Raw genomic sequence first — 189,738 nt, 5'->3', positions numbered from 1 at the left:
GACCGCTTCGTCACCTCCGCCGCCGAAGCCTGGTCCCACGGCGTCACCGTCGACTGGCCCGCGCTCCTCGCCCCGTACGAGGCCCGTGCCGTCGAGCTGCCCTCCTACCCGTTCCAGCGACAGCACTTCTGGCTCCTGAACGCACCCGTCGCCGCTCCGCGCGGCGAGTCGCGGCCGGTGACGGAACCCGCGGAGCAGGTGCGCCTGTTGGGTGCGCGGCTGCCGTCGTCTCCGCTCGCACAGGCGCAGTTCGCCCCGCGGCTCGACCCGGTGGCGCACCCCAGCCTGGGCGACTTCGTGGTCGGCGGACGTCCGGTGGTCAGCGCCGGTGTGCTCGTGGAGTCGTTGATCGAGGCGGTCACCGAGCTCGCCGGGGCGGGGCCGGTGTCCGTCGAGGACCTGGAACTCCCTGTCGACCTGGTGCTCGAACCGGTCGGCATCGACCGGTCGTCGGACGACGCCGACCGCGCCGCCCAGCTCATCGTGGACGGTGACCTGTTCCGCTACTACGCCCAGGACGCGGCCGGCGGCTGGCAGCTGCACGCACAGGGCCGGGCCAGGGCGGGTGCGTCCGCCGCCCCCACGGTGACGCTCGCGCCGGTGGGTTCGGGCCGCGAGCTGAGCGGCGACGAGCTGTACCGGCTGCTGTGGCAGCGCGCCCTGTATCTGGGCTCCGCCGCCCGCTGGGTGGAGCGGATCAGGCTCGGCCGGGGCGAGGCCACGGCCGAGATCCGGTCCGCGCTGCCCGGCGAGGCGGATCGGTACCTGATCCACCCCGGGCTCGTGGACGCGATGTTCCAGACGGCGCTCGTCTGCTTCGCCACGGACGGTCCGGCGCTCGTGCCGGCCGGTCTCGACCGCTTCGTCCACTACGACCGCGGCGGGGCCCAGGACGGGCTCCGATGTCATGCCGAACTGTTCGACGGCGGGACCCGGGCGCGTATCCGGCTCCTCACCGCGCAGGGCCGGCTGGTCGCCGAGGCCGACGGCGTGCGCTTCGTCCCGGCCCTGAACCGGCCGGCGGCGGAGCTCGCCGCGACCCGTGCACCCGAGGCCGGCCTCGTACCCCCGGTCGTGTCGGAACCGGAGCGGCGGTCCGTCGTTCCGGCGGCCCGGCCCCCGGCCCCCGCTCCGGCCGAAGCGCCGGAGGTCTCGCCCGCCGTGGCGCCCGAGGCGGTGCGCGCCCTCGTGACGCGGACCGTCGCCCAGGCGCTGGGCACCGTGGCGGCCCGGCTCGACGTCGGGCACTCGCTGCAGGCGCTCGGTCTGGACTCGCTGATCGCGATGAAGATCCGGACGGCGCTGAACCGGGAGTTCGACGTCCTGCTGCCCATGACGTCCTTCCTGAACGGCCGCAGCACCGAGGACATCGCCGGGGACGTCCTCGACGCCCTCGGCGCCGGAACCGAGGCGGAGGCCCCGCGGACGGACGAGGAGGCCGCCGTGCCCGGCGGCGACGACGCGGAGCGCTACGAGCCGTTCGCCCTGACCGATCTCCAGCAGGCGTACCTCGTCGGCCGTGGTGACGCCTTCGAGCTCGGCAACACCTCCACGTACTTCCAGATCGAGATCGACCTGGAGCAGGTGGACCTGGACCGGCTCGGCGCGTCCTTCCGGGCGATGATCGAGCGCCACGACATGCTGCGGGCCGTCTTCACCGCCGAGGGCGAGCAGCGCGTCCAGCGCGAGGTCCCGGCCTATGTGATCCGTGAGACCGATGTCTCCGGCCTGGCTGCGGCCGAGCGGGAGGCCGCGCTGGTCGCCGTCCACGAGGAGATGCGGCACCAGGTCCTCGACACGGCCCGCTGGCCGCTGTTCGACGTGCGGGTGACCCGGATCGACGACCGGGTGATCCGGCTGCACGCCGGCTTCGACGCCCTGGTCATCGACGGTTTCAGCACGTCGATCCTGTTCAAGGAGTGGGCCGCGCACTACCGCGGCGAGGAGCTGCCCGAGCTGGAGCTGCGCTACCGGGACTACGTCCGGCAGGCCCGTGAGCTGGAGTGCGGCCCCGAGTACGACCGGGCGCTCGCCTACTGGCGTGACCGGCTCGACACCCTTCCGCCCGCGCCCCAGCTGCCGCTGGCCGTGGCCCCGTCGAGTCTCGACCGGCCGGTGTTCAACCACCGTGGGGCGACGCTCCCGAAGGAGGAGTGGGACCGGTTCAAGGAGCACGCGGCGACGGCCGGGGTGAGCCCGTCCGCGGCGCTGTGCACCGCGTACTCGCAGGTGATCGCGGAGTGGAGCGCCACGCCCGACTTCTCGCTGAACCTGCTGTACTTCAACCGGCTGCCCCTGCACCGGCAGGTCGGCGACGTCATCGGCAACTTCTCCACCACTCTGATGCTGGAGATCCGCGACTCCGCCGACGACACGTTCGCCACCCGCGCGAACGAGGTGCAGGCGCGGCTGTGGAGCGACATGGAGCACAGCCAGGTCAGTGGTGTGCAGGTGCTCCGGGAGCTGAACCGGGCGCGCGGCGCCTCGATGCGGGCCGCCGCGCCGGTGGTCTTCACGAGCCTGGTGAACTTCGCGGGCCAGCAGGACAGCGAGCGCCGCGGAGTCGTGCAGTACCTCGCCGGGATCGGTGAGAACGGCCGCCAGGTGAGCAGTTCGGTCCGCACGCCGCAGGTGTGGCTGGACCACCAGGCGGTCGAGGAGGCCGGTGAGCTCGTCCTGAACTGGGACGTGATCGAGGAGCTGTTCCCGGCGGGCTGTGTGGACGCCATGTTCGCCGCGTACCAGCGGATGCTGCACGAGCTGGCCGCCGACCCGGCGGCCTGGCAGCGGCCCAGGCCGGCGCTCGTGCCGGCCGCCGACCTGGACGTGCGGGCCGAGGCCAACGACACCGACGGGCCCGTGCCCGACGGACTGCTGCACGACGCGGTGCTCGCCCAGGCCGAGGCCACGCCCGACGCGCCCGCCGTCATCTCGCAGGCGCTGACCCTGACGTACGGGGAGCTCGACCGCAGGTCGAACCAGGTGGGGCACGCGCTGCGCGCCCAGGGAGCCGGTCCCGGCGACCTGGTGGCGATCGTCATGGACAAGGGCTGGGAGCAGGTCGTCGCGGCGCTCGGCATCCTGCGGGCCGGGGCGGCGTACGTCCCGATCGACGCCCGGGTGCCGGTCGAGCGGCTGCACGTGCTGCTCGACAGTGCCGGGATCAGCCAGGTCGTCACCCAGCCGTGGGTGGAGGAGACGGCCGACTGGCCGCAGGGCGTGACCAGGACCGTGGTGCGGGCCGACGACGCGGGCGAGGAGGCCCCGCTCGGCGAGTCCGGTGCCAAGCCGGGCGACCTCGCCTACGTGATCTTCACCTCGGGCTCCACCGGGCTGCCCAAGGGGGTGATGATCGAGCACGGCGCGGCCCTGAACACGGTGGTCGACGTCAACGAGCGGTACGGCGTCACCGCGGCGGACCGGGCCCTCGGGCTGTCCGCGATGCACTTCGATCTGTCGGTCTACGACGTCTTCGGACTGCTCTCGGTGGGCGGCGCCCTCGTCCTGCCGGAGCCGGCGGCGCACCGTGAGCCCGCCCGCTGGGCGGAACTCGTCACCGAGCACAAGGTGACGATCTGGAACAGCGTGCCCGCGCTGATGGAGATGTTCACCGAGCACGCCCTCTCGAACGGGCTGACCGGGCTGCCGGTGCGGCTCGTCATGATGAGCGGTGACTGGATCCCGGTGTCGCTGCCCGGACGGATCCGGCTGCTGCTGCCGGACGCCGAGCAGTGGAGCCTCGGCGGCGCCACGGAGGCGTCGATCTGGTCGATCCTGCACCCCATCGGCGACGTCGCGGACGACTGCGTGAGCATCCCGTACGGCAAGGCGATGCGTAACCAGCGCTTCCACGTGCTGGACAGCGCGATGCGCCCCTGCCCCGTGTGGGTGCCGGGCGACCTCTACATCGCGGGGGTCGGTCTGGCCCGCGGCTACCTGAACGACGAGGCCAAGACCAACGCCGCGTTCCTGCACCACCCGGTCACCGGTGAGCGTCTCTACCGCACCGGCGACATGGGACGCTTCCTGCCCGACGGCACCATCGAGTTCCTCGGCCGGCTGGACTCCCAGGTGAAGATCCAGGGCTACCGGATCGAGCTGGGCGAGGTGGAGTGCGCGCTCACCCAGTGCGAGGGGGTGCGGAGCGCCGCGGTCGTCGCGGCGGGCGAGCAGCACGGTCCCAAGCGGCTGATCGCGTACGTCGTCCTCGACGAGGGGCGTGACGACACGGAGCAGCAGATCACCGAGGCGCTGCGCGCGCTGGTCCCGGCGCACCTGGTGCCGCAGCGCGTCCTCGTCCTGGACGAGCTGCCGCTCAGCGACAACGGGAAGGTCAACCGGGCGGCTCTGCCGGCAGCGGACGAGGTCGCCGCGGAAGGCGCCGGCTTCGTGGCGCCCCGCGACGAGGTGGAGCGCGGGCTCGCGGAGATCTGGGCGGAGTTCTTCGGCGTCGGCGAGATCGGGGTGACCGCGAGCTTCTTCGACCTCGGCGGGGACTCGCTGCTCGCGGTGCGGCTGATGGCCAGGATCGCGCGCGGTCTCGGCCGCAGCCTGCCGCTGTCCACGCTGTTCGCCCGGCCGACGATCGAGCTGCTCGCGCAGGCGGTCCGGGAGGCCGGGAGCGGCGAGGCGGGCCGGAAGGCGCTGGTGCCGGTGCGCACCGGTGGCGCGCGGACTCCTCTGGTGTTCGTCCACCCGGTCGGCGGTGACGTGCTCTGCTACGCGGAGCTCGCCGAACTCCTCGGCGAGGACCAGCCGTTCTACGCGCTGCAGCTGCCGGACACGGAACTGCTCAGCGTCGAGGCCATGGCCGGCCACTACGTCGCGGCGGTCCGCGAGGCGCTGCCGGACGGTCCGTACCGGCTCGGCGGCTGGTCGATGGGCGGCGTGATCGCCCTGGAGATGGCGGCCCAGCTCACCGCGGCGGGCGCCGAGGTCGAACTGCTCACCGTGATCGACCTGATGGTGGAGCCCGGACCGGCCGAGGGGGCGCCCGTCTCCGACGAGACGCTGCTGTCCTGGTTCGCCCGCGACCTGGCGGGTCTCGCCGGGGTCGACTGGGCGCTGGCGCCGGAGGCCTTCGACGGCCGTCCGCCGGTGGAGGTGCTGCACGCCGAGGCGCGTGCCGCGGGGGCGCTGTCCGAGGACATCGACCTCGACACGCTGAGCGGGATCGTCGGCCGGTTCCGGAACAACTACCGGGCCCTCCTGCGCCACACGCCGAGCGCCTTCGCCGGGCGCGTGGTGTCGCTGCGGGCCGCGGACGGCGGTGCGACGGTCGAGACCGCGAACCGCTGGATGCGGTACTTCCCCGGTGACGCCGCCCTCGTCGACGTCCCCGGTGACCACTACACGGTGATGCGCGGCGAGCGGCTGCGCGTCCTGGCCGGCGAGCTGCGCCGGGCCCTCGACGCGCACTGACCCGAACCGGCCGGGCCGCCCGCGAGGCGGCCCGGCCGGTCCACCCCGGACCGGGTTCGCCCCGGTCCGGCCGATGCACCCCGGACCGGTCCCGCGGTTCCGCGGGGTCCAGGTCCAAGAAGTGAGGACATTCCGTATGCGAAAAGATCAGGCCGACCCGACGAGGCGGCCGACCAGCACCTTGCCGGCCACCGTACGGGTCGCCGTCATCGGGGCGGGCCAGTCCGGCCTCGCCGCCGCGTACCACCTGCGGCAGGCCGGGATCGCGTGTGTGGTGCTCGACGCGGGGAGCGAGGTCGGCGAGACCTGGCAGCGGCGCTGGGAGTCGTTGAAGCTGTTCACGTCCGCGCAGTTCTCCGGGCTGCCGGGCCTGCCCTTCCCCGGCGACCGCGCGCACTACCCCGGCAAGGACGAGGTGGTGGCGTATCTGCGGGACTACGCCGAGCGGTTCGACCTCCCCGTGCTGACCGACCACCGGGTGCTGTCGCTGCGCAGGGACGGTGACGGCTATCTGCTGACCACCGCGCACGGCGACTGCCGGGCCGAGCAGGTCGTGATCGCGACCGGCGCGTTCGGCGCGGCGCGGGTCCCGGACTTCGCCGCCGGGCTGAGCCCGGACGTGCCCACCCTGCACACCAGCGAGTACCAGGGCGCCGCCCAGGTGCCGCCGGGCACCGTGGTGGTCGTCGGCGACGGCAACTCCGGCCGGCAGATCGCGGCGGAGCTCTCCGAGACCCACAGTGTGGTGCTCAGCTGCAGCGAGGCGGTCTCCCCGCCCCTGCCGCAGACGGTCGTCGGCCGGGACATGTTCTGGTGGATGAGCGTCCTCGGCGTGATGAGCCTGCCGGTGAACATGCAGGCGCCGGATCCGATCGTCGGCGACCGGGTGCCGGAGCTGGTGGCGGCGGGCCGGATGCGCACGGTGGGCCGGGTCACCGGGGCCGAGGGTGCCGAGCTGCTGGTCTCGGACGGTGAGCGCGTGAAGCCGTCCGCGGTGATCTGGGCGACCGGCTATCTCACCGACTGGAGCTGGCTCGACCCGGAGATGCTCGACGACGAGGGGCAGCCCCGGCACACCGAGGGCACGGGGGTGCTGCCCGGCAGCCACTACCTGGGGCTCTACCGGATGCGTACCCGCGGCTCGGCGCTGATCGGCTTCGTCGGCCGGGACGCCGAGCGCGCCGCGGCGGCGATCACCGCCGCCGCCCAGAGCACCACGACCGCTTCTCCCACGGCAGAAGGTGAGCCGGCATGACGACCGCCGCCACGACGGAACTCGACGTACTCGGCGCGCTGCTGGCGTTCGACTTCATCGGGTTCGCTCAGAAGTCCGCCGCCCTCGACCCCACCGACGCGCAGTACGGGCAGGCGGTCGGCGCCGCCTTCGGGCTCGCGGCCCGCCGCCGCTTCCCGCGGGGCGCGACGGCTGGGGAGATCAGCGCGTACGTCGCGGAGTTCCTCGGCTCGCTGGAGGCCGGCGCGGAGGACTTCGACGCCGCGGCCCTCGAACGCCTGGTCGCCGACGGCCTGGGCGACGAGCCGGTGCGGGGCGGTGCGCACCTGGACCCCGAGCGGACGATGCAGGCGCGCCTCGTCCTGACCCTCCGCTGGGTACGGGAGCTGGGCCTGGGCCCCGACGGGCAGCGGGAGCTGCTGGCGGAGGCTCTGCCGACTGTCTGAGACGTACGGGAGGCGGCGCTCCGGGTGATCCGGGGCGCCGCCTTCGCGCTCACTCCCGCGCTGCCCCGGAGCCGCCCGGCGTCCAGACGTCCAGTGCCCCGTCCCCGTACAGGGTCCGCACGGCCCTCTTGTCGTACTTACCGACGCTGGTCTTGGGGACGGCGTCCACGAAGGACCACCGCTCGGGTATCCACCAGCGCGCCACCCGGCCGGTCAGGAACGCGCGCAGCTCGTCCCCGTCGACCCCGGCGCCCGGCACCAGCGACACGCAGGCCAGCGGGCGTTCCTCCCAGCGCGGGTCGGGCACGCCGACCACGACCGCCTCCAGGACGGCGGGGTGTTCGATGATCGCGTTCTCGAGCTCGATGGTGGAGATCCACTCGCCGCCGCTCTTGATGCCGTCCTTGAGCCGGTCGCTGACCACGACCCAGCCGCCGGGTTCGATCACTCCCAGGTCGCCGGTGCGCAGCCAGCCGTCGTGGAACTTCTCCGGCGAGTCCTCGGTGTGGAGGTACGAGCCGGTGACCCAGGGTCCGCGCAGCTCCAGTTCGCCCACGGAGGTTCCGTCCCAGGGCTGTTCGCCGCCGTCCTCCGCGATCAGCCGCACCTCGACGAAGGGCATCACGCGGCCGCTCTTGGCCAGCCAGTGGACCTCGTCCTCGTCCGGGGTGCCGTACGGGGGGACGGCGAAGGTGGCGAGGGGGCTGGTCTCGGTGAGTCCCCAGCCCTGCTTCAGGCGGACTCCGTAGCGGTCCTTGAGCTGCTGGAGCAGGGCGCGCGGCGGGGTGGCGCCGCCGCAGCCGGCGAGCCGTACGGCGCTCAGGTCGAGCGGATGCTCCTCGCCGTGGTGGACGAGGGCGTTCCAGATCGTGCAGATCGCCGCGACCGCGGTGGGCCGTTCCTCGTTGATGATCCGGGCCAGGTCCGGGGTGTGCAGCTGCCGGCCGTTCATGATCAGGTCGGAGCCCGCCAGCCAGGCGGCGTACGGCCAGCCCCAGGCGTTGGCGTGGAACATGGGCACGATCGGCAGGACGCGGTCGCCGTCGTGCATCGCGAATCCGGCGCCGGTGGAGACGCCCAGCGTGTGCAGGATGATCGAGCGGTGGCTGTAGGCCACGCCTTTGGGGTCGCCGGTGGTGCCGGTGGTGTAGCAGAGCGCCGCCGCCTCCCGTTCGTCGAGGTCGGGCCAGTCGAATCCGGGCCGCTCGGCGGCGAGGAGTGCGTCCCAGCGGTGGACGGCGATGTGCGCGGGCAGGTCCGGCTCGGGCGCGTCGCCGATGACGACGACGTGGCGTACGCCGCCCAGCCGGTCCCGCAGGGGGGTGAGCATGTCGAGGAGGGTCGCGTCGACGAGGAGGACGGCGTCCTCGGCGTGTTCGACGATGTAGCCCAACTGGTCCTGGTGGAGACGCAGGTTGAGGGTGTGGAGCACCGCTCCCATGCTCGGTACGGCGAGGTACGCCACCAGGTGCTCGGGGGTGTTCCAGGCCAGTGTGGCGACCCGCTCGCCGAGCTGTACGCCGAGCCGGGTGAGCGCCGCGGCCAGCTGCTCGGCCTGGCGGGCGATGTCGGCGAAGGACTGTAAGGACCGTGCGGTCGGCCCGTCGGCACATCGCACCACCCGGCTGTCCCCGTAGACGCGTTGTCCGTGCGCGAGGATGTCGCGAACCAGCAGTTCGCGGTCCTGCATCGTGCTCTTCATGGTGCGGCCCCTCGGAAAGTGTGGTGAGCATGGCGAAGCCGGCCCCGGACGGCGGGGCCGGCTCTGACAGCGGGTGGCGGCGACGCGCCGCCGCCACCCGGGGTGGACCGATCGTCGGCCGGCGTGGACCGGCCTCGGGTCGGCCCGGGCCGACGTCGCCCGGCAGGGATCGACGCCGGTGGGGTCAGCCCGTGTACTGGATGTCGCCCAGCAGCGTGCTGCTGACGTGGCCGTGGTCCAGCAGGTTGACGCGGGCGGTCATCTTGCCGCTGCCGGACACGAAGGCGTAGCTGCCGGCGCCGTTGAGGATCTTGAACGTGCCGGACGGGTAGACCATGGTGTCCGACGTGAGCGGCGCGGTGAGCGAGTAGCTGATGACGAGCTTGTCGCCGTCGGCCTCCGTCATCGTCGCGGTCCCCTTGATGTCGTACTTGCCGGGGAGCGTCGCGGTGCACACGACCTCTTGCTGGGTCCAGGTCGCGCTGGTGACCGGCTTGCCGGTGGAGGTCCCCGTCCCGGTCACGTTGTAGCCGTTGCAGCCCACGGTGTCGGGATGCGTGGTCGCGACCACCGCGAAATTGCTGGTGATGTCGACCGTCGGGAGGTACGCCGCGGCGACGGCGGCCGTGTGGCCGGTCTCGGCGGCGAAGGTGACACCGGTCGTGCCTCCGGCGATCAGTACCGCTCCGGCTGCCACGCCTGCCATGCGCGCCGGCCATCTGCGGGCGACTCTCTTCATGTTCTCCCCCGAACTTGTCAGATGGTGCCCAACTGGCCCTATCTCAAGGGCTGTTGGGGACAAGCTTCCCTGATCGGGGGCCCTTCCGTCGAGGCATTCGACCCCGGCGTCGCGCACAAATAAGCGGAGCCGGCCTCCGCTGGGAAGCCGGCTCCGCTCGCACCTCACGGCACCGTTCCGTCAGGCGCATTCATGCGACGGTGACTCAGATCTGCCAGCGGAAGCCCATGGAGCCGTCGAGGACGGCGCTGACGTGATCCTTGTCCAGCAGGTTGACCGTGGCGTTCATCTTGCCGCCGCCGACCGCCTCGTCGAAGCTGCCGGTGCCGCCGGTGATCGTGAACGTGCCGGTCGGGTAGACCATGGTGTCCGCCGTCAGCGGCGCGCTGAGGTGGTAGGTGAAGAAGAGCTGGTCACCGTCCGCCTCCTTGATGGTCACCGTGCCGTTGATGTCCCACTTGCCGGGGACGGTCGCGGTACACGCGTCCTCCTTCTGCGTCCAGGTGCCACCGCCGGTGATCCGGTTGCCGGTGACGGTCCCCGAGCCGACCACCTTGTAGCCGTTGCAGCCCGTGGTGTCGGGGTGCTCGCTCGTGACCACCCCGTAGTTCCCCGCACCGGTGAACGCGGTCGCCCCCGGAGGAGGGGTCACCGCGGCGTTCGAGACCCCGGCCGTACCCCCGACGATCAGCGCAGCTCCGGCCATCGCGCCTGCTATGCGCGCCGAACGACGAAGTGCAAGTCGTGCCATGTTATCCCCCCGCATTTGTCAGTTCTTGTCGAACTGGGCCCACTTGTAGGGCCGTTGACGACAGTTTCCATGATCGGGGCCCCTTCCGTCGAGCCATTCAGGCCAAACGGTTTCCGGAACCCGGTGACGTGACACCTGCATGCGGACACACGCGCGTCACCCCGGAGGACCCCGGTCAGGGCCACCCAGGAGCCGACGACTGCGCGCGAGGGCGCCGGGAGGGGCCCCGCCAGAACCGGCCACCCGCGACACCCCCGCGAGAACAGCGCGAGTTGACCGGACCTCAGCTTGTCGGCAAGCTGGACAACAGGTTGTTGTCCACCTTGCCAACAAGGAAGGCCGCATGCCCGCACCACGACGCCGGCGCACCCCGGACCAGGCACGCGCCGAGATCCTGGACGCCGCCACCGAGCTGATCGCGCGACACGGCCCCGACGGAGTGGGACTGCGCCGGGTCGCGGAGGCGGCGGGGGTGACGCACGGGCTCGTCACCCACTACTTCGGCACCTACCGGGCGCTGGTGCGGGCCGTCCTGGAACGCGAGAACGAGCGCAAGCGGGAGCGCGTACGGGAACGCCTGCGGGCCGACGGGAGCGTGCCGTACGCGGACGCGATGACCGAGGTCCTCTTCGACATCCTCGCCGACGAGCGCTTCGTCCGGCTCTGGACGTGGTCCCAGCTCCACGGCTGGGACCACGAGACAACCCCGGACTCCCCCACGGACCTCTCCCGCCTCGTCGACGCCATCGAGGAGGGCGTCCACGCGGTGCTCCCCCCGCCCGAGGGCCCCGACCGGGCGCGGATCGAGAGGGTCGTCCTGCTGGCCATGTCCGGCGCCTACGGCTACGCCCTCGGCCGGCGCTACTGGCTCACCTCCCTCGGGCACGACCCGGACGATCCCGGGCACGACGCCGCCTACCGCACCGCACTGTCCTCTGTCCTCGCCGCCCATCTCGGAGGGTCGACCCCATGACGCAGCACGACCTCGACATCCTCGCCTCGGACCGCGAACGCACCGACGCCGAGGAACGGCTGCGCGCCGCCGTCGAGAACGGCCGGCTGCCGCTGGCCGATCTGACCGCCCGGCTCGACGAGGTGCACGCCTCGCGCACCCGGGGCGAGCTGGAGGCGGCCTGCCGCGGTCTGCCGAGCCCCGGCCCGCGGGACGCGCTCGTGGTGGACCGGCCGCCGACCTCGGGCGCCTTCGTCGCCGGTGTCTTCGGCGGCTTCGAGCGCACGGGCGCATGGGTCGTGCCGCCCCGCATGACCCTCTGGTCGATGTGGGGCGGCGGCAGGGTCGACCTCACCGAGGCGCGCTTCAGCAGTCAGGACACCGTGATCCGCGCCGTCGCCCTGTGGGGCGGCACCAAGATCGTGGTCCCGGCGGACGTCGACGTCGAGGTACGGGGGTTCGGGCTCTTCGGCCTCGTCGGCAGGCGCGCGGCCCGGCGCGTCGGCAGGCCGGGCACGCCACGCGTCGTGATCAAGGGCCTGGCGCTCTTCGGCGCGGTCGTCACCGACACCTCCCCGAACCGGCCGGCACCGCCTTCCCCCTGAGCGTCGCGGCCGTCGTCGTGGCCCGGTCGGAGACGCGTGGCGACCGGCGGCGCCACGAGACCTCCGTGTCGGGCTGAGCCCCCTGCCGGCGCCCCGGAAACCAGGTGCGGGCCTCCGTCGCGGTGGTGTGTGATCGGGGCATGGCGATCATCTTGGGCGAGCCGGAAGTCGAGGGACTGGGCAAGGCCGTGGCCGTGCTGCGGGAGTGGCAGGACGAGGGGGCGCAGACACAGCTGCACCCGGGGGACCTGGGCTGGTTCTGGCGGTCCGGTGCGGAGGCCACCGCCGCCGCGGTCAGGACCTGGAGCCGGGACGGGCGGCTCCTCGCCGTCGGGCTCCTGGACGGCCCCGGGCTCCTGCGCCTGACGCTCGCGCCGGACGTCCTCCGGGACGAGGAGCTGGCACGGCGCCTGGTCGAGGACGTGACGGACCCCGGGCGCGGTGTCCTGCCGGAGGGACGGGTGAACATCGAGGCACCGGTCGGCGCGCTGGTCCAGGACCTGCTGTCCGGGCACGGCTGGGACCTCGACGAGCCGTGGACACCGCTGCGCCACGACCTCACGGAGCCCGTGGGGGATCCCTGTGTACGGATCGAGGTGGTCGGGCCGGAGCGGGCGCACGCGTTCGCCGCGGTGCAGCGGGCGGCGTTCGAGGGGTCGACGTTCACGGAGCGGCGCTGGCACGCGATGGCGTCCGGCCTTCCCTACGCCGACGCCCGGAGTCTGGTGGCGTACGACGACCGCGGCGAGGCGGTGGCGGCGGTGACGGTGTGGTCGGCCGGCCCCGGCAGGCCCGGACTGCTCGAACCGATGGGCGTGCACCCGGACCATCGCCGCCGGGGTCACGGCAGGGCGATCAGCGTCGCCGCCGCGGCGGCCCTCCGGGAGCTGGGCGCGTCGAGCGCGCTCGTCTGCACGCCGAGCTCCAACGTGGGCGCCGTCGCGACCTACGCGTCGGCCGGCTTCCTGCGCCGCCCCGAGGTCCGGGACCGGTACCGGGCGGCCTGAGGACACCACCCGGGACGGCCTCGCGGGACCTGCCCGTGCCCTGGACGCACGTCACAGGGCGACCACGCCCACGGCGGTCGTCGCCACCACCACGAGCAGGACCACGGCGTTGAGGACGATGTACTGCTTCGGGTGACGGCGTTCGGCTTCGGCGTCCAGGGTGAAGACGGCCGGGTCGGCGGGCGCGTAGTGGACCGCGACGTCCCTGCCGTACGCGGCGGCGGGGTCCGACGGTGGACGGGTCGTGGAAGGTGACGACGACGGATATCCCGTCCTTCGGGGAGCTTCCGTGCCGGGGCTCGCGCACCCGGCCGATCCGCCCCACCGCCGTCACGGTCCGCTGGGCCCGGGTCGCCCCGGCCAGCGACCGCCCGTACCCGATCAGCGCCAGAGCGCCGAACGCCCCGCACCACAGCGCCAGATACCCGTGCAGGTCCATGCGTCCTCTTCCTCCAGCCGCTCCGGGGACGGCCCACCGGGCCCTGCCGTCCGAGTACCGCGCGCTCCCACGTCACCTCACCGTGCCGGTGTGCGCCGCACCACCGTGCCCCGTCCGTCCGCCTCCAGGGAGGCCGTGCCTTCGGGGCCGGTCACGCCGACCCTGATCCTGAGGGAGCCGCCGAGGCGGTCGGCGGTGAGCTGCCAGGTCAGCGGGGAGTGGACACCGAGCGTGGTGGTGGCCTCCTCGACCAGGCCGGGGATCCGTTCGTGGGGCAGGGATCGCGGGTCGAACCGCGGGCCTCGCGTACCGGTGGGAGAGAACACCACCGACAGCAGGCGTTCCTGTACGACGACGGTCAGCACCTCGCGCGTTCCCGGGCCGTCGGTGAGGGAACCGATGGCCCGGCCCAGCTCGCCCTCGTCGAGGAACGACCGGTCGGGACCGAGAGCGACGGTGCCGGAGCCGGAGGACACGACCACGGTCCAGGAGGTGGCGGAGACGGACGGCTTCGAGGAGGCGGGCGCTCGTCCGGCGGCGGTGTCCTCGTCGAACAGCTCCGCGCGGAACAGCAGGATCACGGCGGTCGCGCCGAGCAGCAGGCCGAAGAGCCTGACGAAGCCGACGGCACCGCTCTCCTGGGGTTCCCTCACCACGGCCGGCCCGGGCGCGGGGTCGAGGCGGGCCCCGGCCGCACGGTCCTCCCACTCCGGTGTCGGCCGTTTCACGATCCTCACCCGCCACGGCCGGTCCGGTGGATAGGTGACCACGACGATGCCGCCGGGCCGGTGGTCGGGCAGATCGACGATGTTGATGTCCTGCGTGACCTCCACCCGGAAGGCCGGCGCGTCGTCCGGTGCGACGGTGAGTCCGAAGCGCACCGGTACGTCGCTCGTCTCACCTCCGACGACGTGCCGGTCCTCGATCGACGCGAGAGCCGTACGGGGAACGACGGCCGCCTCCCGGGCGCGCCGCGGCGCACCGGCGAGGAAGCGGAGCAGGCCGTAGAGCGCGGGCAGGACCAGTCCCGCGACGAACAGCGGCACGCTCTCGACGATCCCGCCGACGACGAGAGCGGCGAGGGACGTCCCGATCACGCCGCCCGTCAGGAACCCCCGTGCCAGGGCTGCCGGTTGACGGGGTGCGGGCGACGCGACCGTGGTGATCGTCATGGGAGCGATTGTGCAGGGCGCGGGTGCCGGCCGACAGGGTTCCCGGCGCGCCGTCCCCGAGCCGGCGCCCGGTCCCTCAGCGCACCCCCTCCCAGAGGAGCCGCTCCCGTGCCCGCGGGTCGTCGACGGGGGCGGGCCCCGGTGCGGCGGTGAAGGTCATCGTCGTGCGGGTCGTCCTGTCGTACGCCTTCCAGCCGGGGCTGCCCGTCTTCGCGAAGGAGACCCAGGCTCCGTGCACGGCGTCCGCGAGGGCCTGGGGCGGGTCGGCGCCGAGCAGCCCCGCGTACGACGGGTCGTGGAGGCGGTCGAAGACGAAGGGCAGTTCGAGGGCGTGGCAGGCGCCGAGGGTGCCGTCGAACCGGGGTGAGCGCCAGGCGAATTCGTAGAGGTGGGAGCCCGGGACGGACTCGGCCAGGCGGACGGCGGGGATCCGGTAGAACCAGTCGGTCGCCACCGCGTCGAGGAGTTCGCCCGGCGTGGCGTCCGGCCGGGCGGCCCGGTAGACGGGGAGCGCCTCGGCCGGGTCGAGTCCGTAGCCCGCGGTCATCGCGCGGAGCGAGGTCTCGGGGAAGACGTGCAGGCGCTCCGTCGGGACCAGGAACAGCCGGTACTCCTCGCGGTTGCTGCCGATGAGGAGGTCGACGTCGCAGTCCGGGCCGGGGAGGGTGAGACCCGGGAGGACCGGCTCGAAGGGCATCATGTTGAGGACGGCCTCGCCCCACCGCGCCGGGTCCGGATCGGCGCCGATCTCGGCGCGCAACTCGGCCTGGGCCGGGAGGAGTTCCTTGAGCGGGACGGCCTCGAAGGCCTCCGGGGCCGCCGCGATGCCCAGCTTCTCCGCGAGCCGGGCCGCGATCAGCGCCGCCGAGGCCGGGCGCAGGAAGTGGTGACAGGCCCCGCTCTGCAGGATCGCCCTGCGGAACAGGCCCCGGGCCGCTTCGGTGGTCAGGAGGGCGCCGATGCTCATCGCGCCCGCCGACTCGCCGAAGACGGTCACCAGGTCCGGATCGCCGCCGAAGGAGGCGATGTTGTCCCGGACCCAGCGGAGTCCGGCGATCTGGTCGAGCAGACCCCGGTTGTCGGGGCGGCCCGGGAGGCGCAGGAATCCGTCCGTCCCCAGGCGGTAGTTGAGCGTGACGCAGACGACGCCGTCCCGGGCGAAGGCGCCTCCGTCGTAGGCGGACGCCGACCCCGAGCCGTTGGTGAACGCCCCTCCGTGCAGCCACACCATCACGGGGAGGCCGGCGCCCGGCTCCGGGACCGGGGTCCAGACGCCCAGGTTCAGACAGTCCTCCCCCGGGACGGCGTGCTCCGGGATGAGGGTGTCGAAGGGCGGCGCGTACGGGGCGTGCGGCGGCGTCGGCCCGTGGGCCGTGGCCTCCCGTACGCCCGTCCAGGGCTCCGGCGGGGCGGGCGGCCTGAACCGTCGCGCACCGAAGGGCGGAGCCGCGTACGGGATGCCGAGGAAGGAGGTCACCCCGTCGGGGGAGGTCCGGCCGCGGACCTCCCCCTGCCGCGTGCGGCACACCGTCACGCGGACAGCACCTCGATGAGCGCCTTGCCGAACTCCTCGGGGCGTTCGAGGTGGACGGCGTGCCCCACGTCGGCCACGGCGACCTCCCGCACGGCGCCGCCGGCCGCCGCGTAGCGGTCCAGGACGTGCCGTGTCTGCGCCAGCATCGGCTGCGCCGGGGTGCCGTCCCAGCCCGGTACCGCGCCGATCGAGCCGAGGTGCGCCAGGTCGAACATCGAGGTGTCCGAGACGATGATGTCGTCCTCGCCCCGGATCCACAGCACCGGCGGCTTGGGGTCGATCAGGTGCAGGTCGTCGACGCGGAAGTGGGTCGGGGCCATGCAGTTGAGGACGCCGCGCGTGCCGGGCGCGATGCCGGGCCAGGCGGGGGACGGCGTGCTGTCGCCCGGGTAGTGGTCGTCGCCGAGTCGCGTGGCGAGCATCGACTCGACGTACTCGTCCTCGCGCTCGGGGCGGAGCGGCGGCTTGACGTAGCAGGACGTCAGGACGGAGCGCGGCGAGAGCGGGGAGTCCTCGCCCCGGTCGCCCTCGGCGAGCAGCCGGACGAAGTCCGGGTTGGCCGTGCCGCCGCCCGATCCGGCCCCGTCCTCGGAGTTGAGGGTTCCGTCCGCTCCGTGGGTGCCGCCGAAGCCGTACGGGGAGACCGGGCTGACCAGGGTGAGGGAGCGCACGGCAGCCGGGTGGTCGCGCAGGTACTGCATGACGACGCCGCCGCCCATGGACCAGCCGACCAGGTGGGCGCGGTCGATGCCGAGCGCCGCGAGCAGTTCGGCGAGGTCGTCGGCGTAGTCCCGGAGGCCGCGTGTGGCGTCGACGGGCAGGGGGTCGGTGCCGCCGAAGCCGCGCAGGTCGACGGCGAGGGGGCGGTAGGTGTCCGGCAGCGTGGTCAGGGTGCTGTGCCAGAACGCGGAGGAGGAGACGTTGCCGTGGACGAAGACGACGGCTTCGCCCTCGGACCTGGCCTCGGTGATCTGCTGGGTCAGTCTGCCGGTGGTGACGCGGCGGGTGTGGAGCGTGGTCATGGTCCTCGGGTCCTTGTCGCGGGTCTTCAGGAGAGCCAGGTGGCGACCTGGGCGGCGGCGGAGCTGTGCCAGCCCAGTTCGAGGTGGTTGGCGGCCGCGATGGTGGCCTTGCCGCCGACGGTGGGGATGCCGGTGGTGTCGAGCGCGCTGGAGGTGAAGACGACCCCGTCGCTGGGGCCGCGGTTCTCGTTGAAGATGCCCACGATGTCGGCGGATCCGCCGGCGAGCAGGTAGGTGGTGACGGAGGCCGGGACGCCGGCGCTGTGCAGCGGGGCGATGAGCGAACCGGCGTCGATGGCGGCCTGGATGCCGCTGCCCGCGGTGGCGAAGCCCTGGCCGCCGTAGTACGTCGTGTACCAGTCCTGCGCGGCGCCGTCGACTCCGTAGACCCCGTCCCAGCGGGCCAGCATCTGGCGCTGGCCGGGGTAGTTGTCCTGACCGCCGGAGGGGGTCATGGAGAACTCGGGGTGTGCGGTGTACAGGCCGTAGCAGGTCATGTGGGAGTGCGGGGAGGGCGCGTTGACCTTGCCTCCGCACTCCGGCCAGATGGAGAAGTCGTGGGCCCAGCCGTGGGCGTACGGGTAGTCGTAGCCGCCGTTGGGGCCGCCGAGGGTGATCAGCCGGCGGACGTCGCCGGCGTAGGCCCGTCCCCAGCCGGGCTTCAGGGACGACACGTACGCGCGGGTCGACATCTCACCCTTGCTCCAGCCGACCAGGTCGACCTTGTCGACGCCCAGCTTCGCCTTGATGACGGCGATCGCGTCGCCGACGATCTGCGCCTGCATCAGGTTGTCGCCCTGCTTGTGCGCGAAGCCGACGGCGAAGACGCGGTGACCGCGCCCGGAGAGGTACTGCATGAGTCCGGTGGAGGGGCACGAGGCGGCGCCGCAGCCGTAGCCGCCCGATTCGCCGGGGTTGGCCCAGGCGCGGTCCGCGGTGTCGTTCGCGCCGTGCACGAGGAGGACGGGTGTGGTGCGGCTGCCGGTGTTCCAGCCGGGGGCCGAGTACAGCAGGAACCGGCCCGAGGAGGGCCGGGTGGCGCCACCGAAGTAGGTGACGCGCTTGCCGTCCTGGTCGCCGCGGCCGTCCGCCGGGAAGCCCTCGGTGCGGAATCCGGTGGTCGTGTCGAGATAGCGCTCGACTCGCTCCCAGCCGTTGGTGACGGTCCCCGCTCCGTAGCTCGCCTCCAGGGTCAGGTAGGAGGGAGCGGCCGCGCCGCTCGCCGCGGCGGGTGACGCCACCACGGCGGCCGCGACGACCCCCACCACGGCCATGATCCGGGCCGCGCGCAGTCTCCACCGGCGCCCCGGACTTCTTCTGTCGGCCATGTTCCGGCCTCCCCCACTCGTGCGCTCCTGGCGCGTCCGCCCGATGGCCGTCCCGGCACCGGGTCCGCACACGGTAGGCGCAGGTGCGCGTGCAGGGCATAGGGGCGAACCACACATTGGCCGCCTCACGCATGGGGCGTGAACGCAGCATCCAGAGTGGGCTGTTCCGCGTCGTCCGGCCGGTGCGGTGCCGGCTCTGTGCCGATTCCGCTGACGTCGCCGCCCGGCCGCCGCCAGACTGGCGGGAGGCGAGAAGGACGGGGGACGGCGGGATGACGTCGGAGACGGAGAAGGCGCGGGCCTTTCTGTGGGAGTTGCAGGCCCAGGTGGCCCGGGCGACCGGCCTGGAGCACCTCGCGGAGAATTCGGACTGGAAGGAGCGCCTCCTCGAGACCGGGAGGCAGATGCCCGACGTGCCGGAGGACGTGCTTCAGCGGGCCGTCGAGTTGGGGACGACACCCCAGGAACACTGGCCGCCGTGCGGGCCCGACGAACCCTTATGGGGATACTCGATGATCCACTCGCTGGCGGATCGCCTGGAGAAGTCCTTTCCCCCCGACTCCTTCACCCGTCCCGCGCTCGGCATGCTGGCCACCGGCGAGATCAACGCCGTGACGCTCCTCGCCCCCGACTCGCAGGCTCACCTCGTGGTCTTCGAGAACGAGCTCTTCAACTTCGCCAACCTGTTCAGCAAGGCCGTGGCCCTGGCGATGCCGTACGAGGGGAGCGCCGCCGAAGGGGTCGCGTTCTCGGTGGACACCGACCAGGTCCGTCGTCATCTGCGGGACTCACCGGAGGCCGTCCACCGCTTCCGCGACGTCGTACTCGCCTATCTCCTGCACGGCCGGCCGAGCCGGGCGCGCCCGTACATCCCGTCGCAGATCGTCCGGGTGATGGGCGCCATCCTCCGGGACGGGATGGAACTCTTCGTCCTCGGCCACGAGTACGGCCACGTCATGGAGGAGCACGTGGCCGACCGGAGGACCCCGCGGCGCATGCTGGGGACAGAAGACGCCGACGTCACCGAGGTCGCCTGGATGTGGGAGCAGGAGGGCGTGGCCGACCTCATCGGCTGGAACCTGTGCCTGATGGCGATGAGCGAGAGATTCGGCCCGTCGCTTCCCCACGCGGGCGTCGAGCTGTTCTTCTCCGCCTGCGAGGTCCTGGAGCGGGCCGTGCTCCTGCTGATGACCGGCGGGGACGATCCGCGCCCCGGGCCCTCGACCCATCCGCCGACCGGCCTCCGACGCCACATCGTGCGCGAGCACGCCAAGCAGCAGCTGGGCGAGGACGCGGCACCGCTCCTTCAGCTGGGCGCGGCGATCCAGGAGATCGTGGACGTCCTCTGGGAGCAGACCGCGCCCGTGATCACCGAACTCCACCGGCAGGGCGCCGTCCCCGACGCCCGCTGGACGGCCAACCGCTAGCCGGCTAGGGGCAGCTAGGCACCGACTTCGCGGAGCCGACCCGCCCGGACGGCACCCTCCGCTCCACCTCCTTGACGCGTATCCGCAGGCCCTTCGCGTCCATCCCGACAAGCGTGCCGCACAGCGCGCTCCCGTCGGTCAGCACGATCTGCACCCCCGGCTCCCCGGGCCGGGGGCCGTACCAGGTCAGACCGATGCCCGCGGTGACCACGGCCAGCGCCAGGAACCCGGCGGCGATGGCCCGCCGCAGGTCCCGGACGGCGCGGCGCACGGTCAGCCGCTCCCGGGTGAGCAGCTCTTCGAGCGAGGCGTCGGCGACGCGCCGCCTCGGCAGCCCGAAGGCGGCGCGCATGGCGAAGAAGGCCCCGCCCGCGGCGAGCAGGAGTCCCCCCAGCAGGAGCAGTCCCACCGCCCCGCGCGCCCCGCCCGACAGCCCCTGCAGGGTGTCGGGACCCTTGACGATCCCGACCGCGGTCAGCAGGCCGAGCAGGGCCGCCAGGCCGTTGCGCCAGTTCTCGGCCTGGGCGCGGACCCTGGCCAGCTCGCCCGCCAGGAGGCCGCGGGACGCGTCGGCCCGTGACCGACTGGCCGGCGTGCTGGGCGCGCCGGCCGTGACGCGGACCGCCATCAGACACCCCACTCGACGTGCAGGACCCAGGAGGCCCCGCATCCGCTGCGCTCGCCGGCCTCGGGGTGGGTGGCGGTACAGGCGCAGATGACCTCGACGTCGCGCGAGCCGGTCGCGGCGGCCCGGCGGAGCAGGAGACGGGCGAGCAGACCGGAACCGTCGAGGGCGTTGGCGTACGTGATCAGCGGCTCGGCGTGCACGGTCTCGTGGTGGCAGCGCGGGCAGGGACCGCTGACGACGATGACCTCGGGGGCGCTCTCGTCCGGATGCAGGGTGACACGCGCGGTGCCGGCTGCGACCGTGTTCCAGTCCGGGTCCGACTCCGCGCGGTACAGCGGCTGTTGGTCCGTCACTCGTCCCCCTCGTGTCCGGTGCCGCCAACCTAACGCCTGCCGAGGAATTCCGGCGACGGAGGCATGCCTCGGCGGTCTGACATGGTGCCCCCGCGCATGCGCGTAGCCCGAACTATGGGGTCCCACCACATACGCCCCTGACCTGCGTCTTCCTACGGTGTGGCGACACCGATACGTCCCCGTACCAGCCTGGAAGTGGTGCACATGGCCGCCGCAACAACCGCTCCCACACCCCCCGGTTCCCTCAAGCGCATCGTCGCCGCGAGTCTCATCGGCACCACCATCGAGTGGTACGACTTCTTCCTCTACGGGTCGGCCGCCGCGCTGGTGTTCAACAAGCTGTTCTTCCCCGAGTCCGATCCCCTGGTCGGGACGCTGCTGTCGTTCCTGACGTACGCGGTCGGATTCGCCGCGCGACCGCTCGGCGCGCTCGTCTTCGGGCACTACGGGGACCGGCTCGGGCGGAAGAAGCTGCTGGTCCTGAGCCTGCTGATGATGGGCGGGGCGACGTTCGCGATCGGGCTGCTGCCGACGCACGCCGCCGTCGGGTCCGCCGCTCCGGTGCTGCTCACGGTGCTGCGCCTCGTCCAGGGCTTCGCGCTCGGCGGCGAGTGGGGCGGGGCCGTCCTGCTCGTGTCCGAGCACGGGGACGCGAAGCGGCGCGGGTTCTGGGCGTCCTGGCCGCAGACCGGGGCGCCGGCCGGACAGCTGCTCGCGACCGGCGTGCTGTCCGCGCTGACCGCGCTGCTCTCCGACGCCGCCTTCCTCTCCTGGGGCTGGCGCGTGCCGTTCCTGCTCTCCGGCGTCCTGGTGATCGTCGGCCTGTGGATCCGGCTCTCGGTCGACGAGTCGCCCGTCTTCAAGGCGGCGCTCGCCGCCGCGGAGGAGCGCAAGGCGGTCGCCGGGCAGGTCGAGAAGATGCCGCTGGTCGCGGTCCTGAAGCACCACTGGCGGGACGTGCTGATCGCGATGGGCGCCCGCATGGCGGAGAACATCTCGTACTACGTGATCACCGCGTTCATCCTCGTGTACGCGACCACCCAGGTCGGGCTGACCAAACAGACCGCCCTGAACGCCGTCCTCATCGCCTCCGCCGTCCACTTCGCCGTCATCCCCGCCTGGGGCGCGCTCTCGGACCGGATCGGCCGCCGCCCGGTCTACCTGATCGGCGCCGTCGGCGTCGGTGCCTGGATGTTCCCGTTCTTCCTGCTGATCGACCGGGGCGGCTTCGGCTCCCTGCTGCTCGCCGTCACGGTCGGTCTCGTGCTGCACGGGGCGATGTACGCGCCCCAGGCGGCCTTCTTCTCCGAGATGTTCGCGACGCGGATGCGCTACTCCGGCGCCTCCATCGGCGCCCAGTTCTCCTCCGTGGCCGCCGGAGCCCCCGCGCCGCTCATCGCGACCGCGCTCCTCGCCGACCACGGCTCCTCGACCCCGATCGCCCTGTACGTGATCGCCGCCGCGGTGCTCACCGTCGTCGCCCTCGCCTGCGCCCGCGAGACCCGCGAGCGCGACCTGTCCGAGGTCGCCGAGGACGCCCCGCAGGCCGCCGCCCCGGTCCGCGCCGACGTCTGACCTGAGCCCCGACACCGACACCGAGCGGCCTCTCCGTCCACCGGGCGGAGGGGCCCCTCGGCGTCGGCGGTGTCTAGCTGCCGGGCTTGAGGTGTTGTAGGACGCCCATGCCCACGGTGAAGCTCGCGGCCAGGCTGGTGCCACCCGCTCCGAGGATGGCCAGGGGGCCGCCGTTCACCGCCATGACGACGACGACGGCGACGAGGGCCACGACGACGGCGGACAGGGCGACGATCGCCACGTCACGTCCGGGATGCCTGCAGATGTTCGACTGAGTGGCATGAGCCGACACGACGGTGCCTCCATTGACTTGTTGTTCGCTCGGGCAGGGGCACACCTCACCGCGGTGGGTGTGCTCCATGGTGTGGACCGGTCAGCGCGTCCGGCATAAGCCGGCGGGCCGGGGCCACGCTGCGAGCGAGGCAGCCAATGAGACCTCCGAACAGACGTGTCACTCTCTGCGGCCAGGCTAACTGCTCGTCAATTCGGCTGCCATGAAACGCAGTCAAGCCGCCAACTCATTGGCTGGATCCCACCGGCGCGGCACGTCCCCGCCGTTCAGCGGGCGACGGCCGCCGACATCGCGTGCAGCCGCAGGGCCAGCTGGATCTCCAGGGCCCTCGCCGGGGACTGCCAGTCGGGGCCGAGGAGCCGGCCGACGCGCTCCAGACGCTGGGCCACCGTGTTCACGTGGACGTGCAGCGCGTCCTTGGTGCGGGCCGGGCTCATGCCGCCGGCGAAGTAGGCGTCCAGGGTGCGGACCAGCTCCGTGCCGCGCCGCCGGTCGTAGTCGACGACCTGACCGATCGTCCGGCCCACGAAGCCGTCGATGTCCCGCCCGTCGGCGAGCAGAAGGCCGAGGAAGCCGAGGTCCTCGGCGGCCGCGCCCTGGCCCGAGCGGTGCAGCAGGACGAGCGCGTCCAGGCAGCGGCGGGCCTCCTCGTACGCGACAGCCACCTGGTCCGGCCGGTCGAGGAACGTCCGTACGGGCGCGGAGGCACCGACGGTGACCGGCTCGCGCAGGGTCCCGCCGAGGGTCCTGGCGGTCTGGCGGGCCAGATCGGCGGCGCTCTCCCCCGGGCCGAGCGGCAGCAGCAGGACCGTACCGCCGTCACGTGCCGAGGCGAGACCGTGACGGGTGGCGGCCAGGTGCGAGGCGGCCGACCACAGGCGCTGGCGGTCGGCGCTCTCGCGGCGGCCGGCGTCGGAGTCGGCGGCGCCCCCGGCGGCCCGGTCGATCCGGGCGGCGAGCACGACGTGCGGGGCCTCGCTGTCGGTACGGAGGCGGGCGGCGCGCTCGCGCAGCAGGCGACGGTCCCGGTCGGGAGCGTCGAGGAGGTCGTCGAGGAGCTCGCCGCGCACCCGCTGCTCGGCCTCGCCCGCGGAGCGGCGGGCGAGCAGCAGCAGGGAGGTCACCAGGGCGGCCCGCTCCAGGGTCCGCTGGTCGACCGGGTCGAGGTCGGGCTGCCCGTGCAGGACGAGCGCGCCCAGCGTCTCGCCGCCGGCGGACACGGCGGCCACCCAGTCGTCGCCCTCGCGGACCGCGTGGCCCCCGGCGCGGCGGGCGGAGCCGGCGCCCTCCTCGGTGAACGCGACGGTTCCGCCGAGGACCTCGGAGACGGCGTGGGCCACGTCGTGGACGCCACCGCCGTGCAGGACGAGCTCGGAGAGCCGGTCGTGGACCTCCGAGGCCCGCTCGATGACAGCGCTGTGCTCGCGGATGATGTCGTTGGCGCGTTCCAGCTCGGCGAGGGCCGAGCGGGTCTCGGCGAGCAGGTTGGCGGTGTCGATGGCGACGGCGGCGTGCGCGGCGAAGGAGCCGAGCAGCGCGACCTGCTCGCGCTCGAAGACCCTGGCCCTGCGGTCCGCGGCGAACAGCACGCCGATGACCTGGCTGCCGAGGCTGAGCGGCACCCCGAGGATGGCGACGAGGCCCTCGTCCCGTACGGCCGTGTCGATGGTGCGGGTGTGCTGGAAGCGCGCGTCGTGGAAGTAGTCGTCGGTGACGTACGGGCGGGCGGTCTGGGCGACCAGCCCGCCGAGCCCCTCGCCCATGCCCAGCCGCAGCTGCTGGAAGCGGGCGGAGACGGAGCCCTCGGTGACCCGCATGTACGTGTCGCCGGCCGTCGGGTCGTTGAGGCTGAGGTAGGCGACCTCGGTGCCGAGGAGCGAGCGGGCGCGCTGGACGATCGCGCGCAGGACCGCGTCGAGGTCGCGGAGTCCCGCGAGGTCGTGGGCGGTGGCGAAGAGGGCGGAGAGCTCCGCCTCGCGGCGCCGCCGCCCCTCCAGCTCGGCCCGGACCCGCAGCGCGAGCTGCTTGGCCTCTTCGAGGTCGGCCAGCGCCTCGGGGCCCGCGCCGCTCGCGCGGGCGAGCAGCACGGGCCGGTCGTAGGCCTCCGTCGCCGCTCCCCGGGCGAGGAGTTCCAGGTAGGAGACGTGTTCGTGGGACATGGACACAGGGATACCTGCCGTACGTGTGGTCGCACCACCCCTGTGGACGAGCCGCGCGGGAGGGCTGCCTCAGTGGGCGGTCCAGCCGCCGTCGAGGGTGAGGGAGGTGCCGGTCATGAACGAGGCCTGCGGGGTGCAGAGGTAGAGGACGGCCTCGGCGACCTCCTCCGGCTCGATGAGCCGCTTGAGCGCCGAGTCCTTGAGGAGGACCTCGGCGAGGACGCGCTCGGGCGGGATGCCGTGGGCGGCGGCCTGGTCGGCGATCTGCCGTTCGACGAGCGGGGTACGGACGTAGCCGGGGTTGACGCAGTTGGAGGTGACTCCGTGCGGCGCGCCTTCGAGGGCGGCGGTCTTGGAGAGCCCCTCCAGACCGTGTTTGGCGGCCACATAGGCGGACTTGAAGGCGGAGGCGCGCAGTCCGTGGACGGAGGAGAGGTTCACGATCCGCCCCCAGCCCTGGCCGTACATGTGGGGCAGGGCGCCCCGGATGAGCCGGAACGGCGCCTCCAGCATCACGGTGAGCACGGTGTGGAAGACGTCCGGCGGGAACTCCTCGATGGGGCGGACCAGCTGGAGCCCGGCGTTGTTGACGAGGATGTCGGTGCCGGCTGCCACCGCCTCGGCCGCGTCCAGGTCGGTCAGGTCGAGGAGGCGCGGTTCGAGGCTGCCGGGGAGCGCTCCGGCCTCCTCGGCCAGCGTCTCCAGGCCCTCGGCGGCCCGGTCGACGGCTCTGACCCGGGCCCCGGCGGCGGCGAGCCGCAGCGCGCAGGCCCGCCCGATGCCGCCGGCCGCGCCGGTGACGAGCGCGGTGCGGCCGGTGAGGTCGAGGGCGAGGCCCGCGGCGCGGGGCAGGGGCGAGGCGACGTCCGCACCGGGCTCGGTGCCGGGGACGGTGATGGGTGCGCTCATGCTCCGCACCCTATGAACGGGCCCCTCCCCCACCGATGTGCGCCGGGCCCATAGTTCAGCCGGTTGCTGTGGTGCGGAACCATGTGGGTTCGTCGGCCAGGGCCTTCTCGATCCGCAGGTACGAGAAGCGCTTCATCTCGGGCAGCGCGTCCACCTCGAACCAGCCGACCTCGGTCGACTCGTCGTCGTTGACCCGCGCCTCGCCCCCGACCGCCCGGCAGCGGAACGCGACGTCCATGTACTGGCAGGTGTCGCCGTTGGGGTAGACGACGGGCTTGCGCAGGGTCTCCACGAGCAGGATCCGCTCGGGCACGCAGCGCACGGCGGTCTCCTCGTGCACCTCGCGCACCACGGCGTCGGCGGGCTGCTCCCCCGGGTCGACGATGCCGCCGACGACCGCCCAGAGGCCGTTGTCCGCCCTCTTGCCGAGCAGGACCCGGCCCCGGTCGTCGAAGACGACGGCGCTGACGCCCGGCAGGAAGAGCAGCTGGTGCCCGGCCGTCTTGCGCAGTTCGCGGATGAAGTCAGGAGTACCCATGCCCCGACCCTAGATCATCTACGGGACGGGGCCGGGTCCCCGCTCAGGCCCCCGGGGTCCGGCGGGCGCGCAGCGCGCGGGCGCCGGCCCAGCCGAGGCCGGCCGCCGCGAGCGCCGCGAGCAGGGCCTCGGGCAGGGTGCCCAGGCGGGTCGCGGGGGTCTGCGAGGAGCGCAGCGGCACCTTCTCGACGAGGACGTCCGGGGTGAACATCTTCGTCTGCGCGACGATCTCGCCGTCGGGGCGGATGATCGCGCTCACCCCGCTGGTGACGGGCACGACGACCGACCGGCTGTGCTCGACCGCGCGCACCCGGCTCATCGCGAGCTGCTGGTAGGTCATCTCGCTGCGGCCGAAGGTGGCGTTGTTGCTGGGCACGGAGATCAGCTGGGCGCCGTGGGTGACGGTGTCGCGCACGGCCCAGTCGAAGGCCGCCTCGTAGCAGGTCGCGAGGCCGACCTTGGTGCCGGCGAGGTCGAAGACGCCGACCTTCGTGCCGGCGCCGAAGTCGCGGCTGACCCGGTCGACGTTGCTGTTGAAGATCCGTACGAAGGAGCGCATCGGGATGTACTCGCCGAAGGGCTGGACGTGCCGCTTGTCGTAGGTGGCGACGGGGCCGCGCTCGGGGTCCCACTCGATGAGGGTGTTGCGGAGCTTGCCGGTCTCGGGGGTGACGACGGCGCCGATCACGGTGGGCACGCCGATCGCCCTGACGGCGGCGTCGATGACGTCGGCGGCGTCGGCGTTCGCGTACGGGTCGATGTCGGAGGAGTTCTCCGGCCACAGCACGAAGTCGGGCTGCGGCTCGCGGCCCTCCTCGACGGCCCGGGCGAGCTCTCGGGTGCGGGCCGCGTGGTTGTCGAGGACGGCCCGGCGCTGGGCGTTGAAGTCGAGGCCCAGGCGGGGCACGTTGCCCTGCACGGCGGCCACGGTGGCGGTGCCGTCCTCGGCGGAGTCGTCGACGAGGGGCAGGGCGGCGAGGGCGCCGGTGACCGGGACGAGGATGGAGAGCGCCGCGGCGGCGAGCGGGCCGCGCGGGACGGTGCCGGTGGCGCGGTACGCGCGGAACCGCCGGTACGCCTCGTACAGGCCGAAGCCGCAGAGGGCGACGGCGAAGCCGAGCACGGGGGTGCCGCCGACGGCGGCGAGCGGCAGGAAGAAGCCGTCCGCCTGCCCGAAGGCGACCTTGCCCCACGGGAAGCCGCCGAAGGGCACGCGCGCGCGTGCCCCCTCCGCGAGGATCCACACCCCGGCGGCGAAGAACGGCCACCAGGGAAGCCGGGAGACGGCCGCGATACCGAGGCCCGCGGCGCCCACGAAGAGCGCCTCGACCGCGGCGAGGGCGAGCCAGGGGCCGGCGCCGACCTCCTCGCCGGTCCACACGAGGAGCGGCAGCAGGAAGCCGAGGCCGGCGAGGTAGCCGAGGCCGAAGCCGGCCCGGAGACGGCGGCCCCGCAGGGTCCAGCCGAGCAGGGCGAAGGCGGGCAGCGCGAGCCACCACAGGGGGCGCGGCGGGAAGCTCAGGTAGAGCAGGAAGCCGGACAGCAGTGCCGCCCCGGGCCGTACGAACCGGCGCAGCCGGGAGGCCGGCGTGGGTGCGGTGTCGGGTCCGGACGCGTCGACGGGGGTGATGGTGGCGCTCACCTTGGGGAGTCTACGTGCCGCCCCTGTGGGCGGCGGCGGAGGTGCGGCCCGGCGCGGAGCGGCTCCCGGGAGGTCGTACGGGCTGTCGCGTCCGGCCGGTCAGACGCCGGTCGCGGCGGGGGGCACCGGCGGGGCGGTGTCGCGGAGGCGGGCGCGGATGACGCGGACCGCGGACTCGGCGTCGTCGACGGTGACCGTGAAGGTGAGGCCGTCGCCGAGCCGCAGGACCAGGCCCTCGCCGCGCCGGACGATCACGGCCGTGCCCTTCTCGGGCCGCCAGCGGTAGCCCCAGCCGCCCCACTGGCGCGGGGTGACGCTGGGTGCGAAGTCGGCGCCGACGACCTGGGTGAGGAGGATGCGGCGGCGCGGCACGCCCATGTGGCCGCAGCGGACCTCCATGGCGCGGTCGTCGACCTTCACGGCGACGTGGACGAAGGCGAGGGTGCCGAAGAGGACGAGGAGTCCGGCCGCGACGCAGCCGATCACGGCCATGAGGAGGGCGGCGATGCCGGAGGTCCACGGGGACTCGACGGCGAGCGTGATGCCCAGGGCCATGAAGGCTGCTCCTGCGACGGCCGCGACCCATTGGAACCGGTTGGTGGCACGGCCGGTCCAGACGGCGGGTGCGGGCTCGTCGGCGCGTGGGGTCGAGTTCCGGGAATGCTCCCTCATAAGGGGAGCGTACCCAGGTTCGTCCGGGTCGGCGCCCCGGAGAGCGGTCGCGGGGTGACGCTCGGTGATCCGCCCCTGTTCGGGGGCTCGGCGCGCGGTCGCAGGGTGACGCTCGAAATTCGGCCCCGGTTCGGGGATCAGCGCGCGGCGGCCGTGGTCGCCAGGGCCCGCCCCTCGGCGTAGCCGAGGGCGGTGGCGGGGAGCTGTCCGGGCCGTCCGCTGAGCAGGACGGAGAGGGTGCCGGTGGGGTCCGCGTCGGGCGCGGGTTCGGCGCCGATCCGGCGCAGGGCCTGTGCGACGACGGCGTCGGCGGAGCCGTGGAAGACGATCGGCGGCAGTCCGGCGCGGCGGCGTGCCTCCAGGGCGGCGAGGATCCGCTCCTCGACCAGTTCGTAGTGGGTGCAGCCGAGGACGACGGCGCGGACGTCGGGCGGGGTGAGGGCGGCGGCGGCGTCCACGGCCGCGTCCACGGCGTCCCGGTCGACGTGCTCCACGGCGTCGGCGAGGCCCGGGCAGGGCACCTCGGTGACCTCGGCGCCGTCGGCGAAGTCGCGGATGAGTCCGCGCTGGTAGGCGCTGCCGGTCGTGGCGGGGGTGGCCCAGATGGCGACCTTGCCGCCGGCCGCGGCGGCGGGCTTGATCGCGGGCACGGTGCCGATGACGGGGATGGCGGGTTCGAGGGCGGCGCGCAGGGCGGGCAGGGCGTGCACGGTCGCGGTGTTGCAGGCCACGATGAGCGCCTGCGGGCGGTGCTCGGCGGCGGCGAGGGCGACGTCGAGGGCGCGCCCGGTCAGGTCCTCGGGGGTGCGCGGGCCCCACGGCATTCCGTCGGGGTCGTTGGAGAGGAGGATGTCCGCGTCCGGCCGGAGCCGCCGCACCGCGGCCGCCGCCGGGAGGAGGCCGATTCCGGAGTCCATGAGCGCGATCTTCACCCGGTCACCCTAGCCGATGAGCCGTTCGTCCCCCGCGATCTGGGGCAGACTGCCGCGAATGAGCACCCTCGCCTGGCTCTCGATCGCCTCCTTGGCCGCGTGGATCTGGCTGCTCCTCGGCCAGGGCTTCTTCTGGCGCACCGATCAGCGGCTGCCGCCGCCGCGACGGACACCGCCCGACGCGTGGCCGAGGGTCGCCGTCGTGGTCCCGGCGCGGGACGAGGCCGAGGTGCTGCCGCTGAGCCTGCCGTCGCTGCTCGCGCAGGACTATCCGGGGGATGCGGAGGTGTTCCTCGTCGACGACGGGAGTACGGACGGTACGGGGAGGCTGGCCGTCGAGCTGTCGGGCCGGTACGGCGGGCTGCGGCTGACCGTCGTGTCGCCGGGCGAGCCGGAGCCTGGCTGGACGGGGAAGCTGTGGGCGCTGCGGCACGGCATGGCGCTGGCACGCGCGCGTGGACCGGAGTTCCTGCTCCTGACGGACGCGGACATCGCACACGAGCCGGACAGTCTGCGGCGGCTGGTGGCTGCGGCGGTGGACCACGACCTGGACCTGGTGTCGCAGATGGCCCGGCTCCGGGTCGCGAGCCTGTGGGAGCGTCTGGTCGTTCCGGCGTTCGTCTACTTCTTCGCCCAGCTCTACCCCTTCCGCTGGATCAACCGGGCGCGGCCCCTGGCGACGGCCGCCGCGGGCGGGTGTGTGCTGCTACGGACGGAGACGGCGGTGGCCGCGGACGTGCCGGAGGTGATCCGGCAGGCGGTGATCGACGACGTGTCGCTCGCGCGGGCGGTGCGGCGGGCCGGGGGGCGGATCTGGCTGGGGCTCGCGGAGCGGGTCGACAGCGTCCGCCCGTATCCGGGGCTCGGCGAGCTGTGGCGGATGGTCGCGCGGAGCGCGTACGCGCAGCTGCGGCACAGTCCGCTGCTGCTCGTGGGGACGGTTGCGGGTCTGGTCCTCGTCTATCTGGTGCCGCCGGTGGCCCTGGTGGCGGGCGTCTGGGGCGGGGACGCGGTGGCGGCCTGGGCGGGCGGTGTCGCGTGGGCGGTGATGACGGGGACGTACGTGCCGATGCTCCGCCACTACCGGCAGCCGCTGTGGCTCGCCCCGCTGCTGCCGTTCACCGCGTTCCTCTATCTCCTGATGACGGTGGACTCGGCGGTCCGTCATCACCGGGGACGGGGGGCGGCGTGGAAGGGCCGGACGTACGCGCGCCCGGAGGCGGCGCCCGACCGTTGAACGCCCCGGCTTCCGTGCCCCCTTCACCGAATTGGCTTTTCCGACACGGGGAGTAGCGCCGTCAATTCGGCGTGTACACATCGCCTCGGGCATCGCGGGATTGACGCTTAATCATGCCCATGATCACTTCCTCCACGCCTTCCCGGCACCTTTTCTTTATGCGTTCTTCATGCCGGGGGTACGCATCGGCCGCGAGGGGCCCCGACCCGCCGGTAACCCCCTCCGAACTCGGCGTTTACACGATCTTGGCTCGGAGCGCCGCCCGTTTTTGTCACGTTCGCTCGCATTGGGGATCCATCACTTCACGAAGCCCGTCAAACAACCCGCTAATCGGGCTCCCCAACCAGCACATCGTGGGCTTAACTTATGTGCCATGACCTCCCCCCGCTCCACCTATGGAGGCGGTTACCACACCGCGCCGTCCTTCCCGGACACCCCGATCTACGACTCCCTGGTCGCGGAGCGGGGCACGCCTCAGATCGCCCCGATCCGAGTGCCCGCCGCCTACGACACCGGCAGCAGCTTCCCCGTGAGCGGCTCCTACCTGCCGGCGCTCCCCGCGGCACTGCCCGCCCTCCCGGCGGCGCCCAGCCCGCAGCCCGCCCCCGCCTACAACGGCGGCTACGGCTACCCCCAGCCCTCGCCGCAGATGGCCCCCGTCCCGCTGCAGCACGCCCCGACCCCGTACATCCCGCAGCAGCAGGTGGCCCCGCGCGGCTACCCGGGCAACCCGTACCCGCAGCAGCCCCGCCCGGCCGCCGCCGGTTACGAGGCGATGCGCCCGGCGGCCCCCCGGCCCGCACCGGTCCCGGCCCCCGCGCCGTACGACGACCCGTACAACCGCCCCTACCAGGGCGGAGGTTACTGACCGGCTTCGCACACCGGCCGACGGAGGGGCCGGGGCGGCTGGCAGGATGAGGGCATGCCGACTCCTCTGCTCCGCTCCGTCCACGTCCACCCGGTGAAAGCCATGCGCGCGCTGGCCCGCACGGAGGCCGAGGTGCAGCCCTGGGGGCTGGCCGGGGACCGCCGCTGGACCGTCGTCGACGCCGCGAACAAGGTCGTGACCCAACGCCGTCACCCCCGGATGGCGTTGGCCACGGCCGAGCCGCTGCCGGGCGGCGGTGTCTCCCTGTCCGCACCCGGACACCCCACGCTGGTGGTCGAGGTACCGCACCCCTCGACCACCATCACGGTGGAGATCTTCGACAAGCCCGTGGAGGCGGTCCCGGCCGGCCCCGCCGCGGCCGCCTGGCTCTCGGCGTACCTGGAGAGCGACGTACGGCTCGTGCACATGGACGCCCCCGAGCGCAGGCGACCGGTCGACCCCGACTACGCGCTGCCCGGCGAGACCGTCAGCTTCGCGGACGGGTACCCCCTGCTCGTCACCACCACCGCCTCGCTCGACGCCCTCAACTCCCTGATCGCCCAGGGCGACCAAGCCGACGAGGGCCCGCTGCCGATGAACCGGTTCCGGCCGAACCTGGTCGTCGAGGGCACCGGCCCCTGGGCGGAGGACGGCTGGACGCGGCTCGCCGTCGGAGAGGTCACCTTCCGGGTCGCCAGGCCCTGCGGGCGCTGCGTCGTCACCACGACGAACCAGCTCACCGCGGAGCGGGGCAAGGAACCCCTGCGGACCCTCGCCCGGCACCGCAAGAGCGACGGCCGGGTCATCTTCGGCCAGAACCTCGTCCCCGAGCACACCGGCACGGTCCGGGTCGGCGACGAAGTCAAGATCCTGGACTGAGGACGCGCGTCACACTCACGGCCCGACAGGCGGGGAACCCACCCCCGGGGCACACTCGTTGGAGGAGCGGCTACAACGAGGGGGTCCACACGTGCGCGCAGCCACCGGACTCTGGCGCTGGCGGCACAATCCCCTGCGCCGGACCACTGATCTCGTCGAGGCGTGGGTCGCCTTCGCGGCGGCCGTGCTCCTCTGCCTCGCGGTGCCCCTGACCGGCTGGGCGGCCGGTACCTCGGCCTACGGCTCGCTGTCCCGCGCGGTCCGTGCGCAGCAGGAGCAGCGGCTGCCGACGACGGCCCGGGTGGTGCGGCTCGCCGAAGGCCCCGTGAGCGGCCCCCGGTCCGTCGAGACCGCGGGCGAGGAGCGGCTGCGGCGCTCCGTCGTGGCCCGCTGGACCGCCCCGGACGGCTCGGCCCGTACGGGGACGGTGGCGACGGCCCGGCAGCACTCCGCGCCGGGCTCCTCCTTCCGGCTCTGGACGGACCGGGACGGGCGCCCGGTGGGACCGCCGATGCAGACGGGGACGGCGCGAGCGCACGCGATCATCGCCGGGGCGACGGCCGCGCTCCTCGCCGGCCTCATGGTGGAGCTCGTCCGGCGCCTCGCCGTCCGCAGACTGGTGCTCCGGCGGTACGCGCGCCTCGACCGGGCGTGGGCGGCGGCGGGTCCCGACTGGGGCCGTACGGGCACGGGAAGCTGAACCCCGCACTCCTCCGGACCGCGTTCGGGTTCGACCGGTCGGCGACCGAGCGCGACCGGTCCGGACCGCCCCGGACCGGCCGTGACGCGTGCCGGGCGGTGGTCCGCTTCCCGTACGGGCGCGGGTCGGCGACCCGTCAACCCGGTGGCGCCGCGCGCGCTACGGTGGGGCATCGGATCAGCGGCGAGGCATGAGGCGGGGGCAGGACACACCCATGGCACAGGGCACGGTCCAGGTGACGCACACCGGCACATCGCGGTGGCGGCGCCGCACGGGTGAGTACCCCTCTCTCGCCGCCGCCCTGGAGGCCGCGAGCGACGGAGACGTCCTCACCGTCGCGCCCGGCACCTACCGGGAGAACCTCGTGATCCGGCGGGCCGTCACCCTGCGCGGCCCCGAGGGCGGGGTCGGCTCGGTGCGGATCGCGCCCCCGGACGGGGTGCCGCTGACCCTCCGCGCCTCCGTCACCGTGCAGGACCTGCACATCGAGGGGCAGGACGTCGCCGCACCCGCGCTGCTCGTCGAGGACGGCACGCCCGAACTCCTCGACCTGCGGATCATGACGCGTTCGGCCGCCGGCATCGAGGTGCGGGGCGCCGCCCGGCCGACGGTCCGCCGCTGCACGGTCGACAATCCGGCCGGCATCGGCATCGCCGTGCTCGACGGTGCCGGCGGGGTCTTCGAGGAGTGCGAGGTGGTCTCCGCCGGGCAGGCGGGCGTCTCGGTGCGCGGCGGGGCGCATCCGCGCCTCGAACGCTGCCGGGTGCACCACGCCTCCGGCGCGGGGATCGCCGTGACCGGCGAGGGCAGCGCCCTGGAGGGCGTCGGCTGCGAGGTGTACGAGATCAAGGGCGCCGGTCTGCAGATCGCGGCCCGTGCCACCGCCCACCTCACCGACTCCTCGGTGCACCGCACCTCGGCGGACGGCATCACCCTCGACACCGACGCGGTGCTCACGCTCTCGGACTGCGACATCCACGACGTCCCGGAGAACGCGGTCGACCTGCGCTCGCGCTCGGTCCTGACGCTGACCCGGTCGACGGTCCGCCGCTTCGGGCGCAACGGCCTGTCGGTGTGGGACCCGGGGACGCGGGTGGACGCCAACCAGTGCGAGATCCACGACAGTACGGGCGACTACCCCGCGGTGTGGGTGAGCGACGGCGCGACCGCCGTCCTCGACGCCTGCCGGGTGCACGACGTGCCCGACGCGCTGTTCGTCCTCGACCGGGGCTCACGGGTCGACGTCGTCGACAGCGACCTGACGCAGGTGCGGAACACGGCGGTGTCGGTGAGCGACGGGGCCACCGCCCAGCTCGACGACTGCCGGATCCGGGAGGCCTCCACGGGCGCCTGGTTCCGGGACCACGGCAGCGGCGGCACCCTCGGCGGCTGCACCATCGACTCCGTGCAGACCGGGGTCATCGTCACCAAGGGCGCCGACCCCACGATCGACCGGTGCGTGGTCACCTCCCCCGCCGAGGCCGGCTTCTACGTGTCGGCGGAGGGCCGGGGCTCCTTCCACGGCTGCCGGGTGACGGGCAGCGGCGGGTACGGCTTCCACGTCACGGACGGCTGCCGGACGATCCTCCGCAAGTGCCGTACCGAGCGGTGCGCGCGCGGCGGTTACGAGTTCCCGGAGGAGGGCGCGAGCGCGGAGGACTGCACCAGCGACGAGAGCGCGGTCCGCTCCTCCGTGCCCGACGGCGGGACGGTCCTGACGGCCACGCAGTCGGCGGGGCTGCTCGGCACGGTGCCCGCGCCGCGCCCCCCGGTGGCCGTCCCGGCCGCGCCGGAGCCCGCGCCGGACACCCGTTCCTCGCAGGACGTACTGGGCGAGCTGGACGCGCTGGTGGGCCTGGAGAGCGTCAAGCTGGAGGTGCGGACCCTCACCAACATGATCGAGGTGGGCCGCCGGCGCCAGGAGGCGGGCCTCAAGGCGGCCTCGGTCCGCCGCCATCTGGTCTTCACGGGCAACCCGGGCACGGGCAAGACGACGGTGGCCCGGCTGTACGGCGAGATCCTCGCCTCGCTCGGGGTCCTGGAGCGCGGGCACCTGGTGGAGGTCTCCCGGGTGGACCTGGTCGGCGAGCACATCGGCTCGACGGCGATCCGCACGCAGGAGGCCTTCGACCGGGCGCGCGGCGGGGTCCTCTTCGTCGACGAGGCGTACGCGCTGTCGCCGGAGGACTCGGGGCGGGACTTCGGCCGTGAGGCGATCGACACGCTCGTGAAGCTGATGGAGGACCACCGGGACGCCGTGGTGGTCATCGTCGCCGGGTACACGGCGGAGATGGAGCGCTTCCTCACGGTCAATCCGGGCGTGGCCTCGCGCTTCTCACGGACCATCACCTTCGGGGACTACGAGCCGGAGGAACTGCTGCGGATCGTCGGCCAGCAGGCGGACGAGCACGAGTACCGGCTCTCCCCGGGCACGGACGAGGCGCTGCTCACGTACTTCGAGAAGCTCCCCAAGGGCCCGGCGTTCGGCAACGGCCGCACGGCGCGGCAGACCTTCGAGTCGATGGTGGAACGGCACGCGGGCCGGGTCGCCGAGCTCGCCGAGGCGAGCACGGACGACCTGACCCTGCTCTACCCGGAGGATCTGCCCGAACTCCCCTGATCCGCGGCCTCGTCCGGAACGCGCTGGTGCGGAAGGGCGGGCGGGAGCCGGTCGAGGAGTGCCGCGCGGTGCCGGGCGAACGCCGGGTCGGCCTGGTAGTCGGAGTGACCCAGGATCGGTTCGGGCAGCGGGTGTTCGCGGGTGCGGCCGTACGCGACCGGGTCGAGCAGCACGGCGCCGTCGACGGCCGGGCGGCCGTCCTCGGCGGGCACCCGGACGGGGCCTCCGATGGGGTCGGTGGCGCGGTACAGGTTGCTCCAGCAGTGCACCGTGCGGTTCAGGCCGCTCAGCGCCTCGGGGCCGAAGTAGGCGGGGAACCAGCGGCCGTAGAGCCGCTCCAGGGGGGAGCCGTAGGTGAGCAGGGCGACCCGGCTCCGCGTGGCGGGCCGCAGCTGCCAGACGGCGGCCGCGGCGAGGACGCTGCCCTGGGAGTGGCCGGAGATCACGAGCCGGCCGCCGGTGCCGCGGGTCCAGGAGCTCATCCGCCAGGTGAGGTCGGGGACGGCGCGCTCGGCGTAGCACGGCGGGGCGAAGGGGTGGGCGGCGCGGGGCCAGAAGGTGCCGACGTCCCAGAGGATGCCGATGGTGCGGCGGGCGGAGGCGTCCTTGTAGGCCCGGCGGCCCCAGGTGACGAAGAGCAGGAAGCCCAGGCCGATCATCCAGGAGCCGAGGGCCTGGGTGGCGGAGGCGAGGGAGGCGATCGCCGGGTGGGCCCCGTCGAAGGCCCGGCCGGGGACGTTGCCGCTGGCCCAGGCGCCGGCGACGGACGCGGCCCCGAGGAGGAGGGTCGCGCCGGAGACGACACCGACGAGGACGGGGGCGGAGTCGGTGAGCGAGGCGCGGGCCCGGCCGGTCGCGATCTGCCCGGTGCGGACCGGGTCGCGCTCGTCCGCGGCGTCGTAGTCGGCCTCGACGGAGGAGCGCAGGCGCCGGGCGTCGAGGACCGTCCGTACGGCGAGGAGGGCGGCCGGGGCGAGGAGCAGCAGGAGCAGGACGGGGATGACCGAGGCCTGCCAGCTGAGCAGGACGGGCGGTCCGATCCTGGGGCCGCCGTGGTCGCCCATGCCGGGGGTGGCGGGGCCGTCGAGCCAGTCCGCGACGCGCTGCGCGACTCCCCCGGACATGACCCCGGCGAGTGCGCAGGCGAGCATGGCGACGGCCGGCCCGCCGAGTCCGCGCAGTGCGGTACGGGGGTCCCTGCGGGGCCGCTGGAGGAGCAGGGCGACGACGCCGAGGGCGACGACGAGCCCGCCCTGGGCCAGGGTGAGGGCGCCGAAGGCCGCGTCGCCGGGGAGGGTTCCGGAGGAGGTCCAGCCGGGGCGGGACCAGCCGGCGTACAGGGCGGTCAGCGCGAGCAGGACGAGGGAGGCGGCGGGGAGCCAGGTGACGAGGGCCCGTTCGACGCGCAGGTCGAGGCGGCGCTCGCTGCGGCCGCGCCGGCAGACCACCCACAGCACGACGACGGCGAGGACGGCGACGGCTGCCTGGAGGACCCAGCCGAGGACGACGCGGAGGCCGGGGGCACCGGCGTCGTGGCGGGCGGCCGCCGTGACGAGCGCGGCGGCGACCGTGAGGAAGCCGGCGGCGGTGTGGGCGGCCCTGAGGCGGGCGACCAGCCGGCGGCCGTACCAGAAGCCCGGGCGGCCGAGCGCGGGGCGGAGCTCGACGGGGCCGGCGGGGTCGGCGGCGTCCGCGGCCTCCGTGTCGGACGGGGGGTCGGGGACGGGGGCGTCGTACCCGGTGGGCGGGCGCTGCGCCTCGTAGGCGCTCCAGGTCCGGTTGGAGAGGTACCAGAGCAGCCCGACGAGCGCGGCCGGCACGACGGCGGCGAGGGCGAGCCGGCGGCCCGGCGGGGACCACCAGCCGCCGCGCCCGGCGGAGAGGAAGCCGAGCCAGGAGTACGCGTCGGTGCAGGCGGTGGTGGCGGCGCACTGCCAGGCCGTCAGGTCGAGCGCGACCTCGCAGGCGGCGGCGGTGAGGAGCACGGTGAGGGTGAGGGCGACGAGCCGGACGAGGACCCCGTAGAGCCGCACGAGCCCCGGCCGGCCCTGGGCGGGCGGCCGCATCCAGTGCGCCAGATTGGCCACCATGAAGGGCAGGAGCAGCAGCCACAGGGCCCGGGCGCCGTTGCCGGAGGTCAGATTGGACCAGCAGTACGCCTCCGGGACGGGGCGGGCCTCGTACCGCTCGGGGTGCGCCTCGGCGTCGAGGTCCTCGGCCCGCCGGTACACGGCGGCGGTCCGGTCACCGGTGACCCGCACGGTCCTGGGATCGTCGAGCATGTCCTGGGGGGTGGCTCCGCCGACTCCGTGGACGAGGAGTTCGAGCGCCGCGCCCCCGCTCTCCGGGGCGGGTGTGGCAGGGGACACTGAGGGGACTTCCTCTCAGAGTGGGAAGATGCGACGTCGGCAACAGGATCGCGGAAGGCCGTGCGACCGCGCACGGACTCTCACGGAATCCGACACTCATCCCCTTGTCTCCTGCGGAAGGACCGGCCCCGGCGGTGACTGACAACCAGAACCTCCTCGCGGAGCAGCGGCGCGCCCTGATCCTCGACGAGGTACGGCGGCGTGGCGGCGTACGGGTCAACGAACTGACCCGTCGTCTGAACGTCTCGGACATGACGATCCGCCGCGACCTGGACGCGCTGGCCCGGCAGGGCATGGTCGCCAAGGTGCACGGCGGGGCCGTTCCGGTGGTCGAGGCGAGCACCCACGAACCGGGCTTCGAGGCCAAGTCGGTGCTCGAACCGAGCGCCAAGGACGAGATCGCCCGTACGGCGGCGGCACTGGTCGCGCCGGGCACGGCGATCGCCCTCTCCGGCGGGACGACGACCTACGCCCTCGCCCGGCACCTGCTCGACGTGCCGGACCTGACGGTGGTCACCAACTCGGTGCGGGTCGCCGACGTGTTCCACGAGGCCCAGCAGTCGGGCGGCGGAGGCGAGTCGCGGCGCGGGGCGGCGACCGTCGTCCTGACCGGCGGCGTGCGCACCCCGTCCGACGCCCTGGTGGGGCCCGTGGCGGACCGCGCGATCCGCTCGCTCCACTTCGACCTGCTCTTCCTCGGCGTGCACGGTGTGTCGGTGGAGGCCGGGCTCTCCACGCCGAACCTGGCGGAGGCCGAGACCAACCGGTGCCTGATGCGCTCGGCGCGCCGGGTCGTGGTCGTCGCCGACCACACCAAGTGGGGGACGGTGGGGCTGAGTTCCTTCGCCGCCCTGGACGAGGTCGACACCTGGGTGACGGACCGCGGCCTGCCCGAAGGGGTGAGGGTTGAAGTGACCGAGCACCTGCCCGGCCTCGTGGTGCCGGGCGAGGAGCAGGCGTGAGCCGTTTCCGGCTCGAGCGGTCGTCGCCGCTGGCGCCGGAGGAGGTGTGGCGGCGCCTCACCGACTGGCCGGCGCACGGCCGCCAGGTGCCGCTGACCCGGACGAGGGTGCTGACGCCGGGGCCGAACGCGGCGGGGACCCGGTTCACCGCCCGGACGGGCATCGGCCGGCTGTCCTTCGACGACCCCATGGAGGTCGTGCGCTGGGAACCCCCGGCGGCGGACCGGCCGGGCGTCTGCCGTCTGGCGAAATCCGGCCGGGTCGTGCGGGGCTGGGCGCTCGTCGAGGTGACGGGGGTGCCGGGTGGCGGCTCGCGGGTGGTGTGGACGGAGGAGCTCTCGGTACGGGGGGTGCCCCGGGCCTTCGACCCGGTGCTGGCGGCGGCGGGCCGCCACCTCTTCGCCCGGGCCCTGACGAACCTCCTGAACGCGGCGTGACGCCGCCCCGTTGCGGGCAATCGATCCGCCGGGGCGGTGCCCACCCGCTACGGACGGCGCCCCCCGTTGTGGGCAGGCGTTCCGCAAGGGGCGGAACGGGTGGGCACAACGGAACGGCGCCCTTGCCGGCGCCAGAGGCTCCCGAGCCTGAACCCGCACCCCTGGTGCGCTGCGCTGGTGGTGCGGGTCAAGGCGCGGAACGCGGAGGCGCCGCTGAAGGGCGCCGTCCCGTGTGCCCACCCGTCCCGCCCTGCGGGACAATTGCCCACACGGGCGCGGCCGCGGGCCCACACGGGCCGGGCGCGGGCCCACACGGGCGCGGCGCGGGCCCACACGGGCGCGGCGCGGGCCCACACGGGGCGGGGCGCCGGCCCACAGAGGCGCGGGGCTGTGATGTTGACAAGGCGTCAGCTATGGTGCTGCATCCGCTCGCGTCCCCCCGGGAGGGTCCATGCCGCGCCGACTGAGGCCGGTGGAGCTCGACTTCACCGCGTCCGCCCCCGTCCGCCTGGTCTTCAGCGCCACCCTCGCCGCACCGCCCTCGGCCGTCTACCGGTCGGTGGCCGTGGAGGTGGGGAGCCTGCCGTCCTGGTTCACCGCGGTCGCCTCCGCCGTGCCGACGGGCGACGGTGCGGGCCGGACCGTCCGGCTGCGGGGCGGGATCGCCTTCGAGGAGACGATCCTGGCCTCCGAGCCCGACCTCCGCTACGCCTACCGCGTGGACGCGACGAACGCCCCCGGCGTGGCGGCCATGGCGGAGGAGTGGACCCTCTCCCCCACCGGGACGGGGACCCGTCTGCGGTGGACGATGGCCGCCGACGGCGCGGCGGCCTTCCGGCTCGCGCTGCGCCTGGCGGCGCCCGGCGTGGGGTTCTCCTTCCGGGACGCGGCCCGCCGGCTCGACCGGCGGCTCACTCCGGCCAGGCCCCCGTCGCCAGGAAGCGCTCGATGACGGCGGTGTACGGGGCGATGTCCAGGCCCTGGGCGGCCAGCCATTCGTCGGAGTAGTACTTGTCGAGGTACCGCTCGCCGCCGTCGCAGATCAGGGTGACCACGCTGCCGGTGCGCTCGTGGGCGACCATCTCGGCCACGATCTTGAAGGCGCTCCACAGGCCGGTGCCGGTGGAGCCGCCCGCCTTGCGGCCGATCGCGGTCTCCAGGGCGCGGACGGCGGCGACGCTGGCCGCGTCGGGGACCTTCATCATCCGGTCGACGGCCCCGGGCACGAAGCTGGGCTCCATGCGCGGGCGGCCGATGCCCTCGATGCGCGAACCGCAGTCGGCGGTGGCGTGCGGGTCGTGGTGCGTCCAGCCGTCGAAGAAACAGGAGTTCTCGGGGTCGGCGACACAGATCCGGGTGTCGTGCTGCATGTAGTGGACGTAGCGGGCGATGGTCGCGGAGGTGCCCCCGGTCCCGGCGGTCGCGACGATCCATGCGGGCTCCGGGTACCGCTCCAGCTTCAGCTGCTGGTACATCGACTCGGCGATGTTGTTGTTGCCGCGCCAGTCGGTGGCCCGCTCCGCGTACGTGAACTGGTCCATGTAGTGACCGCCGGTGCGCTCGGCGAGCGCCGCGGCCTCCTCGTACATCGTGCGCGAGTCGTCGACGAAGTGGCACTGACCGCCGTGGAACTCGATGAGCCGGCACTTCTCGGGGCTGGTCGTGCGGGGCATGACGGCGATGAAGGGGACGCCGATGAGCTTCGCGAAGTACGCCTCGGAGACGGCGGTCGAGCCGCTGGAGGCCTCGATGACGGGCTTTCCGGGACGGATCCAGCCGTTGCAGAGGCCGTACAGGAAGAGGGAGCGGGCGAGGCGGTGCTTGAGGCTGCCCGTGGGGTGGGTCGACTCGTCCTTGAGGTAGAGGTCGATGCCCCACTTCTCGGGGAGGGGGAAGCGCAGCAGGTGGGTGTCGGCGGAGCGGTTGGCGTCGGCCTGGACCTTGCGCACGGCCTCCTTCAGCCAGGACCGGTACGCCGGGTCGCTGCGGTCGACGTCGACGGTGACCGCGCCGGCGGCGGCCTCGTGGGTGGTGCTCATCCGTCCCTCTCCTCATGGGTCGCCCCGTGGTTCCCCCACTGCCGACAATACCGCTCTCACCTGGGCAAACGTTCCCTTTGACGATCCATAGGCCTGCCTTGTGGAAGGGTTCGCGGAGGGCTACTGGTGCGGGCGGCGACGGCCCGGCACACTGGGTACGACAACCGGGTGAAAGGGGCGGATCGGCATGGCGGAGCCCGAGTTCAGCGCAAGGGGCGTGCGGATCGCGCGCTGGCCGCGCTCGCTGACGCGCGCGGGAGAGGTGCGGATCGAGGACGGCCGCCTCGCGCTCCTCACGAGTTACGGCAGCGAGATCGACAGCGCGCCGGTCTCGGCGGTACGGGCGGGGCGGCCGTGGTTCGCGAAGTCGGACGAGACGGTGGCGACCGTGAACGGCACGAAGTACCGGCTGACGCTCCAGGATCACGACCGCGGTCGTGACGACGGGTCACAGGCGTCGGGGCGATTCCTCGCGGCACTGAAGAGGGCCTCGGGGCGGTCCTGAGCTGCGACGGCTCGCGGCGAGTTGCGGGGCGGTCACGGCTGGTCCAGGCTGGAACCCACCTCACTGAGGGTTCTGCGGTGGTGACGCTGCGATCGGGTCACCGCCCCTTCTGTACCGCATTGACAGATCCGAATCTTCGTCTTCTTCCGGACCACTTCGGGGAGTCGCAGCCGTGATCAGCGAGCCGAGCAGGTACTACGCGGTGGAGCTTCAGGCCCTGCCGTCGCGGATCGGACAGGTCCGCCGCATCATCTCCGCCCATCTCCGACATTGGCAGCTGGACGCCCTGATCGACCAGGCCGTCCTCGGCGTGACCGAGCTGCTGACGAACGTGCACCGCCACGCCCAGCCGGACAAGGAGTGCACGGTCGAGCTCGAGCTGCTGCTCGACCGTCTCACCGTCTCCGTCCGGGACCACGATCCCCGGCTTCCCGAGGTCCGCCACGCGGACCCCTTCGATCCGGTGGACGACGTCGAAGCGCTCGCCACCTCCGGCCGGGGCCTCGGCATCGTCGGGGCGGTCAGCGAGAGCTGGGGAATCCGGCCGTGCGGCGCCGCCGGCAAGGTCGTGTGGTTCACCCTCACGGCGCCGCCGGTCGGCGGCCCCGTCGAGGAGTGCGCGCACGCCGGGTGCGGTGCCACGGCCGAGGGCCTGTTCGCGGACGTCGGCTACAGCCGGTTCCCCGGCGTGCCGCTCAGCTCGCCGGCCGAGTCGGTGCCGGCCCCGTCGCTGGCCCGCCCGGTCCTGGCGGGCCGGGCGGGCTGACACGGCCCGCGGGGCCCGTCACTCCGTGGCGATCGCCCGGAGGATCTCCAGACGGGCCGCCCGGCGGGCCGGGCGCCAGGCCGCCACGGCCCCGGCCATCAGTCCGACCAGGGCCACGGCCGCGAGCCGCACGGCGGGTACGGCGAACGCGAGGGCGCTGTCGCCCGAGCCGTCCGTGGCGCGGACGAGGACCCAGCCGAGGAAGCCGCCGAGGACGAGACCGCCGACCGTCCCGAAGGCGGCCACCAGGACGGACTCCCAGCGGACCATGGCCCGCAGCTGCGCCCGGGTCTGTCCGACGGCCCGCAACAGGCCGAGCTCGCGGGTCCGTTCGTGGACGGAGAGCGTCAGCGTGTTCGCGATGCCGAGCAGCGCGATGAGGACCGCGAGCGCGAGGAGCGCGTAGACGAGGGTGAGCATCATGTCGATGCCGCCCGCCGACGCCGCCGCGTACTCGTCCCGGGTCTGCACCTCCGGATGGCCGTACCGGTCGGCGACCTCGGTCACGGCGGCCTTGCCGTCCTCGGCGCCGACCCCCTCCGCGAAGGAGACGGCGACCAGCCGGTCGGCGTCCTGGGTGCGGTGCGGGGCCCAGGCCTCCCGGGTGACGAGGTAGTCGCCGGCGAGGTCGGAGCGTTCGTAGACCGCGCGGACCGTGAAGGTGCGGCGGCTGCCGTCGGTGAAGGTCAACTCGGCTGTCCGGCCGGGTGCGAGACCGTTGTCGGCCGCCTCGTCGGCGGCGACGGCGAGCCCGTCCGTACCGAGTCCGGTGAGCGAGCCGCGTACCTCTCCCAGGTCCAGCGTGCGGGCGAGCGCGACCGGGTCGGTGACCGTGAGCGCGCGGCCCCGGCCGTCCACCTCCGCGACCCCGCGGCCCAGACCCACGGCGGTGTCGACCTCGGGCAGTGCCGCGACGGCCGGGGCGAGGCGGGGGCTGAGCCCGCTGCCGCCCGCGCCGAACGAGGGCGCGCCGATGGCGACGTCACCGGCGAAGGAGCGGTCGACGGTGCGGTCCATGGTCGCTTTGAGGGAGGCGCCGAAGACCGTGAAGAGGGTGACGACGGCGACGCCGACCATCAGAGCGGTGGCCGTCGCCGCCGTACGGCCCGGGCTGCGCAGGGCGTTGCGGCGGGCGAGGCCCCGGTTGGCGCCGCGCAGCGGTCGGCCCAGCATCCGTACGGCGAGGGAGGCCGCGACCGGTCCGAGGACCACGAACGCGGCGACGGCGAGCGCCGCCCCGGTGGCGGCGAGCCACAGGGACGGGGTGCCGAGGACGCCGGCGAGGACGGTGCCGACGGCGGTGGCGAGCAGGGCGCTCCCGGTCAGCGCGCGGCGGCGGGAGGTGCCCGAGCCGTCCACGTCCGTCTCGCGGAGCGCGGCGAGCGGGGCCGTGCGCCCGGCGCGTACGGCCGGCAGGAGTGCCGAACCGGCGCAGACCGCGAGCCCGACGCCGAGCGGCAGGGCGAGGGAGGTGCCGGCCACGACGAGGTCGCCCTCGGGGAAGGGGAAGCCGACCGCGGGGAAGAGCGCCTGGAGCCCGGCGGCCACTCCGATCCCGGCGAGGAGCCCGGAGAGGGAGGCGAGCAGGCCGACGGCGAGGGCCTCGGCGAGGGTGCCGGTGACGACCTGGCGGCGGGCGGCGCCGAGGGCGCGCAGGAGGGCGTTCTCGCGGGTCCGCTGGGCGACGAGGACGGCGAAGGTGTTGTGGATGGTGAAGACGGAGACGAGCACGGCGACCCCGCTGAACACCAGCAGGAAGGTGGTGAAGAGGTCGAGGAAGCGGCCGGAGACCATCTCGGTGTTCTCCTCGGCGGCCCGCTGTCCGGTGATCGCCTCGACGCCGTCGGGCAGCGCGGGCGTCAGTGCGGCGACCAGCTCGTCCTGGGAGACGCCGGGCCCGGCGCGTACGGCGATGCTCGTCGCCTCCCCCGGGCGCGCCGTCAGGTACCTCTCGGCGTCGGCGCGGGTGAGGCCGGTCCAGGTGACCTGTCCCATGCCGTCCGCGCCGCCGAAGGTGGCCAGGCCGACGACGGTGACCTTCACCGGGTCGGGGGTGCGCAGGACCGTCGTGTCGCCGACGGTGAGACCGGCCGCCTTCGCCGCGCCCCGGTTGACGACGGCCTCGCCGGGGGCGGTCGGCTCGCGGCCCTCCGCGAGGCGGTACGGGTTGAGGGCGTCGTCCTCGATCCAGTTGCCCGCGAGGGTGGGCGGGCCCTTGCCGCCGACGGGGGTGCCGTCGGCGGCGAGGAGCTGGCCCGCGCCCTCGATCCGGGGAGCGGCGGCCGCGACCCCGGGGACCCGGGCGAGGCGCTCGGCGAGGGCGGCGTCGACGGGTCCGCGGGTGCCCTGGGCCTCGCCGGCGGCGGTCACGGTGGTGGCGCTGCGGACGACGGCGTCGGTGCCGCGGGTGGCACCGGTGAACATCGAGTCGAAGCTCGCGCGGAGGGTGTCGCCCATGACGAGCGTGCCGGTGAGGAAGGCGACGCCGAGGAGGACGGCGGCGAAGGTGCCGAGGAAGCGGCGCCGGTGCGCGCGCAGTGAGGACCGGGCGAGCCGGAGGGTGGCGGGGGCGTTCATGTCGCACCTCCACGGGACAGGGCGGGTGCCGCCGGGTGTCCGGCCCCCGGACCGGTTCCCGTGTCGAAGGCCTTCATGCGGTCGAGGACCCGGTCGGCCGTGGGGCCGGTCATGCGGTCGACGAGCCGCCCGTCCGCGAGGAAGATCACCTCGTCGGCGTGGGCGGCGGCGACCGGGTCGTGGGTGACCATGACGACCGTGCGGCCGGTGTCGCGGACCGTGCGGCCGAGCAGCCGGAGGACCTCCTCGCCGGAGCGCGAGTCGAGGTTGCCGGTGGGTTCGTCGGCGAAGACGACATCGGGGTCGCCGGCGAAGGCCCGGGCGACGGCGACGCGTTGCTGCTGTCCGCCGGAGAGTTCGCTCGGCCGGTGGTGGAGGCGGTCGCGCAGGCCGACGGTGTCGACGAGCCGGTCGAACCGCCGCCGGTCGACGGCGTGCCCCGCGAGATCGAGCGGGAGGGTGATGTTCTCGGCGACGGTGAGCGTCGGCAGCAGGTTGAAGGCCTGGAAGACGAAGCCGATCCGGTCGCGGCGCAGCAGGGTCAGACGCCGGTCGTCGAGGGTGGAGAGGTCGGTGTCGCCGACGAGGGCGGCGCCGGAGGTGAGGGTGTCGAGTCCGGCGGCGCAGTGCATCAGGGTGGACTTGCCGGATCCGGACGGGCCCATGACGGCGGTGAAGCGGCCGGCGGGGAAGTCGACGCTCACCCCGTCGAGGGCCCTGACCTCGGTGTCGCCGCGCCCGTAGACCTTGACGGCGTCGACGACGCGGGCGGCGGGGAGCGGGGCGTGGGTGGTCATGTCCGGCGCCCCTTGGAGTCCCTGTCCCGGCCGAACTGCTCCTCCAGGACGCTCAGGCGGCGCCAGTACTCGTCCTCGTCGATCTCCCCGGCCGCGAAGCGGTGGCCGAGCAGGGTGAGGGGCGAGTTCTCGTCCGGTCCGTTCCCGGGGCGGAAGGGGCCGCCGGGGCCGAAGCCGCGTCCGCGCCGCCATCCGGCGCGGCGGGCGACGGTGACGATCCCGATCACGACGGCGGCCCAGACGAGGGGGAAGAAGAGGACCCACGGGCCGGGGCCCGCGTGGGCGAGTGTGTTCATGAGGTTCAGCTCCTCGGTGCGGTGTGGGCTGTGGTGTTCTCCGTGGTTCGAGAGTCGCCCCGGGAGGGGGTCCGGGTCGTCGTACGGGCAGCGGCTTCCGGCGTACGACACGGGGAGTACGCGGCCCGCCCGGGCACTGCTTCCGTTCTGTACCTACTGGTATGTACAGTGCGGCCATGACCATGAACACCTCGGAGCGGCTCATCGAGGCGGCCCGCGAGCTGCTGTGGGAGCGGGGCTACGTCGGCACCAGCCCCAAGGCCGTCCAGCAGGCGGCGGGGGCGGGCCAGGGCAGCATGTACCACCACTTCGCCGGCAAGCAGGACCTCGCCCTCGCGGCGATCCGCCGCTCGGCCGAGGAGCTGGGGGCGGCGACCGAGGCGGTTCTGGGCGGCGGGGGCTCGGCGTACGCCCGCATCGAGGCGTATCTGCTGCGCGAGCGCGACGTCCTGCGCGGCTGCCCGATGGGGCGGCTGACCATGGACCCGGAGGTGATCGCGCACCCTGAACTGCGCGCACCGGTCGAGGAGGTGCTCGGCCGGGTGCGCGGCAGGCTCGCCGAGGTGGTCCGGGAGGGCGTGGACAGCGGCGAGTTGAGCGGCGCCCTCGATCCGGACGAGATCGCGGCGGCCGTCCTGGCGACCTTGCAGGGCGGCTACGTGCTGGCCCGCGCGACGGGGGGACGGGCGCCCTTCGACAGTGCCGTACGCGGGCTGCTGGCCCTGCTCGCCCCGCGCGCCGCCGCGCCGTGACCCCCTCGACCGCGTCCCGAAGGAACGGAGTTCTTCCCGTGCACGCCATGCAGTACGAGATCACCCTGCCCGCCGACTACGACATGGAGATCATCCGCGAGCGGGTGGCGACCCGGGGACATCTCCTCGACGCCTTCCCCGGGCTCGGCCTGAAGGCGTACCTGGTCCGGGAGCGGGAGGCCGGGTCGCCCGTCAACCAGTACGCGCCGTTCTATCTGTGGGCCGCTCCCGAGGGCATGAACGCCTTCCTCTGGGGCCCCGGCTTCCAGGGCATCGTGAACGACTTCGGCCGGCCGGTGGTGCAGCACTGGACGGGCCTGGCGTACGAGGAGGGGCCGGCGGCCGCGTCGGCGCCGGGCACGGCGACGCGCCGCAGGACTCCGCTCGGGGAGGCGGTCGCGCCGGGCGAGGCCGTGGCGGAGGCGGTGGCCCGGCACGCGCGCGAGGCGCGGCGGGACGGGGTGGTGGCCTCCGCCCTGGCGGTGGACCCTCGCCACTGGGAGCTGCTCACCTTCACCCTGTGGGCGGGCGCGGAAGCGCCCGCCGACGAGGGCGAGCGCTTCCGGGTACTGCATCTGTCGGCTCCGGGCCGGGCGGCGCTGGGCACCGGCCGGCAGTGGTGAGCCGGGTGGTGGCGGCCCGGCGCGGCTGAGCCGGTGGTGGCTGCCCGGCGCGGGCGAGCCCGTGGCGGCGGCCCGGGGCCGCTGAGCCCGTGGTGGCGGCCCGGCACCGATGAGCCCGTGGTGGCCTTCCGTGGCACCGGCGGGCCGGTCGTGACGTACCGGCGCCAGGGAGCCCTCGGGGCGGACCGGCGGCTCAGGCCACGGCGACGAGGGTGAGGTAGGCGATGCCGAGGGCCCGCCGGTAGCCGTTCAGCCAGCTGGAGCGCTGGCGGTCGACGCGCTCGCGCGTCTCGTCGGCGAGCGGGTGGTCGGGGTGGGCGGCGAGCCAGACCTCGGTGTCGTAGCGGTAGCCGGACTCGAACTCCTCCCACTCGTCCGTGCTCGCCGTCTCGATCCACGCGGGCCGGAATCCCGCCTCTATGGCGAGGTCGACGAGGGCGCCGAGGGAGTGGTGCTCGCCGGTGTGCGCGCCGGGCCACATCCCGGCGAGCTCCGTCTCGGTGGGCGTGCGCTCCCAGAAGCCCTCGCCGAGCACGACCCGCCCGCCGGGCCGGACGAGCCGGCGCAGTTCGCGCAGGGCGACGGCGGGGTCGTGCGGCAGGTCGGGGTCGCAGAGCGCCTGGCTGGAGCCGAGACAGAGGATCGCGTCGACGGGGCCCCGGTCGGTGCCGAGCGCCGACTCCTCGACGAAGGTCACGCGGTCCGCGAGTCCGCGTTCCTCGGCGAGCGCCCGCCCGCGGGCCAGGTCCTCGGCGTTGATGTCGATCCCGGCGCCCTTGGCGTCGGGGGCCGCTTCCAGGACGCGGAGGAGCAATTCGCCCCAGCCGCAGCCGATGTCGAGCACGTCGGCGGGCGCGGTGGCCGCGAGCCGCTCGATCATGCGGGTGGCCCGGGCCTCGGAGAGGGGGCCGTGGAAGACGAGGCTGCCGAGGCGCGGAGGGAGGTCGGACGAGGAATCGGAAGTGATCATGAAAGGGAACACTACGTCCTGCGGCCCGTCCCGCACACCGGCTTTCCGACGGCGTCCGCGCGGGTGCGCGGTTAGCCTGGAAGACGTGTACACGACGCGCGTGTCCCGCCACATCGACGCCCCCGCCTCGGTCGTCTACCGGTCGCTCCTCGATCCGGACGCCGTCGCCCGCTGGCGGGTTCCGTACGGCATGACCTGCGAGGTGCACGCCTTCGAGGCGCGCGAAGGGGGCGCGTTCCGGGTGTCCTTGCGGTACGAGTCGCCCGAGGGGGCCGGGAAGTCGGGGGCCCGCACGGACACGTACCACGGCACCTTCCTGGAGCTCGTGCCGTACGAGCGGGTGGTGGAGAGCATCGAGTTCGAGACGCCGGACCCCCTGCTGCACGGCACCATGATCCTCACGACGACGCTGACGGCCATCGAGGGCGGCACCGAGGTGCGGGTCGTGCACGAGGGGGTTCCGGACGCCGTGCCGCCGGCCGACAACGAGACCGGCACCCGGATGGCCCTGGACCGGCTGGCCGCCCTGACGGAGGGGCGCCCCGACTCCCGGGGGTGACCCGCCGTCGCGGCGGCGGCCCTGGTGCGCATCACGAACCGCAACCGCGCCAAGAAGGGATCTACGGTCCGAGGAGGCTCAGACCGGCTCGCGCCCCAGGGCGGCGAGCGGGTCGTCGAGCACCGGCTGCCAGGCCAGTTCGGCGGCGCCGACGAGGCTGTTGTGGTCCAGGGTGCAGGGGAGGATCGGGACGCCGCCGCTGCGGCCCCAGAGGCTGCGGTCGGCGACGACCGCGCGGAGCCGCTCGGGGTCGGCGTCGAGGAGCTCGCGGTGGAGCCCGCCGAGGATGATGCGGTCCGGGTTGAGGATGTTCACGAGCCCGGCGAGACCCAGACCCAGACGGTCGATCAGCTCCCCCACCGCGACCCGGACACCCGGGTCGTCGGGGCTCGTGCGCAGCAGGTCGCGGGACTGCTGGAGCAGGGAGACCTCGGGGCCGGGGACCCGGCCGGCGGCCGTGAGGAAGGCGAGCGGGTCGGTCTCGACGTCGAGGCAGCCGCGGCTGCCGCAGTGGCAGGGGCGGCCCTCGGGGTTGACCGTCAGATGGCCGACCTCCAGGGCCAGGCCCGAACTCCCCGTGTGCAGACGTCCGTCGAGGACGAGCGCGCCGCCGACGCCCCGGTGACCGGTGGCCACGCAGAGCAGGTCGCGGGCGCCGCGCCCCGCTCCGTGGCGGTGCTCGGCGAGCGCGGCGAGGTTCACGTCGTTGCCGGTGAAGGCGGGGCCCTCGATGCCCGCGGCCCGTACCCGCTCGGCGAAGATCTCCCGGACGGGCGCCCCGGCGGGCCAGGCGAGGTGCAGCGGATTGAGCGCGGTCCCCTCGGGCTCGGCCACGGCGGAGGGGGCGGCGAGACCGGCCCCGACGCAGCGGCGGCCGCTCTCCTCGAGCAGTGCGGCCCCCGCGTCGACGACGGCGCCGAGGACCTGCGCGGGGTCGGCGGAGACGGTGACGCAGCCGGGGGCGGTGGCCACGATGGTGCCGCCGAGGCCGACGAGGGCGGCGCGGAAGCCGTCCGCGTGGACCTGGGCGGCGAGGGCGACGGGGCCCTTCTCGTCGACGGCGAGGCGGTGCGAGGGGCGCCCCTGGGAGCCCGCGGCGGCGCCGGGGTTGGAGTCGACGCGGATGAGGCCGAGGGCCTCCAGCTCGGCGGCGACGGCGCCGGCGGTGGCCCGGGTGACGCCGAGTTCGGCGGTGAGGACGGCCCGGGTCGGAGCCCTGCCGGTGTGCACCAGTTCCAGCGCGGGGCCGAGCGCGTTACGCCCCCTGTCCAGCCGTGTCCGGGTCGTCGTCGCCTTGCCGTTCATGGGGGTGAGTCTCCCATGATCGGGCCGGGGCGCCGTCCCCGCCCGGTTGATTCCTCCGCCCCTCGGCCCCTATCCTGAGTTTGTGCCGCTACTAAACAAAGTACGGACGGCCGTATCGGGGGGCTCCGGCGGAGACACCGCCACCCGTTCCCTGTCCCGCCTCCGCTCCGCCCTGACCCTGTTCTTCGCCCTCGACGGCTTCCTCTTCGCCGGCTGGGTGGTCCGGATCCCCGCCGTCAAGCAGCAGACCGGCGCCTCGGCCGGCGACCTCGGCCTCGCCCTCCTGGGCGTCTCCGCGGGCGCCGTGATCACGATGGCGCTGACCGGCCGGCTCTGCCGCCGCCACGGCTCCCACGCGGTCACCGTCGCCACCGCCGTCCTGCTCTCCCTCTCCGTCGCCCTCCCCGCCCTCACCCGGTCCCCGCTCGCGCTCGGCCTCGTGCTGCTCGTCTTCGGCGCCGCGTACGGCGGGATCAACGTGGCCATGAACAGCGCCGCCGTGGACCTCGTGACCGCGCTCCGGCGGCCGGTGATGCCGAGCTTCCACGCCGCGTTCAGCCTCGGCGGCATGCTCGGCGCGGGCCTCGGCGGGCTGCTCGCCGGGAGCCTGTCCCCCACCGCCCACCTCCTCGGCCTCACGGTCGTCGGCCTGGCCCTGACGGCCGCCGCCGGTCCCGTACTGCTGCGACACCCCTCGCCCGTGCGGCCCGAGTCCCTCCCGGCGCCGGCCGCCTCCGGAACCCCCGGCGCGCGGGCGGCCGGGTCGCGCCGCACGGTCCTCGTCTTCGGGGTGATCGCGCTCTGCACGGCGTACGGCGAAGGGGCACTGGCCGACTGGGGCGCGCTCCACCTCGCGCAGGACCTGCACGCGCACCCCGGGGTGGCCGCCGCCGGATACTCCGTCTTCGCGCTGACCATGACCGCAGGCCGGCTCTCCGGCACCGCGCTGCTCGAACGCCTCGGTCAGACCCGCACCCTGGTCGCGGGCGGTGCGACCGCCGCCGCCGGCATGCTCCTCGGCGCGCTCGCGCCGAGCGTCTGGGCCACGCTCCTCGGCTTCGCGGTCACCGGCCTCGGCCTCGCCAACATCTTCCCCGTCGCCGTGGCCCGCGCGGGCGCGGTCGCCGGCCCCGGCGGAGTGGCGACGGCCTCCACCCTCGGCTACGGGGGCATGCTGCTCGGCCCGCCCTCCATCGGCTTCCTCGCCGACTGGTTCTCCCTGCCGGTGGCCCTCACGACGGTCGCGGTGCTCGCGGCCGGTGCGGCCGCCATGGGCTACTGGGCGCGCAACGCGGGAGCGGCGCGGGAGAGTTGAGCCGCGCCTCCGCTCCTCCCCTCCTGCGAGAATCCGCCCCATGGACGAGAACACCGGGGAGACCCTGAAGATCACGGAGTACATCGAGGCGCTGGATGCGGCGGGCCGCGGTCTCGCGGACGCCGCGGCCGAGGCCGGGCCCGACGCGGAGGTGCCGACCTGCCCCGGGTGGCGGGTCCGCGACCTCCTCCGGCACACGGCCATGGTCCACCGCTGGGCCACGACCCTCGTGGCCGAGGCCCGCACCGCGTACCACCCGGGCGACGGCGAGACGACGCTCGACGGCGAGGAGCTCCTCGCCCACTTCCGCGAGGGGCACGCGCGGCTGGTCGCCGCCCTGCGCGCCGCGCCGGAGAACCTGGAGTGCTGGACCTTCCTGCCCGCGCGCTCGCCCCTGGCCTTCTGGGCACGGCGGCAGACGCACGAGACGACCGTGCACCGCGCGGACGCCGAGTCTGCGCTCGCGAGCGGACCGGGTCCGGTGGATCCGGCGGTCGCCGCCGACGGCATCGACGAGCTGTTCGGCGCCTTCCACGCCGGCGACCGCAGCCGGGTGCGCACACCCGGGCCCCGGACCCTGCGGGTGCGGGCGACGGACACCGGTGACGTCTGGACCGTGCGCCTGTCGCCGACGGAGGCGCCCCGGACGGAGCGGGGCGACCGGGGCGCGGACGCTCCGGCCGACACCGAACTGAGCGGCCCCGCCGACCGGCTGTATCTGACCCTGTGGAACCGGCTGCCGATCGAGGCCGTGCCCCTGACCGGCGACGAGGAGCTCGCCCGGCTCTGGCGGGAGACCTCGGCGATCGGCTGATCCCGGGCTCCCGCCCCTGAGCCCTAGGAGGTGCCGTCCAGCATCCTGGTCAGCACCTCGCGCTGGTGGGGCTGCGCCTCGGCGTGGCGGGCGATGCCCTTCTCCGTGAGTTTCACCTGGACACCGCGCCGGTCCTCGGGGCACATCCCCCGCAGGACCAGGCCGTCCTTCTCCAGCCGCGCGACGAGCCGGGACAGCGCGCTCTGGCTGAGGTGAACGCGCCCCGCGAGCTCCTGGACGCGCCAGGCGGCGGGGCCCTCCCCGGTCGTGCCCTCGGCGAGGACGTCGAGGACCTCGAAGTCGCTGGCGCCGATCCCGTACGGCTGGAGAGCACGGTCGAGCTCACAGGTCGTACGGGCGTGCAGGGCGAGGACGTCACGCCACTCGTCCACGAGCGCGCGTTCGGACTTGTTCGCTGCCATGACCGCACGGTAGCAGAGGCGGCTTCTTTTGTTGCAGGGGAATTAAATGCATTTGCATTCAATGCACGTGCATGTAACGGTGCTGCGCATGACCTCACCGCTCACCGCCTCACCCACGGCCGACGGGGAACGCTGGAGCCCGCGCCTCTGGGGCACCCTGCTCGTGCTCTGCGCCGCGATGTTCCTCGACGCCCTCGACGTCTCCATGGTCGGCGTCGCCCTGCCCTCGATCGCCACCGACCTCGGCCTCTCCACCTCCACCCTCCAGTGGATCGTGAGCGGCTACATCCTCGGCTACGGAGGCCTGCTGCTCCTCGGCGGCCGCGCCGCCGACCTCCTCGGCCGGCGCCGGGTCTTCCTCGTCGCCCTCGCGGTCTTCGCGCTCGCCTCCCTCCTCGGCGGACTCGTCGACTCCGGGCCCCTCCTCATCGCCAGCCGCTTCATCAAGGGACTCAGCGCCGCCTTCACCGCCCCCGCCGGCCTGTCGATCATCACCACGACGTTCAAGGAGGGCCCGCAGCGCAACCGGGCCCTGTCCATCTACACCACCTGCGCCGCCACCGGCTTCTCCATGGGCCTCGTCCTCTCCGGACTGCTCACCGAGCTCAGCTGGCGCTGGACCATGCTCCTCCCGGCCCCCGTCGCCCTGATCGCCCTCGTCTTCGCACTGCGTCTCATCCCGCACAGCGCCCGCGAGAACTCCTCCGGCGGCTACGACCTGCCGGGCGCCGTCACCGGCACGGCCGCGATGCTGCTCCTCGTCTTCACCGTCGTCGAGGCCCCCGAGAAGGGCTGGGCCACCGCCCGCACGCTGCTGTCCTTCCTGGTCGCCGCCGCCCTGCTCGTCGCCTTCGTCCTCATCGAACGGCGCAGCCCGAGTCCCCTCGTACGGCTCGGGGTACTGCGCTCCGGCTCGCAGATCCGGGCCCAGCTCGGCGCGGCGGCGTTCTTCGGCTCGTACGTGGCCTTCCAGTTCATCGTGACCCAGTACATGCAGTCCCTGCTCGGCTGGTCGGCACTGCAGACCGCGCTCGCCTTCCTGCCGGCCGGCGTGCTCGTGGCGCTCTCCTCCACGAAGATCGGCGGGATCGTGGACCGCTTCGGTACTCCCCGGGTGATCGCGACCGGTTTCGCCCTGCTCGTCGTCGCCTACGCGCTCTTCCTGCGGATCTCCCTCACCCCGCAGTACGCGGCCGTGATCCTGCCGTCGATGCTGCTGCTCGGCGCGGCCTGCGCCCTGGTGTTCCCCTCCCTCAACATCCAGGCCACCAACGGCGTGGACGACGAGGAACAGGGCATGGTGTCGGGCCTGCTCAACACCTCGATCCAGGTCGGCGGAGCGCTCTTCCTCGCCGTGACCACCGCCGTCATCACCGCGGACGGCGGCGACGCGGCCGCCTCCCCGCAGGCCGTCCTGGACGACTTCCGTCCCGGCCTGGCCGTGGTCACGGCCATCGCCCTCGCCGGACTGCTCATCACTCTGCCCGGCCTGCGCCGGAAGCGGCCGCCGGCCGAGTCGGTCGTGGTGGCGCGGTCCGCGGCCGCCGTCGCCGAGGTCTCCCCGGCGAAGGCAGCGGCCCGCGACTGAGCCGCTCAGCCCAGCCAGCCGGGCCTGACGAGGCCCGATTCGTAGGCGAGGACGACGAGTTGGGCGCGGTCCCGGGCGCCCAGCTTCACCATGGCGCGGCTCACATGGGTCTTGGCGGTGAGCGGGCTCACCACCAGCCGGCGGGCGATCTCCTCGTTCGACAGACCGATCCCCACCAGGGCCATGACCTCCCGCTCCCGCTCGGTCAGGGCGCCGAGCGCGGCCGTCGCCGCCGGCGCCTTGGAGCGAGCCGCGAACTCCTCGATGAGCCGGCGGGTGACGCCCGGGGAGAGCAGCGCGTCCCCGTGGACGACCGCGCGGACGGCCCGCAGGAGCTCCTCCGGCTCGGTGTCCTTGACCAGGAAGCCGGAGGCGCCGGCCCGGATCGCCTCGAAGACGTACTCGTCGAGTTCGAAGGTGGTCAGCATGACGACCCGGACCTCACCGAGGTCCGGGTCGTCGGTGATGCGCCGGGTCGCCTCCAGGCCGTCGAGCCGGGGCATCCGGATGTCCATGAGGACGACGTCCGGGCGCAGGGCGCGGACCCGGTCCACGGCCTCGTCGCCGTCGGCGGCCTCGCCGGCCACCTCGATGTCGGGCTGGGCGTCGAGCAGCGCCCGGAAGCCCGCCCGTACCAGCGACTGGTCGTCGGCGAGCAGGACACGGATCACGGACGAGTCTCCTGGGGTCATGTCGGCGGACACTGGGGCTCCTCCGGTCACGGCATCTCCCGGCATGGCATCTCCGGACAGGGCATCTCCGGACACGGCATCTCCGGTCATGGCGTCTCCGGTCATGGCGTCTCCCGCGGGCGGAGCGGGAGCACGGCGTGGACGCGGAAGCCGCCGTCCGGGCGGGCGCCCGCCTCGATGGTGCCACCGAGGGCGGCGGCCCGTTCCCGCATTCCGGCCAGTCCGTTGCCGCTGCCGCCGGCCTCCGTGCCGGTGGCGGGGCCGTCGTCGTCGACGGTCAGCTCCAGCCGTCCCGAGCCGTGCCCGATCCGCACCCGTGCGGTACGCGAACCGGAGTGGCGCACCACGTTCGTGAGCGCCTCCTGCACGATCCGGAAGGCGGCGAGGTCGGCGCCGGGCGGGAGAGCGGCCGGGGGGCCGCTCGACGCGACGGCGACGGTGAGGCCCGCGGCGGCGGCCTGCTCGACGAGGTCGGGGAGCCGGTCGAGGCCGGGGGCCGGGGAGCGGGGGGCGTCACCGGGGGTACGGAGGGTGTCGAGGACCTGCCGGACCTCGCCGAGCGCCTCCTTGCTGGCCGCCTTGATGGTGGTCAGCGCGGTCCTGGCCTGCTCCGGGTCGGAGTCCAGGAGGGCGAGACCGACGCCCGCCTGCACGTTGATCACGGAGATCGAGTGGGCGAGCACGTCGTGGAGTTCACGGGCGATGCGGAGCCGTTCCTCGTCGGCGCGGCGCCGCTCGGCGGCGGCCCGCTCGGCCCGTTGCTGAGCGCCCTGCTCGCGCCGCACCCGGACGGCCTCGGAGGCGGCGAGCACGGCCACGGCGAACGCCGCGGCCGGCAGCTCCTGCCCCCAGGGAGCGGGCCCGTCACCGGCGGGCGGCAGCCACCGGTACAGCCAGTGCGAGAGCAGCAGATGACCCGCCCAGAGCAGGCCGATGGCCCACCAGGCGGCGGTCCGGTGACCGTGGACGACGGCCGCGAAGCAGGCGACGGCGACCATGACGAAGACCGGGCCGTACGGGTATCCGGCCACGAGGTAGCCGAGGGTGACGGCCGTGACGGCGAACACCACCGGCACGGGCCTGCGGTGACGGAACAGCAGCGGGACCGCCCCGAGCAGGAGCAGGAGCCGCCCGACGGCGTCGAGCGCCTCCCGGTCCGGCTGGTTCCGCGCGGCGAACCCGGTTCCCGCCATGACGAGGACGGCGATCAGCAGCGTCGACCGCCAGGGCAGGCCGCCGCCGCGCTCCCACCGCTCCCAGGGCCCGCGCGGCCGCTCCTCGTGCATCCCGGCGTCCATATCGGTCACGCTAGCCGCGCCCGCCCCGCGCGCACGTCAGCCCGGCGGGGTGGTCGCCCCTACTCCCCCGGGAGTACGAGGCCGGCGGCGGGCCGTCGGGTCAGCCGCGCGGGAGCAGGCCCACGTCCTGGCCCAGGCGGCGGGCCGCGGTCGCGAAGAAGGTGTCGCGGTCCTCGACGACGCGGTGGAACTGGCCGAAGACCTCGAAGGAGACGAGGCCGAAGAGCTGCGACCAGGCGGCGACGAGCGCGACGGCGAGGGCGGGCGGCAGGTCCGGGGCGATGTCGGCGCTGATGCGGACGGCTTCGGGGCGCAGGTCGTCCGGCAGCGGCGGGAGCGCGACGCCCTCGCCCGTGTGGGCCCGGCGGGCGATGTCGATGAGGACGAGGCCGACGCGGGAGGCGGGCACGATCGTGTCCTGGGGCGCGGTGTAGCCGGGGACCGGGGAGCCGTAGATCAGGGCGTACTCGTGGGGGTGGGCGACGGCCCAGGCGCGCACCGCCCGGCAGACGGCGGTCCAGCGGTCGAGGGGGCGTTCCTGCTCGGCCGCGGCCGCGGCCTGTTCGGCGGCGGCGCCGACGGAGTCGTAGGCGTCGACGATGAGAGCGGTGAGCAGGTCGTCGCGGCTGGGGAAGTAGCGGTAGAGCGCGGAGGACACCATGCCCAGTTCGCGGGCGACGGCCCGCAGGGACAGCTTGGCGGCGCCTTCGGCGGCGAGCTGGGTGCGGGCCTCGTCCTTGATGGCGGCGGTGATCTCGATACGGGCGCGGGCGCGGGCTCCTCGAACGGTCGTCATGGAGAGCAGTGTGCCACTTTCAGAGCACTGGAATGAAACGAGAGCACCGCTCTTGCTTGTGAGCGCCGAACCGTGCACACTGATCTCAAGCGAGAGCAGTGCTCACACTTTGAAGCCCCAGGAGGCTCCCATGTCCGCCCAGCCCGCCGGCTCCACCCCCTCCCCCGCCGCCGCCCACGTCATGAAGCCCGGCTGGTTCACGGTGAACGTCTTCAACCGCGCCGTCGCCTGGATGACCCGCCGCGGCATCAGCGTCTGGGGCTCCCGCGTGCTCGCCGTCCGCGGCCGCAAGAGCGGCGAATGGCGCCGCACCCCCGTCAACCTCCTGACGGTGGACGGCGCCCAGTACCTCGTCGCCCCCCGCGGCCACGTCCAGTGGACCCACAACATGCGGGCGGCCGGCGGCGGGCAGCTGCACCTCGGCAAGCACGTCCAGGAGTTCACCGCCGTCGAGGTGGGCGACGACGACAAGCCCGCCCTGCTCCGCGCCTACCTCAAGCGCTGGAAGGCCGAGGTCGGTGTCTTCTTCGGCGGCGTCGGCCCCGACTCCTCCGACGAGGAGCTGCGGGCGATCGCGCCCAGGCACCCCGTCTTCCGCATCACGACGACGGGCCCCGCCACCCCGGCGGCGTGAGCCGGCCGGGGCAGCGGAGCCCGTACCCGTCGATCCTCGGTGTGCGCCGCGGTCAGACCTCTTCCGGGGCCTGCTCCCCCTCCGGCTCGGAGGCCGCGCGGTCGCGCGCGCTGACGCCCCGCCCCGCCGGGCCGACGCCGGACGAGGTGTCCATGCGTTTGTCGAGGAGCTCCAGGGCCCGCCGGGCCATGCCGTTCGAGCGGACCATGCCACCGAGCGTGGCCGAGCCGCGGGTGATGTCGGCGAAGGCGTTCCACGCGGGCCGCAGTCCCGTGATCGTCGCGTGCAGCAGCCCCGGGCGCCGCTCGAAGATCGCGAGCATCCGCCGCCCGACCGCCATCTCGACGCCCAGCCCCGCCTTGATGGCGAAGGCGTAGTTCAGGGCCTGGCGCCGCGCGTCGACCGCGTCGTTCGACTCGGCGACCCGGACCGCCCACTCGCCCGCGAGACGGCCCGAGCGCAGCGCGTACGAGATGCCCTCGCGGGTCCACGGCTCCAGGAGACCGGCCGCGTCGCCGCAGACCAGGACCCGGCCGCGGGAGAGCGGCGAGTCGTCGGTGCGGCAGCGCGTCAGATGCCCGGAGGAGATCGTGGGCTCGAAGCCGGCCAGGCCGAGCCGGGCCACGAAGTCCTCCATGTACCGCTTGGTGGCGGCGCCCTCGCCGCGCGCCGAGATGACGCCGACGGTCAGCGTGTCGCCCTTGGGGAACACCCAGCCGTAACTGCCGGGCATCGGACCCCAGTCGATGAGGACCCGCCCCTTCCAGTCCTCCGCCACCGACGGCGGCACGGGAATCTCCGCCTCCAGGCCGAGGTCGACCTGGCCGAGCTTCACCCCCACATGAGCGCCTATCCGGCTGGCGCTGCCGTCGGCGCCGACGACCGCGCGCGCGAGGACGGTCTCACCGTCGGCGAGGACGACGGCGACGGTCCGCCGGTCCGGCACGGCCGGGCCGTGCTGCTCCACCCGGGTCACCGTGGCGCCGGTCCGCAGTTCGGCGCCGGCCTTCTGCGCGTGCTCGACGAGCTGCGCGTCGAACTCCGGACGGTTGATGAGCCCGAAGAGCATCCGGCGCGAGCGGCGGGTGCGGGCGAAGCGTCCGTCCAGGGAGAAGGTGACGGCGTGGACCCGGTCCTGGAGGGGCAGTTCGAAGCCCGGCGGGAGCGTGTCGCGCGAGGGGCCGATGATGCCGCCGCCGCAGGTCTTGTACCGGGGGAGCTCGGACTTCTCCAGAAGCAGCACCCGGCGGCCGGCGACCGCCGCCGCGTAGGCCGCGGACGCGCCGGCGGGACCCGCGCCGACGACCACGACGTCCCAGACCTCCGCCGGCCCGTCGGCCGGCTCGTCGCCCGCCGGGGCCGGTGCCTCGTCCGACGCCGCGTCAGCCGCGTCGGCCGGGAGGGCCGCCGGCTCGGCGCCCGTGCTCCCGGCGGCGCTCCCGGGGGCCTCGGCAGCCGCGCCTTCGGGCTCGATGTGCTCCGGACCGGCGTTCTCTGCGTGCTCGCTGCTCACGTGTGCTTCTGCTCCTGATCCGACCGGTGGTCTGCTCCTGACGCATCCTACGGCGCGGTAGCCAGGGCCCCGCCCGTAGGATCGACGGTGCGTTCGCCGTACCACGACATACGACGAACGTCCTCCTTACGTCGTAACGTCGCACCCATCAGGAGCGTGCCCATGACCTCGAATCCGATCGCCGAGACCGTCCGGTCACTGATGCCCCGGGCCAAGGCCGAGCTCACGGAGCTCGTGGCCTTCGAGTCGGTGGCGGACGAGGCCGTGGCGCCCCGCAGCGAGTGCGAGGGCGCCGCGAACTGGGTCGCGGACGCCCTGCGCGCCGAGGACTTCCAGGACGTGGCGCTGCTCGACACGCCGGACGGCTCGCAGTCCGTGTACGGCGTCCTGCCCGGCCCGGCGGGCGCGCCGACCGTCCTCCTGTACGCGCACTACGACGTCCAGCCGAAGCTGGACGAGTCGGTGTGGCTCTCCCCGCCGTTCACGCTGACCGAGCGGGACGGCCGCTGGTACGGGCGCGGCACCGCCGACTGCAAGGGCGGCTTCATCATGCACCTGCTCGCGCTGCGCGCCCTCAAGGCGAACGGCGGCGTGCCGGTGACGGTCAAGGTCATCGTCGAGGGCTCCGAGGAGCAGGGCACCGGCGGTCTGGAGCGGTACGCGGAGCAGCACCCCGAGCTCCTCACGGCCGACGCCATCGTGATCGGCGACGCGGGCAACTTCCGCGTGGGCCTGCCGACCGTGACCGCGACCCTGCGCGGCATGACGATGATCCGGGTCACGATCGACACCCTGGAGGGCAATCTGCACTCCGGTCAGTTCGGTGGCGCGGCGCCCGACGCGCTGGCCGCGCTGATCCGCGTCCTGGACTCGCTGCGGGGCCCCGACGGCTCCACCGTCATCGACGGCCTCGCGGGCGACCAGGTATGGGAGGGCCTCCAGTACCCGGAGGAGGACTTCCGCCAGGACGCCAAGGTGCTCGCGGGCGTGTCCCTGCCGGGTGCCGGCACGGTCGCCGACCGGATCTGGGCGCGCCCCGCGGTCACGGTCATCGGCATCGACTGCCACCCGGTGGCCGGCGCGACCCCGTCGGTCCCGAAGTCGGCCCGCGCGCAGATCAGCCTGCGGGTGCCGCCGGGCGAGGACGCGGCCGAGGTGACGAAGCTCCTCTTCGCCCACATCGAGAAGCACACCCCGTGGGACGCCCGGGTGTCCCTGGAGCAGGTCGGCCAGGGCCAGCCGTTCCAGGCGGACACCACCAGCCCGGCGTACGCGTCGATGGCGGAGGCGATGCGGATCGCGTACCCCGGCGAGGAGATGCAGACGGCGGGCATGGGCGGCTCGATCCCGCTGTGCAACACGCTGGCCTCGCTCTACCCGGAGTCGGAGATCCTGCTGATCGGCCTGAGCGAGCCGGAGGCGCAGATCCACGCGCCGAACGAGTCCGTCTCGCCGGAGGAGCTGGAGCGGCTCTCGGTGGCCGAGGCGCACTTCCTCGTCAACTACGCCCGCTCGAAGCAGGTCTGACACTCGATCGGTTCAGCGCTCGGCGAAGCTCGCCGAGAGCGTAGAAACATACGGCGGACCTGCCCGGATGCGTAGGTTCGCCGTATGGCATCCATCGAACTCAGCAGGATCACACCGCGGTTGCACCTCCTCGACTTCTCCATCGGCCAGGCCTACCTGTGGCAGGACGAGGAGGAGCTGACCCTGATCGACGCCGGCTGGGCCGGCACGGCGGACGGCACGGCCGCGGCGATCCGCTCGGCCGGCCTGGACCCGGACCTGTTGCGCCGGATCGTGCTGACCCACTGCCACCGGGACCACGTGGGCTCGGCCCAGGAGCTGGCGGACCGGCACGGGGCCGAGATCCTCGCGCACCGGCTCGACGCGCCGGTGATCCGGGGTGAGGCCCCGGTCCCGGAGCCCGACCTCCTGGACTGGGAACGCCCCCTCTTCGCGCACGGTCTCACCACCCCCGAGGCGCCGCCGACCCGGGTCGACCGGGAGGTCGAGGACGGCGAGGAGCTCGGCTTCGGCGACGGCGCCGTGGTGGTGCACGCCCCGGGCCACACGCCCGGCTCGATCGCCGTCCATCTGCCGCGCCACGGCGTGCTGTTCGGCGGGGACACGGTGGCCTCGGTGCCGGATGTGATGTTCGGCGTCTTCCACGTCGACCGCGCCCTCGCCCTGGACTCGATGCGGGCGCTCGCGAAGCTCGCCCCCTCGGTGCTGTGCTGCGGGCACGGGGCGCCGGTGACCACGGACACGGCGGACCGGCTGACGGCGGCCGCGGCGGAGGCCCGGGCGTAGCCGCGGCGCAGGGCGCGGGCGCAGGGGGCGGGTGAAGAGGCCGGGTGGAGAAGCCGGCTGGAGAAGCCGGCCGGGAGATCAGCCCACCGGTACGCCCGCCTCCAGGTTGAGGACCGTGCCGCGTTCGCGGGCGCGGAGGGCCCAGCGGAGGCGGCGGTAGCGGACGGGGGGCAGCAGCTCCGCGGCCTCCTCCTCGGTGACGAACCGCCAGCCGCGGAGTTCGGCGCCGGGGAGGCGGAGGCGCTCGGTGTCGGCGGTGCGGAGGGTGCCGCCGTCGAAGAGGAGACGCAGCCCGCCGTAGCCCGGGGGCTGGGGGCGCTCCCAGTCGACGAGCAGCAGACGGGGGACGGCCTCGAGTTCGAGGCCGATCTCCTCGGCCACCTCGCGCATACCGGCCCGGGCCGGGGCCTCGCCGGGTTCGACGACGCCGCCGGGGAACTCCCAGCCGGGCTTGTAGGTGGGGTCGACGAGCAGGAAGCGGTCCTGTTCGTCGAAGAGCAGGACGCCGGCGGCGAGGGTCTCGCCGGTCGGCTCGGGCGTCTGGACGATGCCGCAGGGTGCGATGTCCCCGCCCCGGACCGCGTCGGCGACGGCCCGGGCGGCCTCGGCCACGGTGAGTGCCGAGGTGTCGAGCGTGTAGGCGTCGGCGGCGAGCCAGTCGAGGGCGGCGCGGTACGGCGGCAGGTGCTCGTGGCACCACTCCCGGACGCGCGCGTCGACCTCGGGGTCTCCGTACTCCGCCCGGCCGTCTATCCGCTCCCGCAGGATCGTTTCCTCCGGGGCGAGCAGCACATGGCGCACGTCGATGCGGCGGGCGGCGAGCCCACCGAAGATCTCGTCCCGGTACTCCTGGCGGAGCAGGGTCATCGGCACGACGAGGACGCCGCCGACCTCGGCGAGCAGGGCGGCGGCGGTGTCGACGACCAGGCGGCGCCAGATCGGCAGGTCCTGATAGTCCTCGACCTCGGCGAGCCGCTTGGCCGGCAGGAGCCCGCGCAGCCCTCCGCCGGTGACCTCGGGGTCGTACAGGGTGCTGTTCGGGATCAGATCGACCAGCTCGCGCGCGGTGCTCGATTTTCCCGCGCCGAACGTACCGTTGATCCAGACGATCACGTTTCCCCCTCATCGATAGCCCCCAGTGGCTTGCCCGCAACACCCTGCCACGGAAACCACGAACACATGTCTCGGCATGTGCGTGACACTTCCGTGCGGCCGTCGTTGAGAACGGCGAGCACGAGGGGGTGCGGAGATGAGTCGTACGGTTCTCGAACGGTTTCCGGCCGGCGGCCCGCGGGGCAGCTGGCCGGCGGAGGAGTTCGCCGGGGCGCGGCGCGAGGAGGGGGTGCCGGCCCGGGTCGTGATGGACCTGGAGTCCGACACGTTCCTGGTGGTCGTCGAGCAACGGACGCCGGAACGGGTACGGGAGTGAGCGGCGGCCCGGGTGCGGGGGTGCGTACCGGCCCGGGTACGGGGGTGCGTACCGGCCCGGGTGCGGTGATGAACGCGGGTACGGGTACGGGTACGGGGACGGGCGTGGGTGCGGGGCCGTGGCCCCTCAGCCCGTGGCTCCCGACCCGGCGTGCATCGCCGCCGCCGCGGCCCCGAGGAGGCCCGCGTCCGTGCCGGTGACGGCGGGGACGACCGTCAGGTTCCGGACGAAGGAGAGCGTGGCGTAGGCGCCGAGGCTGCGCCGGAGCGGGGCGAAGAGGACCTCGCCCGCGCCCGCCACCCCGCCGCCGACGACCGCGATGTCGATCTCGACGAGGGCGGCGGTGGCGGCGATGCCCGCCGCGAGCGCCTGGGCCGCGCGCTCGAACGAGGCGAGGGCGACCGGGTCCCCGGCGTGCGCGGAGGCGGCCACGGCGGCGGCGGAGACGTCGCCGTCGGGCCCCGGCCGCCAGCCGTTGTCCAGGGCGCGGCGGGCGAGGTGCGGGCCGCTGGCGATGCGTTCGACGCAGCCGCGCCCGCCGCAGGCGCAGGGCTCGCCGTCGAGGTCCACCGGGACGTGGCCGATGTGACCGGCGTTGCCGGTGGGTCCGGGGCGGACCCGGCCGTCGAGGACGAGGCCGCCTCCGACGCCCGTGGAGACCACGAGACAGAGCGCGTTGGCGTGGCCCCGGGCCGCCCCGAGCCAGTGTTCGGCGGCCGTCATGGCGACGCCGTCGCCGACGAGGGTGACCGGCCGGCCCGCCGTGGCCCGGCGGACCCGCTCGACGAGCGGGTAGGCGCGCCAGCCGGGCACGTTCACGGGGCTGACGGTCCCTCGGGAGGCGTCGACCGGCCCCGCGCTGCCGATGCCGACGGTCCCTGCGGACGCCCAGAGCGGGGAGGCCGCGAGGTCGGCGAGCACCGCCTCGACCGCCGCCATCACCGTCTCGCCGTCCTCACGCGCGGGCGTGGGCCGCTGGGCACGCACGCGGATGCGGCCCTCGCCGTCGACCAGGGCGCCTGCGATCTTGGTGCCCCCGATGTCGAGGGCGGCGACGAGGCCCGTGGCGGGGTCGGTGTGCATGGGCGCGAGGTCTCCAGTCGGCGGCCGGGAAGAACGTCAGGTCGTTCCGTGCGGTCTTCACAGTCTTCCGTGCGGTGACAACGTTGTCCAGGGCCTATGCTCGAACCGAGATCGACTCGACACCCTACGGAGGAACCGCACACCGTGGCCGACATCGCCCGCCGCACCGAGCACCGCTACGGCAACCGGCCCACGATGAAGGACGTCGCCGCCCGGGCGGGCGTCGGTCTCAAGACGGTCTCCCGGGTCGTCAACGGCGAACCGGGCGTCACCCCGGACACCGAGCGCCGGGTGCGGGAGGCCATCGAGATCCTCGGCTTCCGCCGCAACGACAGCGCGCGGGTCCTGCGCAAGGGCAGGACGGCGACCGTCGGTCTGGTCCTGGAGGATCTCGCGGACCCCTTCTACGGGCCGCTCAGCCGGGCGGTCGAGGAGGTCGCGCGGGCGCACGGGGCGCTGCTGTTCAACGGCTCCAGCGCCGAGGACCCGGAACGGGAGCAGGAGTTGGCGCTCGCGCTGTGCGCGCGCCGGGTCGACGGTCTCATCGTCATCCCCGCCGGTGACGACCACCGGTATCTGGAGCCCGAGATGAGGGCGGGCGTCGCCACGGTCTTCGTCGACCGGCCCGCCGGTCGGATCGACGCCGACGCCGTCCTCTCGGACAGCTTCGGCGGGGCGCGCGGCGGGGTGGCCCATCTGATCGCACACGGCCACCGCCGGATCGGCTTCATCGGCGACCGTCCCCGCATCCACACCGCGGCCGAGCGGCTGCGTGGCTACCGGGCGGCGATGGAGGACGCGGGCCTCCCGGTCCGGGACGCCTGGGTCTCCCTCGGGTCCACCGACCCGGAGCGCGTGAGCACGGCGGTACGGGAGATGTTGGCGGCATCCGAGCCCGTGACGGCCCTGTTCTCGGGGAACAACCGGGTCACCGTGACGGTGGTCCGGGCCCTCGCCCGGCACGGGCAGCCGGTCGCCCTGGTGGGCTTCGACGACATCGAACTGGCCGATCTGCTCGGCGTCACGGTCGTCGCCCAGGACGCCGCCGCGCTCGGCAGGACCGCGGCGGAGCGGCTCTTCCGGCGCCTCGACGGAGCCGAGGAGGCGCCGGAGCGGCTGGTGCTCGGCACGACGCTGCTCGCCCGTGGATCGGGCGAGATCGCGCCGTCGGACGTCTGAGGTCGCTCGCTCAGCAGATCCGCAGGCCCGCCACGGGGCCCCCGCCCGCACCGCCCGACAGGTGGAGCACGCTGAGGTAGACGTTCGTGTTGCCGCTGTCGTCGTCGGTGCGGGCGAACCAGCGGCTGGTGCTTCCGCCGTACGTCTCGGTCCGGTCCAGATCGACCTGGCAGGAGAAGGTGTGCGGACCGGCGCCGACCGTGCCCATCTCGCCGCCGTCGTAACGGGTGGTGGTGGCGCTGCGCACCACCTGGCAGCTCGCCGAGGAGCCGGAGGCGGTGCACCCGGAGGCGGGCGGCGGGGCCTCGGTGGTGGGCTGCGTCGTGGCGCCGCCGCCGGAGGAGCTGCCGGTCGTGCTCGAACCACCGGCCGCGGCGGCGCCTCCGCCGGGCTTGCCGGGGGCAGTCGTGGCGCCGCCTCCGCCGCCCGCTCCGGACGCCGTCTCCGCATCCGTACCGCCCGCGGCCGGGCCACCCGCCGCCGGGTCCCGGTCCGATCCTTCGGAGCCGGGGTCGCCGGTGGCCGTCGCCCCGCCGGCCGCCGCGCCGGACTCCCGGCCCGAGGGGGTGGCACCGGCGGAGGGGGTCGCGGTGCCGCTCGGCCGCCCGGAGGGCGCGTTGCTGCTGCCCGGATCCAGGACGCGGCCGGGGTCGCCGCCGGCGGCGCCGCCCCGGTCGCCGTCCTGCGGGGTCTCGCCGGTGGCCCGCGTGCTGTTGTCGTGGTCCATGAGGGCGTACGTGACGCCTCCGCCGGCCAGCAGGACCGCGGCCACGGCGGCGGCGATCAGCACGTTCCCCCGGCGGGGCTTCGTCCCGGCGCGCCGGGCGGCCCGCGTCCCGGCGCGGGCGCCGGGTCCGGTCTCCGGCCCCACGGGTGGCACGGGGACGGCGGGCCCGAAGGCCCCGCCGAGCGGAGCGGCACCGTGCGGAGCGACCGCGGGCCCGGGCACCGAGCCTTCGGCCGTCCCCGCGTACGGGTTCCGCTCCGCGGAAGCGGCGTACGGATGCGGCTCGGCGGAAGCCGCGTGGGGGCTCACGTCCGCCGGAGGCGCGTAAGGGTTCTGGTCCGCGGAAGCCGCGTACGGGTTCGGGCCCACGGGACCCGCGCCGGGATTCGCGCCTGCCGGACCCGCGTACGCACTCGGCTCCGCGGAAGCCGCGTGCGGGTTCGGGTCCACGGGACCCGCGTACGGGTCCGGGGCCGGGGCCCCCGGCGTGGGCGCCTCGGCGGCGAGCCCGGCTCCGCCCGTCATCGCCTCCGGCGCGCCTTCCGGTTCCGGTGTCGGCTCCCCCACCGCGCCCAGGAGCCGTGCCGCCTCGCGGGCGGTCGGGCGGGAGGCGGGGTCCTTGTCCAGGAGGCGGAGCAGGACCGGGGCGAGGGGTCCGGCGCGTCGGGGCTCCGGGAGGGGTTCGGTGACGATGGCGGCCAGGGTCGACCAGGTCGACGTACGACGGAAGGGCGAGGCGCCCTCGACCGCCGCGTACAGGGTCGCGCCCAGCGCCCACACGTCCGAAGCGGGGCCCGGGTCCTGGCCGCGGGCGCGCTCGGGGGCGAGGAAGTCGAGGGAGCCGACGATCTCGCCGCTGCGGGTGAGGTGGGTCGCGGAGCCGTCGCCGGGGTCCTCCATCGTGGCGATGCCGAAGTCGGTGAGGACGATCCGGCCCGAGCGGTCGAGCAGGATGTTGCCGGGCTTCACGTCGCGGTGGAGGACGCCCACGTCGTGCGCGGCGGCCAGCGCCTCCAGGACGTGGGCGCCGATGCGGGCGGCCTCGACGGGGTCGACGGTGCCGCGTTCGCCGAGGACGTCGTCGAGGGAGGGCCCGTCGACGAGCTCCATGACGATGACGGGCCGGCCCTCGTGCTCGGTGACGTCGTGGACGGCCACGACTCCGGGGTGGCGGACCCGGGCGGCGGCGCGTGCCTCGCGGGTCATCCGCAGGCGCAGGTCGGCCAGTTCGGGCGCGGCCGCGTCCGTGTACGTACGGAGTTCCTTGACGGCGACCTCACGGCCGAGCACCTCGTCGACGGCCCGCCAGACGACGCCCATGCCTCCGCGCCCGAGCTGCCGCACGATTCTGTAGCGGCCCGCGAGCCGCCCGTTCTCCCCCGATGACACCGCTGCCCCGTCCCCTGTCGATCATGTGAACTCGACAAGAGTACGGGGCAGTTGGCGCGAAAGTGACCGTTTAGCGATCAGTGGTGACCGTGAGGTCGCCTCGGCGCGGGGCGGCGAAGCGGTCGAGGTCGGCGCGGGTCATGCCGGTGAGGGCGTCGACCTCGGCGGTGTCGAGCGCGCCGCAGTCGATGCCGCGCAGCAGGTAGGAGCTGAGGGCCTTGGCGGTGGCGGGCTCGTCCATCACGTCGCCGCCGGCGTGGTTGGCGTAGGCGGAGAGGCGCTTGGCGGCGGCCTCGAAGCCCTCGCGGTAGAAGGCGAAGACGGCGGCGTAGCGGGTGGGGATGTGGCCGGGGTGCATGTCCCAGCCCTGGTAGTAGGCGCGGGCGAGGGCGCGGCGGGTGAGGCCGTAGTGCAGGCGCCAGGCCTCGTGGACGTGCTCGGTGGAGCCGACGGGCAGGACGTTCGTGGAGCCGTCGGAGACGCGGACGCCGGTGCCGGCGGCGGCGACCTGCATGATCGCCTTGGCGTGGTCGGCGGCCGGGTGGTCGCTGGCCTGGTAGGCGGCGGAGACGCCGAGGCAGGCGCTGTAGTCGAAGGTGCCGTAGTGCAGTCCGGTGGCGCGGCCCTCGGCGGCGCCGATCATGCGGGCGACGGCGGCGGTGCCGTCGGTGGCCAGGATGGACTGGCTGGTCTCGATCTGGATCTCGAAGCCGAGGCGGCCCGCGTCGAGGCCGTGGGCCTTCTCGAAGGCCTCCAGGAGGCGGACGAAGGCGGAGACCTGCTCGGGGTAGGTGACCTTGGGGAGGGTGAGGACGAGGCCGTCGGGGAGGCCGCCGTTCTCCAGGAGTCCGGTGAGGAAGACGTCGGTGGTCCGGATGCCGCGGTCGCGCACGGCGGACTCCATGCACTTCATCCGGATGCCCATGTACGGGGCGGCGGTGCCGTTCTCGTACGCCTCGGAGATCAGGCGGGCGGCGCGGGCGGCGTCCTGATCCTCGTCCTGGCCCGCGTACCCGTCCTCGAAGTCGACGCGGAGGTCCTCGATGGGCTCGCGCTCCAGCTTGGCCCGTACGCGGCCGTAGACGTCCTCGGCGAGGTCGTCGGAGAGGCCGAGGACGGCGGCGAAGGAGGCGGCGTCGGGGGCGTGCTCGTCGAGGGCGGCGAGGGCCTGGTCGCCCCAGGAGCGGATGGTGCCGGCCTCGAAGGCGTTGCCGGGGACGTAGACGGTGTGGACGGGCTGGCGGGTGCCGGGGTCTCCCGGGTAGCGCCGGTCGAGCTCGGCGTCCACCGCTGCGAGGGAGGCGCTGATGCCCTCGCTGACCGCGCCGGCGAGGCTCGTCGACACCTTCTCCTGCTGACCCATCCTGCATCCTCCTGTTTTCCGCTGCACGGAATCAACAATCCGTATAGCGAAGTTAGTAGGCCGTCGGGACCTGAGTCAATGGTTGTCCGAAACGGCCGAGGGCCGCACGGCGACAGATCGCCGTGCGGCCCCCGGGACCGACAGAACCGCAGGTCATCAGCCCTTGCGGGACTTGACCTCTTCGGTCAGCTGCGGGACGACGTCGAAGAGGTCGCCCACGACGCCGTAGTCGACGAGGTCGAAGATCGGAGCCTCGGCGTCCTTGTTGATGGCGACGATGGTCTTCGAGGTCTGCATGCCCGCGCGGTGCTGGATCGCGCCGGAGATGCCGGAGGCGATGTACAGCTGCGGCGAGACCGACTTGCCGGTCTGGCCGACCTGGTTGGAGTGCGGGTACCAGCCGGCGTCGACGGCGGCGCGCGAGGCGCCGACGGCGGCACCGAGCGAGTCGGCGAGCGCCTCGATGATCGCGAAGTTCTCGGCACCGTTGACGCCGCGGCCGCCGGAGACCACGATCGCGGCCTCGGTCAGCTCCGGGCGGCCGGTCGACTCGCGCGGGGTGCGGGCCGTGACCTTGGTGCCGGTGGCCAGCGCACCGAAGGAGACCGCGAGGGCCTCGACGGCGCCGGCGGCCGGGGCGGCCTCCACGGGGGCCGAGTTCGGCTTGACCGTGATGACCGGAGTGCCCTTGGAGACACGGGACTTGGTGGTGAAGGACGCGGCGAACGCGGACTGCGTCGCGACCGGGCCCTCGTCACCGGCCTCCAGGTCCACGGCGTCCGTGATGATGCCGGAGCCGATGCGCACCGCGAGGCGGGCGGCGATCTCCTTGCCCTCGGCGGAGGACGGGACGAGCACGGCGGCCGGAGAGACGGCGGCGACGGCGGCCTGGAGCGCGTCGACCTTCGGGACGACGAGGTACTCGGCGAACTCGGGGGCGTCGGCCGTGAGGACCTTCACCGCGCCGTGCTCGGCGAGCGCGGCGGCGGTGTCGGCGGCGCCGTTGCCGAGCGCGACGGCGACCGGGTCGCCGATGCGGCGGGCGAGGGTCAGCAGCTCGAGGGTGGGCTTGCGGACGGCTCCGTCGACGTGGTCGACGTAGACGAGAATCTCAGCCATGGGACTTCAATCTCCTGCGAACGAAAGGGGCGGTCTGAGGGGCTCGCGCGAGCCTTAGATGAACTTCTGGCTCGCGAGGTACTCGGCCAGCTGCTTGCCGCCCTCGCCCTCGTCCTTGACGATCGTGCCCGCGGTGCGCGCCGGACGCTCGGCGGCGGAGTCGACCGCGGTCCAGGCGCCGGCGAGGCCGACCTCGTCCGCGTCGATGTCCAGGTCGTCCAGCTCCAGGGACTCCACCGGCTTCTTCTTGGCGGCCATGATGCCCTTGAAGGACGGGTAGCGGGCCTCGCCCGACTGGTCCGTCACGGAGACGACGGCCGGAAGCGAGGCCTCCAGCTGCTCGGAGGCGGTGTCGCCGTCGCGGCGGCCCTTCACGACGCCGTCCTCGATGGAGACCTCGGAGAGCAGCGTGACCTGCGGGACGCCCAGACGCTCGGCGAGGATCGCCGGGAGGACACCCATGGTGCCGTCGGTGGAGGCCATGCCGGCGATGACGACGTCGTAGCCGACCTTCTCGATCGCCTTGGCGAGCACCAGCGAGGTGCCCATGACGTCGGTGCCGTGCAGGTCGTCGTCCTCGACGTGGACGGCCTTGTCGGCGCCCATGGAGAGCGCCTTGCGGAGCGCGTCCTTGGCGTCCTCGGGGCCGACCGTGAGCACGGTGACCTCGGCGTCGTCGGCCTCTTCGGCGATCTGCAGGGCCTGCTCGACGGCGTACTCGTCGAGCTCCGACAGCAGGCCGTCGACGTCGTCGCGGTCGACGGTCAGGTCATCGGCGAAGTGCCGGTCGCCGGTGGCGTCGGGCACGTACTTCACACAGACAACGATCCTCAAGCTCACGCCGGCTCTCCTACTGCATCGGTCATTACTGGGCTGCCTTGTTGCTCGCAGCATAGGCGCCTGAAGGGCGGGTTTCCGGTCGGGGCGCCACACGCCCCGACCGGAATATTACTCGTCAGTACACCCAGTTCGTTACCGCTGAGCAAGCGCTCAGGCATGTGACCTTGCCAACGCGCGGAGAGCGGCGCGCACGGGAACTCTCAGTCGCGCAGCGCGTTGAAGCGGCCGTGGTGGTAGAGGAGCGGCCGGCCGGCCCCGTCCGGGTCCCCCGCGACCGCCTGCGCGATGACGATCCGGTGGTCGCCGGCGGGCACCCGGGCCACCACACGGCAGACCAGCCAGGCGAGGACGCCGTCGAGCACGGGCACGCCCTCGGGACCGACGCTCCAGCGCGTGCCCTCGCCGAAGCGGTCGGCGCCGCTGCGCGCGAAGGTGGCCGCGAGCTCCTGCTGGTGCTCGCCGAGTATGTGCACGCCGATGAACTCGGCCTCGGAGACCACGGGCCAGCTGGAGGAGCCCGTGCCCACCCCGAAGGAGATCAGCGGGGGCTCGGCGGCGACGGAGTTGAGCGAGGTGGCGGTGAAACCGACCGGCCGCTCGCCGTGCGCGGTGATGACCGCGACACCGGCCGCGTGCCGGCGGAAGACGGAGCGGAGCAGATCGGGAGAGGCCTGCCGGGGTGCGCCGATCGTGGGAACGGTACTGAGCTGGAGGTCCGGAGTGACCGTCATGGAGTTGTCCTTCTGCGCGGGCGTCATGAGAGGGGTCCTGGGGTGGTCAGACACCCGGACAGCGCGCGCTCGCGTTGCGGGCCAGGTCCACGTGGGCCCGGCCGTAGAGAAGGAGTTCTATGGGCACCCCGTCAGGGTGACGATCGATGGACGGTGCAGTCAAGTGCGTACCGGGATGTGGGAGAAGTGTCACGGCGTCAGACGGCCCGGCCCAGGGCGGCGATGACGTCCGCCCTGCGGGGCTGCCCGGCGGCCCTGCGGACGACGCGCCCGGCGGCGTCCAGGACGAGGACGGTGGGGGTACGGGCGATGCCCAGCTCGCGCACCAGGTCGAGCCGCTCCTCCGCGTCGATCTCCACGTGGCCCACGCCCGGCACCATCGCGGCGACCTCGGCGAGGGTCCGGCGGGTGGCCCGGCAGGGCTGGCAGAAGGCCGTCGAGAACTGGACGAGGGTGGCCCGCTCCCCCAGTGCGGCGCCCAGCGCCTCCGGCCCCAGGACCTCGGTCATCCCACTCCCCTTCGCTCACCCGTTCCTCCGGTGCAGCGTCGCACGCCGCCGATCGATTCCCGCCACGACCACCGCGAGTGACGAGAATCTCCCTGTACGAAGCCGTCTGGACTGGTCACGGGGCCCCACATGGGGCACGATCTGCCCAAAGCCGAAAACCTACGGCCGCGTAACTTCGCCGGGAGAACCCGCTCCGGGCACATGAAGAAGAGGTTCCTCTCCGATGGCAGAACTCGTCTATCGACCGGTCGTCGGTGCCGCGCTGACCCTGTTCAAGGCGCTCGACCTGAAGATCGACACGCAGGGTTCGGAGCACATCCCCCGGACGGGAGGGGCGGTGCTCGTGAGCAACCACATCAGCTATCTGGACTTCATCTTCACCGGACTCGCGGCCCTGCCGCAGAAGCGCCTGGTGCGCTTCATGGCGAAGGACTCCGTCTTCAGGCACAAGGTCTCGGGACCGCTCATGCGCGGCATGAAGCACATCCCGGTGGACCGCTCCCAGGGCGAGCACGCCTACAAGCACGCCCTGGAGTCCCTGCGGGCCGGCGAGATCGTCGGCGTCTTCCCCGAGGCGACCATCTCGCAGTCCTTCACCCTGAAGGGCTTCAAGACGGGTGCGGCGCGCCTGGCGCAGGAGGCGGGCGTCCCGCTGATCCCGATGGCGCTCTGGGGCACCCAGCGGCTGTGGACGAAGGGCCGCCCGCGGAACTTCAAGCGGAGCCACATCCCGGTGACCATCCGCGTCGGCGAGCCGGTCGAGGCTCCCGCGGACCAGTACGCGGGCGCGATCACCCGCCGCCTGCGCGAGCGCGTCCAGGAGCTCCTGGAGGCCGCGCAGCGCGCCTACCCGGTGCGCCCGAAGGACGCGAACGACACCTGGTGGATTCCCGCACACCTCGGCGGTACGGCTCCGACGCCGGCCCAGGTCAAGGAAGCCGGCTGACGGAACCGTTCCTGCACCGCCCGTCAGAGCCCGGCCGGCAGCGTCCGCTCCAGTGACGGGCGGTCCGGGGCGGCCTTCAGGGCGGCCAGGACGACCGGGTGCGGCTCGGCGTACAGCTCGGGGTGGTCGACCTCGCCGAGCTCCGGCCGCACGGTCCAGGCGAGGCGTTCCTCGCCCAGCGAGAACCGGGCGTCGATGCCCGGCTTGTTGCCCCGCACGTCCTGGCGGGCCCAGGCGCGCTCACCGGGCAGCAGGACGGCGACCAGGCCGTGGATCACCGGGTCCGAGCCGTCGTCCTCGGTGAGCCGCTGGTAGCAGAGGGCGGCGGGAATGCCGCGGGCCCGCAGGAGCGCGGCGTAGGCGACGGACTTGGCGTAACAGATCCCGGTGCGCCGCCCCAGGACGTCGGAGGCGCGCCAGGTGACGCGGAGATCGCCGGAGTCCATGGAGTGCGGGACGGTGTCGCGGACGAACGCGAAGGCGGCTTCGGCGTATGCGTATGCGTCGGGGTGTGCGTCGGCGAGGCGCTCGGACACCTCCCTGACGAGCGGGTGCTCATGGTCGACGGCCTCGCCCGCCGCGAGATAGGCCTCGATGTCAGGGTTCTGCTGGATCAGTTCCATGCGGGACGACCCTATGAAGACGGCCGGACGGAGTCAATGACTTTCCGTCCGGCCGTATATTCATTCATCCGCGGCTAGCGGGCCATCTCTTCCTTCAGCGCCTGGAGGAAGGCGTCCACGTCGTCCTCCTTGGTGTCGAAGGCGCACATCCAGCGCACATCGCCGGCGGCCTCGTCCCAGAAGTAGAAGCGGAACCGTTCCTGCAGTCGTCGGCTCACCTCGTGCGGAAGGCGGGCGAAGACCGCGTTGGCCTGCACCGGGTAGAGGATCTCCACCCCGTCGACCCCGCGCACGCCGGCGGCGAGGCGCTGGGCCATCGCGTTGGCGTGGCGGGCGTTGCGCAGCCACAGGTCCTTCGCGAGGAGGGCCTCCAGCTGCACCGACACGAAGCGCATCTTCGAGGCGAGCTGCATGGACAGCTTGCGCAGGTGCTTCATGTGGCTGACCGCGTCGGGGTTCAGGACGACGACGGCCTCGCCGAAGAGCATGCCGTTCTTCGTACCGCCGTACGAGATCACGTCCACGCCGACCGCGTTGGTGAACGCGCGCATGGGCACGTCGAGCGAGGCGGCGGCGTTGGCTATCCGGGCCCCGTCGAGGTGCACCTTCATGCCCTTGGCGTGGGCGTGCTCGACGATCGCGCGGATCTCCTCCACCGTGTAGACGGTGCCGAGCTCCGTGTTCTGGGTGATCGAGACCACCTGGGGCATGGCCCGGTGCTCGTCCTCCCAGCCCCAGGCCTGCCGGTCGATGAGCTCGGGGGTGAGCTTGCCGTCCGGGGTGGGGACGGTGAGCAGCTTGAGGCCGCCCATCCGCTCCGGCGCGCCGCCCTCGTCCACGTTGATGTGGGCGGACTCGGCGCAGATCACGGCGCCCCAGCGATCGGTCAGCGCCTGGAGCGCGGTCACGTTCGCCCCGGTCCCGTTGAAGACCGGGAAGGCCTCGGCGGTGGGGCCGAAGTGGCTGTGCATGATCCGCTGGAGGTGCTCGGTGTACTGGTCCTCGCCGTAGGCGACCTGGTGGCCTTCGTTGGCGAGGGCGAGGGCCGCGAGGACCTCGGGGTGGGCGCCGGCGTAGTTGTCGCTGGCGAAGCCCCGGACCGACGGGTCGTGGTGACGACGTGCGTCGGTCCTGGGGCCGAGTGCCGCGGTCACGGCTTGGGGGTCAGCCACAGACGCTGTCCATTCACTTCCTGGGCGGGCTTGTCCCAGAGCCCGGCGATCTCGTCGGCCAGGTCCTTGACGTCGGTGAAGCCCGCGAACTTCGCGTTGGGGCGTTCGGCGCGCATCGCGTCGTGCACCAATGCCTTGATCACCAGGATGGCAGCCGCCGCCTGCGGGCCGTCGTCGCCCCCCAGCTTGCGGAAGGAGTCGGCCATGGCGAGGGTCCAGGCCTCGGCGGCCGCCTTGCCGGCGTTGTACGCGGCGTTGTTGGCGACCGGCTTGTGCGCGCCGGACTGGCTGATCAGGGCGTACCGGCCGCGCCCGCCGGCGCGCAGCAGCCCGTCGTGGAAGGCGAGCGAGGTGTGCTGGACGGTGCGGATCAGGAGCTTCTCCAGGAAGTCCCAGTCCGCGAGGTCGCTCTCCGTGAAGGAGGGGGCCCCGCGCCAGCCGCCGACGAGGTGGACCAGGCCGTCGATCCGGCCGAACTCCTTCTCGGTCTTCGCGGCCCAGTCGCGCGTGGCGTCCAGGTCGAGCAGGTCGACCGTGTCGCCGACGACCTTGGCTCCGCCGTGCGCGTAGCGGGCGGCGTCGACGGCCTCCGCGAGGCGCGCCGGGTCGGCGTCGGAGGCGACGACCGTGGCGCCCGCCTCGGCGAGGCGCAGCAGCGTCGCGCGGCCCGCGGGGCCGGCCGCGCCGGCGACCGCGATGACGGCGCCGTCGAGCGGCCCGCCGTTTCCGTTGGCGTTCATGGGCGACGCCTCCTCGGTGTTCTCGGTGAGGTCGCTCACGCGGCGGCCCGCTCGGTGCTCGGGACGTCGGCGGCGGTGATCCCCTTGGTGTCGGCGATCACGCCCTTCAGCTTCTTGGCGAGGGCCTCAAAGAACATGCTGAGCGGAAACTCGTCCGGAAGCACGTCGTCGACGAGCTTGCGGGGCGGGAGGGACAGGTCGAGGGCGTCGGGACCCTTGGCCCACTTCGATCCCGGGTGGGGGGCGAGGTAGGTGGTGACGAACTCGTACGCCTTGAACCAGTGGACCAGCTTCGGGCGGTCGATGCCCTCGCGGTAGAGGGTCTCGATCTCGGAGCAGAGGCGGTTGGTGACCTCGGGGGCCCGCTCCCAGTCGATCCTGAGGATGTTGTCCGTCCAGCGCACCACGTCGTTCTTGTGGAGGTACGCGAAGAGGAGCTGGCCGCCCAGACCGTCGTAGTTGCGGTTACGGTCGCCGGTGAGCGGGAAGCGGAACATCCGGTCGAAGAGGACCGCGTACTGCACGTCACGGCCGTGCGCGTTGCCCTCGGCCTCCAGCTTCACGGCCTCCTTGAAGGCGGTGAGGTCGCAGCGGAGCTCCTCCAGGCCGTACATCCAGAAGGGCTGGCGCTGCTTGATCATGAAGGGGTCGAAGGGCAGGTCGCCGCGGCTGTGCGCGCGGTCGTGGACCAGGTCCCAGAGCGCGAAGGCCTGCTCGCAGCGCTTCTGGTCGCCGAGCATGACGGCGATGTCCTCGGGCAGCTTCACGCCGAGGGTGTCGACCGCGGCCTCGGTGACCTTGCGGAAGCGCGCGGCCTCGCGGTCGCAGAAGATGCCGCCCCAGGTGAAGCGCTCCGGGACCTCGCGGACGGCGACGGTCTCGGGGAAGAGGACGGCCGAGTTGGTGTCGTACCCGGCGGTGAAGTCCTCGAAGGTGATGCCGCAGAAGCCCGGGTTGTCGTAGCGGGTGCGCTCCAGCTCGGAGAGCCACTCCGGCCAGACCATGCGGAGCACGACGGCCTCGAAGTTGCGGTCCAGGTTGCCGTTCTGCGTGTACATCGGGAAGAGCACGAGGTGCTGGAGCCCGTCGGCACGGCCCGCGGAGGGGTGGAACTCCATGAGGGAGTCCAGGAAGTCCGGCACGGTGAAGCCGCTCTCGACCCACTTGCGCAGGTCCGCGACGAGGGCGCGGTGGTACGCGCCGTCGTGCGGGACGAGCGGGGAGAGCTGCTCGACGGCCGCGACCAGGCGGTCCACGGTCAGCTCGACGAGCGCGCGGGCGGGAGCGCCCTCGGCCTCGAAGTCGATGGAGCCGTCCGCGCTCTGCCAGGGACGGATCTCCTCCACGGCATTCTTGAGCTCGGCCCAAGCCGGGTGGTCGATCACCCGGGCGTCGGTGGCTATACCCCCACCGGTCACGTCCTGCACAAGAATTTCCGTCATGCCTCTTCCTCCACAGGAGAACCTTGCGTCAAAACACCGTAACCGTCGACGCTTCTTTCCCACAAGAGCAGCAAGAGAAATTATCCTGTGCGACCCCCCTGGCGGCAGAAGTTTTTCCTGTCCACCAGGGTCGAAGCCACGCTTCCGCCGTACGGATCAGCCGAGCGGCTTGATCAGCAGCTCGAACTCCAGGTCGTCGCGCTGGGGCAGACCGAACCGCTCGTCGCCGTACGGGAACGGCGTCATCCGGCCCGTGCGCCGGTAGCCTCGCCGCTCGTACCAGGCGATCAGCTCCTCGCGGACGGAGATCACCGTCATGTGCATCTCGCGCGCGTCCCACAGCTCGCGCACGCGGCGCTCGGCCTCCGCGATGATCTGCTTGCCCAGACCCGCGCCCTGCAGCTCGGGCCGGACCGCGAACATGCCGAAGTAGGCGGCCTCGCCCCGGTGCTCCAGCTGGCAGCAGGCGACGAGCTCACCGTCGCGCTCGACGACCAGGAGCCGGCTGCCGGGGGCGGTGATGACCGCGGCCACGCCCTCGGGGTCGGTGCGCTGCCCCTGGAGGATGTCCGCCTCCGTCGTCCAGCCGCCCCGGCTGGCGTCTCCCCGGTAGGCCGACTCGACGAGCGGGACGAGCGCCGGGACGTCGTCGAGGACCGCTTCGCGGTAGCTGATCCGGCCGGTCTCCTGGGACGTGACGGTGTCCATGTAACGGGGCTCCCCTCGGGCGCTGACGATCGGCGTGCGCGATCGTCCCGAGCCTAACGCGCGCACCTTTCGCTCCCCTCGTACACCTGTGCGCGCCCGTGCGCCCGCGTGCGGCGCACGGGCGGCGGGCATCCCTCACGTGAGGGGACGGCGTCGAGGGGGGGTGTGCCGTGCACGGACCGGGCCTGTCCGGGTGGCTGCTGGTCGCGCTGTGCGCGGCGACGGGCGTGTACTGCCTGCTGCGGATGCGCGCCTGCGCCGGTGAGGAGCGGAAGGCCGCGGGCGGTGAGGCGGTGATGGGGTTCGGGATGGCGTTCATGGCGCTGCCCGCCGCCGTCCTGACCCCGCCGGAGTGGGTCCTGCCGGTGTACGCGGCGGTGTTCGGCACGGCGGCGCTCCACGGCCTCCTCGCGGTCCGGCGCGGCGGTCATCATCTGCACCATCTGGTGGGCTCGGTCGCCATGGTCTACATGGCGGTGGCGATGGCGGCTCCGGGCACGGCGGGGGCGCACACGGGGCACACGCCGGGCGCGGCGGGCGGCATACCCGTGCTCACGGGCGGACTCCTCCTCTATTACACGGCGTACGTGCTCCGCTCGGGGACGCGGCTGGTCCCCCTGGCGGCGACCGCCGCGGGCCCCGGCCCCGCCTGGGCGACCCGGCCGGAGCTGACGCTCGCCTGCCGGCTCTCCATGGCGCTGGCGATGCTCGCGATGCTGGTGACCCTGTGAGGCCGGCGACGCGGCGGGCCGATGCCCCCGCGCGATCCGGCCCGGCACAGACACCTTCCGGCCAACCAAACCGTGGCGTACGTCACTTGCCGTCCGCGCCCATACCCCCGGCGAGTACCGCGCTCATAGGCTGACGCCATGTGGGTCTCCCTCGCGCTGTTCCTGCTCGGCGTCCTGACCGCCCTCGCGGCCCCCCGGCTGCTGTCCCGGGCCGACTGGGTGGAGCGAGAACCCGTGGTGGCCCTGTGGGTGTGGCAGTGCGTGGTCGCCGCCGTCCTGCTGAGTTTCGCGCTCTCCATGACCTTCAGCGCCTCCGCGGCCTGGCAGGCCGTCCGCGGGCAGCTGTTCGCCCCCGCGCCGCGCGCGGTGGTCGACGCCTACGAACTCGGCACGTCCGGGCCCTGGTCCGCGGTGCTCGCGGTGGCCCTCGCCGCCGGCGGGCTCTGGTCCGGGGCGATGCTGGGCCGCGAGATCGGCCGGGCCCGCGCCCGGCGCAGGCAGCGCCGCTGCGATCTGCTCGTCCGGTCACCCCTGTTGCCCGGGGAACGGCCGGGCAGCGAGCGGCTCGTCGTCCTGGAGGGAGAGCGGGCCGACGCCTGGTGGATGGGCGGCTCCACGCCGCAGCTGGTCATCACGACGGCGGCGCTCCGCCGCCTCAAGGGCCGTCAGCTGGACGCGGTCCTGGCGCACGAGCAGGGCCACGCACGGGCCCGGCACGACTGGCTCCTGAACGGGTCGGGGGCGCTGGCCGCCGGCTTCCCGGGCATCCCGGTCTTCACCGCCTTCCGCGAGGAGATGCACCGCCTGGTGGAGCTGGCCGCCGACGACGTGGCCTCGCGCCGCTTCGGCCGGCTGACGATCGCGCTCGCGCTGGTCGAACTGAACGAGGACCGCGGGGTGTTCGGCCCCGGGCCGGGCCCCGCCGCCGATCTGCCGCAGCGCGTGAACCGGCTGCTGACCGCCGCGCCCCGGCTCACCGCCGGGCGCCGGCTCCGGCTGACGGCCGCCGCGTCCCTGGTGCCCGTGGTCCCCGTGCTCGTGGCCTTCGCTCCGGCGCTCAGCGCGCTGGGATAGCGGCAGCCGGGTGGGGCGCACGGCGGACGGGACGCGGACGGCGACGCGCGACGGCCGCACGGAGGACGGCCCGGAGCTGATCGTCGGGCAGGATCGGCGCATGCGTTCCTCCGCCGTGATCTCCGGGGTCCTCGCCTCGGCCCTGCTCGTGCTCGTCGTCGCGGGGTGGTCGCCACTGCTCTCCGTCGACCGCTCGGTCGCCGAGGCGCTCCACCGCAGCGCCCTGGCCCATCCCGGGTTCACCCACGCCAACCGTGTCCTCAGCGACTGGGTCTGGGACCCGTGGACGATGCGCGCCCTGGCCGCCGGCGCCACCGTGCTGCTGTGGTGGCGGCGGGAGCGGCGGGCGGCCCTGTGGGTGGCGGGGACCAGCCTCCTGGCCGTCGGACTCCAGCAGGCCCTCAAGGCCCTGGTGGGGCGGGAGCGGCCGCAGTGGACCGACCCCGTCGACTCGGCAAGGTACGCCGCCTTCCCGTCGGGCCACGCGATGACGGCGACGGTCACCTGCGGGCTGCTGCTGTGGGTCCTCGCCCTGCACTGGCGGGAGGAGTGGCGCGGCTGGGGCACTCTGGCGGGCGCCGCCGCCGTCTCGGTGCTCGGGGTCGGCTGGACGCGGGTCTATCTGGGGGTGCACTGGCCCTCGGACGTCGTCGAGGGCTGGCTGCTCGGCTGGTGCTGCGTGGCCGCGGCGGTGCTCACGTACCGGTGGAGCGAGCGGCGCGGAGCGGCCGGGCTCTCCCCCGGGAACGGTGGCGGCGGCGCGGGGAGCAGCGGGAGCAGAATGGGAGAAAGACGATGAAGCCGCCTGTTCTGGACGATCCCCCGTGTCGCCCAGAACAGACGGCATCCCCGGCGGTATGCCACACGGGCATGCCGACGGAATGCGCCGAGTATATTGGCTCGCAGCCAGTCAACGCAGGAGTCCAGCATGTCCCCGCGTAGCCCATCGGTCAATGAAGAGCTTCGGCGGCGTTCGCGGGAGCGGATTCTCCAGGCCACCGTGGACCTTGTCGACGCTCACGGCTACGAGGCGACCACGCTCGGTGACATAGCGGAGCGGGCCGGTACGGCGCGGGGGCTGATCTCGTACTACTTCCCCGGCAAGCACGTACTGCTCCAGGCGGCGGTGCACCGGCTGATGCACCTCACCCTGGCGGAGGCGCTGGAACGGGAGCCGCGCACGGACGACGGCCGCGAGCGGCTGGCGCGGGCGATCGACGCGATCCTGGGGCTGGCGGTGACGCGGCCCACCCTGATGCGGACCCACATGGCGGGCATCCTGCAGGCCGACGGGTTCGTGCAGTGCGAGGAGCAGCAGCGCCTGGCGTTCCTGCTGCGGGACACGGTCACGCGGTACGGCTCCGCGGACGTGGACACGGACTACCCGATGCTGCGCGCGCTGCTGATGGGTTCGGTGGTGGCGGTGCTGCTGCCGGGGGCCCCGATGCCGCTGGCGCGCCTGCGGTGGGAGCTGTTCCAGCGGTACGGCCTCGACTGGGAGGCGGGCATGCCGCCGGACGGGGGTCCGCCCGACGGCACGCCTCGGTCATGACACGGTGATCAGTGCTTGAAGTCGTCGAAGTAGTCCGGCTGGGTCTGGACGTTGAGCTGGTCCATCCGGATCCGCTTCGCCGGGTCCGTACGACGGTCGGAGAGCTTCAGGACGTCGAAGCCCTTCGCGATGTCGTTCGAGTAGATGTGGCCGTTGTAGTAGTACGCGGACCACGAGCCGCCCGTCGTGATGGTGGTGGCGGACAGCGGGCCGCGCTCGAAGTAGGCGATCTCCTTCGGGGCGGACGAGTCGGTGAAGTCCCAGACGGAGACGCCGCCCTGGTACCAGGCCTGGACCATGAGGTCCTTGCCCTTGACCGGGATCAGTGAGCCGTTGTGGGCGACGCAGTTCTCGGTGTCGGCCTGGTGGCGCGGGATCTTGAAGTAGCTGCGGAAGACGAGCTTGCGCTTGTCGCCCTTGCCGACGATGTCGTAGATGCCGTCGGCACCCCGGTTCGGGCCGACCACGGCGTTGCAGGTGGCAGCGCCGCCGCCGCCGAGCTCGTCGGTGAAGACGACCTTGTTCGCCTTCTGGTTGAAGGTCGCGGAGTGCCAGAACGCGAAGTTGACGTTGTCCTGGACCCGGTCGATCACCCGCGGGTGCTCGGGGTCCTCGATGTCGAAGAGGATGCCGTCACCCATGCAGGCGCCGGCCGCGAGGTCCTTCTCCGGCAGCACGGTGATGTCGTGGCAACCGGTGGTCTTGGAGACGCCCGGGTTGGTGGGACCGCCCGGGTTGCCGCCGCCGTCCGGGCCCTCGCCCGGGAAGAGGACGGGGAAGTTGACGACGGCCGCCTTCTCGGGGGCCTTGCGCGGCACCTTGATGACGGAGATGCCGTCGTGCGGGGGCTGGCAGTCCGGGAAGGCCGCGTTGGGCGAGTAGGAGGAGACGTAGACGTACACGTTCTTGCCCTTGGGCAGGATCGTGTGGGTGTGCGAACCGCAGGCGGTCTCGACGGCGGCGACGTACTTCGGGTTGGCGATGTCGCTGATGTCGAAGATCTTCATGCCCTCCCAGGATTCCTTCACCGAGGCGGGCTGCGTCGTGCTGGCGCACGAGTTGTCGCTCCGGGAGGAGTCGGTGGAGAGGAAGAGCAGGTTCCCGGAGACGGAGATGTCGTTCTGGGAACCCGGGCAGAGGACCTGCGCGACGGTCTTCGGGGCCTTCGGGTTGCTGATGTCGTAGATCCGGAAGCCGTCGTAGTTGCCGGCGAAGGCGTACTTGCCCTGGAAGGCGAGGTCCGTGTTGAGGCTCTGGAGAGCCTCCTTGGGGACGTTCGCGAGGTGCTCGATGTTCTGGCTGTGGACTATCTCGTCCACGCCGGGTATCTCACCGCTCTGGATGGCGGAGCGCGCCTCGGCCGCCTGCTGGGAGGAGACGGCGCCCTGTGCGGGGCCGGCGTCTCCGGGGTCGGGGGTGGCGGCCGCGGGGCCTGCCGCGAGCAGTGTGGCCAGCAGCCCGGCGGCAGCGGATGCCACGCCCAGGCGTCTGAACCGGGCACGCGGGTCGCGCGTGTCGGACGTGGTACGCGGGGTACGCAACGAAGTCACTCCGTCCTCCCTGGTATCCGTTCAGCTGTGAACGGGTGTTGGACCCCGGCAGTATCTTCCGTGGCGTGCACATCTCAACAGATGGCAACACAGACGTAATGAAGGTTTTTGATCGGTCCCTGCGAGAAAGGTGCTAGGAACGGTCACTGTCCCCGCAAGAAAATCTGGAGGTCGCGTTGTTGATCCGCCGTCAGCGTGCCGTCGTCGCCGTGGCCCTGTCCGCCGTCGCCGTACTCGCCCTGAGTGCCTGCGAGTCGGGGCCCGACAAGGGCGCGCCGCAGGCCGGGGCCTCGACCGGTCCCGCGGTGGTGGCACCGGGGAAGCCCGGCGAACCGGCCCGGCGGATATCCCCGGAGGAGGCCGCGCGGCTGCTCCCGGACGAGAGCCCGAACGGCGCGGACTTCCGGTACGCGCAGATGATGATCGCGCACCACCGGCAGGCCCTGACGATGACCGCCCTGGCACCGGACCGGGCGTCCTCGCCCGCGGTGAAGAAGGTCGCCGAGCGGATCTCGGCGTCGCAGCGGCCGGAGATCGACGCGATGGAAGGTTGGCTGAAAAACAACGGTGGTCCGCGCGAACAGGGCACCCACGACCATCACTCGATGCCGGGCATGGCGTCCGAGGCCCAGCTGAAGGAGTTGCGGAGCGCGAAGGGCAAGGCCTTCGACGAGCTCTTCCTGAAGCTCATGATCACGCACCACGAAGGGGCCGTGACGATGGCCGCCGAGGTACTGAGCGAGGGGAACAACGTCCTCGTGGAGGAGATGGCGAACGACGTGATCGCCCAGCAGACCTCGGAGATCAACCGGATGCGCTCCCTCTAGCCGCGCTCCCTCCAGGGGGAACGGGGAGGGGCGCCGGCCGTCAGCCCGTCTCTCCCACGCGCCCGTCCTGGGCGTCGGCGGCGGCCAGGACGGAGTCGAGGAGACCGGGGAAGAGGGCGTCGAGGTCGCTCCTGCGCAGGCAGTTGAGCTTGGCCGTGCCCCGGTACATCTGCTGGATGACACCGCTCTCACGGAGCACCCGGAAGTGGTGCGTGGTCGTGGACTTGGTCACCGGGAGGTCGAAGTACGAGCAGCTGAGTTCGGTGCTCTCGCGCGCCATGTCCCGCACGATCCGAAGGCGCACGCTGTCCGCGAGGGCGTGCAGCACCTCTTCGAGGCGGATCTGGTCACGCGTGGGGTGCTCGAGGACGCGCGCGTTGGTGGTGGTCGTCATGGCGGCGGCTCCACTTCATCCGGGATGCGGTCCATTGTACGAGGGCTCTCGTAGTTTGACAGGCGCCGTACTACGATGGTTATCGTACGAGGACCTTCGAGGCACCCCGAAACGGAGTCCGTCATGAGCGTCGCCCTCTTCGAGCCGTTCACCCTGCGTTCCCTGACCGTGCCCAACCGCGTCTGGATGGCGCCCATGTGCCAGTACTCGGCGGAGGCGAGCGGACCGAACGCGGGGGTCGCCGGGGACTGGCACTTCGCCCACTACGCGGCCCGCGCCACCGGCGGCGCCGGGCTGATCCTCGTCGAGGCGACCGCCGTCGCCCCCGAGGGCCGGATCAGCCCGGCGGACCTCGGCCTCTGGAACGACGCGCAGATCGAGGGACTGCGCCGGATCTCCGGATTCCTCAAGGAGCACGGCACCGTGCCCGGCATCCAGATCGGCCACGCCGGACGCAAGGCCTCCACCAACCGCCCCTGGGAGGGCCGCGGCCCGGTCGACGCGTCCGAGGGCTGGCAGCCCGTCGGCCCGAGCCCCGTCGCGTTCGCGGAGGGCCACCCGGTGCCGACCGAGCTGACCGCGGAACGGATCCGGGAGATCACCGGCCGGTTCGCGGACGCGGCCCGACGCGCCCTGGAAGCCGGCTTCGAGGTCCTGGAGGTGCACGGCGCGCACGGCTACCTCATCGGCGAGTTCCTCTCCCCGCACAGCAACCACCGCACGGACGCGTACGGCGGCTCGTTCGAGAACCGGACCCGCCTCGCCCTGGAGGTCGTCGACGCCGTGCGCGCCGTCTGGCCCGAGGAACTGCCCCTCCTCTTCCGGATCTCCGCGACCGACTGGCTGGAGGAGCGGGGCTGGACGGCCGACGAGACCGTCCGGTTCGCCGCCCTCCTGCGCGAGCACGGCGTCGACCTCCTCGACGTCTCCAGCGGCGGCAACGGCGGACCGGCCGAGATCCCGGTGGGCCCCGGCTACCAGGTGCCCTTCGCCGCCCGCGTCAGGGCGGAGACCGGGCTGCCCGTCGCCGCCGTCGGCCTGATCACCGAGAGCGGGCAGGCCGAGAAGATCCTCGCCGACGGCGAGGCCGACGCGGTCCTCCTCGGCCGCGAGCTGCTGCGCGACGCCTCCTGGCCGCGCCGCGCCGCCCGCGAACTGGGCGCGGAGACCCCGGCCCCGCCGCAGTACGCCTGGGCGATCTGACCGCGCCGGCGGGGCGGGCCGAGAGGCCGGCGCGGGTCGCGGGGCGGGCGCCGTCTCCGGGTGGGGCCTCCGGTGCCGGGGCTGCCACGGCGGGGCAGGCGCCGTCTCCGATCGGCGCCCCCGGGTGCCGGGGCTGCCACGGCAGGGCGGGTGCCGGGGCCGGAGTGTCTCCGGGAGCCGTTGTCAGTGGCCGGGTGCAGACTGGCCCGTATCCGCGACAACGGCGTCCTGGAGGTGGCAGCCATGCCCGACGTACTCCTCACCGTAGGCACCCGCAAGGGCCTCTTCATCGGCCGGCGACACGACGGGCGGTGGGAGTTCGACGATCCCTCCTTCCCCGCCCAGGCGGTCTACTCCGTCGCCATCGACACCCGGCGGCCGACCCCGCGGCTGCTCGTGGGCGGGGACAGCAGCCACTGGGGCCCCTCCGTCTTCCACTCCGACGACCTCGGCAGGAGCTGGACCGAACCGGCCCGGCCGGCGGTGAAGTTCCCCGAGGACACCGGGGCCTCCCTGGAGCGCGTCTGGCAGCTCCACCCGGCGCCGCAGCACTCCCCCGACGTCGTGTACGCGGGGACCGAGCCGGCCGCGCTCTTCCGGTCGGCGGACGGCGGCGAGTCCTTCGAGCTGGTCCGCCCCCTCTGGGAGCATCCGACGCGCTCGCGGTGGGTGCCCGGCGGAGGCGGCGAGGCCGTGCACACCGTCGTCACCGACCCGCGCGACCCGGAGGCGCTGACGGTCGCGGTGTCGACCGCGGGGGTCTTCCGCTCGCGGGACGGCGGGGCGGCGTGGGCGCCCTCCAACCAGGGGGTGTCCGCCGTCTTCCTGCCCGACCCGGACCCCGAGTTCGGGCAGTGCGTCCACAAGATCGCCCAGGACGCGGGCGACAGGGACCGGCTCTACCTCCAGAACCACTGGGGGGTCTTCCGCAGCGACGACGCGGGCGCGAGCTGGTCCGACATCGGCTCGGGGCTCCCCTCCGACTTCGGGTTCGCGATCGCCGCGCACCCGCACCGCCCCGACACCGCCTACGTCTTCCCGATCACCGCCGACTCCGACCGGGTCCCGGCGGACCACCGCTGCCGCGTCTACCGCACGACGGACGCGGGCGAGACCTGGGAGCCGCTGTCCCGGGGGCTGCCCGAGGGCGACCACTACGGCACCGTGCTGCGGGACGCGCTCTGCACGGACGACGCGGATCCGGCGGGCGTCTACTTCGGCAACCGGAACGGCGAGCTGTACGCGAGCGCCGACGACGGGGACAGCTGGCGGCTGCTCGCGGAGCACCTGCCGGACGTGCTGTGCGTGCGGGCGGCGGTGATCTGACGGAATTCCGGATTCCGCCGGGGATGGTCAAGTACCGGTAAGTAGAGGGGAGTTCGTTCGCACAGCTATGCGATCATGAGGCCGCTCTCCCGGCCGTCGGCCGGGGCCTCCCTGATTGCAGAGGACCATGAAGCCCAGCCTGTTCTCCCACGCCCGCCGCGGCCTGCTCGTGCTCGCGGCCACCATCGGCATGCTCTTCGGACTCACGGCCGCTCCCGCGCAGGCCCAGGACCTCGTCCTCGACGGCATATTCGAGCTCCAGCCCCTCCACACCTCCGGCAAGTGCCTGGAGGTCGCCGACTGGAGCCAGGCGAACGGCGCCGCGGTGCGCCAGTGGGACTGCACCGGCAAGCCCAACCAGCGGTGGGCGCGGTACTACGCGCCCGGTTCCTCCACCGGCCCCTACTGGTACAAGAACCTGAACAGCAACAAGTGCCTGGAGATCAAGGACTGGGCCACGTACAACGGCGCCCTGGCCGACCAGTGGGACTGCCACTACGGCGCCAACCAGACCTGGTACGGCAACTCCGGCCAGATCTACCCCGACTTCAACTACGCGTCGAGCAAGTGCCTGGAGATCGCCGACTGGCGCACCGACAACGGCGCCCCGGCGCGGCTGTGGGACTGCACCTACCGGCCCAACTCCAACCAGAACTTCTACTTCAAGCGGGTCTGACCCACTCCCGGGGCGCCGGTCCGTCCGGCGCCCCTCCCGGCATCAGGGCAGGCGCCAGTCCACCGGCTGGGCGCCCATGCCGAGGAGCATCTCGTTCGCCCGGCTGAACGGGCGGGAGCCGAAGAAGCCCCGGTCCGCCGACATCGGGGACGGGTGCGCGGACTCGACCGCCGGCAGGTTCCCCAGGAGCGGACGGGCCCTGCGGGCGTCGCTTCCCCAGAGGATCGACACCAGGGGCTTGCCCCGGGCGGCCAGCGCGCGGATGGCCTGCTCGGTGACCTCTTCCCAGCCCTTGCCCCGGTGGGCGCCCGCCTTGCGCGGGGCCGTGGTCAGCGCCCTGTTGAGCAGCAGGACTCCCTGGCGGGTCCACGGCGTCAGGTCGCCGTTCGACGGCCGGGGCAGACCGAGGTCGGTGTGCAGCTCCCGGAAGATGTTCTCCAGGCTGGGGGGCAGCGAGCGGACCTCGGGCGCGACCGAGAAGCTGAGCCCCATCGGCATCCCCGGCGTGTGATACGGATCCTGACCCACGATCAGGACCCGCACCTCGTCGAAGGGCTGCTGGAAGGCCCGCAGCACGTTCGGCCCGGACGGGAGGTACGTCCGGCCCGCGGCGATCTCCGCCCGCAGGAAGTCGCCCATCGCGGCGACACGCCCCGCGACGGGGCTCAGGGCCTCCGCCCAGCCGGGCTCCACCAGTTCGTTCAAGGGTCGCGCTGTCACGGTCCGTCACTCTACCGGCCTACACCGACAGCCCGGTCCGACCCGGACCCCGGGCCACCCCCTAGACTCCGCGCACTCCCCCGCTCGACCTGTCGTGAGGACGGTGCACCGTGGCTTCCGTGAATGATTCCTCCGAAGACCTCGTCGTCGGCGTCGACTCCGGTGGATCGGGGCTCCGCGTCGCCCTGGCCGAGGCGGCGAGCGGCACCGTGCTGGAGACCGTCTCCTCCCGGGAACCGGTGCGGACGGGACCCGGCGGGATCTCCGCCGGTCACTTCCTGGAGCAGGTCCTGCCCGCCGTCGCCGCCCTGCGGGAGCGGGCCGGCGCGCGGCCGGTGGCCGCCGCGGCCGTGGGCGCCGCGGGGATGGCGACCCTCGGGGACGAGCTGCGGGCCGAACTGCCGGGCGCCCTCGCGGAGGCGTGGGGCGTGCGCCGGCTCGCCCTCGCGGCCGACGCGGTCACCGCGTACGCCGGGGCGCTCGGTCAGCGGCCGGGAGCCGTCGTGGCGGGCGGTACGGGTCTGATCGCGCTCGGCACGGATCTGACGTCCTGGCGGCGGGCCGACGGCTGGGGGCACCTCCTCGGCGACTGCGGCAGCGGCGCCTGGATCGGCCGGGCGGGCCTGGAGGCGGCGATGCGCGCGCACGACGGGCGGCGCGGAGGCTCGGCGGCGCTCCTGGGCCTGGCCGAGAAGCTCTTCGGACCGGCGGCGGGACTGCCGGGCGTGCTCTACCCGCGTACGGACCGGCCCGCGGTGCTGGCCTCCTTCGCCCCCGAGGTGGGGCGGTGCGCCGCGGTGGATCCCGTGGCGGCCGGCATCCTCGCGCGGGCCGGCGCGCACATCGCCGAGGCCGCCGAGGCCGCGTGCCCGGTGGAGCCGGGAGCCCTGGTGGCCCTCACCGGGGGGCTCTTCAAGATGGGCGAGCCCCTGCTCGCCCCCCTGCGGACCGCCCTCGGAGAGCTGCTGCCGCGGGCCCGGACCGTGGAACCGGCCGGAGACCCGCTCGCCGGGGCGGTCACCCTCGCCTCCGCGCTCGCCGACGGCACCCTGCGCCTGCCGGAAGACCCCTCGCTGCTCCGGGTGTTCGACACCAAGGCCGCCTAGGCAGGGCCGTCCGCCCAGGTGGGAGGCGGTGCGCCGGAGCGGGCGCGGGCCCGGAGGGGGTGGTGGGGGAAGGCCGGCGGAGCGGGCGCGGAGGGGAAGCGGAACGGAAGCCGCGATCGAGAGCGGACATAGGGGGGCAGAAGGCGCGTGACCGCACCTCAGCCAACTGCGCGGCGGGCGAAACCAGTAGCATGCGGCGCCATGAGCTCCCCCACTGGGCCTGCTTCCGGCCTGCCTGTACGAATGCCTCGACCCCGCCAGTCCGGGCGGCACCGTCGCCCCGAACCCGCGGCGGCGCCCGAGGGCGCTCCCGCGCTGGTTCTCGCCGTGCCCGGCGCGCCGTCCGCCGCCATACGCTCGCTGGCCGAAGAGGTCGTGAGCATCGCCCGCTCCGAGCTGCCCGGCCTGGAGGCCGCGATCGGCTTCCTCGAGGGCGACGACACCGAGTACCCCTCGCTCGCGACCGTCCTCACGGCGACCGCCACGCTGCGCACCGAGCGGTACGAGCTGGCCCTGGCCGCCGGCCGCGAGGCCACCGCCCCGACGGGCCCCGCCGCGGTCGTCGTCCCGCTGCTCGCGGGCCCGGACAGCGCCCAGATGCGCCAGGTGCGCCAGGCCCTGATGGACGGCGGCAACACCGCCGAGCTGACCGACGTCCTCGGCCCGCACCCGCTGCTCGCCGAGGCGCTGCACGTGCGTCTCTCCGAGGCCGGTCTGGCCCGCGCCGACCGCGCCCGCCTCTTCACGGTCGCGACGGCCGCCGACGGCATCATCCTGGCCACCGTCGGTGGCGAGGAGGCCGTGCAGGCCGCCGGCATCACCGGCATGCTGCTCGCCGCCCGCCTGGCCGTCCCGGTGATGGCCGCCGCGCTCGACCAGGAGGGTTCCATCGCCTCCGTGGCCGAGCAGCTGCGCGCCGCCGGCGCGGAGCAGCTGGCCCTCGCCCCGTACCTGATCGGCCCCGAGCTGGCCGACGGCCTCCTCGACGAGGCGTCGAAGGAGGCGGGCTGCGCCGCCGCCGAGCCGCTGGGTGCCTACCCGGCCATCGGCAAGCTGGTGCTCTCGCAGTACACGGCCGCGCTGGGCATCCCGCCGCAGCAGCCGCAGGGCGCGCCCTCGCTCTGAGGCCGCGCGACGGCCGGCGACCCCCGGTCGTACGGAAGGGCCCGCTCCGGATTCATCCGGTGCGGGCCCTTCGTCGTGTCCGGCGGAACCGGCCGGCTCAGCCGAGGACGACGCAGGAGGCGGCGGGCGCCTCGATCGCGCCCGCGCGGGACGGGATGCCCGTGTCCGGGTCGAGGGTGAACCAGGTGACGTCGCCGGAGCGCTCGTTCGCCGCGTACAGACGCCGCCCGGAGGGGTCCAGGGTCAGGTCGCGGGGCCAGGTGCCGCCGCAGGGCACGGTGGCGACGAGACGGGCCTCGGCGCCGTCCGCCCCGAGGGCGAGGACGGCGAGGGTGTCGTCGCCGCGCACGGCGGCCCAGAGGAAGCGGCCGTCGGAGGCGACGACCACCTCGGAGGGGTAGCTGGGGCCGGTCGTGCCCTCGGGGACGACCGGGGTCTCGCCGAGCGGTTCGAGCGCGCCCCGGGCGGCGTCCCAGCGGCAGACGGTGAGGGTGGGCTCCAGCTCGTTCAGGACGTAGGCGTGCGTGCCGGCCGGGTGGAAGGCGAGGTGGCGCGGTCCGGTGCCGGGGCGCAGCGCGGTCTCGCCGTGGAGGCGGAGCTCCCCCGTCGCGGGGTCGAGGGCGCAGATCCGTACGGAGTCGGTGCCGAGGTCCACGCTGACGACCCAGTCACCGCTGGGATCGGGGAGGACCTGGTGGGCGTGCGGGCCGCCCTGGCGGTCGGCGACGGGGCCGCTGCCCTCGTGCCGCAGGACCGCCGAGGCGGGGCGGGCGGTGCCGTCCCCGGCCAGGGGCAGGGCGGTGACGCTGCCGGAGGTGTAGTTGGCGGTGAGGAGGTGTCCGGCGGCGAGCGCGAGATGGGTGGGGCCCGCGCCGTCGACGGGGACGGGGGCGCCGAGCGGCCGGGGTGCGGGTCCGGTGACGTCGAAGGCGGCGACGGCGCCCGCCCGGGTCTCGGACACGGCGTGGAGCACGGCTCCTTCGAGGGCGAGGAAGGACGGGTCGGCGACGGCGTCACTGACCCCGGTGACGGTCAGCGCGCCCGTCTCCTCGTCCACGTCGGCGGCGAGGACGCCGCGGCCCCCCGCCGAGGTGAAGGAGCCGATGTACGCCCGTACCCCGTTCCGGCCCTGATCCGTCCCTGTGCCGCCCACGGCGCCTCCCCAGTCCCCGCGGCCGGTCGCGGTCGACCGGCCGTCGTCTCGTCGGGCCGACGGTAGCAGGCGGTCTAGACCAGAGCGGAGGGGTTCCGGACCTCAGGGGGACGGACCTCGGGGCAGGCCTCAGGGCTCGCCCCGGGACGGGCCTCGGGGCGGACCTCGGCACGGACCTCGGCACGGACCTCGGGACGGGCCTCGGGGCGGCCCTCAGGAAGAGACCTCAGGAACGCACCACCCACGCACCCGGCGGAGTGCGCAGCGGAGCGTCCAGCTCGGTGAGCACGCGAGCGAGCCCCCTGGCGTGGGCGAGAGCGGGCGCGCCCGCGTGGACGTCGCTCTCGCTCCGGTGATGAGCGTCCGGCTCCACCGCGGCCCCGTCGCGCGAGGTGAGGGCTTCCACGGCCGCCTCGACCCGCCAGCAGGCGGCGGCCAGGCGGGCGTCGTGACCGGCGTCCGGGTCGGCGGCCACGGAGACGAGTCCCCGCACCTCTCCGGCCGCCTCGTCGAGGAGCCCGAGGACTCGGCGGGCCCGCTGCTTCCTCCCCCGGAAGGGGTTCAGCGGATGCACGAGCGGAGCCAGCGAGAGCCGTACGCGCCCGAGCAGCGCCTCCAGCTCGGCGGCGTGCGGCGTCGGGTCGGCGGCCTGCTCGCCGGCGAGACGCCGGACGGACGCCGACGTCGCGGACCGGACGCAGAGGAGCGCGCGCTGGATCCACGCGTCGTTCGTGGTGTGCGTCCGGACGGGAAGGACCAGCGTCACGGCGAGACCGGCGCACACGGCCCCGACGCCGGTCTCGGCCACGCGCAGGAGGAGCAGCGCGCCGTCCAGCACCCCGAGCAGCCCGTAGAGCAGGCTGGCCATCACGGTGACCGCGAGGATCATCCAGCTGTACGACACGGCGGCGGTGTAGAAGATCCCGAACACGCACACGGCGACCAGCACCGCGGTGAGGGCGGGCGCGCCGCCGCCCAACGGGACGGCGACGAGGAACCCGCCGGCGATGCCGGTGACCGTGCCGAGGACCCGGCGGAAGCCCCGTACGAGCGTCTCGCCCCGTGAGGACGTGTTGACGAAGATCCACCAGACGGTGCCGACGGCCCAGTACCAGCGCTCCTCCGAGAGGAACTGTCCGATGACGAGGGCCGCCCCCGAGGCGACGGCGACCTGGACGGCCTGGCGGGTGGTGGCCCGGGCGAGTCCCGTCCCGGCGAGGGCGGCGGGCACGGCCGGCGGCGGGACCCGGCGCTCGATGGGCCACAGCACGAAGCGCACGGTGGCGGCCGCGCCCAGGGCGATGCCGGTGGCCGCGTACAGCTCGGGGAGCTGGGCGGGGAGGGCGTGCAGGAACTGGGTCACGAAGAACTGCATGAAGGCGAAGATGCCGAGCGCGTGGCCGCGCGGCCCCCAGCGGCGCGCGTACACGCCCGCGAAGATCACGAGCAGCCAGGCCGCGTCGCGCACGAGCGGCGCGCCGTGCAGGAGCGCCGCGAGGGCGAGCACGGGGAAGCCGACCGTCGGCAGCAGGGCGGTGGTGACGGCCTGACGGCGCACCGTGGGGTCGCCGACCGTGAACAGGGCGAGCAGTGCGGCGAGGCCTGCGGTGATGGACGCGACGAGGGACAGACCGAGCAGCTCGGCCAGGGCGACCGCGAGCGCGACGCCGAGGACGGCACGGAGCGAGATCCTGAGCCGGACGAGCCCCGGATCCGGGGCCATGAAATACGTGTGTACGGCGGCCAATCCCGCCCCCCTTGATCTGTTCCTCACCGCGCACGAGGCTCCCCTGGGGTGGTGGGGGCTCGGACACGACGAAGGCACCGCGGGCCGGTCCGGCCTCGTCGCCGGACGGCGCTGCGCGGCGCCGAAGGTGTGTGATGGCTACAAGGATAGACAGAGGGGGGTACAGCGGCTCAACCGACGGGCGAAACGGTGGGCCAATGGCCCACCGCCGTGGCGGCGGGAGTGACCGGACGGAGCCATTGGCCCATGCCGCCCGTACCGGATCCGGCGGCGACGCGCGGGATCCGGCCGGGCTGCCGCCCCTTACCCCCGCCCCGGGACCGTCGTCGCCGCCTGCTCGAAGCGGAGGTAGCGTTCGGCGGACCGGGCCAGGACCTCGTTGCCCCGGGAGGTGACGACCCGGTGCCACCAGGCGCCGTAGATCCGCTCGAAGCGGTGGCCGGCGAGCAGGTCCGCCGCCGCGCGGACCGCCTCCGGGCGCTCCGGGATGTGGTTGGGGTAGCTGTACATGAAGGACACCCAGCGGTTGTCCGGGCAGACGTTGACCACGTCGCCGGTGAACAGCGCCCCGTCGCCCGCGCTCCAGTGCAGCACCGCGCTGCCCGGGAAGTGCACGCCCGGGTTGATGAGGGTCACCTCGTCGGTGAGCCGGAGCGTGCGCCCGTTCCAGAACCGCACGGCCGGGTCCGGCCGGCCCACCCAGCTCCGGTCGGCCTCGTGCACATGGACCGGCGCGTCGAAGGCGTGCGCCCACTCCACCATCGAGGAGTAGAAGTGCGGGTGGCTGATCGCGATGTGGTCGACGCCGCCGAGCTCCTCGACCGCCCGCACCATCGCGTCGTCGAGGTACGGCACGCAGTCCCACAGCACGTTCCCGGCGGCGGTGCGCAGCAGGAGGGCCCGCTGGCCGATGGCGAACTGCGGGGTGACGCCGATGCCGAGCACGCCGGGCCCCTGCTCCTCGAAGCGGCCGCCGTGGCCCTCCTCGCGCAGCCCGTCGAGCGTCGTCCACCGCTGGCCGCCGGGGCCCAGGTACTGGCGCTCGTCCAGGCAGACGGGACAGTCCGGGCGCGCGTCGGCGTACTGGGTGCCGCAGGCGCGGCAGATCGGGGGTGCCGGGACGGCGGTGTCAGCCACGGGTGCCTCCGGCGATCTCGGTGAGGACGTACGGGCGGCTCGGCCGCCAGCCCAGCTCGTCGACGGCGCGCCGTCCCGACACGACCTGGTCGAGGGCGAGCGCCTCGGCGAACGGGACCCCGAGCACCTCGGCGGCTTCGGCGAGCGGCCAGGGCTCGGCCCGGCCGGTGCCGCCCGCGGCGATGTCGGCGGCCGCCGCGATCGCGGCGGCCGGGACGGACTCCCACGCCACGCCGTGCAGGAGGTCGCCCGGGGCGGCCTTGGAGAGCGCGAGGGCGTACAGCTCGGCGAGGTCGTCGACGTGCACCATCGGCCAGCGGGTCGCGACCGGGCCCACGTAGCGGCCCGTGCCGTGCTCCCGGGCCCAGCCGGTCATCAGGGCGGGGATGCCGCCGTCCCGGCCGTACACGATGCCCGGGCGTATCACCACGGCCCGCACGTCGTCCCCGGCGGTGGCCAGCACGCGCTGCTCGATCCGCGGCCGGTAGCCGACGATCGCGATGGGGTCGGTGCCGGCGTCCTCGGTCAGCGGGACGTCCCCGGTGGCGCCGAGCACCCACACGCCGCTGGTGTAGACGAACGCCCGGCCCGTGCCGCGCAGCGGCGCGAGCAGGGCCTCCAGGGCGGCGGTGTCCACCGCCTCGTCGCCGGTCGGCGTGGCCAGGTTGACCACTGCGTCCACGTCGTCCGTCACCGCCGCGCGCAACGAGGCCGGGTCGGCCAGGTCGCCGACCCGCACCGGCGCGTCCGGATGCAGCGCGGCGGCGTTCTTGACCAGGGGCACCACGTCGTGGCCCTCCCGCGTCAGTCGCGACACCACCGCGGAGCCGATGTAACCCGTGGCACCGAGCACCAGAACCTTCATGAACCCTCCCATGCGGACGTTTCTCGAACGGGAGAACAGTAGGAACGGCGCCGGGCCCCGCGGATCCGTCGAACGACCGGGGTGTGTACCGGCGTTCGTACGCGGCAGGACCGGAGGCCGACCCGGTCGACGTGGGTGCTGCCCGGCCACCGGCGGACGTCAGCCCAGGTCGAGCGTTCCCAGCGCGGCCCGCGACGTCACGCCGAGCTTCGGGTAGGCGTTGGAGAGGTGGTAGCCGACCGTGCGCGGGCTCAGGAACAGGCGCGCGCCGATGTCCCGGTTGCTCAGCCCCGTCGCCGCGAGCCGGACCACCCGCAGCTCCTGCGCGGTCAGCCGGCCGACGGGATCCGCGCCCGGCGGCGGCGCGGCCGGCGCGGCACCGAGGGCGCGCAGCTCGGTGCGGGCGCGGTTCGCCCAGGCGGCGGCCGGCATCCGTTCGAACGACTCCAGCGCCGCGGTCAGCGCCTCGCGGGCGGCGGCCCGGCGCTTCGCCCGGCGCAGCCACTCCCCGTACAGCAGCCGGGTGCGCGCCTCCTCGAACGGGCGGCCGTCCCCCTCGTGGGCCGCGAGCGCCCGCTCGTAGAGCTCCTCGGCTCCCGCGTCGTCGGCGGCGAGCAGGGCGCGGCAGCGCAGCTCCACGGCCGCCGCCCACACGGTCCCGGTGGCCTCGGCCCAGCGCGCGAAGCGCTCGGCGGCCGGCCCGGCGCCGGCGGCCCGGTCGGTCCGGACTGCGGCCTCCACCTGGTCGGGCAGGCTGTGCACGGAGACCATGAGGTGCCGGTACGGGCCGCCGGTGAGGACCGTGAAGCGGTGCAGCGCCCGGTCGTACCGGCCGAGTCCGAGGTCGAGCAGGGCCTGTGCCCTGGTCAGCCAGATCGGGACCGGCGCGGCATGGGGGCACAGGTCCCGCCCCGCCCGCCCGGCGGAACTCGGCCCGCCGGCCTGCCGATCCCCGCCGTCCGGCCCGTCGTCCCCTCCCGGTACGGCGGTCCTTCGCGGCCCTTCGCCCCCTCCCGGTCCGTGCGTGCCGTCCGGCTCCTCCCCGTCGAGCGCGGCCAGCACCGCCAGGACCCCGCTGAGCATGGCGGCGAGATGGTGCTGGCCGGTGTCGCAGGCGATCTCCAGACCTTCGACGGCCGTCGTGTACGCGTCCCGATGCCGGCCCAGGAACAGTCGCAGGCGCGCCAGCCGCAGCAGCACCCGCGGCAGCACGCCGACGGCCCCCTCCGCCCGGCACTCCCGTTCCAGGACCACGGCCTCGTCGTGCACCGCGCGGAACTCGCCGAGCAGCATGTCCCAGCCGTGGAGCCGTACCTGATCGGTCAGGCTGCGCTCGTGCCGGGTCCGCACGACGTACCCGGCGAACTCCCTGATCGCCGCCACCCCGCCCACCGGATCACCCGCCAGCATGTCGAGCACCCCGGAGGCGCCCCGGTGCACGGGATGCCCGCCGAAGTCCAGAGGTGCCGCCCGCGCCCGTGTGTCCCGGGCGGCCGCGACCGGGTCCGGCGCGGCCCAGGCCATCGCGGCGGACTCGAACAGCAGCCAGGCCCCCATGGCGGGGCGGTCCGCCGTCACCCGGGACGTCGCCTCGACGAGCAGCAGGCGTGCCGACTCCGCGCGGCCCTGCTCGTGTTCGAGCGCCGCCCGGACGCTGGCGAGCCGGGCGAACGCCGCCGGACTGCTCACCGGCCCCGCCTCGTCGGCGAGCGTCCCCGCGAGCTCCGCCTGCCCCGCCTCGGCCGCGGCGGCCGACGCCGCGGCCAGCCGCAGCGACCGGGCCGCCTGGTCCTCGGTCAGCCGTGCGGACCTCCGGTAGGCGGCGGCGACCGCCGCCCGCCCGCCCCGCGAGCGGAACAGCTCGGCGCTGCGCTCCAGTTCGGCGGCGACCTCCTCGTCGTAGCCGACGGTCGCCGCGGCCAGGTGCCAGGCGCGGCGGCCCATGTCCCCGGCGGCCGAAGCCGCTTCGGCGAGCGCCCGGTGCGCGGCGGTCCGCTCGACCAGTACCGCCCCCTGGTACGCGGCGGCCCTCGCCAGCGGATGCCGGAAGCCCAGCCGGCGCCCGGACACCCTCACGAGGTCCGCCGCCTCGGCCGGCCCGAGGTCCCGTGCGGCCACGCCCAGCCGTTCCCCCGCCGCCACCAGCAGCGCCACGTCACCGGTGTCGTCCGCCGCGGCGGCCGTCAGCAACAGGCGGGTCGGCGCGGGCAGCGCCCGGATCCGCTCGTCGAAGATCCGCCGTACCCGCCACGAGGCCGGCAGCACGGCGATCTCGCGGGCGTCCAGCGGCTCGCTCCCGTCCCGCTGGGCCGGCGTCAGGGCCGCCACCAGCTCCACCAGGGCGAGCGGGTTGCCCTGGGCGAGCCCGAGGATCCGGCTGCTCACGGCGGGATGCAGATCGGGCGCCCGGCCGGCCAGCAGCGCCGCCCCCTCCCCGTCGGTCAGCGGTCCGAGGTGCAGCACGGGCAGGCCCGGCGCGCCGTCGAAGGCCGCCGCGTCCTCGTGCGCGGCGAAGACCACGGCGACCCGCCCCATGCCGAGCCGGCGGGCCGCGAACAGCAGCGCGTCCATGGTCTCCAGGTCCAGCCAGTGCGCGTCGTCGACCAGGACCACGGCCGGACGCTCCTCGGCCAGCTCGTCGAGCAGGCCCAGCGTCGCGACCCCGACCAGGAAGCGGTCCCCCGCGGGCGCCTCGTCCGGCGCGATCGCCCCGCGCAGCGCCAGCAGCTGACGCTCCGGCAGGCTCCGGACGCCGTTCAGGGTGCCCCGGAGGAGCACCTGCAGACCGGCGTACGGCAGCTCCGCCTCCGACTGGACGCCCGTGCACCGCAGCAGCCGGGCACGGCCCGAGGCCGCCCTGGCGCAGCTGTCGAGCAGTGCGGTCTTGCCCGACCCCGCTTCGCCGAGGAGCACGACGGCCCCGCCCCGGCTCTCCCAGGCTCCCGCCAGGAGCCCGTCCAGGACTTCCCGTTCGTGGTCCCGGCCGCTGAGGCCGGCCGGCCCGCGATCGACGGCGCCTGCCCCGACCACGTCGGTCATCGGTGTTCTCCCCCTCCTCCGGACGGCTCACCCTCGGGGTGGGTGTGGCGGCGGTGACACCGCCGTACGGTCCCGCGGGGGCCGCCATGTGCGCCTTCCCGTCGGTCGCGGGCGGAGCCCCGGAACGGCACGATGCGTGCTGATCATGATGGGCCGGGCCGGGCTGCACTGTCAACGGCATGGGGCGTGCCGTTAGGATGCGCGCATGCCGAACGAATCCTCGGCGCCCCGACGCCGGGGCGCCGTACGCACCGAGGCGCTGCTCCAGGTGACGCTCGATCTGGCCACGGAGGTCGGGTACGCGGGTCTCAGCATCGAGGCCATCGCCCGACGGGCCGGGGTGGGCAAGCACACGGTCTACCGGCGCTGGCCGACCAAGGCTGCCCTCCTCCTGGACGCGCTCCAGCGGGTCTGGACCAGGGACCTCGACTACCGGCCCACCGGCGACCTGCACACCGACCTCCGCGAGCAGTTCCTGCGGTCCGTGTCCGCCCTGACCAGTCCTCCGCTCGACCCGGTCTACCGGGCCGTCATCGCCGAGGCGCAGTCCGACCCCGCGGCGCGGGCGGCGCTGCACGAGCGGTTCCTGCGCACCGTCGAGCAGAGCACCCTGGAGCAGGTCACCCGTGCTCAGCGCGCCGGGCAGCTGCGTGCGGACGTGGATCTCACCTTCGCGGCCGAGGTGTTGTGCGGGACCCTGTACTACCGCCACCTCCTGACGCCCCATCCGGTCGACGAGGCCGCGATCGACGGGCTGCTGGACATGTTCATGGCCGCGTACGGCACGTCGTGACCGCACGGCCGGAGTCGGCGCGGGGGTGACGAAGCTCTACGGGGGGCCGTCCCCGACCAGTTCGGCCCAGACCGTCTTGCCCTCGTCGGTGTACCGCACGCCCCAGTTGTCCGCGAGGGAGGCGCAGATCAGCAGGCCCCGGCCGCCCTCGTCGACGGCTTTGGCGTGCCGGAGGTGGGGTGCGGCCTGCCCGGCGTCACTGACCTCGCAGGTGAGGGACGGGCCGTCGGCGATGAGGCGGAGCGTGACGGGGGCGGCGCCGTACCGGAGGGCGTTGGTGACGAGCTCGCTGACGACGAGCGCCACCGTGAACGGCTCGGCGGGGTGGTTCCACTCCCCGAGGCGCTCCTCGACCTGGGCCCGCGCGGTGGCCACGGCGGACAGGTCGTACGGGATCTCCCACTCGGCGAGCTCTTCCGGGGGCAGGTGCCGGGTGCGGGCCAGGAGCAGGACCCGGTCGGGAGCGAGGAGCCGTTCCACGTCGTCGGCCATCGCCTCCGGGTCGCGCTCCGGGTGGGCGAGGGCCGCCATGAGGTCCTCCGTCCGGGGACCCTCGCCGCCGGACGCCAGACAGAGCGTGCTGCCCTCGGGCAGGAAGAGCGTCGCGCAGGCGAACGGCGGCCCTTCGCCGCCCAGCAGGGGCCCGTCGTCGAGCGGCCGGGCGTCCGCCGAACCGTCGGGGTGGACCACGACGAGCAGCGACGCACCGGCGCGCGCGACGTCGAGCCGCCCGTCGACGGGGTCGTGGACGGCGATCGTGCAGCCCGCGACGGGGTGGACGCCCGGGGACGGCACCCCGTCGAACCCGGCCCCGGGCGGGGCGGCGGTTCCCTCCGCGAGGCCGGGCGTGCCCACCGCCGCCTCCGCGCCCTCCGCGGCCAGCCGGAGGGTGGTCGCGTGGAGGCGGGCGAGGAGCTCGTGCGGGTCGAGGTCGAGCGTGCTCAGGCTGTGGACGGCGGTCCGCAGGCGGCTCATGGTGGCGACGGCACCGGGCTCCCGGGACTCCACGTGTCCCACGACCAGGGCCACGCGCGCGCCCGGCAGGGGGATCACATCGCACCAGGAGCCCGCGCCGCTGCCGCCGGGCCGGTGGCGGCGCGCGACGTCGACGGCGTTCTGGGTGGCCTCCTCCCTGGGCGGTGGCCAGCTCTGCAGGGCGGTCATGACGATGTGCTCGCGGGTGTACCGCAGCGCGTTCTCCAGACAGCTCGCCGTGCGGGACGCGAGGGCGTCGGCGAGGACCCGGTCGTCGGGGCCGTACGGCTCCGCGTCGTCGAGGCGCCGGAAGGAGACCGCGCCGAAGATCTGCCCGCGTACGGTCAGGGGCACCAGGAGGCGTGTCGCCGGGTCGCCGGACTCCGCCGCCGGAGGGAACGGGCGGGCCGCCGTCGGCAGCCGCTCCCCGAAGATCCCCGGCAGCAGGACGGCACCGGCCTCCGGGACCTCGGGCCCGTCCCCCGTCCTGCCGGTGGCCGCGCAGCGCAGCAGCGGGACCGTCTCGCGGGCCTGGAGGGCTGGGTCCTGCCCCCGGAAGACGGCGTCGGTGAGGGCGACCACGACGGAGTCGGCGAACGCCGGCACGGTCACGGCGACGAGCTCCCGGGCGGTGCGGTCCACGTCCAGGCTGGTGCCGATCCGCTCGTGGGCGTCGTGCAGCAGCCGCAGCCGGGCCTGTGCCTGCTCGCGGTCGGTGACGTCGGTGCTGGTCACGACCACGCCGAGCACACGGCCCTCGCCGTCCTGGACGCGGTGCGCCGAGGCCGAGTAGACGTGCTCGCGGTGCTCCGCGCCCGGTGAGCGCCCGGAGACCAGCCGGTCGGTCGTCGAGCGGCCCGTCGCGAGGACCGCACGCAGCGCCGCTTCGTCGACGCGCACGCCCGCGAAGGAGGCGTACGCCTCGACCGCCGGCATGCCGAGGACGCGTTCGGCGGGGATCCCGTGGAGTCCAGCGGCGACGGCGTTCACGCGCACGATGCGCAGGTCCGTGTCCAGGACGTGGAGTCCGATGTCGGACTGGGTGAAGACGGCGTCGAGGACCGCGTCGCCCCACGCGGTCTCCGTCCCCCAGGGCACGGCCGCCTCGTACGGGGGCGTACCCGCCTGATCCTGCTCCCGGTATGCGTCCACTCGTCGTCGCTCCCGCCGGACGTGCACGGCCGCGCCTCAGCCGGTCCCGACGAGCCTCTCCCAGATCGCTCCGTCCCGCGAACGGAGGAGTGTCTCCCGGGCTCAAGCGCCACCGGCGGGCATGGGTACAGTCGGAATCCGGACGAGCCGGGACGAAGGAGGCCGACGGAGCATGGCGGTGGACGAACTCGACACGCGGATCCTGCGGCTGCTGATCGAGCAGCCGAGGACCAGCGTGCGCGAGTACGCGCGGATCCTCGGGGTGGCACGGGGCACCGTGCAGGCGAGGATCGACCGCCTGGAGCGGGACGGGGTCATCACGGCGACCGGGCCGGTCCTCTCCCCCGCCGCCCTCGGCCACCCGGTGCTCGCCTTCGTGCACGTCGAGGTGACCCAGGGGCATCTGGACGAGGTCGGCGACGCGCTCGCGGCCGTGCCGGAGATCGTGGAGGCCTTCTCCATCACCGGCGGCGGCGACCTCCTCACCCGGGTGGTGGCCCGGGACGCCGGGCATCTGGAGGACGTCATCCAGCGGCTGATCCAGCTGCCCGGGGTGGTCCGCACCCGGACCGAGATCGCGCTGCGCGAGCGGGTGGCGCACCGCCTGCTGCCGCTGGTGGAGGCGGTCGGACGACGGTCGGGGACGGTCTGAGTCATCGCTCCGCTCGACCGGTTCACCCAAGCAGGCTGGCAGATGCCATGCAAAATGCACGCATCCCTTGCAGATGAGACCCTCTACGGCCTACGGTGACCGTCATGCAGTCCTACACCATCGGCCAGGCGGCCCGTCTGCTCGGCGTCAGCCCCGACACGGCACGCCGCTGGGCCGACGCCGGCCGGTTCACGACCCACCGCGACGAGAACGGCCGGCGTCTCATCGACGGCCGCGATCTCGCCGCCTTCTCCGTCGAGGTCGGGCAGGGCTCCCCCGGGGACGAGGAGGAGCCGTACACCTCGGCCCGCAACGCCTTCCCCGGGATCGTGACCGCCGTCAAGCTCGGCGACATCGCCGCCCAGGTCGAGATCCAGGCCGGCCCGCACCGGCTCGTCTCGCTGCTCACCCGCGAGGCGGTGGAGGAGCTGGGCCTGGAGGTCGGCATGCAGGCCACCGCCCGGGTGAAATCGACCAGCGTGCACATCGACCGCACCTGACACCTCCGTGAAGGCCCGTCAAGAACCGGGAACGGGCGGGATATTCGGGGGCGGCGGGCGGGCTTCTGTGGCAGGGTACGACCGCCCTGCACCCACGTGATCCGGAGCGTCCCGTGCCCCTGCCCGAGCGGCTCATACCCCTCCTCGACCAGTTCGACTTCGCCCGGAAGCGGCTCACCGACCGGATGGCCGGACCGGTGATGGACAGCGGCAACGGCACGGACATCGAGGTCGGCCCCATGACCGACGCCGAGTACCTGTGGGAGCCGGGGCCCGGCTGCTGGTCCGTCCGGCGGCACGCCGACGGGCCCGGAGCCCGCGCGACCCTCCTGGTGGGGGCCGGTGAGTGGGGCCGGGACACGACGCCTCCGCCGCACCCCACGCCGCCGCCGTTCACGACGATCGCCTGGCGGCTGAGCCACCTCTCCGAGATGCTCGCGCTGCGCGCCGACCACACGAACGGCAGCCGCCGCCTGACCCGCGACGACCACCCGGTCGCCGGGGACGTCGCCACCGCCGTCGCGGCCTTCGACGCCGCCGCCACCGCCTGGCGCGAGGCGCTGCTCTCCGTCGACGACAAGGCCCTCGACACGGTCGGCCACTGCACCTACCCGCACGGCAGCGACGCGGAGAACCCCTTCCTGGAGATCGTCTGGTGGGTCAACCAGGAGCTCCTGCACCACGGGGCCGAGATCGCCCTCCTCCGGGACCTCCACCGGCTTCTCCCGTAAGGGAGTTCAGCGGGTGGTGCGGGCCAGGAGCATCGCCACGTCGTCCTGGGCGGGGCCCGCGAGGAGCCGCACCAGGACCTCGTCGCACAGGGTGTCCAGCGGCCGGTCGAGGGGCCGCAGCGCCTCGGCGAGCTGCCGCATGCCCTGGTCCAGGTCCCGGTCGCGGGCCTCGATGAGCCCGTCCGTGTAGAGGACGAGGAGTCCGCCCCCGGGCAGGGCGACCTCCTCCGTGCCGAAGTCGTGGGCTCCGGTCCCCAGCGGGGTCCCGGGCGGTCCGTCGAGGAAGGTGATGGTGCCGTCCGGGGTGGCGACGGCCGGCGGCGGATGCCCCGCGCGGGCGATGACCCAGCCGCCGGTGGCCGGGTCGTGCACCGCGTAGACGCAGGTCGCCATCTCGTCCTCGCCGAGGTCGGCCACGACGGCGTCCAGGGAGCTGAGCATCCGCGCCGGCGGGATGTCGTGACGGGCCAGGGTCCTTACGGCGGTGCGCAGTTGGCCCATGACGGCCGCCGCGTGGATGCCGTGGCCCATCACGTCGCCGATGACCAGACCCGTCCTGCCGCCGGGCAGCGCGATGACGTCGAACCAGTCGCCGCCGACGTCGTGGGAGCTCGCGGGGAGGTAGCGGCCGGTGAGTTCGAGCCCGGGGACGTCGGGGAGTTCGTTGTTGGTGAGGCTGCGCTGCAGGGTGAGGGCGGCCTCCCGCTGGGTGGTGTAGAGCCGGGCGTTGTCGATGTTGAGCGCGGCACGGGCGACGACCTCGTCGATGAGCACGCAGTCCTGCTCGTCGAAGGGCTCGCGGGTCCGCAGTCGGGTCACCGTGATCGCCCCGAGGACCTGGCCCCGGGCCACCAGGGGGACGAGCCGGGCCGAGCCGATGCGGGTGGCGAAGTAGGTCCGGAGCGCCTCGGTGCGCGGATCGGTGAAGAGCGCCGGGATGTCCGACGTGTAGAGGTTCGTGGGTCGTCCGCGGACGACCACGCGCTCGTAGACGGAGTCGAGAGGGATCTGGAAGGTCTGGCCCGGCACGAGGAGGGCCGTGGGCGCGGTCGGGTCGGGGAACCTGGCCGCGAGCCGCCGCAGCACTCCGCGGGTGGAGGCCGCCGGGTCGTCGGGTTCGAGCACGGACTCCAGGATCTGCACGTCGGCCGAGTCGGCGAGTTGGGGCACGAGGAAGCGGACGGCCTCCTCGGCGGTCTGCTTCAGGTCCAGGGTCGTGCCGATCCGGGCGCCGGCCTCGGCGAGCAGGGCGAAGCGGTGACGGGCGCGCTCGACCTCGGTGTGCGCCTCCTGGCTCTCGGTGATGTCGACCAGGGAGGCGATGAGCCCGAGCGGGCGGCGCTCGGCGCGGTCGACGAGCGGGGCGTACGAGCAGGACCAGATGTGGTCCCGGTCGGGGTCGGCGGGGGTGCGGCCGACCCGGCGGGCGTCCACCACGGCCGTACCGCTCTCCAGGACCTGGCGCATGAGGGCTTCGAGCGAGGTGGCGTTGACCCCGGGCACGACCTCGGTGAGCCGGTGGCCCACGTGGCGGGCGGCCGGGACGCCGTTCATCCGGGCCAGGGCGTCGTTGACGCGCAGGAAGCGCAGATCGGGGCCGAGCAGTGCGAGCCCGATCGGGGACTGGGTGAAGAGGCTCTCCATCGCCGCCAGGTTCTCCCGCATGCGCAGGACCTCGGAGGTCTCCACGGCGATGAGCATCGCCCCCGGGCGTCCCTCCGGGTCGGCGGCCGGGACGATCCACATCTCCATGGCGACCGTGTGGCCGTCCCGGTGGCGGACGGGCAGCGTGCCGACCATGGTCTCGCCCGCCTGGACGCGGTCGGTCAGCCGTTCGGCGAGTTCACGGTTGGCGTCGGGGACGAGGAGCGGGGCCGCGAGCCTCCCGAGGACGTGCTCGGGGCGGTGGCCGAGGAGGTCCTGAGCGGCGAGCGACCACTCGACGATCCGGCCCTCGGCGTCCTCCCGCCAGAGGGCGATCGGCAGCAGCTCGCGGAGCACGCCCGCGTCCCCGACGGCCGCCCGGGGCGGCTGCGGAACCCTGCTCGACGACTGATGAGTCTCCAACGCATCGACCTACGCATCGGCCTGGCCCCAGAGGGCGCATTCCCTATCGAATCACCCTAGCCGAGGAGCAGGCGGCGGGCGCTGCGCAGTGCGGCCGATCGGTACGCCCCCGGGTCCCCGCCCGTGCGGACGAGGACGCTCCGGACCTCGCGCGGGGGTGCCGGTGAGGGTTCCGTAGTTCTACGGATGTGCGGGACGGGGCGGGGCTGCGAGAGTCGGTCCGACCTCTGTGTACGTGCCTCCCGCCGACCCGCTCCTCCCCCGCCCCGTCCTCCCCTCCCCGTCCTTCCCTCTCCCCCGGAGCAGCCCGCATGAGCAGCCGCTCGCCCGACGAGTTCCGCCTCGGCGCGCCTCTGTACGACCGGAGGCCCCGCGCGGGCAGGGAGCCGGTGGACCCGCACGAGCTGCTCCACCGGGCCCGACGGCTCACCGCCGACGGGCACCCCGCGGCCGGCGGCGCCTGGGAGCGGGCGGCGACGGCCCTGCGGCGAGCGGGCGGCTCCATCACGCCCGGCGACCACGCCGACGCCCTGGACGCCACGGCGCTCGACTGCCGGGGCCGCGCCCGGCCGGCGGCGGGCACGCTCTTCTCCCGCGCCGCCGACCTGCACGAGCGGGCCGGACAGCGCGGCAAGGCACTGGTCTCGCGGGCGCGGGCGCTGCTGAGCGGTCCGGAGCCGGGGGCGACGGTCTGTGCCGGACTGGAGGAGCTGGGCGAGCGGGCGACCAGCCTGCACGCCACCGGGCAGGCCACCGCGGCCGAGACCGCGACCGTGCTCCTGCTGCGCTGCCGGGCCCGCGCGGACCTGCTCGACACCGGCCCGGACCCGGTCACCGAGGCCGCCGCGCTGCGCGGGGAGCTCACGGGCCTGATCGCCTTCGCCGCGCCGCACCGGGCCGCCCCCGCGGTCCTCGCCGTGCTCGCGGAGACCCGGGCGCTGCTCGGCCGCGTCACCGCGCCCGACGACCCGGCCGCCGCCCTCTCGGGGCTGCGGGCCGCGGTGGCGGACCACCGCGCCGGGGGCCGGCCGTGGCAGGCGGCGGAGAGCCGGCTGCTGCTCGCCGGGGTGCTCCGCGCCACCGGCGCCCACCAGGAGGCGGCGGCGCTCCTCCGGGCCGCGCTCGGCGCGACGGCCACCGCCACGTCCCTTCACGGTGCCGACCGGGCGCGGCTCTGTCTCGCCCTCGCGCGCACCCTCGGCGGGGCCGACGGCGGGCCGGACCGGGCCGAGGAGGTCGCGCTGCTCGCGGAGGCCGTCCGGCATGCCGACGCGGTCGCCGGGGACAGCCGGCTGAGCACCCTCGCACGTCTGGCGCTCGGCATCGCGCGGGCGGAGCACGGTCGTTGGCGCGAGGCCTCCGCCGTTCTGGAGGAGGCCCTGTCCGGGCTCGCCGAGGACGGCGAAGACGACGAGACGGCACGGGTACGGGCCAGGGCCTGGCTCGCGTACTGCGCGCTGTGCCTCGGCGAACCCGGCCGGGCCGCACGGGAGTTCGCGCGCGCGGCGGCGGAGGCGCGCCGGTGGGACGACCGGCGCCACGGCGCGGCCCTGAGCCACCTGACCGCGTACGCCCTCTGCGCGGACGTGTCACCGGAGAAGGCGGCCCGCGCCTACGAACGGGCGGCGGACCTGTGGCGGTCGGTGGGCGACCACGCCTCCGCCGCCCGCTCCCTGCGCTCCCGGGCCCGGCGGGTACGGGAGGTGTGGGGCGCGGACGCCGCCGAGGTGGTCGAGGAGGAGGCCCTGCGGGAGGCCGCGCGCGGGCTGCCGGGCGACGACGGGGAACCGGACGGCGCCCGGGGGTGGTTGCGCGGGCTCCCCGAGCCGTACGGGCCGCCCGGCCGCTACCAGGTGGGCGTGTACGGCGAGGTGGGCGGGGCCGGGACCGGGCCGCGCACCTCGGGCAGGGCCGGGACCGGGGCCGGGCCGCGCGGCCGGCGACGCCCCGAGGAGCAGAGCGTGAGCCGAGTACAGGGGTGCGTGTGAGCAGAGTGATCGACGGCCGCTTCGAGCTCGTGGAGCGGCTGGGCGGCGGGGGGATGGGAACGGTGTGGCGCGCCCGCGACCTGGCCCTCCATCGTGACGTGGCCGTCAAGGAGGTGCGTCCGCCGGACCCCGCGATGGCCGAGCACGACGTCGAGGGCGCCCGGACCCTGCGGGCGCGCGTGCTGCGCGAGGCCCGTGCGCTGGCCAGGATCGACCACCCCAACGTGGTGACGATCCATCACATCGTGGACGCGGGCGAGGGGACCTACCCGTGGCTCGTGATGGAGCTGGTCACCGGCGGCTCCCTCCAGGACCGGCTGGAACGGGGCACGATGACTCCGGCCGAGGCCGCCGCGCTCGGCCGCGAGCTGCTGTCCGCCCTGCGCGCCGCCCACGAGCGGGACATCGAGCACCGTGACGTGAAGCCCGCCAACGTCCTTCTACGGCCGGACGGGCGGCCGGTGCTCACCGACTTCGGCATCGCGGCGATCCGCGAGTCCACCGTCCTGACGGCCTCGGGTTCGATCATCGGCTCGCCCGACTACATGGCGCCCGAGCGGATCCGGGGCGGCACGAGCGGCCCGGCCGCCGACCTCTGGTCGCTGGCCATGCTCCTGTACGTGGCGGTGGAGGGCCGCCATCCGCTGCGCCGGGAGAACACCCTGGCCACCCTCGCCGCCGTCCTCTCCGACGACGTGCCCGCTCCCCTGCGGGCGGGTGCGCTGACCGGCGTACTGACCCGGCTGCTGGTACGGGACCCAGCCGCCCGGCCCGACGCCGACGCGCTCGACCGCGCGCTGGCCGCCGTCGCGGCGGAGGCCCCGGAGGTCTCCGGGGACGAGGTCTGCGGGGACGAGGTCTCCGGGGAAGGAGTCTCCGGGGAAGGGGGGACGACGTCGTTCCGGCTGGCGCCGCCGGACGTCTCCGCCCCTGCCCCGACGGCCGCTCCGGCCGCCGGTCCCGTCTCCGCCCCCGATCCCCCGTCCGGCGGCGCGCCGGCCACGGCTCCGGTGGGGGCCGCTCCCGCGCCCGCCGCCGGACGGCGTCGGCGGGGGCGCGTCGCACGGTTCCTGGGGTCGGCGGCCGTGGTCGTGCTCGCCGTCGGGGTTCCCGTGGCCGCGATGAGCTGGGAGTGGCGGCCGGCCGACCCCGCGAGCGGGCCGAGCACCGCTCCTCCCTCGGGGCGGCCCCCGGCGTCGTCGGCGCCCGCGAAGGAGACGGCTCCCGAGAAGCTCGACCTGCTGACGGCCGACGGGGTCCGGACCGCCGTGGCGGCCGTCAAGGCGGCCTCGGGCGGGGCGAAGGTCACCGGCTTCGTCGTGTACCCGGACTACGCGGTGGCCGAGTCGCTGGTCAAGGGCAGTACGAAGCGGTACGACCGGTACGTGTACCGGGGCGGTGACGTGGCCGTCCGGGAGGGGCCCGGCGGCACCGCCTTCCCTGGCTCCGTCCCGGTCGACCTGGACACGTTCTCGTGGGGCGCGCTGCCGGCGCTCATGAAGCACGCCGACAAGGAGCTCGGCGTCGAGAAGCCGACGAGCCGCTATGTCGTCCTCACCCCGGCCTCGACGCTCACCGGATTCGAGGCGGGGCTGAGCGTCTACCTGTCCGACACGTACGGCGTCGCCTATCTGAAGGCCGACGCCAAGGGTCGGGTGACCGCCACCTATCCCCGCAAGGACTGACCGGCCACCGCCCCGTCCCTGACGACCAGGGAGGCCAGTGCGGCCCGGGTCTCCACCCCCGTCTTGCGGTAGACCCGGGCGACGTGGCTCTCGACCGTGCGGGGGCTCAGACAGAGCCGGTCGGCCATGGCCTGGTTGGTGAGCCCCTCGGCGACCAGGGCCGATATCTCCCGCTCGCGCGGGGTGAGGACGGCGAGCCGGCCGCCGGTGCCGTCGCCGCGGGGCGGTGCGGGCCTGGTGCGGTCGGCCACGTCCACCAGCATGCGGGCACCTCCCTCGGCGGCCAGCCGACGGCCCCGGCGCCACAGGGCGGCGGCCTGCGGCCCCTCGCCCGAGGCCTGGAGCTGCGGGGCGGCGAGGAGCAGGCTCTGGGCCTCGCGCAGGACCGCCCCGGAGCGCGCGCTGTCCCTGGCCGCCTCCGTGAACGCCCGTGCGGCGGCGGCCGGTTCGCCCCGCGCGGCCAGGACCCGGCCCCAGGCGCGGTGCGCCGCCCCGCGCTGGACGGGCAGGCCGAGCGGCTCGGCCTCCGCGAGGGCCCGGCGGGCGACCCGCTCGGCCTCCGGGAGGTCCCCCGAGGCGAGGGCCGCGCCCGTGAGGACTTCGAGGTAGCCGGGGCGCAGCGAGGGCTGGAGCCGGGAGAGGTCCCGGTCGCCCCCGGCGCGCACGAGCACGTCCCGCACCCGGTGCGGGTCCTGGTCGAGCGGGAGGGCGTGGGCGAGCATGCAGCGGGCCTGGGTGGCCCACCAGCCTTCGGCGGTCCCGACGGTCGCGGCGGCCTCCTCCGCGTCGGCGGGCGCCTCGGGGTCGCCGAGGGGCCGGGCGTGCAGGAGCACGGTGGCCCGGATCGCCCGGCTGAATCCGATGAGTTCGGCGCCGCCGAGGGTGCGGGCCACCGCGAGGGACTCCTCGGCCCGGTCGAGTGCGGTGCCCACCCTGCCCGTCAGGAGGTGGACGTACGCCGAGCAGAGCAGGAGCTGGGAGAGGGCGAAGGGGCGTCCGGCGCGGCGGGCCATCACGATGCCCCGGGTGGTGTGCCGCTCGGCCGTCCCGTACCGCTCCAGGAAGACCTCGCTCCAGCCGAGGCGCACCAACGACTCGGCGTGGCCGGCCAGTCGGCCGTCGGTGAAGGCGTCGGTGAGGGCGGCGGCCTCGGCGGCGTGGGCGCGGGCGGCCCCGGTCTCGCCCTCGTAGGCCTCGCCGAGGGCGGCGAGGGTGAGGACCTCGGCCGTCCCCGCCTCGTCGCGGCGCCGCCGGGCCTCGTCGAGGTTCTCCACGACCACGGGGCGGACCTCGGGGTAGCGGGCGGCGAACAGCGCCCGGCAGCCCCACTCGACGACGAGCCAGGTCCGCAGGTCCGGCCGGGGGCCGGGGGTGCGCTCCAGTTCGCGGCGGAGCAGGGCGTCCGCCTCGGGGTAGCGGCCGAGGTGACGCTCCATGAACGCGCAGAGCAGCACGGCCGAGGTCCGCAGCTCCGCCTCCTCGGATCCCTCTTCCGCGCCATGGCCGCCGTCGATGAGGTCGTGGAGGAGGTCCCGGCTCTCCGCGACGCGGCCCGCCGATCCGAGGGCGCGGGCCCGCCGGAGCGTCAGTTCGCGCCGGGTGGCGTGGTGTGCGGGGGCGTCGGGCAACAGGTCGAGCACGGCACCCAGCCAGTCGGCGGCGCGGGCCGGGTCGGCCGCCGCGATCCGCTCGGCCGCCTCGGCCAGCTCGGCGGCGGTGGTCGGGTCCCAGGCGGTGGCGGCCCGCACGAGGTGCGGGGCCCGCTCGGTCACGGGCGCCCCGGCCTTGGCGAGCGCCGCCGCCGCCCGCCGGTGCAGTTCGCGGCGGCGCCACGGGTCGAGCGCGCCGAGGAGCAGCTCGGCCAGGGCGGGATGCCGCAGGGCGAGAACGCGGTCGTCCCGGCCGGCCCGGACGAGATCACGGCGCACGGGCTCACGGAGGGCCTGCCCCACGGCCTCCGGCCCGGTCGGGCACGACGACGTGACGTGCCCCGGCGCGGGGCACGGCGACGTGACGTGCCCCGGCGCGCCGGCCGCCGCGCCCGGGCCGTCCCGGGTGACGGCCGCGAGCAGCTCGGGCGTCGCGCGGTCGCCCAGCACCGCGACCGCCTCCACGGCCGCCCGCTCCGCCGGGCGGAGCGGGGCGAGTTCGTCGAGGAGGGCGGCGACCGGGCCGGTGCCGGGCGCCTGCTCCCGGCGGGTGCGGGTGAGGGCGAGGGCGCGGAAGTAGAGCGGGTTTCCGCGGCTGGCGGCGTGGATCTCCCGCGCCGGCCCCGGCGGCAGCCCGGTGCCGAGTCCCCCGGCGCAGTCCTCGGGCGTCAGCGGGGCGAGCGTCAGCCGTGCGAGGACCCCCGTGTCGTCGGCGTGCGCGAGGACGGAGGCCAGGGCGGGCGGGGTCTGGCGCTCGCGGCGGGCCAGGACGAGGAGGACGGGGGCCTTCGGCGGATGCCGGAGCAGATGGTCCACGAGCGCGACGGAGGCCGGATCGGCGGCGTGGAGGTCGTCGAGCACGAGCACGAGCCCGGGTGCCGCGATCCTCTCCACCGCCCCCGCGACGCGCCGCACCGGTCCGCCGCGCTCGACGAGCTCCGCGACCCCGGCCAGGTCCGGTGCCGTGGCGCGGTCGCGGTGGTCGAGGTCGGCGAAGGCGTCCACGAACGGCTGGAAGGGGGTGGTGTCGGGCGTGGTGGCGTCCGCCCGGCCGCGCAGGACCGTCGCCCCGCGCCGCCCGGCCCGTACCGCGAACTCGGCGAGCAGGCGTGTCTTGCCGATGCCCGGCTCACCCGTGACGTCCACGGCCGCCGGGCCCGCGCCGCCGTGCCGGCCGCGCGACAGGGCGTCGAGCCGGTCGAGTTCCCGGTTGCGTCCGACGAAGGGCGCGCGGTCGACGCGCCCCCGGTCCGCGAAAGTGTCCACGTACTGTCCCCTGTCCCGCTCCTGCCCCGCTCTCAGTTGTACGGCACGGCACCGACAGCGGTCTCAGCCGGTGGCGAGGGCCTTGAAGGCGCGGGTCTGTTCGGTGATGGCCCGCTCCGTGGGCAGGCGCTCGATCGACGACGCCCCGAAGAAGCCGACGACGCCGGTGGTGTGCTCCAGGACGTGGCGGGCGTCCTCGGGTTCGGCGATGGGTCCGCCGTGGCAGAGCACGAGGATGTCGGGGTTCACCCGCTTGGCCGCGTCGTGCATCTCCTGGACGGCCGCGGCGGCCTGGTCGAGCGTCATGGCCGTGCCCGCGCCGATGGACCCCTTGGTGGTGAGCCCGACGTGCGGCACCAGGACGTCGGCTCCTGCGGCAGCCATGTCGGCGGCCTGCTGCGGATCGAACACGTACGGGGCGGTGAGCAGGTCGCGCTCGTGGGCGGCGCGGACCATGTCGACCTCCAGGCCGTACCCCATGCCGGTCTCCTCCAGGTTGACCCGGAAGGTGCCGTCGTACAGGCCGACCGTGGGGAAGTTCTGCACCCCCGCGAAGCCCATGGCCTTGAGCTCGTCGAGGAAGAGGTCCATGCGCCGGAAGGGGTCGGTGCCGCAGACGCCGGCGAGGACGGGGGTGTCGCGGACCACGGGCAGCACCTCGCGGGCCATGTCCTGGACGATCGCGTTGGCGTCGCCGTACGGGAGGAGACCGGCGAGCGAGCCGCGCCCGGCCATCCGGTAGCGGCCGGAGTTGTAGAGGATCAGCAGGTCGACCCCGCCGGCCTCGGCGCACTTGGCGGAGAGGCCGGTTCCCGCGCCCGCGCCGACGATCGGGCGGCCCGCGGCGACCTGGGCGCGCAGCCGGTCGAGCACGTCCTGACGGCTGATGGTGTTCACGGTGGTGTTCGCTCCTCGGTGTCTGCGCCGTGTCTCAGTGGGTGGCGCGGCGGGCGTCCTCGGTGATCAGCTGGTGGAGGCGGTCGGCCATGGCGACCGCGAAGGAGGGGTCGTTCACGTGCGCGTCGAGTTCGTGGACGCGGACCTCGCCGCCCCGGACGGCGGCGCGCAGCGCGTCGAGCCCGGCGCGGTTCGCCTCCGGGTGCTCGAAGGGCCCGTCGGCCACGTCCACGGCGGAGACGCCGCGCAGCGGCCAGAAGACCTCGGCGGGGCCGCGCGCGGTGCGGAGTTTGCGGCCCATGACGGTGCCGAGGTCGGCCATCTCGGGTGCGGTGGTCCGCATCAGGGTGACCGTCGCGTTGTGGACGAGCAGGTGCCGTTCGGTGAAGCGCTCGGGGACGGTCGCGACCGGCCCGAAGTTGACCATGTCGAGCGCTCCGGGGGCGACGACCTGCGGGATGCCCATGGCGCCGGCGGCGGTGAGCCGGGACGGGCCCGCGCTGAGCACGCCGCCGACGAGCTCGTCGGCGAGCTCGGTGGTGGTCAGGTCGAGGACGCCGTCGAGCATGCCGTCCCGGGCGAGCTTCTCGACGGCCCGGCCGCCGGCGCCGGTGGCGTGGAAGACGAGGACCTCGTAGCCGAGTTCGGCGAGCCGGGCGCGGGCCGTGTCGACGGCCGGGGTGGTCACGCCGAACATGGTGGCCGCGACGACCGGCCGTCCCCGGCCGGCGGACTCGTCGTGGTTGCGCTCGTGGCGGCGGGCCATGCCCGCGGCGGCCGCGGCGGCGTTGCCGAGGACCTGGCAGGACACCGAGTTGAGCCCGGAGATGTCGACGACGCTGTACATCATGGTGAGGTCGCTGCTGTCGACGTACGGGGCGACGTCACCCCCGGCCATGGTGCTGACGAGCACCTTCGGCACGCCGATGGGCAGCGCCCGCATGGCCTGGGCGGCGATCGCGGAGCCGCCGCTGCCGGCCGCGGCGAGCACGGCGTGCAGCTTTCCCTTGCGGTAGAGGTCGACGACGATCCTGCTGAGGCCCTGCGCCATGGCGGTGACGGCCGCGCCGCGGTCCCCGGCGGCCCTGAGCCGCGCCAGGTCGTGTCCCGCGGCCCGCGCGACGACGTCGGCGGGGACGTCGGCCGCCGGCGCGTGGGCCGGCGGCGGCAGGATCCCGGTGTCGACGAGGAGGACCTCGCTGCCGTACTCCCTGAGCCGCTCGCGCAGCCAGGCGTACTCCTCCCCCTTGGTGTCCAGTGTGCCGACCAGCACGACGGTCGCCATGCCCTCACCCTTCTCCCGGTCCCGTACCCGTGTCCCGGTCCCGTGCCCCGGTCCCGCCGGTGTCGATCCTCCGTCGGGTGACCTGCGACGACAACGACCAGTCGGGGCGGATTGGCCTGCGTCGTGGAGATCGCCGAGCGGGAGCCGTGCAGCAGGATGGGTGTCATGGCCAGGATTGCTTCGACCCGTCTGTCCCGACTCCTCACCGGCTGGTCGTCGGAGGGTGCGGGCCCGCTGCCACGGCGGCTCGCGGACGCGCTGCGGGAGTTGGCCGAGCGCGGGGACGTGCCCGGCGGCAGCGTGCTGCCCTCGCAGCGCGAACTGGCCCTGGTGCTGGGGGTGAGCCGGTCCACCGTGACGGCCGCGTACGGGCTCCTGGAGGGCGAGGGGTGGCTGGAGAGCGTGCGCGGCAGCGGCTCGCGGCTGCGCGGGTCGGGCGCGCTCGACCGGTACGTCGCCGAGGGCCGGCTCGTGAGCTTCAGCGCGCGGTCGGGAGGCTCCGGCACCGCGGACCTGTCGAGCGGGGCGCTGCCCGGGCTCGACGCGGTCGGCGAGGCCGTCGGGGCGCTGACCCACGGCGACCTGGGCGGACTGCTCGGGGACGACGGCTACCACCCGTACGGGATTCCCGCGTTGCGGGAGGGCATCGCCGCGTACTACCGGGCGGCGGGGGTGGCGACGGATGCGGAGCAGATCCTGGTGACCTCGGGTTCGCAGCAGGCGGTGTGGCTGGTGGCGCAGGCGCTGGTCGAGCCGGGCGACACGGTGGTCGTGGAGGACCCCACCTACCGGGGAGCCCTGGAGGCCCTGCGGGCCCGGGGCGCCCGTCTCGTCCCGGTCGGCGGGGACGGGGCGGAAGGCGGCGCGGGCGGGACGGGTCCGGCGGAGCTGCGGCGGCTCTGCGCCCACGGGCGGCCGCGGCTCGTGTACCTCCAGCCGACGGTCCACAATCCGACCGGACGCACCCTCGGCGGCGCGGCGCGCCGGGAGTGGCGGCGGGTCCTCGCGGAGCATGAGCTCTTCACGGTCGAGGACACGGCCTGCGCCGAACTCGCCCTGGGGGACGGGGGGAGCGACGGGGCCGGCGCCCCGGTTCCGCTCGTGGCCGGCCTCCCGATGGGCTCGACGGTCACCGTCGGGACCCTCTCGAAGCTGTTCTGGGGCGGGCTGCGGGTGGGCTGGGTGCGGTCCTCGCCGCAGGTCGTGGCCCGGCTCGCGAAGATCAAGACCTCGGTGGACCTGGCCTGCTCGGTGATGGACCAGCTCGTCGCCGTCCGCCTCCTCGACCGGCTGCCCGAGGCCCGCGCCCGGCGCAGGGCCGAGCTGCGGGGGCAGCGGGACGCGGCCGAGGCCCTGGTGCGCGGGGCGGCCCCGCACTGGGAGTGGACCAGGCCGGCGGGCGGCCCCGCCCTGTGGGTGCGGATCCCCGGCGCCGACACGGAGGCCCTCGCCCAGCTGGCGCGGCGGCACGGGGTGTCGGTCGTCCCCGGGGCGGCGTTCTCGCCGGTGGACGGCTTCCGGGACCGGCTGAGGCTGCCGTACGCGCACGGGACGGAGGCGCTGGCCGCCGCGCTGCCCACCCTCCTGGAGTGCGCGGAGCGCGCGGCCGGCTGACGGGGGCGCGGAGCCCGGGCGCCCGCTCAGGGGTGCATCCGGGCCCCCTTGAGCACCTTGTCGACGGCGTTGCGCGGCCCGTACACGGCGAGCCCCGCCAGATCGAGCTCTCCCGCGCCGACGGCCCGTACGGCCGCGCGGTTGTCCCGGTCGTTGCCGGTGGTGAAGAGGTCGGTGGTGAACACGGCGCGGGGCAGCCCGCGGGAGAGGGCCCGGCCGTGCGCGGCGGTCAGCGTCTCCTCGGCCCCCTCGAAGACCAGGACGGGCTGTCGGAACATCGGCAGGTAAGGGGTGCCGTCCGCGTCGGCGTACGGCTCGCCGATCACCTCGGGGAGCTCCGTGCCGAGGCCGCTGACCAGGAAGGCCGTCACGTTCAGCCGCTGCCAGGTCTCCAGGTCCTCGCGCAGCAGCACGGCGATCTTCGTGTCGAAACGTACGGGCGTGTGGTCGGTGGTCGTCATGGTCCGAGACTGCCGCCGGGCCCGCCGCGCGGTCTTGTACATTTCTTGCATGGTGGCCCGCACGGTGACCCGGCAGGAGGTCTCGGCGTGGCGCCCGGGCGTGCCGGGTGTCGTGGAGGTGTTCCACGCCCGTTTCACCGAACACGCGTACCCGATGCACGTGCACGACGTGTGGACGCTGCTCATCGTCGACGACGGCGCGGTCCGCTACGACCTCGACCGGCACGAGCGCGGCACTCCCGGCGACACGGTGTCCCTGCTCCCGCCGCAGGTCCCGCACAACGGCTCGCCCGCCACCTCCGACGGCTTCCGGAAGCGGGTCCTCTACCTGGACCTGACCCAGCTGGACGAGAGCCTCATCGGTCCGGCGGTGGACGCGCCCGACCTGGTCGACCCGCTGCTGCGGCGGCGCGTCGGGCAGCTGCACACCGCGCTCGCGGAGCCCGGTGACGAACTGGAGGCGCAGAGCCGCCTCGCCCTGATCGGCGACCGGCTGCGCGGCCATCTGCGGCCCCGGCTCGTCACGCCCGCGCGTGGCGCCGATCCCGGCCTGGCACACGGTCTGCGGGAGCTCCTGGACGCGCGCCTCGTCGAGGGCGTCACCCTGGACGAGGCCGCCCTGCTGCTCCACGCCCACCCCGCGCATCTCGTACGGGCGTTCAGCGGCGCCTTCGGCATCGCGCCGCACCAGTACCTGACGGCCCGCCGGATCGACCGGGCCCGGCGGCTGCTGCTGGACGGACGGCCGCCGGTCGAGGTGGCGGCCGCGACCGGCTTCTACGACCAGTCGCATCTGAACCGCTCGTTCAGACGGATCGTGGGCACCACCCCCGGACGCTTCGCCCGCGCGCGGCGGCCCGTCCCCGCCGCCCCGCCGCACGCCCTGCCGACGCCGACCCTCCGGCCGCACCCCGAACACCGGGGAGCCCGGGGGAGCGAGCGGGGAGCGGATGGCTGACCGAGTGGACAAGGGCTGATCGGCAAGGCGGTGCGCGTCCTCCTCGCGCACCCGGACGTCCGGGAGGAACTGCGCTCGGTCCCGGGCCTGTTGCCGCAGGCGGTGGACGAGTTCCCTCGGACCCCTCAGACGCCCAAGGCGCCCCGGGAACCCCTCCCCACCCTCCAGCGTTATACCCCCCAAGGGTATCCAGAGGAGGGGTTCCATGACCACGAGACGACTGCCCGCGCTCACCCCCGAGCAGGCACCCGGACGCGCACGCGAGCTGTTGACCGACCTCGTCGAACGGCACGGCTCCGTCGGCGAGATGGTGTCCACGATGGCGCACTCGCCCGCGCTGCTCGACGGCTATCTCGGCCTCTCGCGCGCCATGAAGCGGGTGAGGATCCCGCGCGCCCTGAGCGAGAAGCTGTCGCTCGCCGTCCAGGAGTGGATCGGCTGCGGCACCTGCCGCGAGGCGCACATCGAGGCCGGCCGCGCGGCGGGACTGACCGCGACCGACATCGGACTCGCCCGCCAGGGCACCTCGACCGACCCGCGCGAGGCCGCCCTGATCGGCCTCGCGCTCCGGGTCCTCGCCGAACCGGGCTCCCTGTCCGACGAGGACGTCCGGGAGGTCCGGGCACACGGCTGGAGCGACCGCGTGATCGCGGAGGTGGTCGGGGTGGTCACCCTCAACCTCCTCACCGGCGCCTTCAACCTCCTCGCGGGCATCCAGCCGGACCAGGAGGAGGACTGAGAGGGGCGAGGGAACGCCTCAGGAGGCCGACGGGGCCGTGAACGTGACGGCGGCGGCGGGCACGGTGGTCTCGGCGTCGCTGCCGAGGGCGTACGCCGCGACGCGGGAGACCGTCGCGGCCGGGACGGCCTCGGCGATGCCCGGTGCCGCCGGGATGTCCTGGGTGGCGTGGGCGTCGTGCGGGACGACGACCCGGTAGCCGAGCGCCAGGGCCGTACGGGCCGTCGCCTGCACGCACATCTCCGACATGACGCCGCAGACGGCCAGCGCCCGGACCCCCGCGTCCGTGAGGACCGTGCCGAGCGCGGTCTCCTCGAACCCGTCGTCATAGGGCTTGCGGATCACGACCTCGGTGGGTCCGGGGGCGACGGGGTGGTGGAGCTCCCAGCCGGGCGTGTGCGGTTCGTCGTCGGAGCCGGGCGGCCCGTCGTTCTGCAGGTGGGCGATGAACGCCCCGTCCCGCCGGGCGCGGGCGATCAGATCGGTCGTCCGGTCGACGAGCCGGCCGGCGGCCGGCACGGCCCCCTCGCCGGTGACGAAGGCCGACTGCACGTCGACGACGATGAGGGCATCCACGGGCTCAACGCGCTGGGTCATCCGGTCATCATCACTCCCACCGGCCCCGCCCGCCACGGGATTTCGCCCCGCCGGAGGGGCGGAGAACCCGCGTGCGCACGCCCCGGACCTGCGGGTACGCTCACGGGCCAGGACAAGGGAGGATCCACGTGGCCGAGTCGACGACGTCCGAGTGGTGGGAGCTGCTGCCGGACGGCATTCGCGGTCAGGTCGACGGGTACGTCCTCCAGGACGCCAGGTTCCAGGCGGTGCGGATCGTCTGGCAGACCTGCCGGGGCCGCGGTCTGGGGCTGCACGAGGCGGAGGAGGTCGTCCACGCGCGGTACCTCCACCACGGCGACCGGATCGCGCGCACCCCGCTGAGCCCCCTCGACCTGGAGTCCCTGGCCGCACGGGCCTCCGGCTGCCCCGGTTCGGTGGTCGCGATCGAGGCGGTCTGGGACGGCGACACGGTCCACGACTGGTTCGTGATCCTCCTCGCCGTCTCCGCCGAGCCCGCGGGCGAGCACCCTCTCGCCACGGTCTACCGGGAGACGGCCGTACGGTACCTGGGCGACGCGCGGGACGAGAGGGCGCTCCATCCGGAGGCCACCGCCGCCGGGGCGGCCGGCCGGGCCCTGGCCGAACACCTCTCGGTGCCCTTCCACTTCGGGAGCCCGGACACCCCGGACGACGGGGCACCGCGCTGGCGGCCGTGAGCATCCGCGGTTATCCGTTTGCCGTGGCCGGCGCCGTCGGACAGGGAGCCCGCATGCCGAGAGGTAGCACCGTCGGGCTCCGGGCCCGGCACGAGGACGACATCCCGATCCTGCGGACCGAGCTCTACGACGACGTGGTCAACGGCTCGCGGGCCGAGAGCGGGCCCTGGCGGCCGATCACGCCCGGCTCGAAGGATCCACGGCTCGTGGTGGACGACACCGACGAGCGGAACGTCCCCTTCTCCGTCGTGGAGTCGGAGGGCGGCACCCTGGTCGGCACCGCGACGCTCTGGGGCATCGACCACCACAGCCGGTCCGCGCACATCGGCCTCGGGCTGCTCCCCTCCGCCCGCGGCAAGGGCTACGGCACGGACGTGGTCGCGGTCCTCTGCCACTACGGCTTCATCGTGCGCGGTCTGCAGCGGCTGCAGATCGAGACCCTGGCGGACAACACCGCGATGCTGCGCTCGGCCGAGCGCAACGGCTTCGTCCGCGAGGGCGTCCTCCGCTCCTCGGCCTGGGTGCTGGGCGAGTTCCTCGACGAGGTGCTGCTCGGTCTCCTGGCGAGCGAATGGACGCCGGACGCGAAGGGCTAGGGCCTGCGCGGCCCCGGCCGCGATCCGCCGGACAGGCCCTGGTCAGCCGTCCTCCCCCGGCGCTCCGTCCTCGGCCCTCCGGGTGGCCCGGGCGAGCAGCCACCGGCCCGAGACGCCCGTGACGAGGAGTCCGGCGACGAGCGTGGCGAGGGCGGCGCCGGGACCCGAGGTCCAGTCGACCGCGGAGGAACGGACGGCGAGGACCACGGCGAGCGCGAGGGCCACCGCCGGAACGGCCCCCAGGGCGGGGCGGATACGGGCCAGGTCGTCCTCCACCAGGGAGCCGAGGACGCCGACCCCGAGGGCGAGCGCCCACACGCCGAGGCCCTGCGCGTCGGCGCGGTTCACCGTCCACGGGAGCAGGGCGCCCCAGAAGGCGGGGAAGAACAGCAGACCCGCGCCGATGCCGAGCCATCCCGAGCCGAGCACGGCGAGCGGCGGCTTCGACCAGGCGGGCAGCGGGACGGCCGGGCGGCGCGCTTCCGTCCCCGCGCCCGCGGGCCGTCTGCGGTACTGCGCGGCCAGGCAGCCGACCGCGGCGAGGGCGAGGACGCCCAGGGTGGCGACCCAGCCGAGGCTGAACAGGGCGAGGAACAGCGGGCCGCCCCGTACGGCCTGGAGCGTGCCGGCGTTCAGCAGGGTGACCGTGAACAGGCCGACGAGGACGATCGCGAGCGGCAGCACCAGGCACCGGACCTCCTCCCAGACCCGGGCCCGGCCGACGGTGAACAGCGCGGGCGCCACGCCCGCCATGGCCGCCCCGACGAGGCCGGGGCTCAGCGCCTCGGGCGAGACCCAGGCGCCCGCCGCGTGCCCGGTCAGGCCCGCCACGGCGAGCAGGGTGCCCACGGTGGCGCTGATGCCTCCGACGACGCCGCTCAGGACCACGACGGCGGGCGACAGCGCACGGCCGTCGGGGGTTCCGGCGCTCCTGTCCGTCTCCTGCGGAGCGATGCTCATCCCTGGGCTCCTTCCCGGGCCGGGCCCGCGACGACCGCTGTCGCCGCGGGCGGCGCCGCGCTCGTCGGACGGTCCGCGACATCCCCCTGCCGTTTCAGGAGTTCACGGGCGTGGAGGATCCTCAGGCTCACCACGGTGACGGCCGCGTAGGCGAGCATGCCGCAGCCGATGCCGACGCCCGCGACGAGGGCGGTGATCCGGTCGAGGCCCAGGGTCCGTTCGAGCACGGGCACGGTCACCGCCGAGAAGGCGGGGGCCAGGCACAGGGCGGCGAGGTGCAGCGACCACTCCTCGCGCGCCCAGTGGGCGCCCCGGGAGCCGGCGCGTGCGGCCCGTGCCGCGATGACGGCGTACGTCACGGCGTACGGGACGAGGTACGCGAGGAGCAGTCGCCGCCCGGCGGTTCCCTCGTCGAGGAACGCCGCCGTGATCCACACCAGGCCCGCCACGCCCGCGAGATGGGTGACGACCCGCACCGGGAGGGGGCACCAGGTGCCGGTCAGACCGGGGACGTCGGTACGCCGGTCGAGGGCGCGGGAGGCGAGGAGCGCGCCGAAGGAGACGAGCGCGCCGAGGTGCATGATCGCGACGCGGTTGATGTCACGGAGGTCGAGCCCGGGGTAGAGCGAGGGCAGCAGGCCCCATTCGACGCGCAGCAGCGGAGCGGTCATCAGGAAGCCGTAGCAGAGCAGCATCCAGCGCTGGTGGAGGTCCGGGAAGCCGCGGACGGCGGCGAGGACGCCGAAGGTCACGCTGCCGACGGTGCCGGCCAGGATGGTGGCGAGGACGATCCAGAACGCGGCCCCGCTGAAGGCCTCCGCCGGCGGGGTGCGCACCAGGTAGAGGGCGGCGCCCGCCATCGACACGTACACCGTCACGGCGAAGACGGTCCCGGCGATCCGGTGCAGCCGGATGCGGCGCCGGACGGCGGAGAGCAGTTGGACGGGGCCGAGGATCATGAGGAGGCCGCCCAGGACCGAGTGCACGATCAGGGGGACCAGGCTGCGCCCGTACGGTCCCATCCGGTCGCGCACGGCCTCGGCCACGAACTCGGGGGAGACGGAACGGCCGAGGAGCCACTCGCCGGGCGCGGGTGCTCCCGGCCTCGCGTACGGCCAGAGCTCGGTCATGGCGATCGGCGCGTACGCGAGGCAGACCACGGTCACCGCGACGGTGGCCGTCCTCCCCCATCCCCAACGCGTGCCGGTCGGACGCCTCATGGCGACACCTCTTCCTCGATAGTCCTGTCTGGACTATGGAGGAAGGTAGGGCCGGCGGCGACCGGGGTCAACCGGTCGGTAACAACGCGTCGTCGACCAGGGCCTCAGGGCTCGCGGCTCTCCACCCACTGCCAGAAGTCGACCATCATCCGCTCGTACCGGATGCCGAACTCCAGCGCCTCGCGCTGCCCGCGCGTCAGCAACTCGCCCACGTCGTGGGCCAGTCCCTCGTACTCGTCCAGGGTCCTGCGGTGCTCGTCGATCTGGACCGGGGCGTGGACGCGCGGGCTGGCCCCGAACCACAGCTTGAGGATGCCCCGTTCGCGCGCCTCGACCGGGACGAAGGCGGGGTCGGCCAGCCAGCCGCGCAGGGCCGCCGCCCCCTCCTCCGTGAGGCTCATCAGGCGCCGGTTGCGGCCCCCCGGCTGCCGCACCTCCGACAGCAGCCCCCCCTCCAGAAGCCGGTCGCACTGCGCGTACACCTGCGCGTGCGGCATGGACCAGAACGGGGCCACCGTCCGCGCGGCCTCCACCTTCACGTCGTACGGACTGGCCTCGCCCAGCTTGTCGATGATGCCGAGCACGAGGTAGGAGGGCGTGGTCAACCGGACTTCAGACATGCGGCGACCGTATCGCGGCGGGTCGGGGCGGGGACCGGGGCGAACCCCTCTCCCCCGCTACTCCGCCCGCAGCGCCCGCGCCGTGGCCGTCCGGGCCGCCCAGCCCGCCGGGAGCAGCGCGCCGGCCGTCGCGATCACGACACCCGCCGTCGCGAGGAGCACGAGCAGCGGCGTGCCGTACACGTCGATGTCGGCGGGCGGGATCGTGGTGCCGACCGCGCGGCCCATCGCGGGCATCACGGCGCCGTGGAGAGCCACGCCGAGCGGCACTCCGACGAGGCCCGACACGAGACCGATGGCGCCGACGGAGGTGAGGACCTGCGCGACGGTCTGCCGCGGGGTCATCCCCAGGGCCTTGAAGACGCCCAGGTCACGGACGCGGTCGCGGCTGTCGAGGACCACGGTGTTGAGCACCCCGAGGCAGGCGACGACGACCAGCATCAGGGTGAGCATGACGATCAGGGCCTGCATGGCCCGGATGACGCTCGACTTGCTCTCCCCGGTGACGGCGGCCTCGGCTCCGAGCGGTCGCACGGCGGCGTCGAGGCGCTCCGCGTAGCGTGCCGCGTCGGTGCCGGCGGTGACGGTCACGGCGAAGTCGGCGGGCTGGTGGCGGGCCCGGAGCGCGGCGACGGACGCCGCTCCGGTGCGCAGGGTCATGCCCTCGTCGCCGAGGTCGAAGACCTCGCCGACGATCCGGACGCGGACCGTGCGGCCCTGTTCGGAGAGGGTGACCGCGTCCCCGACGCGGACCCCGGTGGCGCGCAGGAAGCGGGTCGCCGCGACGGCCTCCCCGGTGGCCCCGAACCAGCGGCCGGAGACCATCGTGTGGCGGCTGCCGGCCGTGTCCCCCTCGTAGGCGACGAGGGGCGCGCCGCCCTTCAGCCCGGCCACGTCCAGTTGCGCGCGGGCCGTCCGGTACACCGAGTCCGTCCCCGGGAGCCCGGCGATCACCGCCGCCACGGCGGCCGGATCGGCCGGCTTCCCGGGCAGGGGCACTGCCCCGCCCGGCGTGTCGGGGTTCCCCCGGGGGAGGGCGACCGTGCGGACGGTGACGTCGCCGCCCCGGTCGGGATCGCCGTCGGCCTTGACGGCGACGAGCGTGCTGCCGAGTCCCACGGCGAAGGTCACCGCGAGGGCTCCGAAGGTCACCGCCGCTGCCGTGCTCGCCGCCCGCGCGGGGCGGGCGAAGGGCGCGGCGAGGCCGAGGGTCACCGGCCGGGGCAGCGGCAGACGCCCGAGCAGGCCGCGGATCCGGTGGCCCCGGCCGCCGCCGTCGGCGGGGCCGACACGGAGGACCGTCGCGGTCGGCAGCCGGGCCGCGCGCAGGGCGGGGGCGAGGGCGGTGGCGGCCACGAGGGCCAGGGCGGCGGCCGGTACGACGAGGTCCACCCACACGGGGACGAGGACCTCCGTCGTCCCGTACACCTCGGCCACCTCCGCCATGAGGGGCACGGCGAGCGCGTTGCCGAGGCCCACGCCGAGCACGGCACCCACCGTGCCGGGGATCAGGGCCTGGGCCACGTACGCGCGTCCCACCTGGAACGGGGTGAAGCCGAGGGACTTGAGGATCCCGATCCGGCGCGTCGCGGCGCCGACCGCTCCGCTCACCACGATGCCGATCACCAGCACCGACATCGCCAGGCCCAGGAGCGCGAAGGCGGTGACGAAGGGCACGAAGGCGGCCGTGGACTCGCGCGCCGTCTCCCGCACGTCGAGGTACGAACGGGTGCCGGTGACCGATCCGGCCGGCGCGGCGGCGGTGACGGCCTTCTGTCCCGCCGTCACCTCGTCGGCGGTGCCGGCGGCGGTGAGTCGGTAGAGCATCTGGAGCGCGGCGGGTCGCCCACCCGCGAGCGCCGTGAGCTGCTCGGGTACGACCCAGGCGTCGGCGCTCTCGCCGACCGACTCGGCGATGCCCACGACCGTGAGGGTGACGCCGCCGGAGGTGAGCCGGGCCCCCGGGCCCGAGCTCGGCGGTTCGGATCCGCGCTCCAGGACGATCTCGCCGGGTGCCGTGGCCCACCGGCCCTCCGTGAGGGTCACCGCGTCCACGGGGCCTGCGGGGGAGGCGCGGCCGACGACCGTGAGCGGTGGCGGCGCGAACCCGGGCGGGGCCGCCCGGTCCGCGCTCAGGCGCAGGGAGGCGACGGCGAAGGGGCCCGAGGCCGCGGCCACTGCGGACGCGCGGGCGGTGGCGGCGAGCCGCTCCGGGGTGACGGCCGCACCGTCGAACCGCACGGTCAGGTGGGCGCCCTGCTGCCGGGCGAAGGCCCGGTCGAAGGGCGCGCCGGAGGCGACGAGGAGGCCGAGGGCCAGGACGGCGGAGGCGACGGAGAGCAGCGTGGTGAGGACCATCACGGCGGTCTGTGTCCGGCGCCGTCCGACCCCGGCCCGCACGACCCGGCCGAGGGCCCCTCCCCCGCCGCTCCTTCCGCTGTCGCTCGCGGGATGCGCGCCGGTCCGGCCGAGGGCCCCGTCGGCGCTCCTTCCGCTTCCCCGCACGGGAACCGCGTTCATCGGGCCACCGCCCGGACGTCGCGGGTGACGCGGCCGTCGACGAGTTCGATCGTGCGCGTCGCGCAGGCCTCGGCGAGCGCGAGGTCGTGGGTGACGAGGACGATCGTCTGGCCTTCGGCGTTGAGGTCGCGCAGGAGGTCGCGGACGTCCGCGCCGGACGCGGAGTCCAGGGCTCCGGTGGGCTCGTCGGCGAGGAGCAGCGGAGGCCGGTTCATCAGGGCGCGGGCGACGGCGACGCGCTGCCGCTCGCCGCCGGAGAGACGGCCGGGACGCACGCGCGCGTGGCGGGCGACGCCGAGCCGTTCGAGGAGTTCGGCGGCGCGCGCGGCCGCCCGGCCGCGCGCCGCGCCGGCCAGCTGGGCGGGGAGCAGCACGTTGTCGAGGACGGTGAGGTCGTCGAGGAGGTTGAAGAACTGGAAGACCATGCCGACGCGCCCGCGCCGGTAGCGGGCGGAGGCCGTCTCGCTCAGCGTGTCGACGCGCAGCCCGTCCACGGTCACGTGGCCGGTGCTCGGCCGGTCGAGTCCGGCGAGGAGGTTGAGCAGGGTCGACTTGCCGCTGCCGGAGGGGCCGAGGACGGCGAGCGCCTCTCCTCGCGCCACCCGCAGGTTCAGTCCCGCGAGCGCCGCGGGCCCGTCGTCGTACGTCCTGCCGACCTCGCTCAGGTCGATCAGGGGCTCCGCTTCGGATGGGGTCATGGGGCCCTCCAGGGCTGGGGTCGGGATGTGCGGTCGGGGCCGGCCGGGCCACGGCCGACGCTAGGAGCGGCCAGCCCGGCGGCGCGTCGGCCGCGGTGGCGAAGATCCGTACCGTGTGCGGCGGAGGCGCGGGCGGGTCATCCGCGCGATGTACACCGCGCGGACGGTGCCCTGGTCCTGCGGGCCGATTCGCCCCGGCGGGCACGCTTGGCACACTGCCCCGGTGAGCAGGTACGAGGAATTCATGGGCCGGGTGCGCGGGTCGCGGGCCATCGGCGCGCCGCCCCCGCTGTCCCGTTGGGCGTGGGTGGCCGACGGGCTGCTCGCGCTGTCGCTGGCGGTCGCCACGATCGTCGGGAACCTGAACCGCGCGTACGTGGAGCTGCGGCCCGATCTGGCCGGGGCGAAGACGCCGGTGCCGGGGCAGCTCCCGACGCCGCCCGCGCCCCCGGACCTGCCGGGCGTTCCGGCGGGCCCGCGCCCGGTGCCGGCCGTGGAGCACGTGCTGCCGCCGGTGGAGGCCTGGGAGGCGGTCGCGGTGGTGCTGACCGCGCTGCCGCTGGTGCTGCGGCGCCGCTTCCCGCTGTCCGTGTACTGGGTGGTGACGGTCGCCGCGGTGGTCCTCCACCTCGGGGACGCCGCCGACGACGCCACGCGGGTCACGTTCGCCTCGGGGCTCGTCGCGGCGTACAGCGCGGCGATGTACAGCCCGCACCGCAGGTCCGTGGCGGCCTCGCTGCTGGCCGGGGTCCTGCTCTACGCGGTCTTCCCGCTGGTCCCGGACGTCGACAGCGACCTGGTGCCCGTCCTCGTCCTGCTCCCGCTCGCCCTCGCCTCGCACGGCGTCCATCTGTGGCGGCAGCGGGAGCGGGCGCTGCGCGCGGAACAGGAGGCGGCGCTGCGCCGGGCCGTGGAGGCCGAGCGCGCCCGGATCGCCCGGGAGCTGCACGACGTCGTCACCCACAACGTGAGCATGATGACGATTCAGGCCGGTGCGGCGCGCACGGTCCTCGCCACCTCCCCCGATCAGGCCCGGGAGGCGATGCTCGCGGTGGAGGCGGCCGGGCGGACGGCTCTGTCGGAGCTGCGGCACGTGATGGGGCTGCTCACGATGGCGGTGGACGGTCCCGATCCTGCCGTCGACGTGGAGCTCGCCCCGCAGCCCGGCCTGGACCGGCTGACGGAGCTGACGGACCGGGTGCGCGCCTCGGGGGTGCCGGTGGAGGTGGAGGTGCGGGGCGCACGGGTGGAGCTGCCCGCGGGTGTCGACCTCGCCGCGTACCGGGTGGTGCAGGAGGCGCTGACGAACGCGGTGAGGCACGCGGAGGGCGCGTGCGTGTCGGTGACGGTGGAGTACGGGGAGGACCGGCTGCGGGTGGAGGTGTCCGACACGGGCGGGCGCCGGCCGCGGACGGCGGAGCCGGGCGGCGGCCGCGGGCTGCCGGGACTGCGGGCACGGCTCGCGGTGTACGGCGGTACGCTCGACGCGGGCAGCCGCCCGCACGGCGGGTACCGGGTCCGTGCGGTGATTCCGTGGGAGGTTCCGTGACCGTGGCCGGCGCTCCGCGCGTGGTGATCGTCGACGACCAGGCGTTGGTGCGGACCGGTTTCCGGATGATCCTCGCCGCCGACGGCATCGACGTGGTCGCGGAGGCCGCCGACGGCGACGCGGCGGTGGCGGCGGTCCGCAGGACCCGGCCGGACGTGGTCCTGATGGACATCCGGATGCCGGGCACGGACGGCCTGGAGGCCACGCGGCGCATCCTCGCGGACGAGACGGCGCCGCCGAGGATCGTCGTCCTCACCACGTACGACCTCGACCAGTACGTGTACGCGGCGCTCGCGGCGGGCGCGAGCGGCTTCCTGCTCAAGGACGTCACCCCCGAGCACCTGACGGCGGCGGTCCGGCTCGTCCGCTCCGGGGACGCCCTGCTCGCCCCGGCGATTACCCGCCGCCTGGTGGAGCGCTTCGCCGCGACCGGTACGGGAGCGGGCCGGCCGGCGACCGCCCCGCACCGCGAACTGGCCACGCTCACGCCGCGCGAGCTGGAGGTCCTGGAGGCCCTGGCGCGCGGCCACACCAACGCCGAACTGGCGGCGCGCTTCCGGCTGAGCGAGGCGACGGTGAAGACGCACGTGGCCCGCATTCTCCAGAAGCTCCGGCTGCGCGACCGGGCCCAGGCGGTGATCGCGGCCTACGAGACGGGTCTCGTCACCCCGGGCTCGGCCGGAAGCGGAACCACCGGGCCGAGCGCGTCCGGCTGAGCGGGGTACGGCGTCCCGTCCTCGGGGCGGAGCAGGTCGCTCAGCTCGGTCAGTCTGATCAGGCGCAGGATCCACGGCTGGTCGCAGACGAGCCGCCAGCGCGCCCCGCGCCGGTGCATGCGCCCGGCGCAGTGGGCGAGGAGTCCGAGGCCGGTGGCGTCGCAGAAGGTGAGGCGCCGGATGTCGACGGTCAGGTCGTCGGACTCCCGGACGAGGGCGTCGAGCTCGGGCCGCAGGTGCCGCACCAGGACGAGGTCGAGCTCGCCCCGGAGGGCCGCGACCGTGCGACCGCCGGTCGAGCGGACGTCGAGGTACGGGTCATGACGGGGGATCAGCTGCATCGAACGCTCCACAGGGTGGCTCCATGTGTCACGTCGAGCGTGGCCGCCCCGCCGTCGGGAGGGACGTTTCGCCTCGACCGCTGTCACCTGAATCGGTGAACATCCGGCCCTCTTTCTCTCGTTCGGACGCGCGTGGACCGGACCTGTGTACGGAGCGGCGCCCCCTCCGCACGCGCGCGTGCGGCCGGTGCCGCTATCGCGCGCCGCCCATGAGCGCCGCCGTCGGAATGCGGCGGAACTCCACGGTCTCGTACGGGCTCCTCGTCCCGGTCTCGTGGAGGAGGCCGGTCGTCGCGGCGTCCAGCGCCACCAGGTCCGAGTAGGCGGCCCTCCTCCCGGACACGGTCAGCGCCTTCGCGAAGGTCCGCCCGCCGTCCGTACTCCTCCAGAGGGCCGGCTCCGCGCGGGCGTCCGGCACCGAGGGGGCCGAGAACAGCAGGACCCCGTCACGGCCGCCCACGTACAGGAGGCTGCCCTGCACCACGGGTACGCGGTCCAGGGCGCGCTGGGGCGCGAAGGGGCGGTCGAGGCTCGCTCCGCCGTCGTCCGAGGAGGCGTCCGCGCGGTTGCCGGGACTCGTCCCCAGCTGGTCACGGGAGCTGAGGTACAGGCTTCCGTCGGGGAGTTCGGCCGCCGTGGACTCGTTGGCGTTGACGAACCCGTCGTACGTGTCGTCCACGTAGCCGAGAGACCAGGTCCGGCCGCCGTCGTCGCTGGTGAGGGCGTGCGCCCCGTAGTACCGGGGCTCCTCGCCGGTGTCCGTGGATCCCGGGGGCGGCGCCGCCGAGTGGTTCGCGGGCACGACGAGCCGCCCGGCGTGCGGGCCCCGGGTGAGGGCGAGGGCGTGGCCCGGTCCGGTGGCGTACCAGCGCCATCCGGGCTTCTTCACGCGCGCGGTGATCTCCCTCGGAGCGGAGAAGGTCCGTCCGTCGTCCGCGCTGCGCTGGACGAACACCCGGCGGCCGCGCGCCTCGGGGACCCCTCCGCGCAGGATCCGCCCCTCCGTCGCCTCCGCGCCGTTGTACGAGCTGAGCAGCACCACGTCGCCCGAGCGGGGATCCACGACCGGTGCGGGGTTCCCGCGCGTGTCACCGTGCCCGTCGGCCACGACGAGCAACGGCCCCCAGGCGCAGCCTCCGTCGTCGGACCGCCGCACCACGATGTCGATGTCGCCGCTGTCCCCTGCCCCGCCGGTCCGCCCCTCGGCGAAGGCGAGCACGGTCCCGGCAGGGGTCCGCACGACCGCGGGAATGCGGTAGTTCGCGTAGCCGCCCACGCCGGCGGTGTACGGGACCGACGCCTCGCACCCGGCCCTCGCCCCCGGCGGTCCGGGGTCATCCGAGCCGGATCCCGCGACGCCCAGCCCCGCGAGGACGAGCCCCACGACCGGCAGGACGAGCAGCCGGAGACCGCCCGCGGTCACCCGTCCCGCAGGTCCCCCTGCCGTCACCCTTCGACCCATTCGCCCCACGATCCCCGCCCGACGGGACGACCGGGCGAACTCAGGGGCAACACGAGGGGCCGTCCGCGTGACATCACGCGGACGACCCTCGTGCGGAACGGTGGGGTCTCAGCCGGCGAACCGGGCCATCCACGCCTCGACCTCGGCCGAGGAGCGCGGCAGACCGGCCGACAGGTTCTCGTGGCCCTCCTCGGTGACGACCAGGTCGTCCTCGATCCGGACGCCGATGCCGCGCCACTCCTCGGGCACGGTCAGGTCGTCCGGCTGGAAGTACAGGCCGGGCTCGACCGTGAGCACCATGCCCGGTTCGAGGACGCCGTCGACGTACTCCTCCGTGCGGGCCTGCGCGCAGTCGTGGACGTCCAGGCCGAGCATGTGGCCGGTGCCGGCCATGGTGAAGCGGCGCTGGAGGCCGAGGGCGTACGCACGGTCGACGGGCCCCTCGATGAAGCCCCACTCGACGAGGCGCGCCGTCAGGTGGCGCTGCGAGGCCTCGTGGAAGTCGCGGTACGGGGCGCCCGGCTTCACCGCGGCCATGCCCGCCTCCTGGGCCTCGTACACCGCGTCGTACACCTGGCGCTGGACCGGGGTGAAGGTGCCGCTGATGGGGAGGGTGCGGGTGACGTCGGCGGTGTAGAGGGAGTGCGTCTCCACGCCGGCGTCGAGGAGGAGCAGCTCGCCGGGGCGCACCGGGCCGTCGTTGTCCGTCCAGTGCATGATCGTGGCGTGGTCGCCGGCGGCGCAGATCGAGCCGTAGCCGACGTGGTTGCCCTCCAGGCGGGCGCGGCGGAAGAAGGTGCCCTCGATCCACCGCTCGGAGGAGGCGACGGCACGGGAGAGTTCGGCGACGCAGTCGGTGAAGCCGCGCACGGTGGAGTCCACCGCCTTGCGCATCTCGCCGAGCTCCCACGTGTCCTTGACGAGGCGGAGGTCGCTGAGCGCTCCCTCCAGCTCGACGTCGCGCTCCTCGTCGGTGGTGACGGCGGCTTCGAGGGCCGGGTCGACGCCGCGGACGATCCGGGTCGGGACGCCGGATCCGGCGGCCAGGTCCTCGGTGATGGTGCGGACGTCGCGGCAGGGCAGTCCCAGGACGGTCTCGGCCTCGGCGAGGGAGCGGCGGCGGCCCATCCACAGCTCGGCCGTGTAGCCGATCCAGAACTCGTCGTTGTCGCGGCTGTCGCGGGGCAGCTGGTAGCAGTAGGCGTCGTGGCCGCCGTCGGCGCGGGGTTCGAGGACGAGCGCCCCGTCGCGGGCCTGGTCGCCGGTCATGTGCACATAACCGGAGTACGGGCGGAACGGGTAGGTGTCGTCGTTGGAGCGGGTCTTGAGGTTCCCCGAGGGGACGATCAGGCGCTCGCCGGGGAAGAGCGCGGAGAGCGCGACGCGGCGTGCGGCCGCGTACGGGGCCTGCTCGGCCGGTTCGAGGTCGTGCCGCTCGGTGTCCGCCCACCCCGTCCTCATCAGAGCGGAAAGCTCCTCGGAGACGCCTTCGTAGAGGCCGTTCTTGCGACCCTTCGCCACGTCCTGCACCTTCTTCCGGGTACGTTCTCGGCCGCCGGTCGTCGGCGGCATCCGGACGGTACTCCGCGCCGGGCCCGCCCGGTGCCCGGATCGGTCAGTGGCACGGATCGGCCACACCCCGGGCGGCGAGGGCTCCCCCGGCGGGCCGATAATGCGGTCCATGGCGAACGAGAAGCTCAGTGAGGCGCTCCGGTTCCTGGGGATCGGGGACGAGGCCCGCCGGGTCTACATCCGGCTCCTGGAGCTCGGTCCCGCGCCGCTGAGCGCCATCGGTGACGCCGCCGGTCTCGGCGGTGCCGAGCTGTCGGCGGCGTACGGCGAACTGGTCGACGCGGGCCTGGCGAGTCCGGCGGCGCAGGGCCCGGACCTGGTGGCCCCGGTGCCTCCGGCCGCGGGCCTGGAGATCCTGGGGCGGCACCGGGCGGCCGAGCTCGACGAGTCGCGGATCACCGTCGGCGGCGCCTTCGAGTCGTTCCGGCGGCAGCGGCTCGCCGCGTACAACGACGATCTCGTCGAGGTCGTCACCGGCGACGCGATCGGGCCCCGGAGCCGGCAGGCCTGGGGCAGTGCCCGCGAGCAGATCCGGCAGTTCGACACGCCCCCGTACACGCACATCCCGGGCTCGACCGACGACGCGCTGGCGACGCTGGCCCGGGGGGTGACGCAGCGGGTCATCTACTCGCAGGCGTCGCTGGAGCACCCGGACAAGATGCGGACGGTCATCGAGCCGTGCATCGAGGCGGGCGAACAGGCCCGGGTGCTGCCGCAGCTGCCGGTCAAGCTCATGATCATCGACGAGGCGTACGCGCTGGTGTCGCTGTCGATCAAGGAGGCCGACGTGCACAACACGATGCTGGTCGTGCAGCCGTGCGGGCTCCTCTCCGCGCTCATCGCCCTGTTCGAGCAGACCTGGCAGGGCGCGCTTCCGTTCCACGGCCGCACGGCCCGCCCGGCGGGCGTGCTGCCCGCCGGGCTGCTGCCCGCCGACCGCCGGCTGCTGTGGCTGCTCGCGGGCGGCGCGAGCGACGACGTCATCGCCCGGGAGATCGGGGTCAGCCGTCGGACGCTCTTCCGCCGGATCCAGGTCCTCATGGCCCGGCTCGGCGCCACGAGCCGTTTCCAGATGGCGCTGCAGGCGCAGCGCCAGGGGTGGCTCTGAGGCTCAGGTGAGGTGCCGCCGCAGGAAGGTGTGCACGAGGGCGCTGTTGTGGGCGGCCTGTTCGTTGTCGCCGGCGCCCGCGTGGCCGCCGCCGGTGTTCTCGTGGAACAGCACCGGATGGCCGAGTTCCCGCAGCCGCGCCGCCGCCTTGCGCGCGTGCCCGGGGTGGACGCGGTCGTCGCGGGTGGAGGTCATCAGGAGCACCGGCGGATAGGTCCGGTCGGCCGTGAGGCGGTGGTACGGGGACAGTGCGCGCAGGTGGGCGAGGTCGGTCGCGTCGTCCGGGTCGCCGTACTCGGCGATCCAGGACGCTCCCGCGAGGAGTTTGTGGAAGCGGGTCATGTCGAGCAGCGGGACCTGCGCGACGATCGCGCCGAACAGCTCCGGCCGGCGGGTGAGCATCGCGCCCATGAGCAGGCCGCCGTTGCTGCCGCCCGAGGCGCCGAGCCGGTCCGGGGTGGTGATGCCCCGCGCGACGAGGTCCTCGGCGACGGCCGCGAAGTCCTCGAAGGCGCGCGGCCGGTCGGCGCCCAGCGCGGCCTGGTGCCAGTCCGGTCCGTACTCGCCGCCGCCCCGGATGTTCGCGATGACGTACGTGCCGCCGCCCTCCAGCCACGCCCGGCCGGTGACGGCGCCGTAGTAGGGGGTGAGGGAGACCTCGAAGCCGCCGTAGCCGTAGAGCAGGGTGGGGCCGGGGCCGGTGGCGGCGTGGTCGGGGCCGATGACGAAGTACGGCACGCGGGTGCCGTCGGGAGAGGTCGCGAAGTACTGCGCGACGGTGAGGCCGGCGGTGTCGAAGCGGTCCGGGGCCTGCTTGAGGACCTCCGTGTCGCCTCCGATGTGCCCGCGGTGGAGACTGGAGGGCTGGAGGAAGCCGGACACGTCGAGGAAGTACTCGTCGGAGACGTCCGGATCCGTGTCCACGACGCCGACGGCGGACAGCGCCGGGACGCCGACGAGCGGGGTACGCGTCCAGCCGGCGCCGTCGCGGCCCGGGGTGAGCACCTCGATGTGGGCGCTGACGTCCCGCATCGTCTCCAGGATCAGGTGGTGGCGGGTCCAGGAGTGACCGGCGAGGGCCGTCCTCGCGTCGGGGGTGAACAGCACCTCGTGGGTGCGGTCGCCGGCGAGGAAGGCCTCCAGGTCGAACGCGAGGAGGGAGCCGGTGGGCTGCCCGAGCCAGTCGGACTTCAGGGTGACCAGCAGGTGCCGGCGGTGGGCGTGGACGAGGGCGTCGTCGGGGACGTCGATGCGTACGGTCGTGCCGTCGGGCTCCAGGAGGTACGTCTCGCTGCGGAAGAAGTCCAGGGAGCGGCCGACGAAGTCCCGCTCGAAGCCGGGGGTGTCGTCGCGGTAGCCCCAGGCCGACACGTCGGCGTCCTCGGCCTCGTAGACGAGCTCGGACTCGTCGAGGGGCGTGCCGCGCCGCCAGCGGCGGACCGTGCGCGGATAGCCGGAGTCGGTCAGCGAGCCGGGCCCGGTGTCCGTGCCGACGAAGACGGTGTCGGCGTCGATCCAGCCGACGCGCGTCTTCGCCTCGGGGACCTCGAAGCCGTCCGCGACGAACTCCCGCGTGGTGAGGTCGAATTCGCGGACGACGACGGCGTCGCCGCCGTCCCGCGACAGCCGGACCAGGGCCCGGTCGTAGGCGGGACGGCGCACCCGCGCGCCGTCCCACACCCACTTCTCGTCCTCGGCGGCCGCCAGCGCGTCGACGTCGAGGAGCACCTCCCACTCGGGTGCGTCCTTGCGGTACTGCTCCAGGGTCGTGCGCCGCCACACCCCGCGCACGTGCTCGGCGTCGCGCCAGAAGTTGTAGAGGAACGCTCCGCGCCGCACGGTGTACGGGATGCGGTCCGAGGCGTCGAGCACCTCCCTCAGGCGCGCCTTCAGCGGGGCGAACCCGGCGTCGGCGGCCAGCACGTCCGCCGTCTCGGCGTTCCGCTCGGCCACCCACGCGAGGGCGGCCTCGCCGGAGATGTCTTCCAGCCACAGGTACGGGTCGTCATCGCTCACCCCCGTATTGTGCAGGCCCGGCCGCCGGGAGCCCGCCTCAGTTCCGGTTCTCGCGGTGGAGCCGGACCGCGAGGTGGTGCTGGAGCGGCCTGCCGACCGCGGCGAGGTCGTGGACGAAGTCGAGGGTGTCCTCACCGGTCAGCGTGTAGCGACGGCGGGTGGCGTCGACCTGCTTGGCGGTGGGGGCGAGCGCGACCTGGTCGGTGGTGAGGTCGACGGCGGTGCCGTCCGCGCGGCCGACGGCGATCTCCGCGATGCCGGTGGGCTGGGTGATCAGCGCCTCCACGCGGCCCTCGGGCTGCAGCCGCCACCAGCCGCTCTCCCGGGCGGACGGGCGGAGCGGGGTGCCGTCCTCGTCGATCAGCCAGGCCCGCGCCTCGTAGTGCAGGAAGGGGCGGCCGTCATGGCTGAAGGTCACCTCCTGCTCGTACGCGAACTCCTCGGCGAGCGTCGGATAGCCGCCCCGCCCGCGTCCCACCCAGGTCCCGAGCAGTCCGGCCACCGGGGCGAGCAGCGCGTGCGGCGCGGGCGCCTCGTCCGCCCGGAGGGCGTCGGGGTACGGGTGCCGCCGGTCGCGGTCGTTCATGGGGGTGCGCTCCTGGGGTCGGGGGCTGTGGTCCACCGCAGCTTAGGGCGCGGGGTCCGGCGCGCCGCGCAGGGAGAGCCGGAGGACCGTGGTGGCGGTGACGCCGGCGACGAGTCCGAAGGTGAGGGCGGCCGGGATGCCGTTGCCGAGGCCGGCGGAGGAGTACAGGAGGCCCTGATGGGGGCCCGTCTGGACCACCGCGATCCGGAGGAGCTGGCTCGCGAGGAGGCCGAGGACGGTGGCGCAGACGGTGCCGGCCGCCATGGCGGGGAGCGTGACCCGGGTGAGGAGTCCGGGGAGCCGGCGCAGGGCCCACCAGACGACGGCGAGCAGGAGGACGTCGGAGGCGCGGTGGAGGAGCCAGTCGCCGAGCGGGCCGCCCGCAGGGCCGGACCAGGCGCCGAGCAGCAGCCACTGGCGCAGCAGGTCGCCCGGCTCGGCGAGGAGTCCGCCGTCCGGGGAGAACGTCTGGAGGGCGGCGGCGACCGACTGGTACGAGAGGACGACGGCGGACAGCGCGATCACGGCGGTCCCCGCGGTGGCGGCCCGGCGTGCGGCGCGGGCCGGGACGTCCGTCCGGGGCAGGGGTTCCGCGGCGTCGGCGGTGATCCGTGCGACCAGGACGGCCGCTCCGGCCGCGACGAGGGCGACGACCACGGGGAGCTGCCGCCCGGAGGCGATCACGTTCGCCAGCTGGGGCAGGAAGCGGTAACTGCCGTGCCCGGTCGAGGCGATCAGCCACGGCGCGGACACGGTGACCGCCAGCGCCCCGGCGACCATGCCCCAGGCCCACAGCGCGAGGAACGCGGCGGTCGTGCGCCCGCGCACCGGCGGCAGCCTGCGGATCAGGAGCAGCGCGCCGAGCACGAAGAAGACGAACAGGGCGCCGAACCGTATCTGCAGCGCCGTCGTGTACAGCCCCGCGTAGTGGTCCCGGCGGTCGCCGCCCGCCGTGTCCCCGACATAGCCGGAGACCGCCGCACCGGCGTCGAGGAAGGACGGGGGGTCGTACGCCCACGGGGTCAGCCAGCGCTGGAGCTCGGCGACCACCTCGGGCCCCAGCGTCCCGCCGCTGCCGGGCAGGTGCAGCGCGTCCGCACTGGCACCCGCCCACCACAGGAGTGCGGTGAGCAACAGCCCACCGATCAGTGCGGGTGTCACCGCGCGCCGGTACGTCATGTCCTGTCCCCCCGTCGTGAACGACCAGTCCGGGTGCACCCGGACAGCTGGAGACTAGGGCGCCCTGATCACACGTGGGGCACGGTCGCACGTCGGTTCGGCAGGCGCGGGCCGCGCGGGCCCGGCGCCGGAAGGTCTCCGGAAGGAAACAGGAAGGACAGCGGGAGGACCGCGGGCCGACCGCCGGAACCGCGCGTCCACGGGACGAGACGCCGTTGACCCCGCGCGTGACGGCCGCTACGTTCGCGCCATGTTGCGTACAGCCCTGCTCACTTCGCGCGGTCACATCGACCTGCTGCGGGTGGCCTCCGCCGCGTGTCGCCGCGGCCGCTGACGCCCTTTCACCTTCACCACACCTCTGACGCCCTGATCGCCGTGCGCGCGTGTCCGTTCCGCGCCCACGGGCGCTGACGCGTACCTTCACCTCCCTCTCCCCCGGAGTCCGTCATGACGGTCGACCATGCCCCGCCTTCCGCTCCGCCCGACATATCGCCTTTGCCGGATGTCGAGTCCCTGACTCCCGCCCGGGCCCCGGGCCGCGTCCCGTCCGTCCCCCGCTGGCTGCGCCGGGCCGTCGGCCCGGTGCTGCTGCTCGTCCTCTGGCAGTCGTGCAGTGCGACGGGGGTGCTGCCGGCGGACGTCCTCGCGTCACCGGGGACCATCGCGCGGGCCGCCGGTGAGCTCGTCGGGGACGGGACGCTGCCGACCGCGATGGGCGTCTCGCTGCGGCGGGTCGCCGCGGGGCTGCTGCTCGGCGGGGTGGCGGGGATCGCGCTGGCCCTGGTGTCCGGCCTCTCACGGCTCGGGGAGGACCTCGTCGACGCCCCCGTGCAGATGCTGCGGACGGTTCCGTGGGTCGGGCTCATCCCGCTGTTCATCATCTGGCTGGGGATCGGCGAGGCGCCCAAGGTGGCGCTGATCGCCCTCGGTGTCGCCTTCCACCTCTACCTGAACGTGTACGCCGGGATCCGGGGCGTCGACGCCCGACTCGTCGAGGCGGGCGAGTCCCTGGGGCTCGGCCGCTGGGGCCTGGTCCGCCATGTCGTCCTGCCGGGCGCGCTGCCCGGGGCGATGACCGGCCTGCGGTACTCCCTGGCCACGGCCTGGCTCGCGCTGGTCTTCGGCGAGTCGATCAACGCCGACGCGGGGATCGGCTTCCTCATGAACCAGGCACGGGAGTTCTTCCGCACGGACGTGATCGTCGTCTGCCTGGTCGTCTACGCCTTCCTCGGCCTGCTCGCCGACGCCCTCGTCCGCACTCTCGAAAGGCTGCTGCTGCAATGGCGACCGACCTTCACCGGGCAGTGACCGTCCAGGGTCTGACCCGCTCCTTCGACGGGCGTCCCGTCGTCGACGGGCTCGATCTGACCCTGCGCGCCGGGCAGTTCACGGCCCTCCTCGGGCACAGCGGCTGCGGCAAGTCGACCCTTCTGCGGATCCTCGCGGGGCTCGACCGGGAGATCTCCGGCACGGTCCTCGTGCCGCGCCGCCGCGCCGTCGCCTTCCAGGCGCCGCGCCTCATGCCCTGGAAGAAGGTCTGGCGGAACGTGCTGCTCGGGCTGCCGGGGAAGCCGGGCCGGGCCGTCGCGGAGAAGGCGCTCGACGAGGTGGGGCTCGGTCACCGCTCGGGGGCGTGGCCGAAGACCCTGTCGGGCGGTGAGGCCCAACGCGCCTCCCTCGCCCGTGCGTTGGTACGGGACCCGGACCTGCTGCTGCTCGACGAACCGTTCGGCGCGCTCGACGCGCTGACACGGCTCAAGGCCCAGCGGCTCGTGGCCGAGCTGTGGCAGCGGCGCGGCTGCACGGTCCTGCTCGTCACGCACGACGTCGACGAGGCGCTGCTGCTCGCGGACCGCGCGCTGGTGATGCGGGACGGCGTGATCGCGTACGACACCGCCGTCGACCTCGACCGCCCCCGCTCCCCCGGCGATCCCGCGCTCGCCGGACTCCGCACCCGGCTGCTCGCCGAACTCGGCGTGACCGAGGGCGAGTTCGCCGAGAGCGCGACGGCCTGACCGATGCGCCCCCACCGTCACCCGAGGAGACAACCGTGAAGTCCTTCCGACTGTCCGCCGCGGCGCTGCTCGTGCCGCTCGCCCTGCTCGCCTCCGCCTGCTCCGGCGCCTCCGCGGCAGGCGGCGCCTCGAACACCGACGGCAAGGGCTCCCTCGTCCTGAACGTCGGCGACCAGAAAGGCGGCTCGGAGGCCCTGCTGCGCGCCGCCGGTGAGCTCGACGACCTCCCGTACCGGGTGAAGTGGTCGACGTTCACCTCCGGCCCACCGCTCCTCGAAGCGGTGAACGCCGGAGCCGTCGACTTCGGATCCGTCGGCAACACGCCGCCCGTCTTCGCGGCCGGCGCCGGCTCGAAGATCACCCTGGTCGCCGCGACGCACGGCGACTCCGCCGGCGAGGCGATCCTCGTCCCGAAGGACTCGCCGCTGCGCACCGCGCGGGACCTGAAGGGGAAGAGGGTCGCCGTCGCCCAGGGGAGCTCCGCGCACTTCCAGCTGATCGCCTCGCTCCGGAAGGCCGGTCTGGGGCTGTCCGACGTCCGGGTCAGCCTGTTGCAGCCGGCCGACGCCCTGGCCGCGTTCACGAGCGGCAAGGTCGACGCCTGGGCGGTCTGGGACCCGTACACCTCCCAGGTCCTGCTCGGCGGCAAGGGCCGGGTGCTGACCGACGGCCGCGGCCTCGTCAACGGTCTCGGCTTCCAGGTCGCCGCCCCCTCGGCGCTGGCCGACCAGGAGAAGGCGAAGGCGATCGGCGACTTCGTCGAGCGGCTGCGCCGCGCCCAGGGCTGGGTGTTCGACCACCCGGAGGACTGGGCGAAGGTGTGGGCGAAGGAGACCGGGCTGCCGTACGAGGTGGCGCTGGCCGCCGTGAAGCGCAGCAACGGCACCCGGATCCCCGTCGCCCTCGACGACGCGGCGATCGCCTCCGAGCAGAGGATCGCCGACACCTTCGCCGCGCTCAAGCTCGTCCCCCGCGCGTTCCGCTTCGCCGACTACGTCGACACCCGCTTCAACAAGGACCTGCCGCCGTCCACCACCCCGGCGCGCAGCTACGGAAAGGCCTCCTGATGACCGTCCATCTGCACTGGTTCCTGCCGACCGGCGGCGACGGCCGGACCCTCGTCGACCGGCACGCCTACACGGACGGGGGGATCACCCGGGACCGGGCCGTGTCCGGGGTGCGCGCGCCCGACATCGACTACCTCGTCCAGATCGCCAAGGCGGCCGAACAGCTGGGCTTCGAGGCCGTGCTGACCCCGACCGGCACCTGGTGCGAGGACGCCTGGCTGACGACGGTCGCGCTGGCCCAGCACACCGAGCGGCTGAAGTTCCTGGTGGCGTTCCGGCCGGGGGTGATCTCCCCGGTGCTCGCCGCCCAGATGGCCTCCACCTACCAGCGGATCACCCGTGGCCGGCTCCTGCTCAACGTCGTGACCGGCGGGGACTCGGCCGAGCAGCGCCGCTTCGGCGACCATCTCGACCACGACCGGCGGTACGCGCGCACGGCGGAGTTCCTCTCGGTGGTGCGGGGCGTCTGGGGCGGACGGCCGTTCGACTTCGAGGGCGAGCACTTCCGGATCGAGGGCGGGCTCACGGCGCTGCCCCCGGACCCGCTGCCCGAGATCTTCTTCGGCGGCTCGTCGGCGGCGGCCGGTCCCGTGGCGGCGGAGCACGCGGACGTGTACCTGACCTGGGGCGAGCCTCCGTGGCAGGTGAAGGAGAAGATCGACTGGATCCGGCGGCTCGCGGAGGAGCGCGGCCGGACGGTCCGGTTCGGGATCCGGCTGCACACGATCTCGCGCGACTCGGCCCGCGAGGCCTGGGCGACGGCGGAGCGGCTGCTCTCCGATCTCGACGCGGAGACCGTCGCGGCGGCCCAGGAGCTGCTCGGCCGGAGCGAGTCGGTCGGCCAGCAGCGGATGCTGGCGCTGCACGGCGGCGGTTCGCTCGACCGCGACCGGCTGGAGATCTCGCCGAACCTGTGGGCGGGCGTCGGTCTGGTACGGGGCGGGGCCGGGACCGCGCTGGTCGGCAGCCACGCCGATGTGGCGGACCGGATCGAGGAGTACCACGACCTGGGGGTGGAGCACTTCGTCCTGTCCGGGTACCCGCACCTGGAGGAGGCGTACTGGTTCGGTGAGGGCGTGACGCCCGAACTGGCGGCACGCGACCTCCTCGCGTCGGCCCCGGCGTCCCCGCTGCTCGGTGTCCCGGCCACGAACGGCCGCCCGGCCTCGGCCCCGGGCGGCGCGCCGCTCCTTGTGCCGGGCGGGCGGTAGGAAGCCACCGGCGGGCGGGGGTCCGGAGGCCGGGAAGAACCGGACCCCCGCCCCGGTTGGTGGAAACGTGAACGATTTCGGGTTCGAAGCGGTCAGGACGGTGGACGTCGTCGTCATCGGCGCCGGACAGGCGGGGCTTTCCGCCGCCTTCCATCTGCGGCGGTCCGGCCTGGAGCCGGACCGGGACTTCGTCGTCCTGGACCACGCGCCCGACCCGGGCGGCGCCTGGCAGTTCCGCTGGCCCTCCCTCACGTACGGCAAGGTCCACGGGATGCACGCGCTGCCCGGCATGGAGCTGACCGGCGCCGACCCCGCGCGCCCCTCCTCGGAGGTGATCGGGGCGTACTTCGACACGTACGAGCGGACCTTCGACCTGCGGATCCACCGGCCCGTCGACGTCACGGCCGTCCGGGAGGGCGAGGACGGCCGGCTCCGGGTCGAGACCTCGGAGGGCGTGTACGCGACGCGGGCCCTGATCAACGCGACGGGCACCTGGGACCGCCCGTTCTGGCCGCGCTACCCGGGTCAGGAGACCTTCCGGGGCCGTCAGCTGCACACCGCCGGGTACCCGGGCCCCGAGGCGTTCGCCGGGCAGCGGGTGCTGGTCGTGGGCGGCGGGGCCTCCGGCACCCAGCACCTCATGGAGATCGCCGAGGTCGCCGCGGAGACCACCTGGGTGACCCGGCGCGAGCCCGTCTGGCGCGAGGGCTCCTTCGGCGAGGCGGAGGGCCGCGCGGCCGTCGCGCTCGTCGAGGACCGGGTACGGCGGGGGCTGCCTCCGCAGAGCGTCGTCTCGGTCACCGGGCTTCCCCTGAACGACGCGATCCGCGCGGCACGCGAGCGCGGGATCCTGGACCGGCTGCCGATGTTCGACCGGATCACCCCGACCGGGGTGGCCTGGGACGACGGCCGGACCGTCGACGTGGACGTCATCCTGTGGGCGACCGGTTTCCGGGCGGCGATCGACCACCTGGCGCCGCTGCGGCTGCGGGAGTCCGGCGGCGGCATCCGGGTGGAGGGCACGCGCGCGGTACGGGACGAGCGCGTCCACCTCGTCGGCTACGGCCCCTCGGCCTCGACGATCGGCGCCAACCGGGCGGGCCGCGCGGCCGTCTCCGACATCCGCCGCCTCCTCCGCCGTGAACGGGTGGCCGCACCGACCGGCTGAGCCGCCCGGTCAGCGCCTCCCGGCGCTCCGGTCGGCGTTGAACTCGGCCACGTTCGCCCGGTGGGCCGCGTAGTCGGCGGTGAAGCGGGTGTCCCCCGGGGCCACCGTGACGAAATAGAGCCAGTCGCCGTCCGCCGGCCGGATCACCGCGTCCAGGGCCTCGTCGCCCGGGTTCCCGATGGGGGTCGGCGGCAGGCCCTTGCGCGCGTAGGTGTTGTACGGGCTCTCGGACTTCGTGTCCGCGAAGCTCGTGTCGACGGTGCTGCGGCCGAGGGCGTAGTGGAGGGTCGAGTCCATCTGGAGCGCCATCCCCCGGGCGAGCCGGTTGTGGACGACGCGGGCCACCTTGGCCATGTCCTCCGGGTTGTCGGCCTCGGCCTGCACGATGCTGGCCGCGACGACCGTCTCGTACACGCTGAGTCCGTGCGCCCGGGCCCCCTCGGCGATCCGCGCGGTGCCGTAGCGCTTGGCGGCGGTGTCCACCATGAAGCGCAGCAGCGCCTCCGGGGTGGTGGCCGAGAGCACCGGGTAGGTCGCGGGGAAGAGGTAGCCCTCGGGGTTGCCGCCGGCCGCGGCGGGCAGCGGGAGGACGCCGGGGGTGGTCGCGGTCTTCCGTGCGGTGCCGTCGGGCAGGTGGAGGGCGCGGTCGACGGCCGTGTAGACCTCGCCGGCCCGCCGGCCCTCGGGGACGAGGAGGGTGCGGGGCTGCTCGGCGGCCGGTTCCTCCCGGGTGAGCAGCAGGGGGACGGTGACGCCGGCGGCCACGGTGAGGACGGCTCCGAGGAGCAGAGCCAGCCGGCCGCGCCGGGTGAGGCGGGCGGGGCGGGGCGGCCGGGGCAGGGAGGGGCGGCGGGGACGGCGCGGGGGTGCGTACGGGGAGGACGGCCGGTACGTCATGGCCGCACGCTAACCCGATCCGTACGCGAATCCGGGGAACCCGCGCACGCGGCGGCGCCGCCGGTCCCCTGGGACGGGGGACCGACGGCGCCGGGCACTGCGATCGTCAGACGAGCCAGCCCAGGAAGTGGAGGACGCCGGCGAGCAGGTTGGTGATGACGTTCATGGTGGTGCTTCTCCTCGTACAGGTACATCAGTGGGACCGTGCGGTCGCGGTCTGCAGCCCGTCGCTCGCACTCCGTAATCTTCCGATGCCTGCCGGTGGTCGGGCAACGAATCCCGGAACGATCACACGTTCTGGGGAACAACCGCTCCCACGTTCGCCTGTTCGGTCCGGGCGTCCCGGCGGACCAGGGCCGCGTACCGCCCGTCCCGGGCGAGCAGCTCCTCGTGCGTCCCTCGCTCGGCGATCCCGCCCGCCTCCAGGACGACGATCTGGTCGGCGTCGCGGACGGTGGAGAGCCGGTGGGCGATGGTGATGGTGGTGCGGCCGGCGGACAGGGCGTCGATGGCGCTCTGCACCGCGTGCTCGGTCCGGGTGTCGAGGGCGCTGGTCGCCTCGTCGAGGATCAGCACCGGCGGATCGCGCAGGATGGTGCGCGCGATGGCGAGGCGCTGCTTCTCGCCGCCCGAGAAGCGGTAGCCGCGCTCGCCGACGAGGGTGTCGTACCCGTCGGGGAGCGAGGCGATGTGGTCGTGGATCTGGGCGGCGCGCGCGGCGGCCTCGATCTCCTCGTCGGTGGCGTCCGGCTTGGCGAAGCGGAGGTTGTCGGCGACGGAGGCGTGGAAGAGGTACGTCTCCTGGGAGACGACGCCGACCGCGCGGGCCAGGGTGTCGAAGTCCAGGTCGCGCACGTCGACCCCGTCGAGGGTGACGCGGCCGCCGGTGACGTCGTACAGCCGGGGCACGAGGTAGCTCAGGGTGGACTTGCCGGAGCCGGTGGGGCCGACGACGGCCAGGCTTCCGCCGGCGGGGACGGTCAGGTCGATGCCGTCCAGGGTCGGGCGGCTCTGGCCCTCGGGGTCGTAGTGGAACTCGACCTTCTCGAAGGAGACCTCGCCGCGGACCTTCTGCAGCCGGACCGGCTCGTCCGGTTCGGTGATGTCGACGGGCAGGTCGAGGTACTCGAAGATGCGCTGGAAGAGCGCGAGGGACGTCTGCACCTGCACCCCCGTGGAGAGCAGGCTGACGGCGGGCCGGAAGAGGCCCTGCTGGAGCGAGACGAAGGCGACGAGCGTGCCGAGCGAGATCTCGGAGGCGCCCCGGCCGAGGGCGATGCCGGCGGCCCAGTAGATCAGGGCGGGCATGGCGGCCATGACGATCCCGATGGTGGACATCCGCCACCGGCCGGCCATGGAGGAGCGCACTTCGAGGTCGACGAGGCGCTCGGACTCCTCGGCGAAGGACTTGGTGAGCGAGTCGGCGCGGCCCATGGTGCGGCCGAGCAGGATGCCGCTGACCGAGAGGGACTCGGTGACGGTGGCGGCCATGGCGGCCATCTGCTTCTGGCGCTGGGTGGTGATCGTCTTGCGCTCGCGGCCGACGCGCCGGCTGATCCAGACGAAGACCGGGAGCAGGAGCAGCGAGACCAGGGTGAGGCGCCAGTCGAGGGCGAGCATGGCGACGACGGTCGCGACGACGGCGGTGAGGTTCGAGACGAGGGAGGTGGCCGTGGAGGTCACGGTCGCCTGCATGCCGCCGATGTCGTTGGCGATGCGGGACTGGACCTCGCCGGTCCGCGTGCGCGTGAAGAAGGCGAGCGGCATCCGCTGGAGCTGCTCGTAGACCCCGGTGCGCAGGTCGTGCATGACGCGCTGGCCGACGGTGGTCGAGATGAGGGTCTGGAGCACGCCGAAGACGCTGGTCAGGACGGCGGTGGCGATCATGCCGAGGGCGAGCAGGCTGAGCAGCCCGGTGCGGCCCTGGGGGATCGCGGTGTCCAGGATCTCCCGGAGGAGGAACGGCGAGGCGACCGACACGAGCGAGGCGGCGCCGACCAGGAGGCCGACGAGCGCGAGGCGCGCGCGGTAGGGGCGGAAGAGCCGCAGGATCCGCCGCACCTGGGCGGGCTCCTTGGGCTGGCCGGAGTCGCGAGGCGGGGGCGTCCAGTCGGACTGGTCGTGGGGGCGCATGGGCTCCTTCGGGAGATTCGGCGGTCGATAGAGACCATAGCTCATTGTTACCTATGCTCACAATGCACATGGTCCTGATATTGTTCCCGTATGAACACCTCCGACCGTCCGGGCGGGACCGACGCCGACGGCCTCCTCGCCGAGCAGCTGCTGCGGCTCACCCGGCGCCTGCACCGCATCCAGAAGCGCCACCTGGAGCCGGTCGGCATCACCCCCGCGCAGTCCCGGCTCCTGCGCACGGTCGCCCACTTCGGGGAACCGCCCCGGATGGCCGACCTCGCCGCCCGCCTGGAGGTCGTACCGAGGGCCGTGACCAGTCTCGTCGACGGACTGGAGGCGGGCGACCGGGTGCGCCGGGTGCCCGACCCGAGCAACCGCCGGGTGGTGCGGATCGAGCTCACCGACGCGGGCCGCGCCACGCTGCGCGAGCTGCGCAGCGCGCGCCGGGCCGCCGCAGAGGACATCCTTGCTCCATTGACCGTCGAACAGCGCGAGGTGCTCGAAGGTCTGCTGTCCGCCCTGGTCGACCCCGGCCCGGAGCGCGGCTGCTGATCCGTCGGGTGCGGGGACGCGCCGAAGGGGAGCCGTGACATGCCATTCCTCGAGCCGAACCCGCAGGCTCTGCGTCCCGGTACGAAGCGGACCCCCGCCCCCGACCGCGTGCCGGAGCTCCAGGCCCGGGGCACGCCGCGGCGGCTGCGCGAGGAGCTGACCGAGCTCCTCGGGCCGGGGAAGGTCCTGTCGAAGATCTCCGACCTGGTGCGCTACGCCTCGGACGCGAGCCCGTACCGCTTCGTCCCGCAGGTCGTCGTGGTCGCCGAGGACATCGACGACATCTCCACCGTCCTGTCCTACGCTCACGGCAAGGGGCGTGAGGTGGTCTTCCGGGCCGCCGGGACCAGCCTCAACGGCCAGGCGCAGGGCGAGGACATCCTCGTCGACGTGCGCCGGCACTGGGCGGGCGTCGAGGTCCTGGACGGCGGGTCCCGGGCCCGGATCCGGCCCGGCACCACCGTGGTGCGGGCCAATGCCGCGCTCGCCCCGCACGGCCGGGTCCTGGGGCCCGATCCGGCCAGCGCGATCGCCTGCACGATCGGCGGGGTCGTCGCCAACAACGCCTCGGGCATGACGGCCGGCACCACCCGGAACTCGTACCGGACCGTCTCCTCCCTCACCGTGGTGCTGCCGAGCGGGACCGTGGTCGACACGGCCGACCCGGACGCCGACGAGGAGCTCGCGCGCGCCGAGCCGAGGCTGTGCGCGGAGCTGCTGGCGCTGAAGGCGGAGATCGAGGCGGACGCCGAGCTGACCGCGCGGATCCGCGCCAAGTACGCCATCAAGAACACCAACGGCTACCGGCTCGACGCCTTCCTCGACGGCGACACCCCGGTGCGGATCCTGCGCGGTCTGATGGTCGGCTCCGAGGGGACCTTCGGCTTCATCTCCGAGGTCGTCTTCGACACCGTGCCCCTGGACCGCGAGGTGTCCACGGCCCTGCTGTTCTTCCCCTCCCTGCCGGCCGCCGCCGCGGCGGTGCCCCTGTTCAACGACGCCGGGGCGCTCGCCGTCGAGCTCATGGACGGCAACACGCTGCGGGCCTCGGTGAGCGTGGCGGGCGTGCCCGCCGACTGGGCGGAGCTGCCGAAGGAGACGGCGGCGCTCCTGGTCGAGTTCCGGGCCCCGGACACGCCGGCCCTGAAGGCGTACGAACGGGCGGCGGAGACCGTGCTCGCCGGTCTCGACACGGTCGCCCCGGTCGCCTCCGTGGAGAACTCCTTCACCCGGGACCCGAAGCGGATCTCCGGCTACTGGAAGGCCCGCAAGGCCTTCGTGACGGCGGTCGGCGGCTCCCGCCCCTCCGGTACGACCCTGATCACCGAGGACTTCGCGGTGCCGCCGGACCGGCTCGCGGAGGCCTGCGAGGCGCTGCTCGGCCTCCAGGCCCGGCACGGCTTCGACGCGGCCGTGGCCGGCCACGCGGCCCACGGCAACCTCCACTTCCTGCTCGCCTTCGACGCGGCCGACCCCTCCGACGTCGAGCGGTACGCGGCCTTCATGGACGAGTTCTGCAAGCTCACCGTGGAGCGCTTCGACGGCTCGCTGAAGGCGGAGCACGCCACCGGCCGCAACATCGCGCCCTTCCTGGAGCTGGAGTGGGGCACGAAGGCGACGGATCTGATGTGGCGGGTCAAGGAGGCCCTCGACCCCGCCGGGGTGCTCGCCCCGCGGATCGTCCTGGACCGTGACCCGCAGGCCCATCTGCGCGGCCTGAAGACGATCCCCTCCGTGGAGCGGATCGCCGATCCCTGCATCGAGTGCGGCTTCTGCGAACCGACCTGTCCCAGCCACGACCTGACGACCACTCCGCGCCAGCGGATCGTGCTGCGCCGGGAGATGATGCGCCAGTCCGACGGCTCCCCCGTCGAGGCCCGGCTGCTCGAGTCGTACGGCTACGACGCCGTCGACACCTGCGCCGGCGACTCCACCTGCAAGCTGGCCTGCCCGGTCGGGATCGACACCGGGGCGCTCATGAAGGAGTTCCGGCACGAGCGCCACTCTCCGCGCGAGGAGCGGGTCGCGGCCCTCGCGGCCAGGAACTTCCGGGCCGTGGAGGCCTCCGCGCGGCTCGCGGTCGCCGCCGCGGACCGGATCGGCGACCGGGTCCTGGAGGCCGTGACGGGCCTCGCCCGCAGGACCGTCCGCCCCGACCTCGTACCGGAGTGGCTGCCGGAGATCCCGGGCGCGGCGGCGCGGCGGCTGCCCCGCACCCACCGTCCGGCGGCGGTCGCCGTCTACTACCCGGCCTGTGTGAACCGCATCTTCGGCGATCCGGAGGGCGAGCGCGGCCCCTCGCTCCCGGAGGCCGTCGTCGCGGTGTCCGCGCGGGCCGGGCGGCCGGTGTGGATCCCGGACGACGTGGCCGGAACGTGCTGCGCGACGATCTGGCACTCCAAGGGGTACGAGCGGGGCGACGAGGTGATGGCGAACCGGATCGTCGAGGCCGCCTGGGGGTGGACGGCCGGCGGAAAGCTGCCGCTCGTGGTCGACGCCTCCTCGTGCACCCTCGGGATCGCGCACGAGGTGGTGCCCTACCTGACGGAGGACAACCGGGAGCTGCACGCCGAACTGACCGTGGTGGACTCCCTGGTGTGGGCGGCGGACGAACTGCTCCCCCGGCTCGACGTGCGGCGCCGCGTCGCCTCGGCCGTGGTCCATCCGACCTGCTCGATGCGGCACCTGGGCGACGAGGACAAGCTCACCGCGCTCGCCGAGGCCTGCGCGGAGGAGGTCGTCGTCCCGGTCGACGCGGGCTGCTGCGCCTTCGCGGGAGACCGGGGCATGCTGCACCCGGAGCTGACGGCCTCGGCGACGGCCCGTGAGGCGGCCGAGGTCACGGCCCGGCCGTTCGACGCGCACTTCTCGGCCAACCGGATGTGCGAGATCGGGATGGACCGGGCGACGGGCCGGAGCTACGGATCGGTGCTTCTCGCCCTGGAGCGCGCCACCCGCCCCTGACCCTCCGTCGACCCGCCCGGTTCCCGGGCGGACGAGGCCCCTCACCCCAGGCGGTGAGGGGTCCTTCGTATGTTCGGGTGATCATCTGCGGACGGTGCGGCTCGACGAGGGAACCGGAACAGTAAAGTCCAACCACCCGTCGCAAGAGTCCTATCGGCGCCCTTGCGCACCATCGGCCACCGGGGCCAGGGTCCTGTGCGGGCTCCATGAAACAACCGTGCACACAGCTCCGGGAGGTTCCATGAACGAGCAGACACCGCGCACCCCGAGCCGCCGCAAGGTCCTCAGGACCACCGCGGGAGCGGCCGGGGCAGGGCTCGGCATCGCCGCCGCGGGCGGCGCCGGACAGATCGCCCAGGCCGCCACCGGATCCGCCCCCGCCGTCTCGCCGGAGGCCGCGACCGCGGCCGTGCGGAAGCGCCGGGGCGCCACCATGGCGGGGGTCCCCTTCGAGGGCCGTTCCACGGTCCGGGTCGCCCTCGTCGGGCTCGGCAACCGCGGCGGCAGCATGATCAACAACTATCTCGCCCTCCCCTGGGTCCGGGTGGTCGCCGTCTGCGACCCGGTCCGCGAGAAGGCCGAGAAGGCCGCCGCGGTGGTCGTCGCCGCCGGACAGCCGGCCCCCGCCCTGTACACCCACGGTGAGGACGACTACGAGAACCTCTTCACCCGCACCGACGTCGACTTCGTGCACGTGGCGACCCCCTGGGACAGCCACTTCGCGATCGCCAGGTCGGCGATGCTCCACGGCAAGCACGTCGGCGTGGAGTGTCCGATCGCGATGGAGCTCGACGAGCTGTGGGAGCTCGTCGACCTGTCGGAGCAGACCCGCCGCCACTGCATGCAGCTGGAGAACTGCTGCTACGGGCGGAACGAGATGCGGGTGCTGCGGATGGCGCACGCCGGCAGGTTCGGGGAGCTGCTGCACGGCGCGGGGGCGTACAACCACGACCTGCGCGGCCTGATGTTCTCGCCGACGTACTACGAGGGGCCCTGGCGCCGGCTGTGGCACACGCGGCTGCGCGGGGACCTCTACCCGAACCACGGCTTCGGTCCGGTCGCCAACTACATGGACGTCAACCGGGGCGACCGGGTGGTGAGCATCAGCAGCTTCGGCACTCCGGCGCTCGGGCTCGCCGAGTACCGCGCGGCGCACATGCCGGCCGGTGACCCGAGCTGGAAGGAGACGTACATCGAGAGCGACCGGACGATCAGCGTGGTCCGGACGGCCAAGGGCCGGCTGATCCGCCTGGAGCACGACGTCTCCACCCCGCACCCCTACAGCAGGATCAACAGCCTGGGCGGCACCCGGGGCGTGTTCGAGGACTACCCGGCCCGGATCTATCTGGAGCCGGACCACAAGGACGACGTGTGGGGCGACTTCTCGGCGTACGCGGCCGAGTTCGACCACTGGCTGTGGAAGGAGCACGCCAATCCGCCGGGCGGCCACGGCGGCATGGACTACATCATGCTCTACCGCCTGATGCAGTGTCTCCAGCTGGGCCTTCCGCCGGACTTCGACGTGTACGACGCCGCCACCTGGACGGCTCCGGTGCCGCTGAGCCACGCCTCGATCAAGGCGAACGGGGCGCCGCAGGAGATCCCCGACTTCACGCGCGGCGAGTGGACGAAGACCCGCTCGGGCGTGGACTCGGCGAAGCCCGCCCGCACCTGACGTGCGGTGCGGTGCCCGGCCCCGGCTCTGCCGAGCGGGGCCGGGCACCGTCGCGTTCAGCAGCGGCGCAGGTCCTGGGTGACCGTGCCCTGGACGGTGGTCAGGGTCCGGTCGTGGCAGCCGGCCGAGCCGTACAGCCGGTAGCGCTCGCTCGTCGTGCCGACCGCGTGCCGCTGGTCGCGCGGCACACCCGTGGTGTACGTGGCGTCCCCGGTGTACGTGTCGTCGAGCCGTGACCAGGAGAGCCGCCGCCCGTCGCGCAGGACGACGGTGTCGGCGCGGTCCCCGAGGGTGAGGACCGTCCGCAGCCGGTCGCCGGCGCCGATCGTGGTCTCGCCGTCCATCGTGTAGGTGCGGTCGACGCGGGTGACGGTCCGGCCGCTGGTCACGGTCTCCCGGTCGGTCCAGCGCGCGGTGAGCGCGTCCGGGTTCTCGTCCTGGCCCCAGCGGTGGACGATGTCACTGGCGACGGTCCTGCTCACGGTGGTGTCGACCCGGCCGTGCGAGGTGTTCAGGTGGCCGGCGACGGTGAGCCGGTGGCTCGCCTCCGTGTCGACCCGCTGCGGTGAACCCGCCGTGTACACGGAGGAGTTGCGCGGGGCGCTCTCCTCGTGGCGGTCGAGGCCGCCGGTGACGACACGGCTGCCCTCGTCCTGCCAGAGCAGCACGTTGGTGGGGGTCGACCAGCCGCTCAGACCGGCCGGGACGCCGGCGACCGAGACCTCCACGCGGTGGGCGTTCCCGTCGTTGAGGAGGGCGGCGAAGGGCGTCAGGTCGTAGACGACCGGCTGCACGTCGAAGGCGCGCGGCCCGGGGGTGACGTACCAGAGGAAGGGGTTGGACCAGCCGCCGGTCCAGACCGTGGGGAAGGGTGCGGCGATGCCCGCGAGCCGGCCGTCGACGGAGACCCGGACCTCGCGGTGCGGTCCGTCGGTCGCCCGGCAGGAGTAGGGGGCGGCGTCCGGAACGGAGAGGTACCAGTACTCCTCGCAGCCGCCGCCCGAGCCGGTGGCGTACACCTCGGCGAGGACGCGTTCGGTGTTGCGCGGGGTGGTGAGGGTGGCGCCGGTGAGCGGGACGACCCGGTCGGGGGTGCCGGCGGCGGGCTTCACCCGGCCCTCGGCGGTGTGGAAGGTGAGGGTGACGCGGACGTCGATGACACCGGTGTACGTCTCGTTCACGACATTGCCGATGAGCATCTCGACGGGCTGCGGGCGGCTGAGGGTATCCCGGTAGCGGGTGACGTCCTTCTCGACCGACCAGGCGATGCCGTCGGGCGAGGGCTGGGGCGTGGAGGTGCGGAGGATCTCCACGCCGCCGACGGAGAGGTGGCCGAGCCGATCGTACTGGCGGCCCTTGACCTGTCCCTCCAGACGCAGGACGACCTTGTTCCAGCGGGTGCCGCACTCCTTCGGCGGGGTGTAGTCGCCCTGGTAGGGGGTGAAGTCGCGGAACTGGGCGGCGGCGAGGGTGACCTCGCAGCTGCGGGTTCCGGGGGTGCCGACGGGCGGGGCGGCGGTGACCGGGTCGTGCCAGTCGCTGGTGAACTCGGCCGGGGGCGTCGGGCCGTTCGGACCGTCGGCGGCGGCCGGGTGGGCGGTGAACAGCGCGCCGGCGGCGAGCACCAGACCGCCGATCACGCTCGTGATCTTGAGTGATCTCATGGGCCGGAAGTGAAGCGTGGTCGTGCGGTGCGGTCCAGAGGACGATGAGCGGACATGGCGCGATCTGTTCCCTCTTGGGGAAAATCGATTGCCGCTCCACGGCAGAAAAGCGAACCTTGCACGGTTTCCACGCCGCCGTCGCACACCTCCGGCGCGCGTTCCCCCCAGACAGACCCGGAGATCCTGGGCAGCCATGCAGATTCGAGATCTTCCCTATGCCGACCCGGGGGTCCCCGATGTCCGTTCGGGCACCCGGTTCCTCCTCTGGCTCGGCCGACAACAGCTCGGCGGACAGGTGAAGTCCCTGCTCTGGGGGCTGCTGCACCATCTGGGCATCGCCGGTCTGCCGCTCGGCGTCGGGCTGGCCGTCCAGGCGGTCGTGGACCGCGACGGCGGACGGCTCGCGCTCGCCGGGGTGCTGCTCGTGGTCCTCGGCTCCGCGATCGCGGCCGGTGACGTGATGCTCCACCGCACCGCCGTCACCAACTGGATCACCGCGGCGGCCCGCGTGCAGCAGCTCCTCTCCCGCAAGACCGCCGAACTGGGATCCGTCCTGACCCGCCGGGTCGCCGCGGGCGAGGTCGTCGCCGTGTCGACGGGTGACGTCGAGCGGATCGGATGGTTCGTCGAGGCGCTCTCCCGGTTCGCCGCGGCCGCCGTCACCCTCGTCGTCATCTGCGTGGGCCTCGTCGTCTACCAGCCGGCCCTGGGTGTGGTGGTGGCCGTCGGCATCCCCGTCCTCGCCCTCGCCGTGCTGCCGCTCCTCCCCCGCGCGACCCGCCGGGCCGACGTCCAGCGCGAGAAGGCGGGCCGGGCCACCGAGCTGGCCTCCGACACGGTCGCCGGACTCCGGGTGCTGCGCGGCATCGGCGGCGAGGAGCTCTTCCTCGGCCGCTACCGCGCCGCCTCCCAGGAGGTCCGCGGGGCCGCCGTGCACAGTGCGCGGATGTGGGCCCTGATCGCCGCGATCCAGGTGGTGCTGCCGGGCCTGCTGCTCATCGCCGTGGTGGCGTACGGGACCCGGCTCGCGCTCGACGGGCGGATCGAGGTCGGCGAGCTGGTCACGGTCTACAGCGCGGTGGCCCTGACCCATCACGCGCTGCGCAACTTCGAGGAGATCGCCCAGGCCTTCTCCTTCTCGCGGCCGTCCGCGCGGCGGGCCGCCCGGGTCCTCGCGCTGGCCCGGACGACCACCACCACGGTCGAGCCCGGGGACGGGGAGCGCCGGGCCACCGGCGACCTGTACGACCCGCTGACCGGACTGCGCGCCCCCGCCGGGCTGTTCACGGCCGTGGTCTGCGGAGATCCGGACGTGGCCGGGCGGCTCGCGGACCGGCTCGGGGGGCATCCGGCGGAGGCGGACGCCGGCCACACCTCGGTGCTCCTCGGCGGCGTGCCGCTCGACGAACTGCCGCTCGCCGACGCCCGTACCGTCGTCCTCGTCCAGGACAAGGAACCGGTGCTGCTCTCGGGCACCCTCCGCGACCTGCTCGACGTGCCCGCCTCGGGCGCCGTCAGGGCCGAGGAGGCGCTTGCCGCCGCCCGGTGCGACGACGTCCTCGACGCGCTCGCGCAGGCCTCCGTGGGCACCGGCGGCGACGCGATGCGCACCCGCATCACCGAGCGGGGCCGCTCGCTCTCCGGCGGCCAGCGCCAGCGGCTCGCGCTGGCCCGGTCCCTCGTGGCCGACCCGGAGGTGCTCGTCCTCGACGAGCCGACCTCGGCGGTCGACGCGCACACCGAGGCCGCCGTGGCCGCCGGGATCGCGGAGCTGCGGAGGACCAGGACCACCGTGGTCCTGGCCTCCTCGCCGCTGCTCCTGGACCGCGCCGACCGGGTCGTCCTGGTCCACGAGGGCCAGGCGGTCGCGGTCGGCACCCACCGCGAGCTGCTCGCCGGGGAACCCCGCTACCGCGCGGTCGTCACCCGCGAGACGGACGAGGAGCTCGCCACCGCCTCCCGGGGCGCGGGCGAACTCGAAGCACTGGAAGGGGAATCGGCATGATCGGCCTGGCGCCGCCGGAGTACGACCCGGCGGCCCCGAAGACGGCGACGACGCTGCCCGTCGCCAGGACCTCCACCGTCCGCGCGTACGTCCGCGAGCTGTTGAGGCGGCACCGCAGGGCGTTCGCGCTGCTCATCGGGGTGAACGCGGTCGCCGTGACCGCCTCGATGGCCGGCCCGTACCTGCTCGGCTCGGTGGTGGACGGCCTCGCGGACGGCGCGCGTGACCTCCACCTGGAGCGTACGGTCGCGCTGTTCGCGGTCGCCCTGCTCGTCCAGACGGTGTTCGTGCGGCTCGTCCGGCTGCGCGGCGCGATGCTCGGCGAGGAGATGCTCGCGGATCTGCGCGAGGACTTCCTCGTCCGCGCGGTCCGGCTGCCGCCGGGCGTCCTCGAACGGGCCGGGACGGGCGACCTGCTCTCCCGGATCACCACGGACGTCGACCGGCTGGCGAACGCGATGCGCGAGGCCGTGCCCCAGCTGGCCATCGGCGTCGTCTGGGCGGGGCTGCTGCTCGGCGGCCTCGCGGTGACCGCGCCGCCGCTCGCGCTCGCCGCGCTGCTCGCCGCGCCAGTGCTGATCGTGGGCGGCCGGTGGTACTTCAGGCGGGCGCCGTCCGCGTACCGCTCGGAGTCCGCGGGGTACGCGGCGGTGGCCGCGGCGCTCGCCGAGACCGTCGACGCGGGCCGCACGGTCGAGGCGCACCGCCTCGGCGCGCGGCGGATCGCGCTCTCGGACCGGCGGATCTCGGAGTGGGTGGCGTGGGAGCGGTACACGCTCTTCCTGCGCTCAGTGCTCTTCCCCGTCGTCAACCTCACCCATACGACGGTGCTGTGCGCGGTCCTGCTGCTGGGCGGGGTGTTCGTGCTGCGGGGCTGGATCGACGTGGGCCAGCTGACGACGGGTGCGCTGCTCTCGCAGATGCTGGTGGACCCGATCGGGATCGTGCTCCGCTGGTACGACGAGCTCCAGGTCGCGCAGGTGTCGCTGGCCCGGCTCGTCGGCGTCCGGGACATCGAGCCGGACGCGGGCGACCGGGAGGTGCGGCCCGAGGGCCGGGCGGTGCGGGCGGACGAGGTCCGGTTCGGGTACCGCGAGGGCGTCGACGTGCTGCACGAGGTGTCCCTGACGGTGGCGCCCGGCACCCGGCTGGCCCTGGTCGGCCCGTCCGGCGCGGGCAAGTCCACGCTCGGCCGGCTGCTCGCGGGGATCTACGCCCCGAGGACCGGGTCGGTCACCCTCGGCGCCGCCGAGCTGGCCCGGATGCCCGCCGAGCGGGTCCGCGAGCATGTGGCCCTGGTCAACCAGGAGCACCACGTCTTCGTGGGCTCCCTCCGCGACAACCTGCTGCTCGCCAGGGCCGGGGCGGCCGACACCGACCTGTGGGCGGCGCTCGCGGCGGTGGACGCGGAGGTCTGGGCCCGTGGTCTCGACGAGGGCCTGGACACCGAGGTCGGCTCGGGCGGCCGCTCGTTGACCCCGGCGCAGGCCCAGCAGATCGCGCTGGCCCGGCTCGTCCTCGCGGACCCGCACACCCTGGTCCTCGACGAGGCGACCTCGCTGCTGGACCCGCGCGCGGCCCGGAACCTGGAGCGCTCGCTCGGCCGGGTCCTGGACGGCCGTACGGTCGTGGCCATCGCGCACCGGCTGCACACCGCGCACGACGCCGATCTGATCGCGGTGGTCGAGTCGGGCCGGATCAGCGAGCTCGGCAGCCACGACGAGCTGGTCGCGGCGGACGGCGCGTACGCGGCGCTGTGGCGGTCCTGGCACGGCTGACGCGCGGAGGCGTGGAGGGGGTGCCGGGCCGGGCCGTCGCGCGACGGCCCGGCCCGGCGGCCTTCAGTAGCCGATCGTGAAGCGGCGCTGGACGAAGCGGGGCAGCTCCGCCTCGTCGACGAGGGCCACGGCGGCGTCCTCCGCCGAGACGCGGCTGCGCCCCTCGGCGTCCCGGACCGGCTGGTCCTCGCCGATGCGGAAGCGGCCGGTGCGGGTGCCGGGGGCGATGTCCTCGGCGGGGCTGAAGTAGGTCCACCGGCGGTTGGAGGTGCGCAGCACGTTCAGCGCGTCCCGGTGGCCCCGTACGGCCGCCGCGTAGGCACGGGGGAGGCCGACGCCGTCGAGGGTCTCGTGGAGCCGGTCCTCGGCGTCGGCGAGGACCACTCCGGGCGCGACCTCCAGGCTGCCCGCGCCGCCGATCACGATCAGCCGGGTCCTGGGGTGGCTCTCCAGGGCCTTGAGCAGGGACCGTGCCGCGGTGGCGTAGACCCCGGCGTCGGCGATGGAGCGGCGCACGGTGTCCTCCAGGTCGCGGGAGGCGTTCCCGGGCTGGAAGGCGCTGACGAGGACGTCGAGTCCGGGCAGGACGGCGGCGACGGCTTCGGGGTCGAGGACGTCGAGGCTCGCCCAGGTGATGTTCTCGCGGGTCTCTCCGGCCGCCGCCCCCGTGGCGTCGCGGCCGAAGGCCCTGATGTGGTGCCCGCGCTCCAGTGCCTCCGCGACGACGCGGCTGCCGAGGGTGCCGGTGGCTCCGATGACTCCGATGTGCATGACTCTCCCCTGTGATCACATCTGACGTGACGGCGTGCGAAAACTATACGCCGTGAAGTTCACGGCGTGCAGTTTCCATACGTCCACCAAGGAAGCGATAGGATGCCCGGATGAGCGGGACTTCGGAGACACGGACGGGGGCGGCTCCGGCCACCCGGGGACGCCGTGAGCGGCTACGGGCCGAGACGACGGCCGAGATCAAGGACACGGCCCTGCGCCTGATGGCCTCGGGCGGCCCCGACGCGATCACCCTGCGGGCCATCGCCCGCGAGATGGGCATGACGGCCAACGCGATCTACGGCTACTTCGCCACCCGGGACGACCTCGTCACCCGCCTCATCGACGACGTGTACTCGGCGCTCGCCGACGCCGTGGAGACGGCCTGGAGCACCGCCGGCGCGCAGGACCCGGCCGCCCGGATCCTGGCCTGGGCCCGCGCCTTCCGCACCTGGGCCCTGACGAACCCCGAGGGGTTCCGCCTCGTCTACGGCGACCCCGTGCCGGGCTACCGGGCCCCCGAGGCGGGACCCGCCCCCGACGCGGCCCGCCGGGTGTGCACCGGGCTCGCCGGCCTCGCGGCGGCGGCCTGGCCGCACGCCGAACCCCTCTACCGGGACAGCGCGTTCACCTGGTCCGACTTCGACGCCGGACTGCTCGACAAGGTGCGCCCGGCCTTCCCCGAGCTGCCGCCCGCCGGCGTCGCGCTCGCCCTGCGCCTCTGGGGGCACCTGCACGGGCTCGTGGCGCTGGAGGTGTACGGGCATCTGGGCCGGCAGACGGCGAGCCCGGACAAGCTCTTCGAGGAGGAGCTGGCGCGGCTCGTGACGACGCTCGGCGTCCCGCGCCCGGAAGGCACCTAGAAGAAACCGAGCGCCGAGGCTCCGCCCACGCCGCCGAGGACCATGAAGGCGGGCATCAGGACCTTGAGCTCGACCCAGCTGCCCGCCCGGAAGCGCATGCCCTTGGGCGGGCCGAGCGGGTACCAGCGCTTGCGGCCGACGGGGATGGGCCACAGGATCGGGCAGCCGGAGACGGTCAGGGCGTCGCCGATGTCGTGCACGAGCGCGCCCAGGACGATGGGCAGGCCCAGCCACAGGTACTCCTGGCCGGGGCCGGTGAAGAACCAGTCCGAGCCGTTGCCGGCCTTGTCGAGGACGCCCGCGAGGATCCAGGCGCTCGTGGCGCCGAGCAGCCAGACCAGGACGTCGCTGGACATCCGGGCGGCCCGCCACAGCAGGCCCTCCACGGCGAGGACCAGGTGCACGAAGAGGATCGCGAGGACGGCCCAGCGGCCTCCGGTGACCGCCGCGACGGACGCCCCGGCGCCGATCAGGACCGCCCAGAGCCAGGTGTGGGTGAGGGTCCGGTGCCCGCCGGACCTGCGGGGGTCGGCCGAGGAGCGGGTCGCCTTGTAGACGGCGTACGACAGCTTGTCGACGATCTCGCACAGGCCCCGGGAGACCGGTCCGAAGGCGCGGGAGATGGTCGCCGACTTGTGGTCGAGGTCGGGGGCGAGCGCGGCGCCCGCGCAGATGAGCGCGCCGACGACGAGAACCGGCCAGGGCATCGGGTGGTCGAAGGCGGCGGCCGCCGCTCCGACGCCCAGCCAGGCCGCCGCTCCGGACAGCGAGTGCGCCGGTCCCATCATGGTTGGCCCGCCCCGTTTCTCCCCTGCCGGCGCTCAGTTGACGACCGGTCGACGGACGAGCCTATCGTCCGTGATCAAGACTGCTGATGGCCGGTTCCCTCATCCGAGCGGAATGCGGGCAAGATGGGGGCGTGACCCTTATCGATCAGCTGCCGCCGACCGCCGACCCCGACGCCCTCTTCGAGGCCTTCTCCTCCTGGGCCGAGGACCGGGGCATCACGCTCTACCCGGCCCAGGAAGAGGCGCTGATCGAGGTCGTCTCCGGGGCGAACGTGATCTTGTCCACACCCACCGGATCGGGAAAGTCGCTGGTCGCGGCGGGTGCGCACTTCACCGCGCTCGCGAACGACCAGGTGACCTTCTACACCGCGCCGATCAAGGCGCTGGTGTCGGAGAAGTTCTTCGACCTGTGCAAGCTCTTCGGCACGGAGAACGTCGGCATGCTGACCGGCGACGCCTCCGTGAACGCGGACGCCCCGGTGATCTGCTGCACGGCGGAGGTGCTCGCGTCGATCGCCCTGCGGGACGGCAAGTACGCCGACATCGGCCAGGTCGTCATGGACGAGTTCCACTTCTACGCCGAGCAGGACCGCGGCTGGGCGTGGCAGATCCCGCTGCTCGAACTCCCCCAGGCGCAGTTCGTCCTCATGTCGGCGACGCTCGGCGACGTGTCGATGTTCGAGAAGGACCTCACCCGGCGCACCGGGCGGCCGACGTCGGTGGTCCGCTCGGCGACCCGGCCGGTGCCGCTGTCGTACGAGTACCGCCTCACGCCCATCACGGACACCCTGACCGAGCTCCTGGAGACCAAGCAGGCGCCCGTCTACATCGTGCACTTCACGCAGGCGCAGGCCGTCGAGCGCGCGCAGTCGCTGATGAGCATCAACATGTGCACGCGCGAGGAGAAGGACCAGATCGCCGAGCTCATCGGCAATTTCCGCTTCACCACCAAGTTCGGCCAGAACCTCTCGCGGTACGTCCGCCACGGCATCGGCGTCCACCACGCGGGCATGCTGCCGAAGTACCGGCGGCTCGTGGAGAAGCTCGCCCAGGCGGGCCTCCTGAAGGTGATCTGCGGGACGGACACCCTGGGCGTCGGCGTGAACGTGCCGATCCGCACGGTGCTCTTCACGGCCCTCACCAAGTACGACGGCAACCGGGTGCGCACCCTGCGCGCCCGAGAGTTCCACCAGATCGCGGGCCGGGCCGGCCGCGCCGGCTTCGACACCGCCGGCTTCGTCGTGGCGCAGGCCCCCGAGCACGTCATCGAGAACGAGAAGGCGCTCGCGAAGGCCGGCGACGACCCGAAGAAGCGCCGCAAGGTCGTCCGCAAGAAGGCCCCCGAGGGCTTCGTCGCCTGGAGCGACACCACCTTCGAGAAGCTGATCGCGGCCGAGCCGGAGCCGCTGACCTCCCGCTTCAAGGTCACCAACATCATGCTGCTCTCGGTGATCGCCCGGCCGGGCAACGCCTTCGAGGCGATGCGCAAGCTCCTGGAGGACAACCACGAGCCGCGCAAGGCGCAGCTGCGGCACATCCGCCGGGCCATCGCGATCTACCGCTCGCTGCTCGACGGCGGTGTGGTGGAGCAGCTCGACGAGCCGGACGCCGAGGGCCGCACGATCCGTCTGACGGTCGACCTCCAGCAGGACTTCGCGCTCAACCAGCCGCTGTCGACGTTCGCGCTCGCCGCCTTCGACCTGCTCGACCCGGAGTCCCCCTCGTACGCCCTGGACATGGTGTCCGTCGTCGAGTCGACGCTCGACGACCCGCGCCAGATCCTCGCCGCCATGCAGAACAAGGCGCGCGGCGAGGCCGTCGGGCAGATGAAGGCGGACGGCGTCGAGTACGAGGAGCGGATGGAGCGGCTCCAGGACATCTCGTACCCGAAGCCCCTGGAGGAGCTGCTCTGGCACGCGTACAACGTCTACCGGAAGTCGCACCCGTGGGTCGGCGACCACCCGGTGTCGCCGAAGTCCGTCATCCGTGACATGTACGAACGGGCGCTGACCTTCACCGAGTTCACGTCCTGGTACGAGCTGGCGCGGACCGAGGGCATCGTGCTGCGGTACCTGGCGAGCGCGTACAAGGCGCTCGACCACACCATCCCGGACGACCTGAAGACCGAGGACCTGGAGGACCTGATCGCCTGGCTCGGCGAGATGGTGCGCCAGGTGGACTCCTCGCTGCTCGACGAGTGGGAGCAGCTGGCGAACCCGGAGATCCAGACGGCCGAGGAGGCCCAGGAGAAGGCCGACCAGGTCAAGCCGGTCACGGCGAACGCCCGCGCCTTCCGGGTCCTGGTGCGCAACGCCATGTTCCGCCGCGTGGAGCTGGCCGCCCTCGACAACGTCGACGCGCTGGGCGAGCTGGACGCCGAGTCCGGCTGGGACGCGGACGCGTGGGGCGAGGCGATGGACGCGTACTGGGACGAGTACGACGACCTGGGAACGGGTCCGGACGCGCGCGGCCCGAAGCTGCTCGCGATCGAGGAGGACGCGGCGCACGGCCTGTGGCGCGTCCGGCAGACCTTCGCCGACCCGAACGGCGACCATGACTGGGGCATCAGCGCGGAGGTGGACCTCGCGGCCTCCGACGAAGAGGGCCGGGCCGTGCTCCGTGTGACGTCCGTCGGACAGCTGTAGAGGAGTTCAGTGGTGACCAACCCCGCCGAGAGGCTCGTGGATCTGCTCGACCTGGAGCAGATCGAGGTCAACATCTTCCGCGGGCGCAGCCCGCAGGAGTCGCTCCAGCGGGTCTTCGGCGGGCAGGTCGCCGGGCAGGCCCTGGTGGCGGCCGGCCGCACCACGGAGGGCGACCGCCCGGTGCACTCGCTGCACGCCTACTTCCTGCGGCCGGGCCGGCCGGGGGTGCCGATCGTGTACCAGGTGGAGCGGGTGCGCGACGGGCGCTCGTTCACGACCCGCCGGGTCACGGCGGTCCAGGAAGGGCGGACGATCTTCAATCTGACGGCCTCCTTCCACCGGCCCGAGGAGGACGGCATCGAGCATCAGCTGCCGCCGCGGCACCTGACCGACCCGGAGAGCCTGCCGAACCTCGCCGACGAGGTCCGTCAGCACCTGGGCACGCTGCCGGAGGCCCTGGAGCGGATGGCCCGCCGGCAGCCCTTCGACATCCGGTACGTGGACCGGCTGCGCTGGACGCCGGAGGAGGTCAAGGGCGCGGACCCGCGGAGCGCGGTGTGGATGCGGGCCGTGGGGCCGCTGGGCGACGACCCGCTGATCCACACCTGCGCCCTGACGTACGCCTCGGACATGACGCTCCTGGACGCCGTCCGGATCCCGGTCGAGCCGCTGTGGGGCCCGCGCGGCTTCGACATGGCCTCGCTGGACCACGCGATGTGGTTCCACCGGCCGTTCCGGGCGGACGAGTGGTTCCTGTACGACCAGGAGTCCCCGATCGCCACGGGCGGCCGGGGACTCGCGCGGGGCCGGATCTACGACCGCGAGGGCAGGCTGCTGGTGTCGGTGGTCCAGGAGGGCCTGTTCAGGAAGCTCTGACCCTCCCGGGTCACTCGTACTCGGTGCCGCCCTTGCGGGTCAGGTAGGCCGGGCTGACCGCCTTGGCGATGGCCCGGCCGCCGACGACCGGGCTGTACCGCTCGGTCGCGGGCCGGATGACGACGCCCTCCCGCAGATGGGTCTCGCGGCCGGAGACGGTCTCCCGGCCGCTCGCGTGCGCGAGGACCGTGTCCAGGTCGTACGGCCCCGCGTACAGCCGCGGGACGAGCGGGACCTCGCCCGCCTCGACGACCTCCTCCGGGTCCAGCCAGCGGACCTGCCCGTCGATCTCGGCCGACACGTCGAACAGGGCGTAGCCGACGGTCTCGGAGCGGGCGTCGGCGCCGTAGGCGAGGTCCTGCACCCCGGAGCCGTACACCTCGCCGAAGAGCCCGACCCGGCGGGCGCCGAGGCGCTTCGCGAGCCGCTCGGCGACGCCGGCGAGGCCGTGACCGTGGACGGCGCGCCAGTACAGGTTGCGCGGGTCCTCCCGGAGGGCGAGGCCCTTGGACCCGAACCCCTTGGAGGAGACCTGCACCCGCCCCTCCTCGGCGTGGAAGGTCAGCAGGCAGGCGGTGCCGTGCAGCTTCTCCGTCAGGACGACGGGCTCGCCGGGCTCGAACACCTCGGGATAGCGGCCCAGGTTCTCGATGTCGACCCAGGGCAGCAGGTCGGGTGCGGGCTCCACGTCCCCGCTCATCGTCGGCGGTATCGGCGGCACCCACTTGGTGATCCCGAGCGTCTCCGCGAAGTCGGTGCCCTCGGCCGCGGCCCGTGCCAGGTCGGTGCCGGCGAGCGCGCCGGGGCGGCACACGATGCCCTGCGACAGCTCCCCGCGCAGTCGTACCGCCTTGACCCGGTCCGCGTTCCCTCCGGCGAGCCGCCCGGTGAGCCCCAGCTCCGCGACGAGCGGGAGGGGCAGCACGGCCTGCTCGGGGATGTAGACGGCGACGTCGCCCGTCCGGTAGATCCCCTTGCCGACGACGGCCCGGTAGAGGCCGACCTGGGCGAGCTCCAGGGCGTCGGCGTTCGGATGCGGATGGACGGTCAGGACTTCGGCGGTGACGCGCAGGGTGGACATGGTTCAGGACTCCGGATGCTCGGGTTTCGGTCTCATCGCGGCTCACCCTGGCGGGTCGGGAAACCTGTGGCCCAACGGTTTTGACGGCTGGTAGCGTCGCGCGATTCCCGCGGGCGCCTCCCCCGGGTCCGCTTCTCCGCGCCGGGGTTCAGCCGTCCAAGGAGAGTGCGTTCTTCGCGCGCTCGACGGATTCCTCCGAGGCGGGTCCGCCGGGGTTCTCGGAGGCGGTGCATGGTGACGAAGGCCACAGGGGCAGCCGGCGATCCGCCCTATCTGCGCAGGGGCTCCCGGCGCTCTCCATGCGCGGCGTCGCGGCCCGCCTCGGCGTCGCGGTCATGTCGACCTACCGGTACGTCCCGAGCAAGGAGGACCTCGTCCTGCACATGGCCGACGCCGCCTTCGGCGAGGCGTCCTACCCCCCGGACGCCCCGAGGACTGGCGCGGCCGCGTCGAGCTGGGTGCCCGGACCCTGTGGGGCCTGTACCGGAAGCACCCGTGGCTGGCCCACCTCGACACCCTGACGCGCCCGTTGCTCGTACCCGGTCTGATCGTCCACGGCGAGTGGATGCTGGCCGCCCTCGACGGCCACGGACTCGACCCCACGACGCTGTTCGACGTCCACGTCCTGCTCTACAGCCATGTCCAGGGCCTGGCGATGCACCTGGAGAAGGAGGCGCACGCCGAGGCCGCGACGGGGCAGTCGGAGGAGCAGTGGATGGACAGCCGCGGCCCCGCCCTCCGGGAACCGGTGGAATCCGGCCGCTTCCCGGCCTTCGCCAAGGTGCTCGGCGCCTTCGAGGACGGCTACGACCTGCGTCTCGACGCGCTCTTCGCCTTCGGCCTCCAGGCACTCCTCGACGGTCTGACGCCCCTCGTCGAAGGCCGGCGGGCCGGCGCGTAGCCCACGCGTGCGGAAGGGTCGCTCAGCCGGCCGGCGGGTCCAGGCCGGGCAGTGTGTCCTGTGCCACCTCGTGGCGCCGGGTGCGGATGTCGGGGGCCGGCGGGTGGAGCTTGGCGTCGCAGGTGGGGCCCAGTCCCGTGCGCCGGGAGCCGGCTCCGGTCAGGGGGCGGCCGCAGAGCCGGCAGTACACCCGGCGCGGTCCTTCCTCCGCCGTGGAATCGATCGCGATTGCCAGTGGTTCGTCTCCCATGCTGAGATCAAACCCCATTCCGACGAGGAGCAGCCCATGAGCCTGTACGAGATCCCCCTGAAGACGCTGACCGGCGAGCCGGTCTCCCTCGCCGACTACCGGGACCGCGCGGTCCTGGTCGTGAACGTGGCCTCCAAGTGCGGGCTCACCCCGCAGTACGCCGGTCTGGAGCGGCTGCAGAAGGAGTACGGGGAGCGCGGCTTCACCGTGCTGGGCGTGCCCTGCAACCAGTTCGCCGGGCAGGAGCCGGGCAGCGCCGAGGAGATCGCGACCTTCTGTTCGGCGACGTACGGGGTGTCCTTCCCGCTCCTGGAGAAGACGGACGTCAACGGCGACGGCCGTCACCCGCTCTACTCGGAGCTGGTGAAGGTCGCCGACGCCGAGGGCGAGGCCGGTGACGTGCAGTGGAACTTCGAGAAGTTCCTCATCGGCCGTGACGGCCGGGTCACCCGCTTCCGTCCGCGCACCGAGCCGGACGCCGCCGAGATCGTGGCGGCGATCGAGGCGCAGCTTGTCTGACGCGGGCGGGGTCACCGGGGTCGTCGAGCGGCTGCGGGCCGCCGGGTGCGTCTTCGCCGAGGAGGAGGCGGAGATGCTCCTCTCGACCGCGGCCGGGCCCGACGAGCTCGACCTGATGGTCGAGCGGCGGGCCTCTGGCCTGCCCCTGGAGCACGTCGTGGGCTGGGCCTCGTTCGCCGGGCTGCGGATCGAGGTCGACGGCGGCGTCTTCGTGCCCCGGCGGCGTACGGAGTTCCTCGTCGGCCACGCCGTGGATCTGGCCCGGCCCGGCGCCGTCTGCGTCGACCTGTGCTGCGGCTCCGGGGCGGCGGGCGCGGTGCTGCTCGCCGAGGTCGAGGGCGCGGAGGTGCACGCCTCGGACATCGAGCCGGCGGCCGTGCGCTGCGCCCGGCGGAACGTCGAGCCGCGCGGCGGGCGGGTGTACGAGGGGGACCTCTTCGCGCCGCTGCCGCGGGAGCTGCGGGGCCGCGTCGGGGTGCTGGTCGCCAACGTGCCGTACGTGCCGACCGAGGAGATCGGGCTGCTGCCGCCCGAGGCCCGCGACCACGAGCCGCTCGTCACGCTCGACGGCGGCGCGGACGGGCTGGACGTGCTGCGCCGGGTCGCCGGCGAGGCGCCCGAGTGGCTGGCGCCGGGCGGGCACCTGCTGGTGGAGACGAGCGAGCGGCAGGCGGACTCGGCCCTCGCGGTGATGTCCGCCGCCGGTCTGACGCCGCGGGTCGTCACCTCCGAGGAGTGGTGGGCGACGATCGTCGTCGCGACCCGGCCGTAGGGCGGGACGGAGGGGCGGCCCGGGCCGGGCCGCCCCTCCCCGGTCACGCCGTCCTGGGCACCAGGCGGCAGCGGGCCGGGCCCTCCGTGGTGAGGGTGATCGCGGAGCCCACGGGCACCTCCGTGTCGACGGTCTCGAAGCCGTACTTCTGCAGGATCATCGCCAGCGCGATCACCGATTCCAGCATCGAGAAGTGCTGCCCGATGCAGGCGCGCGGGCCGCCGCCGAAGGGGAACCAGGCGTAGCGGGGGCGGGCGGCCTCCGCCTCGGGCGTGAAGCGCTCCGGGTCGAAGCGCTCGGGGTCCTCCCAGTAGGCGGGGTGCCGGTGGGTGACCCAGGAGGAGACGATGACGTCCGCGCCGGCCGGGATGGTGACGCCGTCGATCACGGTGGCGGCGACGGCTCGTCGGCCGATGGCCGGGGCGGCGGGGAAGAGACGCATGGTCTCCTTGAGGACCTGGGTGACGTAGGGCAGCGCGTCGAGGTCGGCGGCACCGGGGGTACGGCCGGCGAGGACCCGGTCGACCTCTTCATGGGCCTGCTTCAGCGCCTCCGGGTGCCGGCCGAGGAGGTGCAGGGCGAAGGCGAGGGAGGTGGCCGTGGTCTCGTGCCCGGCGAGCAGGAAGACGAGGACCTGTTCGCGCAGCTCGGTGGCGTCGAAGCTGCCGTCCTCGGCGCTCTCGGCCCCGACGAGCAGGGTGAGGAGGTCGTCGCCCTCGGTGGAGGACCGGCCGGAGGCGCGCCGCTCGGCGATGATCCGGTCGCAGACCTCGTACAGCGCCCGGTGGACGGCGGCGGCCTTGCGGTTGCCGGGCGTGGGCCAGTCGCGGGGCACCTTGAGCGGGGCGTACCCGCGGCTCAGCACATAGGCGCCGAGCTCGGGGAAGCTGCGCTCGACGATCTCGACGGCCGCGTCGACGTCCGTGCCGAAGAGGATGCGGGCGACGGCGCGCAGCGCGAAGCGGGTCATCTCGTGGTGGACGTCGACCGTCCCGTCGCCGCCGTCCCGCCACTCGCCGATCAGGGTGGTGACCTCGGCGGCGACGGCCGCCGCGTAGCCGTCGACGCGGCGCTTGGTGAAGAGGGGCTGCACGAGCCGGCGCTGCCGGAGGTAGTCCTCGTCCTGGCTGGTCAGCAGGCCGTTGCCGAAGGACTCGCGGATCTCCTGGTAGAAGGCGTTGTCCTTGCGGAAGTTGGCGGACTCGCCGGCGAGGACCTGCTGGGCGCCCTCGGCGGAGAAGACGCCGTAGAAGGTGGCGCGGATCCCGGGCGGGCCCGCGGTCAGCTTCACGACGTCTCCGTGCTCGTGCCGTGCGCGCAGGAAGGTGCCCAGCGAGTCCTTCTTGAGGTCGAGCAGGGAGCCGAGGAGCGGGCTTCCCGCGAGCTGGGGTGCTGCGGTTCCGGTGGTGGTGGCCATGAGCGGTTCCCCCTTGGTCGTCACTGGCCCGGTGATTGTCCCTCAGGAAGTGACTCGCGGGTAGCCGGTGCCGAACGGCGAATCGATTCCGGCCCGTTGGTACGAAGGGGCCGACCGCTCGTCCTCCCCGCCGTTGTCAGTGGCGTCTGGGAGGCTCGTCGTCATGGAGCGACCCGAGCTGACGCTGCAACTGACCATCGACTGCGCCGACCCCCAGCGCCTGGTGCCCTTCTGGATGGACGCCCTGCGCTACGTCCCCGACCCGCCGCCCGCCGGCCACGCGACCTGGCGGGCGTACTGGGAGGCGATCGGCGTGCCGGAGGACGAGCTGGGCGGGGACGCCGGGGAGCTCCCGGAGTCCATCGTCGACCCGAAGGGGGTGGGCCCCCGCGTCTGGTTCCAGCGCGTCCCGGAGCCCAAGACCGTCAAGAACCGCGTCCACCTCGACCTCAAGGTCGGCGGCGGCCGGGAGGTTCCCCTCGCCCTCCGCCGCGAGCGCGTGGACGGCGAGGTGGCCCGGCTGACGGCGCTCGGCGCGACCGTGCTGTACACGATGGACGAGCCGAACGGCATGGACTACTACGCGGTGGTCCTCCAGGACCCGGAGGGCAACGAGTTCTGCCTCGTCTGAGGACCGGGACGGCTACTTCGCGAGCGCGCGGCTGATGACCATGCGCTGGATCTCGCTCGTGCCCTCGAAGATCGTGTAGATGGCGGCGTCGCGGTGCATGCGCTCCACCGGGTACTCGCGGGTGTAGCCGTTGCCGCCGAGGATCTGGATGGCCTGGGCGGTGACCTTCTTGGCGACCTCGCTCGCGTACAGCTTGGACATGGAGCCCTCGGCCGCGGTGAAGGGCTTGCCGGCGGTGGCCATCCAGGAGGCGCGCCAGACGAGCAGGCGGGCGGCGTCGATCTGGGTGGCCATGTCGGCGAGCTGGAAGGCGACGCCCTGGTTCTCGATGATGGGGCGGCCGAACTGGACACGGGTCTTCGCGTAGTCGAGGGCGACCTCGTACGCGGCGCGGGCGGTGCCGACGGCCATGGCGCCGACGGCCGGGCGGGAGGCCTCGAAGGTGGCCATGGCGGCGTTCTTCACGCGCTCGCCGCCCGCCTTGGCCTTCTCCCGGGCGCGGGCGAGCCGCTCGTCCAGCTTGTCCTTGCCGCCGAGCAGGCAGGAGCCGGGGACGCGGACGTCCTCCAGGACGACCTCGGCGGTGTGGGAGGCGCGGATGCCGTGCTTCTGGAACTTCTGGCCCTGGGACAGGCCGGGGGTGTTCGGCGGCACGATGAAGGAGGCGTGGCCCTTGGAGCCGAGCTCCGCGTCGACGACGGCGACGACGACGTGGACGTTGGCGATGCCGCCGTTGGTCGCCCAGGTCTTGGTGCCGTTGAGGACCCACTCGTCCTTGGCCTCGTCGTACACGGCCCGGGTGCGCATGGAGGCGACGTCCGAGCCGGCGTCGGGCTCGGAGGAGCAGAAGGCGGCGACCTTGACGTCGTTCGCGTCGCCGTACATCTGCGGGACCCAGGTGCCGATCTGCTCCTCGGTACCGTTGGCGAGGACGCCGACGGCGGCGAGGCCGGTGCCGACGATGGAGAGGGCGATTCCGGCGTCGCCCCAGAAGAGCTCCTCCATCGCCATCGGGATGCCGAGGCCGGTCGGGTCGAAGAACTGCTGGGCGTAGAAATCGAGGGAGTAGATGCCGAGCTTGGCCGCTTCCTGGATGATCGGCCAGGGAGTCTCCTCACGCTCGTCCCACTCGGCGGCCGCGGGGCGCATCACATCGGCGGCGAAGCCGTGGAGCCAGTCGCGGACCTGCTTCTGGTCCTCGTTGAGTTCGAGCGTGAACTCGCCCATGTTCCCTCCCAGCATGACGTTACTTGCGGTAACAGCAGTCTGTTACCGGTGGGTAGAGGCTGTCAACCTGCGGTGGAGGGGTTCGGCCCGACCGACGCCGGATCCCGGCCGGGTGTTACGTTGCGACAGCCTCACGAATCGCACGGGCGGGGAGACACGCACATGGACATCGCACACCGGGCCACCGACCAGCAGACGCCCGCCGAGCAGCGGCGCCGCGAGCTGCTGGAGGCGGCGGACCGGGTGGTGCTCCGGGACGGCCCCAAGGCCTCCATGAACGCGATCGCGGCCGAGGCCGGCATCACCAAGCCGATCCTCTACCGCCACTTCGGCGACAAGGGCGGCCTCTACCGCGCCCTCGCCACCCGGCACACGGACGCGCTGCTCTCCTCGCTCCGCGCCTCGCTCGACGCGCCCGCCGACCGGCGCCGCCGCGTCGAGGCCACCCTCGACACCTACCTGGCGTCCATCGAGGCGATGCCCCAGGTCTACCGCTTCCTCATGCACCCGGCGGAGGAGTCCCACCAGACCGAGCAGGGCTTCGACGTCGGCCGCCACTCGGCGCCGCTGCTCCGCCGCATGGGCGAGGAGCTCGGCCAGGTCATCGCCGAGCGCGTCGACCTGGGCCCGGCCGCCGAGGCCCAGGCCCGGATCTGGGGACACGGCATCGTCGGCATGATGCACGCGGCCGGCGACTGGTGGCTCGGCGAGCGCCCCTGCTCCCGCGCGGAGCTCGTCAAGAGCCTGGCCGACCTCCTGTGGGGCCGCCTCGCCGAGGCCGACGACCGCCCGGGCGGGCCCGGCTTCTAGGGTCCGGCGCCGGGGGAGAGCCGTTCCCGGGAGATCCGGCGCTCCTCGGCGATCCGTTCCCGGGAGATCGGGCGCTCTCAGGCGATCCGGTCCCGGGAGATCGGGGTCTCCTAGGCGATCCGGTCCGCTCCGCTCCCCCACGGCTGCTTGCGGATCGTGCGGAGCAGACGTGACTTGCGCCACCCCGTGACGTGGTCGGCGTAGACCCCGCCCTCCAGGTGGTCCGTCTCGTGCTGGAGGCAGCGGGCGAAGAAACCCGTGCCCTCGATCCGTATCGGAGTGCCGTCCAGGCGGACGCCCTCGACCACCGCGCGGTCGAAGCGGGGCGTCGGCGCCTCCAGGCCGGGCAGCGAGAGGCAGCCCTCGGGGCCTCGGATCTCGTCGCCGTCCGCCTCCACCAGACGCGGGTTCACCACATGGCCCAGGTGACGGTTCTCGTCGTCGTCGGGGCAGTCGTACACGAAGACCCGCAGGCCCACGCCGACCTGGTTCGCCGCCAGGCCCACGCCGTGCGCCGCGTACATCGTGGCGAACATGTCCTCGACGAGCCGGGCCAGTTCGGGGCCGAAGTCGGTGACGGGCGCGCAGGGCGTGTGCAGCACGGGGTCGCCGAGGAGCGTCATCGCTCGGACGAGGCCGGAACTGCCGGGGATGGGGCGGTTTCGCATGGCGGTAAGGGTACGGTCCACTGTGACCTCCCGGTTTCGTGCGGCCGCTCGACGGTGCCGCTGTTCGGGCTGCTGGCCGGATCTCGATAGGCTGAGCCCGGACCGACGCAAGGAGGAACAAGAACGATGTCAGGACACCCCGGTAATCCAGAGCCGCTGTCGCCGCGCGCCAAGCTGGCCGTGACGGCGGGCAAGGCCGCGGCCGCGGTGTCGCGTGCGGCGGGGCGCGGCAGCGGATCGGTGATCGGCGGCCGGGTGGCGCTGAAGCTCGACCCCGACCTGCTCGGACGGCTCGCGCAGCATCTGGACGTCGTCCTGGTGTCGGCGACGAACGGCAAGACCACGACGACCCGGCTGATCGCGGAGGCGCTGCGCGCCGCCGGTCCCGTCGTCTCGAACGCCCTGGGCGCCAACATGCCCGCCGGCATCACCTCGGCGCTGGCCGGCGGCTCGGACTCCAAGTTCGGTGTGATCGAGGTCGACGAGAAGTACCTCGCCGGCGTCGCCCGTGACACCACGCCCAAGGCGATCGCACTGCTCAACCTCTCCCGCGACCAGCTCGACCGCGCCGCCGAGACGCGGATGCTCGCCGAGAAGTGGCGCGAGGGCCTCAACGGCACCAAGGCCGTGGTCATCGCCAACGCCGACGACCCGCTCATCGTGTGGGCCGCCTCCTCCTCGCCGAACGTGGTGTGGGTCGCCGCCGGCCAGGAGTGGAAGGACGACGCCTGGTCGTGCCCCGCCTGCGGCGGTGTGATGCAGCGTCCCGGCGACGACTGGTTCTGCGGCGAGTGCGGCTTCCGCCGTCCCGCGCCGAGCTGGGCGCTCAGCGGCGACCACGTGCTCGACCCGCACGGTTCGGCCTGGCCGATCCGCCTCCAGCTGCCCGGCCGCGCCAACAAGGCGAACGCCGCGACCTCGGCCGCCGTCGCCGCGGTCTTCGGGGTGCCGCCGCAGGTGGCCCTGGAGCGCATGTACCAGGTGCAGGCCGTCGCCGGGCGCTACGACGTGGTCTCCTTCCAGAACCGCGACCTGCGCCTGCTCCTCGCGAAGAACCCGGCCGGCTGGCTCGAAACGTTTTCCCTCATCGACGGGCCGCCCGCCCCGGTGATCCTCTCGGTCAACGCGCGGGGCGCCGACGGCACCGACACCTCCTGGCTGTGGGACGTGGACTACGGCCGGCTCGCCGGCCACCCGATCATGGTGATCGGCGACCGGAAGCTGGACCTCGCGGTCCGCCTGGAGGTCGCGGGAGTGGACTTCCGCGTCTGCGAGACGCTGGACGAGGCCGTCGCGATGGCCCCGCCCGGGCAGATCGAGCTGATCGCCAACTACACCGCCTTCCAGGACGTCCGCCGCCGCGTCGGCAACTGACCCGTAGAGGACTTGCAGCATGAGTGACAGCAGCCTGCGCCTGGTCTGGGTCTACCCGGACCTGCTCAGCACCTACGGCGACCAGGGCAACGTCCTCGTCGTCCAGCGCCGTGCCGAACAGCGCGGCCTCAGCGTCGAGCGCGTCGACGTCCGCAGCGACCAGCCGGTGCCGACCTCGGGCGACATCTACCTGATCGGCGGCGGCGAGGACCGTCCGCAGCGGCTCGCGGCCGAGCGGCTGCGGCGGGACGGCGGCCTGAGCCGGGCCGCCTCCAACGGCGCGATCATCTTCTCGGTCTGCGCCGGGTACCAGATCCTGGGCCACGAGTTCATCAACGACCTCGGCGAGCGCGAGGCCGGCCTCGGGCTCATCGACGTGATCTCGACCCGCGGCGAGGGCGCCCGCTGCGTCGGCGACGTCCTGGCGGACATCGACCCGCGCCTGGGCCTCCCCCAGCTGACCGGTTTCGAGAACCACCAGGGCATCACCCATCTCGGCCCGACGGCCCGCCCGTTCGCCCGGACCGTGTTCGGCAACGGCAACGGGACCGGCGACGGCACCGAGGGCGCGTACAACGACACCGTCTTCGGTACGTACATGCACGGCCCCGTCATGGCGCGGAACCCGCAGATCGCGGACCTGCTCCTGAAGCTGGCCCTCGACGTGAACGCGCTGCCGCCGACCGACGACCGCTGGTACGAGGCGCTGCGCGCCGAGCGCATCGCGGCGGCCACGCAGCCCGCCTGAGTCAGCGCGCGGACCGCCGTTGGTCCCTCGTACGAACGTACGTTGTCCACTGTGCGGACATCCGGTTCGGCCCCGCCACCCTGCGGCGATAGGGTGGCGGGGATCCAGCCGGACGACGTGGTCCGGGAGTCGGCCCACGTTGCAAAGGTTTTTGGGCTATGCGCATTGGCGTGCTCACCTCCGGCGGAGACTGCCCCGGTCTGAACGCTGTCATCCGTTCCGTCGTTCACCGCGCCGTCGTCGACCACGGCGACGAGGTCATCGGTTTCCACGACGGGTGGAAGGGCCTCCTGGAGTGCGACTACCGGAAGCTCGATCTGGACGCGGTGGGCGGCATCCTCGCCCGGGGCGGCACCATCCTCGGCTCCTCGCGGGTCCAGCCCGCGCACCTGGTCGGCGGCGTCGAGCGCGCCAAGGGCCATGTCGCCGACCTGGGGCTCGACGCCATCATCCCGATCGGCGGCGAGGGCACCCTGAAGGCGGCGAACCTGCTGTCCGAGGCGGGGCTCCCGATCGTCGGCGTCCCGAAGACGATCGACAACGACATCGCCTCCACCGACGTCACCTTCGGCTTCGACACGGCCGTCACCGTCGCCACCGAGGCCCTCGACCGGCTGAAGACCACCGCCGAGTCCCACCAGCGGGTCCTCGTCGTCGAGGTCATGGGCCGCCACACCGGCTGGATAGCGCTGCACTCCGGCATGGCCGCCGGCGCGCACGCCGTGGTCGTCCCCGAGCGCCCCTTCGACATCGACGAGCTGACCTCCCGGGTCGGCGAGCGCTTCGAGGCCGGCAAGCGCTTCGCGATCGTGGTCGTCGCCGAGGGCGCGAAGCCGCGCGAGGGCTCGATGGACTTCAAGACCGCCGGCACCGACATCTACGGCCACGAGCGCTTCACCGGCATCGCCAACCAGCTCTCCGCCGAACTGGAGCGGCGCCTCGGCAAGGAGGCCCGCCCGGTCATCCTCGGTCACGTCCAGCGCGGCGGCACGCCGACCGCGTACGACCGCGTCCTCGCGACCCGCTTCGGCTGGCACGCGGTGGAGGCGGCGCACCGCGGCGAGTTCGGCATGCTGACCGCGCTGCGCGGCACGGAGATCACGATGGTCCCGCTGGCCCAGGCCGTGGAGACCCTCAAGACCGTCCCGGCCGACCGGTACGCCGAGGCGGAGTGCGTGCTCTGACGGGCTCCCGTACGTGACACCCGCCCCCGGTCGCAGTCGCGGCCGGGGGCGGTTCTAGTCTGGTGCGGACAACAAGCGCGAATCGGGCTCCAGGAGTGTACGGATGGATCACAGCGGGCACGGCATGACCACGGATCTGCCGCCGTTCACGCTGGGGCGGGGCCTGGAGTTCTCTCCCGACCTCTTCTTCCTGATCGGATGCCTGGCGGCGCTCGGTCTCTACGGGTGGGGCGTGGCGCGGCTGCGGCGGCGCGGTGACGCGTGGCCGGTCGGACGGACGGTGCTCTTCACCGTCGGCGTGCTGTCCATCGCGCTGGTGATGTGCACCAGGCTCAACGACTACGGCATGGTCATGTTCAGCGTGCACATGGTGCAGCACATGGTGATCTCCATGCTGTCGCCGATCCTGCTGCTGCTCGGGGCGCCGGTGACGCTCGCGCTGCGGGCGCTGCCGGTGGCGGGCCGGGGTTCGACGGGGCCGCGCGAGCTGCTCCTGAAGCTGCTGCACAGCCGGTACATGCGGGTGATCACGCACCCGGCGTTCACGATCTCCATGTTCATCGCGAGCCTGTACGGGCTGTACTTCTCCTCGCTCTTCGACTTCCTGATGGAGTCGAAGGCCGGGCACATCGGCATGATGGTCCACTTCCTGATGGTCGGCCTGATCTTCTTCTGGCCGATCATGGGTGTGGACCCGGGCCCGCACCGGCCGGGGTACGTGATGCGGATGCTGGAGCTTTTCGCGGGCATGCCGTTCCACGCGTTCTTCGGCATCGCGATGATGATGGCGTCGGAGCCCCTGGTGGAGGCGTACAAGAACCCGCCGGCCTCGCTCGGGATCGACGCCCTCACCGACCAGAGCGCGGCGGGCGGCATCGCCTGGGCGTTCAGCGAGATCCCGTCCGTGCTGGTCCTGATCGCGCTGGTCTACCAGTGGTACCACTCCGAGCAGCGGCAGGCCGTCCGCAAGGACCGGGCCGCCGACCGCGACGGCGACAAGGAGCTGGAGGAGTACAACGCGTATCTGGCCTCGCTGCAGGCGCGGAGCCGCTGACGCCGTCTCTCCATGGACCACCTCCGGGTCCGGTGCCGCTCGCGGCGCCGGACCCGGTTCGCGTTCCGGGCCCTCCCGTCCGGCGCCCGGTTTCGCGTTCCGGCCCGAGCCGTCCGGCGCCCGGTTTCGCGTTCCGGCGCACGCCGGAGCGTCCGGGGAGTAGCGCGCGCCCCTCTCGCGGGGTCACGATGGGCGGGGCGGCTTCCGCGGCCTCGGTCGGGAGGAGGGCGGGCTGATGTCCGGTCCCACGAAGACGATGACGGTGCTCACCTGCGCCGCGCTGGTGCTGACGACGGCCTACACCGTGGCGCTCGGCAGCAGCGGCTGGCTCTGGTTCGGCCTGGTGGTGCTGATCGTGGCGACGATCGGGATGGCGGCGGCGGACAGCGCCGTACCGCCCGCTCCCCGTCCACGGCCCCGCCCGCCGGGCCCCACCGGCCCCTGAGGGACCGGCCGGGTCGGTCCGTCGCGGCCCGGGTGCGGCGGGCGTAGGCGCGGGCGGCGCGGGCGCGGTCGCCGCAGCGGACCGAGCACCAGTGCCGGCGGCCGTGGCGCAGCAGATAGCGGTTGCAGGGCGTGGACAGCGCCCGGGCCGCCGAGGCCGCCGGGATCCTCGGCGCCCGCCGGGTCGTCCCCGTCCACTACGACGGCTGGGCCCACTTCACGGAGGGGGCCGACGAGCTGGTGGCGGCCTTCGCCGCCGCGGGCCCGGCCGACCTCCTGGACCTGGGCGAGCGCCGCTGACAGGCCCTAGGCGTTCGGGGCCAGGACGATCCAGACCTGGCCCGGGGCGAAGGGCAGGGGCGCTCCGGCCGGGGTGGTGAAGGTGGTGCCGGACGTGGCCGTGGGGCGGGACCAGCGGGCCTCGTGGGCGCGTCCGTCGCGCAGGACGAGCGCGGTGCCGCTGCCGACGGTCTCGCTGTACGGGGAGACCGAGCCCAACCGGTCGTGGAACCGGGAGGGGCGGACCGTCACGCGCTGGACGACGACCGTCGACGGGGTGAGCGGGCCCGTGTCGGTGGCGCGGGCCTCGCGGCCGTCCATGGCCACCCGCCAGGCGCGGTCGGCGGCGGACCAGGTGAAGGTGTAGCGGGCCGCCGGGTACCGCACGGTCGAGCTCTCGACGGGGGTGCCGCCGGGCGGGGCGGGCCCGAAGCGGAAGCCGATGTCCCGGGCGTCGTCGGCCCCGGGGGCGGCGGCGAGGGCGGCGCCGGGACGCAGGTAGAGGTTGTGCGGGGCGGGCCGGTCCGGTGAGCGCCGGAAGGCCTGGGGTGCGCCGCTCTCCGTGACGAGGTCCAGGGACGCGGCCCGGAGGAGCGGGTTCAGCGCGGACTGGGCGCCGGAGTAGGCGAGGACCGGGCGGCCGAAGTCGCCGAGCAGGGCGATGTCGGACTCGCGGGCGCTGCGGACGGGTCCGGTGAGGTCGGGGAGGCGGGAGGAGTAGACGGCCAGGAGCCGGGTCACCCCGCCCTCGACCTGTTCGACGTAGACGAGGTCGGCCGCGCCGAGGCCGGTGTGGGGGCGGGCGGCCGGCACGTTGTCGATCTTCACCGCCAGGACGGGGGCGGGCCGCGCGGGGAGTCCCGTGAAGGGCGAGACGCCGGTGGGCGTGGCGGGCCGGGTGGGCGGCGGGGTGGCGGGCGCGGTCGTCGGCGTGGGGCTCGGCTCCGACGGGCCCGGGCCGGAGCAGCCGTACAGCCCGGCCGCCGTCAGCGCGCACAGCAGCGCGGTGAGGACGCGGCCGGGGCGCCTGACCCCGCGCTCGCCTGTCATGTGACGCTCCCCCACCAGTGGACCACGGGCCCGTGGGGGGATACAACGGGCGTGACGGACGTCGAACGGGGGTCGCGCGTGTTCTACCAGCTGATGAAGCACGTCCTGCTCGGACCGCTCCTCAGGCTGCTGTTCCGGCCGCGGATCGAGGGACTGGAGCACATCCCGGAGGAGGGCGCCGCGATCGTCGCGGGCAATCACCTCTCCTTCTCCGACCACTTCCTGATGCCGGTCGTCCTCGACCGGCGGATCACCTTCCTCGCGAAGCAGGAGTACTTCACGGGGCCGGGGCTCAAGGGCCGGCTCACGGCCGCCTTCTTCCGTGCCGCCGGGCAGATCCCGGTGGACCGGTCCGGGAAGGAGGCCGGGAAGGCGGCGATCCGCGAGGGTCTCGGCGTCCTGAGCCGCGGCGAGCTGCTCGGGATCTATCCCGAGGGGACGCGCTCGCACGACGGACGGCTGTACAAGGGCAAGGTGGGGGTGGCCGTGATGGCGCTGACCGCCGGGGTGCCGGTGGTGCCGTGCGCGATGGTGGGGACCTTCGAGATCCAGCCGCCCGGGAAGGTCGTGCCGAGGATCCGCCGGGTCACCATCCGGTTCGGGGAGCCGCTGGACTTCTCCCGGTTCGCCGGATCGGCCGGGGAGAAGGCCGTGGTCCGCGCGGTGACGGACGAGATCATGTACGAGATCCTGCGCCTGTCGGGCCAGGAGTACGTGGACGCGTACGCGGCGGTGGTCAAGGCCGCGGAGTCCGGTGGTGACGCCCCCTCCGACGAGTTCCCGCGCGGGGAACGCTGAGGGCGGATCCGCGCACGGCGGAATCCTCTGGGCCGCCGTCCGGCGCACCCGTAGCGTCCCCGTCATGACCAAGGGAAACGCGTTCGTGCTGGGTGCGACGGGACAGGTGGGGCGGGCGGCCGTGAGGGCGCTCGTCGCGGACGGCTGGGAGGTGACGGCCGCCTCACGGGGCGGCGCCAGGGACGACGGGTGGCCGGAGGGGGTCCGGTCGGTCCGGCTCGACCGGAACGAGGAGGGCGCGCTGGCGGCGGCGCTCGGCGAGGGCACCGACGTGCTGGTGGACATGGTGGCGTACGACGCCGGGCACGCCGCCCAGTTGACCGGTCTCGCCGACCGGATCGGCTCGGCGGTGGTGATCTCCAGCGGGGCGGTCTACCAGGACGAGAAGGGGCGCAGCTTCGACACCCAGGACCAGCCGGACGGCTTCCCGCGCTACCCGGTGCCGATCCCGGAGTCCCTGGCGACGGTGGCCCCGGGCGAGGGCACGTACGGCACCCGGAAGATCGCCCTGGAGCGGGCGCTGACGGAGGCCGGGGAGCTGCTGCCGACGACGCTGCTGCGGGCGGGCGCGATCCACGGACCGCACTGCCGGTCGCCGCGCGAACTGTTCTTCGTGAAGCGGTCGCTCGACCGGCGCCCGGTGCGGGTCCTCGCCTACGGCGGAGTGTCGCGCTTCCATCCGGCGCACGTGGACAACCTGGCCGAGCTGATCCGGCTCGCGGCGGCGCGTCCGGGCACACGCGTGCTGAACGCGGCGGACGGGGAGGCACCGACGGTCGCGGAGATCGCCTCGGCGGTGGACGCGGTCGTGGGCGTGGAGAGCGAGACGGTGCTCGTGGACGGGCCGCCGCCGGTGGGCATCGTGGGTGAGACGCCCTGGGGCCTGGACGCGCCGATCGTGTACGACATGACGGCGGCCGAGCGCGAGTTGGGCTACCGGCCGGTGGTGGGGTACGCGGAGTCGCTGCCGGCGACGGTGGAGTGGCTGGCGGAGCGGCTCGCGGGCCGGGAGTGGCTGGAGGCCTTCCCGAACCTCGCCAAGTACGGGCAGGACTGGTTCGACTACGCGGCCGAGGACGCCTGGCTCGCCTCGCGCTGACAGGCGGGAGGGGCGGGCCGCCGGACGGCCCGCCCCTCCCTCACCCGGCTTCGGGCGGTGTTACGGCGTCGGAGTGGCGTGCGGGGCGCACGTCTGGTCCGTCGCGTCGACCTTGCCGGTCAGCAGGTACGTCTCGACCTTCGGGTTGATGCACGGGTTCACCAGACCGGTGACGCCGTGCGAACCCGCGTTCTGCTCGGTGATGAGACGCGAGCCCTTGAAGCGCTTGTGCAGCTCGACCGCGCCGGCGTACGGCGTGGCCGCGTCACGCTCGGACTGGACGATGAGCACCGGCGGCAGGCCCTTGCCGGTCTTGACCTCGGTCGGCTTCTGCCTGGGCGCGGACCAGGTGGCGCACGGCAGGTTCATCCAGGCGTTCGCCCAGGTCATGAACGGGTACTGCCGGTGGAGGCGGGAGTTGTCCCGGTCCCACTTCTTCCAGCTCGTCGGCCACGGGGCGTCGGCGCACTCGACCGCGGTGTAGACGGCGTTGCCGTTCTCCGAGGCGGCGTTGCCGGCGGTGTCGGTGAGGTCCGCGGCGGCACCGTCGATGAGCGGCTGCGGGTCACCCGCGGCGTACGCGCTCCAGGCCTCCGCGACCGGGGCCCACGAGGAGTCGTAGTACGGGGCGCTCTGGAAGAAGCCGATGAGCTCGGCCGGTCCGACCTTGCCGCCCAGGGGCTCCTTCTTGGCGGCGGCGCGCAGGGTCACCCACTGCTGCTGGACCTCCGCCAGGGTGTCGCCCAGGTGGTAGGTGGCGTCGTTCTGGGCGACCCAGTTCATCCAGTCCTTGAGGCGACCCTCGAAGGCGATGTCCTGCTCCAGGTTGGCCTGGTACCAGATGTTGCTCTTCGCCGGGTTGACCACGCTGTCGACGATCATGCGACGCACGTGGCTCGGGTACAGCGTGCCGTAGACGGCGCCCAGGTAGGTGCCGTAGGAGACGCCGATGAAGTTGAGCTTCTTCTCGCCGAGCGCGGCCCGGATGACGTCGAGGTCACGGGCGGTGTTGCGCGTCGTCATGAACGGCAGCATGTCGCCGCTCTTCTCGGCGCAGCCCTTGGCGTACTCGGCGGCCAGCTTGCGCTGGGCGAGCTTGTCCGCCTCGCTGTCCGGGACCGGGTCCGCCTTGGGGCCCTTGACGAACTCGGTCGGGTCGACGCAGGAGATGGGCGCCGAGTGGCCGACACCGCGCGGGTCGAAGCCCACGAAGTCGTACGCCTTCGCGGTGTTCACCCAGAGCGGGCTGTTGGTGGTGACCCGGCGCGGGAAGCGCAGGCCGGAGCCGCCGGGGCCGCCGGGGTTGTAGAGCAGGGCGCCCTGGCGCTCGCCGGCGGTGCCGGTGGACTTGGCGCGGTCCACCGCGATCTTGATCTTCTTGCCGTTGGGCTTGGCGTAGTCGACCGGGACGGTGACCCAGCCGCACTGGATGGGCTTCGCGAAGCCCCAGTCGGCCGGGCAGTCCTGCCAGTCGATGCCGGTCTTGGCGGCCTGGGCGGCGGCGATGGCCGCGCCGCGCGCCTCGTCGTCCCGGTCGTGGCCGGTGGCGGCACCGGCCGTAGGCGCCGCGAGCGCGGTCGCCATGAGCGTGCCCGCTATCAGAGTGCCGGCCGAGCCGAGCACTGCTGTGCGTCTCAATGGTCCTCCCCCAGAAGGAGTCTGTGTGTCCGGGGGATCCTTTCGTCCCTGGGGCTCATGATGAAAGGGCGTACACGTGTTTCTTTGCCGAACCAATAACCGGTGACAGGTGTACCGCTGAGCGGTGAACGTGCGGATACCGTCAGAACGGGACGAGTGCGACAAGTACTTCGTCGAGGAGACGGCGCAGCGCGAGCGCGTCCGGGGCGACGGCGGTGGCGAGGGCGGCGGGCCCGGCGAGCGGGCTGACCACGGCGTTCTCCCCATAGAGCCGTGACTCCACCGGCTTCTCGGCGAACGCCGGGTCGACCACCAGGAGTTGACCGGTGGCCCGGTGGCCGCCCAGCACCGCACCGCCGTCCCAGCCGCCGGACGCGCCGGGGCCGAAGGCCAGCTCCTGGTCGAGCAGGGCGCGGCCGGCCCGGCGGACGGTGAGGCGCGTGACGAGGGTGCCGGGCGGCTCGCCGTGCCGACCGAGGACCTGCTCCTCCCGGAGGACGAGCCGTGCCGTGGGCGCGAGGTCGACGGTGGTGCGCATCCGCAGGTGCGACCCGGCGGCGGAGACGAGCTGCTCGGGCAGCCAGCGGAGCTCCCCCTCGTCGCCGACGGAGATCCGGACGTCGTAAGCGGCGGGGTCGGTGCTCCGGCCGGGCAGGGCCAGGGTGGCGGCGGCCGAGTCGACCAGGAGCCGCGCCCCGTCCCGTACCTCGGTCTCGATCGCGAGCCGGTCGCCGCCGAGCGGGGCGCTCATCGCCCCGACGACGGTGACCCGGGTGTACGGTCCGGCGGCCCGGGTGCGGCGCAGGGCGAGGGGCCCGTCGCTCACCAGGAGCGGCAGTCCCCCGTCGGCGTCGGCGACGATCCGGGCGGTGGCGCGCAGGCTCACGCGGTCCATGCCGCGAGCTGTGCCCGGACCCAGTCGGCGACGGGCGCCACGCCGTTCTCGCCGCGCAGGGAGGTGAAGGCGACGGGCAGTTCGCCGCGCTGCTCCTTCGCGTCGCGGGCCATCCGCTCCAGGTCGGAGCCGACATGGGGGGCAAGGTCGGTCTTGTTGATCACGAGGAGGTCGGCGGTGGTGACGCCGGGCCCGCCCTTGCGGGGGATGTCGTCGCCGCCGGCCACGTCGATGACGAAGACCTGGGCGTCGACGAGCCCCTTGGAGAAGGTGGCGGTGAGGTTGTCGCCGCCGGACTCCACGAGGATGAGGTCGAGCGGTCCGACGGTGTCCTCCAGGTCCTCGACGGCCTCGAGGTTGGCGGAGATGTCGTCGCGGATGGCGGTGTGCGGGCAGGCGCCGGTCTCCACGGCCTGGATGCGCTCGGGCGGCAGGACGGCGTTGCGGAGCAGGAACTCGGCGTCCTCGCGGGTGTAGATGTCGTTGGTGACGACCGCGAGGGAGAGGGTGTCGCGCAGCTCCCGGCAGAGTGCGGCGACGGTGGCGGTCTTGCCGGAGCCGACCGGTCCGCCGAGCCCGATGCGCAGGGCGCGGCGGGTGCCGTCGGGTCGGTGGGCGTCGGCGGAGAGGGCGCCGTGGTGGGTGTGGGCGTGATCGAGGTGCACGGGTGGGCTCCAGGGGTCTCAGGAGGCGAAGAGGCGGACGGGCCAGGCCGCGTGCTGTTCGGCGGTGAGGTCGAGCAGCGGCGCGGAGGCGGCGGGCAGGGCGTCGACGCCCTGCCGGGCGGCCGCGGCGGCGCGTTCGGCCACCTGGTCCATCTCGGGCGCGAGGCGGGCGAGGACGGCGGTGGCCTGGTAGGGGTCGAGGCTGAGGAGGCGGACGGCCGCGGTCGCCGGGCCGCCGACCGTCTCGTACGCGACGCAGTGCGCCGCGTCCTCGGGGCCGAGTCCGGCGGTCCGGGCGGCGGTGCCGAGGACGACGGGCTGGTGGGCGCCGCGCGGGAACGCGGCCGCGAGCGCGTCGAGTTCGGGGCTCGGCCAGGTGGCGCGGGCGGCCCGCATCAGCTGGCGGCCGAGTCGGCGGGCGGCGGCGCGCAGGGCCGGTGAGGGGGTGCGGGCGTCGGCCGCCGCGTCGAGCTCGTACGGGTCGAGCCCGTGCGCGGCTCCGGCGGCGAGCGCCGCCGAGGTGAGGCCCGTGGTGTGCAGGCGGCCCCGGCAGAAGGACTCCAGGCCGGCGGCGTCCTGGATGCGGCCGGCCCGGACGGCGGCCTCGGCGCCACCGGAGTGGGCGTGGCCGCCGGCGGGGAAGCGTCCGTCGGCGAGCACGAGCAGGGCGGAGCGTGACATCAGAAGAGGAAGTAACGCTGGGCCATGGGCAGTTCGACGGCGGGTGCCGGTTCGACGGTCTCGCCGTCGATGCTCACCGAGAAGGTGTCGGCGTCGACCTCGACCCGGGGCATGGCGTCGTTCTCGCGCATGTCGGCCTTGGTCACCCCCCGGGTGGAGCCGATGGCGACGAACTCCTTGTGCAGTCCGAGCCTGCGGGGCAGGTCGTCCTCGATCGCCGCCTGGGCGGTGAAGTTGACCGAACCGGCCGCGGCGGCGCGGCCGAGCGCGCCGAACATCGGGCGCGGAAGGACCGGCTGGGGCGTCGGGATGGAGGCGTTGGCATCGCCCATCTGGGCGTAGGCGATCTGGCCGCCCTTCACGACGACGAGGGGCTTCACCCCGAAGAAGGCGGGCTCCCAGAGGACCAGGTCGGCGAGCTTGCCGGGCTCGACCGAGCCGATGAGGTGGTCCATGCCCTGGGCGACGGCCGGGTTGATCGTGTACTTGGCGACATAGCGACGGGCCCGGTGGTTGTCGGCGCGGCCGTCGCCGGGCAGGGCGCCTCGGCGCTTCTTCATCACGTGGGCGGTCTGCCAGGTGCGCATGATCACCTCGCCGATCCGGCCCATGGCCTGGGAGTCGGAGGAGATGATCGAGATCGCGCCCAGGTCGTGGAGGACGTCCTCGGCGGCGATGGTGGAGGGCCGGATGCGGGATTCCGCGAAGGCGAGGTCCTCGGGGACGGCCGGGTTGAGGTGGTGGCAGACCATCAGCATGTCGAGGTGTTCCTCGATGGTGTTGACGGTGTGCGGCCGGGTCGGGTTGGTCGAGCTGGGCAGGACGTACGGCTCGGAGACGACCGTGATGATGTCGGGGGCGTGCCCGCCTCCGGCGCCTTCCGTGTGGTACGCGTGGATCGTGCGTCCGGCGATGGCGGCGAGGGTGTCGCCGACGAAGCCCGCCTCGTTCAGGGTGTCGGTGTGGATGGCGAGCTGGGCGCCGGTCTCCTCGCACACACCGAGACAGGCGTCGATGACGGCGGGGGTGGCACCCCAGTCCTCGTGGATCTTGAAGCCGAGCGCGCCGCCGCGCAGCTGGGAGTGCATCGCCTCCCGGGACATCGTGTTGCCCTTGCCGAGCAGGCCGATGTTGACGGGGAAGGTGTCCAGGGCCTCGAACATCCGGGCCATGTGCCAGGGGCCGGGCGTGATCGTGGTCGCCTTGGTTCCCTCGGCCGGTCCGGTGCCGCCGCCGACGAGGGTGGTGACGCCGGTGGCGAGGGCCTGCTCGACGACGGTCGGCGAGATGAAGTGGACGTGGGTGTCGACGGCGCCGGCGGTGACGATGCGGCCGTTGCCGACGATGATCTCGGTCTCGGGGCCGATGACGAGGTCGGGGTGGACGCCGTCCATGGTGTCGGGGTTGCCGGCCTTGCCGAGGGCGGTGATCCGGCCGTCGCGGATGCCGATGTCCGCCTTGACGACGCCCCAGTGGTCGATGACCACGGCGCCGGTGATGACGGTGTCGGGGGCGCCCTCGGCGCGGGTGGTGCGGGCCTGGCCCATGGACTCGCGGACGACCTTGCCGCCGCCGAAGACGGCTTCCTCGCCGGCGCGGCCGGGGCCGCCGCAGCGGTCCTCCTCGATCTCGACGAGGAGGTCGGTGTCGGCGAGCCGGACGCGGTCGCCGGTGGTGGGGCCGAACAGGTCGGCGTAGACGGCGCGGTGGAGGTCAGGCACGGTCGCCGTCCTTGTCCTGGTCCTGGTCCTGCTCGGTGGTGGTGTCGAGCGGGCCCGCGGTCTCGCCGCGCAGGCCGGGCACGATCCGGCGGCCGGCGATCGGCACGAGCTCGACCTCGACGGGGATGCCGGGCTCGAAGCGGACGGCGGTGCCGGCGGCGATGTGCAGCCGCTGCCCGCGGGCGGCGGCGCGGTCGAAGTCCAGGCTGGGGTTGACCTCGGCGAAGTGGTAGTGGGAGCCCACCTGGACCGGCCGGTCGGCGGCGTTGAGCACGGTGAGGCGGGTGACGGGGCGTCCTTCGTTGAGGGCGACGGGGCCGTCCGCGTACAGGATCTCTCCGGGGATCATCGGCGGCCGCCCGTCAGACGATGGGGTCGTGGACGGTGACGAGCTTGGTGCCGTCCGGGAAGGTGGCCTCGACCTGGACGTCGTGGATCATCTCGGGGATGCCGTCCATGACCTCGTCGCGGGTGAGCACCTTGCGCCCGGAGGCCATCAGTTCGGCGACGGTGCGGCCGTCCCGCGCGCCTTCCAGGATGTGGGAGGTGAGGAGCGCGACGGCCTCGGGGTGATTGAGGCGCACCCCGCGGGCCCGGCGCTTCTCGGCCACGTCGGCCGCCACATGGATGAGCAGGCGTTCCTGCTCGTGCGGGCTCAGTTGCACTCTTCCACCTCACAGTCGTCGACCGGGACGGCACCCGGACAGCTGCGGACCCTACCGACCGTCAACACCTTGTTGAACTGCGGAGATGCGGTGCGCGGCCAGACATTGCACGTTAGGGCGGAAGTTTTTCCGGCTCGTTAACTCCGGCTTTGCGTTCCCATGATCATCAGATCGGCTCGTCGTCCTGGGGCACGGACATGGACATGAGCCCCCGCAGCCCGTCCTCCAGGACCTCGACGGCCACGTCGCCGAAGAGGGCCTGCTGGGCGATGAAGCCCTGGGCGGTGGCGATGAGGGTGCGGGCCACGTGGTCGGCGGGGACGTCGGCGTGCAGGAGGCCGTTCTCCCGGTAGGCCGTCACGAGCCTCGTCCAGGCGACCCGCATCCCGTCGTAGCCCTCGGAGAGGGTCCCGGCCAGCTCCTCGTTGCGCAGGGTCTCCGTCCACACCTGGATGATCAGGCGCGCGAAGGCCTGCCGGTCGGCACCCTCGACCCGCTCCTCCAGGAAGAGGCGGAGCACCGCGCCGAGGAGGACGTCGGGGGTGGGCGGCGGAGTGGCGCGGGAGGCCTCCTCGAAGGCGCTCCGGATCGCGGTGAAGGCCTCGGTCGCGATGGCACCGATCAGCTCCTCCTTGCCCCGGAAGTAGCGGTAGACCGCACCCGCGGACAGTCCCACCTCGGCGAGCACGTCCTGCATGGACGTGGCGTGGAAGCCGTTGCGGGCGAAGCAGCGCGCGGCGCCGTCGAGGATCTGGCGCCGGCGGGCATCGAGGTGTTCCTGGGAGACGCGTGCCATGGGCCGAACCTAAAACGAATATTCATTCTTGACAACTTCCGGACGGCGCCGCAGGCTGAGGGCGAAGTAAAACGAACGCTCCTTCTCTTTGAATCGAGGCCGTCATGCCCGCCGCCACCGCCCCCTCGGCCGCCGCGGGGCGCAGAACCCTCGCGGTGCTCGTCCTGATACCGGCCGTCGCCGCCCTCGCCCTCTGGGTCTTCGCCTGGCCCGCCGCGCGGATCGCGCCCCGCGACCTGCCGATCGGCGTGGCCGGGCCCGCCACCGTGGCCGACGCGGTGGAGCGGGAGCTCGGACGGCACGAGGGGGCCTTCGAGATCCACCGTTACGAGGACGGCGGCGCCGCCCGGGCCGCGATCGAGGACCGCGATGTATACGGAGCGGTGGTCGTCACCCCGGGCGGTACGGAACTCCTCACCGCCTCGGCGGGGAGCCCCGTCGTGGCCGGACTGCTGCGCGAGGCCGTGACCGCGCAGGCCCCGGCGGGGGCGCGGGTCCAGGTCACGGACGTGGTCGCCGCACCGGCCGGAGACCCGCGCGGCGCCGTGCTCGGCGCGAGCCTGCTGCCCCTCGCCCTCGTCGGAGCGGCCTCGGGCGTCGCCACCGTGCTGCTCGGGCTGCGCGGGGCCAGGGCCGTCGCGACCCTGGTGGGCGCGGCGGCGCTCGCGGGTCTCGTCGGCGCGGCGCTCGCCGACAGCTGGCTCGGCGCGCTGACCGGTTCCTGGTGGGCCGAGGCCGGGGTCCTCGGCCTGACGGTCCTGGCGATCGGCTCGGCCTTCGCGGGGCTCGCCACCCTGCTCGGCAAGCCCGGTTTCGGGCTCGGGGCCGCCCTGACGATCCTGCTCGGCAACGCGTTCTCGGGGATGTCGAGCGCGCCGGAGCTGCTGCCCACCGGGGTGGGCGCGCTCGGCCAGTGGCTGCCGCCGGGCGCCGGGGGCTCGGCCCTCCGGTCGGTGTCCGCCTTCGACGGCGCGGCGGCGGGCGGCCCGCTCCTCGTCCTCTCCCTCTGGGCCGCGGCGGGTCTGACCGCGACCGCGCTCGGCTCCCGGCGCCGCCGGGCGGAGGCTCCCACGCCGGAGCCGACGCCGGCTCCCGTGCCCGTGGGCTGAGGCCCGCACCCGAAGAACGGCCGCGTACCCCCGCTGTAGCGGACGGGGGTACGCGGCTTTTTCGCGCCGTCCGCCGGGAGGGGCGGTCAGGAGAGCCGGTCAGGAGGGGCGACAGGGACGGGCGACCGGGGGCGACCGGGAGGGGCGACCGGAGAGGCGGTCAGGAGGTGCCGGGCTCGCGGTGGTGGGCGGCGATGCCGAAGCGGCGCTGTTCGCCCGGAGCGGAGTCGACCGGGTGGAGGCCGGAGAGCGAACTGACCACCTGCTCGTCGGCGGGCTTCTCCGCCGCCTCGAGTTGTTCCAGGTCAGCGGCGGAGACCAGGGCGACGAGCGGCTTCCCGTGGCGGGTGACGACGACGCGTTCGCCGCCGTACACGACGCGGTTGATGAGGTCGGCGAGCTCAGCCCGCGCTTGCGTCACCGGGATCTCGTAGGTCATGCTCCACATCTTACGGTCTGTACATCCTGTACATTTTCTACAGACAGCTGGAGGTGCTCAGCCATGGACGCCCGCCATGTCCTGCCCGAGTTCACGGAGCGGACCAGCTTCGGGACCCGGACCCTCGACCCGTACGCGAAGCTCCTCGAATCCCGGATCGTCTTCCTCGGCACGCCGATCGACGAGATCTCGGCCAACGACGTCATCGCCCAGTTCCTGCACCTCGACCACGCGGCCCCGGGTCAGGACATCTCGCTCTACATCAACTCGCCCGGCGGCTCGATCACCGCCATGACGGCCATTCACGACACGATGCGGACGCTCTCCTGCGACGTGGAGACCACCTGCCTGGGCCAGGCCGAGTCCACCGCCGCCGTCCTGCTCGCCGCCGGCGCCCCCGGCAAGCGGATGATGCTCCCCGGAGCGCGGATCACGCTCCGCCAGCCGGTCATGGACGAACCCCTCCAGGGGCAGCCGAGCGATCTCGCCATCCACGCGAGCGAACTGCTGCGACTGCGCGCCCTGGTGGCCGGAATGCTCACCGAGTACACCGGGCAGAGCCGGGAGCGGGTCGACGCCGACATCGACCGCCTCACCGTCCTGGACGCGCCGTCCGCCGCCGCGTACGGCCTGGTCGACCACGTGATCACGAGCCGGCGCGACGCCGGCGCGGCCCGGTGACCCGGCCGTGGTGCCCGACCTGCCGCCGCTGCCCGCGCTGACGCGGGCCGAGGGCGAGTTGATCGACGCCTACCTCGAAGTCGTCGACCTCCTCGGGAAGATCAACCCATCCAGGGGTACGCATACCTATGGGGCACTCCGGGCGGCTCAGGCCCTGGTGAGCCGCGCGGAGGCGCTGCGCGAGGCCCTGACGCTCATGCATATGCGGGGCGAGAGCGAGGTGCACGCGGAGACTCTGGCCCGCGCCCTACGGGTGTTGGACGGCGAGCGCCGCACCGACCGCGTCACCGTCCCCCGCACGCGGGCAAGTTGACATTCCGGCATGTCGTGTCGAGGTCCGGACGGCCGACACGCAACGCAGAATCGCTCCCCCGTTCGGCGTAGTCGACGAGTCGACAATTGCGCGGGGTGAGTTGCGCAACAGGTGTACGCATCTGGCGGAATGGGACATTCCATCGCTGGTACGGGGCTCGTAGGCCAAACCTCCGACGATCACGAAAGCACCCTGTCCACCTGAATGGATCAGTCGTGAGGAGCCTCACATATCGCCGTTTCAGCTCGGTTTTCGCCCTGGGTGTGGGTCAAGATCCCTGTCGACGACAAGCCCCCGCCATCCGAGGCGGGGCGGTCCGGGCGGACGCCGAGTCCTGCCGCTGTCCCGGACGTCTGGTCGACAGGAGTGGATCGGCAGGAGTGGAGGACCCGAGCAGTACGGGACGTACGCGCTGTTTCCGCAGCGGGGCCGTCCCTTGGGGTGAAGCCGCAGCCGCGGCCGGGCATCTTCGCCAGCCCGAACCCGACAGGTCATCCTTCGCAGGCGGCTGACGAAGGGTTGCGCATGACTGCGCAGATGCACGTCCCGTCCCTGCTGTCCCGGGCCGGAGCCGTCTCGGCTCTCACCCTCGCCGCCGTCGGCGGCACGCTGCTCGCACCAGGTGCGGCACCCGAGGCCCAGGCAGCGACCACATACGCGAACAAGGCACTGAGCGTCGCCGCGTCCAAGAAGGGAGCTCCGTACCGGTACGGGAGCACGGGACCCACCCGGTTCGACTGCTCCGGTCTGACGCTCTACGCGTACAAGAAGGCGGGCAAGTCGCTGCCCCGCACCGCGCAGCAGCAGTACAACAAGACCCGGCACATCTCCGCGTCCAGCAGACAGAAGGGGGACCTGGTCTTCTTCCACTCCGGCGGGAGCGTCTACCACGTGGGCATCTACGCCGGCAGCGGCAAGATCTGGCACTCGCCCAAGACGGGATCCTGGGTGAAGCTCGACAGGATCTGGACGTCGAAGGTCTACTACGGCCGCGTCCGCTGACGCCCGCCGGGCACTGAACCGGGCGGGCGGGGTGCGGTGGCGCCGCCGCACCCCGCCCGCCCGGGCCGTACCGCCCCGACAGCTCCCTCCGTAGGATGCCGCGATGAAACTCGACCAAGCACTCGTCGACGCCGCCATCGCCCAGCTGGAGAAGCGCTGGCCCCCGGACGAGCCCGGCGGAGCCGCCGCCGTCTACCTGGACGACGGCCGCATCCTCACCAGCGTGGCGCTGGACAACATCAACGCCGGCGTGACCCTCTGCCAGGAGACCGGCGCCTACTGCCAGGCCTACACCCTCGACCGGCGGGTCACCGCCTCCGTCTGCGTCTTCCGCGCCCCGGAGGACGGCCGGTTCGTCGTCCTGCCGCCGTGCGGCATCTGCCAGGAGCGGCTCGCCCTCTGGGGCCCCGACGTCGAGGTGGGCGTCCCCGACCCGGAGGACCCGACCCGCTGGCAGCCCCGCACGCTGGCCGAGGTCAACCCGTACTACTGGGCCCGTCACTTCGCCGGAGGCTCCTGGCCCTCGGAGGAGCTGCACGCCGGCTAGCGCGTCGGGACCGGGGCGGCGGTCCACGGGAGGGTGATCCAAACCGTCTTGCCGCCCTCCTCCGTCGGAGAGACCGAGAGACGGCCGCCGGCCTCCGCCGCCAGGGAGCGGATGATGACCATGCCCCGGCCGTTGTCCTGCTGGACCGCCGCCGGGAGCCGGCGGGGCCAGCGCGGGTGGCTGTCGGTCACGCCGATCCGGAGGCGCTCCTCGCGCTCCAGGCGGACGTCGACCGTGAAGGTGGGCGACTGCCCGAAGGTGTGCAGGACGGCGTTGGTGGCCAGCTCCGAGACCATCAGGCGGATCCCGTCGGCCAGGTCGCCGGCATCGTCGAGGCCCCAGCCGTCGAGGACCTCCGCGACGAACCGCCGGGCCGTGGGGACCGACGCGGGATCGCTCGGCAGCGTGACGGATGCTTCCTGGTGGTCTGCCATGGCGACGCTGTCCCTTTCCCGCCGGGGCTTCGGCCCCGGATCGCGCTACGCGTCAGAGTCCCACCGATGGTGCCGCCCCGGCAGGCGTTCCACCAAGATATGTCCCCATCTGTCGCCCGAAGCGGTGAACTCTGCTGCCCGTGAACGCCCTTGGACGTCCCGACGGTCCGTCAGACCTTCGGTGCGGTCCGAAGGATCGTCTCCACCGCCTGACCGATCTCCGCGTGCGTCAGATCGGCCCGGGCCGTGAGGCGCAGGCGTGAGATGCCGTCGGGCACGGACGGGGGACGGAAGCAGCCGACGGCCAGACCCTGTTCGCGGCAGTCCGCCGCCCAGCGCAGCGCCGCATCCGGGGAGGGCGCGTGCACCGAGACGACGGCCGCGTCGGGCCGGGCCGCGGTGAGCCCGGCCGCCGTGAGCCGCCGGTGCAGGGTGGTGGCGACGGTACGGGCCCGCTCGGCGAGGCCCGGCTCGGCCGCGATCAGGCGCAGGCTCGCGAGCGCGCCGCCGGCGGCCGCCGGGGCGAGCCCGGTGTCGAAGATGAAGGTGCGGGCGGCGTTCACCAGGTGCTCGATCACCCGGGCCGGGCCGAGGACGG

175 protein-coding genes, 2 pseudogenes and 1 riboswitch (1 of these 178 only partly in view) are annotated in these 189,738 nt (G+C 73.9%); of the genes and pseudogenes, 87 read left to right on the top strand and 90 right to left on the bottom strand.

Annotated features, from left to right (window positions below; all coding sequences use genetic code 11):
- From IE237_RS23205 to IE237_RS23195, 3 genes are all read left to right on the top strand, one after another.
- Positions 1-5,421: non-ribosomal peptide synthetase (locus IE237_RS23205; RefSeq protein WP_189803994.1), on the top strand; the 5,421-nt coding region annotated here is incomplete at its 5' end.
- A gap of 136 nt (positions 5,422-5,557) precedes the next feature.
- Positions 5,558-6,676: a flavin-containing monooxygenase gene (locus IE237_RS23200; protein WP_189803993.1), complete on the top strand. Its 1,119-nt coding sequence runs from the start codon at positions 5,558-5,560 to the stop codon at positions 6,674-6,676.
- Positions 6,673-7,101: a hypothetical protein gene (locus tag IE237_RS23195; RefSeq protein WP_189803992.1), complete on the top strand. Its 429-nt coding sequence runs from the start codon at positions 6,673-6,675 to the stop codon at positions 7,099-7,101. Before IE237_RS23200 ends, IE237_RS23195 begins: the two co-directional genes overlap by 4 nt.
- 49 nt (positions 7,102-7,150) lie before the next feature.
- Here the strand turns inward: IE237_RS23195 and IE237_RS23190 are convergent, their stop codons facing one another.
- The 3 genes from IE237_RS23190 to IE237_RS23180 form a co-directional block, all read right to left on the bottom strand.
- A complete protein-coding gene (locus tag IE237_RS23190; protein WP_189803991.1) occupies positions 7,151-8,803 on the bottom strand; it encodes a long-chain fatty acid--CoA ligase in 1,653 nt (550 codons plus the stop codon).
- 184 nt (positions 8,804-8,987) lie between these two features.
- Positions 8,988-9,509, bottom strand: coding sequence for a hypothetical protein (locus IE237_RS23185; protein WP_189803990.1), 522 nt, complete (start codon positions 9,507-9,509; stop codon positions 8,988-8,990).
- Between the two features lie 238 nt (positions 9,510-9,747).
- Positions 9,748-10,248 (bottom strand): hypothetical protein, encoded by a 501-nt coding sequence (locus IE237_RS23180; RefSeq protein ID WP_189803989.1) that lies wholly within the window; start codon positions 10,246-10,248, stop codon positions 9,748-9,750.
- 388 nt (positions 10,249-10,636) lie between these two features.
- Between IE237_RS23180 and IE237_RS23175 the strand changes: the two genes are divergently transcribed.
- From IE237_RS23175 to IE237_RS23165, 3 genes are all read left to right on the top strand, one after another.
- Positions 10,637-11,266: a TetR/AcrR family transcriptional regulator gene (locus IE237_RS23175; protein ID WP_189803988.1), complete on the top strand. Its 630-nt coding sequence runs from the start codon at positions 10,637-10,639 to the stop codon at positions 11,264-11,266.
- Complete coding sequence (locus tag IE237_RS23170) at positions 11,263-11,850, top strand: DUF1707 SHOCT-like domain-containing protein (RefSeq protein ID WP_189803987.1); 588 nt, start codon at positions 11,263-11,265, stop codon at positions 11,848-11,850. The genes IE237_RS23175 and IE237_RS23170 overlap by 4 nt, the downstream gene beginning before the upstream one ends.
- A gap of 140 nt (positions 11,851-11,990) precedes the next feature.
- Positions 11,991-12,857, top strand: a complete 867-nt coding sequence (locus tag IE237_RS23165; protein WP_189803986.1) for a GNAT family N-acetyltransferase — start codon at positions 11,991-11,993, stop codon at positions 12,855-12,857.
- Positions 12,858-13,373: 516 nt separating this feature from the next.
- On the opposite strand, the gene IE237_RS23160 is transcribed toward IE237_RS23165, so the two are convergent.
- The 4 genes from IE237_RS23160 to IE237_RS23145 form a co-directional block, all read right to left on the bottom strand.
- Entirely contained in the window at positions 13,374-14,468 is a 1,095-nt protein-coding gene (locus tag IE237_RS23160) for a hypothetical protein (RefSeq protein WP_189803985.1), read from the bottom strand.
- Between the two features lie 76 nt (positions 14,469-14,544).
- Positions 14,545-16,002 (bottom strand): carboxylesterase/lipase family protein, encoded by a 1,458-nt coding sequence (locus IE237_RS23155; RefSeq protein ID WP_189803984.1) that lies wholly within the window; start codon positions 16,000-16,002, stop codon positions 14,545-14,547.
- Positions 15,999-17,024, bottom strand: a complete 1,026-nt coding sequence (locus IE237_RS23150; protein ID WP_189803983.1) for an alpha/beta hydrolase — start codon at positions 17,022-17,024, stop codon at positions 15,999-16,001. The genes IE237_RS23155 and IE237_RS23150 overlap by 4 nt, the downstream gene beginning before the upstream one ends.
- 26 nt (positions 17,025-17,050) lie before the next feature.
- Positions 17,051-18,352 (bottom strand): esterase/lipase family protein, encoded by a 1,302-nt coding sequence (locus IE237_RS23145; protein ID WP_229842834.1) that lies wholly within the window; start codon positions 18,350-18,352, stop codon positions 17,051-17,053.
- A 272-nt stretch (positions 18,353-18,624) separates the two neighbouring features.
- Between IE237_RS23145 and IE237_RS23140 the strand changes: the two genes are divergently transcribed.
- Positions 18,625-19,779 carry a hypothetical protein gene (locus IE237_RS23140; protein ID WP_189803982.1) on the top strand — a complete coding sequence of 385 codons (1,155 nt, stop codon included), beginning with the start codon at positions 18,625-18,627 and terminating at the stop codon, positions 19,777-19,779.
- A 4-nt stretch (positions 19,780-19,783) separates the two neighbouring features.
- Here the strand turns inward: IE237_RS23140 and IE237_RS23135 are convergent, their stop codons facing one another.
- Entirely contained in the window at positions 19,784-20,407 is a 624-nt protein-coding gene (locus IE237_RS23135) for a hypothetical protein (protein ID WP_189803981.1), read from the bottom strand.
- Positions 20,407-20,760 carry a hypothetical protein gene (locus tag IE237_RS23130; protein WP_189803980.1) on the bottom strand — a complete coding sequence of 118 codons (354 nt, stop codon included), beginning with the start codon at positions 20,758-20,760 and terminating at the stop codon, positions 20,407-20,409. Before IE237_RS23130 ends, IE237_RS23135 begins: the two co-directional genes overlap by 1 nt.
- Positions 20,761-20,964: 204 nt before the next feature.
- On the opposite strand from IE237_RS23130, the gene IE237_RS23125 reads away from it, so the two are divergent.
- Positions 20,965-22,335, top strand: a complete 1,371-nt coding sequence (locus IE237_RS23125) for an MFS transporter (protein WP_189803979.1) — start codon at positions 20,965-20,967, stop codon at positions 22,333-22,335.
- A 73-nt stretch (positions 22,336-22,408) separates the two neighbouring features.
- Here IE237_RS23125 and IE237_RS23120 read toward each other — a convergent pair whose 3' ends face one another.
- The 7 genes from IE237_RS23120 to IE237_RS23090 all read right to left on the bottom strand — a co-directional run bounded on the left by IE237_RS23120 (position 22,409) and on the right by IE237_RS23090 (position 29,479).
- A complete protein-coding gene (locus tag IE237_RS23120) occupies positions 22,409-22,576 on the bottom strand; it encodes a hypothetical protein (RefSeq protein WP_189803978.1) in 168 nt (55 codons plus the stop codon).
- 317 nt (positions 22,577-22,893) lie between these two features.
- Positions 22,894-24,786: a helix-turn-helix domain-containing protein gene (locus IE237_RS23115; RefSeq protein ID WP_189803977.1), complete on the bottom strand. Its 1,893-nt coding sequence runs from the start codon at positions 24,784-24,786 to the stop codon at positions 22,894-22,896.
- A 69-nt stretch (positions 24,787-24,855) separates the two neighbouring features.
- Positions 24,856-25,695, bottom strand: a complete 840-nt coding sequence (locus IE237_RS23110; RefSeq protein WP_229842833.1) for a 3-hydroxybutyrate dehydrogenase — start codon at positions 25,693-25,695, stop codon at positions 24,856-24,858.
- A 55-nt stretch (positions 25,696-25,750) separates the two neighbouring features.
- Positions 25,751-26,233 carry an NUDIX hydrolase gene (locus tag IE237_RS23105; RefSeq protein WP_189803976.1) on the bottom strand — a complete coding sequence of 161 codons (483 nt, stop codon included), beginning with the start codon at positions 26,231-26,233 and terminating at the stop codon, positions 25,751-25,753.
- A 43-nt stretch (positions 26,234-26,276) separates the two neighbouring features.
- On the bottom strand, positions 26,277-27,875 hold the full coding sequence (lnt, locus tag IE237_RS23100; RefSeq protein ID WP_189803975.1) for an apolipoprotein N-acyltransferase: 1,599 nt from the start codon (positions 27,873-27,875) through the stop codon (positions 26,277-26,279).
- A 99-nt stretch (positions 27,876-27,974) separates the two neighbouring features.
- Positions 27,975-28,547, bottom strand: a complete 573-nt coding sequence (locus tag IE237_RS23095; protein WP_189803974.1) for a hypothetical protein — start codon at positions 28,545-28,547, stop codon at positions 27,975-27,977.
- A gap of 137 nt (positions 28,548-28,684) precedes the next feature.
- Positions 28,685-29,479, bottom strand: a complete 795-nt coding sequence (locus IE237_RS23090) for a glutamate racemase (protein WP_189803973.1) — start codon at positions 29,477-29,479, stop codon at positions 28,685-28,687.
- 58 nt (positions 29,480-29,537) lie between these two features.
- Here IE237_RS23090 and IE237_RS23085 point away from each other — a divergent pair, with 58 nt between their 5' ends.
- The 5 genes from IE237_RS23085 (at position 29,538) to IE237_RS23065 (ending at position 35,783) form a co-directional block, all read left to right on the top strand.
- Positions 29,538-30,716, top strand: a complete 1,179-nt coding sequence (locus IE237_RS23085) for a glycosyltransferase (RefSeq protein ID WP_189803972.1) — start codon at positions 29,538-29,540, stop codon at positions 30,714-30,716.
- A 373-nt stretch (positions 30,717-31,089) separates the two neighbouring features.
- A complete protein-coding gene (locus IE237_RS23080; RefSeq protein ID WP_189803971.1) occupies positions 31,090-31,584 on the top strand; it encodes a DUF6643 family protein in 495 nt (164 codons plus the stop codon).
- A 54-nt stretch (positions 31,585-31,638) separates the two neighbouring features.
- Positions 31,639-32,463 carry an MOSC domain-containing protein gene (locus IE237_RS23075; RefSeq protein ID WP_189803970.1) on the top strand — a complete coding sequence of 275 codons (825 nt, stop codon included), beginning with the start codon at positions 31,639-31,641 and terminating at the stop codon, positions 32,461-32,463.
- A 91-nt stretch (positions 32,464-32,554) separates the two neighbouring features.
- On the top strand, positions 32,555-33,163 hold the full coding sequence (locus tag IE237_RS23070; protein WP_189803969.1) for an Rv1733c family protein: 609 nt from the start codon (positions 32,555-32,557) through the stop codon (positions 33,161-33,163).
- 214 nt (positions 33,164-33,377) lie between these two features.
- Complete coding sequence (locus tag IE237_RS23065) at positions 33,378-35,783, top strand: right-handed parallel beta-helix repeat-containing protein (protein ID WP_189803968.1); 2,406 nt, start codon at positions 33,378-33,380, stop codon at positions 35,781-35,783.
- On the opposite strand, the gene IE237_RS23060 is transcribed toward IE237_RS23065, so the two are convergent.
- Positions 35,753-38,152, bottom strand: coding sequence for a hypothetical protein (locus tag IE237_RS23060; protein ID WP_189803967.1), 2,400 nt, complete (start codon positions 38,150-38,152; stop codon positions 35,753-35,755). The two genes, IE237_RS23065 and IE237_RS23060, sit on opposite strands and share 31 nt — an antisense overlap.
- Before the next feature lie 134 nt (positions 38,153-38,286).
- On the opposite strand from IE237_RS23060, the gene IE237_RS23055 reads away from it, so the two are divergent.
- The 3 genes from IE237_RS23055 (at position 38,287) to IE237_RS23045 (ending at position 40,503) form a co-directional block, all read left to right on the top strand.
- Positions 38,287-39,114, top strand: coding sequence for a DeoR/GlpR family DNA-binding transcription regulator (locus IE237_RS23055; RefSeq protein WP_189803966.1), 828 nt, complete (start codon positions 38,287-38,289; stop codon positions 39,112-39,114).
- Positions 39,111-39,551 (top strand): SRPBCC family protein, encoded by a 441-nt coding sequence (locus tag IE237_RS23050; RefSeq protein ID WP_189803965.1) that lies wholly within the window; start codon positions 39,111-39,113, stop codon positions 39,549-39,551. Before IE237_RS23055 ends, IE237_RS23050 begins: the two co-directional genes overlap by 4 nt.
- Before the next feature lie 451 nt (positions 39,552-40,002).
- A complete protein-coding gene (locus IE237_RS23045) occupies positions 40,003-40,503 on the top strand; it encodes an SRPBCC family protein (protein ID WP_189803964.1) in 501 nt (166 codons plus the stop codon).
- Here the strand turns inward: IE237_RS23045 and cds1 are convergent.
- Positions 40,463-41,590 carry an L-cysteine desulfhydrase Cds1 gene (gene cds1, locus IE237_RS23040; protein WP_189803963.1) on the bottom strand — a complete coding sequence of 376 codons (1,128 nt, stop codon included), beginning with the start codon at positions 41,588-41,590 and terminating at the stop codon, positions 40,463-40,465. The two genes, IE237_RS23045 and cds1, sit on opposite strands and share 41 nt — an antisense overlap.
- A gap of 187 nt (positions 41,591-41,777) precedes the next feature.
- Between cds1 and IE237_RS23035 the strand changes: the two genes are divergently transcribed.
- Complete coding sequence (locus IE237_RS23035) at positions 41,778-42,095, top strand: hypothetical protein (RefSeq protein WP_189803962.1); 318 nt, start codon at positions 41,778-41,780, stop codon at positions 42,093-42,095.
- Positions 42,096-42,267: 172 nt separating this feature from the next.
- Positions 42,268-42,861 carry an ATP-binding protein gene (locus IE237_RS23030; protein ID WP_189803961.1) on the top strand — a complete coding sequence of 198 codons (594 nt, stop codon included), beginning with the start codon at positions 42,268-42,270 and terminating at the stop codon, positions 42,859-42,861.
- Between the two features lie 18 nt (positions 42,862-42,879).
- Here IE237_RS23030 and IE237_RS23025 read toward each other — a convergent pair whose 3' ends face one another.
- From IE237_RS23025 to IE237_RS23015, 3 genes are read right to left on the bottom strand one after another with little or no spacing between them, the layout of a single operon-like run.
- Positions 42,880-45,438, bottom strand: coding sequence for an ABC transporter permease (locus IE237_RS23025; protein ID WP_189803960.1), 2,559 nt, complete (start codon positions 45,436-45,438; stop codon positions 42,880-42,882).
- The gene (locus tag IE237_RS23020) at positions 45,435-46,235 is read right to left on the bottom strand and encodes an ABC transporter ATP-binding protein (RefSeq protein WP_189803959.1); all 801 of its coding nucleotides are present in this window, start codon (positions 46,233-46,235) and stop codon (positions 45,435-45,437) included. The genes IE237_RS23025 and IE237_RS23020 overlap by 4 nt, the downstream gene beginning before the upstream one ends.
- Positions 46,232-46,531, bottom strand: a complete 300-nt coding sequence (locus IE237_RS23015; protein ID WP_189803958.1) for an SHOCT domain-containing protein — start codon at positions 46,529-46,531, stop codon at positions 46,232-46,234. The genes IE237_RS23020 and IE237_RS23015 overlap by 4 nt, the downstream gene beginning before the upstream one ends.
- Positions 46,532-46,692: 161 nt before the next feature.
- Here IE237_RS23015 and IE237_RS23010 point away from each other — a divergent pair, with 161 nt between their 5' ends.
- On the top strand, positions 46,693-47,283 hold the full coding sequence (locus tag IE237_RS23010) for a TetR/AcrR family transcriptional regulator (RefSeq protein ID WP_189803957.1): 591 nt from the start codon (positions 46,693-46,695) through the stop codon (positions 47,281-47,283).
- 38 nt (positions 47,284-47,321) lie between these two features.
- Complete coding sequence (locus IE237_RS23005; RefSeq protein ID WP_189803956.1) at positions 47,322-47,906, top strand: DUF4865 family protein; 585 nt, start codon at positions 47,322-47,324, stop codon at positions 47,904-47,906.
- A 193-nt stretch (positions 47,907-48,099) separates the two neighbouring features.
- On the opposite strand, the gene IE237_RS23000 is transcribed toward IE237_RS23005, so the two are convergent.
- Positions 48,100-48,876: a cyclopropane-fatty-acyl-phospholipid synthase family protein gene (locus IE237_RS23000; protein WP_189803955.1), complete on the bottom strand. Its 777-nt coding sequence runs from the start codon at positions 48,874-48,876 to the stop codon at positions 48,100-48,102.
- A gap of 85 nt (positions 48,877-48,961) precedes the next feature.
- Between IE237_RS23000 and IE237_RS22995 the strand changes: the two genes are divergently transcribed.
- On the top strand, positions 48,962-49,435 hold the full coding sequence (locus IE237_RS22995; protein ID WP_189803954.1) for an SRPBCC family protein: 474 nt from the start codon (positions 48,962-48,964) through the stop codon (positions 49,433-49,435).
- Positions 49,436-49,513: 78 nt separating this feature from the next.
- Here IE237_RS22995 and IE237_RS22990 read toward each other — a convergent pair whose 3' ends face one another.
- A complete protein-coding gene (locus IE237_RS22990; RefSeq protein ID WP_189803953.1) occupies positions 49,514-50,740 on the bottom strand; it encodes an ROK family protein in 1,227 nt (408 codons plus the stop codon).
- 82 nt (positions 50,741-50,822) lie between these two features.
- Between IE237_RS22990 and IE237_RS22985 the strand changes: the two genes are divergently transcribed.
- A complete protein-coding gene (locus tag IE237_RS22985) occupies positions 50,823-52,055 on the top strand; it encodes an MFS transporter (RefSeq protein ID WP_189803952.1) in 1,233 nt (410 codons plus the stop codon).
- 64 nt (positions 52,056-52,119) lie between these two features.
- A complete protein-coding gene (locus IE237_RS22980; protein WP_189804019.1) occupies positions 52,120-52,869 on the top strand; it encodes a maleylpyruvate isomerase family mycothiol-dependent enzyme in 750 nt (249 codons plus the stop codon).
- A 23-nt stretch (positions 52,870-52,892) separates the two neighbouring features.
- On the opposite strand, the gene IE237_RS22975 is transcribed toward IE237_RS22980, so the two are convergent.
- Entirely contained in the window at positions 52,893-53,291 is a 399-nt protein-coding gene (locus IE237_RS22975; RefSeq protein WP_189803951.1) for a MarR family winged helix-turn-helix transcriptional regulator, read from the bottom strand.
- A gap of 88 nt (positions 53,292-53,379) precedes the next feature.
- On the opposite strand from IE237_RS22975, the gene IE237_RS22970 reads away from it, so the two are divergent.
- A complete protein-coding gene (locus tag IE237_RS22970) occupies positions 53,380-54,879 on the top strand; it encodes an MFS transporter (RefSeq protein WP_189803950.1) in 1,500 nt (499 codons plus the stop codon).
- A 5-nt stretch (positions 54,880-54,884) separates the two neighbouring features.
- On the opposite strand, the gene IE237_RS22965 is transcribed toward IE237_RS22970, so the two are convergent.
- The 3 genes from IE237_RS22965 to IE237_RS22955 all read right to left on the bottom strand — a co-directional run bounded on the left by IE237_RS22965 (position 54,885) and on the right by IE237_RS22955 (position 57,665).
- A complete protein-coding gene (locus tag IE237_RS22965) occupies positions 54,885-55,571 on the bottom strand; it encodes a response regulator transcription factor (protein ID WP_189804018.1) in 687 nt (228 codons plus the stop codon).
- A 101-nt stretch (positions 55,572-55,672) separates the two neighbouring features.
- Positions 55,673-56,869, bottom strand: coding sequence for a sensor histidine kinase (locus IE237_RS22960; protein WP_370468248.1), 1,197 nt, complete (start codon positions 56,867-56,869; stop codon positions 55,673-55,675).
- Between the two features lie 100 nt (positions 56,870-56,969).
- A complete protein-coding gene (locus tag IE237_RS22955; protein ID WP_189803949.1) occupies positions 56,970-57,665 on the bottom strand; it encodes a TetR/AcrR family transcriptional regulator in 696 nt (231 codons plus the stop codon).
- A gap of 130 nt (positions 57,666-57,795) precedes the next feature.
- Here IE237_RS22955 and IE237_RS22950 point away from each other — a divergent pair, with 130 nt between their 5' ends.
- Positions 57,796-58,299 carry a nitroreductase family deazaflavin-dependent oxidoreductase gene (locus IE237_RS22950; protein WP_189803948.1) on the top strand — a complete coding sequence of 168 codons (504 nt, stop codon included), beginning with the start codon at positions 57,796-57,798 and terminating at the stop codon, positions 58,297-58,299.
- Between the two features lie 52 nt (positions 58,300-58,351).
- Here the strand turns inward: IE237_RS22950 and IE237_RS22945 are convergent, their stop codons facing one another.
- Positions 58,352-59,608, bottom strand: a complete 1,257-nt coding sequence (locus tag IE237_RS22945; RefSeq protein WP_229842841.1) for a geranylgeranyl reductase family protein — start codon at positions 59,606-59,608, stop codon at positions 58,352-58,354.
- A 366-nt stretch (positions 59,609-59,974) separates the two neighbouring features.
- Here IE237_RS22945 and IE237_RS22940 point away from each other — a divergent pair, with 366 nt between their 5' ends.
- On the top strand, positions 59,975-61,339 hold the full coding sequence (locus tag IE237_RS22940) for a dipeptidase (protein WP_189803946.1): 1,365 nt from the start codon (positions 59,975-59,977) through the stop codon (positions 61,337-61,339).
- Positions 61,340-61,423: 84 nt separating this feature from the next.
- Positions 61,424-62,125 (top strand): MBL fold metallo-hydrolase, encoded by a 702-nt coding sequence (locus tag IE237_RS22935; RefSeq protein WP_370468247.1) that lies wholly within the window; start codon positions 61,424-61,426, stop codon positions 62,123-62,125.
- Between the two features lie 78 nt (positions 62,126-62,203).
- On the opposite strand, the gene IE237_RS22930 is transcribed toward IE237_RS22935, so the two are convergent.
- Positions 62,204-63,238 (bottom strand): NUDIX hydrolase, encoded by a 1,035-nt coding sequence (locus IE237_RS22930; RefSeq protein WP_189803945.1) that lies wholly within the window; start codon positions 63,236-63,238, stop codon positions 62,204-62,206.
- Positions 63,239-63,374: 136 nt separating this feature from the next.
- On the opposite strand from IE237_RS22930, the gene IE237_RS22925 reads away from it, so the two are divergent.
- A complete protein-coding gene (locus IE237_RS22925) occupies positions 63,375-63,554 on the top strand; it encodes a DUF8839 family protein (RefSeq protein WP_189803944.1) in 180 nt (59 codons plus the stop codon).
- Positions 63,555-63,680: 126 nt separating this feature from the next.
- On the opposite strand, the gene IE237_RS22920 is transcribed toward IE237_RS22925, so the two are convergent.
- Positions 63,681-64,637 carry an ROK family protein gene (locus IE237_RS22920; protein ID WP_189803943.1) on the bottom strand — a complete coding sequence of 319 codons (957 nt, stop codon included), beginning with the start codon at positions 64,635-64,637 and terminating at the stop codon, positions 63,681-63,683.
- Between the two features lie 144 nt (positions 64,638-64,781).
- Here IE237_RS22920 and IE237_RS22915 point away from each other — a divergent pair, with 144 nt between their 5' ends.
- Positions 64,782-65,816, top strand: a complete 1,035-nt coding sequence (locus IE237_RS22915) for a LacI family DNA-binding transcriptional regulator (protein WP_189803942.1) — start codon at positions 64,782-64,784, stop codon at positions 65,814-65,816.
- Positions 65,817-65,826: 10 nt separating this feature from the next.
- Here IE237_RS22915 and IE237_RS22910 read toward each other — a convergent pair whose 3' ends face one another.
- The 6 genes from IE237_RS22910 to IE237_RS22885 all read right to left on the bottom strand — a co-directional run bounded on the left by IE237_RS22910 (position 65,827) and on the right by IE237_RS22885 (position 72,494).
- On the bottom strand, positions 65,827-67,863 hold the full coding sequence (locus tag IE237_RS22910; protein ID WP_189803941.1) for a protein kinase domain-containing protein: 2,037 nt from the start codon (positions 67,861-67,863) through the stop codon (positions 65,827-65,829).
- Positions 67,864-68,002: 139 nt separating this feature from the next.
- On the bottom strand, positions 68,003-69,295 hold the full coding sequence (locus tag IE237_RS22905; RefSeq protein WP_189803940.1) for a DUF6986 family protein: 1,293 nt from the start codon (positions 69,293-69,295) through the stop codon (positions 68,003-68,005).
- 156 nt (positions 69,296-69,451) lie between these two features.
- Complete coding sequence (locus IE237_RS22900; protein WP_189803939.1) at positions 69,452-70,414, bottom strand: electron transfer flavoprotein subunit alpha/FixB family protein; 963 nt, start codon at positions 70,412-70,414, stop codon at positions 69,452-69,454.
- A gap of 54 nt (positions 70,415-70,468) precedes the next feature.
- The gene (locus IE237_RS22895; RefSeq protein ID WP_189803938.1) at positions 70,469-71,254 is read right to left on the bottom strand and encodes an electron transfer flavoprotein subunit beta/FixA family protein; all 786 of its coding nucleotides are present in this window, start codon (positions 71,252-71,254) and stop codon (positions 70,469-70,471) included.
- 200 nt (positions 71,255-71,454) lie between these two features.
- Positions 71,455-71,985: a flavin reductase family protein gene (locus IE237_RS22890; RefSeq protein ID WP_189804015.1), complete on the bottom strand. Its 531-nt coding sequence runs from the start codon at positions 71,983-71,985 to the stop codon at positions 71,455-71,457.
- A 197-nt stretch (positions 71,986-72,182) separates the two neighbouring features.
- A complete protein-coding gene (locus IE237_RS22885) occupies positions 72,183-72,494 on the bottom strand; it encodes a TlpA family protein disulfide reductase (RefSeq protein ID WP_030686007.1) in 312 nt (103 codons plus the stop codon).
- 223 nt (positions 72,495-72,717) lie between these two features.
- Between IE237_RS22885 and IE237_RS22880 the strand changes: the two genes are divergently transcribed.
- Entirely contained in the window at positions 72,718-73,440 is a 723-nt protein-coding gene (locus tag IE237_RS22880; protein WP_189803937.1) for a lysophospholipid acyltransferase family protein, read from the top strand.
- A gap of 23 nt (positions 73,441-73,463) precedes the next feature.
- Here IE237_RS22880 and IE237_RS22875 read toward each other — a convergent pair whose 3' ends face one another.
- The 5 genes from IE237_RS22875 to IE237_RS22855 form a co-directional block, all read right to left on the bottom strand.
- A complete protein-coding gene (locus IE237_RS22875; RefSeq protein WP_189803936.1) occupies positions 73,464-74,063 on the bottom strand; it encodes a transglutaminase-like domain-containing protein in 600 nt (199 codons plus the stop codon).
- Positions 74,064-74,137: 74 nt separating this feature from the next.
- Positions 74,138-75,217, bottom strand: a complete 1,080-nt coding sequence (locus IE237_RS22870) for a threonine aldolase family protein (RefSeq protein WP_189803935.1) — start codon at positions 75,215-75,217, stop codon at positions 74,138-74,140.
- Positions 75,214-75,975, bottom strand: coding sequence for an SDR family oxidoreductase (locus tag IE237_RS22865; protein WP_189803934.1), 762 nt, complete (start codon positions 75,973-75,975; stop codon positions 75,214-75,216). Before IE237_RS22865 ends, IE237_RS22870 begins: the two co-directional genes overlap by 4 nt.
- A 35-nt stretch (positions 75,976-76,010) precedes the next feature.
- Positions 76,011-77,417 carry a DUF6421 family protein gene (locus IE237_RS22860; protein ID WP_189803933.1) on the bottom strand — a complete coding sequence of 469 codons (1,407 nt, stop codon included), beginning with the start codon at positions 77,415-77,417 and terminating at the stop codon, positions 76,011-76,013.
- A gap of 156 nt (positions 77,418-77,573) precedes the next feature.
- Entirely contained in the window at positions 77,574-78,125 is a 552-nt protein-coding gene (locus tag IE237_RS22855) for a GNAT family N-acetyltransferase (protein WP_189803932.1), read from the bottom strand.
- 170 nt (positions 78,126-78,295) lie between these two features.
- Here IE237_RS22855 and IE237_RS22850 point away from each other — a divergent pair, with 170 nt between their 5' ends.
- The 4 genes from IE237_RS22850 to IE237_RS22835 all read left to right on the top strand — a co-directional run bounded on the left by IE237_RS22850 (position 78,296) and on the right by IE237_RS22835 (position 81,482).
- On the top strand, positions 78,296-78,856 hold the full coding sequence (locus tag IE237_RS22850; RefSeq protein ID WP_189803931.1) for a DUF5134 domain-containing protein: 561 nt from the start codon (positions 78,296-78,298) through the stop codon (positions 78,854-78,856).
- Between the two features lie 138 nt (positions 78,857-78,994).
- The gene (locus IE237_RS22845; protein ID WP_189803930.1) at positions 78,995-79,930 is read left to right on the top strand and encodes a M56 family metallopeptidase; all 936 of its coding nucleotides are present in this window, start codon (positions 78,995-78,997) and stop codon (positions 79,928-79,930) included.
- Between the two features lie 100 nt (positions 79,931-80,030).
- Complete coding sequence (locus tag IE237_RS22840) at positions 80,031-80,729, top strand: phosphatase PAP2 family protein (RefSeq protein WP_189803929.1); 699 nt, start codon at positions 80,031-80,033, stop codon at positions 80,727-80,729.
- 129 nt (positions 80,730-80,858) lie between these two features.
- On the top strand, positions 80,859-81,482 hold the full coding sequence (locus tag IE237_RS22835; RefSeq protein WP_189803928.1) for a TetR/AcrR family transcriptional regulator: 624 nt from the start codon (positions 80,859-80,861) through the stop codon (positions 81,480-81,482).
- A gap of 8 nt (positions 81,483-81,490) precedes the next feature.
- Here IE237_RS22835 and IE237_RS22830 read toward each other — a convergent pair whose 3' ends face one another.
- A complete protein-coding gene (locus IE237_RS22830; RefSeq protein ID WP_189803927.1) occupies positions 81,491-83,032 on the bottom strand; it encodes an LVIVD repeat-containing protein in 1,542 nt (513 codons plus the stop codon).
- A 176-nt stretch (positions 83,033-83,208) separates the two neighbouring features.
- On the opposite strand from IE237_RS22830, the gene IE237_RS22825 reads away from it, so the two are divergent.
- Positions 83,209-83,859, top strand: a complete 651-nt coding sequence (locus IE237_RS22825; protein ID WP_189803926.1) for a DUF305 domain-containing protein — start codon at positions 83,209-83,211, stop codon at positions 83,857-83,859.
- 40 nt (positions 83,860-83,899) lie between these two features.
- On the opposite strand, the gene IE237_RS22820 is transcribed toward IE237_RS22825, so the two are convergent.
- Positions 83,900-84,253, bottom strand: a complete 354-nt coding sequence (locus IE237_RS22820; protein WP_189803925.1) for an ArsR/SmtB family transcription factor — start codon at positions 84,251-84,253, stop codon at positions 83,900-83,902.
- Between the two features lie 123 nt (positions 84,254-84,376).
- Between IE237_RS22820 and IE237_RS22815 the strand changes: the two genes are divergently transcribed.
- The 3 genes from IE237_RS22815 (at position 84,377) to IE237_RS22805 (ending at position 87,458) form a co-directional block, all read left to right on the top strand.
- A complete protein-coding gene (locus IE237_RS22815) occupies positions 84,377-85,456 on the top strand; it encodes an NADH:flavin oxidoreductase/NADH oxidase (protein WP_189803924.1) in 1,080 nt (359 codons plus the stop codon).
- A gap of 243 nt (positions 85,457-85,699) precedes the next feature.
- Positions 85,700-86,782: a WD40/YVTN/BNR-like repeat-containing protein gene (locus IE237_RS22810; protein WP_189803923.1), complete on the top strand. Its 1,083-nt coding sequence runs from the start codon at positions 85,700-85,702 to the stop codon at positions 86,780-86,782.
- A gap of 127 nt (positions 86,783-86,909) precedes the next feature.
- Entirely contained in the window at positions 86,910-87,458 is a 549-nt protein-coding gene (locus tag IE237_RS22805) for an RICIN domain-containing protein (RefSeq protein ID WP_189803922.1), read from the top strand.
- A gap of 42 nt (positions 87,459-87,500) precedes the next feature.
- On the opposite strand, the gene IE237_RS22800 is transcribed toward IE237_RS22805, so the two are convergent.
- Entirely contained in the window at positions 87,501-88,178 is a 678-nt protein-coding gene (locus IE237_RS22800; RefSeq protein ID WP_189803921.1) for a uracil-DNA glycosylase, read from the bottom strand.
- A 110-nt stretch (positions 88,179-88,288) separates the two neighbouring features.
- Here IE237_RS22800 and IE237_RS22795 point away from each other — a divergent pair, with 110 nt between their 5' ends.
- Both IE237_RS22795 and IE237_RS22790 read left to right on the top strand, forming a co-directional pair.
- Positions 88,289-89,284, top strand: coding sequence for an N-acetylglucosamine kinase (locus tag IE237_RS22795; protein WP_189803920.1), 996 nt, complete (start codon positions 88,289-88,291; stop codon positions 89,282-89,284).
- 201 nt (positions 89,285-89,485) lie between these two features.
- On the top strand, positions 89,486-90,409 hold the full coding sequence (locus IE237_RS22790) for a sirohydrochlorin chelatase (protein WP_189803919.1): 924 nt from the start codon (positions 89,486-89,488) through the stop codon (positions 90,407-90,409).
- Between the two features lie 97 nt (positions 90,410-90,506).
- On the opposite strand, the gene IE237_RS22785 is transcribed toward IE237_RS22790, so the two are convergent.
- The 5 genes from IE237_RS22785 to IE237_RS22765 form a co-directional block, all read right to left on the bottom strand.
- A complete protein-coding gene (locus IE237_RS22785) occupies positions 90,507-91,562 on the bottom strand; it encodes a lactonase family protein (RefSeq protein ID WP_189803918.1) in 1,056 nt (351 codons plus the stop codon).
- 226 nt (positions 91,563-91,788) lie between these two features.
- Entirely contained in the window at positions 91,789-93,285 is a 1,497-nt protein-coding gene (locus IE237_RS22780) for an FUSC family protein (protein ID WP_189803917.1), read from the bottom strand.
- Between the two features lie 327 nt (positions 93,286-93,612).
- Positions 93,613-94,446, bottom strand: a complete 834-nt coding sequence (locus IE237_RS22775) for an MBL fold metallo-hydrolase (RefSeq protein WP_189803916.1) — start codon at positions 94,444-94,446, stop codon at positions 93,613-93,615.
- Positions 94,439-95,311, bottom strand: coding sequence for an NAD-dependent epimerase/dehydratase family protein (locus IE237_RS22770; RefSeq protein ID WP_189803915.1), 873 nt, complete (start codon positions 95,309-95,311; stop codon positions 94,439-94,441). The genes IE237_RS22775 and IE237_RS22770 overlap by 8 nt, the downstream gene beginning before the upstream one ends.
- A 159-nt stretch (positions 95,312-95,470) precedes the next feature.
- Positions 95,471-98,350, bottom strand: coding sequence for a helix-turn-helix transcriptional regulator (locus IE237_RS22765; RefSeq protein ID WP_229842832.1), 2,880 nt, complete (start codon positions 98,348-98,350; stop codon positions 95,471-95,473).
- A 205-nt stretch (positions 98,351-98,555) separates the two neighbouring features.
- On the opposite strand from IE237_RS22765, the gene IE237_RS22760 reads away from it, so the two are divergent.
- A complete protein-coding gene (locus IE237_RS22760; RefSeq protein ID WP_189803914.1) occupies positions 98,556-99,143 on the top strand; it encodes a TetR/AcrR family transcriptional regulator in 588 nt (195 codons plus the stop codon).
- Positions 99,144-99,179: 36 nt separating this feature from the next.
- Here the strand turns inward: IE237_RS22760 and IE237_RS22755 are convergent, their stop codons facing one another.
- On the bottom strand, positions 99,180-101,270 hold the full coding sequence (locus tag IE237_RS22755; protein ID WP_189803913.1) for a PAS domain-containing protein: 2,091 nt from the start codon (positions 101,268-101,270) through the stop codon (positions 99,180-99,182).
- 172 nt (positions 101,271-101,442) lie between these two features.
- Between IE237_RS22755 and IE237_RS22750 the strand changes: the two genes are divergently transcribed.
- The 3 genes from IE237_RS22750 to IE237_RS22740 all read left to right on the top strand — a co-directional run bounded on the left by IE237_RS22750 (position 101,443) and on the right by IE237_RS22740 (position 103,153).
- Positions 101,443-101,922: an Lrp/AsnC family transcriptional regulator gene (locus IE237_RS22750; protein ID WP_189803912.1), complete on the top strand. Its 480-nt coding sequence runs from the start codon at positions 101,443-101,445 to the stop codon at positions 101,920-101,922.
- A 104-nt stretch (positions 101,923-102,026) separates the two neighbouring features.
- Entirely contained in the window at positions 102,027-102,422 is a 396-nt protein-coding gene (locus IE237_RS22745) for a TOBE domain-containing protein (protein WP_189803911.1), read from the top strand.
- A gap of 113 nt (positions 102,423-102,535) precedes the next feature.
- The gene (locus tag IE237_RS22740; protein WP_189803910.1) at positions 102,536-103,153 is read left to right on the top strand and encodes a DinB family protein; all 618 of its coding nucleotides are present in this window, start codon (positions 102,536-102,538) and stop codon (positions 103,151-103,153) included.
- Between the two features lie 6 nt (positions 103,154-103,159).
- On the opposite strand, the gene IE237_RS22735 is transcribed toward IE237_RS22740, so the two are convergent.
- A complete protein-coding gene (locus IE237_RS22735) occupies positions 103,160-105,220 on the bottom strand; it encodes a SpoIIE family protein phosphatase (protein WP_189803909.1) in 2,061 nt (686 codons plus the stop codon).
- A 311-nt stretch (positions 105,221-105,531) separates the two neighbouring features.
- On the opposite strand from IE237_RS22735, the gene IE237_RS22730 reads away from it, so the two are divergent.
- A complete protein-coding gene (locus tag IE237_RS22730; protein ID WP_189803908.1) occupies positions 105,532-107,208 on the top strand; it encodes an FUSC family protein in 1,677 nt (558 codons plus the stop codon).
- A 53-nt stretch (positions 107,209-107,261) separates the two neighbouring features.
- The gene (locus IE237_RS22725; protein ID WP_229842840.1) at positions 107,262-108,893 is read left to right on the top strand and encodes a serine/threonine-protein kinase; all 1,632 of its coding nucleotides are present in this window, start codon (positions 107,262-107,264) and stop codon (positions 108,891-108,893) included.
- Here IE237_RS22725 and IE237_RS41385 read toward each other — a convergent pair.
- From IE237_RS41385 to IE237_RS22710, 3 genes are all read right to left on the bottom strand, one after another.
- Positions 108,875-111,808 carry a helix-turn-helix transcriptional regulator gene (locus IE237_RS41385; RefSeq protein ID WP_189803906.1) on the bottom strand — a complete coding sequence of 978 codons (2,934 nt, stop codon included), beginning with the start codon at positions 111,806-111,808 and terminating at the stop codon, positions 108,875-108,877. The genes IE237_RS22725 and IE237_RS41385 overlap by 19 nt on opposite strands.
- Before the next feature lie 63 nt (positions 111,809-111,871).
- The gene (locus tag IE237_RS22715) at positions 111,872-112,705 is read right to left on the bottom strand and encodes a phosphoenolpyruvate hydrolase family protein (RefSeq protein WP_229842830.1); all 834 of its coding nucleotides are present in this window, start codon (positions 112,703-112,705) and stop codon (positions 111,872-111,874) included.
- Positions 112,706-112,739: 34 nt separating this feature from the next.
- Positions 112,740-113,990 carry a Tm-1-like ATP-binding domain-containing protein gene (locus IE237_RS22710; protein ID WP_189803905.1) on the bottom strand — a complete coding sequence of 417 codons (1,251 nt, stop codon included), beginning with the start codon at positions 113,988-113,990 and terminating at the stop codon, positions 112,740-112,742.
- 165 nt (positions 113,991-114,155) lie between these two features.
- Here IE237_RS22710 and IE237_RS22705 point away from each other — a divergent pair, with 165 nt between their 5' ends.
- A complete protein-coding gene (locus IE237_RS22705) occupies positions 114,156-115,604 on the top strand; it encodes an aminotransferase-like domain-containing protein (protein ID WP_189803904.1) in 1,449 nt (482 codons plus the stop codon).
- A 26-nt stretch (positions 115,605-115,630) separates the two neighbouring features.
- On the opposite strand, the gene IE237_RS22700 is transcribed toward IE237_RS22705, so the two are convergent.
- Positions 115,631-116,065, bottom strand: a complete 435-nt coding sequence (locus tag IE237_RS22700) for a DUF2000 domain-containing protein (protein WP_229842829.1) — start codon at positions 116,063-116,065, stop codon at positions 115,631-115,633.
- A 49-nt stretch (positions 116,066-116,114) separates the two neighbouring features.
- Here IE237_RS22700 and IE237_RS22695 point away from each other — a divergent pair, with 49 nt between their 5' ends.
- Complete coding sequence (locus IE237_RS22695; RefSeq protein WP_229842828.1) at positions 116,115-117,023, top strand: helix-turn-helix domain-containing protein; 909 nt, start codon at positions 116,115-116,117, stop codon at positions 117,021-117,023.
- Positions 117,024-117,228: 205 nt separating this feature from the next.
- On the top strand, positions 117,229-117,762 hold the full coding sequence (locus IE237_RS22690; protein ID WP_189803901.1) for a carboxymuconolactone decarboxylase family protein: 534 nt from the start codon (positions 117,229-117,231) through the stop codon (positions 117,760-117,762).
- Between the two features lie 18 nt (positions 117,763-117,780).
- On the opposite strand, the gene IE237_RS22685 is transcribed toward IE237_RS22690, so the two are convergent.
- Positions 117,781-118,359, bottom strand: a complete 579-nt coding sequence (locus IE237_RS22685; RefSeq protein ID WP_189803900.1) for an isochorismatase family protein — start codon at positions 118,357-118,359, stop codon at positions 117,781-117,783.
- Between the two features lie 128 nt (positions 118,360-118,487).
- Between IE237_RS22685 and IE237_RS22680 the strand changes: the two genes are divergently transcribed.
- Together IE237_RS22680 and IE237_RS22675 are read left to right on the top strand one after the other, a co-directional pair.
- The gene (locus IE237_RS22680) at positions 118,488-119,036 is read left to right on the top strand and encodes a hypothetical protein (protein WP_189803899.1); all 549 of its coding nucleotides are present in this window, start codon (positions 118,488-118,490) and stop codon (positions 119,034-119,036) included.
- 53 nt (positions 119,037-119,089) lie between these two features.
- Positions 119,090-119,632 carry a GNAT family N-acetyltransferase gene (locus IE237_RS22675; protein ID WP_189803898.1) on the top strand — a complete coding sequence of 181 codons (543 nt, stop codon included), beginning with the start codon at positions 119,090-119,092 and terminating at the stop codon, positions 119,630-119,632.
- 42 nt (positions 119,633-119,674) lie between these two features.
- Here the strand turns inward: IE237_RS22675 and IE237_RS22670 are convergent, their stop codons facing one another.
- The 5 genes from IE237_RS22670 to IE237_RS22650 all read right to left on the bottom strand — a co-directional run bounded on the left by IE237_RS22670 (position 119,675) and on the right by IE237_RS22650 (position 125,650).
- Positions 119,675-120,592: a hypothetical protein gene (locus IE237_RS22670; protein WP_189803897.1), complete on the bottom strand. Its 918-nt coding sequence runs from the start codon at positions 120,590-120,592 to the stop codon at positions 119,675-119,677.
- Entirely contained in the window at positions 120,589-121,812 is a 1,224-nt protein-coding gene (locus tag IE237_RS22665; protein ID WP_229842827.1) for a DUF2306 domain-containing protein, read from the bottom strand. The genes IE237_RS22670 and IE237_RS22665 overlap by 4 nt, the downstream gene beginning before the upstream one ends.
- Before the next feature lie 104 nt (positions 121,813-121,916).
- Entirely contained in the window at positions 121,917-122,432 is a 516-nt protein-coding gene (locus tag IE237_RS22660; protein WP_189803896.1) for a PadR family transcriptional regulator, read from the bottom strand.
- A gap of 57 nt (positions 122,433-122,489) precedes the next feature.
- Positions 122,490-124,952 carry an FtsX-like permease family protein gene (locus IE237_RS22655; RefSeq protein ID WP_189803895.1) on the bottom strand — a complete coding sequence of 821 codons (2,463 nt, stop codon included), beginning with the start codon at positions 124,950-124,952 and terminating at the stop codon, positions 122,490-122,492.
- A complete protein-coding gene (locus tag IE237_RS22650; protein WP_189803894.1) occupies positions 124,949-125,650 on the bottom strand; it encodes an ABC transporter ATP-binding protein in 702 nt (233 codons plus the stop codon). The genes IE237_RS22655 and IE237_RS22650 overlap by 4 nt, the downstream gene beginning before the upstream one ends.
- Before the next feature lie 223 nt (positions 125,651-125,873).
- Between IE237_RS22650 and IE237_RS22645 the strand changes: the two genes are divergently transcribed.
- Positions 125,874-127,199, top strand: coding sequence for a sensor histidine kinase (locus tag IE237_RS22645; RefSeq protein ID WP_229842826.1), 1,326 nt, complete (start codon positions 125,874-125,876; stop codon positions 127,197-127,199).
- A 2-nt stretch (positions 127,200-127,201) separates the two neighbouring features.
- Complete coding sequence (locus IE237_RS22640) at positions 127,202-127,915, top strand: response regulator (protein WP_189804010.1); 714 nt, start codon at positions 127,202-127,204, stop codon at positions 127,913-127,915.
- Here the strand turns inward: IE237_RS22640 and IE237_RS22635 are convergent.
- The 3 genes from IE237_RS22635 to IE237_RS22625 all read right to left on the bottom strand — a co-directional run bounded on the left by IE237_RS22635 (position 127,846) and on the right by IE237_RS22625 (position 131,239).
- Complete coding sequence (locus IE237_RS22635; protein WP_189803893.1) at positions 127,846-128,256, bottom strand: STAS domain-containing protein; 411 nt, start codon at positions 128,254-128,256, stop codon at positions 127,846-127,848. The two genes, IE237_RS22640 and IE237_RS22635, sit on opposite strands and share 70 nt — an antisense overlap.
- A 193-nt stretch (positions 128,257-128,449) precedes the next feature.
- Positions 128,450-129,718, bottom strand: a complete 1,269-nt coding sequence (locus IE237_RS22630; protein ID WP_189803892.1) for a sialidase family protein — start codon at positions 129,716-129,718, stop codon at positions 128,450-128,452.
- A gap of 108 nt (positions 129,719-129,826) precedes the next feature.
- Complete coding sequence (locus tag IE237_RS22625; RefSeq protein WP_189803891.1) at positions 129,827-131,239, bottom strand: aminopeptidase P family protein; 1,413 nt, start codon at positions 131,237-131,239, stop codon at positions 129,827-129,829.
- 160 nt (positions 131,240-131,399) lie between these two features.
- On the opposite strand from IE237_RS22625, the gene IE237_RS22620 reads away from it, so the two are divergent.
- The gene (locus IE237_RS22620) at positions 131,400-132,398 is read left to right on the top strand and encodes a helix-turn-helix domain-containing protein (protein ID WP_189803890.1); all 999 of its coding nucleotides are present in this window, start codon (positions 131,400-131,402) and stop codon (positions 132,396-132,398) included.
- Between the two features lie 3 nt (positions 132,399-132,401).
- Here the strand turns inward: IE237_RS22620 and IE237_RS22615 are convergent, their stop codons facing one another.
- From IE237_RS22615 to IE237_RS22605, 3 genes are read right to left on the bottom strand one after another with little or no spacing between them, the layout of a single operon-like run.
- Entirely contained in the window at positions 132,402-134,414 is a 2,013-nt protein-coding gene (locus IE237_RS22615) for a prolyl oligopeptidase family serine peptidase (protein ID WP_189803889.1), read from the bottom strand.
- A gap of 37 nt (positions 134,415-134,451) precedes the next feature.
- Entirely contained in the window at positions 134,452-135,000 is a 549-nt protein-coding gene (locus tag IE237_RS22610; protein ID WP_189803888.1) for a nitrobindin family protein, read from the bottom strand.
- Between the two features lie 42 nt (positions 135,001-135,042).
- The gene (locus IE237_RS22605) at positions 135,043-136,179 is read right to left on the bottom strand and encodes a hypothetical protein (protein WP_189803887.1); all 1,137 of its coding nucleotides are present in this window, start codon (positions 136,177-136,179) and stop codon (positions 135,043-135,045) included.
- A 250-nt stretch (positions 136,180-136,429) separates the two neighbouring features.
- Between IE237_RS22605 and IE237_RS41625 the strand changes: the two genes are divergently transcribed.
- From IE237_RS41625 to IE237_RS22580, 6 genes are all read left to right on the top strand, one after another.
- Positions 136,430-136,513, top strand: a complete 84-nt coding sequence (locus tag IE237_RS41625; protein ID WP_368858569.1) for a putative leader peptide — start codon at positions 136,430-136,432, stop codon at positions 136,511-136,513.
- A gap of 113 nt (positions 136,514-136,626) precedes the next feature.
- On the top strand, positions 136,627-137,487 hold the full coding sequence (locus tag IE237_RS22600; protein ID WP_189803886.1) for an ABC transporter permease: 861 nt from the start codon (positions 136,627-136,629) through the stop codon (positions 137,485-137,487).
- Positions 137,460-138,194, top strand: coding sequence for an ABC transporter ATP-binding protein (locus tag IE237_RS22595; protein ID WP_189803885.1), 735 nt, complete (start codon positions 137,460-137,462; stop codon positions 138,192-138,194). The genes IE237_RS22600 and IE237_RS22595 overlap by 28 nt, the downstream gene beginning before the upstream one ends.
- 35 nt (positions 138,195-138,229) lie before the next feature.
- Positions 138,230-139,261, top strand: coding sequence for an ABC transporter substrate-binding protein (locus IE237_RS22590; protein WP_189803884.1), 1,032 nt, complete (start codon positions 138,230-138,232; stop codon positions 139,259-139,261).
- Entirely contained in the window at positions 139,261-140,472 is a 1,212-nt protein-coding gene (locus tag IE237_RS22585; protein WP_189803883.1) for an LLM class flavin-dependent oxidoreductase, read from the top strand. Before IE237_RS22590 ends, IE237_RS22585 begins: the two co-directional genes overlap by 1 nt.
- Positions 140,473-140,539: 67 nt before the next feature.
- The gene (locus IE237_RS22580) at positions 140,540-141,640 is read left to right on the top strand and encodes an NAD(P)-binding domain-containing protein (protein ID WP_229842824.1); all 1,101 of its coding nucleotides are present in this window, start codon (positions 140,540-140,542) and stop codon (positions 141,638-141,640) included.
- A gap of 9 nt (positions 141,641-141,649) precedes the next feature.
- Here the strand turns inward: IE237_RS22580 and mltG are convergent, their stop codons facing one another.
- Together mltG and IE237_RS22570 are read right to left on the bottom strand one after the other, a co-directional pair.
- Positions 141,650-142,537 carry an endolytic transglycosylase MltG gene (gene mltG / locus IE237_RS22575; RefSeq protein WP_189803882.1) on the bottom strand — a complete coding sequence of 296 codons (888 nt, stop codon included), beginning with the start codon at positions 142,535-142,537 and terminating at the stop codon, positions 141,650-141,652.
- A 288-nt stretch (positions 142,538-142,825) separates the two neighbouring features.
- Positions 142,826-144,670 carry an ABC transporter ATP-binding protein gene (locus IE237_RS22570; protein ID WP_189803881.1) on the bottom strand — a complete coding sequence of 615 codons (1,845 nt, stop codon included), beginning with the start codon at positions 144,668-144,670 and terminating at the stop codon, positions 142,826-142,828.
- Between the two features lie 90 nt (positions 144,671-144,760).
- Between IE237_RS22570 and IE237_RS22565 the strand changes: the two genes are divergently transcribed.
- The 3 genes from IE237_RS22565 (at position 144,761) to IE237_RS22555 (ending at position 149,861) form a co-directional block, all read left to right on the top strand.
- On the top strand, positions 144,761-145,222 hold the full coding sequence (locus IE237_RS22565; RefSeq protein WP_189803880.1) for a MarR family winged helix-turn-helix transcriptional regulator: 462 nt from the start codon (positions 144,761-144,763) through the stop codon (positions 145,220-145,222).
- 39 nt (positions 145,223-145,261) lie between these two features.
- Positions 145,262-148,186 (top strand): FAD-binding and (Fe-S)-binding domain-containing protein, encoded by a 2,925-nt coding sequence (locus IE237_RS22560; protein ID WP_189803879.1) that lies wholly within the window; start codon positions 145,262-145,264, stop codon positions 148,184-148,186.
- 241 nt (positions 148,187-148,427) lie between these two features.
- Positions 148,428-149,861 (top strand): Gfo/Idh/MocA family protein, encoded by a 1,434-nt coding sequence (locus IE237_RS22555; protein ID WP_189803878.1) that lies wholly within the window; start codon positions 148,428-148,430, stop codon positions 149,859-149,861.
- A 56-nt stretch (positions 149,862-149,917) separates the two neighbouring features.
- On the opposite strand, the gene IE237_RS22550 is transcribed toward IE237_RS22555, so the two are convergent.
- The gene (locus IE237_RS22550; protein ID WP_189803877.1) at positions 149,918-151,525 is read right to left on the bottom strand and encodes a peptide-N4-asparagine amidase; all 1,608 of its coding nucleotides are present in this window, start codon (positions 151,523-151,525) and stop codon (positions 149,918-149,920) included.
- A 193-nt stretch (positions 151,526-151,718) separates the two neighbouring features.
- On the opposite strand from IE237_RS22550, the gene IE237_RS22545 reads away from it, so the two are divergent.
- Both IE237_RS22545 and IE237_RS22540 read left to right on the top strand, forming a co-directional pair.
- On the top strand, positions 151,719-153,530 hold the full coding sequence (locus tag IE237_RS22545) for an ABC transporter transmembrane domain-containing protein (protein ID WP_189803876.1): 1,812 nt from the start codon (positions 151,719-151,721) through the stop codon (positions 153,528-153,530).
- Entirely contained in the window at positions 153,527-155,308 is a 1,782-nt protein-coding gene (locus IE237_RS22540) for an ABC transporter ATP-binding protein (protein ID WP_189803875.1), read from the top strand. Before IE237_RS22545 ends, IE237_RS22540 begins: the two co-directional genes overlap by 4 nt.
- A 63-nt stretch (positions 155,309-155,371) precedes the next feature.
- Here IE237_RS22540 and IE237_RS22535 read toward each other — a convergent pair whose 3' ends face one another.
- Positions 155,372-156,079 (bottom strand): NAD(P)-dependent oxidoreductase, encoded by a 708-nt coding sequence (locus IE237_RS22535; RefSeq protein WP_189803874.1) that lies wholly within the window; start codon positions 156,077-156,079, stop codon positions 155,372-155,374.
- 110 nt (positions 156,080-156,189) lie between these two features.
- Between IE237_RS22535 and IE237_RS22530 the strand changes: the two genes are divergently transcribed.
- Entirely contained in the window at positions 156,190-156,939 is a 750-nt protein-coding gene (locus tag IE237_RS22530) for a TetR/AcrR family transcriptional regulator (protein WP_189803873.1), read from the top strand.
- Here the strand turns inward: IE237_RS22530 and IE237_RS22525 are convergent.
- Positions 156,936-157,727 carry a metal-dependent hydrolase gene (locus IE237_RS22525; protein ID WP_189803872.1) on the bottom strand — a complete coding sequence of 264 codons (792 nt, stop codon included), beginning with the start codon at positions 157,725-157,727 and terminating at the stop codon, positions 156,936-156,938. The genes IE237_RS22530 and IE237_RS22525 overlap by 4 nt on opposite strands.
- Positions 157,728-157,813: 86 nt before the next feature.
- Here IE237_RS22525 and IE237_RS22520 point away from each other — a divergent pair, with 86 nt between their 5' ends.
- Positions 157,814-160,372 carry a DEAD/DEAH box helicase gene (locus IE237_RS22520; RefSeq protein WP_189803871.1) on the top strand — a complete coding sequence of 853 codons (2,559 nt, stop codon included), beginning with the start codon at positions 157,814-157,816 and terminating at the stop codon, positions 160,370-160,372.
- A gap of 12 nt (positions 160,373-160,384) precedes the next feature.
- Positions 160,385-161,248: an acyl-CoA thioesterase gene (locus IE237_RS22515; protein ID WP_189803870.1), complete on the top strand. Its 864-nt coding sequence runs from the start codon at positions 160,385-160,387 to the stop codon at positions 161,246-161,248.
- A gap of 10 nt (positions 161,249-161,258) precedes the next feature.
- On the opposite strand, the gene IE237_RS22510 is transcribed toward IE237_RS22515, so the two are convergent.
- Positions 161,259-162,329 carry an RNA ligase (ATP) gene (locus tag IE237_RS22510; RefSeq protein WP_189803869.1) on the bottom strand — a complete coding sequence of 357 codons (1,071 nt, stop codon included), beginning with the start codon at positions 162,327-162,329 and terminating at the stop codon, positions 161,259-161,261.
- Positions 162,330-162,628: 299 nt separating this feature from the next.
- Between IE237_RS22510 and IE237_RS40865 the strand changes: the two genes are divergently transcribed.
- Together IE237_RS40865 and IE237_RS22505 are read left to right on the top strand one after the other, a co-directional pair.
- Complete coding sequence (locus IE237_RS40865) at positions 162,629-162,850, top strand: TetR/AcrR family transcriptional regulator (RefSeq protein ID WP_229842823.1); 222 nt, start codon at positions 162,629-162,631, stop codon at positions 162,848-162,850.
- Complete coding sequence (locus IE237_RS22505) at positions 162,784-163,230, top strand: TetR/AcrR family transcriptional regulator C-terminal domain-containing protein (RefSeq protein ID WP_308433102.1); 447 nt, start codon at positions 162,784-162,786, stop codon at positions 163,228-163,230. Before IE237_RS40865 ends, IE237_RS22505 begins: the two co-directional genes overlap by 67 nt.
- A gap of 22 nt (positions 163,231-163,252) precedes the next feature.
- Here the strand turns inward: IE237_RS22505 and IE237_RS22500 are convergent, their stop codons facing one another.
- Positions 163,253-163,480, bottom strand: a complete 228-nt coding sequence (locus tag IE237_RS22500; RefSeq protein ID WP_189803868.1) for a DUF6011 domain-containing protein — start codon at positions 163,478-163,480, stop codon at positions 163,253-163,255.
- 36 nt (positions 163,481-163,516) lie between these two features.
- On the opposite strand from IE237_RS22500, the gene IE237_RS22495 reads away from it, so the two are divergent.
- Both IE237_RS22495 and IE237_RS22490 read left to right on the top strand, forming a co-directional pair.
- Positions 163,517-163,999 carry a glutathione peroxidase gene (locus tag IE237_RS22495; RefSeq protein WP_189803867.1) on the top strand — a complete coding sequence of 161 codons (483 nt, stop codon included), beginning with the start codon at positions 163,517-163,519 and terminating at the stop codon, positions 163,997-163,999.
- Positions 163,992-164,771 (top strand): putative protein N(5)-glutamine methyltransferase, encoded by a 780-nt coding sequence (locus IE237_RS22490; RefSeq protein ID WP_189803866.1) that lies wholly within the window; start codon positions 163,992-163,994, stop codon positions 164,769-164,771. Before IE237_RS22495 ends, IE237_RS22490 begins: the two co-directional genes overlap by 8 nt.
- A gap of 43 nt (positions 164,772-164,814) precedes the next feature.
- Here the strand turns inward: IE237_RS22490 and IE237_RS22485 are convergent, their stop codons facing one another.
- Positions 164,815-166,188, bottom strand: a complete 1,374-nt coding sequence (locus tag IE237_RS22485; RefSeq protein ID WP_189803865.1) for a cytochrome P450 — start codon at positions 166,186-166,188, stop codon at positions 164,815-164,817.
- A gap of 163 nt (positions 166,189-166,351) precedes the next feature.
- Here IE237_RS22485 and IE237_RS22480 point away from each other — a divergent pair, with 163 nt between their 5' ends.
- Entirely contained in the window at positions 166,352-166,819 is a 468-nt protein-coding gene (locus IE237_RS22480) for a VOC family protein (protein ID WP_189803864.1), read from the top strand.
- Between the two features lie 12 nt (positions 166,820-166,831).
- On the opposite strand, the gene IE237_RS22475 is transcribed toward IE237_RS22480, so the two are convergent.
- Positions 166,832-168,046 carry an acyl-CoA dehydrogenase family protein gene (locus IE237_RS22475; protein ID WP_189803863.1) on the bottom strand — a complete coding sequence of 405 codons (1,215 nt, stop codon included), beginning with the start codon at positions 168,044-168,046 and terminating at the stop codon, positions 166,832-166,834.
- A 162-nt stretch (positions 168,047-168,208) separates the two neighbouring features.
- Here IE237_RS22475 and IE237_RS22470 point away from each other — a divergent pair, with 162 nt between their 5' ends.
- Positions 168,209-168,856 carry a TetR/AcrR family transcriptional regulator gene (locus tag IE237_RS22470; RefSeq protein ID WP_189803862.1) on the top strand — a complete coding sequence of 216 codons (648 nt, stop codon included), beginning with the start codon at positions 168,209-168,211 and terminating at the stop codon, positions 168,854-168,856.
- 110 nt (positions 168,857-168,966) lie between these two features.
- Here IE237_RS22470 and def read toward each other — a convergent pair whose 3' ends face one another.
- Positions 168,967-169,524 (bottom strand): peptide deformylase, encoded by a 558-nt coding sequence (def, locus tag IE237_RS22465; RefSeq protein WP_189803861.1) that lies wholly within the window; start codon positions 169,522-169,524, stop codon positions 168,967-168,969.
- Between the two features lie 126 nt (positions 169,525-169,650).
- Between def and IE237_RS22460 the strand changes: the two genes are divergently transcribed.
- The 5 genes from IE237_RS22460 to IE237_RS22440 all read left to right on the top strand — a co-directional run bounded on the left by IE237_RS22460 (position 169,651) and on the right by IE237_RS22440 (position 174,329).
- Complete coding sequence (locus IE237_RS22460) at positions 169,651-170,898, top strand: Mur ligase family protein (RefSeq protein WP_189803860.1); 1,248 nt, start codon at positions 169,651-169,653, stop codon at positions 170,896-170,898.
- A 19-nt stretch (positions 170,899-170,917) separates the two neighbouring features.
- Positions 170,918-171,646 carry a type 1 glutamine amidotransferase gene (locus IE237_RS22455; RefSeq protein ID WP_189803859.1) on the top strand — a complete coding sequence of 243 codons (729 nt, stop codon included), beginning with the start codon at positions 170,918-170,920 and terminating at the stop codon, positions 171,644-171,646.
- Between the two features lie 158 nt (positions 171,647-171,804).
- On the top strand, positions 171,805-172,830 hold the full coding sequence (locus tag IE237_RS22450) for a 6-phosphofructokinase (protein WP_189803858.1): 1,026 nt from the start codon (positions 171,805-171,807) through the stop codon (positions 172,828-172,830).
- Positions 172,831-172,933: 103 nt separating this feature from the next.
- Positions 172,934-173,884: a cytochrome c oxidase assembly protein gene (locus IE237_RS22445; RefSeq protein ID WP_189803857.1), complete on the top strand. Its 951-nt coding sequence runs from the start codon at positions 172,934-172,936 to the stop codon at positions 173,882-173,884.
- 235 nt (positions 173,885-174,119) lie between these two features.
- Positions 174,120-174,329 (top strand): hypothetical protein, encoded by a 210-nt coding sequence (locus IE237_RS22440; RefSeq protein WP_189803856.1) that lies wholly within the window; start codon positions 174,120-174,122, stop codon positions 174,327-174,329.
- Positions 174,330-174,354: 25 nt separating this feature from the next.
- Here IE237_RS22440 and IE237_RS22435 read toward each other — a convergent pair.
- Positions 174,355-174,465, bottom strand: a pseudogene (locus IE237_RS22435) (CGNR zinc finger domain-containing protein); the annotation flags it as partial.
- On the opposite strand from IE237_RS22435, the pseudogene IE237_RS22430 reads away from it, so the two are divergent.
- Positions 174,461-174,628 (top strand): annotated as a pseudogene (locus IE237_RS22430) (MBL fold metallo-hydrolase); the annotation flags it as partial. The pseudogenes IE237_RS22435 and IE237_RS22430 sit on opposite strands and share 5 nt — an antisense overlap.
- Positions 174,629-174,634: 6 nt before the next feature.
- Here IE237_RS22430 and IE237_RS22425 read toward each other — a convergent pair.
- Positions 174,635-175,657, bottom strand: a complete 1,023-nt coding sequence (locus IE237_RS22425; RefSeq protein ID WP_189803855.1) for a DUF3048 domain-containing protein — start codon at positions 175,655-175,657, stop codon at positions 174,635-174,637.
- Positions 175,658-175,735: 78 nt separating this feature from the next.
- Between IE237_RS22425 and IE237_RS22420 the strand changes: the two genes are divergently transcribed.
- Both IE237_RS22420 and IE237_RS22415 read left to right on the top strand, forming a co-directional pair.
- Entirely contained in the window at positions 175,736-176,455 is a 720-nt protein-coding gene (locus tag IE237_RS22420; RefSeq protein WP_189804008.1) for a lysophospholipid acyltransferase family protein, read from the top strand.
- Between the two features lie 64 nt (positions 176,456-176,519).
- The gene (locus IE237_RS22415) at positions 176,520-177,554 is read left to right on the top strand and encodes an NAD-dependent epimerase/dehydratase family protein (RefSeq protein ID WP_189803854.1); all 1,035 of its coding nucleotides are present in this window, start codon (positions 176,520-176,522) and stop codon (positions 177,552-177,554) included.
- Between the two features lie 60 nt (positions 177,555-177,614).
- Here the strand turns inward: IE237_RS22415 and IE237_RS22410 are convergent, their stop codons facing one another.
- From IE237_RS22410 to IE237_RS22375, 8 genes are all read right to left on the bottom strand, one after another.
- Positions 177,615-179,192, bottom strand: coding sequence for an alpha/beta hydrolase (locus tag IE237_RS22410; RefSeq protein ID WP_189803853.1), 1,578 nt, complete (start codon positions 179,190-179,192; stop codon positions 177,615-177,617).
- A 142-nt stretch (positions 179,193-179,334) separates the two neighbouring features.
- Complete coding sequence (locus tag IE237_RS22405; RefSeq protein WP_189804007.1) at positions 179,335-180,078, bottom strand: urease accessory protein UreD; 744 nt, start codon at positions 180,076-180,078, stop codon at positions 179,335-179,337.
- Positions 180,075-180,752 (bottom strand): urease accessory protein UreG, encoded by a 678-nt coding sequence (gene ureG, locus IE237_RS22400; protein ID WP_189803852.1) that lies wholly within the window; start codon positions 180,750-180,752, stop codon positions 180,075-180,077. Before ureG ends, IE237_RS22405 begins: the two co-directional genes overlap by 4 nt.
- An 18-nt stretch (positions 180,753-180,770) precedes the next feature.
- Positions 180,771-181,433: an urease accessory protein UreF gene (locus IE237_RS22395; protein ID WP_189803851.1), complete on the bottom strand. Its 663-nt coding sequence runs from the start codon at positions 181,431-181,433 to the stop codon at positions 180,771-180,773.
- Complete coding sequence (locus tag IE237_RS22390; RefSeq protein ID WP_189803850.1) at positions 181,433-183,154, bottom strand: urease subunit alpha; 1,722 nt, start codon at positions 183,152-183,154, stop codon at positions 181,433-181,435. Before IE237_RS22390 ends, IE237_RS22395 begins: the two co-directional genes overlap by 1 nt.
- Complete coding sequence (locus IE237_RS22385) at positions 183,147-183,503, bottom strand: urease subunit beta (RefSeq protein WP_189803849.1); 357 nt, start codon at positions 183,501-183,503, stop codon at positions 183,147-183,149. The genes IE237_RS22390 and IE237_RS22385 overlap by 8 nt, the downstream gene beginning before the upstream one ends.
- A 13-nt stretch (positions 183,504-183,516) precedes the next feature.
- Positions 183,517-183,819: an urease subunit gamma gene (locus IE237_RS22380; RefSeq protein ID WP_033201785.1), complete on the bottom strand. Its 303-nt coding sequence runs from the start codon at positions 183,817-183,819 to the stop codon at positions 183,517-183,519.
- 166 nt (positions 183,820-183,985) lie between these two features.
- Positions 183,986-184,615 carry a TetR/AcrR family transcriptional regulator gene (locus IE237_RS22375; RefSeq protein WP_189803848.1) on the bottom strand — a complete coding sequence of 210 codons (630 nt, stop codon included), beginning with the start codon at positions 184,613-184,615 and terminating at the stop codon, positions 183,986-183,988.
- 104 nt (positions 184,616-184,719) lie between these two features.
- Between IE237_RS22375 and IE237_RS22370 the strand changes: the two genes are divergently transcribed.
- Positions 184,720-185,724, top strand: a complete 1,005-nt coding sequence (locus tag IE237_RS22370) for an ABC transporter permease (RefSeq protein WP_189803847.1) — start codon at positions 184,720-184,722, stop codon at positions 185,722-185,724.
- Between the two features lie 160 nt (positions 185,725-185,884).
- On the opposite strand, the gene IE237_RS22365 is transcribed toward IE237_RS22370, so the two are convergent.
- Positions 185,885-186,163 (bottom strand): type II toxin-antitoxin system Phd/YefM family antitoxin, encoded by a 279-nt coding sequence (locus tag IE237_RS22365; RefSeq protein WP_189803846.1) that lies wholly within the window; start codon positions 186,161-186,163, stop codon positions 185,885-185,887.
- A gap of 63 nt (positions 186,164-186,226) precedes the next feature.
- Here IE237_RS22365 and IE237_RS22360 point away from each other — a divergent pair, with 63 nt between their 5' ends.
- The 4 genes from IE237_RS22360 (at position 186,227) to IE237_RS22345 (ending at position 188,706) form a co-directional block, all read left to right on the top strand.
- A complete protein-coding gene (locus IE237_RS22360) occupies positions 186,227-186,844 on the top strand; it encodes an ATP-dependent Clp protease proteolytic subunit (RefSeq protein WP_189803845.1) in 618 nt (205 codons plus the stop codon).
- A 7-nt stretch (positions 186,845-186,851) separates the two neighbouring features.
- The gene (locus IE237_RS22355; RefSeq protein WP_189803844.1) at positions 186,852-187,157 is read left to right on the top strand and encodes a hypothetical protein; all 306 of its coding nucleotides are present in this window, start codon (positions 186,852-186,854) and stop codon (positions 187,155-187,157) included.
- Between the two features lie 400 nt (positions 187,158-187,557).
- A riboswitch (cyclic di-AMP (ydaO/yuaA leader) is annotated at positions 187,558-187,679 on the top strand.
- A gap of 3 nt (positions 187,680-187,682) precedes the next feature.
- Positions 187,683-188,159: a C40 family peptidase gene (locus IE237_RS22350; protein WP_189803843.1), complete on the top strand. Its 477-nt coding sequence runs from the start codon at positions 187,683-187,685 to the stop codon at positions 188,157-188,159.
- 103 nt (positions 188,160-188,262) lie between these two features.
- A complete protein-coding gene (locus IE237_RS22345) occupies positions 188,263-188,706 on the top strand; it encodes a cytidine deaminase (protein ID WP_189803842.1) in 444 nt (147 codons plus the stop codon).
- Here the strand turns inward: IE237_RS22345 and IE237_RS22340 are convergent.
- The gene (locus tag IE237_RS22340; protein WP_189803841.1) at positions 188,703-189,140 is read right to left on the bottom strand and encodes an ATP-binding protein; all 438 of its coding nucleotides are present in this window, start codon (positions 189,138-189,140) and stop codon (positions 188,703-188,705) included. The genes IE237_RS22345 and IE237_RS22340 overlap by 4 nt on opposite strands.
- A gap of 170 nt (positions 189,141-189,310) precedes the next feature.
- A protein-coding gene (locus IE237_RS22335) for an 8-amino-7-oxononanoate synthase (protein WP_189803840.1) crosses the window boundary here: on the bottom strand, positions 189,311-189,738 show its end. The gene runs 775 nt beyond the window's last position; the window shows 428 of its 1,203 coding nt (coding positions 776-1,203); its start codon lies off the right edge, out of view; its stop codon occupies positions 189,311-189,313.

Origin of the sequence: Streptomyces tanashiensis (assembly GCF_014648895.1) — a bacterium.
Taxonomy (GTDB): domain Bacteria; phylum Actinomycetota; class Actinomycetes; order Streptomycetales; family Streptomycetaceae; genus Streptomyces; species Streptomyces tanashiensis.
This window is presented reverse-complemented; position numbering and strand designations above follow the sequence as displayed.

Coding starts and splice junctions, on each gene's coding strand:
- IE237_RS23200 (WP_189803993.1), top strand. CDS start 5,558: ATGCGAAAAGATCAGGCCGACCCGACGAGGCGGCCGACCAGCACCTTG.
- IE237_RS23195 (WP_189803992.1), top strand. CDS start 6,673: ATGACGACCGCCGCCACGACGGAACTCGACGTACTCGGCGCGCTGCTG.
- IE237_RS23190 (WP_189803991.1), bottom strand. CDS start 8,803: ATGAAGAGCACGATGCAGGACCGCGAACTGCTGGTTCGCGACATCCTC.
- IE237_RS23185 (WP_189803990.1), bottom strand. CDS start 9,509: ATGGCAGGCGTGGCAGCCGGAGCGGTACTGATCGCCGGAGGCACGACC.
- IE237_RS23180 (WP_189803989.1), bottom strand. CDS start 10,248: ATGGCCGGAGCTGCGCTGATCGTCGGGGGTACGGCCGGGGTCTCGAAC.
- IE237_RS23175 (WP_189803988.1), top strand. CDS start 10,637: ATGCCCGCACCACGACGCCGGCGCACCCCGGACCAGGCACGCGCCGAG.
- IE237_RS23170 (WP_189803987.1), top strand. CDS start 11,263: ATGACGCAGCACGACCTCGACATCCTCGCCTCGGACCGCGAACGCACC.
- IE237_RS23165 (WP_189803986.1), top strand. CDS start 11,991: ATGGCGATCATCTTGGGCGAGCCGGAAGTCGAGGGACTGGGCAAGGCC.
- IE237_RS23160 (WP_189803985.1), bottom strand. CDS start 14,468: ATGACGATCACCACGGTCGCGTCGCCCGCACCCCGTCAACCGGCAGCC.
- IE237_RS23150 (WP_189803983.1), bottom strand. CDS start 17,024: ATGACCACGCTCCACACCCGCCGCGTCACCACCGGCAGACTGACCCAG.
- IE237_RS23145 (WP_229842834.1), bottom strand. CDS start 18,352: ATGGCCGACAGAAGAAGTCCGGGGCGCCGGTGGAGACTGCGCGCGGCC.
- IE237_RS23140 (WP_189803982.1), top strand. CDS start 18,625: ATGACGTCGGAGACGGAGAAGGCGCGGGCCTTTCTGTGGGAGTTGCAG.
- IE237_RS23135 (WP_189803981.1), bottom strand. CDS start 20,407: ATGGCGGTCCGCGTCACGGCCGGCGCGCCCAGCACGCCGGCCAGTCGG.
- IE237_RS23125 (WP_189803979.1), top strand. CDS start 20,965: ATGGCCGCCGCAACAACCGCTCCCACACCCCCCGGTTCCCTCAAGCGC.
- IE237_RS23115 (WP_189803977.1), bottom strand. CDS start 24,786: ATGTCCCACGAACACGTCTCCTACCTGGAACTCCTCGCCCGGGGAGCG.
- IE237_RS23110 (WP_229842833.1), bottom strand. CDS start 25,695: ATGAGCGCACCCATCACCGTCCCCGGCACCGAGCCCGGTGCGGACGTC.
- IE237_RS23105 (WP_189803976.1), bottom strand. CDS start 26,233: ATGGGTACTCCTGACTTCATCCGCGAACTGCGCAAGACGGCCGGGCAC.
- IE237_RS23095 (WP_189803974.1), bottom strand. CDS start 28,547: ATGAGGGAGCATTCCCGGAACTCGACCCCACGCGCCGACGAGCCCGCA.
- IE237_RS23085 (WP_189803972.1), top strand. CDS start 29,538: ATGAGCACCCTCGCCTGGCTCTCGATCGCCTCCTTGGCCGCGTGGATC.
- IE237_RS23080 (WP_189803971.1), top strand. CDS start 31,090: ATGACCTCCCCCCGCTCCACCTATGGAGGCGGTTACCACACCGCGCCG.
- IE237_RS23075 (WP_189803970.1), top strand. CDS start 31,639: ATGCCGACTCCTCTGCTCCGCTCCGTCCACGTCCACCCGGTGAAAGCC.
- IE237_RS23065 (WP_189803968.1), top strand. CDS start 33,378: ATGGCACAGGGCACGGTCCAGGTGACGCACACCGGCACATCGCGGTGG.
- IE237_RS23045 (WP_189803964.1), top strand. CDS start 40,003: ATGCCGCGCCGACTGAGGCCGGTGGAGCTCGACTTCACCGCGTCCGCC.
- cds1 (WP_189803963.1), bottom strand. CDS start 41,590: ATGAGCACCACCCACGAGGCCGCCGCCGGCGCGGTCACCGTCGACGTC.
- IE237_RS23035 (WP_189803962.1), top strand. CDS start 41,778: ATGGCGGAGCCCGAGTTCAGCGCAAGGGGCGTGCGGATCGCGCGCTGG.
- IE237_RS23025 (WP_189803960.1), bottom strand. CDS start 45,438: ATGAACGCCCCCGCCACCCTCCGGCTCGCCCGGTCCTCACTGCGCGCG.
- IE237_RS23020 (WP_189803959.1), bottom strand. CDS start 46,235: ATGACCACCCACGCCCCGCTCCCCGCCGCCCGCGTCGTCGACGCCGTC.
- IE237_RS23015 (WP_189803958.1), bottom strand. CDS start 46,531: ATGAACACACTCGCCCACGCGGGCCCCGGCCCGTGGGTCCTCTTCTTC.
- IE237_RS23010 (WP_189803957.1), top strand. CDS start 46,693: ATGTACAGTGCGGCCATGACCATGAACACCTCGGAGCGGCTCATCGAG.
- IE237_RS23000 (WP_189803955.1), bottom strand. CDS start 48,876: ATGATCACTTCCGATTCCTCGTCCGACCTCCCTCCGCGCCTCGGCAGC.
- IE237_RS22990 (WP_189803953.1), bottom strand. CDS start 50,740: ATGAACGGCAAGGCGACGACGACCCGGACACGGCTGGACAGGGGGCGT.
- IE237_RS22975 (WP_189803951.1), bottom strand. CDS start 53,291: ATGGCAGCGAACAAGTCCGAACGCGCGCTCGTGGACGAGTGGCGTGAC.
- IE237_RS22970 (WP_189803950.1), top strand. CDS start 53,380: ATGACCTCACCGCTCACCGCCTCACCCACGGCCGACGGGGAACGCTGG.
- IE237_RS22965 (WP_189804018.1), bottom strand. CDS start 55,571: ATGACCCCAGGAGACTCGTCCGTGATCCGTGTCCTGCTCGCCGACGAC.
- IE237_RS22960 (WP_370468248.1), bottom strand. CDS start 56,869: ATGGACGCCGGGATGCACGAGGAGCGGCCGCGCGGGCCCTGGGAGCGG.
- IE237_RS22955 (WP_189803949.1), bottom strand. CDS start 57,665: ATGACGACCGTTCGAGGAGCCCGCGCCCGCGCCCGTATCGAGATCACC.
- IE237_RS22950 (WP_189803948.1), top strand. CDS start 57,796: ATGTCCGCCCAGCCCGCCGGCTCCACCCCCTCCCCCGCCGCCGCCCAC.
- IE237_RS22940 (WP_189803946.1), top strand. CDS start 59,975: ATGACCTCGAATCCGATCGCCGAGACCGTCCGGTCACTGATGCCCCGG.
- IE237_RS22935 (WP_370468247.1), top strand. CDS start 61,424: ATGGCATCCATCGAACTCAGCAGGATCACACCGCGGTTGCACCTCCTC.
- IE237_RS22925 (WP_189803944.1), top strand. CDS start 63,375: ATGAGTCGTACGGTTCTCGAACGGTTTCCGGCCGGCGGCCCGCGGGGC.
- IE237_RS22920 (WP_189803943.1), bottom strand. CDS start 64,637: ATGCACACCGACCCCGCCACGGGCCTCGTCGCCGCCCTCGACATCGGG.
- IE237_RS22910 (WP_189803941.1), bottom strand. CDS start 67,863: ATGGGCGTCGTCTGGCGGGCCGTCGACGAGGTGCTCGGCCGTGAGGTC.
- IE237_RS22905 (WP_189803940.1), bottom strand. CDS start 69,295: ATGGGTCAGCAGGAGAAGGTGTCGACGAGCCTCGCCGGCGCGGTCAGC.
- IE237_RS22900 (WP_189803939.1), bottom strand. CDS start 70,414: ATGGCTGAGATTCTCGTCTACGTCGACCACGTCGACGGAGCCGTCCGC.
- IE237_RS22890 (WP_189804015.1), bottom strand. CDS start 71,985: ATGACGGTCACTCCGGACCTCCAGCTCAGTACCGTTCCCACGATCGGC.
- IE237_RS22885 (WP_030686007.1), bottom strand. CDS start 72,494: ATGACCGAGGTCCTGGGGCCGGAGGCGCTGGGCGCCGCACTGGGGGAG.
- IE237_RS22880 (WP_189803937.1), top strand. CDS start 72,718: ATGGCAGAACTCGTCTATCGACCGGTCGTCGGTGCCGCGCTGACCCTG.
- IE237_RS22875 (WP_189803936.1), bottom strand. CDS start 74,063: ATGGAACTGATCCAGCAGAACCCTGACATCGAGGCCTATCTCGCGGCG.
- IE237_RS22865 (WP_189803934.1), bottom strand. CDS start 75,975: ATGAACGCCAACGGAAACGGCGGGCCGCTCGACGGCGCCGTCATCGCG.
- IE237_RS22860 (WP_189803933.1), bottom strand. CDS start 77,417: ATGACGGAAATTCTTGTGCAGGACGTGACCGGTGGGGGTATAGCCACC.
- IE237_RS22855 (WP_189803932.1), bottom strand. CDS start 78,125: ATGGACACCGTCACGTCCCAGGAGACCGGCCGGATCAGCTACCGCGAA.
- IE237_RS22845 (WP_189803930.1), top strand. CDS start 78,995: ATGTGGGTCTCCCTCGCGCTGTTCCTGCTCGGCGTCCTGACCGCCCTC.
- IE237_RS22840 (WP_189803929.1), top strand. CDS start 80,031: ATGCGTTCCTCCGCCGTGATCTCCGGGGTCCTCGCCTCGGCCCTGCTC.
- IE237_RS22835 (WP_189803928.1), top strand. CDS start 80,859: ATGTCCCCGCGTAGCCCATCGGTCAATGAAGAGCTTCGGCGGCGTTCG.
- IE237_RS22820 (WP_189803925.1), bottom strand. CDS start 84,253: ATGACGACCACCACCAACGCGCGCGTCCTCGAGCACCCCACGCGTGAC.
- IE237_RS22815 (WP_189803924.1), top strand. CDS start 84,377: ATGAGCGTCGCCCTCTTCGAGCCGTTCACCCTGCGTTCCCTGACCGTG.
- IE237_RS22810 (WP_189803923.1), top strand. CDS start 85,700: ATGCCCGACGTACTCCTCACCGTAGGCACCCGCAAGGGCCTCTTCATC.
- IE237_RS22805 (WP_189803922.1), top strand. CDS start 86,910: ATGAAGCCCAGCCTGTTCTCCCACGCCCGCCGCGGCCTGCTCGTGCTC.
- IE237_RS22790 (WP_189803919.1), top strand. CDS start 89,486: ATGAGCTCCCCCACTGGGCCTGCTTCCGGCCTGCCTGTACGAATGCCT.
- IE237_RS22780 (WP_189803917.1), bottom strand. CDS start 93,285: ATGGCCCCGGATCCGGGGCTCGTCCGGCTCAGGATCTCGCTCCGTGCC.
- IE237_RS22770 (WP_189803915.1), bottom strand. CDS start 95,311: ATGAAGGTTCTGGTGCTCGGTGCCACGGGTTACATCGGCTCCGCGGTG.
- IE237_RS22765 (WP_229842832.1), bottom strand. CDS start 98,350: ATGACCGACGTGGTCGGGGCAGGCGCCGTCGATCGCGGGCCGGCCGGC.
- IE237_RS22760 (WP_189803914.1), top strand. CDS start 98,556: ATGCCGAACGAATCCTCGGCGCCCCGACGCCGGGGCGCCGTACGCACC.
- IE237_RS22750 (WP_189803912.1), top strand. CDS start 101,443: ATGGCGGTGGACGAACTCGACACGCGGATCCTGCGGCTGCTGATCGAG.
- IE237_RS22745 (WP_189803911.1), top strand. CDS start 102,027: ATGCAGTCCTACACCATCGGCCAGGCGGCCCGTCTGCTCGGCGTCAGC.
- IE237_RS22730 (WP_189803908.1), top strand. CDS start 105,532: ATGAGCAGCCGCTCGCCCGACGAGTTCCGCCTCGGCGCGCCTCTGTAC.
- IE237_RS22725 (WP_229842840.1), top strand. CDS start 107,262: ATGGGAACGGTGTGGCGCGCCCGCGACCTGGCCCTCCATCGTGACGTG.
- IE237_RS22710 (WP_189803905.1), bottom strand. CDS start 113,990: ATGGCGACCGTCGTGCTGGTCGGCACACTGGACACCAAGGGGGAGGAG.
- IE237_RS22705 (WP_189803904.1), top strand. CDS start 114,156: ATGGCCAGGATTGCTTCGACCCGTCTGTCCCGACTCCTCACCGGCTGG.
- IE237_RS22700 (WP_229842829.1), bottom strand. CDS start 116,065: ATGACGACCACCGACCACACGCCCGTACGTTTCGACACGAAGATCGCC.
- IE237_RS22695 (WP_229842828.1), top strand. CDS start 116,115: ATGGTGGCCCGCACGGTGACCCGGCAGGAGGTCTCGGCGTGGCGCCCG.
- IE237_RS22690 (WP_189803901.1), top strand. CDS start 117,229: ATGACCACGAGACGACTGCCCGCGCTCACCCCCGAGCAGGCACCCGGA.
- IE237_RS22685 (WP_189803900.1), bottom strand. CDS start 118,359: ATGACCCAGCGCGTTGAGCCCGTGGATGCCCTCATCGTCGTCGACGTG.
- IE237_RS22675 (WP_189803898.1), top strand. CDS start 119,090: ATGCCGAGAGGTAGCACCGTCGGGCTCCGGGCCCGGCACGAGGACGAC.
- IE237_RS22670 (WP_189803897.1), bottom strand. CDS start 120,592: ATGAGCATCGCTCCGCAGGAGACGGACAGGAGCGCCGGAACCCCCGAC.
- IE237_RS22665 (WP_229842827.1), bottom strand. CDS start 121,812: ATGAGGCGTCCGACCGGCACGCGTTGGGGATGGGGGAGGACGGCCACC.
- IE237_RS22660 (WP_189803896.1), bottom strand. CDS start 122,432: ATGTCTGAAGTCCGGTTGACCACGCCCTCCTACCTCGTGCTCGGCATC.
- IE237_RS22655 (WP_189803895.1), bottom strand. CDS start 124,952: ATGAACGCGGTTCCCGTGCGGGGAAGCGGAAGGAGCGCCGACGGGGCC.
- IE237_RS22650 (WP_189803894.1), bottom strand. CDS start 125,650: ATGACCCCATCCGAAGCGGAGCCCCTGATCGACCTGAGCGAGGTCGGC.
- IE237_RS22635 (WP_189803893.1), bottom strand. CDS start 128,256: ATGCAGCTGATCCCCCGTCATGACCCGTACCTCGACGTCCGCTCGACC.
- IE237_RS22630 (WP_189803892.1), bottom strand. CDS start 129,718: ATGGGTCGAAGGGTGACGGCAGGGGGACCTGCGGGACGGGTGACCGCG.
- IE237_RS22620 (WP_189803890.1), top strand. CDS start 131,400: ATGGCGAACGAGAAGCTCAGTGAGGCGCTCCGGTTCCTGGGGATCGGG.
- IE237_RS22610 (WP_189803888.1), bottom strand. CDS start 135,000: ATGAACGACCGCGACCGGCGGCACCCGTACCCCGACGCCCTCCGGGCG.
- IE237_RS22605 (WP_189803887.1), bottom strand. CDS start 136,179: ATGACGTACCGGCGCGCGGTGACACCCGCACTGATCGGTGGGCTGTTG.
- IE237_RS41625 (WP_368858569.1), top strand. CDS start 136,430: ATGTTGCGTACAGCCCTGCTCACTTCGCGCGGTCACATCGACCTGCTG.
- IE237_RS22600 (WP_189803886.1), top strand. CDS start 136,627: ATGACGGTCGACCATGCCCCGCCTTCCGCTCCGCCCGACATATCGCCT.
- IE237_RS22595 (WP_189803885.1), top strand. CDS start 137,460: ATGGCGACCGACCTTCACCGGGCAGTGACCGTCCAGGGTCTGACCCGC.
- IE237_RS22585 (WP_189803883.1), top strand. CDS start 139,261: ATGACCGTCCATCTGCACTGGTTCCTGCCGACCGGCGGCGACGGCCGG.
- mltG (WP_189803882.1), bottom strand. CDS start 142,537: ATGACGTACCGGCCGTCCTCCCCGTACGCACCCCCGCGCCGTCCCCGC.
- IE237_RS22570 (WP_189803881.1), bottom strand. CDS start 144,670: ATGCGCCCCCACGACCAGTCCGACTGGACGCCCCCGCCTCGCGACTCC.
- IE237_RS22565 (WP_189803880.1), top strand. CDS start 144,761: ATGAACACCTCCGACCGTCCGGGCGGGACCGACGCCGACGGCCTCCTC.
- IE237_RS22560 (WP_189803879.1), top strand. CDS start 145,262: ATGCCATTCCTCGAGCCGAACCCGCAGGCTCTGCGTCCCGGTACGAAG.
- IE237_RS22555 (WP_189803878.1), top strand. CDS start 148,428: ATGAACGAGCAGACACCGCGCACCCCGAGCCGCCGCAAGGTCCTCAGG.
- IE237_RS22550 (WP_189803877.1), bottom strand. CDS start 151,525: ATGAGATCACTCAAGATCACGAGCGTGATCGGCGGTCTGGTGCTCGCC.
- IE237_RS22545 (WP_189803876.1), top strand. CDS start 151,719: ATGCAGATTCGAGATCTTCCCTATGCCGACCCGGGGGTCCCCGATGTC.
- IE237_RS22540 (WP_189803875.1), top strand. CDS start 153,527: ATGATCGGCCTGGCGCCGCCGGAGTACGACCCGGCGGCCCCGAAGACG.
- IE237_RS22535 (WP_189803874.1), bottom strand. CDS start 156,079: ATGCACATCGGAGTCATCGGAGCCACCGGCACCCTCGGCAGCCGCGTC.
- IE237_RS22530 (WP_189803873.1), top strand. CDS start 156,190: ATGAGCGGGACTTCGGAGACACGGACGGGGGCGGCTCCGGCCACCCGG.
- IE237_RS22525 (WP_189803872.1), bottom strand. CDS start 157,727: ATGATGGGACCGGCGCACTCGCTGTCCGGAGCGGCGGCCTGGCTGGGC.
- IE237_RS22520 (WP_189803871.1), top strand. CDS start 157,814: ATGGCCGGTTCCCTCATCCGAGCGGAATGCGGGCAAGATGGGGGCGTG.
- IE237_RS22510 (WP_189803869.1), bottom strand. CDS start 162,329: ATGTCCACCCTGCGCGTCACCGCCGAAGTCCTGACCGTCCATCCGCAT.
- IE237_RS40865 (WP_229842823.1), top strand. CDS start 162,629: ATGCGCGGCGTCGCGGCCCGCCTCGGCGTCGCGGTCATGTCGACCTAC.
- IE237_RS22500 (WP_189803868.1), bottom strand. CDS start 163,480: ATGGGAGACGAACCACTGGCAATCGCGATCGATTCCACGGCGGAGGAA.
- IE237_RS22495 (WP_189803867.1), top strand. CDS start 163,517: ATGAGCCTGTACGAGATCCCCCTGAAGACGCTGACCGGCGAGCCGGTC.
- IE237_RS22485 (WP_189803865.1), bottom strand. CDS start 166,188: ATGGCCACCACCACCGGAACCGCAGCACCCCAGCTCGCGGGAAGCCCG.
- IE237_RS22480 (WP_189803864.1), top strand. CDS start 166,352: ATGGAGCGACCCGAGCTGACGCTGCAACTGACCATCGACTGCGCCGAC.
- IE237_RS22475 (WP_189803863.1), bottom strand. CDS start 168,046: ATGGGCGAGTTCACGCTCGAACTCAACGAGGACCAGAAGCAGGTCCGC.
- IE237_RS22470 (WP_189803862.1), top strand. CDS start 168,209: ATGGACATCGCACACCGGGCCACCGACCAGCAGACGCCCGCCGAGCAG.
- def (WP_189803861.1), bottom strand. CDS start 169,524: ATGCGAAACCGCCCCATCCCCGGCAGTTCCGGCCTCGTCCGAGCGATG.
- IE237_RS22460 (WP_189803860.1), top strand. CDS start 169,651: ATGTCAGGACACCCCGGTAATCCAGAGCCGCTGTCGCCGCGCGCCAAG.
- IE237_RS22455 (WP_189803859.1), top strand. CDS start 170,918: ATGAGTGACAGCAGCCTGCGCCTGGTCTGGGTCTACCCGGACCTGCTC.
- IE237_RS22450 (WP_189803858.1), top strand. CDS start 171,805: ATGCGCATTGGCGTGCTCACCTCCGGCGGAGACTGCCCCGGTCTGAAC.
- IE237_RS22445 (WP_189803857.1), top strand. CDS start 172,934: ATGGATCACAGCGGGCACGGCATGACCACGGATCTGCCGCCGTTCACG.
- IE237_RS22440 (WP_189803856.1), top strand. CDS start 174,120: ATGTCCGGTCCCACGAAGACGATGACGGTGCTCACCTGCGCCGCGCTG.
- IE237_RS22425 (WP_189803855.1), bottom strand. CDS start 175,657: ATGACAGGCGAGCGCGGGGTCAGGCGCCCCGGCCGCGTCCTCACCGCG.
- IE237_RS22415 (WP_189803854.1), top strand. CDS start 176,520: ATGACCAAGGGAAACGCGTTCGTGCTGGGTGCGACGGGACAGGTGGGG.
- IE237_RS22395 (WP_189803851.1), bottom strand. CDS start 181,433: ATGTCACGCTCCGCCCTGCTCGTGCTCGCCGACGGACGCTTCCCCGCC.
- IE237_RS22385 (WP_189803849.1), bottom strand. CDS start 183,503: ATGATCCCCGGAGAGATCCTGTACGCGGACGGCCCCGTCGCCCTCAAC.
- IE237_RS22375 (WP_189803848.1), bottom strand. CDS start 184,615: ATGGCACGCGTCTCCCAGGAACACCTCGATGCCCGCCGGCGCCAGATC.
- IE237_RS22370 (WP_189803847.1), top strand. CDS start 184,720: ATGCCCGCCGCCACCGCCCCCTCGGCCGCCGCGGGGCGCAGAACCCTC.
- IE237_RS22365 (WP_189803846.1), bottom strand. CDS start 186,163: ATGACCTACGAGATCCCGGTGACGCAAGCGCGGGCTGAGCTCGCCGAC.
- IE237_RS22360 (WP_189803845.1), top strand. CDS start 186,227: ATGGACGCCCGCCATGTCCTGCCCGAGTTCACGGAGCGGACCAGCTTC.
- IE237_RS22350 (WP_189803843.1), top strand. CDS start 187,683: ATGACTGCGCAGATGCACGTCCCGTCCCTGCTGTCCCGGGCCGGAGCC.
- IE237_RS22345 (WP_189803842.1), top strand. CDS start 188,263: ATGAAACTCGACCAAGCACTCGTCGACGCCGCCATCGCCCAGCTGGAG.
- IE237_RS22340 (WP_189803841.1), bottom strand. CDS start 189,140: ATGGCAGACCACCAGGAAGCATCCGTCACGCTGCCGAGCGATCCCGCG.